This is a genomic window from Novosphingobium sediminicola, assembly GCF_014196525.1.
Classification (GTDB): Bacteria; Pseudomonadota; Alphaproteobacteria; order Sphingomonadales; family Sphingomonadaceae; genus Novosphingobium; species Novosphingobium sediminicola.
In genome coordinates this window covers 168,639-393,009 of the sequence record NZ_JACIDX010000001.1, presented here as the reverse complement: position 1 = coordinate 393,009, position 224,371 = coordinate 168,639, and the positions used below count along the sequence as shown (strand labels likewise).

222 protein-coding genes, 7 tRNA genes and 1 riboswitch (2 of these 230 only partly in view) are annotated in these 224,371 nt (G+C 62.8%); of the genes, 124 read left to right on the top strand and 105 right to left on the bottom strand.

All coding sequences use genetic code 11. The annotated features are described in order from the left end of the window. Positions 1–611: the 3' portion of a ParA family protein gene (locus tag GGR38_RS01955; RefSeq protein ID WP_183622114.1), read on the top strand. The gene continues 133 nt to the left of window position 1, outside the view; 611 of the gene's 744 nt are visible here — the last part of the coding sequence; the start codon falls outside the window, past its left edge; the stop codon is at positions 609–611. Between the two features lie 71 nt (positions 612–682). On the opposite strand, the gene GGR38_RS01950 is transcribed toward GGR38_RS01955, so the two are convergent. After that, positions 683–1,162 (bottom strand): peroxiredoxin, encoded by a 480-nt coding sequence (locus GGR38_RS01950; protein WP_183622113.1) that lies wholly within the window; start codon positions 1,160–1,162, stop codon positions 683–685. Positions 1,163–1,412: 250 nt separating this feature from the next. Here GGR38_RS01950 and GGR38_RS01945 point away from each other — a divergent pair, with 250 nt between their 5' ends. From GGR38_RS01945 to GGR38_RS01900, 10 genes are all read left to right on the top strand, one after another. Next, positions 1,413–1,970 (top strand): hypothetical protein, encoded by a 558-nt coding sequence (locus GGR38_RS01945; RefSeq protein WP_183622111.1) that lies wholly within the window; start codon positions 1,413–1,415, stop codon positions 1,968–1,970. A gap of 134 nt (positions 1,971–2,104) precedes the next feature. Next, positions 2,105–3,508, top strand: coding sequence for an adenosylhomocysteinase (gene ahcY, locus GGR38_RS01940; RefSeq protein ID WP_183622109.1), 1,404 nt, complete (start codon positions 2,105–2,107; stop codon positions 3,506–3,508). A gap of 397 nt (positions 3,509–3,905) precedes the next feature. Further along, on the top strand, positions 3,906–6,299 hold the full coding sequence (locus GGR38_RS01935; RefSeq protein WP_183622108.1) for a PAS domain-containing sensor histidine kinase: 2,394 nt from the start codon (positions 3,906–3,908) through the stop codon (positions 6,297–6,299). Beyond that, positions 6,299–6,739, top strand: a complete 441-nt coding sequence (gene tsaE, locus GGR38_RS01930; RefSeq protein WP_183622106.1) for a tRNA (adenosine(37)-N6)-threonylcarbamoyltransferase complex ATPase subunit type 1 TsaE — start codon at positions 6,299–6,301, stop codon at positions 6,737–6,739. The genes GGR38_RS01935 and tsaE overlap by 1 nt, the downstream gene beginning before the upstream one ends. Further along, positions 6,733–7,740 carry an aminoglycoside phosphotransferase family protein gene (locus GGR38_RS01925; RefSeq protein ID WP_183622100.1) on the top strand — a complete coding sequence of 336 codons (1,008 nt, stop codon included), beginning with the start codon at positions 6,733–6,735 and terminating at the stop codon, positions 7,738–7,740. The genes tsaE and GGR38_RS01925 overlap by 7 nt, the downstream gene beginning before the upstream one ends. Then, positions 7,737–8,459, top strand: coding sequence for a nucleotidyltransferase family protein (locus GGR38_RS01920; RefSeq protein WP_183622098.1), 723 nt, complete (start codon positions 7,737–7,739; stop codon positions 8,457–8,459). The genes GGR38_RS01925 and GGR38_RS01920 overlap by 4 nt, the downstream gene beginning before the upstream one ends. Further along, complete coding sequence (gene addB, locus GGR38_RS01915) at positions 8,452–11,493, top strand: double-strand break repair protein AddB (protein ID WP_183622096.1); 3,042 nt, start codon at positions 8,452–8,454, stop codon at positions 11,491–11,493. The genes GGR38_RS01920 and addB overlap by 8 nt, the downstream gene beginning before the upstream one ends. Next, positions 11,490–14,996: a double-strand break repair helicase AddA gene (addA, locus tag GGR38_RS01910; protein WP_183622094.1), complete on the top strand. Its 3,507-nt coding sequence runs from the start codon at positions 11,490–11,492 to the stop codon at positions 14,994–14,996. Before addB ends, addA begins: the two co-directional genes overlap by 4 nt. 62 nt (positions 14,997–15,058) lie before the next feature. Beyond that, positions 15,059–15,379: a thioredoxin gene (gene trxA, locus GGR38_RS01905; RefSeq protein WP_183622092.1), complete on the top strand. Its 321-nt coding sequence runs from the start codon at positions 15,059–15,061 to the stop codon at positions 15,377–15,379. A gap of 87 nt (positions 15,380–15,466) precedes the next feature. After that, a complete protein-coding gene (locus GGR38_RS01900; RefSeq protein WP_183622090.1) occupies positions 15,467–15,886 on the top strand; it encodes a hypothetical protein in 420 nt (139 codons plus the stop codon). Here GGR38_RS01900 and GGR38_RS01895 read toward each other — a convergent pair. The 5 genes from GGR38_RS01895 to GGR38_RS01875 are packed head-to-tail and all read right to left on the bottom strand — an operon-like array spanning position 15,883 to position 19,870. After that, entirely contained in the window at positions 15,883–16,098 is a 216-nt protein-coding gene (locus tag GGR38_RS01895; protein WP_183622087.1) for a DUF1294 domain-containing protein, read from the bottom strand. The genes GGR38_RS01900 and GGR38_RS01895 overlap by 4 nt on opposite strands. Positions 16,099–16,145: 47 nt before the next feature. After that, positions 16,146–16,946, bottom strand: a complete 801-nt coding sequence (locus GGR38_RS01890; protein WP_183622085.1) for an inositol monophosphatase family protein — start codon at positions 16,944–16,946, stop codon at positions 16,146–16,148. 11 nt (positions 16,947–16,957) lie between these two features. After that, positions 16,958–17,563, bottom strand: coding sequence for a glutathione S-transferase family protein (locus GGR38_RS01885; RefSeq protein WP_183622083.1), 606 nt, complete (start codon positions 17,561–17,563; stop codon positions 16,958–16,960). A gap of 5 nt (positions 17,564–17,568) precedes the next feature. Next, positions 17,569–18,795, bottom strand: a complete 1,227-nt coding sequence (argJ, locus tag GGR38_RS01880; protein ID WP_183622081.1) for a bifunctional glutamate N-acetyltransferase/amino-acid acetyltransferase ArgJ — start codon at positions 18,793–18,795, stop codon at positions 17,569–17,571. Between the two features lie 31 nt (positions 18,796–18,826). Next, the gene (locus GGR38_RS01875; protein WP_183622079.1) at positions 18,827–19,870 is read right to left on the bottom strand and encodes an acyltransferase family protein; all 1,044 of its coding nucleotides are present in this window, start codon (positions 19,868–19,870) and stop codon (positions 18,827–18,829) included. A 93-nt stretch (positions 19,871–19,963) separates the two neighbouring features. Here GGR38_RS01875 and GGR38_RS01870 point away from each other — a divergent pair, with 93 nt between their 5' ends. From GGR38_RS01870 to GGR38_RS24525, 4 genes are all read left to right on the top strand, one after another. Continuing rightward, entirely contained in the window at positions 19,964–20,602 is a 639-nt protein-coding gene (locus tag GGR38_RS01870) for an energy transducer TonB (RefSeq protein WP_183622077.1), read from the top strand. Between the two features lie 47 nt (positions 20,603–20,649). Then, positions 20,650–20,922, top strand: a complete 273-nt coding sequence (locus GGR38_RS01865) for a hypothetical protein (RefSeq protein WP_172341520.1) — start codon at positions 20,650–20,652, stop codon at positions 20,920–20,922. Positions 20,923–21,016: 94 nt separating this feature from the next. Next, positions 21,017–23,704 (top strand): preprotein translocase subunit SecA, encoded by a 2,688-nt coding sequence (gene secA, locus GGR38_RS01860; protein ID WP_183622075.1) that lies wholly within the window; start codon positions 21,017–21,019, stop codon positions 23,702–23,704. 254 nt (positions 23,705–23,958) lie between these two features. Then, a complete protein-coding gene (locus tag GGR38_RS24525) occupies positions 23,959–24,630 on the top strand; it encodes a PilZ domain-containing protein (protein WP_183622073.1) in 672 nt (223 codons plus the stop codon). Positions 24,631–24,668: 38 nt separating this feature from the next. On the opposite strand, the gene GGR38_RS01850 is transcribed toward GGR38_RS24525, so the two are convergent. The 5 genes from GGR38_RS01850 to GGR38_RS01830 all read right to left on the bottom strand — a co-directional run bounded on the left by GGR38_RS01850 (position 24,669) and on the right by GGR38_RS01830 (position 26,956). Then, positions 24,669–25,073 (bottom strand): hypothetical protein, encoded by a 405-nt coding sequence (locus GGR38_RS01850; protein WP_183622071.1) that lies wholly within the window; start codon positions 25,071–25,073, stop codon positions 24,669–24,671. A 113-nt stretch (positions 25,074–25,186) separates the two neighbouring features. After that, positions 25,187–25,687, bottom strand: a complete 501-nt coding sequence (locus GGR38_RS01845; RefSeq protein ID WP_183622069.1) for a hypothetical protein — start codon at positions 25,685–25,687, stop codon at positions 25,187–25,189. A gap of 150 nt (positions 25,688–25,837) precedes the next feature. Beyond that, positions 25,838–25,912, bottom strand: a tRNA-Asn gene (locus GGR38_RS01840). A gap of 64 nt (positions 25,913–25,976) precedes the next feature. Further along, a tRNA-Asn gene (locus tag GGR38_RS01835) sits at positions 25,977–26,051 on the bottom strand. A gap of 125 nt (positions 26,052–26,176) precedes the next feature. Next, positions 26,177–26,956, bottom strand: a complete 780-nt coding sequence (locus GGR38_RS01830; protein ID WP_183622068.1) for an NAD kinase — start codon at positions 26,954–26,956, stop codon at positions 26,177–26,179. Between the two features lie 186 nt (positions 26,957–27,142). Between GGR38_RS01830 and GGR38_RS01825 the strand changes: the two genes are divergently transcribed. Together GGR38_RS01825 and GGR38_RS01820 are read left to right on the top strand one after the other, a co-directional pair. Further along, the gene (locus GGR38_RS01825) at positions 27,143–28,507 is read left to right on the top strand and encodes a bifunctional diguanylate cyclase/phosphodiesterase (RefSeq protein WP_246404166.1); all 1,365 of its coding nucleotides are present in this window, start codon (positions 27,143–27,145) and stop codon (positions 28,505–28,507) included. Between the two features lie 159 nt (positions 28,508–28,666). Then, complete coding sequence (locus GGR38_RS01820) at positions 28,667–29,125, top strand: cache domain-containing protein (RefSeq protein ID WP_183622066.1); 459 nt, start codon at positions 28,667–28,669, stop codon at positions 29,123–29,125. Between the two features lie 212 nt (positions 29,126–29,337). Here GGR38_RS01820 and mfd read toward each other — a convergent pair whose 3' ends face one another. The 3 genes from mfd to GGR38_RS01805 form a co-directional block, all read right to left on the bottom strand. Then, positions 29,338–32,832, bottom strand: coding sequence for a transcription-repair coupling factor (mfd, locus tag GGR38_RS01815; protein ID WP_183622064.1), 3,495 nt, complete (start codon positions 32,830–32,832; stop codon positions 29,338–29,340). Between the two features lie 190 nt (positions 32,833–33,022). Next, positions 33,023–33,307 carry an FAD assembly factor SdhE gene (locus tag GGR38_RS01810; protein ID WP_183622062.1) on the bottom strand — a complete coding sequence of 95 codons (285 nt, stop codon included), beginning with the start codon at positions 33,305–33,307 and terminating at the stop codon, positions 33,023–33,025. Positions 33,308–33,367: 60 nt separating this feature from the next. After that, a complete protein-coding gene (locus tag GGR38_RS01805) occupies positions 33,368–33,754 on the bottom strand; it encodes a host attachment protein (RefSeq protein WP_183622060.1) in 387 nt (128 codons plus the stop codon). Between the two features lie 145 nt (positions 33,755–33,899). Between GGR38_RS01805 and recG the strand changes: the two genes are divergently transcribed. Then, on the top strand, positions 33,900–35,957 hold the full coding sequence (gene recG / locus GGR38_RS01800; RefSeq protein WP_183622058.1) for an ATP-dependent DNA helicase RecG: 2,058 nt from the start codon (positions 33,900–33,902) through the stop codon (positions 35,955–35,957). 22 nt (positions 35,958–35,979) lie between these two features. Here recG and GGR38_RS01795 read toward each other — a convergent pair whose 3' ends face one another. Further along, complete coding sequence (locus tag GGR38_RS01795; RefSeq protein WP_183622056.1) at positions 35,980–36,948, bottom strand: 2-hydroxyacid dehydrogenase; 969 nt, start codon at positions 36,946–36,948, stop codon at positions 35,980–35,982. A 205-nt stretch (positions 36,949–37,153) separates the two neighbouring features. Here GGR38_RS01795 and GGR38_RS01790 point away from each other — a divergent pair, with 205 nt between their 5' ends. Continuing rightward, the gene (locus GGR38_RS01790) at positions 37,154–38,002 is read left to right on the top strand and encodes a TorF family putative porin (protein WP_183622054.1); all 849 of its coding nucleotides are present in this window, start codon (positions 37,154–37,156) and stop codon (positions 38,000–38,002) included. Between the two features lie 97 nt (positions 38,003–38,099). Here GGR38_RS01790 and GGR38_RS01785 read toward each other — a convergent pair whose 3' ends face one another. Beyond that, a complete protein-coding gene (locus GGR38_RS01785) occupies positions 38,100–39,035 on the bottom strand; it encodes an isopenicillin N synthase family dioxygenase (protein ID WP_183622052.1) in 936 nt (311 codons plus the stop codon). Between the two features lie 77 nt (positions 39,036–39,112). On the opposite strand from GGR38_RS01785, the gene GGR38_RS01780 reads away from it, so the two are divergent. Further along, positions 39,113–39,532, top strand: a complete 420-nt coding sequence (locus GGR38_RS01780) for an EVE domain-containing protein (protein WP_183622051.1) — start codon at positions 39,113–39,115, stop codon at positions 39,530–39,532. A 112-nt stretch (positions 39,533–39,644) separates the two neighbouring features. Further along, the gene (locus GGR38_RS01775; RefSeq protein ID WP_183622049.1) at positions 39,645–39,935 is read left to right on the top strand and encodes a hypothetical protein; all 291 of its coding nucleotides are present in this window, start codon (positions 39,645–39,647) and stop codon (positions 39,933–39,935) included. Between the two features lie 19 nt (positions 39,936–39,954). Here the strand turns inward: GGR38_RS01775 and GGR38_RS01770 are convergent, their stop codons facing one another. Continuing rightward, positions 39,955–41,316, bottom strand: a complete 1,362-nt coding sequence (locus tag GGR38_RS01770; RefSeq protein ID WP_183622047.1) for an MFS transporter — start codon at positions 41,314–41,316, stop codon at positions 39,955–39,957. A gap of 247 nt (positions 41,317–41,563) precedes the next feature. On the opposite strand from GGR38_RS01770, the gene pgsA reads away from it, so the two are divergent. Continuing rightward, entirely contained in the window at positions 41,564–42,157 is a 594-nt protein-coding gene (gene pgsA, locus GGR38_RS01765) for a CDP-diacylglycerol--glycerol-3-phosphate 3-phosphatidyltransferase (RefSeq protein WP_172341502.1), read from the top strand. 215 nt (positions 42,158–42,372) lie between these two features. Here pgsA and GGR38_RS01760 read toward each other — a convergent pair whose 3' ends face one another. Genes GGR38_RS01760 through rnd form a run of 3 tightly spaced genes read right to left on the bottom strand, consistent with a single transcriptional unit; the run spans position 42,373 to position 45,198 of the window. Then, positions 42,373–43,005 (bottom strand): YitT family protein, encoded by a 633-nt coding sequence (locus GGR38_RS01760; RefSeq protein ID WP_183622045.1) that lies wholly within the window; start codon positions 43,003–43,005, stop codon positions 42,373–42,375. A gap of 46 nt (positions 43,006–43,051) precedes the next feature. Further along, the gene (locus GGR38_RS01755; RefSeq protein ID WP_183622043.1) at positions 43,052–43,948 is read right to left on the bottom strand and encodes a hydrogen peroxide-inducible genes activator; all 897 of its coding nucleotides are present in this window, start codon (positions 43,946–43,948) and stop codon (positions 43,052–43,054) included. Then, positions 43,945–45,198 (bottom strand): ribonuclease D, encoded by a 1,254-nt coding sequence (rnd, locus tag GGR38_RS01750; protein ID WP_183622042.1) that lies wholly within the window; start codon positions 45,196–45,198, stop codon positions 43,945–43,947. Before rnd ends, GGR38_RS01755 begins: the two co-directional genes overlap by 4 nt. A 237-nt stretch (positions 45,199–45,435) precedes the next feature. Between rnd and aspS the strand changes: the two genes are divergently transcribed. Further along, entirely contained in the window at positions 45,436–47,241 is a 1,806-nt protein-coding gene (gene aspS / locus GGR38_RS01745; protein WP_183622040.1) for an aspartate--tRNA ligase, read from the top strand. A 15-nt stretch (positions 47,242–47,256) separates the two neighbouring features. On the opposite strand, the gene GGR38_RS01740 is transcribed toward aspS, so the two are convergent. Beyond that, complete coding sequence (locus GGR38_RS01740; protein WP_183622038.1) at positions 47,257–48,150, bottom strand: glycosyltransferase family 2 protein; 894 nt, start codon at positions 48,148–48,150, stop codon at positions 47,257–47,259. Positions 48,151–48,332: 182 nt separating this feature from the next. Between GGR38_RS01740 and GGR38_RS01735 the strand changes: the two genes are divergently transcribed. The 3 genes from GGR38_RS01735 to mltG all read left to right on the top strand — a co-directional run bounded on the left by GGR38_RS01735 (position 48,333) and on the right by mltG (position 51,211). After that, entirely contained in the window at positions 48,333–48,569 is a 237-nt protein-coding gene (locus GGR38_RS01735; RefSeq protein ID WP_168603874.1) for an acyl carrier protein, read from the top strand. Positions 48,570–48,845: 276 nt separating this feature from the next. Further along, positions 48,846–50,108, top strand: coding sequence for a beta-ketoacyl-ACP synthase II (gene fabF / locus GGR38_RS01730; RefSeq protein ID WP_183622037.1), 1,263 nt, complete (start codon positions 48,846–48,848; stop codon positions 50,106–50,108). Between the two features lie 131 nt (positions 50,109–50,239). Then, a complete protein-coding gene (gene mltG / locus GGR38_RS01725) occupies positions 50,240–51,211 on the top strand; it encodes an endolytic transglycosylase MltG (RefSeq protein WP_183622035.1) in 972 nt (323 codons plus the stop codon). On the opposite strand, the gene GGR38_RS01720 is transcribed toward mltG, so the two are convergent. Then, a complete protein-coding gene (locus GGR38_RS01720; RefSeq protein WP_183622033.1) occupies positions 51,208–51,603 on the bottom strand; it encodes a sugar transporter in 396 nt (131 codons plus the stop codon). The genes mltG and GGR38_RS01720 overlap by 4 nt on opposite strands. 245 nt (positions 51,604–51,848) lie before the next feature. Between GGR38_RS01720 and GGR38_RS01715 the strand changes: the two genes are divergently transcribed. Next, positions 51,849–51,925 (top strand) — tRNA-Met (locus GGR38_RS01715). On the opposite strand, the gene GGR38_RS24605 is transcribed toward GGR38_RS01715, so the two are convergent. The 6 genes from GGR38_RS24605 to GGR38_RS01680 form a co-directional block, all read right to left on the bottom strand. Continuing rightward, entirely contained in the window at positions 51,882–53,501 is a 1,620-nt protein-coding gene (locus GGR38_RS24605) for a recombinase family protein (RefSeq protein WP_425497035.1), read from the bottom strand. The two genes, GGR38_RS01715 and GGR38_RS24605, sit on opposite strands and share 44 nt — an antisense overlap. A 115-nt stretch (positions 53,502–53,616) precedes the next feature. Next, positions 53,617–53,757: a hypothetical protein gene (locus GGR38_RS01695; RefSeq protein WP_183622028.1), complete on the bottom strand. Its 141-nt coding sequence runs from the start codon at positions 53,755–53,757 to the stop codon at positions 53,617–53,619. A 175-nt stretch (positions 53,758–53,932) separates the two neighbouring features. Further along, complete coding sequence (locus GGR38_RS24385; protein WP_281379348.1) at positions 53,933–54,055, bottom strand: hypothetical protein; 123 nt, start codon at positions 54,053–54,055, stop codon at positions 53,933–53,935. A gap of 14 nt (positions 54,056–54,069) precedes the next feature. Beyond that, positions 54,070–54,441: an ogr/Delta-like zinc finger family protein gene (locus GGR38_RS01690; RefSeq protein ID WP_183622026.1), complete on the bottom strand. Its 372-nt coding sequence runs from the start codon at positions 54,439–54,441 to the stop codon at positions 54,070–54,072. Further along, positions 54,438–54,893, bottom strand: a complete 456-nt coding sequence (locus tag GGR38_RS01685; protein WP_183622025.1) for a hypothetical protein — start codon at positions 54,891–54,893, stop codon at positions 54,438–54,440. Before GGR38_RS01685 ends, GGR38_RS01690 begins: the two co-directional genes overlap by 4 nt. Next, positions 54,890–55,201 (bottom strand): transcriptional regulator, encoded by a 312-nt coding sequence (locus GGR38_RS01680; protein WP_183622023.1) that lies wholly within the window; start codon positions 55,199–55,201, stop codon positions 54,890–54,892. Before GGR38_RS01680 ends, GGR38_RS01685 begins: the two co-directional genes overlap by 4 nt. Positions 55,202–55,287: 86 nt before the next feature. On the opposite strand from GGR38_RS01680, the gene GGR38_RS01675 reads away from it, so the two are divergent. Next, a complete protein-coding gene (locus GGR38_RS01675; RefSeq protein ID WP_183622021.1) occupies positions 55,288–55,947 on the top strand; it encodes a S24 family peptidase in 660 nt (219 codons plus the stop codon). A 196-nt stretch (positions 55,948–56,143) separates the two neighbouring features. On the opposite strand, the gene GGR38_RS01670 is transcribed toward GGR38_RS01675, so the two are convergent. The 11 genes from GGR38_RS01670 to GGR38_RS01620 form a co-directional block, all read right to left on the bottom strand. Next, entirely contained in the window at positions 56,144–57,208 is a 1,065-nt protein-coding gene (locus GGR38_RS01670; RefSeq protein ID WP_183622019.1) for a DNA cytosine methyltransferase, read from the bottom strand. An 82-nt stretch (positions 57,209–57,290) separates the two neighbouring features. Beyond that, complete coding sequence (locus GGR38_RS01665) at positions 57,291–59,114, bottom strand: response regulator receiver domain (RefSeq protein WP_183622017.1); 1,824 nt, start codon at positions 59,112–59,114, stop codon at positions 57,291–57,293. Further along, positions 59,107–62,031, bottom strand: a complete 2,925-nt coding sequence (locus tag GGR38_RS01660) for an ATP-binding protein (protein WP_183622014.1) — start codon at positions 62,029–62,031, stop codon at positions 59,107–59,109. Before GGR38_RS01660 ends, GGR38_RS01665 begins: the two co-directional genes overlap by 8 nt. Before the next feature lie 681 nt (positions 62,032–62,712). Continuing rightward, positions 62,713–63,711, bottom strand: coding sequence for a contractile injection system protein, VgrG/Pvc8 family (locus tag GGR38_RS01655; protein ID WP_183622012.1), 999 nt, complete (start codon positions 63,709–63,711; stop codon positions 62,713–62,715). Beyond that, positions 63,711–64,166 carry a phage tail protein gene (locus tag GGR38_RS01650; protein WP_183622010.1) on the bottom strand — a complete coding sequence of 152 codons (456 nt, stop codon included), beginning with the start codon at positions 64,164–64,166 and terminating at the stop codon, positions 63,711–63,713. Before GGR38_RS01650 ends, GGR38_RS01655 begins: the two co-directional genes overlap by 1 nt. Then, entirely contained in the window at positions 64,166–66,151 is a 1,986-nt protein-coding gene (locus GGR38_RS01645; protein ID WP_183622008.1) for a phage tail tape measure protein, read from the bottom strand. Before GGR38_RS01645 ends, GGR38_RS01650 begins: the two co-directional genes overlap by 1 nt. Next, on the bottom strand, positions 66,148–66,285 hold the full coding sequence (locus GGR38_RS01640) for a GpE family phage tail protein (protein WP_183622006.1): 138 nt from the start codon (positions 66,283–66,285) through the stop codon (positions 66,148–66,150). Before GGR38_RS01640 ends, GGR38_RS01645 begins: the two co-directional genes overlap by 4 nt. Continuing rightward, the gene (locus tag GGR38_RS01635; RefSeq protein ID WP_183622004.1) at positions 66,285–66,611 is read right to left on the bottom strand and encodes a phage tail assembly protein; all 327 of its coding nucleotides are present in this window, start codon (positions 66,609–66,611) and stop codon (positions 66,285–66,287) included. The genes GGR38_RS01640 and GGR38_RS01635 overlap by 1 nt, the downstream gene beginning before the upstream one ends. 124 nt (positions 66,612–66,735) lie before the next feature. Then, a complete protein-coding gene (locus GGR38_RS01630) occupies positions 66,736–67,236 on the bottom strand; it encodes a phage major tail tube protein (RefSeq protein WP_183622002.1) in 501 nt (166 codons plus the stop codon). A 43-nt stretch (positions 67,237–67,279) separates the two neighbouring features. Next, a complete protein-coding gene (locus tag GGR38_RS01625) occupies positions 67,280–68,419 on the bottom strand; it encodes a phage tail sheath subtilisin-like domain-containing protein (RefSeq protein ID WP_183621999.1) in 1,140 nt (379 codons plus the stop codon). A 27-nt stretch (positions 68,420–68,446) separates the two neighbouring features. Beyond that, entirely contained in the window at positions 68,447–68,785 is a 339-nt protein-coding gene (locus GGR38_RS01620) for a GPW/gp25 family protein (RefSeq protein WP_183621997.1), read from the bottom strand. A gap of 241 nt (positions 68,786–69,026) precedes the next feature. On the opposite strand from GGR38_RS01620, the gene GGR38_RS01615 reads away from it, so the two are divergent. Together GGR38_RS01615 and GGR38_RS01610 are read left to right on the top strand one after the other, a co-directional pair. Further along, entirely contained in the window at positions 69,027–69,245 is a 219-nt protein-coding gene (locus GGR38_RS01615; RefSeq protein WP_183621995.1) for a hypothetical protein, read from the top strand. Next, positions 69,229–69,882 carry a hypothetical protein gene (locus tag GGR38_RS01610; RefSeq protein ID WP_183621993.1) on the top strand — a complete coding sequence of 218 codons (654 nt, stop codon included), beginning with the start codon at positions 69,229–69,231 and terminating at the stop codon, positions 69,880–69,882. Before GGR38_RS01615 ends, GGR38_RS01610 begins: the two co-directional genes overlap by 17 nt. Before the next feature lie 169 nt (positions 69,883–70,051). Here GGR38_RS01610 and GGR38_RS01605 read toward each other — a convergent pair whose 3' ends face one another. The 21 genes from GGR38_RS01605 to GGR38_RS01505 form a co-directional block, all read right to left on the bottom strand. Continuing rightward, complete coding sequence (locus tag GGR38_RS01605; protein WP_183621991.1) at positions 70,052–70,441, bottom strand: hypothetical protein; 390 nt, start codon at positions 70,439–70,441, stop codon at positions 70,052–70,054. An 8-nt stretch (positions 70,442–70,449) separates the two neighbouring features. Then, on the bottom strand, positions 70,450–71,016 hold the full coding sequence (locus GGR38_RS01600) for a phage baseplate assembly protein V (RefSeq protein ID WP_183621989.1): 567 nt from the start codon (positions 71,014–71,016) through the stop codon (positions 70,450–70,452). Continuing rightward, the gene (locus GGR38_RS01595) at positions 71,013–71,546 is read right to left on the bottom strand and encodes a hypothetical protein (RefSeq protein ID WP_183621987.1); all 534 of its coding nucleotides are present in this window, start codon (positions 71,544–71,546) and stop codon (positions 71,013–71,015) included. The genes GGR38_RS01600 and GGR38_RS01595 overlap by 4 nt, the downstream gene beginning before the upstream one ends. Continuing rightward, positions 71,543–72,148, bottom strand: a complete 606-nt coding sequence (locus GGR38_RS01590) for a lysozyme (RefSeq protein WP_221226952.1) — start codon at positions 72,146–72,148, stop codon at positions 71,543–71,545. Before GGR38_RS01590 ends, GGR38_RS01595 begins: the two co-directional genes overlap by 4 nt. Further along, on the bottom strand, positions 72,132–72,371 hold the full coding sequence (locus GGR38_RS01585; protein WP_183621985.1) for a DUF7940 domain-containing protein: 240 nt from the start codon (positions 72,369–72,371) through the stop codon (positions 72,132–72,134). The genes GGR38_RS01590 and GGR38_RS01585 overlap by 17 nt, the downstream gene beginning before the upstream one ends. After that, positions 72,358–72,618 carry a hypothetical protein gene (locus GGR38_RS01580; RefSeq protein ID WP_183621983.1) on the bottom strand — a complete coding sequence of 87 codons (261 nt, stop codon included), beginning with the start codon at positions 72,616–72,618 and terminating at the stop codon, positions 72,358–72,360. Before GGR38_RS01580 ends, GGR38_RS01585 begins: the two co-directional genes overlap by 14 nt. Then, positions 72,615–75,149 carry a hypothetical protein gene (locus GGR38_RS01575; protein ID WP_183621981.1) on the bottom strand — a complete coding sequence of 845 codons (2,535 nt, stop codon included), beginning with the start codon at positions 75,147–75,149 and terminating at the stop codon, positions 72,615–72,617. Before GGR38_RS01575 ends, GGR38_RS01580 begins: the two co-directional genes overlap by 4 nt. Beyond that, a complete protein-coding gene (locus GGR38_RS01570) occupies positions 75,149–75,580 on the bottom strand; it encodes a hypothetical protein (protein ID WP_183621979.1) in 432 nt (143 codons plus the stop codon). Before GGR38_RS01570 ends, GGR38_RS01575 begins: the two co-directional genes overlap by 1 nt. 5 nt (positions 75,581–75,585) lie before the next feature. Further along, positions 75,586–76,677 (bottom strand): gp53-like domain-containing protein, encoded by a 1,092-nt coding sequence (locus GGR38_RS01565; RefSeq protein WP_183621977.1) that lies wholly within the window; start codon positions 76,675–76,677, stop codon positions 75,586–75,588. After that, the gene (locus tag GGR38_RS01560; protein WP_183621975.1) at positions 76,677–77,315 is read right to left on the bottom strand and encodes a phage tail protein I; all 639 of its coding nucleotides are present in this window, start codon (positions 77,313–77,315) and stop codon (positions 76,677–76,679) included. The genes GGR38_RS01565 and GGR38_RS01560 overlap by 1 nt, the downstream gene beginning before the upstream one ends. After that, on the bottom strand, positions 77,305–78,153 hold the full coding sequence (locus GGR38_RS01555; RefSeq protein WP_183621973.1) for a baseplate assembly protein: 849 nt from the start codon (positions 78,151–78,153) through the stop codon (positions 77,305–77,307). Before GGR38_RS01555 ends, GGR38_RS01560 begins: the two co-directional genes overlap by 11 nt. 162 nt (positions 78,154–78,315) lie before the next feature. Further along, complete coding sequence (locus GGR38_RS01550) at positions 78,316–79,488, bottom strand: HNH endonuclease (RefSeq protein ID WP_183621971.1); 1,173 nt, start codon at positions 79,486–79,488, stop codon at positions 78,316–78,318. Positions 79,489–79,636: 148 nt separating this feature from the next. Then, the gene (locus tag GGR38_RS01545) at positions 79,637–80,128 is read right to left on the bottom strand and encodes a phage virion morphogenesis protein (RefSeq protein WP_183621969.1); all 492 of its coding nucleotides are present in this window, start codon (positions 80,126–80,128) and stop codon (positions 79,637–79,639) included. Then, positions 80,118–80,618, bottom strand: a complete 501-nt coding sequence (locus GGR38_RS01540) for a phage tail protein (RefSeq protein WP_183621967.1) — start codon at positions 80,616–80,618, stop codon at positions 80,118–80,120. Before GGR38_RS01540 ends, GGR38_RS01545 begins: the two co-directional genes overlap by 11 nt. Before the next feature lie 4 nt (positions 80,619–80,622). Further along, positions 80,623–80,838 carry a tail protein X gene (locus GGR38_RS01535; protein ID WP_343058953.1) on the bottom strand — a complete coding sequence of 72 codons (216 nt, stop codon included), beginning with the start codon at positions 80,836–80,838 and terminating at the stop codon, positions 80,623–80,625. Beyond that, on the bottom strand, positions 80,835–81,326 hold the full coding sequence (locus GGR38_RS01530; protein WP_183621965.1) for a head completion/stabilization protein: 492 nt from the start codon (positions 81,324–81,326) through the stop codon (positions 80,835–80,837). Before GGR38_RS01530 ends, GGR38_RS01535 begins: the two co-directional genes overlap by 4 nt. Positions 81,327–81,443: 117 nt before the next feature. Further along, entirely contained in the window at positions 81,444–82,214 is a 771-nt protein-coding gene (gene gpM, locus GGR38_RS01525; protein WP_183621963.1) for a phage terminase small subunit, read from the bottom strand. Positions 82,215–82,286: 72 nt separating this feature from the next. Continuing rightward, on the bottom strand, positions 82,287–83,414 hold the full coding sequence (locus GGR38_RS01520) for a P2 family phage major capsid protein (RefSeq protein ID WP_183621961.1): 1,128 nt from the start codon (positions 83,412–83,414) through the stop codon (positions 82,287–82,289). Between the two features lie 74 nt (positions 83,415–83,488). Continuing rightward, a complete protein-coding gene (locus GGR38_RS01515) occupies positions 83,489–84,340 on the bottom strand; it encodes a GPO family capsid scaffolding protein (protein ID WP_183621959.1) in 852 nt (283 codons plus the stop codon). Positions 84,341–84,460: 120 nt separating this feature from the next. Continuing rightward, positions 84,461–86,179, bottom strand: coding sequence for a hypothetical protein (locus GGR38_RS01510; protein ID WP_183621957.1), 1,719 nt, complete (start codon positions 86,177–86,179; stop codon positions 84,461–84,463). Next, the gene (locus GGR38_RS01505) at positions 86,179–87,243 is read right to left on the bottom strand and encodes a hypothetical protein (protein ID WP_183621955.1); all 1,065 of its coding nucleotides are present in this window, start codon (positions 87,241–87,243) and stop codon (positions 86,179–86,181) included. Before GGR38_RS01505 ends, GGR38_RS01510 begins: the two co-directional genes overlap by 1 nt. 144 nt (positions 87,244–87,387) lie before the next feature. On the opposite strand from GGR38_RS01505, the gene GGR38_RS01500 reads away from it, so the two are divergent. The 3 genes from GGR38_RS01500 to GGR38_RS01490 all read left to right on the top strand — a co-directional run bounded on the left by GGR38_RS01500 (position 87,388) and on the right by GGR38_RS01490 (position 91,354). Next, entirely contained in the window at positions 87,388–89,295 is a 1,908-nt protein-coding gene (locus GGR38_RS01500) for a terminase large subunit domain-containing protein (protein WP_183621953.1), read from the top strand. Positions 89,296–89,306: 11 nt separating this feature from the next. Beyond that, positions 89,307–90,401, top strand: coding sequence for a phage portal protein (locus tag GGR38_RS01495; protein ID WP_221226951.1), 1,095 nt, complete (start codon positions 89,307–89,309; stop codon positions 90,399–90,401). A gap of 140 nt (positions 90,402–90,541) precedes the next feature. Then, entirely contained in the window at positions 90,542–91,354 is an 813-nt protein-coding gene (locus GGR38_RS01490) for a DNA adenine methylase (protein ID WP_183621951.1), read from the top strand. Here GGR38_RS01490 and GGR38_RS24520 read toward each other — a convergent pair. The 4 genes from GGR38_RS24520 to GGR38_RS01470 all read right to left on the bottom strand — a co-directional run bounded on the left by GGR38_RS24520 (position 91,344) and on the right by GGR38_RS01470 (position 95,559). Continuing rightward, complete coding sequence (locus GGR38_RS24520; RefSeq protein ID WP_183621949.1) at positions 91,344–92,609, bottom strand: type II restriction endonuclease; 1,266 nt, start codon at positions 92,607–92,609, stop codon at positions 91,344–91,346. The genes GGR38_RS01490 and GGR38_RS24520 overlap by 11 nt on opposite strands. Further along, positions 92,606–93,025: a very short patch repair endonuclease gene (locus tag GGR38_RS01480; RefSeq protein ID WP_343058962.1), complete on the bottom strand. Its 420-nt coding sequence runs from the start codon at positions 93,023–93,025 to the stop codon at positions 92,606–92,608. The genes GGR38_RS24520 and GGR38_RS01480 overlap by 4 nt, the downstream gene beginning before the upstream one ends. A gap of 31 nt (positions 93,026–93,056) precedes the next feature. Then, positions 93,057–94,286, bottom strand: a complete 1,230-nt coding sequence (gene dcm, locus GGR38_RS01475) for a DNA (cytosine-5-)-methyltransferase (RefSeq protein ID WP_343058951.1) — start codon at positions 94,284–94,286, stop codon at positions 93,057–93,059. Between the two features lie 511 nt (positions 94,287–94,797). Next, complete coding sequence (locus tag GGR38_RS01470) at positions 94,798–95,559, bottom strand: helix-turn-helix domain-containing protein (RefSeq protein ID WP_183621943.1); 762 nt, start codon at positions 95,557–95,559, stop codon at positions 94,798–94,800. Positions 95,560–96,257: 698 nt separating this feature from the next. On the opposite strand from GGR38_RS01470, the gene GGR38_RS01465 reads away from it, so the two are divergent. Together GGR38_RS01465 and GGR38_RS01460 are read left to right on the top strand one after the other, a co-directional pair. Next, positions 96,258–98,027 carry a hypothetical protein gene (locus GGR38_RS01465; protein WP_183621941.1) on the top strand — a complete coding sequence of 590 codons (1,770 nt, stop codon included), beginning with the start codon at positions 96,258–96,260 and terminating at the stop codon, positions 98,025–98,027. Continuing rightward, positions 98,005–98,625 carry a hypothetical protein gene (locus tag GGR38_RS01460; RefSeq protein WP_183621939.1) on the top strand — a complete coding sequence of 207 codons (621 nt, stop codon included), beginning with the start codon at positions 98,005–98,007 and terminating at the stop codon, positions 98,623–98,625. The genes GGR38_RS01465 and GGR38_RS01460 overlap by 23 nt, the downstream gene beginning before the upstream one ends. A gap of 68 nt (positions 98,626–98,693) precedes the next feature. On the opposite strand, the gene GGR38_RS01455 is transcribed toward GGR38_RS01460, so the two are convergent. Further along, positions 98,694–99,755, bottom strand: a complete 1,062-nt coding sequence (locus tag GGR38_RS01455; protein ID WP_183621937.1) for an acyltransferase family protein — start codon at positions 99,753–99,755, stop codon at positions 98,694–98,696. A gap of 266 nt (positions 99,756–100,021) precedes the next feature. On the opposite strand from GGR38_RS01455, the gene GGR38_RS01450 reads away from it, so the two are divergent. The 8 genes from GGR38_RS01450 (at position 100,022) to GGR38_RS01415 (ending at position 110,188) form a co-directional block, all read left to right on the top strand. Beyond that, on the top strand, positions 100,022–101,689 hold the full coding sequence (locus GGR38_RS01450) for a multicopper oxidase domain-containing protein (RefSeq protein WP_183621935.1): 1,668 nt from the start codon (positions 100,022–100,024) through the stop codon (positions 101,687–101,689). Then, a complete protein-coding gene (locus tag GGR38_RS01445; RefSeq protein WP_183621933.1) occupies positions 101,686–102,522 on the top strand; it encodes a copper resistance protein B in 837 nt (278 codons plus the stop codon). Before GGR38_RS01450 ends, GGR38_RS01445 begins: the two co-directional genes overlap by 4 nt. A gap of 359 nt (positions 102,523–102,881) precedes the next feature. After that, positions 102,882–104,465, top strand: a complete 1,584-nt coding sequence (locus tag GGR38_RS01440; RefSeq protein WP_246404163.1) for an MBL fold metallo-hydrolase — start codon at positions 102,882–102,884, stop codon at positions 104,463–104,465. Between the two features lie 85 nt (positions 104,466–104,550). Then, positions 104,551–105,066, top strand: coding sequence for a c-type cytochrome (locus GGR38_RS01435; protein WP_246404162.1), 516 nt, complete (start codon positions 104,551–104,553; stop codon positions 105,064–105,066). Between the two features lie 48 nt (positions 105,067–105,114). Next, positions 105,115–106,707, top strand: coding sequence for a flavin monoamine oxidase family protein (locus tag GGR38_RS01430; protein ID WP_183621931.1), 1,593 nt, complete (start codon positions 105,115–105,117; stop codon positions 106,705–106,707). Positions 106,708–106,719: 12 nt separating this feature from the next. Continuing rightward, positions 106,720–108,309, top strand: a complete 1,590-nt coding sequence (locus tag GGR38_RS01425; RefSeq protein WP_221226950.1) for a flavin monoamine oxidase family protein — start codon at positions 106,720–106,722, stop codon at positions 108,307–108,309. Positions 108,310–108,314: 5 nt separating this feature from the next. Beyond that, positions 108,315–108,722 (top strand): c-type cytochrome, encoded by a 408-nt coding sequence (locus GGR38_RS01420; RefSeq protein ID WP_183621929.1) that lies wholly within the window; start codon positions 108,315–108,317, stop codon positions 108,720–108,722. A 54-nt stretch (positions 108,723–108,776) separates the two neighbouring features. Further along, positions 108,777–108,871: riboswitch (Fluoride riboswitch) on the top strand. Between the two features lie 24 nt (positions 108,872–108,895). Further along, the gene (locus GGR38_RS01415; RefSeq protein ID WP_183621927.1) at positions 108,896–110,188 is read left to right on the top strand and encodes a voltage-gated chloride channel family protein; all 1,293 of its coding nucleotides are present in this window, start codon (positions 108,896–108,898) and stop codon (positions 110,186–110,188) included. Between the two features lie 860 nt (positions 110,189–111,048). Here the strand turns inward: GGR38_RS01415 and GGR38_RS01410 are convergent. Beyond that, complete coding sequence (locus GGR38_RS01410) at positions 111,049–111,708, bottom strand: methyltransferase family protein (protein WP_221226949.1); 660 nt, start codon at positions 111,706–111,708, stop codon at positions 111,049–111,051. A gap of 405 nt (positions 111,709–112,113) precedes the next feature. Between GGR38_RS01410 and rplJ the strand changes: the two genes are divergently transcribed. Both rplJ and rplL read left to right on the top strand, forming a co-directional pair. Then, on the top strand, positions 112,114–112,629 hold the full coding sequence (gene rplJ, locus GGR38_RS01405; RefSeq protein WP_172343206.1) for a 50S ribosomal protein L10: 516 nt from the start codon (positions 112,114–112,116) through the stop codon (positions 112,627–112,629). A 111-nt stretch (positions 112,630–112,740) separates the two neighbouring features. Continuing rightward, positions 112,741–113,118, top strand: coding sequence for a 50S ribosomal protein L7/L12 (gene rplL / locus GGR38_RS01400; RefSeq protein WP_183621925.1), 378 nt, complete (start codon positions 112,741–112,743; stop codon positions 113,116–113,118). A gap of 261 nt (positions 113,119–113,379) precedes the next feature. Here rplL and GGR38_RS01395 read toward each other — a convergent pair whose 3' ends face one another. After that, entirely contained in the window at positions 113,380–115,203 is a 1,824-nt protein-coding gene (locus tag GGR38_RS01395) for a diguanylate cyclase (protein WP_183621923.1), read from the bottom strand. 79 nt (positions 115,204–115,282) lie between these two features. Continuing rightward, on the bottom strand, positions 115,283–116,503 hold the full coding sequence (locus GGR38_RS01390; RefSeq protein WP_183621921.1) for a DUF2235 domain-containing protein: 1,221 nt from the start codon (positions 116,501–116,503) through the stop codon (positions 115,283–115,285). A gap of 391 nt (positions 116,504–116,894) precedes the next feature. Here GGR38_RS01390 and GGR38_RS01385 point away from each other — a divergent pair, with 391 nt between their 5' ends. Next, positions 116,895–117,836, top strand: coding sequence for a carbon-nitrogen hydrolase family protein (locus tag GGR38_RS01385; RefSeq protein ID WP_183621919.1), 942 nt, complete (start codon positions 116,895–116,897; stop codon positions 117,834–117,836). 247 nt (positions 117,837–118,083) lie between these two features. Beyond that, positions 118,084–118,464: a ribonuclease HI gene (locus GGR38_RS01380; protein WP_246404161.1), complete on the top strand. Its 381-nt coding sequence runs from the start codon at positions 118,084–118,086 to the stop codon at positions 118,462–118,464. A 5-nt stretch (positions 118,465–118,469) separates the two neighbouring features. Here the strand turns inward: GGR38_RS01380 and GGR38_RS01375 are convergent, their stop codons facing one another. Further along, positions 118,470–119,204, bottom strand: a complete 735-nt coding sequence (locus tag GGR38_RS01375) for a sulfite exporter TauE/SafE family protein (RefSeq protein ID WP_183622346.1) — start codon at positions 119,202–119,204, stop codon at positions 118,470–118,472. Positions 119,205–119,515: 311 nt separating this feature from the next. Between GGR38_RS01375 and GGR38_RS01370 the strand changes: the two genes are divergently transcribed. The 35 genes from GGR38_RS01370 to rplQ all read left to right on the top strand — a co-directional run bounded on the left by GGR38_RS01370 (position 119,516) and on the right by rplQ (position 142,149). Next, a complete protein-coding gene (locus GGR38_RS01370; protein WP_183621915.1) occupies positions 119,516–120,346 on the top strand; it encodes a 23S rRNA (adenine(2030)-N(6))-methyltransferase RlmJ in 831 nt (276 codons plus the stop codon). Between the two features lie 117 nt (positions 120,347–120,463). Further along, positions 120,464–120,862, top strand: a complete 399-nt coding sequence (locus GGR38_RS01365) for a hypothetical protein (protein WP_183621913.1) — start codon at positions 120,464–120,466, stop codon at positions 120,860–120,862. A gap of 108 nt (positions 120,863–120,970) precedes the next feature. Then, positions 120,971–121,123, top strand: coding sequence for a hypothetical protein (locus GGR38_RS01360; protein ID WP_183621911.1), 153 nt, complete (start codon positions 120,971–120,973; stop codon positions 121,121–121,123). 451 nt (positions 121,124–121,574) lie between these two features. After that, positions 121,575–121,946 (top strand): 30S ribosomal protein S12, encoded by a 372-nt coding sequence (gene rpsL / locus GGR38_RS01355; protein WP_168603835.1) that lies wholly within the window; start codon positions 121,575–121,577, stop codon positions 121,944–121,946. Between the two features lie 48 nt (positions 121,947–121,994). Continuing rightward, positions 121,995–122,465 carry a 30S ribosomal protein S7 gene (gene rpsG, locus GGR38_RS01350; RefSeq protein ID WP_172342606.1) on the top strand — a complete coding sequence of 157 codons (471 nt, stop codon included), beginning with the start codon at positions 121,995–121,997 and terminating at the stop codon, positions 122,463–122,465. A gap of 101 nt (positions 122,466–122,566) precedes the next feature. Beyond that, complete coding sequence (gene fusA, locus GGR38_RS01345; protein ID WP_172342605.1) at positions 122,567–124,639, top strand: elongation factor G; 2,073 nt, start codon at positions 122,567–122,569, stop codon at positions 124,637–124,639. Between the two features lie 148 nt (positions 124,640–124,787). Next, complete coding sequence (tuf, locus tag GGR38_RS01340; protein WP_183621909.1) at positions 124,788–125,978, top strand: elongation factor Tu; 1,191 nt, start codon at positions 124,788–124,790, stop codon at positions 125,976–125,978. 122 nt (positions 125,979–126,100) lie between these two features. Then, entirely contained in the window at positions 126,101–126,412 is a 312-nt protein-coding gene (rpsJ, locus tag GGR38_RS01335) for a 30S ribosomal protein S10 (RefSeq protein ID WP_091146544.1), read from the top strand. 275 nt (positions 126,413–126,687) lie between these two features. Next, positions 126,688–127,413 (top strand): 50S ribosomal protein L3, encoded by a 726-nt coding sequence (gene rplC / locus GGR38_RS01330; protein WP_183621907.1) that lies wholly within the window; start codon positions 126,688–126,690, stop codon positions 127,411–127,413. A 3-nt stretch (positions 127,414–127,416) separates the two neighbouring features. After that, positions 127,417–128,046, top strand: a complete 630-nt coding sequence (gene rplD / locus GGR38_RS01325) for a 50S ribosomal protein L4 (protein ID WP_183621905.1) — start codon at positions 127,417–127,419, stop codon at positions 128,044–128,046. Beyond that, positions 128,039–128,344, top strand: coding sequence for a 50S ribosomal protein L23 (locus GGR38_RS01320; protein ID WP_168603829.1), 306 nt, complete (start codon positions 128,039–128,041; stop codon positions 128,342–128,344). Before rplD ends, GGR38_RS01320 begins: the two co-directional genes overlap by 8 nt. Positions 128,345–128,356: 12 nt before the next feature. Beyond that, complete coding sequence (gene rplB / locus GGR38_RS01315) at positions 128,357–129,193, top strand: 50S ribosomal protein L2 (protein ID WP_172342601.1); 837 nt, start codon at positions 128,357–128,359, stop codon at positions 129,191–129,193. Positions 129,194–129,199: 6 nt separating this feature from the next. After that, the gene (rpsS, locus tag GGR38_RS01310; RefSeq protein ID WP_168603827.1) at positions 129,200–129,478 is read left to right on the top strand and encodes a 30S ribosomal protein S19; all 279 of its coding nucleotides are present in this window, start codon (positions 129,200–129,202) and stop codon (positions 129,476–129,478) included. Continuing rightward, on the top strand, positions 129,478–129,855 hold the full coding sequence (rplV, locus tag GGR38_RS01305; protein WP_172342600.1) for a 50S ribosomal protein L22: 378 nt from the start codon (positions 129,478–129,480) through the stop codon (positions 129,853–129,855). The genes rpsS and rplV overlap by 1 nt, the downstream gene beginning before the upstream one ends. Positions 129,856–129,858: 3 nt before the next feature. Further along, positions 129,859–130,554, top strand: a complete 696-nt coding sequence (rpsC, locus tag GGR38_RS01300; protein WP_172342599.1) for a 30S ribosomal protein S3 — start codon at positions 129,859–129,861, stop codon at positions 130,552–130,554. Between the two features lie 17 nt (positions 130,555–130,571). Then, a complete protein-coding gene (gene rplP / locus GGR38_RS01295) occupies positions 130,572–131,006 on the top strand; it encodes a 50S ribosomal protein L16 (protein WP_168603824.1) in 435 nt (144 codons plus the stop codon). Continuing rightward, complete coding sequence (gene rpmC, locus GGR38_RS01290) at positions 131,006–131,209, top strand: 50S ribosomal protein L29 (protein ID WP_172249275.1); 204 nt, start codon at positions 131,006–131,008, stop codon at positions 131,207–131,209. The genes rplP and rpmC overlap by 1 nt, the downstream gene beginning before the upstream one ends. 10 nt (positions 131,210–131,219) lie before the next feature. Continuing rightward, complete coding sequence (gene rpsQ, locus GGR38_RS01285) at positions 131,220–131,489, top strand: 30S ribosomal protein S17 (RefSeq protein ID WP_168603823.1); 270 nt, start codon at positions 131,220–131,222, stop codon at positions 131,487–131,489. A 139-nt stretch (positions 131,490–131,628) separates the two neighbouring features. Next, the gene (rplN, locus tag GGR38_RS01280) at positions 131,629–131,997 is read left to right on the top strand and encodes a 50S ribosomal protein L14 (RefSeq protein ID WP_110869606.1); all 369 of its coding nucleotides are present in this window, start codon (positions 131,629–131,631) and stop codon (positions 131,995–131,997) included. Further along, positions 131,997–132,317 (top strand): 50S ribosomal protein L24, encoded by a 321-nt coding sequence (gene rplX, locus GGR38_RS01275; RefSeq protein ID WP_168603822.1) that lies wholly within the window; start codon positions 131,997–131,999, stop codon positions 132,315–132,317. The genes rplN and rplX overlap by 1 nt, the downstream gene beginning before the upstream one ends. Continuing rightward, complete coding sequence (gene rplE / locus GGR38_RS01270; RefSeq protein WP_168603821.1) at positions 132,310–132,888, top strand: 50S ribosomal protein L5; 579 nt, start codon at positions 132,310–132,312, stop codon at positions 132,886–132,888. Before rplX ends, rplE begins: the two co-directional genes overlap by 8 nt. A gap of 32 nt (positions 132,889–132,920) precedes the next feature. Next, the gene (rpsN, locus tag GGR38_RS01265) at positions 132,921–133,226 is read left to right on the top strand and encodes a 30S ribosomal protein S14 (RefSeq protein WP_168603820.1); all 306 of its coding nucleotides are present in this window, start codon (positions 132,921–132,923) and stop codon (positions 133,224–133,226) included. Between the two features lie 11 nt (positions 133,227–133,237). After that, positions 133,238–133,633, top strand: coding sequence for a 30S ribosomal protein S8 (gene rpsH / locus GGR38_RS01260; protein WP_172342597.1), 396 nt, complete (start codon positions 133,238–133,240; stop codon positions 133,631–133,633). Beyond that, positions 133,633–134,166, top strand: a complete 534-nt coding sequence (gene rplF, locus GGR38_RS01255) for a 50S ribosomal protein L6 (protein WP_172342596.1) — start codon at positions 133,633–133,635, stop codon at positions 134,164–134,166. Before rpsH ends, rplF begins: the two co-directional genes overlap by 1 nt. Next, positions 134,166–134,516, top strand: a complete 351-nt coding sequence (rplR, locus tag GGR38_RS01250) for a 50S ribosomal protein L18 (protein WP_172342595.1) — start codon at positions 134,166–134,168, stop codon at positions 134,514–134,516. Before rplF ends, rplR begins: the two co-directional genes overlap by 1 nt. Positions 134,517–134,518: 2 nt before the next feature. Beyond that, complete coding sequence (gene rpsE, locus GGR38_RS01245) at positions 134,519–135,235, top strand: 30S ribosomal protein S5 (RefSeq protein ID WP_172342594.1); 717 nt, start codon at positions 134,519–134,521, stop codon at positions 135,233–135,235. A 5-nt stretch (positions 135,236–135,240) separates the two neighbouring features. Then, positions 135,241–135,417 (top strand): 50S ribosomal protein L30, encoded by a 177-nt coding sequence (gene rpmD / locus GGR38_RS01240; RefSeq protein WP_172342593.1) that lies wholly within the window; start codon positions 135,241–135,243, stop codon positions 135,415–135,417. A gap of 143 nt (positions 135,418–135,560) precedes the next feature. Then, a complete protein-coding gene (locus tag GGR38_RS01235) occupies positions 135,561–136,592 on the top strand; it encodes an acyltransferase family protein (protein WP_183621903.1) in 1,032 nt (343 codons plus the stop codon). A 48-nt stretch (positions 136,593–136,640) separates the two neighbouring features. Further along, positions 136,641–137,120: a 50S ribosomal protein L15 gene (gene rplO, locus GGR38_RS01230; protein WP_183621901.1), complete on the top strand. Its 480-nt coding sequence runs from the start codon at positions 136,641–136,643 to the stop codon at positions 137,118–137,120. Positions 137,121–137,238: 118 nt separating this feature from the next. Further along, a complete protein-coding gene (gene secY / locus GGR38_RS01225; protein WP_183622345.1) occupies positions 137,239–138,606 on the top strand; it encodes a preprotein translocase subunit SecY in 1,368 nt (455 codons plus the stop codon). A 41-nt stretch (positions 138,607–138,647) separates the two neighbouring features. Then, positions 138,648–139,292: an adenylate kinase gene (locus GGR38_RS01220; protein WP_183621899.1), complete on the top strand. Its 645-nt coding sequence runs from the start codon at positions 138,648–138,650 to the stop codon at positions 139,290–139,292. 337 nt (positions 139,293–139,629) lie between these two features. Continuing rightward, a complete protein-coding gene (gene rpsM / locus GGR38_RS01215; protein ID WP_172342589.1) occupies positions 139,630–139,998 on the top strand; it encodes a 30S ribosomal protein S13 in 369 nt (122 codons plus the stop codon). 51 nt (positions 139,999–140,049) lie between these two features. Continuing rightward, the gene (gene rpsK / locus GGR38_RS01210; protein ID WP_168603811.1) at positions 140,050–140,439 is read left to right on the top strand and encodes a 30S ribosomal protein S11; all 390 of its coding nucleotides are present in this window, start codon (positions 140,050–140,052) and stop codon (positions 140,437–140,439) included. A 115-nt stretch (positions 140,440–140,554) separates the two neighbouring features. Then, positions 140,555–141,616 carry a DNA-directed RNA polymerase subunit alpha gene (locus tag GGR38_RS01205; protein WP_172342588.1) on the top strand — a complete coding sequence of 354 codons (1,062 nt, stop codon included), beginning with the start codon at positions 140,555–140,557 and terminating at the stop codon, positions 141,614–141,616. 116 nt (positions 141,617–141,732) lie between these two features. After that, positions 141,733–142,149 carry a 50S ribosomal protein L17 gene (rplQ, locus tag GGR38_RS01200; RefSeq protein WP_168603809.1) on the top strand — a complete coding sequence of 139 codons (417 nt, stop codon included), beginning with the start codon at positions 141,733–141,735 and terminating at the stop codon, positions 142,147–142,149. 85 nt (positions 142,150–142,234) lie between these two features. Here rplQ and GGR38_RS01195 read toward each other — a convergent pair whose 3' ends face one another. After that, the gene (locus tag GGR38_RS01195) at positions 142,235–143,665 is read right to left on the bottom strand and encodes an AMP nucleosidase (RefSeq protein ID WP_183621898.1); all 1,431 of its coding nucleotides are present in this window, start codon (positions 143,663–143,665) and stop codon (positions 142,235–142,237) included. A gap of 185 nt (positions 143,666–143,850) precedes the next feature. On the opposite strand from GGR38_RS01195, the gene GGR38_RS01190 reads away from it, so the two are divergent. Further along, the gene (locus GGR38_RS01190; RefSeq protein ID WP_221226948.1) at positions 143,851–144,816 is read left to right on the top strand and encodes an amidohydrolase family protein; all 966 of its coding nucleotides are present in this window, start codon (positions 143,851–143,853) and stop codon (positions 144,814–144,816) included. Positions 144,817–144,885: 69 nt separating this feature from the next. On the opposite strand, the gene rplI is transcribed toward GGR38_RS01190, so the two are convergent. Genes rplI through rpsF form a run of 3 tightly spaced genes read right to left on the bottom strand, consistent with a single transcriptional unit; the run spans position 144,886 to position 146,082 of the window. Then, a complete protein-coding gene (gene rplI / locus GGR38_RS01185; RefSeq protein ID WP_183621894.1) occupies positions 144,886–145,479 on the bottom strand; it encodes a 50S ribosomal protein L9 in 594 nt (197 codons plus the stop codon). Between the two features lie 12 nt (positions 145,480–145,491). Beyond that, a complete protein-coding gene (gene rpsR / locus GGR38_RS01180; protein ID WP_127710389.1) occupies positions 145,492–145,716 on the bottom strand; it encodes a 30S ribosomal protein S18 in 225 nt (74 codons plus the stop codon). 3 nt (positions 145,717–145,719) lie between these two features. Beyond that, entirely contained in the window at positions 145,720–146,082 is a 363-nt protein-coding gene (rpsF, locus tag GGR38_RS01175; protein WP_168603805.1) for a 30S ribosomal protein S6, read from the bottom strand. Positions 146,083–146,377: 295 nt separating this feature from the next. On the opposite strand from rpsF, the gene GGR38_RS01170 reads away from it, so the two are divergent. Together GGR38_RS01170 and ybaK are read left to right on the top strand one after the other, a co-directional pair. Continuing rightward, complete coding sequence (locus GGR38_RS01170; protein ID WP_183621891.1) at positions 146,378–148,219, top strand: methyl-accepting chemotaxis protein; 1,842 nt, start codon at positions 146,378–146,380, stop codon at positions 148,217–148,219. Between the two features lie 55 nt (positions 148,220–148,274). Continuing rightward, positions 148,275–148,748, top strand: a complete 474-nt coding sequence (gene ybaK / locus GGR38_RS01165; RefSeq protein WP_183621889.1) for a Cys-tRNA(Pro) deacylase — start codon at positions 148,275–148,277, stop codon at positions 148,746–148,748. Here ybaK and GGR38_RS01160 read toward each other — a convergent pair. Together GGR38_RS01160 and GGR38_RS01155 are read right to left on the bottom strand one after the other, a co-directional pair. After that, positions 148,745–149,977 (bottom strand): dihydroorotase, encoded by a 1,233-nt coding sequence (locus GGR38_RS01160; protein ID WP_183621887.1) that lies wholly within the window; start codon positions 149,975–149,977, stop codon positions 148,745–148,747. The two genes, ybaK and GGR38_RS01160, sit on opposite strands and share 4 nt — an antisense overlap. After that, entirely contained in the window at positions 149,974–150,966 is a 993-nt protein-coding gene (locus tag GGR38_RS01155) for an aspartate carbamoyltransferase catalytic subunit (protein WP_183621885.1), read from the bottom strand. Before GGR38_RS01155 ends, GGR38_RS01160 begins: the two co-directional genes overlap by 4 nt. Before the next feature lie 115 nt (positions 150,967–151,081). Between GGR38_RS01155 and sppA the strand changes: the two genes are divergently transcribed. Continuing rightward, positions 151,082–152,986, top strand: coding sequence for a signal peptide peptidase SppA (sppA, locus tag GGR38_RS01150; RefSeq protein ID WP_183621883.1), 1,905 nt, complete (start codon positions 151,082–151,084; stop codon positions 152,984–152,986). A gap of 3 nt (positions 152,987–152,989) precedes the next feature. Here the strand turns inward: sppA and GGR38_RS01145 are convergent, their stop codons facing one another. After that, positions 152,990–153,400, bottom strand: a complete 411-nt coding sequence (locus GGR38_RS01145; RefSeq protein WP_183621881.1) for a hypothetical protein — start codon at positions 153,398–153,400, stop codon at positions 152,990–152,992. Positions 153,401–153,646: 246 nt separating this feature from the next. Between GGR38_RS01145 and GGR38_RS01140 the strand changes: the two genes are divergently transcribed. After that, positions 153,647–153,731, top strand: a tRNA-Leu gene (locus GGR38_RS01140). 53 nt (positions 153,732–153,784) lie between these two features. Next, positions 153,785–155,302, top strand: coding sequence for a trigger factor (gene tig, locus GGR38_RS01135; protein WP_183621879.1), 1,518 nt, complete (start codon positions 153,785–153,787; stop codon positions 155,300–155,302). A 73-nt stretch (positions 155,303–155,375) separates the two neighbouring features. On the opposite strand, the gene GGR38_RS01130 is transcribed toward tig, so the two are convergent. Further along, on the bottom strand, positions 155,376–156,848 hold the full coding sequence (locus tag GGR38_RS01130) for a lignostilbene-alpha,beta-dioxygenase (protein ID WP_183621877.1): 1,473 nt from the start codon (positions 156,846–156,848) through the stop codon (positions 155,376–155,378). Between the two features lie 248 nt (positions 156,849–157,096). Between GGR38_RS01130 and clpP the strand changes: the two genes are divergently transcribed. Together clpP and clpX are read left to right on the top strand one after the other, a co-directional pair. Then, positions 157,097–157,762, top strand: coding sequence for an ATP-dependent Clp endopeptidase proteolytic subunit ClpP (clpP, locus tag GGR38_RS01125; protein WP_183621875.1), 666 nt, complete (start codon positions 157,097–157,099; stop codon positions 157,760–157,762). 127 nt (positions 157,763–157,889) lie between these two features. After that, the gene (gene clpX, locus GGR38_RS01120; protein WP_168603795.1) at positions 157,890–159,146 is read left to right on the top strand and encodes an ATP-dependent Clp protease ATP-binding subunit ClpX; all 1,257 of its coding nucleotides are present in this window, start codon (positions 157,890–157,892) and stop codon (positions 159,144–159,146) included. A gap of 68 nt (positions 159,147–159,214) precedes the next feature. On the opposite strand, the gene rarD is transcribed toward clpX, so the two are convergent. The 3 genes from rarD to GGR38_RS01105 form a co-directional block, all read right to left on the bottom strand. Beyond that, entirely contained in the window at positions 159,215–160,093 is an 879-nt protein-coding gene (gene rarD, locus GGR38_RS01115; RefSeq protein WP_246404160.1) for an EamA family transporter RarD, read from the bottom strand. 92 nt (positions 160,094–160,185) lie between these two features. Next, positions 160,186–161,637, bottom strand: a complete 1,452-nt coding sequence (locus GGR38_RS01110; RefSeq protein WP_281379346.1) for an aldehyde dehydrogenase family protein — start codon at positions 161,635–161,637, stop codon at positions 160,186–160,188. A gap of 115 nt (positions 161,638–161,752) precedes the next feature. After that, positions 161,753–163,192, bottom strand: a complete 1,440-nt coding sequence (locus GGR38_RS01105) for a protein adenylyltransferase SelO family protein (protein ID WP_183621873.1) — start codon at positions 163,190–163,192, stop codon at positions 161,753–161,755. Positions 163,193–163,272: 80 nt separating this feature from the next. On the opposite strand from GGR38_RS01105, the gene GGR38_RS01100 reads away from it, so the two are divergent. The 5 genes from GGR38_RS01100 to GGR38_RS01080 all read left to right on the top strand — a co-directional run bounded on the left by GGR38_RS01100 (position 163,273) and on the right by GGR38_RS01080 (position 169,082). Then, complete coding sequence (locus tag GGR38_RS01100) at positions 163,273–164,130, top strand: alpha/beta fold hydrolase (RefSeq protein WP_183621871.1); 858 nt, start codon at positions 163,273–163,275, stop codon at positions 164,128–164,130. Further along, on the top strand, positions 164,127–165,269 hold the full coding sequence (locus GGR38_RS01095; protein WP_183621869.1) for a glycosyltransferase family 4 protein: 1,143 nt from the start codon (positions 164,127–164,129) through the stop codon (positions 165,267–165,269). The genes GGR38_RS01100 and GGR38_RS01095 overlap by 4 nt, the downstream gene beginning before the upstream one ends. A 140-nt stretch (positions 165,270–165,409) precedes the next feature. Continuing rightward, entirely contained in the window at positions 165,410–166,342 is a 933-nt protein-coding gene (locus GGR38_RS01090; RefSeq protein WP_221226947.1) for a tetratricopeptide repeat protein, read from the top strand. Between the two features lie 32 nt (positions 166,343–166,374). Further along, positions 166,375–167,733, top strand: a complete 1,359-nt coding sequence (locus GGR38_RS01085; RefSeq protein WP_172342573.1) for a PQQ-like beta-propeller repeat protein — start codon at positions 166,375–166,377, stop codon at positions 167,731–167,733. A gap of 44 nt (positions 167,734–167,777) precedes the next feature. Beyond that, complete coding sequence (locus GGR38_RS01080) at positions 167,778–169,082, top strand: methyltransferase family protein (RefSeq protein ID WP_183621867.1); 1,305 nt, start codon at positions 167,778–167,780, stop codon at positions 169,080–169,082. Here GGR38_RS01080 and GGR38_RS01075 read toward each other — a convergent pair. Together GGR38_RS01075 and GGR38_RS01070 are read right to left on the bottom strand one after the other, a co-directional pair. Continuing rightward, on the bottom strand, positions 169,079–170,449 hold the full coding sequence (locus GGR38_RS01075) for a glutamate--cysteine ligase (protein ID WP_183621865.1): 1,371 nt from the start codon (positions 170,447–170,449) through the stop codon (positions 169,079–169,081). The genes GGR38_RS01080 and GGR38_RS01075 overlap by 4 nt on opposite strands. A 64-nt stretch (positions 170,450–170,513) precedes the next feature. Beyond that, the gene (locus GGR38_RS01070; RefSeq protein ID WP_183621863.1) at positions 170,514–171,278 is read right to left on the bottom strand and encodes a 16S rRNA (uracil(1498)-N(3))-methyltransferase; all 765 of its coding nucleotides are present in this window, start codon (positions 171,276–171,278) and stop codon (positions 170,514–170,516) included. Between the two features lie 48 nt (positions 171,279–171,326). On the opposite strand from GGR38_RS01070, the gene ubiA reads away from it, so the two are divergent. Beyond that, on the top strand, positions 171,327–172,238 hold the full coding sequence (gene ubiA / locus GGR38_RS01065; protein ID WP_183621862.1) for a 4-hydroxybenzoate octaprenyltransferase: 912 nt from the start codon (positions 171,327–171,329) through the stop codon (positions 172,236–172,238). On the opposite strand, the gene GGR38_RS01060 is transcribed toward ubiA, so the two are convergent. The 4 genes from GGR38_RS01060 to GGR38_RS01045 are packed head-to-tail and all read right to left on the bottom strand — an operon-like array spanning position 172,235 to position 177,796. After that, positions 172,235–175,657: a chromosome segregation SMC family protein gene (locus GGR38_RS01060; RefSeq protein ID WP_183621860.1), complete on the bottom strand. Its 3,423-nt coding sequence runs from the start codon at positions 175,655–175,657 to the stop codon at positions 172,235–172,237. The two genes, ubiA and GGR38_RS01060, sit on opposite strands and share 4 nt — an antisense overlap. A 9-nt stretch (positions 175,658–175,666) precedes the next feature. Further along, positions 175,667–176,422 (bottom strand): thioredoxin domain-containing protein, encoded by a 756-nt coding sequence (locus GGR38_RS01055; RefSeq protein ID WP_183621858.1) that lies wholly within the window; start codon positions 176,420–176,422, stop codon positions 175,667–175,669. Positions 176,423–176,477: 55 nt separating this feature from the next. Continuing rightward, on the bottom strand, positions 176,478–177,185 hold the full coding sequence (locus tag GGR38_RS01050; protein ID WP_183621856.1) for a thioredoxin domain-containing protein: 708 nt from the start codon (positions 177,183–177,185) through the stop codon (positions 176,478–176,480). A 29-nt stretch (positions 177,186–177,214) separates the two neighbouring features. Beyond that, on the bottom strand, positions 177,215–177,796 hold the full coding sequence (locus GGR38_RS01045; protein WP_183621854.1) for a DUF721 domain-containing protein: 582 nt from the start codon (positions 177,794–177,796) through the stop codon (positions 177,215–177,217). A 28-nt stretch (positions 177,797–177,824) separates the two neighbouring features. Between GGR38_RS01045 and GGR38_RS01040 the strand changes: the two genes are divergently transcribed. From GGR38_RS01040 to GGR38_RS01030, 3 genes are read left to right on the top strand one after another with little or no spacing between them, the layout of a single operon-like run. Next, positions 177,825–178,910, top strand: a complete 1,086-nt coding sequence (locus GGR38_RS01040) for an A/G-specific adenine glycosylase (RefSeq protein WP_183621852.1) — start codon at positions 177,825–177,827, stop codon at positions 178,908–178,910. A gap of 2 nt (positions 178,911–178,912) precedes the next feature. Next, on the top strand, positions 178,913–179,791 hold the full coding sequence (gene nudC, locus GGR38_RS01035; protein WP_183621850.1) for an NAD(+) diphosphatase: 879 nt from the start codon (positions 178,913–178,915) through the stop codon (positions 179,789–179,791). Between the two features lie 3 nt (positions 179,792–179,794). Further along, positions 179,795–180,154, top strand: coding sequence for a YciI family protein (locus GGR38_RS01030; protein ID WP_183621848.1), 360 nt, complete (start codon positions 179,795–179,797; stop codon positions 180,152–180,154). A 3-nt stretch (positions 180,155–180,157) separates the two neighbouring features. On the opposite strand, the gene GGR38_RS01025 is transcribed toward GGR38_RS01030, so the two are convergent. Together GGR38_RS01025 and mgtE are read right to left on the bottom strand one after the other, a co-directional pair. Next, entirely contained in the window at positions 180,158–180,565 is a 408-nt protein-coding gene (locus GGR38_RS01025; protein ID WP_183621846.1) for a DUF1489 domain-containing protein, read from the bottom strand. Further along, entirely contained in the window at positions 180,565–182,004 is a 1,440-nt protein-coding gene (gene mgtE, locus GGR38_RS01020) for a magnesium transporter (RefSeq protein WP_183621844.1), read from the bottom strand. The genes GGR38_RS01025 and mgtE overlap by 1 nt, the downstream gene beginning before the upstream one ends. Before the next feature lie 166 nt (positions 182,005–182,170). Between mgtE and GGR38_RS01015 the strand changes: the two genes are divergently transcribed. Both GGR38_RS01015 and GGR38_RS24515 read left to right on the top strand, forming a co-directional pair. Then, on the top strand, positions 182,171–182,638 hold the full coding sequence (locus tag GGR38_RS01015) for a peptidylprolyl isomerase (RefSeq protein WP_183621842.1): 468 nt from the start codon (positions 182,171–182,173) through the stop codon (positions 182,636–182,638). 164 nt (positions 182,639–182,802) lie between these two features. Then, positions 182,803–184,563, top strand: a complete 1,761-nt coding sequence (locus GGR38_RS24515; RefSeq protein ID WP_183621839.1) for a methyl-accepting chemotaxis protein — start codon at positions 182,803–182,805, stop codon at positions 184,561–184,563. On the opposite strand, the gene GGR38_RS01005 is transcribed toward GGR38_RS24515, so the two are convergent. Genes GGR38_RS01005 through GGR38_RS00990 form a run of 4 tightly spaced genes read right to left on the bottom strand, consistent with a single transcriptional unit; the run spans position 184,560 to position 188,004 of the window. Beyond that, entirely contained in the window at positions 184,560–185,447 is an 888-nt protein-coding gene (locus GGR38_RS01005) for a LysR substrate-binding domain-containing protein (RefSeq protein ID WP_168603772.1), read from the bottom strand. The two genes, GGR38_RS24515 and GGR38_RS01005, sit on opposite strands and share 4 nt — an antisense overlap. A 6-nt stretch (positions 185,448–185,453) precedes the next feature. Continuing rightward, positions 185,454–186,371 (bottom strand): hemolysin family protein, encoded by a 918-nt coding sequence (locus GGR38_RS01000; protein WP_343058961.1) that lies wholly within the window; start codon positions 186,369–186,371, stop codon positions 185,454–185,456. Positions 186,372–186,399: 28 nt separating this feature from the next. Continuing rightward, a complete protein-coding gene (gene ybeY, locus GGR38_RS00995) occupies positions 186,400–186,894 on the bottom strand; it encodes an rRNA maturation RNase YbeY (RefSeq protein ID WP_183622341.1) in 495 nt (164 codons plus the stop codon). A gap of 57 nt (positions 186,895–186,951) precedes the next feature. After that, complete coding sequence (locus GGR38_RS00990; protein ID WP_183621835.1) at positions 186,952–188,004, bottom strand: PhoH family protein; 1,053 nt, start codon at positions 188,002–188,004, stop codon at positions 186,952–186,954. A gap of 274 nt (positions 188,005–188,278) precedes the next feature. Between GGR38_RS00990 and GGR38_RS00985 the strand changes: the two genes are divergently transcribed. Further along, positions 188,279–188,755 carry an RcnB family protein gene (locus GGR38_RS00985; protein WP_183621833.1) on the top strand — a complete coding sequence of 159 codons (477 nt, stop codon included), beginning with the start codon at positions 188,279–188,281 and terminating at the stop codon, positions 188,753–188,755. Positions 188,756–188,827: 72 nt separating this feature from the next. Here GGR38_RS00985 and miaB read toward each other — a convergent pair whose 3' ends face one another. Then, on the bottom strand, positions 188,828–190,186 hold the full coding sequence (gene miaB, locus GGR38_RS00980) for a tRNA (N6-isopentenyl adenosine(37)-C2)-methylthiotransferase MiaB (protein WP_183621831.1): 1,359 nt from the start codon (positions 190,184–190,186) through the stop codon (positions 188,828–188,830). A gap of 130 nt (positions 190,187–190,316) precedes the next feature. Here miaB and GGR38_RS00975 point away from each other — a divergent pair, with 130 nt between their 5' ends. From GGR38_RS00975 to GGR38_RS00935, 9 genes are read left to right on the top strand one after another with little or no spacing between them, the layout of a single operon-like run. After that, on the top strand, positions 190,317–191,297 hold the full coding sequence (locus GGR38_RS00975) for an SPFH domain-containing protein (protein ID WP_183621829.1): 981 nt from the start codon (positions 190,317–190,319) through the stop codon (positions 191,295–191,297). A 10-nt stretch (positions 191,298–191,307) separates the two neighbouring features. Further along, complete coding sequence (locus tag GGR38_RS00970; RefSeq protein WP_183621827.1) at positions 191,308–191,961, top strand: DUF4178 domain-containing protein; 654 nt, start codon at positions 191,308–191,310, stop codon at positions 191,959–191,961. Then, positions 191,958–193,325: a DUF4178 domain-containing protein gene (locus tag GGR38_RS00965; RefSeq protein ID WP_183621825.1), complete on the top strand. Its 1,368-nt coding sequence runs from the start codon at positions 191,958–191,960 to the stop codon at positions 193,323–193,325. The genes GGR38_RS00970 and GGR38_RS00965 overlap by 4 nt, the downstream gene beginning before the upstream one ends. Next, complete coding sequence (locus GGR38_RS00960) at positions 193,325–193,510, top strand: hypothetical protein (RefSeq protein ID WP_183621823.1); 186 nt, start codon at positions 193,325–193,327, stop codon at positions 193,508–193,510. The genes GGR38_RS00965 and GGR38_RS00960 overlap by 1 nt, the downstream gene beginning before the upstream one ends. 16 nt (positions 193,511–193,526) lie before the next feature. After that, on the top strand, positions 193,527–193,736 hold the full coding sequence (locus GGR38_RS00955) for a DUF350 domain-containing protein (protein ID WP_183621821.1): 210 nt from the start codon (positions 193,527–193,529) through the stop codon (positions 193,734–193,736). Continuing rightward, positions 193,736–195,268, top strand: coding sequence for a polyamine aminopropyltransferase (locus tag GGR38_RS00950; RefSeq protein ID WP_183621819.1), 1,533 nt, complete (start codon positions 193,736–193,738; stop codon positions 195,266–195,268). The genes GGR38_RS00955 and GGR38_RS00950 overlap by 1 nt, the downstream gene beginning before the upstream one ends. Then, a complete protein-coding gene (locus GGR38_RS00945) occupies positions 195,258–196,874 on the top strand; it encodes an FAD-dependent oxidoreductase (RefSeq protein WP_183621817.1) in 1,617 nt (538 codons plus the stop codon). The genes GGR38_RS00950 and GGR38_RS00945 overlap by 11 nt, the downstream gene beginning before the upstream one ends. After that, positions 196,874–197,248 (top strand): adenosylmethionine decarboxylase, encoded by a 375-nt coding sequence (gene speD, locus GGR38_RS00940; RefSeq protein WP_183621815.1) that lies wholly within the window; start codon positions 196,874–196,876, stop codon positions 197,246–197,248. The genes GGR38_RS00945 and speD overlap by 1 nt, the downstream gene beginning before the upstream one ends. A gap of 54 nt (positions 197,249–197,302) precedes the next feature. After that, positions 197,303–198,070 (top strand): 1-acyl-sn-glycerol-3-phosphate acyltransferase, encoded by a 768-nt coding sequence (locus tag GGR38_RS00935; protein WP_183621813.1) that lies wholly within the window; start codon positions 197,303–197,305, stop codon positions 198,068–198,070. Positions 198,071–198,074: 4 nt separating this feature from the next. On the opposite strand, the gene GGR38_RS00930 is transcribed toward GGR38_RS00935, so the two are convergent. Then, the gene (locus GGR38_RS00930; protein WP_183621811.1) at positions 198,075–198,887 is read right to left on the bottom strand and encodes a GNAT family N-acetyltransferase; all 813 of its coding nucleotides are present in this window, start codon (positions 198,885–198,887) and stop codon (positions 198,075–198,077) included. A gap of 151 nt (positions 198,888–199,038) precedes the next feature. Next, positions 199,039–201,390, bottom strand: coding sequence for an autotransporter outer membrane beta-barrel domain-containing protein (locus GGR38_RS00925; RefSeq protein ID WP_183621809.1), 2,352 nt, complete (start codon positions 201,388–201,390; stop codon positions 199,039–199,041). A 281-nt stretch (positions 201,391–201,671) separates the two neighbouring features. On the opposite strand from GGR38_RS00925, the gene fghA reads away from it, so the two are divergent. Beyond that, positions 201,672–202,511 carry an S-formylglutathione hydrolase gene (gene fghA, locus GGR38_RS00920; protein WP_281379344.1) on the top strand — a complete coding sequence of 280 codons (840 nt, stop codon included), beginning with the start codon at positions 201,672–201,674 and terminating at the stop codon, positions 202,509–202,511. A 221-nt stretch (positions 202,512–202,732) separates the two neighbouring features. Here the strand turns inward: fghA and GGR38_RS00915 are convergent. The 3 genes from GGR38_RS00915 to GGR38_RS00905 all read right to left on the bottom strand — a co-directional run bounded on the left by GGR38_RS00915 (position 202,733) and on the right by GGR38_RS00905 (position 203,035). Then, a tRNA-Gly gene (locus tag GGR38_RS00915) sits at positions 202,733–202,807 on the bottom strand. Between the two features lie 36 nt (positions 202,808–202,843). Next, positions 202,844–202,918, bottom strand: a tRNA-Gly gene (locus tag GGR38_RS00910). A 42-nt stretch (positions 202,919–202,960) separates the two neighbouring features. Further along, positions 202,961–203,035: transfer RNA gene (locus tag GGR38_RS00905), tRNA-Gly, on the bottom strand. Positions 203,036–203,282: 247 nt separating this feature from the next. On the opposite strand from GGR38_RS00905, the gene GGR38_RS00900 reads away from it, so the two are divergent. Next, positions 203,283–204,191: a tetratricopeptide repeat protein gene (locus GGR38_RS00900; RefSeq protein WP_343058944.1), complete on the top strand. Its 909-nt coding sequence runs from the start codon at positions 203,283–203,285 to the stop codon at positions 204,189–204,191. A 4-nt stretch (positions 204,192–204,195) separates the two neighbouring features. Further along, positions 204,196–204,801 carry an LON peptidase substrate-binding domain-containing protein gene (locus tag GGR38_RS00895; protein WP_183621805.1) on the top strand — a complete coding sequence of 202 codons (606 nt, stop codon included), beginning with the start codon at positions 204,196–204,198 and terminating at the stop codon, positions 204,799–204,801. A gap of 44 nt (positions 204,802–204,845) precedes the next feature. On the opposite strand, the gene GGR38_RS00890 is transcribed toward GGR38_RS00895, so the two are convergent. Together GGR38_RS00890 and GGR38_RS00885 are read right to left on the bottom strand one after the other, a co-directional pair. Beyond that, entirely contained in the window at positions 204,846–206,156 is a 1,311-nt protein-coding gene (locus tag GGR38_RS00890; protein WP_183621803.1) for a UDP-glucose dehydrogenase family protein, read from the bottom strand. Positions 206,157–206,200: 44 nt separating this feature from the next. Next, positions 206,201–206,998, bottom strand: coding sequence for a metallophosphoesterase family protein (locus tag GGR38_RS00885; protein WP_246404158.1), 798 nt, complete (start codon positions 206,996–206,998; stop codon positions 206,201–206,203). 253 nt (positions 206,999–207,251) lie between these two features. Here GGR38_RS00885 and GGR38_RS00880 point away from each other — a divergent pair, with 253 nt between their 5' ends. Next, positions 207,252–207,680: a VOC family protein gene (locus GGR38_RS00880; protein ID WP_183621799.1), complete on the top strand. Its 429-nt coding sequence runs from the start codon at positions 207,252–207,254 to the stop codon at positions 207,678–207,680. Between the two features lie 19 nt (positions 207,681–207,699). Here the strand turns inward: GGR38_RS00880 and nhaA are convergent, their stop codons facing one another. Beyond that, positions 207,700–208,884: a Na+/H+ antiporter NhaA gene (nhaA, locus tag GGR38_RS00875; protein WP_343058942.1), complete on the bottom strand. Its 1,185-nt coding sequence runs from the start codon at positions 208,882–208,884 to the stop codon at positions 207,700–207,702. Positions 208,885–208,972: 88 nt separating this feature from the next. On the opposite strand from nhaA, the gene GGR38_RS00870 reads away from it, so the two are divergent. The 5 genes from GGR38_RS00870 to GGR38_RS00850 all read left to right on the top strand — a co-directional run bounded on the left by GGR38_RS00870 (position 208,973) and on the right by GGR38_RS00850 (position 215,221). Continuing rightward, entirely contained in the window at positions 208,973–210,421 is a 1,449-nt protein-coding gene (locus GGR38_RS00870) for a glycosyl transferase family protein (RefSeq protein ID WP_183621797.1), read from the top strand. Then, a complete protein-coding gene (locus GGR38_RS00865) occupies positions 210,421–211,704 on the top strand; it encodes a hypothetical protein (protein ID WP_183621795.1) in 1,284 nt (427 codons plus the stop codon). Before GGR38_RS00870 ends, GGR38_RS00865 begins: the two co-directional genes overlap by 1 nt. Before the next feature lie 69 nt (positions 211,705–211,773). Continuing rightward, a complete protein-coding gene (locus tag GGR38_RS00860; RefSeq protein ID WP_183621793.1) occupies positions 211,774–212,685 on the top strand; it encodes a sulfite exporter TauE/SafE family protein in 912 nt (303 codons plus the stop codon). Next, on the top strand, positions 212,682–213,434 hold the full coding sequence (locus tag GGR38_RS00855; RefSeq protein WP_172341053.1) for a TIGR02186 family protein: 753 nt from the start codon (positions 212,682–212,684) through the stop codon (positions 213,432–213,434). The genes GGR38_RS00860 and GGR38_RS00855 overlap by 4 nt, the downstream gene beginning before the upstream one ends. A 92-nt stretch (positions 213,435–213,526) precedes the next feature. After that, positions 213,527–215,221 carry an ATP-binding protein gene (locus tag GGR38_RS00850; protein ID WP_246404157.1) on the top strand — a complete coding sequence of 565 codons (1,695 nt, stop codon included), beginning with the start codon at positions 213,527–213,529 and terminating at the stop codon, positions 215,219–215,221. Here the strand turns inward: GGR38_RS00850 and GGR38_RS00845 are convergent, their stop codons facing one another. Genes GGR38_RS00845 through GGR38_RS00835 form a run of 3 tightly spaced genes read right to left on the bottom strand, consistent with a single transcriptional unit; the run spans position 215,222 to position 220,099 of the window. Next, complete coding sequence (locus GGR38_RS00845) at positions 215,222–216,649, bottom strand: MATE family efflux transporter (RefSeq protein WP_183621791.1); 1,428 nt, start codon at positions 216,647–216,649, stop codon at positions 215,222–215,224. It lies immediately after the preceding gene. Then, positions 216,646–217,389 carry a 7-carboxy-7-deazaguanine synthase QueE gene (locus GGR38_RS00840; protein ID WP_183621790.1) on the bottom strand — a complete coding sequence of 248 codons (744 nt, stop codon included), beginning with the start codon at positions 217,387–217,389 and terminating at the stop codon, positions 216,646–216,648. Before GGR38_RS00840 ends, GGR38_RS00845 begins: the two co-directional genes overlap by 4 nt. A gap of 10 nt (positions 217,390–217,399) precedes the next feature. After that, entirely contained in the window at positions 217,400–220,099 is a 2,700-nt protein-coding gene (locus GGR38_RS00835) for a valine--tRNA ligase (RefSeq protein ID WP_183621788.1), read from the bottom strand. Positions 220,100–220,234: 135 nt separating this feature from the next. On the opposite strand from GGR38_RS00835, the gene GGR38_RS00830 reads away from it, so the two are divergent. From GGR38_RS00830 to GGR38_RS00815, 4 genes are read left to right on the top strand one after another with little or no spacing between them, the layout of a single operon-like run. Continuing rightward, positions 220,235–221,347, top strand: a complete 1,113-nt coding sequence (locus GGR38_RS00830) for an ABC transporter permease (RefSeq protein WP_183622327.1) — start codon at positions 220,235–220,237, stop codon at positions 221,345–221,347. Next, positions 221,344–222,186: an ABC transporter ATP-binding protein gene (locus GGR38_RS00825; protein ID WP_183621781.1), complete on the top strand. Its 843-nt coding sequence runs from the start codon at positions 221,344–221,346 to the stop codon at positions 222,184–222,186. Before GGR38_RS00830 ends, GGR38_RS00825 begins: the two co-directional genes overlap by 4 nt. A gap of 7 nt (positions 222,187–222,193) precedes the next feature. Continuing rightward, the gene (locus GGR38_RS00820; protein ID WP_183621776.1) at positions 222,194–223,132 is read left to right on the top strand and encodes an MlaD family protein; all 939 of its coding nucleotides are present in this window, start codon (positions 222,194–222,196) and stop codon (positions 223,130–223,132) included. Positions 223,133–223,149: 17 nt separating this feature from the next. Then, entirely contained in the window at positions 223,150–223,728 is a 579-nt protein-coding gene (locus tag GGR38_RS00815) for an ABC-type transport auxiliary lipoprotein family protein (protein ID WP_183621773.1), read from the top strand. Positions 223,729–223,981: 253 nt separating this feature from the next. Here GGR38_RS00815 and GGR38_RS00810 read toward each other — a convergent pair whose 3' ends face one another. Next, positions 223,982–224,371, bottom strand: the 3' portion of a protein-coding gene (locus tag GGR38_RS00810; protein ID WP_183621771.1) for an ATP12 family chaperone protein. The gene runs 306 nt beyond the window's last position; only the last 390 of its 696 coding nucleotides appear in the window; its start codon lies beyond the right edge, outside the window — the gene reads right to left on this strand; the stop codon is at positions 223,982–223,984.

Below are 224,371 nucleotides of genomic sequence, written 5' to 3'. Positions count from 1 at the left end.
CCGGGTTTCTGCTGGGCATGGAGGAAGCGCCAAGGATGCGCGCGGCCAGCCTGTTTCAGCGCGAGGGGCGGCCTGAACAATTGATCGAGCCGACGCCTTATACGGGTCTTTCCCTGCTGCGCGCCGATGACAGCTTGCGCGGATTGCCGGTGCATTTGGCAAGGTTGGGGCAGAAGAAGCGGCTGGCGCAATTGACATGGCCGCTGCGGCGCGAATTTTCCCGCATCATCCTCGATTGCCCGCCGATGCAGAATGAGGTGAGCGAGCAGATCATTGCTGCGGCCGATGTGCTGATCGTACCCTTGCCTGCTTCGCCGCTGGCGGCGCGGGCGCTCGATCTGCTGCGGCGTGATCTGTTGCGGGAGAATGGACGGCATCCGCCGCTCTTGCCGGTGCTGTCCATGTATGATGCACGGCGCAAAGGGCATCGCGCCGCGCGCGAGGGCAAGATGGCGCCTTTCCCGGTGATCCCCATGGCCAGCATGATCGAGCAGACCGCGTTTCGCCGCGCCCCCATCGGCACATTCGCGCCCAATTGCGAACCGGCCCGCGCGCTTGACCGGCTGTGGCGCGCGATCGAGGTGAAGCTGATGGACGAGGAGGCGGCCTGATGGGCAACAAAAGACCCCGGCACCATTGCGGCACCGGGGTCTTTTGTTGCGACCGAAAGGTCAGCGGAAAATCAGAGGTTTTCCAGCACGTATTCGGCGCTGGACACCTTGAATTCGCCCGGACCTTCGACGAAAACCTTTTCCACCACGCCGTCATTGACGACGAGGGCGAAGCGCTGGCCGCGCTTGCCAAGGCCCGCGCCCGAAGCGTCGAGCGTCAGACCCAGAGCGGCGGCGAAGTCGCCATTGCCATCGGCCAGCATGGTCACGTCGGCGCTGCCCTTTTGCGCGCCCCAGACGCCCATCACGAAGGGATCGTTGACGGCGGTGCAGACGATCTCGTCCACGCCGGCGGCCTTGAGCTCAGCGGCCTTTTCCACGAAACCGGGCAGGTGCTTGGCCGAGCAGGTGGGCGTGAACGCGCCGGGCACCGAGAAGACGACGGCCTTCTTACCCTTGAAATATTCGGCGGTCTGAACGGGTTCGCGCTCGGAATCGGTGGACTTGACGAGCTTGACGTCGGGCAGGCTGTCGCCGGGGGCGATGGTCATGGCTTTCTCCTTATGCGGGGCGGGCGTTGCGATTGTCCGCCTCCTGTCGCGCACAGATATAGGCCGCCCTTTCGCAGTCGCAACCACGCATGGGCCTGCGCGCAAGAATTTATCCCTGATGCACCGTTAACCTTAGCATTTGGGGGCGGGTAAAGGGCTTTTTCGCAATCTGCAAAGCTGGCGGGGCGCCACAAGAACACATGCGGCCAAAGCGCCGCAACCATCGGGGAGGATGGATATGAGGAAGGGATTGAGCATCGGGCCATATGCGGCGATTTTGGGCGCGCTGGCCATCGGTTGGCCGCAGGGCGCACAGGCCCAGATGGCGCAGCGCACGATAGAGCAGACGATTGAACAGAATCATGCGGAGTCCGATTTCTCCGTGCCGGATTTTGCGCGGCCCGTGCTTGCCCCGCGACAGGACGAGCACCCGGTCAGCGCGGCGGAGAAACTGCGCAAGCTGGATATCATGCTGATGGTCACGGGCCTGCGTTGCCGCACCACGGCGGACAATTTCCTTGAGGATTTTCAGGCCTTCGAGGCGGCGCATATGTCTGAATTGAACGCGGCGGCGCGCGATCTGAAAACCCAGATCGCCGCGCAGGAAGGTAAGGATGCCGCTGAACGTGCGCTCGACCGGATTGGCGTTGGCATGGCCAACCAGTTCGGCGGCGGGCATCCGTGGCTCGATTGCCGCGCGCTCAAGGAACTGGCCCATGCCCTGGCCGTTACGCAGGGGGCGGCGGTGTTGCAGGACGCGGCCGATCTGGCGCTGGGGGCGGGACCAAGGCTGGCCTATCGCCCCTAGATCGGGGCATTTCCGCGGGGGACCCATAAGGGATATAAAGGTTCCTTTATATCCCTTGCGCGGGGGCGGGGGCTGGGCTAAAGGGCGACCATGATTGGCGCCCCTTTGGCGCCCACTCTCTAAGGAGCCTTTTCGTGACCACGCTGGAAGCCCAGAAGGACTATGTGATCGCCGACATCGGCCTGGCCGATTATGGCCGCGCGGAAATCGCCATTGCCGAAACCGAAATGCCCGGCCTGATGGCTCTGCGCGCCGAATATGGCGCCTCGCAGCCGCTCAAGGGCGCGCGCATCACCGGCTCGCTGCACATGACGATCCAGACCGCCGTGCTGATCGAAACGCTGGTTGCTCTGGGCGCCGAAGTGCGCTGGGCCACCTGCAATATCTTCTCGACGCAGGACCACGCCGCCGCCGCCATCGCCGCCGGCAACATCCCTGTCTTCGCGGTGAAGGGCGAGAGCCTTGCCGAATATTGGGACTATGTGGGCCGCATTTTCGACTGGGGCGATGAACCCTGCAACATGATCCTCGACGATGGCGGCGACGCCACGATGTTCGCCCTGTGGGGCGCACGCGTTGAGGCAGGCGAAGACCTGTTCGAGCCCAGCAACGCCGAAGAAATCGAGTTCGTGCGCGCGCTCAAGAACTTCCTCAAGGAAAAGCCGGGCTATCTGACCGCCAGCGTCAAGGCGATCCGCGGCGTTTCGGAAGAAACCACCACCGGCGTCCACCGCCTCTACGCCCTTGCCAAGCAGGGCAAGCTGCCGTTCCCCGCGATCAACGTGAACGACAGCGTGACCAAGTCGAAGTTCGACAACCTCTATGGCTGCAAGGAATCGCTGGTTGACGCGATCCGCCGCGCCACCGACGTGATGCTGGCCGGCAAGGTCGCTTGCGTTGCCGGTTTCGGCGACGTGGGCAAGGGCTCGGCTGCTTCGCTGCGCAATGGCGGCGCCCGCGTGATGGTGACTGAAATCGACCCCATCTGCGCGCTTCAGGCCGCGATGGAAGGCTATGAAGTCGTCACGATGGAAGAAGCCGTGAAGCGCGCTGACATTTTCGTGACCGCCACCGGCAACGAAGACGTCATCACCGCCGAGCACATGGCCGCGATGAAGCCCATGTCGATCGTGTGCAACATCGGCCACTTCGACAGCGAAATCCAGATTTCGGGCCTGTCGAACTATGCCTGGAACGAAGTGAAGCCTGGCACCGACCTCGTGACCTTCCCCGATGGCAAGCAGATCATCATCCTGGCCAAGGGCCGTCTGGTGAACCTGGGCTGCGCCACCGGCCACCCGTCCTTTGTGATGTCGGCCTCGTTCACCAACCAGACGCTGGCCCAGATCGAGCTGTTCACCAAGGCCGATGAGTACAAGAACGACGTTTACGTCCTGCCCAAGCACCTCGACGAAAAGGTCGCCGCGCTCCACCTCGAAAAGCTGGGCGTGCAACTGACCCAGCTCTCGAAGAAGCAGGCCGACTATATCGGCGTGCCGCAGGCCGGGCCGTTCAAGGCGGATCACTACCGCTATTGATCCTTACGGGTTGATGTAAAAAAAACGCCTCGCGGGGGAGATCCTTCGCGGGGCGCTTTTTTTGGGGTTTAGGGTGCCTCCGGCGGGCAAAGGGCGGGGGCCCTTTGCAATCCCGATACTGTCGGTGTGGCGCTATGGGTTCGGCCTTGGATGTTGGGCGCGGCGTTGCAGATATAAAGCCTGCGGCGCTTTTGGTGTGAGTTGGCCGCGCCGCAGGCTTTAATAACCCATTGCGCCACGCAGCAAACCTCCCACCACCCCATTAACGGGATTGCAAAGGGACGAGTCCCTTTGCCCGCCGGAGGCATCTCCAAACCTTCCGCCGGAGGCACCCTGCCCCCCCTTAAATATCATCTCCCCATTGCCAACCGCCCCCCGCCCGCTTAGCTGATAGGCAATGCAATGGACCCCTCTTGCCATGGTTGTCATGGGCTTGCTGCTGGCTGCTTGGGCGGTGGCGGCTGGCTGGGCTGTGCTGTCCTCGCTGGCGCGCGGGCGGGCGGCGGCGGGGGCTGTGCGTCAGGCGCGGCGGCTGGCCCGGATGGTGGAGGAGAGCCCTGCGCAATTGCTGATCGTGCGCAGCGACGGGCGGATCGAGGGTTCGCCCCGGCTGGCTTCGTGGCTGGGTTTTTCGGCCATGCCGCAGTTTTTGAGCGAGTTGGATGATGGCAAACCCGATCGCGGATTGAGCGCCGAGCAATTGGCGCAATTGACCGAGGCGGTGCTCTCGGCGCAGCGCACCAGCCGTTCGTTCGATCTGGCGCTTTCTCCGCGTGGATCACGCCGGTCGTTGTCCTTGCGCGGCGGTCTGGTCGATCCGCAGGTGGCTCCCGCCGGATCGGCGCAGGTCTGGGTGTTTGACGCCAGCGAGGCCGAGACACAGATCGCCCGGATGCGCGCCGAAACCGCGCGGTCGAAGAGTGATTTCCTTGCGCTGGTGGGCCTGATCGAGGCCGCGCCGATCCCGATGTGGTTCCGCTCGCCGCAGGGAGAGCTGCGGCTGGTGAATTCGGCCTATGTCCGCGCGGTGGGGGCGGAAAATGCGGAATCGGTGGTCAATGGCGGGCTGGAGCTGGTCGAGCGGATTGATGGCCAGACCCCGGCGCAGGTGGCCGCCCGCGCCATGCTGGAAAAGCGCCCCGCCGAGCGTATCGTTGCCGCCACTATCGGCGGTCAGCGCCGCGCGCTGCGCGTGTCCGATCTGCCGCTGGGCGATGAGGGCGTGGCGGGCTATGCCATCGACATTGAGGAGATGGAGGAAATCTCCCGCGCTTTCCGCGCCTTCCGCGAAGCGCAGCGCTCGATGCTCGATCTGCTTTCCTCGGGTGTGGCGCAATTCGATGCGCGCCACCGCCTGACCTTCGCCAATCAGCCGTTCCAGCGCCTTTTCGCGCTATCCCCCGCCGATCTGCACGATGCGCCGTTCGAGCGCCTGCTGGATGCCGCGCGCGAAACGGGCCGGGTGCCGGAAATGCGCGACTATCGCGCATGGCGCAAGGAGCGCGCCGAATGGTTTGCCGCCTCCGAAGCGCAGGAGGAGGCATGGCCGCTTTCGGACGGCACGCATCTGCGCGTGGTGGCCCAGCCGATGCCCGATGGCGGCCTGCTGCTGGTGGTCGAGGATCGCACCGAGACTTTGCGGATTTCTGCCATGCGCGACACGCTGCTGCGCACGCGCACGGCCACGTTTGACAGTCTGTTCGAGGCGGTCGCGGTCTTTGCCCCCGATGGGCGGCTGCAATTGTGGAATCGCCTGTTCGCCAGCGCATGGGGGCTGGAGGCCGAGGTGCTGGACGCGCATCCGCATGTCGATGATGTGATGAAGCGGATCGCCGCGCAACTGGCCCGCCCGGATCAGGCGCAGGCGGTGGGCGACGGCGTGCGTGCGGCCACGCTGGAGCGGCGCCAGACCGGCGGGCGCGTGGCGTTGGCCGATGGGCGGACGCTGGAATATGCGGGCGTGCCGCTGCCCGATGGCAATGGGTTGCTGACGGTGCTGGACATCACCGATTCGCAAAAGGCCGAGGAAGCGCTGCGCGAACGCAATGCCGCGCTGGTCGAGGCGGATCAGCTCAAGACCCGCTTCCTTGCCAATATGTCCTATGAATTCCGCACGCCGCTCACCTCGATCGGCGGTTTTGCTGAATTGCTGGAGGCTGGCCTTGGCGGCGATCTGTCGGAAAGCGGGCGCGAATATGTGGCCGCGATCCTGACCTCGGTCGGGCGCCTGACCGATCAGATCGAGAATGTCCTCGACCTCTCGCAATCGGAGGCCGGGATGCTGCCGCTGGCGCTTGAGCCGGTCGATCTCTTCGCCCTTATGCGCGATCTGGTGCAGGAGCGCGAGGCGGTGGTGACGGAAAAACACCTCGAACTCGACCTGCGCGGCAGCAGTCTGAATGCGGGCAAGATCGAGGCCGACCCGCGCCGTCTGGGCCGCGCGCTGGCGCATCTGCTCGACAATGCGCTGGACGCCACGCCGAGCGGCGGGCGCATTCTGGTCGAGGTGGGGCGGCATCGTTCGCGCCAAAAGGATGGCAAAAACGGCGATGGAAAACAGCGCGCCCGCGTGGTGATTTCGGACAATGGGCCGGGCATGGACCGGGCCGCGCTGGCCCGCGCCTTTGACGGTTTGCCGATCCAGCCGACCAGCCCGGACGCCAAGGGCGCGGCGCGGCGGCAGGGGTTGGGCCTGCCTCTGGCGCGGCAATTGATCGAGGCGCATGGCGGCAATCTCGAACTGCTGTCTGAACCGGGGCAGGGCACGGCGGCGATTGTGGAGCTGGACTGATGGAAATAATGCTGCCCGATCTGGCCGCGATGGAGCGGTGGGGCATGGCCCTTGCAGCCGCTTTGCGCCCCGGCGATGTGGTTGCTCTAAACGGCGGGCTGGGCGCGGGCAAGACCACGCTGGCCCGCGCGATCATCGCCGGATTGGGCCATGAGGGCGAGGTGCCTTCGCCCAGCTTTGCGATCATCGAGCCCTATGAGGACTTGCGCTTTCCGCTGGTTCATGCCGATTTCTACCGCCTGGCCGATCCGTCCGAGGCCGAGGAGCTGGGGTTGGACGAATATCGCGAGGGCGGGGTGCTGATTGCCGAATGGCCGCAGATGGCGGGTGGCTTTGCCCATGAGCCGGGATGCCTGTCGATCACACTCGAAACTGCGGATGATGGGCGGCGGGCCATTGTCGAACCGGGGGCCGATTGGCTAGGGCGCGTACCATGCTGAACAATCTGCCCGATGGTCTGACCGAATTTGCCGCCTATGCCGGTTGGGGCGATGCCGCTGTGGAGCCTTTGCCCGGCGATGCCTCGTTCCGCCGCTATTTCCGCCTGCGCCGCGGAACGGGCGAAACCGCGATGCTGATGCATGCTCCGCCGCCACAGGAGGACCCCGCGCCCTTCCTTGCCGTGGCCGGTTGGCTGGGTGATAACGGCCTGCGCGCGCCCGCCATTCTGGCGCAACAGGCGGCGCAGGGCTGGGTGCTGCTCGAAGATTTCGGCAATGATCGGGTGCGCGACTGGCTGGATGAACGCCCGCAGGACGAACGCGCGGTGTATGAAGGCGCGCTGGCCCCGCTGGTGGCTTTGACGCGCCTGCCGGGCGGGCCTTGGACGCCCTATGACTGGGCGGTTTACCTGCGCGAAGTGCGGCTGCTGACCGAATGGTATGCGCCCGCGATGGGGCTGAGCGTCGATGAGGCAGGCTATGATGCCGCGTGGGAGGAAGCTCTCGCCCCGATGATTGCGCGCCAGATGGCGTATAACGCGACCGGCGGCGTCACGGTGCTGCGCGATTATCATGCCGAAAACATCATGCTGCTGCGCGGCGGATTGGCCGATCAGGGCCTGCTCGATTTTCAGGACGCGCTGGTCGGCCATCCGGCCTATGATCTGGTCAGCCTGCTTCAGGATGCCCGCCGCGATGTCTCGCCCGAAATCGAAAGCGCGATGATCGAGCATTACCTCGCCGCCACCGGCTTTGACCGTGAGGCTTTCCTTGCCGACTATGCCCTGCTGGGCGCGCAGCGTAATGCCAAGATCGTCGGCATCTTCGTCCGTCTGTGTCGCCGCGATGGCAAGCCGCGCTATCTCGACATGATCCCGCGCGTCTGGGCCGCGATGGAGCGCGATCTGGCCCATCCGGCCTTGGCCCCGGTGGCGCGCTGGTTCACAGACAATATCCCGGCGGACATCCGCGCGGCCCATGGCGGAAGGATCGCAGCATGAAGCCTCTGGTCTCCGATACGGCGATGGTGCTGTCCGCCGGCCTTGGCAAGCGGATGCGCCCCCTGACGGCCACGCGGCCAAAGCCCATGGTTCCGGTGGCGGGACGTCCGCTGATCGACCATGCGCTGGACAAGCTGGTCGAGGCGGGCGTGGCGCGCGCGGTGGTCAATGTGCATTACATGGCCGATTTTCTTTTGGCACATATGGGCAAGCGGCAAAAGCCGGTCGTCACCATTTCGGACGAGCGCGCCATGCTGCTGGAAACCGGCGGCGGGATGGTCAAGGCCTATCGTGAGGGCCTTCTGCCGGATCCTTTCTTTGCGCTCAATTCGGACAATGTCTGGCTCGATGGACCGGTCGATGTGTTCCATGACCTGTCCTCGGCATGGGATGCGGATCGTATGGACGCGCTGCTGCTGATGGTGCGCCATTCGGACGCCAGCAATTATCGCGGCATGGGCGATTTCCGCCTCGATCCGCTGGGCCGGGTGGCCCGCCGCGCCCCGCGCAAGGTCGCGCCTTTCATCTTCACCGGCATTCAGATCGTCTCGCACCGCCTCTTGCGCGATGCGCCGGAAGGGCCGTTTTCCACCAACATCCTGTGGAATCGCGCGATGGAGGAGGGCCGCCTTTATGGCCTGGTCCATACCGGCCAGTGGTTTGAGGTGGGCACGCCGCAATCCATCGCGCCGACCGAGGAAGCGCTGAACCGTGTCTGATCGGGTCACGGCCCGGCTCCCCAAGGTTTATTCGATTCCAGCCCATCGCGGCTTTGCCGATGCTTTGGTGGCGGGGCTGATCCCGCGCTATGCGGATCCCGATCTGGGGCTGGCGCGGCTGACGCTGTTGCTGCCCAATCAGCGTGCGGCGCGTAATCTGACCGAGGCCTTTGTGCGCGCCGGGACCGATGGGTTTCGCGGCGGGGCAGGCGGGTTGCTCTTGCCGCGCATGGTCATCGTGGGTGATCTCGATCTGGACGAGGCGCTGGGGCCTTTGCTCGACCCCATCGGGGCGTCTGACATTCCCCCCGCCGCTGATCCCACTCGCCGCTGGCTGCGTCTGGCGCAGATTCTGGCGCAGGTCGAAGGGGCCGAAGGCGCGCAGGGCGGGGCGGTGCGCCTGCGCCGCGCGGCCGAGATTGCGCAGAGCATCGACCGTCTGGCCGTTGAAGGCATCGCGCCTGAGGATTTGCTGAAAGAGGATGTGCTGGCCATCATTGGCGAGCAGGCCGAGCATTGGCGCCAATCGACCCGCGCCTTTCTGACGGTGCAGGCCCATTGGCGTGCCGAACTGGATGCGCGCGGCGAGGTGGACCCGCCCGTGCGCCGCAACCGCCTGTTCGACCGCGCGGCGCAGGTGTGGCGCGACAATCCGCCGCCCCATGCCGTGGTGGCCGCGGGCATCACCAGCGCTTCGCCTTCGCTGGCGCGGTTTTTGCGCGTGGTGGCGGAGTTGCCGGGCGGGGCGGTGGTGCTGCCTGACCTCGATCTGTCGATGGATGATGAGGTTTGGGAGGAACTGGGCCATGCAGGCGTCGCGCCCGAATTGGGCGATGCCCCCTTTGGGCGCGAGGATGCGCTGACCCATCCGCAATATCATTTGAAACTGCTGCTCAACCGCATGGGCGTGGCGCGGGGCGAACTGGACCTGTGGCATCGCGCCGGGCCGTCGGCTGCCCCGCCCGAACGCAGCAAGGCGATCTCGAACCTGTTCCTGCCCGCCAAGGCTTCGGCGCGCTGGGTCGATCTGGCCGAGCGGCAAAGGCGTCTGGCCGCCGTTCGTCTGATGGAAAGCGAGCATCCGGGCGAGGAAGCCCAAGCCATCGCCATCCTGATGCGCGAGGCGCTGGAAACGCCCGAAAAGCGCGTGGCGCTGGTCACGCCCGATCGAGGTCTGGCGAGCCGGGTGGTGGCCCATCTGCAGCGCTGGGGCATCAAGGCTGATGATACGGCGGGCCGCGCCTTGCCCCAGACGGCGGCGGGGCGGCTCCTGCTCCTGCTGGCCGAGGTGGCGGGGGAGGGCGCGCCGCCGGTGCCGCTGATCGCGCTGCTGGGCCATCCGATGGTGGGCGGGACAGAGGGGCGTGCGCTCTGGCTCGATCATGTGCGCGTGCTCGATCTGGCGCTGCGCGGGCCGAGGCCGGATGCGGGGCTGGCGCCTTTGCGCGCGATCATCGAGCGGATCGAGGCCAAACGCGGGCCGGGACCGCTGAGCGCATGGTGGGACGAGGTCGAGGGCATCCTTGGCCCCCTGATGAGCCTGCCTGAGGAAGCCCCCTTGGCCGATCTGCTCGACGCGCTGGTCGCGGCGGGCGAGGCCTTGTGCGGCGAGGAATTATGGGCCGAGGCGCCGGGGCGTTCGCTCTCCTCCTTCGTTGAAAATCTGCGCCTTGCCGCATCGGCCGAGGGCACGGTGCTTCAGGTCCGCGATCTGGCCTCGGTGCTGCGTCATGCGATGGACAAGGTGGCCGTGCGCCCGCCATGGGGCGGCCATCCGCGCGTGGCGATCTATGGCTTGCTCGAAGCGCGCATGACGCGCAGTGACCTTATCATCTGCGGCGGCCTGACCGAGGGTTCATGGCCGGGCAGCCCTTCGCCCGATCCGCTGCTGCCGCCTGCGGTGCTGCGCCATCTGGGCGTGCCGGGTGCCGAGTTTCGCATTGGCCTTGCCGCGCATGACCTTGCCGGATGCCTTGGCGCGCCGCAGGTGGTGCTCAGTTGGGCGCATCGCGACGAGGGCGGGCCGGTCATCCCCAGCCGCTTTGTCCTGCGCGTGCAGGCGATGCTCGGCAAGGATCTGGCCGAGAAACATGCTGAGACGGACGCGGTCACCTATGCCCGCGACATTGACGTGGGCAAGATCGCCGCGCCCCATCCGCGCCCGCAGCCCATGCCCAGCGCCGAGCAACGCAAGGTGGACATTCCCGTCACCGCGCTCGACCGGCTGCGCGCCGATCCCTATCAATTCTATGCGCAGGCGATCCTGCGGCTGAAAGCGCTCGACCCGCTGGACGCAGAGCCCAGCGCGGCATGGCGCGGCACGGCGGTCCATGCGATTCTTGACGCGTGGCACAAGGATGGCGCGCCGCGCGGGCGTCTGGTCGAAACGGCCAACAATGTGCTGGACGGGATGAGCGCGCATCCGCTGGAACGCAGCCTGTGGCGCCCGCGCCTGCTGGCCGCGCTGGAATGGATCGACGAGGAAGTGACCGAATTGGCCGCGCAGGGCCGCCGCGTGCTGGCCACCGAAATCCGGGGCGAGATGCGCATCGACGGCATCCGTATCCATGGCCGCGCCGACCGCATCGACCGGATGCCCGACGGCAAGCTGGCCGTGGTGGATTACAAGACCGGCGGCCCGCCCAGCGGCAAGATGGTCGAGGCCGGCTTTGCGCTGCAATTGGGCCTGATCGGCATGATCGCGGCGGATGGCGGGTTCAAGGATGTTGAGGGCGTGCCCAATGTCTTTGAATATTGGTCGCTTTCCCGCAGGAAGGGCAATCCCGGCTTTGGCTGGCGCGACGAACCCGTGCTGGAAGGGCGCAAGAAATCGGGCATCCCGCGCGAGGAATTCCTGCACAGGACCGAGGAATATCTGACCGACGCCATCGGGCAATGGCTGTTGGGTCAGGCGCCTTTCACTGCGCGGCTGCGGCCCGATATTCCCTCTTACAATGATTATGACCAACTGATGCGGCTGGACGAATGGATCGGCTGGATCGGGTCGGAAGAGATACCGGAGGACGAGGCGTGAGCGGGGCCCAGAAACTCCACGGCCTGCATGGCAATCAGGCTCGGGCGGTTTTGCCGGATGAAACCGTCTGGCTGTCGGCCAGCGCGGGCACGGGCAAGACGCAGGTTTTGTCCTCGCGCGTGTTGCGCCTGCTTTTGACGCCCCATGTGCGGCCCGAACAGATCCTATGCCTGACCTTCACCAAGGCGGGCGCGACCGAAATGGCAGAGCGCATCAACAGCAAGCTGGCCGGATGGGTGCGGGCCGAACCCACGCAACTGGCCGCCGAACTGGGTGCTATCGGGGCGGACATATTGCCCGATGTGCAGGCGCGGGCGCGCACGCTCTTTGCCTCGGTGCTCGATTGCCCCGGCGGGGGGCTGCGGATTGATACGATCCATGCGTTCTCGCAATGGCTGCTGGCGGCCTTCCCTGAGGAAGCGGGATTGAGCGCGGGCGCGCGGCCGATGGAGGAGCATGAAAAGACCCTGCTGGCGCGGCAGGTGCTGGCCGAATTGCTGCTCGACGCGGAAAAGCGCGGGGATACGGGGCTGTTGAATGCGCTGGCCTCGCTGTCGCTGCGGATGGGCGGGGATGCGGTCGAGGGCTGGCTGATGCGCTGTGCGGGCGCGCGGGGGCTGTGGTTTGGGCCGGGGGCGTGGCAGGTTCCGGTGGCGCCGCGGGTCAAGCAGGCGCTGGGTCTGCCCGCCGATGCGTCGATGGCTCAGGTTGTCGCCATGTGCGAGGACGAGGCGTTTGACGTGCGCTCGGTGCGCTGGTTGCTCGATGTGGTCAAGCAGTGGACCGACAAGAAGGGCAACATGACCGCCACGGCCGAGAAGAAGGCCAATGCGATCTGCGACTGGCTGGAGGCCGGGGCGGAGCAGCGGCTGGAGCGGATCGGCGATCTCTATTCGGCGCTGTTTACCAAGGAGGGCGTGCCTTCTTATCTGAAAAACCTCGACAATATCGCGCCGGATTATGGCGAGTACTGCTATCGCGTCGGGCTGAAGATTGATGCGGTCAAGGCGCGGCGGGCGCTGATCGCGCTGGCGGGCTGGCTGGCCCCGGCGCTCGAACTGGGCCGCGCCTATGCGCTGGCGTGGGAGGAGGCCAAGGCGCGCGAGGGCCTGATCGATTTCGACGACCAGATCGCCCATGCCGCCGACCTGCTAGGCCGCGCCGATATGGCCGACTGGATCCGCTATAAGCTGGACCGCCGGTTCGACCATATTTTGGTGGACGAGGCGCAGGACACCAATGCCGAACAATGGCGGATTATCGAAGCGCTGACCGAGGAGTTTTTCGCGGGCGAGGGCGCTCATGCCGAGGCGGTGCGCACCCTTTTTGTGGTGGGCGATTTCAAACAGGCGATTTTTGGTTTCCAAGGCACCAGCCCGGAAAACTTCGCCGCCGCGCGCGAGAGGGTCAAGGGCCGGATGGGCGGCGCGGCGGACAATGCCGAGGAGATCCGGGGAGGGCCAAAGGCGCATCGCCTGATGGAGCTGGGGCTGGAGCGGTCTTTCCGTACAGCCGCGCCGGTGCTGGATTTCGTCGACCGGGCGATTGCCCATCTGGGCGCTCCGGCCTTTGGTCTGGACACCGCGCCGGAGCCGCATCAGGGCGAGGCGCGACCCGGATTGGTGACGCTGTGGCGCCCCGTGGGCGGGGCCAATGGCGGCGCGGGCGAGGATGAGGAGGCTGAGGACAGTTGGCTATCGCGGCCCGAGCGTGAAATGGCCGATCGCATCGCGCGGCAGGTCAAGCACTGGCTGTTCTCGCCCGATGGCTTTCCGCTGGTCAAGGGGCTGAAGGTCCCGCGCCGGGCCGGGGCGGGCGACATCATGGTGCTGGTGCGCAAGCGGCGCGAGCTGGCCGGGCTGATCGTGGCGAGGCTTCATGCGGCGGGGGTTCCGGTGGCGGGGGTGGACCGGCTGCGGCTGGGCGCGCCGTTGGCGGTCAAGGATCTGGTGGCGGCGCTGCGCTTTGCCGCGCAACCTTTGGATGATCTCAATCTGGCCGCGCTGCTCGTCTCGCCTTTGTTCGGCTGGTCGCAAGATCAGTTGCTCGAACATGGCTATCGCGAGGGGCGGCTGTGGGCGCATTTGCGGCGCAGCGATGCAGCGCTAGCGCGCGATGCGGTGGCGCAATTGAACGAATTGCTGGCGCGGGCCGATTTCGAGCCTGTGCCGGTGCTGATCCATTGGTTGCTGGTGGGGCCGTGGCGCGCGCGCGAAAGGCTGGTGGCGCGGCTGGGGCGCGAGGCGAACGACCCGCTCGATGAGCTTATCAACGCCGCCCATGCCTATTCGGCCACTGCCACACCCAGCCTTGTCGGGTTCCTTGCATGGTTTGACGCGGGCGATGGCGAATTGAAGCGCGAGGCGGGCAAATCCGACGGGCTGGTGCGGGTGATGACCGTGCATGGTTCCAAGGGTTTGCAGGCGCCGATCGTCATCCTTGCCGATGCCACCGGCGATCCGGCCAAGAGCAAGGGCTCGCCGCTTTCGGTCGAGGACCCCAGCGCGGCGATCACTGGCGACCGGCGCGTGGTCCCGCTGCCCAATCTGGGCAAGGAGGAGCGGCAGGGGCCAATTGCCGAGGCCGCCGCCCGCGCGGCCAAGGCCGAGGGCGAGGAACATTGGCGCCTGCTCTATGTCGCGATGACGCGGGCCGAGGAGGCTTTGTTCATCGGCGGCGCTCTGGCCGCGAATGAGAAGGAACCGGCCAAGGGGAGCTGGTTTGCCCGCCTTGCCGAGACTTTCGCGCCCGAGGATTGGCTGGCCGATCCGCTCTGGGGCGCGGAGGTGCGGTTTGGCGCGCTGGCCGAGGCGCCGCAATGGCAGGCCGAGACGATGGAACTGGGCATGGAGGCAGGCAAGCCGGGATGGCTGACCCGCGCTGCGCCCGAGGAAGCGCGCCCGCCGCGCCCGCTTGCGCCTTCGGCGCTGGGCGAGGATACCGCCGCCGATCCACCAACCGCCCTTGGCCCCGCGCGCGCGGCCGCCGCGCGGCGTGGCACGTTGATCCACGCCTTGCTCGAACGCCTCAGCGGCGCGGCCGATCCGATGAGCGCGGCGCTGGCATGGCTGGGCCGACAGGCGCGCGATTTGGACGAGGTGGCGCATCGCGAAATGGCCCAGGCCGCCATCGACGTGCTGGCCAACCCGGAATGGGCTGATCTGTTCGGGCCGGACGCTCTGGCCGAGGTGCCGATTGCCGCCACCGTGGGCGAGCAGGTGGTGGCGGGCACGATCGACCGATTGCTGATTACGCCCAACCGCATCCGCCTGATCGATTTCAAGACTGCGCGGCGTCCGGCCACCAGCGCGGCGCAGGTGTCGGTGGCGATTTTGCGCCAGATGGCCGCCTATGTTGCAGCCCTTGAGGTGACCTATCCGGGGCGGCGGGTCGAGGCGGCGCTGCTCTATACCACCGGGCCGCATCTGATCGCCTTGCCCGAAAGCATCCTTGCCCCGCACAAGGCCAGCTTGAGGCCCAAGCAGGAAAGCTTGACGCTCTAGGGTGGTTGCGCAAGGCCGCGCATCGACTATCTTAAAGACAACATTTCAGGAGATTTCAGGCCATGGCCACGATCAAGGTAACCGACGCAAGCTTTTCCAACGACGTGCTGGCTTCTGACAAGCCGGTTGTGGTCGATTTCTGGGCCGACTGGTGCGGGCCTTGCAAGATGATCGGCCCGGCTCTGGAAGAGCTGAGCGAGGAATTAGGCGAGGAAGTGACCATCGCCAAGGTGGACATCATGGAAAACACCGAGATCGCCAGCCAGTTCGGCGTACAGTCGATCCCGCTGCTGCTGGTGTTCAAGGATGGCAAGCCGGTGGCGCAAAAGCTGGGCGCCGCGCCCAAGAGCCAGCTCAAGGCTTGGATTCAGGGCGCGCTCTGAGGCGTTTAGACCTTATCCGATGGGCAAAGGGGGGCGTCCGAAAAGGCGCCCCCTTTTCTTTGGGCGGGGATGAGATAGGTTTTTCCCATGCGCCATACTCTCACCTTTTTCTCCGACGCTTTTCCGATGATCCCGGACCCGACGCCTGAGGGAGAGGAACCATGGGAAGACATCGATGAGGTGAACCCCGGCCTATTCGGGCGTAGACTGGCGGATTTTGTGGTGCGGGGCTTGTGTGCGGCGGGGATCGCAGCGGACGAACCGGGGGTTGAGGATTACGGCTGGTGGGTCAATCTGCCGGGATGGGGGCATCGCTCTTTTCTGGTTTGTACTGGCGGTTGGGGGGAACCGGGGCAGTTCCACATTACCTTCTATCCGGCCAAGCCCAAAGTTTGGTGCTGGTGGCGATTTGTCGATGCCCGGCCCTGTAACGAACAGATGACACAGGCAGTGGAAAAGCTGATGCGTGAAAGTGGGTTGGTCCGGGATATGACCTGGTCAGATTAAGACGCGAACCACCCGATCAGCCCGATCTGAACCAGCGCGATCAGCCAGAGATAAGCCGAAAACGGCTGCTTACGCGTCTTGTGCCGAAACATCTGCCGCGCGACCAAGGCCCCCGGCGTGCCGCCAACCGCCGCCATCAGCAGCAGGCTAGCTTCGGGAATCCGGCGGCGACCTGCTTCGGCATAGCGCTTGTCCATCCAGAACAGTTGCATGGTGCGCGCATTGACCAGCAGGAGGGCGAGAGGAACGTAGCCGGAGATCAAATCCCGGCCATTCGCGCGGCCAGTTCATCCCATAAAGCGGGGCTGGAGGCCCCGATCAGGCCTCGGCGATCCTCGTCCACGCGATAGGGGGTGCCGTCGAAACGGGCCGCCTTGCCGCCTGCCTCGTTCAGGAACAGCACGCCCGCCGCATGATCCCATGCCAGTGTGCGTTCAAAGATCGACACATCGTTCACGCCCGTGGCCAGACGCGGGTATTGCTCGGCAGCGCAGCGGGGGATGTCGACCATGCGGTAATGCGGGGCGATATGGTCCATCAGCGCGATGCGGCGCGCCGGATCGGCAAACAGCACCGAAATCGCCGCCACCGCCGGGTTTTCGCCGCTGGTCCGCGCGGTCAGGCGCTCGCCGTTGAGATAGGCCCCTTCGCCGCTGCGCGCATGACAAAACCGGCCCGAAAGCACGTCATAGATCCAGCCGCCAATCGTCTCGCCCCCCTGCGCCAGCGCGACAAGGATGCCGAAGGGCGGGCGGCCATGGGCGAAATTGTTGGTGCCATCCAGAGGGTCGATGATCCAGCACAGATCCGAACCCAGCCGCGAAAGGATCGAGGGATCGGCAAAGGCCGCTTCCTCGCCCACAATTGCCGCCTCGGGCAGGATGCGGGCCAGACCTTCGGCCAAAATCGCCTCGCTCTCCTTGTCGGCAATCGTCACCAGATCGTCGGAGGCTTTCTCGATGATGTCGGCGGCGGCCAGATGCTGATAACGCGGGGCAATGGCGCGCGCCGCCGCATCGGCCATCACATCATGGACGGCTTCGCTCAAAGTATCGGTCATGCTCGCGCCTTTCAGGTGAGGGGGATGGCGACATATTGGAAGCCGGGACGGGCGCTCACGCTCTCGAACCAGCGGCGGATATTCGGCACATCGGCTTGCGCAAAGTCCAGCTTGAACCATGTGTAGGCATAGGCGCCCATGGGAATATCGGCGATGCCGAAAGCCTCGCCGGTCAGGAAGGGCTGCTTGGCCAGCGTCTCTTCCATGATCAGCATCAGCTTGTTTGTTTCGGCAATGGAGCGCTCGATCCTGGCTGTATCGCGGTCCGCCTCGGCCACGCGGACCATTTGCAGGAAGCCATCGCGCTGCGCATCGGCAAAGGCGAATTGCCAGTCCATCCACTTGTCCGCCAAAGCCCGCGCCCGCAGCCCCTGCGGCCACAGATGCGGCGCATGGGCATCGGCCAGATAGCGCAGGATGGCGTTCGATTCCCACAGCGAGAAATCATCCTCCACCAGCGTGGGCACCAGCCGGTTGGGGTTCATCGCCAGATATTCAGGGCTGTAGCCAAACGAGCCGCCAATATCATGGCGTACCCATTCCTGACCCGTTTCCACCGCCGCCCAGACGACCTTTTTGACATTATGCGAGTTCAATCGACCCCAGATAGTGAGCATGGGGCTTAGCTCCGGTAATCGGCGTTGATCGAGATATAGCCATGCGTCAGGTCGCAGGTCCAAACCGTGGCGCGCCCTTCGCCAAGGCCGATATCGACCTCGATGCTGATCTCCTGACCCTTGAGATGGGCGGCCACCGGGGCCTCGTCATAATCGGGCAGAGGCTGGCCGTCCTTGGCCTGCCACACGCCGCCAAAGCCGATGGAGAGCTTGTCGCGGTCGGCCGGTTCGCCCGCCTTGCCCACGGCCATGACGATGCGGCCCCAATTGGCGTCCTCGCCCGCGATGGCGGTTTTGACCAGCGGCGAATTGGCAATCGCCATGCCGATCTTGCGCGCGCTCTCATCCGAAACCGCGCCGGTGACGGACACGGCGATGAATTTCTGCGCGCCCTCGCCATCTTTGACCACCAGATGCGCCAGTTGGCGGCACACATCGCTCAGCGCGGCGGCAAAGGCATCGGCGCCCTCGCAGCCTTCGCAATTGATGATCGTGTTGCCCGCCCGGCCCGTGGCAAAGGCCAGCACCGTGTCGCTGGTCGAGGTGTCGCTGTCCACCGTGATGCAGTTGAAGGTCTCGTTCGCGGCCTTGGTCAGCAGTTCCTGAAGATAGGCCGGATTGATCGCCGCATCGGTGAAAATATAGCCCAGCATCGTGGCCATATCGGGGGCGATCATGCCCGACCCCTTGATAATGGCGGAAAACGTCACGGTCTGCCCACCGACGATGGCGGTGGCGGTGGCGCCCTTGGCAAAGGTGTCGGTGGTGCCGATCGTGTTGGCGGCATCTTCCCACGAACAGGGCGCGGCGGTCAGGGCGTTGTCCACGCCTTCCTTCGCCTTGTCCTTGGGCAGGGGGACGCCGATCACGCCGGTCGAGGAGACGAACACCTGTTCGCGCGCACAGCCCAGATGAGCAGCGACCTGATCCATGATCTGTTCAACCGCCTCGCGCCCGCGATAGCCGGTGAAGGCATTGGAATTGCCCGCATTGACGATCAACGCCCGCGCGCGGCCCTGCTTGACGTTCAACCGGCCCAGCTCAACCTCGGACGAGCAGCAGATGTTGCGCGTGAAGACGCCCGCCACGGCGGTGTTTTCGTCCAGCTCGACATAGGTCAGGTCGCAGCGGTCCCATTCCTTGTATCGCGCGCGGGCAACGCGGGGCGTGGCGCCGGCAATCGCGGGCAGGGCGGGAAAGGGCGAGGCGAGCGGAGAGATGGCGTGTGACATGCCAGCGGGTTAGCGCCTGATGCGCGCTACTTCAACCTTTCCGGCGCACAGGAATCCCATGGGCCAGCGGGCTGATCGCCAGCAGGCCCGCCAGCGCCAAAACGGCGCCCACCGTCAGCGGCCGGATCAACGCAGCCTGCGCCCCATGGCCATGCGCCAGCGATGCGCCCCAGATCAGCACCGGCCCGTGGATCGCATAGGCCGGATAGGACAATCGCCCCAGCCCATCGGCAATTTTCAGCGCTCCGCCGCGCAAGGCCACATGCGCCGCGCACCACAAGGCCACCGGAAAGACCGCAAAGGCCGCCAACAGATCGCCCGCCACCACGCCCAAAGGCCACCATGGCAGGCTGAACAAAGTCAGCGGCAGCAGCAATCCGCCCGCCCATGCCGCAGCCGGGGAAACCGGCGCGCGGCCCGCCGCAAATTGCCGCCCCATCCACACGCCCAGCCCATAGCCAAACCCGACCCGCGCAAAGCCGCCCCACCAGTTGCGCCCCGTATCGCCCAGCCCCACCGAGCCCCACGCATAGGCGCACCACGCCAGCAGCCCCGCACAGGCCAACACGAAGACCAGCAGCAGCCGATTTTTCAGCCGCACCAGCACCAGCGCATGGATGGCATTGGCCAGCACCTCATAGGCCAGCGACCATTGCGGGCCGTTGAGCTGAAAGATCCCGCCAGCGCCCCGCACGATGGGCCACAGCGCCAGCCCCGAGAGCGTGAGCAGCCACAATTGCCCGGTGAACCCGATCGAAAGCCGCCATCCCGCCCCGATCAGCACCCCCACCGCCAGTACCGGCCACAGCCGTGCCACGCGCCGGATCATGAAGTCGGCGGCATTCAGGCGGGCTTCCGTTTGGGCGCGCAATTTCGGTTCAAAGGCCAAGGTCAGCACAAAGCCCGAAAGCATGAAGAAGAAATCCACCGCCAGATAGGCGCGCGGAAACAGGCCCGGCGTGCCGTAAAGGGGCGCTTCATGATGCAGAACCACGCCCAGCGCCGCCACCCCGCGCAGGGCATCGAGCAGAGGCAGGCGGCCGGATGGCGCGGCAGAACGAGCGATTTCGGACATGGGGCGCGGACTTGGCCCAGAATGGGCGCGCAGACAAGCTCGGCCTTGTACGTGGTGGGCGCAGGATCTAGTCTCGGTCGGGCTTAGGGAGTGATGGTTATGCTGGCTTTGGGGTTGATTCTCTTGCAACAAGTCGTGGGCGCTTCTCCGGTGACGGCCGTGCCGCCTGCGCCGCTGATGCCTCCTGTGCCGATGCCTGCCGAGACTTTGCCGCGCGGGCCCCGGCCCAAGAACGGTCCGGCGGGATGGATTCAGACCGGCGATTATCCGCCCATGGCGGTCAAAAACGGCGAATCGGGCACCACCGGCTTTACGCTGACCATCGATGCCAAAGGGGGCGTGACCAATTGCGTGGTGGTGGCCACCAGCGGGTCGGCCGCGCTCGACCGGGCGACCTGTGATCTGATGCGTGTGCGCGCCACTTTTGACCCGGCTCTCGACAGTGCGGGTAAACCGGTGGGGGGCAGCTATACCAACCGGACGCGCTGGGTTCTGCCCGCGCCGGGGCCTTTGCCGCAGCCGGGTGAATTCATCTTTCACTATGTGGTCGAAGCCGACGGGCGCCAGACCGAATGCCGCGTGGAAAAAGCCACCGGCGCGATGGAGCCGCGGCTCAAGCTGTTGGGCGAGGGGTGTCCGGCGGTGCATTTCCGCGAACCCTATAAGGATGAGCAGGGCAATCCGGTGCGCCGCCATGTGACGGTACGCCAATCGCTGGTGGTGGAACCATAAAGGATACGCCCTAGACGCCGGCGATAGTCCTGCCTATATCCTGCGCCATGCTTCGGCTGCTGTTATCTTTTCTGGCTTTGGTGTCCGGTCTTGCCGCAATGGCCCCGGAAACGGATGCGCGCGCCTTTGCCGCGCGTCCGGCCATTGCGGCCACGATGCAGGGCGCAGGCGCGGCGCGGGTTTCGGCCCATGTCGTGGCCCATGCGCGCGAGATTACGCGGCCCGCACAGCCCCGGCTGATCGAGGCGGCGCGCGCGCCTTTGCGCATGGCCTATTCTGCGCCTGCGGTGCGGATGCGGGTGGATCGCGCCCGCGAATAAGGCGCCTCTGCGCTTTTCCTCATGTCCTTTTTCATGGGCGCGCGCCGCATGTGCCGGCGCCCCCGTGCCCCTATCTGTCTTCAGGAATTTTCCCATGTTTTCCAAGCTTGCCAAGTCGATCTTCGGCTCGTCGAACGATCGTTATGTGAAGTCGCTCGACAAGATGGTGCGCCAGATCGGCGCGTACGAATCGCAACTGGCCGAGATGAGCGATGAGGAATTGCGCGGCATGACCGCCAAGTTCCGCGAGGAAATCGCGGGCGGGCGCACGCTGGACGACATTCTGCCCGAAGCCTTTGCCGTGGTGCGCGAAGCCTCGAAGCGCTGCATGGGCATGCGCCATTTCGATGTGCAGATGATCGGCGGCATCGTGCTGCACCGGGGCGAAATCGCCGAAATGCGCACGGGTGAGGGCAAGACGCTGGTGGCGACGCTGGCGGTTTACCTCAACGCGCTGGAAGGCAAGGGCGTGCATGTCGTTACGGTCAACGACTATCTGGCTCGCCGCGACGCCGAAACGATGGGTGTGCTGTATAATTTCCTCGGGCTTTCGGTGGGCGTGATCGTGCCCAATCTGAACGAGCTGGAGCGGCGCGAGGCCTATAATTCCGACATTACCTATGCCACCAACAATGAGCTGGGTTTTGACTATCTGCGCGACAATATGAAGCATGATCGCGATCAGATGGTCCACCGCCCGTTCAATTACGCGATCGTTGACGAAGTCGACTCGATCCTGATTGACGAAGCGCGCACGCCTTTGATCATTTCCGGCCCCACCGATGACAAGAGCGACCTCTATGTCTCGGTCGATGCGGTGGTGCGTCAGTTGATTACCGATGACAGCACATTCGAGGCCGATGAAAAGTCCAAGAACGTCACGCTGACCGAGGATGGCGTGGAAAAGGCCGAGCGTCTGCTCGAAGGCGCCGGGCTGCTGGAAGGCAGCAATCTGTATGCGATTGAAAACACGCAGGTTGTTCATCACCTTGATCAGGCGCTCAAGGCCAATGTCATGTTCAAGCGCGACATTGACTACATCGTCAAGGACGGCAAGGTCGTCATCATCGACGAGTTCACCGGGCGCATGATGGACGGCCGCCGCTGGTCCAACGGCTTGCATCAGGCGGTCGAGGCCAAGGAAGGCGTCAAGATCGAGCCGGAAAACCAGACGATGGCCTCGATTACTTTCCAGAACTATTTCCGCATGTATCCCAAGCTTTGCGGCATGACCGGCACGGCGGCGACCGAAGCGGCCGAATTCTTCGACATCTATAAGATGAACGTGGTGACCATCCCCACCAACGTTCCGGTGCAGCGCATCGACGAGGAAGACGAGTTCTATAAGAACACGCTCGACAAATTCGCCGCGATTGCCAAGCTGATCCGCGAAAAGAACGAGATCGGGCAGCCGGTGCTGGTGGGCACGGTGTCGATTGAAAAGTCCGAACTGCTCAGCGAATTCCTGACCAAGGAAGGGGTGGTGCATAATGTGCTGAACGCCCGTTTCCATGAAAAGGAAGCCCATATCGTCGCGCAGGCGGGCCGTCTGGGCGCGGTCACCATCGCCACCAACATGGCCGGGCGCGGGACGGACATCAAGCTGGGCGGTAATCTGGAATTCCGTATCGAGGATGAATTGCGCGATACGCCCGAAGGGCCGGAGCGGGACGCCATCATCGCCGGTTTCAAGGCCGAGATCGACGCCGAAAAGGAAAAGGTGCTGGCCGCGGGCGGGCTTTGCGTGATCGGCACCGAGCGCCACGAAAGCCGCCGCATCGACAACCAGTTGCGCGGCCGTTCGGGCCGTCAGGGCGACCCCGGCCTGTCGAAATTCTACCTCTGCCTTGAGGATGATCTGCTGCGCATCTTTGGCCCGGACACGATGTTCTCCAAGCTGATGAACAGCAATCTGGCCGATGGCGAGGCAATCGGCTCGCGCTGGCTCTCCAAGGCCATCGAGACCGCGCAGAAGAAGGTGGAAGCGCGCAATTATGACGTGCGCAAGCAGGTCGTTGAATATGATGACGTGATGAACGACCAGCGCAAGGTTATCTATGAGCAGCGCGCCGACATCATGGATGCGCAGGCGATGGACGAAGTGGTCCATGACATGCGCCACGATACGGTCAATGCGCTGGTCGCCACGGCTTGCCCGCACGGGTCCTATCCCGAAGTGTGGGATATCGAGGGCCTGACCAATGCGGCGCTCTTTACGCTGGGCATCAATGCGCCGATCGCCGATTGGGTCCATGCTCAGGACGGGATCGAGCCGGAAACCATCGAGGAGCGTCTGGCCGAGATGGCGGACGCGCATATGGCCGACAAGATCGCGTGCAACGATCCGGAAATCTGGCGTCAGGTCGAAAAGAGCGTGCTGCTTGAACGTCTTGACCATCACTGGAAGGAACATCTGGCTACGCTCGACGCGCTGCGTCAGGTGGTGTTCCTGCGCGCCTATGCGCAAAAGACGCCAATTAATGAATATAAGCAGGAGGCTTTCGGCCTGTTTGAACGGATGATCGAACAGATCCGCGAGGATGTGACGCGCATCCTGTCGACCGCCGAGTTGCAGTTCTCGCAACCGGAACCGGCGGCATTGCCCGAACTGCCCGATTTCCTGACCACCCATATCGATCCGTTCACCGGCCAGAATGATGCGATTCCCGCAGCTTTGCCCGGTTTCGATCCGTCGCAGATCGATCCGGCCTATTCGCGCAATGCGCCTTGCCCCTGCGGGTCGGGTCAGAAATACAAGCATTGTCATGGGGCTGTGGTCTGAAGCAGCGGGGCGGGCGCTGGTCGCTCGCCCTTTTGTCGCAAGTTCGGGGCACAGTGCAAAGGACTGTATGCCTCGCGAATTAACTAAATTGCAGGAATTGGTTGGGGCTAAACCGCCACATTTCGCACTTATTGGCTATTGCGGAGCCGATGTTCATAACCGCTTTACCATTTCCTGCAATGTATAGGAGGCAACCTGGGGAAACGGTTTTGCCTCTTTTCCCTGTCGGCAAACTATCGCAGGTGGATCAATCGGTGAGTCAAGACGTCTTCCGTCCCGAAATGACAGCGCATTCCGCGCCTGAGGTCGGGCAGGCGTCTGGGGCCGAACTGCGCGGTGCGCCGCGCTTCACGCTGCTGGTGCGTTCGGCCAAGCTGATCATCGACGGGCGCGAATATCTTTGCGTGCTGCGTGATGCTTCGGCCACCGGGTGCAAGGTGCGTCTTTTTCACCCGTTGCCTTCCTATACGTCGCTGGCGCTGGAAACATCGAGCGGCGAGCGCTTTGCCATGGAATTGATGTGGAACCGTGACGATCACGCCGGTTTCCGTTTCTTCGACATGATCAATGTCCAGCGTCTGCTGGATGACAAATGCGGCCTTTATGCCAAGCGGCAGATCCGGCTGAAAACCGATGCCGAAGCCATCGTCTTTGCCAATGGTCAGCAGATCCGCGCGATGATGCGCGATATTTCCCAGCAGGGCGCCTGTATCGAATGCCCCGAAAGGCTGATGCTGCGCCAGCCAGTGCGGATCGAAACCGTGGGCTTTCCCCCGATCTACGCCAAGGTGGTGTGGCGCCAGCAGCCACGCCATGGGCTGGTGTTCGACCGGGGCTTTCTGATGGAAGAACTGGCGCAGAACATTGCCAAGATGCATGAGGCGCAAGGGTCAACCCCTCCGGGCCGGTTCCGCGCCGCCTGCTAAAGCGCAGGCGGGCTTTTGCCTTCAAACAACGTTTGCCTTCAAGCAATGCCGCGCAGGTCCTTCCGATGCCGCCTTGCGCCCTTATGGTGGCGGTGATCGCGCAGAATCAGCGTCGTCCCTTCCTCGCCAATCGCGTAATCCTTGCAGGCCTGCTCGATCAGCGCATCGACATCTTCCTCGCTGGCCGCAGGGTTGATGGGGATGCGCGCGATGGTTATGCCTTCGGCGGGATCATCGACCGAGAGAAAGAAACTGGCCGCATCGCCCAGCGTGTCGATATTGAACCCGCCATTGATATGCCATGTCGCTCCATCGACGCTGAAGATCGGGCGGTGGCAATGGTTGCAATGGGCGTAAAAGGCCCCGTCAACGCGCTCTCTGGGCTTGTGATCGGGTGAATGTCGGCGGGTAAACCAGCATTGTGTGAGCGCAAAAGCGGACATGGCGGAGCCCTGGGCCAAGAGGGAACGAGCCACCAGTCTATGCCCAATCGCTGATATTGTGGTTATTTTGAATTAAGCAGTCCGCCCGGGACAAACCCCTGTGTCGTTGATACTTACGGCCCGGTCTGGCGCTGTTCGGCCTGTTCCACATCGCTCGTGACGCCCGTCAGGCGGCGTTTGACGCGCACATAATCGCCCGCCATGGTTCGGGGCAATCCGGTGCGGATTTGCCGACTTTCGCTGCCTGATGAACCGGGCTGCACATGCATGTCGATGGATTGTTCGCTCGAATGCAAACGGGTGCATTCGCTCTGGGGAGAATCCTCCTCGGGGCAGGCAAAGGCCTCGGTCCAGGTGTTAACCGTGACGATGGCCGATTCTGTGCCGTTATAGACCGTTACGGGCAAATCCAGCACCAGTTCGCCCCCGGTGATTGCGCCCCTTGTGCCCTCGGTCTCCACGTGCACGCTGCCCTCGACGAAATGCTGGCGCGCCGCCATGATCCGCCATGCCGCCGTGCCCCCGGCCAGCAAGAAAAGCACCAGCAGCAGATGGGCCGGGCGCCATTGCAGCAGGTTGCGTGGATGATGCGATTCGAGGGATTGCGTAGGCATCGGATGTCCTGACTGGGTCTGGAGCCATCCTATGCTTCACACCTTGTTAAACAGGCGCTGCAAAATGGGGTGAATGCAAATTAAGGCTGTTTTTGCGCGGCAGGCGCAGAATGGTCCGCGCCATGGCTTTACGCTGAATTTTGGAAAGGGTGGCTCCCTGAGTAGGATTCGAACCTACGGCCGCTCGATTAACAGTCGAGAGCTCTACCGCTGAGCTATCAGGGAACAGGCCGGCGATGCCGGGCGGTTATGTGTCCATCACAAAGAGCCTTGGCCCAAAGTGATGAAATGGCTCCCTGAGTAGGATTCGAACCTACGGCCGCTCGATTAACAGTCGAGAGCTCTACCGCTGAGCTATCAGGGAACAGTCCGGCGAACCGGGCAGGTGCGCGCCAATAACATCTTGTCCGACTTTGACAAGCCCGCATTGACGCAGAATGGAATTTTTTTGCCTATCATGTGGAAAAGTCGGTGGATTTATTCGCGCGATCAGACCTGAAACTGCTCGGCAAAGATTCGCTCGTCCAGACTCGAATGGCGGTCGAACAACAGCGTGAGCGTATGTTCACGATGCGCGGCCACGCGGACATGGGCGATATCGCGCACTTCCTTCTGGTCGGCCACGGCTGCCACAGGGCGCTTGTCGGGCTCCAGCACGCGGAATTCGACCGTGGCATTGTCCTTGATGATCGCCCCCTTCCACCGGCGCGGGCGAAACGGGCTGATCGGGGTCAGCGCCAGAATGCCGCTGCCCATCGGCAGGATCGGGCCATTGGCAGACAGGTTATAGGCCGTCGATCCGGCAGGCGTTGCCACCAGAATGCCGTCGCAGGCCAGTTCGGCCAGCCGCACCTTGCCATTGACTGAAATCTCGATCTTGGCCGTCTGGCGCGTTTCGCGCAGCAGCGAGACCTCGTTGATCGCATAGAAATGCTGCGTCTCGCCCGCCCATGTGGTGCAGGTCATCTCCAGTGGCGCCACCGCCAGCTTGCTGGCTTTGGCCACGCGCGTGGCGATATGCTTGGTCGATTTGGGCTTGTTCATCATAAAGCCCACCGTGCCGTGATTGAGGCCATAGGCCGGGATCACGCGCCCCGCGTCCAGCATTCGGTGCAGCACGGTCAGCATGAACCCGTCGCCGCCCAGCACCACCACCACATCGGCTTCTTCGAGCGGCACCCATGGGTGATCGTTGGCCAGCACTTCGGCCGCCGCCATCGCCTTGGGCGTGTCCGATACCACCAGCGCCAGGCGCAATTCTTCTGTCATTGCCGAAAGTTCCGCTCCGCACATTGAGACTGCCGGGCTGATGGCTGGCCCTTGAGGGCCTCATAGGCGGGCTTCTTGCCAATTGCCAGCGCGGCCTTTGTGATAAGCATCAATCAAGAGAAGGTTTTGGCAAGAGCTTGTCGCCTATGTTAAAGCCTTGTTCGAACAAACAGCGTGAAAGCACCGATGCCCTTTCGCCACAATTTGCCCGCCGGGATTATACCTGCGGTGATGCAGGATCATGACGAAGCAGGGCGCGATCCGCTGACCGGCCTGTTGACGCTGGATGCCTCGCGCGAACGCTTGGCCGAATGGGTCGAACAGGGCAAATCGGGGGCCGAAACAGGCGGGGGCATTCCGCGCGTCCATGCGATGCTGATGGGCATCCGCCGGTTCGAAACGATCAATCTGGCCTATGGCGAGGCGACGGGGGACGCCGCGCTGATCGAGGTGGCGACGCGCATCGCCCGGCTGGCGACGGAGAGCCTGAACGGCCCATGGTTTGCCGCGCGCGGGCCTGGGGGCACGTTTCTGCTGATCGTGGACGAGGCATGCAGCCGTGAGCGCTGGCACGCCTTTGCCGATCAACTGGCCGACCGCATCGCCCAGCCGATCCAGCGCCGGGCAGGCACCTTGCGCCTTTCTCCCCGTATCGCCCTGCTGCGCGTGCTGGTGGGCGAAAGCGCGGAAAGCGCGATGGACCGGCTGGCCCAGACGCTGGCCGTGGCGCAGCGCGATGTGGCGCGCCGGGTGGTCTGGGTTGATGGCGAGACGAACCGGGCAGGGCGCACAGCGGCCCAGCTTGAGGCGGACCTGCTGCATGCCATCGACAAGGGAGAGATCGAGGTCCACTACCAACCGCAATTCGCGCTGGACGAGGAGGGTAACGAGCATCTCTCGGGCGCCGAGGCGCTGGCGCGGTGGAACCATCCGAAACTGGGGAGGATCGGCGCGGCGGCTTTGTTCGCCATTGCCGACCGGGCCGACCATCTGGCGCCGCTCTCACGCCATATTGCCGAAACCGCGCTCAATGCCGCATCGGCATGGCCGGGGCATCTGCGGCTCTCGCTCAATGTCACAGCGGCCGATCTGGCGGCGGTCAGCTTCACCTTTGATCTGGGCAAGGCGCTGGGCAAGAGCGGCTTTCCCACCGACCGGCTGACGCTGGAGGTGACCGAGCAGGTGCTGGTGGCCGATATGTCGCTGGCCGAAAGGTCGCTGTCCGATCTGGCGCGGCTGGGGATCAGGATCGCGCTGGATGATTTTGGGGCGGGCTTCTGCAATTTCCATTATCTCAAAACCCTGCCGCTGCATTATTTGAAACTCGACCGCTCGATGGTCGATGGCATTACCGATGATCCGCGCGATCTGGCGGTGCTGCGCGCGATTGTCGCCATGGCCAAGGCGCTCGACCTTGACGTGGTGGCCGAGGGCATCGAGACCGAGGCCCAGCGCCTGACCGTGGCACGTGAGGGTTGCTCGTGTTATCAAGGCTTTGTCCGCGCCCAGCCGATGCCCGAGGCGGCCTTTCTGGCGCTGGTGCGCGGCTGATCCTCATACCCTGAGCGCGCGCGGCCTTATCCCTTCGGCCAAAGACAAACTGCCCCATCGGCTTGATTTGCTTCCATGACCGGCGCGCGCCTTGGTGCGACATATCCTGTCATCACGGCGGCACAGCTTGCCGACCATTCGATGATGGAGATCAGGGTGATGAATAAGCTCTCTCGTTTGCTGCTCGCTCCCGCGCTGTTTGCGCTGGCCGTTCCCGCCATCGCCGCGCCCCATGCCAGTTCGAGCGAGGCGCAGGGCCTGCTCGACCGCGCCGTGGTCGAATTGACCAAGGAAGGCCCCGCCAAGGCCTTTGCCGAATTCAGCGATCCCAAGGCAGGCTTTGCCCAAAAAGACCTCTACGTCTTCGTCTTCAACACCAAGGGCGTCTATGAAGCCACCGGCGCCAACCCTGCCCTGATCGGCACCAGCGCCATCGACATGACCGATGCCGAGGGCAAGCTGCTGGTTCAGGCCATCATCGCCTCGGTCAAGGATCAGCCGCAGGGCCGCGTCGATTACGTCTGGCTCAACCGCGCCGACAATCGCGTCGAGCACAAGGTCTCGCTGGTGCGCCGGGTGGGGGATCATATCGTGGGGGTGGGGTATTATAAGGGGTAAGGTTTGAAGGTGATGCCTCCGGCGGGTTAAGGGCGGGGGCCCTTAACAATCCCATTACTGTCGATGTTGCGTTATGGGTTCGGCGCGGCGCAAGGTTGCCGCGCCGCAGGCTGTTAAACCGCTTCGCGGATGGATGCTTCCTCGCCAAGGGAGCGCCACCCCAATACGGGATTGTTAAGGGCCCTAGGCCCTTAACCCGCCGGAGGCATCCCTTACGCCTTCTTCTTCCCCTTGCGCGCCACCGCGCTCAACCCCTTGGTCAACTGGAACAACCCGTTCAATCGAGCCTTGGGATCGCCCCATGCGCGCTGGACCACCAGCTTGGAATCTGGCCGCAGCTTGATTACCCCGCCGACACGTTCGACATAGGCGAACAGCCCGGCCGGATCGGGGAAGTTATCATTGTGGAAGGCGACCAGCGTACCGCGCGGCCCCACGTCGATCTTGGCGATATGGGCCTCGATGGCCTGGCGCTTGATCTGGATAAGCTGGATGAGGTTTTCGGTGGCGCTGGGGAGCGGCCCGAAGCGGTCGATCATTTCGGCCGAGAGCGCCTCGACCTCGCGCGTATCCTCGGCATCGTTGAGGCGGCGATAGAGCGCCATGCGGACCGCCAGATCGGGGACGTAATCCTCCGGGATCATGATCGGCGCGTCCAGCGTGATCTGGGGCGAGAGGCCCTTGGTGCTTTCGCGCTCCAGCCCATATTCGCCCGCCTTGGCGGCCAGAATCGCATCCTCCAGCATCGACTGGTAAAGCTCGAAGCCCACCTCGCGGATATGGCCCGATTGCTCGTCGCCCAGCAGATTGCCCGCGCCGCGAATGTCGAGATCGTGGCTGGCCAGTTGGAAACCCGCGCCAAGGCTGTCCAGATCGCCCAGCACCTTCAGCCTTTTCTCCGCCGTCTCGTTCAGCGCCCGGCCCGCAGGCGTGGTGAGGTAAGCATAGGCCCGCAGTTTCGAGCGCCCCACGCGCCCGCGCAACTGATAGAGCTGGGCCAGACCAAAGCGATCCGCCCGGTGGATGATGATCGTGTTGGCCGAAGGGATGTCGATGCCGCTTTCGACAATCGTGGTCGAGACCAGCACATCATAGCGACGCTCGTAAAACGCGCTCATGCGTTCCTCGACCTCGCTGGGGCTCATCTGACCATGGGCGGCGATATATTTGACCTCGGGCACGGCGGCGTGGAGCCAGTCCTCGATCTCGGCCATATCGGAAATGCGCGGCACGACGATAAAGCTCTGCCCGCCGCGATGGTGTTCGCGCCGCAAAGCCTCGCGCATCACCACCTCGTCCCATTCCATCACATAGGTGCGCACGGCGAGGCGATCGACAGGCGGCGTCTGGATGGTGGAAAGCTCGCGCAGGCCCGACATGGCCATCTGCAACGTGCGCGGGATGGGCGTCGCGGTCAGCGTCAGCATATGAACGTCGGCGCGCAATTGCTTCAGGCGTTCCTTGTGGTTGACGCCAAAGCGCTGCTCTTCGTCAACGATAACAAGGCCCAGCCGCTTGAACTTCACATTCTTGGCCAGCAAGGCATGGGTGCCTACCACAATATCGACCGTGCCATCCTCAAGGCCCGCGCGGGTCAGGCTCGCCTCCTTGTCGGGCACGAGGCGCGAGAGGCGGCCCACCTCCAGCGGGAAACCGGCGAAACGCTCGGTAAAGCCCTTGTGATGCTGGCGCGCGAGCAAGGTGGTGGGCGCGACCACGGCCACCTGTTGCCCCGCCATGGCGGCGACAAAGGCGGCGCGCAACGCCACCTCGGTCTTGCCAAAGCCCACATCGCCGCAGACAAGCCGGTCCATCGGGCGGCCGCTGGCCAGATCCTCGATGACATCGGAAATCGCCGCTTCCTGATCTTCCGTCTCCTGCCACGGAAAGCGGTCACAGAAAGGATCATAGCTGGCCGGATCGGACAGCAGCGCGGGCGCGGTTTTCAGAGCGCGCAGGGCGGCGGTTTTCAGCAATTCATGCGCGATCTCGCGGATACGCTCGCGCAGTTTTGCGCGCCGCTTCTGCCAGCCTTCGCCGCCCAGCTTGTCTAGCGCAACGCCTTCACTTTCGCTGCCAAAGCGCGAGAGCACATCGAGATTTTCCACCGGCACATAGAGCTTGTCGCCCCCGGCATAGGTGAGCATCACGCAATCATGCGCCGACCCGCCGACCGGGATCGACTGGAGGCCCTCATAGCGCCCTATGCCATGCTCCATATGCACGACCAGATCGCCCGGCGTTAACGCTGCCAGTTCGGCAAGGAAAGCGTCCGCTGACTTCTTGCGCTTTTTGCGGCGGACAAGGCGGTCGCCCAGCAGGTCCTGCTCGGTGACCAGTTCGATATCGGCATTGGCAAAACCGGTGTCGAGCGGCAGGACAATGGCCGCCACGCGCCCGGTCCCGGCAATGCCCAGCGCCTCCTGCCAATTGTCGGCCATCGTCGGCCCGGGAGACTGCGCCTCGGCAAGGATCGAGGTGATGCGCGCGCGGCTGCCGGTGGAATAGGCGGCAAGGATCGCGCGGCGGCCGGATCGCGCGGCGGTCAGCAGGTGCTTGGCGGCGGCCTCATAGGCATTGTCACCGCGTGCGCGTTCCGGAGCGAAATCGCGGGCATTGCCAAAGGCGAAATCGACCGTGGCCGCGCCATCAGGCTGTGGGAAGGGTTCCGCCCGGTGGACGGGCCATGCGGCCAGCCGCTGCGTCAGTTCATCCTGCGTCAGATAGAGCGAGGCAGGTTCGAGCGGGCGATAGGAACCCGGCGCCTTGCCTGCGGTGTCCTTGCGGGCGGCGTAATAGTCGGCAATGTCGGTCAGGCGCTCTTCGGCGGAATGGGCCGCCGAGGCATCGACCACCAGCAGATCGTCCGCCGCCAGATGGTCGAAAATCGTGACCAGCCGCTCCTCCAGCAAGGGCAGCCAATGCTCCATCCCAGCCAGACGCCGTCCGTCGGTGATCGTCTGATAAAGCGGATCGGAGGTGGCCGTCGCCCCAAACATCTCGCGATAGCGGGTGCGGAAGCGCTTGACGGTCGCGTCCTCCAGCATCGCCTCGCTGGCGGGCAGCAGCAGGTGCTGGTCCACCGTGCCCACGGTGCGCTGGGTGTTGGGATCGAACAGGCGCAGGGTCTCGATCTCGTCGCCAAAGAAATCGAGGCGCAACCCGTGATCCAGCCCCGAGGGGAAAATGTCGAAGATCGAGCCGCGCACCGCATATTCGCCCGCATCCGCCACGGTATCGGTCCGCGCATAGCCCGCGCGCGACAGCAGCGAGGTCAGCGTCTCGCGCCCCACCTCGGCCCCGGATTTGAGCAGGCGCACCGATTCGCGGATGCGGAAGGGCGTAAGCACCCTTTGCAGCACGGCGGCAATCGTGGTGACCAGCAATTGCGGGGACTTTGCCGGATGCTGCAGCCGATGCAACGCGGCCAAACGGCGCGAGGAGACCGACAGCGCCGGGCTGGAGCGGTCATAGGGCAGACAGTCCCACGCGGGAAATTCGATCACCTCCAGTTCGGGCGCAAAGACATGGGCGACATCGGCAATACCGCGCATCGCGGCCTCGTCGGCGGCCACAAACACCGCGCGCCCCCCCTTGTGCGAGGCGGCCCGTGCCAGATCGGCCAGCACCAAAGGCTGGCTGCCGCGCGACAGGCCCGCCAGCGTCAGGGGCGATTTGGCGCCAAGAATGCGGGAGATATCAGCCATGTTCAATCCGTGTCCAAACAGCCCCATGGGCAACAGCAATCGCCCGCCGCACCGATTCGGTGGGCGGGGGGGCGGGTCGCTTGGCGCTTTAGGGGAGATTGAAGAGGGATGAAAGGGAAGGCATTGGGGCTGCCCCAAAGAGAAGGGATGATGCGAGGGTTATGACCCTCGCATCATCCCTTAAACCTCATCAACGCGGAATATCGACGTAATCCAGCTTTTTCAGCGCCGCCATCATCGCCCCTTCATATTCGGGCGGGGTGGAGAGCGAGCCGAGCGCCCAGCCCAGGATGTCCACGTCCTCCTCGTCGATCAGCTTTTCGAACCAGACGAGTTCTTCCTCGCTCCAACCGGCGTGGAAGGCGTCGAAGAAGCCGCCGATCATGTAATCGGCCTCACGCGTGCCGCGATGCCATGCGCGGTATTGCAGGCGTTTCAGGCGGTCCTGATGGGCTTGGTCAATGGAGTCGGTCATAGCGCCTCGGTTAGGGCAGGGCGGGCCGCAGATCAATGTCTGATGCGGCCCGCAAGCCTGTCAGCGCCCGCGCAGTTGCGCGAGGATTTCGGGCGCTTTGGCCTCGCCCAGATCCTTGGCCAGTTCGCCCAGAAGCGCGCTTTCGAGGCCCTTGGTATAGGCCTTGCGCAATTCGCCAAGGCTGCGCGGGGCGGCGATCACCACGAGATGTTCGATCCGGTGGCCCTGCACCTCCTGCGCCAGCCATTCGACGGCGGCGGTGGCATGGGCGTCATGGGCCATGGTGACGGTCGATCCATGATGGCTGCCGCCCGAATGGTTATGCGTGTCCAGACGCGGCGTATCGGCCTCGGACAGTTCCGGGTTGGCCTCGTCGCCAATGTTGCGGAACAGGCGGAAATTGCGCGCGTCGATCACGGCGATCACGGTGCCATGGGGCAGAAGCATCTTTGTCTCCATATCCTCCCGGTGTTTGGTTCCGGGAATGGGACAGGACGCCGATTTTGCCCGCCATTCCATGAGCAAGGTCAAATTTGAGCGCAACAAAGATTCGGGAGTGGCACCTTTTGTTCCATGCGCTAATAGCTTGGCCATGCGTCCCGATTTGCTCAATCCGCTGTTTGCCGAGGCCGGGGGCCTCAAAGGTGTGGGGCCGGGTCTGGCCCGCCCGCTGGAAAAGCTGGGGCTGAAACGGATCAGGGATTTCATTTATCACCTGCCCGACCGTTTCGTGCATCGTCGCGCGATTGCCGATCTGGACGAGGGCAGCATTGGCGAGCAGGTGGTGATCGCGCTGACGCCGGTGGAATATCGCGGTGGGCCATCGCCCAAGGCGCCGTTCCGCGTGATGGCCGAGGATGCCAAGGGCAATCTTTGCACGCTGGCCTATTTTGGACGCAATGCGGGTTGGGCCAAAAAGCAATTGCCGCTGAATGAAAAGCGCTGGGTGGCCGGGCGGCTGGATCAGTTTGGCGCGAATTTGCAGATCGTCCACCCCGACCATGTGAACCCCGAAGGCGCGGCCATGCTGGGGCAACTGGCCGAGGCGATCTATCCTTTGTCCGAAGGTTTGACTCAGGGCCGGATGGCGGCGTTGGTGCAACAGGCGCTGACCCACGCGCCGGACCTGCCCGAATGGTGCGAGCCGGGCGTGGTGGATCGCATGGGCTGGCCTGTCTGGCGCGAGGCTTTGACGCAGGCGCATCGCGATGAACACAAGCAGGCGCGCGACCGGCTGGCCTATGACGAATTGCTGGCCAATTCGCTGGCGCTGCTGCTGGTGCGCGCCAGCAATCGGCGGGCGCAGGGACAGCCTTTGCGCGGGGACGGGCGGCTGCGCGGCGCTTTGAAACTGCCCTTTGCGCTGACCGGCGCGCAGAAGCGCTCGATTGCCGAGATCGAGGGTGATCTGGCGCAGGCCGCGCCTATGCTGCGCCTGCTGCAAGGCGATGTGGGCAGCGGCAAGACCGTGGTGGCGCTCGAAAGCCTGCTGATCGCGGTGGAGGCTGGGGCGCAGGGCGCTTTGCTGGCCCCGACCGAAATCCTTGCGCGCCAGCATTTTGAGACCCTGTGCCGGATGGCCGCGCCCACGGGCGTCAACATCGCGCTCTATACCGGGCGCGACAAGGGCCGGGCGCGCGAATCGATCCTGATGGGCCTGATGGATGGCAGCATCGACATTGTGATAGGCACCCATGCGATCTTTCAGGACGCAGTGGTCTATCGCAATCTGGGCCTTGTCGTGATCGACGAGCAGCACCGTTTTGGCGTGGGCCAGCGCCTGATGTTGACGCAAAAGGGCAAGGGCACGCATTGTCTTGCCATGACTGCCACGCCCATCCCGCGCACGCTGACGCTGGCGCAATATGGCGAGATGGATGTTAGTCGCCTCGACGAACTCCCGCCGGGGCGGCAGGCCATCGACACGCGCGTGGTGGCGCAGGAACGCTTAAGCGATGTGGTCGAGGCGCTGGCCCGCCATTTTGCAACTGGCCAGCAGGCCTATTGGGTTTGCCCGATGGTGCGCGAGAGTGAAGTCACCGACCTTGCCGCCGCCGAGGAGCGCCACGAGATGCTCTCTCTCCGCTTTGGCGAGGATGCCGTGCTGGTCCATGGCCAGATGAAGCCCGAGCAGAAAGACGCCGCGATGGAGCGTTTCGCCAGCGGGCAGGCCAAGCTGCTGGTGGCCACCACCGTGATCGAGGTGGGGGTGGACGTGCCCAATGCCACGCTGATGGTGATCGAACAGGCCGAGCGTTTCGGTCTGGCTCAGCTCCATCAGCTGCGCGGGCGCGTGGGGCGGGGCAGCGAGAAATCGACCTGCCTGCTTCTGCGCGGGGAGACGCTTTCGGAGGTGTCGCGCGAACGGCTGGCGCTGATGCGCGAAACGCAGGACGGCTTCCGGCTGGCCGAGGAGGATCTGCGCCTGCGCGGTGGGGGCGAGTTGCTGGGTACGCGCCAATCAGGGGATACGCCTTTTCGGGTGGCCTCGCTGGATCAGATCACGCGGCTGCTGCCGATGGCGCATGATGACGCGCGGCTGTTGATCGAGCGCGATGGCGGCCTGACTGGCGAGCGAGGGGCGGCGGCGCGGGTGTTGCTCTATCTGTTCGAGCGGGATTGGGGGGTGCAGTTGTTAAGGGGGGGGTAGTTTTGCCTCCGGCGGGCAAAAATCAAACGCCCGCCAAAATCCCCATAACCTCTGCCACCGGCGTCAGCGCTCCCTTGCCCGAAAACCAACTGACCAGATTATCCACCACCAATTGCCCCATGGCGGCCCGTGTCTGCACCGAGGCTGAGCCGATATGCGGCAGCAGCACCAGTCCGGGATGGTCGATCAGCTCCTGCGGCACGCGCGGTTCATCCTCGAACACGTCGAGCCCTGCTGTCAGGATTTTCCCCTCGCGCAGGGCGGCGATCAGCGCCTGCGTATCGATCACGCTGCCCCGCGCCACGTTGATCAGTACACCGTTCGGCCCCAGCGCCTCCAGCACGGCCCCATTCACCGTATGGCGCGTGGCCGCCCCGCCGGGGATAAGCACGATCAGCACGTCGACCGCCTCGGCCAGCGCGAGCGGGGTGGGGTAATAGGCATAGGGCACGTCCTGCGGGCGGCGACCGCAATAGGCGATATCGACCGCGAAACCTTCGAGTCGCCGCGCCACCGCCTTGCCGATGTCGCCAAGGCCCAGGATGCCCACGCGCCGCCCGCGCAAGGATGCCGAGAGCGGAAAGGAGCGTTCGAGCCATTTCCCCGCGCGCAGATGGCGTTCGGCGGCGGGGATCTGGCGGATCGTGGCCAGCAGCAGCCCCAGCGCCAGATCGGCGGTTTCCTCGGTCAGCACGCCGGGCGTGTTGGTGACCACCACCCGGTGGGCCAGCGCGGCATCGACGTCGATATTGTCATAGCCCACGCCGAAACTGGCGATGATTTCGGCATGGGGCAGATGCCCCAGCAGATCCTCGCCCACCCGGCCATAGAGGGTCGATGTTGCCACGCCGCGAATGCGTGGCCCGATTTCGCGCAGAAAAGCCTGTTTGTCCGAAACCTCCCAGAGATGGTGCGTTTGGAAGCGCTCGCCCAACTGGGAAATGACGGTTGGCAGCATCGGGGCGGTGATTAGAATTTCATCCGGAATCATGGGCTTTCCAATGTAAATGGTGCTATTTTTGCCACGGGTGTTTCGCGAATGCAGCATGAAATTTCGTTTTATCGTTGAAAATGGAATATTGATACGCTAATCACCACGTGTCGGACACGAGACCCAAAGACGTTTTAGCGTCAGGATGGCTTCGGTTGCGATTGCAGGCGGGACGACATCTCTTGTTCAGGGTGGAGTCCACATAATGAAGGCACACAAGAATTTCCGCGCGCTGGCTGGTCTTGCCGGTATGGCTCTGGCGCTCAGCGCTCAGGCTGCCAAGGCTGAAGACGCCGCGCCCGCCGCTCCCAAGGAATTCACCGTCACGGGCAGCGTCTCGGTTCTCAGCGACTATCGCCTGCGCGGCGTTTCCCAGACCGACCGCGGCAAAACGCTTCAGGCCGGCGTGACCGTAACCCACAAGAGCGGTTTTTACGGCAGCGTGTTCAGCTCGAACCTAGCCGGTTGGGGCACGTTCGGCGGCCCGAACCTCGAATTCGACCTCATCGGCGGCTATGCCAAGGCGGTTGGCCCGGTCACGATCGACGCCGGTCTGACCTGGTACATGTATCCCGATGGCGCGGCCAAGACCGACTTTGCCGAACCCTATATCAAGGTTTCGGGCGCGGTTGGCCCGGTCAGCTATCTGGCGGGCGTGGCCTATGCTCCCAAGCAGAAGGCGCTGGGCAACTATTCGAACACGACCTACAGCTATGGCCAAGCCTACGATAACCTCTATCTGTGGGGCGACACCTCCTATGTCATCCCCTCGACCAAGCTGAAGCTGAAGGGCCACCTTGGTTACTCGAAGGGCAACCCTGGCCTCGGCCCGAACGGCACCTCGGTGGCGCCGACCGGTTCGTATTTCGACTGGCAGGTGGGCGGCGAATATCCGGTTGGCCCCTTCACCTTCGGCGTGTCCTGGGTTGATACCGACATTACGGCTGCCAAGTCGGCCTATCTGCAGCCCAACTTCTCGGTCCAGAACGGCCGCCTGAAGGGCGCCAGCATCGCCGGCAGCACGGCGCTGTTCTCGGCCACCGTATCGTTCTGATGATCTGATCCCGGGGGCGCCTTCGTGAGGGATGGCGCCCCCGAGACAGCACGAAACGCGAAAAGCGCGGGAGAGGGATGACCTCTCCCGCGCTTTTTCATTTCTTGAGGCCGATTTCGCGCAGGCGTTCCTGAAGATAATCATCCGCCGTGATCGAGACGGGATAGCGGTCCGGGTTTTCCGGCGTGATGCATTGCTCCAACGTCTTGAACGGAAAATCGCTGCGCAGATGCAGGAAGTAGGGCATCGAATAGCGGCTGTGGGCGGCGCGCTCAGCGTCCGGGTTGCGCACGCGGTGGGTGGTGCTGGGCAGGACATGGTTGGTCAGGCGTTGCAGCATGTCGCCGATGTTGATGACGATGGCGCCCTCGGGCGGGGCCACGCCCACCCAGCGGCCATCCTTGGTCAGCAGCTCCAGACCCGCCTCCTGCGCGCCCAACAGCAGGGTGATGAGGTTGATATCCTCATGGGCGCCCGCACGAATCGCGCCGCCCTCGGCATCGGCCACCGGCGGATAATGCAGCAGGCGCATCACCGAATTGCCATCCTCGATAGCCGGATCGAACCAGTTCTCGTCCAGCCCCAGATGCAGCGCGATGCGCGACAGGATCGTCGCGCCCGCCTTGTCGAATTCGGCATAGAGGCGCGAAAAGACATCCTGAAAGCCTTCGGGCGAATCGGGCCAGACATTGGGCGCCATGCTCGCGGCCAGCGGCGAACCCTCGGGCAGATCGCGCCCGACATGCCAGAATTCCTTCAGGTCATGCATCTTGGCGCCCTTGGCGATCTCCGTCTTGAACGGGGTGTAGCCGCGCGCGCCCGCAATGCCGGGGATAAAATACTTGCGCTTTTCCTCCTCGGGCAGCGCAAAGAATTGCGCGGTCAGCGCCCATGCCTGATCGATCAATGCAGAATCGATGCCGTGATCCTTGACCAGCGCAAAGCCATATTCGCGAAAGGACGCGCCAATCGCGCGGGCAAAATCCTGCGGGGCATCGGAAAGCGAGAGAACGGGAAGTTTGGCAAGATCCATGGGTGGTTCCGTGTTGTAACAGGCGCTAAGCTCGCGCCATCCATGAAGCCTCTTTAGGCGATCCGAGACGGGGACGCATGACCAAAATCAAATCCTATTGGCTGATGAAGTCCGAGCCCGATGCCTATTCCTATGACGATCTGGTCAAAGAGGGCGAGGGCACGTGGGACGGCGTGCGCAACCACCGCGCGGCCAACAATATGCGCGCGATGCAGCCGGGCGATCTGGCCTTCTTTTACCACTCGAACATCGGGCTGGAAATCGTGGGGATCATGGAGATCAGCCAGTCGGGCCTGACCGATCCTTCGGATGAAACGGGGCGCTGGGCCTGTGTGAAGGTGAAGCCCGTGCGCAAGTTGAAGCGCCCGGTGACGCTCAAACAGATCAAGGCCGATCCGTCGCTGGCCGATATCGAAATGCTGCGCCTCTCGCGCCTGTCGGTCAGCGCGATCACGCCGGAGGAATGGGACTATATTATCGCGCTTTCAGGGGGTTAATCAGCTCCGGCCCCTGTCCCGATCTGGGGCAGGGCGCAGCCGTCCCGAATTGGGACGGGTTAACCATTGTGGCACGCTTTCGAAATGGTGAACAAAATCTTAAGCCTTGGGCATGAGACGTTCACTGGTTCTGGGTGACGAGAGCGCCCATCATCCTTTTCTGCAAACGCTGCCCCCCCATGTGCGGGTGGACCGGCCGCTTGCATCGCCCCGGCACGAGGCGCCCGTCCCGGCGCCCAAGGCCGTGGCGGCCGGCTGGCTCAAACGCCAGGCCCATGCCGCGCCGCATATGGCGATGTCCCGCTTGCGCCATTGGCGCCGGGGCCTGACCATGCAGAATCTGCGCGAATTCCTGCTCGCCTATTGCGCCTGCTTTGTCGCGGTGATGGCCTTTATCGCCTGAGCGGCGAAAGGCCTATTCATCAGGCGAAAGGACGGGGGCCGCCGTGGATCTCGGCCTCGCGTTCGGCGCGGACCAGCAGGAATGCCAGCCATGCCGAAATCAGGCACATGGCCGCCGAAATCAGCACCAGATCGACGATCTCGACCCCCGCTGCGCCAAGGCCCACGGCAATCGCAGCGCCCACCACCATCGCGCCCGAATTGACCACATTGTTGGCCGCAATCGTGCGCGCGGTTTGGGATTTGTCGACGATGGTGGTCAGGAACGCATAGAGCGGCACCACGAACATGCCGCCCGCCACCGCGATCCCGCCCAGCGTGGCCAGCAGCAGCGGGGTGAGCGGATGGTGCAGGAATTCGCCGATGCTCATCAGATGGCCATCGACCGTGGGGGCAAAACGGGTGCAGACCTGTTGAAAGGCCACGACGAACAGCGCCATCACCAGCACCGAGGGCGGCGAATAGCGCGCCGAGACCTTGCCCTTGAGCAGCGCGTTGATTGACACCGAGCCCAGCGCCACGCCGATCGAAAAGATCACGAGGAACAGGCTGGCCACTTCCTTGCTGGCGCACAGGACGCGCTTGGCCAGCAGCGGGAATTCGATGAACAGCACCGCGCCCACGGTCCAGAAAAAGCTGATCGAGGCGATGGCGAGGAACACGCGGCGATCATGCATCGTGTTCTTCACCAGCTGTACCGAGGCGCGCAGGATGTGGAAATCGAGGGGCTGGGCCTCTTCCTGCGGCGGGGCAGGGGGGACCGAAAGGCAGGTGGCATAACCGACCAGCGCGGTGACGAACACGCCCGCCGCCGCCCATTCAACCGGAATGAACCCGGCCAGAATCGTGCCTGCCAAAATCGCGATATAGGTGCCGGCCTCGACCAGACCCGTACCTGCGAGCACTTCCTCGGATTTAAGATGCTGGGGCAGGATTGCATATTTGATCGGACCGAAAAAGGTCGAGTGGATGCCCATGCCCAGCAAAGCCAGCAGGATCAGCGGCATGGCCACCGGCATCAGCAGCATGTCCTGCCACGGCTCAAGCATGCCGTGCTTGGCCTGCCAGGCGATGACCAGTCCCGCGCCGCCCGCGATCATGATGCCGATTTCGGCCAGTTTGACCCAGCGGATGATCTGCGCCTTGTCGCGCATATCGGCCAGTTGCCCGGCCAGCGCCGAGAGGATGAAAAAGGGCACGATGAACAGCGCCGAGGCCACCGCCGAGAAAATCGCCTCGGACTTTTCCGAGTTGAACACGCCATAGACCACGAAGAACACCGCCGCGTTCTTATAGAGGTTGTCGTTGAACGCGCCCAGCAATTGCGTTGCGAACAGGGGCAGGAAGCGCCGCCGATGCAACAGGTGGGTGGATGTCGTCATGCTGTCTTGTCGATCCTTGTTGTGCGCGCTGTCCTAGCGAAACACACGGATGGGGCAAGAGGCGTGATGGGGTGTCGGAAAATTCACCCGAGAGGCGAACAGACGCATCGACCCGCGCTTTTGCCGGTTTCGGCCCGCGCAAATGCTACGCTGTAGGGGGCGCGTGGGGACAAGGTGCAGGCAAACAACGACTCTTGAGCTGCCATGTCTTTTTTGCGTTGCGGTTAGCGGCTATGGCGATTCGGCCATGCTGACTTTGCCCAACCTGCTCACCCTTTCCCGAATCGTTACCGTGCCCGTGCTGGTCTGGTTGCTGTGGTGGCCCGAATGGACCACCGGCTATGCGCTGGCCTTTGGCGTTTATTCGCTGATGGGCATTACCGACTATTTCGACGGCTACCTCGCCCGTGCGCAAGGGGCGGTCAGCAAGCTGGGCATTTTCCTCGACCCCATCGCCGACAAGATCATGGTCGCCGCCGTCATCCTCGTGCTGACCGCCAAGGGCGTGCTGACTGGGCCTTATGTGGGCGAGCTGCATGTGATTGCGGGCCTCATCATCCTGTTGCGCGAGATCGCGGTGTCGGGCCTGCGCGAATTTCTCGGCGGGATTCAGGTGTCGGTGCCGGTGTCAAAACTGGCCAAATGGAAAACCACCTTCCAGATCCTGTGCCTCGGCGCGCTGATCCTTGGGCGGGCGATGCCGTGGTGGCTGGTCGATGTGGGCGGCTATGTGGTGAATTTGCCCCATACCGTCGGGTTGACGACCCTGTGGGCCGCTGCTGCGCTGACGATGATTACCGGGTGGGATTATTTGCGCGTGGGGTTGAAGCATATGGATTGAAGGGGTTTTTGCCTCCGGCGGGCAAAGGGCGGGGGCCCTTTGCAATCCCGTTACTGTCGGCGTTGCGTTATGGGTTCGGCCTTGCGCGACATTGCCGCGCCGCAGGCTTTTAAACCGCTTCGCGGATAGAGCTTCGTTTGCCAGTCTTGCACCACCCCATAATGGGATTGCAAAGGGACGAGTCCCTTTGCCCGCCGGAGGCATAATCTACCCGATCAAACCTCGCTCCGATACCGATCCGGCCTGTGCCAGACCAGCACCACCCCATTCATCACCAGCGCCGCCACCAGCGACCAGAATCCGCGCTCGAAGCCCAGCACGGCGAAGGCAGAGGAGACGATCACCGCGTCGATGGCCATGCAGATCGCGCCGAAATGCCAGCCTTTCCATTGCGATAGCCAGCGCGCGATAACGGCCAGCCCGCCCACGCCCGTGGCATGGCGCGTGACGGCCAGAATGCCGATGCCCAGCGCCGTGCCGCCGACGATGGCGGCCATGGGCATGGAGATGCGCGCGATGACCAGATTGGCCGCGACCACATCGACCAGCGCCATGATGGCCAGCGTGGCGATGGTCGTGCGTAAGATGTAGGCCGTGCCCAGCCGCGACCAGAACAGCGCGAAGATTGGCAGGTTGATCCATGTGAACAGGCTGCCCGGCGGATAGGGCAGGACATAGGACAGCAGCAGCGCCACCCCCGCCACGCCGCCGGTAATCAGCCGTGCCTCGTGCAGCAGGTCGAGTCCGAGGCCGATCAGCAGGCAGCCGTTGGCGATGCCGAAAATGTCTTCGACAAGCGTGTGGGGCACCGTGGGCGAGGCGGCGGATTCGGAAAGAGGTTCTGTCATGATATGTCTTAATCATGACAGAATATTGCGCATCATGCAAGATACCTCACCCCGCGCGCAATTCCTCGGCCAACATGCGGAACTCCTCCGAACGCGGCGATTGCCGTCGCCAGACCAGCGCGATTTCGCGGTTCGCGCTGTCCGAACGCAGGGGGCGGGCCACCACATTCGTCCCGTTCAAAATCCCCGCATCCAACGCCATTTCGGGCAGCATGGTCAGCCCCAGCCCATTATCCACCATCTGCACCAGCGTGTGCAGCGAGGTGCCGATCATCGTCGCCGAAGCGCGCAATTCGGGCCGGTTACAGGCCGCCAGCGCATGTTCCTTCAGGCAATGTCCATCTTCCAGCAGCAGCAGGCGGTGCTCGTCGATCAGGTCGGGGCTGATCTCGGCAGGCGGGTCGCGCGGGTCGTCCTTGGGGAAGGCGACGAAGAGCGCGTCCAGCTCGATGGTTTCCTTCTCCACCTCGCCCGTGGCAAAGGGCAGGGCCAACAGCACGCAATCGGCCCGCCCGTGATGGAGCGATTCGATGGCCTGCGCGCTGGGTTCCTCGCGCAGGAAGAGTTTGAGATTGGGCCTTTCGCGCCGCAACCGGGGCAGCATGCGCGGCAGGAGGAAGGGCGCAATCGTGGGGATCACGCTCATCCGCACCTCGCCCGACAAAGGCTGGGACGAGGAATGGATGAGGTCGGACAATTCCTCGGCCTCGCGCAGGATGCGGTGCGATTTGGCCACCACCGCATTGCCCAGCGGTGTGAAGCGCACATTGCGCTTCGTCCGTTCCACCAGTACCACACCCAGCAGCGTTTCCAGATCGCGCAATCCCGCCGAAAGCGTCGATTGCGAGACAAAGCACGCTTCCGCCGCCCGGCCGAAATGGCCATGTTCATGCAAGCCGACCAGATATTGCAACTGTTTGAGCGTGGGCTGGTAAACGCTCATTCTTCCTCGCCCGCTTCCTGTTCTGCGGCGGGCGCTTCCGGATTGGCGCCTTCGGGATTGGCTTCCCGCATGTCGCCGTGCAATTCGTCGACATGGGTCATTTTCAGCCGCCCGTTGACCACGGCAAAGGCCAGCTTGCCCTCGACCAGATCGAGCGCATCGCGGCCAAACACGCCAAAGCGCCAGCCTTCCAGCACGCTGACCCCCTTGCGCACGCCGGCCGCCAACAGTTCCAGATCGTCGCTGCGGGCCAGCAGGCGGGCCGCCACGTCGATTTCGCGCGCACGAATTTTCAGCAGGAGCTTGAGCAGATCGGCGACCAGCGCGCCTTCCTTGCCCAAAGGCGCCCCGCGCGGGGCCTTGGGCGGCATTTCGGCCTCGGTCAAAGGCTGGGCATCGGCCAGAGTCTGCATCAGTCGCTTGCCGATGTCATTGTCCTTCCAGCCGGTGGAAAGCCCGCGCACCTTGGCCAGATCGGCCTGAGTCTTGGGCGGGTGGCTGGCAATATCGGCCAGGGTTTCATCGCGGGCGATGCGGCCGCGCGGGATGTTCTTGTCCTGCGCCTCATATTCGCGCCATGCCGCAAGGCCGCGCAAACGGCCCAGCATGGCCGGATTGCGCCCCGCCGCCTTGATCTTCAACCATGCGTTCTGCGCATCGTTGCGGTAATTGTCCGGGTCGGCCAGACGCTCCATCTCCGCATCCAGCCATTGCCCGCGCCCGGTCTTGATCAGGCGTTTCAGGATCTTGGGGAAAATCTTGGAGAGATGGGTCACGTCGCCGATCGCATATTCGATCTGGCGTTCGGTCAGGGGGCGGCGGCTCCAGTCGGTGAAACGCGCGCCCTTGTCGATCACCAGCCCCAGCCAGCTTTCGACCAGATTGGAGTAGCCGATCTGCTCGCTCTGGCTGATGGCCATCATCGCGATCTGGGTGTCGAAGATCGGGTGAGGGGTCTTGCCGGTCAGGTTGTAGATGATTTCCACATCCTGCCCGCCCGCGTGGAAGATCTTGAGCACGTCCTCATTGTCCACCAGCAGGTCGAGCAGCGGGGACAGATCGAGGTCGGGCGCTTTGGGGTCGATGGCGGCGGCTTCATTGGCATCGGCGATCTGGATCAGACACAGTTCGGGCCAATAGGTGCTCTCGCGCATGAATTCTGTATCGACGCAGACGAATTCTGATTTCGCCAGACGGCTGCAAAGATCGGCCAGCGCGTCGGAAGTGGTGATGAGCTTGTGAATCTTCATCGGTTTCTTTTCTATGCGCCAACCCCTAGAGGTCGGCTTGATGGTTGGCCCGGATGCGGGCCGGAGCCTGCCGACAGCGCGAAAAGCGCATATCAGCGGGCGGTTTTGGGCCGGTCTTCGGCCCTGTCGGCTTGACAAAAGCGCGGCCATCGCCTGTTAGCCGCGCATCAGCCTGTCCAGCAATGGGCAGGAATCCCCTATCCCTGCCCGATTGGCGCAAGAATGGAAAGAGTTGTCATGTCCTCGCCCAAAACACAGGCGCATCCCTATCGTTCGCACACTTGCGTTGCGCTCAATTCGGATGCCGTGGGTCAGAATGTCCGCCTCTCCGGCTGGGTCCACCGCAAGCGTGACCATGGCGGGGTGCTGTTCGTCGACCTGCGCGACCATTACGGCATCACCCAGATCGTGGCCGACAGCGACAGCGCGGCGCTGCCCGTGCTTGAATCTTTGCGCGTGGAAAGCGTGGTAACGATCGACGGTGTGGTCAAAGCCCGCAGCGAAGGCACCGTGAACCCTAACCTGCCCACCGGCAGCATCGAGGTCTTTGCCCGCGAGGCCACCGTGCTGAGCCGCGCCGAGGAACTGCCGATGCCGGTGGCCGGCGAGCAGGAATATCCTGAGGAAATCCGCCTCAAGTATCGCTTCCTCGACCTGCGCCGCGAAACGCTGCACGCCAATATTGTGAAGCGCACCAAGGTCATCTCTTCGATGCGCCGCGCGATGGAAGACATCGGCTTTACCGAATATTCGACGCCGATCCTGACGGCTTCGTCGCCCGAAGGTGCGCGCGACTTCCTCGTGCCCAGCCGTATCCATCCGGGCACCTTCTTCGCGCTGCCGCAGGCGCCGCAGCAGTATAAGCAATTGCTGATGGTGGCCGGTTTCGACCGCTATTTCCAGATCGCCCCCTGCTTCCGCGACGAAGATCCGCGCGCGGACCGTCTGCCGGGCGAATTCTACCAGCTTGACCTCGAAATGAGCTTTGTCACGCAGGAAGAAGTCTGGGAAACGATGGAGCCGGTGATCGGCGGCATCTTTGAAAAGTTCGCTGACGGCCGCAGCGTGACGCCGACCGGCAGCTTCCCGCGCATCGCCTATGACGATGCGATCCTGCGTTATGGCAGCGACAAGCCCGACCTGCGCAACCCGATCCTGATCTCGGACGTGTCGCATCACTTCACGACCAGCGGCTTTGGCCTGTTTGAAAAGATCGTCGGCACGGGCGGCGTTGTGCGCGCCATTCCGGCCCCGAACACGGCGGACAAGAGCCGCAAGTTCTTTGACGAAATGAACGAATGGGCGCGCAGCGAAGGCCATGCCGGTCTTGGCTATGTCACCCGCAAGGGCGGTGAATTCGGCGGCCCCATCGCCAAGAACCACGGCACCGAAGGCATGGAAAAGCTCTATGCCGAACTGGGTCTTGGCGCCGATGATGGCCTGTTCTTTGCGGCGGGCAAGCCCGATCAGGCAGCCAAGCTGGCAGGCGCGGCGCGCACCCGCGTCGGCACGCTGCTGGGCCTGATCGACGAGAGCAAGTTTGAGCTGTGCTGGATTGTCGACTTCCCCTTCTTTGAGGAAGGCGAAGAGCCGGGCAGCATCGACTTTGCCCACAATCCCTTCTCGATGCCGCAGGGCGGTCTGGAAGCGCTGACCGATGGGCGCGATCCGCTGTCCATCAAGGCGTTCCAGTACGATCTGGTCTGCAACGGCTTTGAAATCGCCTCGGGTTCGATCCGTAACCAGCACCCGGACCTGATGGTCAAGGCGTTCGAGACGGTGGGCCTGTCCAAGCAGGACGTGGAAGACCGCTTTGGCGGCATGTATCGCGCGTTCCAGTATGGCGCCCCGCCGCATGGCGGCATGGCCGCTGGCGTCGACCGTATCGTCATGCTGATCTGCGGCGCGCAGAACCTGCGCGAAATCACGCTGTTCCCGATGAACCAGCGCGCCGAGGACCTCCTGATGAACGCGCCTGCTCCGGCCAGCCTGAAGCAATTGCGCGAGCTTCACATCCGCGTGGTGGAACAGCCCAAGGGCTAAGGTTTCCGTCTTAAATCACGGTTCAAGCAAGGACTGGTCGAGCGTGATGCGTTCGGCTAGTCCTTCTTTTTGCGCCCATGCCAAAACCTCGGGCGAGAGGCGGTGGAAGCGGTCATAGGCTTCCTCCTCGGCGATGGCGTCGCCCAGCACGCGCCATGCCTCATGCCCCTGAATCCAGCGGTGGCCCCCGCCATAGGGCGTGGTGCCCGTGCCATCGCGCCGCCGGTTCCACAATGCCCGCCAGCGTTCGAGCGTGATGCAGTTGAAATGCAGCAAAAGCGTGCCCTCCGGCTCGCCCACCGGCAGTTCGGGCGCCTCGACATGATGGATCGCCAGGCGCTGAACCGGAGAGGCCACCCGCACCGCCACCTTTGACGCGATATGGCCGCGCAGCCAACGTTCGCCCACGCGCAGATGCTGGGGCACGCGGGCGGGAATGTCGGCGGCGGGAATGGAAATCCGAAACCAGTCCGATGCAAAGGCATGGGGCGCGACGCCGGGCGGGGCAATCGCCTCACGCAGGGCAAAGCGGGCGACATCCTGCTCCATCGCCTCCAGAATGGCGCCGATCGGACGGCCGTCGGTCAACACCAGTTCGTCGCTGTCGATATGCGCCAGCCAGTCGGCCCCCTCGCGCCGGGCCATGTCCAGCGCGAGATTGGCATTGGCGATCTGGCGCAGGTCGATCAGCTCCGGCTTCCGGCCCGTCAGAGCGCGCCAATGGGCCGCATCACAAGCGATCACCGTCACATCGGGCTGATTTTGCAGGCCTTGCGCCCATGAATCATCGGGATCGTCGAAAAACAGGATCTGGCGCGAAAAGCCCATTGAGCGATGAAATCGCACGAATCGCCCCATTTCATCCCCCACCGGGCGAACCGTCGAGGCCAGCCAGACTTGCGTTCCCATGATAAGCCCTTTCGTACGAGGGAGCAAAAACACGGCTAACATCGCTCTGGAAGGGCGGCAATCGCAGCAGGAAGGGGGGCGCAACGGTTGTGATGTGCAATCCCGCTTGCCAGTCTGCGCGCCACCCATTAGGGGCGCGCATTGAGTTTCACAATTTCGCCGCTTTTCGTAAGGGGAATATCATGAGCACCATCGAGGCGCAGGTTAAGAAGATTGTTGTCGAACACCTCGGCGTTGAAGAAGACAAGGTCGTTGCCGACGCCAGCTTCATCGACGATCTGGGCGCTGACTCGCTCGACATCGTTGAACTGGTGATGGCTTTCGAAGAAGAGTTCGGCGTGGAAATTCCCGACGATGCTGCCGAAAAGATCGCCACGGTCAATGACGCCATCGCCTTTATCGAGGCGAACAAGGGCTGATTTTGCCAAAGGGCCGGTGGGGCTGACGCGCCCGCCTGATGAATGGGCGGGGCGATGTCGTCCCACAGGTCCTGCGTCGAAATGGGATGATGGCCTTGGCCGGAATCTGTATTCGGCGTCGACCTTCGGGGTCATGATCAGGCCCGGTCCGCTTTATCGGGCCGGGCTTGCTTGTTATCGGACATTTGGCCAGAATAAGCGCCTGTTGGGTCGCTGTTGGTTGCCGCAACGGCTTGGTCGGTATGGTCTGTCGATGCGGTAGAGGGAGAATCGAGAATGCGTCGTGTTGTCGTCACCGGGCTTGGTCTGGTCACCCCGCTGGGCGCTGACGTGGAAACCGCCTGGGCAAATATCCTTGCCGGCAAATCTGGCGCGGGCAAGATCACCAAGTTCGATGCGTCGGCGCAAAAGTGCCATATCGCTTGCGAAGTGAAGCCTGCCGACCACGAATATGGCTTCGATGCGGGCAAGCGCGTCGATCACAAGATCCAGCGTCAGGTCGATCCCTTTATTGTTTTCGGCATTGATGCAGCGGGTCAGGCGCTGGAAGACGCCGGTCTGGTGGACGCGCCCGAAGAAATGCGCCTGCGCATGGGCTGCTCGATCGGCAGCGGCATCGGCGGTCTGCCCGGTATCGAAAGCGAATCGCTGGTGCTGGCCAACAAGGGGCCGGGCCGCGTTTCGCCGCATTTCGTCCATGGCCGCCTGATCAACCTGATCTCGGGTCAGGTTTCGATCAAGTATGGCCTGATGGGGCCGAATCATGCAGTGGTCACGGCCTGCTCGACCGGCGCCCATTCGATTGGCGATGCCGCGCGCATGATCCGCGACGATGATGCCGACATCATGCTGGCTGGCGGCGCGGAATCGACCGTGTGCCCGATCGGCATTGCCGGTTTCGCTCAGGCCAAGGCGCTCAATTGCAGCTTTAACGACCGGCCCGAACAGGCCAGCCGCCCCTATGACAAGGACCGCGACGGTTTCGTCATGGGCGAGGGCGCGGGCGTGGTCGTGCTGGAGGAATATGAGCACGCCAAGGCGCGCGGCGCGAAGATCTATGCCGAAGTGGTCGGCTATGGCCTGTCAGGCGATGCCTATCACGTGACGGCGCCGCATCCGGAAGGTTTCGGGGCATTCCGCTCGATGGAAATGGCGCTGAAGAAGGCGGGCATGACGCCTGCCGACATCGATTATGTCAACGCGCATGGCACCTCGACCATGGCCGACACGATTGAACTGGCCTCGGTCAAGCGCCTGTTCGGCGATGACATTGCCAATGTCTCGATGTCCTCGACCAAGAGCGCCATCGGCCATCTGCTGGGCGGCGCGGGCGCGGTGGAAACCATCTTCTGCATTCTGGCCATCCGTGACCAGATCGTGCCCCCTACGCTCAATCTGGACAATCCGGATGAAGGCACCGAGGGCGTTGACCTGGTGCCCCACGTGGCCAAGAAGCGCCGCGTGCGTGCGGCTCTCAACAACAGCTTCGGCTTTGGCGGGACCAATGCCAGCGTTGTTGTGAAGGCGCTGGAAGACTAAGCAGGACACTTGGAACGGGGGCTTGCCATCGGGCGCCCCCGTTCCCACCTGAAAGAACAGAGATGGCGGGCGCCTTTGGGGGCTCGCCTGATCTGTATTTGGCATCAGGCAGAAGAGAGCCGGAAGCGCCCATGAAGAAACCCGTCCTGATCGTTCTTGGCGTGGCCGCGCTGGCCATTGGCGCGCCGGTGGCCAGCCTGCTGCATGGCTGGTATGGCGCGGGGCCTTTGCCGCAGGATCGGCCCTTTACCGTGCCCGATGGCGCGGGGCTGACGGTGGTGGCGGCCAAGCTTCAGCGTGAGGGTGCGATCTATTCGGCGCGGGCGCTGCGTTTCCATGCCAAGCTGATGCGGGCCGGGGCGGGCATCAAGGCCGGCGAATTCCTGCTGCCCAAGGGCGCCAGCGAGCAGCAGATTCTGGCGATCATCACCGGCGATCAGGTGCTGCGCCGCTTTGTCACGATTGCCGAGGGTCTGCCTTCGGTGATGGTGCGCGAAAAGCTGCTGGCCAATGCGGACCTTGTCGGCACGGTCGATGCCCCGCGTGAGGGCAGCATCCTGCCCGACACCTATGACATCAAGAAGGGCGCCACCCGCGCCTCGGTGGTGGCCACGATGCAGGCAGCGATGACCAAGGTGCTGGCTGAGGAATGGGCCGCGCGTGGCCCCGACACGGTGGCCAAGACGCCTGAAGAAGCGCTGACGCTGGCCTCCATCGTCGAAAAGGAAACCGGCAAGCCCGAGGAGCGCGCGATGGTGGCGGGCCTCTATTCGAACCGCCTGCGCCAGCATATCATGCTTCAGGCCGACCCGACGATCATCTATCCGATCACGCAGGGCAAGCCGTTGGGCCGCCGCATCCGTCAGAGCGAGATTGCCGCGAAGAACGACTACAACACCTATTCGATGGTGGGCCTGCCCAAGGGGCCGATCACCAATCCCGGGCGCGATTCCATCCATGCCGTGCTGCACCCGGCCAAGACGCAGGCGCTCTATATGGTGGCTGACGGCACCAAGGGTCATGCCTTTGCCAACACGCTCGAAGAGCATAACAAGAATGTCGAACGTTGGTTCGCCATCCGCCGCCAGAGGGGAGAGATCTAGCTCAGCAGGTCGCGCCCGGCCGCTGCATGGGCATAGGCCATCGAGCCCAGCGCAATGGCAAAGATGACCGCAGGAAAGGCGATCACGCCCGGCCCCTTGGCCGCCACCAGCGGCGAGAGGACCAGCGCATAGCTGAACTGCGCGACGATGCCGATGGTGGAAATCGCAAACAGCCACACCGCCGCCCGCCTTTGCAGCAACAGCGCCACAGCGCCCAGCAGCCCGCTCCACGTGCCCACCGCATAGGCGATCCACGCCCAGAGCGGCATCGCCTGCCACACCTCGATCTGCACCTTGTCGCCTTGTGCCAGCGTTTCCGGGCTGGTGCTGGATTGCAGCGCCCACATGGCCACGCCCACCGCGTTCCACACCGTCAGGATGATGGCGATCATGCGTTGCCTTCCGGCGGTTTTCGGCATGGGCTGTCTCCCCCGTATTTTGCCCGGAATGTGACAGAGGGCCCCGCTATGCGCAAGCATCTCCATCGTGCGGGGCGGAGGTGCCGGAAGGCGGTTTTGCCCTCTGACAAAAAAATTTCACCAAACATGCAATGGGCTGTTGACGCCTTTGCCCGTCGTGGCTATTCGGCCCGCCTGCACCGGGCAATGGTGACCGACACGGTCGCCGCCAGTCATGGGGCGGAGTAGCTCAGCAGGTTAGAGCAGCGGAATCATAATCCGCGTGTCGGGGGTTCGAGTCCCTCCTCCGCTACCACCTTAACAGTTGTAGGCACCGCCTTTGCTGTTTTGGTATTGGCCAGAGCCAGTGCGGCTTCCAGCGATCCTAGGATTTCGACTTTGCATTTGCGCTCGCCCGGCGAGACGTGAACCGTGTGGATCAGCGCGCGGATTTGGCCTGAGGCAGAGCTGTCGGTGATCTCCTCGGTGCGTAGGCCGGAGAGGAGAGCCTTTACCCTTTCGCGGTAGGCTTTGGCCACCTTGGGGTTGAGCGACAGTTCGGGCATGGGCGGCTCGTCGGCCAATTCGGCTCGAAGGCGTTGCTGTTCGAGCTTCTTTTCGTTCAGCACCGCGCGGATCTCGGTGAAGTCGGCGCCGCCATCAGCGATGGCCGACACCAGACGGGCAATCGCAGCCTCGGTCTCGCGCAGTCGCTTTTCTTTCGAGGTGCGCGTTTTGCCGCCTTCCCGCAGGCGCCGGTCGCGTTCGGTCTGATATTGCTTGAGCAGGAGCGCCACGGCATCGTCGGCGAGCAGCTTGTCCTCAAGCCCGGCCATGACGCGGGTCTGCAATTCCTGCACGGTGATTGTGCGGTTGTTCGGGCAATTGCCGCCGCGTCGATGGCTGTTGCAGCCAAGGCGGTTGGCCGAATAGACGGCAAAGCCGCCCTGGCACACGCCGCAGCGGACCAGACCCGAGAGCAGGTGGCGGGGGCGTTTGGCTCGAACAAGGGGGCCATTTGAGCGCGCTGTGCGGATGGCCGTGACCCGATCCCACAATTCGTCGCTGATGATCCGCATTTCGGGAATGTAGGTCTCGGCGTGTTCCTCGACATTGTTGACGCGGCTCACCCGATTGCGCGTTTCCGGGTTACGGACCATCTTGACCCGGTTGTAGACAAAGCGTCCGGTGTAGATCGGGTTCTGGAGCAGGCCGATCCGGCGGCTTGCCGAGCCGACAATGGCCGACACGCTCCATTCGCCGCCATTGGGGGACGGGATGCCTTCGGCATTCAGGCTGCGACAGATAGCCTTGGGGCCACGGCCATCGGCATATTCTTCCATGATGCGGCGGACAATGACGGCCTGTTCCGGGTTGATGGACCGCAATCCGCGATCCAGCTCACCCCGGTCGTTGAGCTGTCGAACCACGTCATAGCCATAGGTCCGCCCGCCGGGGATGCGCCCGCGCGCCACCGAGCCGCGCTGACCACGGCGGATTTTGTCCGCCATTTTCTCCAGCTCCATGGCATCCATCGTGCCTTTCAGGCCGATGTGAAGCTGTGAGATTTCACCAGCAGAGAGCGACCAGATGCGGGCGCCTGCGAAGCGGACACGTTTGAAAATCCCGGCCACGTCTTCAAGATCGCGCGCGATGCGGTCGAGATCCTCGACCAGCAAAGTATCGAAGCGGCGTTCCTGAATATGAGCCAGCAGTTGGTTCAGGCCGGGGCGCCGGTTGTTTGCCCCTGACATGGCAAGATCGTGATAGGTTTCGACGACCTGCCAACCCTTGCTTTCGGCAAAGCGGGTGCATTCGCGGATCTGGTCTTCCGCCGAGGTTTCGGACTGTCGGTCGGTTGAGAAGCGGGCGTAGATGGCGCAGCGATGCATGGTTCGGTTTCGTCTTTGATGTTCTGGAAGAGGTTTTCGTCGGCGGCCATTTCGCGGGCAAAGGCAAAGATGATTTCCGCGATTCGATTCGGAACGGGCGGATCGGTGCTCGGCATCAGGCGGCCTTTCTGTTCTTTTTCTGCGCCTCGACATGGCAATCGCGGCAGCGCCATGGGCCGTGCGATCCGTTGAGGCTGTGGGTGGGGTGGAGCAGGCCGCAATCGGCGCAGCCTTCGGGTTTCCATGGGCGCGTCATGCGGTGACGCCCGGCAAGGGTGCCCCGACCGCGCCTTGGGCGCTGATCGGGGCGGTGCGACCCGCAGGGCGGGGAAGGGCGGTGAGTTCGGCCAAGGCTGCGCCGGAGAGGGCGCCGAGCAGGAGGGCGATGCTCCAGAGAAAGGCGCCGCGTGAGGGCGGCTCTGGGCAGGCCATCACGCGTTGAGGCAGGCAAGGGCGCTGCATTGCACGGCGCCCGCGATCACGCGGTCAACGGCCAGCAGCGCGGTGGTGAAAAGCAGGGCGGTCGTGGCGATGATGAAAGCGGCTTTGGGCATGGTGGGCCTCGCTGTCAGGAGGGATCGAACATGGAAATTTGCCCATCGTCGGCCTCCTCACGCGGGGGCGGCAGGACGTGGGGGATTTGATCGCGCGGGCAGGCCTTGAGCTTGAGATCGGCGCGGTCGAGAAGGCCGGGATTGAAGAAGTGGACAAAGACCAGCTCAAACATGCCGGTCATGGTGCAGCCGGTGTTGGTGCAATGGGCATCGATATGTTTGACGGTCTCGGTCTGGCGTTCGGACCGGCGGATGAACATCGGCGCATCGCATTTGGGGCAGGTGATGAAAGCCTTGCCCTTCGCCTGTCCCCCGCCCGAGCGCAGGCGGAATTCGAGCGGCGCATAGACCAGCGGGCGATGGCCCAGCGCGCCTTCGCCGCTCATGCGTGGGCCTCGCGGCTTTCGATGCCGGCCACACTGGCATGCAGGGCGTGGATGGCATCCTCGGCTTCCTTGCGGGCGTTGCGGATACTGGCGCGGTCGCCCGTTTGGGCCGCGATGATCAGGGCCGAGACGGCTTCGCCCGCTTCCTTGGCCACGATGGCCGTGAGCGTGGTCAGATCGGCCAGCCCGGCATTGGCAGCCATATCGGCAATATCCAGACGCATCGTCATCAGCCGGTGAAAGGGCCGGTGATCGCCGCCCGCCTCGATATAGGCGCGGTCGAGCCTTTCGGCGTCGATCATACGGATCTGTTTCTGGCATTCCGGTTCGGCCCAATAGCGCGCCGAGCGCGAGGACACGCCGCAGATGCCCGCGACCGTATCCCAGCCCAGCACCTTGGCCACGGCCAGCATCGTGTTTTCATAGGTGAGCGGTTCGCGGCGCAGGGTCATGCCGAGGCTCCGTCACGCAAAGCCGTGCCGCGATTGAACGCGACGAGGGAGGCGCCATGATCTACGTCCAGAAAGCGGGCCGGAGCGGCGGGGATTTCAGCGGGATAGATATCAGGGCGCAGGTGATGGCGGGAAATCCCGGTGGCGGTTTCGACAGCCAATACATGGATCGGTGGGAGGCGGCGGGTTTGCAGCCATTTCCAGACTGTGGGTTGCGAAACGCCGCAAATGCGGGCGAGGGCGGATTGCGAGCCAGCCTTGTTAAGCGCGGCTTGCAGGGCTTCAAAGGGTGTGGGCGCGTTGGACATGTCCGCATGGGTATTTCAAAAGCTATAGGTAAGTCAATATCAAATACGATATGGCGAGCTATAGCTGTTTCTATAGCTCAGTTTGTGTGAGCATCGGGGACCGAATCAATAGCCAATTGAAGGCGCTTAATCTGTCTCAGGCAGAACTGGCGCGCCGTGTCGGCGTCGCACAGCCGACAATCAACAATCTGATTAATCGTAATAAAGTGGGGACAAAATATCTCCATAAGATCGCGGCGGAGCTGCGGACGACACCTGCTTATTTGTCAGGTGAAACTGACGATCCTAGCGAAGGCTATGTCGCGCCGCCTTCCATTGAGGTTGTGGCTGAAGACTTAGGGCTTGTACCTGTTCGCGAGTTCGATCTCACGCTGGGCATGGGGGCGAGTTTTCTCGACAGCGAGCCAAACTACAAGGTTCAGCATTTTCCGCGCGAATGGCTGCGTGCCTTTACCCATAGTCCGCCAGAAGATCTGTTCTTCGCCCATGCGGTTGGAGATTCCATGCAGCCGACCATGGTGAGCGGCGACATCGTCCTGATCGACCGGCGCCAGCAGGTGGTGGACAATGCCGATCTGATCTGGGCCATGACCTATGAAGGCATGGGTATGATCAAGCGTATCGGCCCGGCCCGTGGAGGCCAGATCGAAATTATTTCCGATAACCAATCCGTTCGCTCGCGCTTCGTCATGCCGGAAGATGTTCACATAATCGGCAGGATTGTCGCGGTGGTTCGGAAGATGTGACGTTTTGCTCAGACCCGTTAGCACTGACGGGGTGAGCAATAATTGGGAGCGATTAGTGACTGGTGCTAAGGTCGGACCAGTCGGTCTCATCTGGGACAAAATCCCCACATAATCTGCTGTTAGTTCTGCCTACGCAGACGCCTAAAGTCAGTGCTTTTAGAAGTACCTAAATCTCTCAACTGTTTAATTTAATATATTAAGTCCTGTTTGCCATAGGCGCCAGCATATCCGCCACCAATCGGCCGAGTGCGCCCGCTAGTGGCGGTGGGACTGCGTTTCCTATTTGGCGCGCAATTTCTACCTTTGTTCCGATGAACCTAAAGTCATCAGGGAAACCCATCAGTCGTGCCGCTTCGCGATGAGTGATCGGGCGGTGAGCCTCTGGATGAAGGTAGCGACCCTTTTCAGGCTTATAAAACTCAGTTCGAATGGTAACCGATGGGCGATCCCACCACAGCCTTCCAAATAGATCTGTACCACCTGATGTTTTCCGTATCCAGCAGCTTGGAGTGAGTTCTGGAGCATTGCGATGGAGGTCGAAACGGTTCCCTCCGGGGGGGACAGCTTCATACCGTGCTATGCTTTTTTCCGTTGGTGTCCTCCGAATATGAAGGTTCAGAGGTGCGGGTCCCCCAATTTCTAATTTAACAGGCGCAGGCAAGTCTGCGATCGCATCACGCACGGTACGCCATGGCGGTAAATTCAAGCCAAGACTTGGTTCGGCATGAGTTTTTAGTGGAGGAAATTCAGGCTGCCAAAGGCTATCCTTCCATCCTACAACAATTGTGCGTCGACGATTCTGCGGCGTACCGTAATCTGCTGCATTTAAAATAGCAGCCTTCGTTTGAAAGCCAAGTTCAACAGCACGGCTGCGAATTCCATCCAGTTCGCCAGAACGAAATAGTTCTGCAACATTCTCCATAACGAAGATGCGAGCATTTGAACGAGCAACAACATCCAGAAAGGGCTCCCAAAGGGCGCGTCTGGCATCCCCGCTGCGCTTCATGTTGAGGAGGCTAAACCCTTGGCATGGTGGCCCGCCAATCACTACGTCGGCAAGCGGCACATCGGAATGTTCGAGCCAGTCTGCGATATTGCCGCACACTGACTCACCGTCAAAATTTTCTTGATGAGTGGCGATCGCAGCAGCATCGCTGTCAACCGCGACCACGCTGCTGAAACCTCCGCAGAAACGGGGGTCCGTGAAGCCCAGCGACATACCGCCAGCCCCACAAAATAGATCGATCAATTTCCACGTCATTAGCCCCCTTGACACGAAATTTTACCCACATGCAACCAGCCAGAGCAGCTTCTCTAGGGCCTTTGGTCAAGAGTAAGGGCCGTTATCCGTCAGACCCAGATTTTCCATATCGCACATAATCGACACCAATGCGGGACTGGTGACCACCTGCTAAATGCTGAAAGCGCGCAGCATAGTGCGGTCGCAACTGACTGACTGCGAAAACTTCCGTGCGCACAGAGCGTAGTTCATCCTCATTCGGTTTTAACTCGTGGAATGCGAAGCCATACTTTTGCCAAACATCGTGACCAGTAAATCCATTTTTCTCAAGCAAGCAAGTGATCGGACGTGGTTGCCGTGTCTTTGCCTCTGTCGCACGAAGAAATATGTGATCTTCCCCTACAGTAACAAAAATTGCTGCTCCCTGCTCGGCTTCTGCGAGCACGCTACTAGGGCGTCCTTTTTCAAGCTTTAACAAGGTCATTGGCCTGAATGGATGCACCGAAAATTGCCAGCTAAATTCATCACTGTGTTTACGTGGCACCATGTCGCAGGCAGGCGAGACACACAGCCACCAGTGGTCTTTGCTCGCATCGCACAAAATGGAGCCAACCGTGACGTGGCCGCCTCGGAATGGATCTGCAGAGAGATATTCGTTTAGGGCATGCAGTACCTCACATGGCATGCTTTCATTGAAGTCCAAGCCAGCAGCGGCAACTGCATCCCTAACCAAATCGATTTCTGACTTGGTTTCAAGATCTCCGAATGGAGTTACTGCAAGCTGAGTTACACATTGCCCAAACCGACTCAGGTTCGATGTCGGAACGGACATTTGTCCACGGATAGACTCTTCAATTGTCTCGATTAAGCGCAGGTTTAGCGCCTCCAAAACTGCTTCTTTCCCTCCATCAGCTCCGCAATGCATGCGAAGCATATGGTACATCCAACCAGCCTTTAGCTTGTTGGATGGCATGCGGGAGTGGTCGAATGCATACGAGTGGTGCTCTAGCTCATTTTGGAGTTCAGACACCAGAAGTTGTAAGACGCTCGGGTTCCAAGTGACCAGAGCCCGGTCCAGGTGATCAAAAATGGTTTGTTCAGCCTGCTCATCTCCGACAGGCTTAGATACTAGACAAACAAAGAGGCTCCCAACATTGATGTAGCGGGAATTTCCGCCGGGGCTTCCTTCGATCACCCGAGCGCATGAGCCGTCAGCTAAAGCGCCATGCCGTTTGATGGCTGCTCGATGAATCAGAATCGTAAGCAGCTCAGATCCTGATTTGGCTGGAATACCGGTTTGTTTTACGAGGTCATTAATTAAATCCTTGTAATTTTTTATTTTCTTTAATCCTCCTTGAACGAAATTTTGCAGCATTTCATCAGTAACGAAATTCACATGACCATCTGGATCGATATCCTCCAATAATTGATCCAAGTCTTGGCCGCCGAGATCAAGATCGTTTCCGAGATCTTCTTTTTCACGCCAGCCGCCATGCAAGCGAACTGCGGAACGCGTCCAAACTTGATCTAGTTCGTCGCGGGTGTAGATTACAACTAAATTAAAGTGCGGGCTAATTGAAAGTCCGCAGAGGACATTGACGGCGCTTTCGCAATCTCCATGATCATTAGGATTTAAATTCCAGTCGAGTACCACCAGATCACTCTTCCGGATCTTTTCCAAGAACGCATCATCCACATGTCCAACAACGTTTTCTACGTCACAGACAATCTTATTTTCATGCATAAGGCGGTAGAGGCGCCTAGCATCATCCACGTCTTGAAAATTTTCACGAATTTCATCTTGGTCCTGCATGGCGAGCAGGTCGATGTAAGTCGGAAAGCGATCATCGATCAAGATGGCAGACTGCACTGCTCTTTTTCGCAGGGTTTCAACTATTGCGTCTTCGTAGGTGGCTAGCTCAGCCATGGGTCATGCCTCGAAACTCTATGATAAAATTGGCACCGGGCAGGATTTTTGGATCATCTTGTCCAGCATAACGGATGTCATGATGTGATACAGCAAGGTTCAGTTTGCAAAGATGTAATCCTACACCGCGTCCATTCGTACGGCGTGTAAAGAACAGATCAAAGAGGTTGGCTACATCGTCGGGATCAACGCCTAGACCGGAGTCCGCAAGCACAACGAGGTCGTTCACACAGTCGAGCGTAATTTTCCGATTATCGACAAATCTCACCCAATATAGCGCGTTATTAACTAGATTGATAAAAACCGGAAGGAGTCGAGACCTTAAGTCTGTCACTCGGATGGAGCGAAATGATTTCGTTGCTTCAAAAATTATCCGATCATCTTTAAATCGGCGCTGAAAGAAGTTCTCAACGAAATTTGCTACAAACTCACCGGTGATTGTCTCCCGAGAGCGGTAGCCTGCAAGTCTTAAGGGGGCTAAAAATCGGAGGCGTTCGGTAATCGCAGTGTGTGCCTCAAAGGCTAGGCGAAACGCATCACTTTTTTTAATTTCCTGTGGAAGTCGGTGCAGATTACGGCGTACTTCAGCATCCATTGTATCAAGCTCATGCCCGATGATTTCGATCGCGATTCCCATTTGTGCCAGAACATTGAATTCATTGACACGGCGATCTAGCTGTACACGCTCATTCTCGGTGACAGTTAAGGCTCCATCTAGGTCGATGTCATTGCGCAGTTGTTCTAGTGCTCTCAAAAACGGCTCATAACGGGCCGCAAAGTCTTCATCGAGCTCGGCAGCGATGGCATCTAATCCATTCAGCACTGTTGATAGACGTAACCCATTCCCAAGATCCCCTAATAGAGGACTGGCGCGCAGATAGTATTGCTTGAAATCAGATTCCGCCTGTGAGTGCCATTTGCCACGCAATTCGACCATCTGCCCATCGATCGTGCGACGGTAACGGTCGATTTTTGCGCTTAACCTCGATTGGTTGCTGTGCAACCTTCGTGTTGCAACATCTTCTGGATCCTCGACGCGAAGGCTTTCCAAGGCCGCAGACAACTCGCTCCCTAGAGACTCGCTAGTGGCACTAAGTGCCCGATAATCGTCTCTGTAGCGTCGGTAGGCAACCTCTTGATCTCCCAGGCGGGCTGGAAGTGGCGGAAGTCGCAAGCGGTCGCGATCTTGTTGAAGCTTTTCGACTTCATCAGCGATGATTGCAACTTCTCCTGCGTCTTGGACTTCTATGGCGACCGCGAGCCGTTGGCGAAGTGCAACTGAATGCGCAACCGCATGGCGGGTCGCGTCGGCATTTTCTTTTAAAAAACGCCTGAATGTCGAAGATCTAGCGCGAGTGGACTTATTCGCGGCTTCCTTTGCCAGTTTGTTACGCTTTTGAATTTCAGGCAATTCATCATTACGTATGTCAGAATCCGTGCCAAAATACCTTTTGCCCACGGTGCTTAGCAAATCCGTTACAAGTATTTGAAGTTCGCGAAATGCGCGATTGTCGACCAATCCCTCGCGACCAGCCTTGTCACGTAGGTTAGGGTTATTTTCTCTATTAAAAGCAGTGCGCCCAAAACTGCGGCGATGTGACCAGAAGTTACGCCCCGCGTGTCTAGATCGCCTCTCTTCGATTTGATATAAGTCGGCCTCCGGATTTCCGTAGGGCATAATTCGCAAATTATCTCGATAGACGTAAACGCCGCCGTATTTTTCCGCCTTCGCGTACATGGCTGCATGGATCTCATCGGAATGCGTCGAACTATCAGCCATTACTTCGAATGTGCCGATACAGAATGAGAATGGGCCTAAGCGCTCACGTGCAGCGCGTGGAGGTGGCCTGCGGGGGACGTGGACGATTTCGCCTCTATCTTTGCCAAAAACTCTCAACTTTCCCCGAAACACACCCGCTTCGTCAAAGTCCCCTTCGATCGAGTGTTCAAGTGAACGAAACTCATCAAGGCCAAATACGTCATTTGCACTTACCAATGATCGCCGAAATCCACCTTGATGAATTACCACCTCGTAATCGAATGCCTCGCGGCGCTCTTGAAATGGGTCAGTGAAGCCGGTCAGCGTCCTGATCAAATCCAAGCGCACGGTCTGAATCTCTGCATCGTCATCCGAAGCAGAGGTGCTAACCTGTACAGAAAGCTCGCGGTGGACGCCTAGCAAGAGAATTGCGGTGCCTGTCTCTTTGGCGCCTCCATAAGCTGGCCAATCTAGCAAATGACGATCTGAGATGACAACGTCTTGGAATGATAATATTCGATCTGATGTAGTCTCAACAAGACCGATAGATCGTTCATAATCGTCAAAACGGGTCCATGCATCTACCAGTCGATCACAGCGAGGGTCATCGTTACTAGGGGCTACGTTCGCTGCAAGTGTCGATCGCATCGATGTCAAAAGCGGAGTGAGCTCATCTAAGCTCTTGAAGCTTTCAACGGCGACTGCAATGTCTTCAAGTGCAAGGAACGGATTTTCGAATAAACGCCAGTCGACCATTACTGCCGCAAAATCGTGCTCCCTACGTTTCGATAGAATGAGGGTAACAGGAGCTAAAAATGCAGCTGATAAGCGCCCGATGCCTTTTTCACCTTGGCGTGGGCGGGGTAAATGTCCGGGCGGTATATCTGTGCGATCGGAGTCATTACGAATTTTTGAGTCAGTTCCGACAACCAACCAGCGCTCGAGAAAATCTTCTCTGGACATTCCAATGCCGTCGTCAAAAATCGCGGCAATTGGAGTTGCGCCATCGTAAATATGCAAAGACACAGCATCAGCATAAGCATCGTATGCATTCTTCCAAAGCTCGCTAACGGCTGTCGGACAGTCAGCTATCTGCCCGCGACCCAGATGGTCGATTGTCCTCGCTCTAGTCTGAAAGGTAATACGCGACGGTGTCATTGTGAGGTGGGAGCGACCTGCTCCAAAAATGCAATTCCGAACACAAACTATCTCCCCATGTCATACGGACCAAAGCATTGGTATGATACGACTTCACTGCACATTATTGAACAGCACAAAATTGGCGAGAATGCTAGGATTCTTCGTGGTCAGATTGACAAAAATTACCAGATCGGTTGCAATCGGCAGTCGGACTCTGTTTCGCTCGTAACTGAGCGGCATGCTGTGTTCTATCCGTTCAAATTTCCTGCCGGTGACAAGTCGCAAAAATGGTGGTGTTAGCCGCAACATGCATGGCAGTCCCATTGCGTTTTTTGACCAGTGGCTTCCTATTCAGCGTGGTTGTCATCGCCTTAGGCGCCGGATAAAGGAGTGCAGGCGGAAATGTCTGGAATTTGATACTTCATCTTGTAGGTATTATTGATTTTTCAAATGGTTAGCGAAATGCCGATAAAACTTCCATGGCGTCGAAATGCCCATGGAGTTTGTTGGCAGGGCCGCCCCCGATTTGCGCCTTCAGACAATGGAGTTAGCGAAGGAGAAATTTGGATACCTGAGGCTTTTGGTTGCTGCATACGGAAGCAGCTAACCAGTAGGGCATAACATTGGCTTCACTCGCCACTGAATGTTTGCCAGCTCGCCACGGATCGATGTGATCGCGGAGATGTTAATATAGGGGCACTACGCCCCCTCCAACCTGACCATCTGCCGCAGGCCCTTGTCCGCCATCGTCGTCTCGACGCTCTCTATCAGCCACTTGGTATCGCTGACCGCCTTGCTCCAGCCTTTGAGCGTCACGCCCTGATTTGGCCGCAACCGGCAATCGGCCACAGCCAGATAATATTCGAACTTGCTCTTGGCGCGCAGGCGCTTGGCGAGGTTGGATTTGGCGGCGCGGGTGGCGCTGCTCTTGCTGGCGTAGATGTGTTTGAGCCGGTAGGCATCGCCTGCCCCCTGCGAGACCGTCTTGCGCGCGCCGGATGCGCCATCGTGATATTGCGCCTCGACGCCCTTCTGCCCGCCTCGCTCGGCGCGGATAAAGCGCCAGTTCCAGCCATCCTGCCGCGTCAGGGTGATCGTCGGAATGCTCTTCCCGCCCGCCGTGGTGGTTCCGCCCTTGGGCAGGATCAGGATCTTGCGGTCTTTCCATGTCGCCACCGCATCGAAGCGTTTGCCCAGATCCTGTACCAGCGCCATGTCGGACTTGTTGTGCTGCTCCAGCGCCTCAATGGGCTGGGCGGCCAGATCGGGGTGGACGCGGGCGGTGATGCCGTGGCGCGCGGCGATTTCACTGATCAGCGCGCCCAGCGTGGTGTCATGCCAGACGCGGTTGCGGCGCTTGGCATAGGTGCCGGCCAGATCCGCCGAGCGAGCGCGGATGACAATCTGGTCGGGCGGGCCGCTCTCCTCGACCTCATCGACACGGAACCGGCCCTTGTCGACAAGGCCCACCGGAAAGGCATCGAAGCGACTTTCCCAGCCCAGCGCGAGGCTGAGGATCTGGCCCGCGCTGGGCACGGCCAGCTTGCCGTCCGCATTTTGCAGCGAGAGCGTCAGCTCGTCGGCGGAACCATCGCGCTTTTCCACCAAGGTGAGCGAGAGGAAGCGCGGGTCGATCTTGTCGGCCAGATCGGTGCCATTTTCGAGCTTAAGGCGCAGGCCCGCTTTATTCGCCGCCATCATTCCACCCGCGAGAGTTCGAGCGAGAAATCCACCATGCGCGGGATGCCGCCCGCCATGATGACCTTGTGCGCCTGGTCGATGGCATCGATGCGATAGAAGCCCCAGAGCGTGCCAAGGCCATCGAGCAGCGGGAAGGCGTCGCCGGTATCGCCCATCTCGATCAGGAAGGTAAGCGCGCCGTAATGGCCCGCGACCTCGGGAATGATCGTGCCCGCGATGCTGACATGATCGTCGCCCGGCCCGGCAAACTGGCTGACAGGGCGGGCAAGGAAGCGGTCATTCTGCTCATGCCGCCAGTTGATGCGCCGCGAGAGCTGGTCGTAAGCTGCCTGCTCCATCCCAAACGTGAACAGGCCCAGCGACATCAGCACGGCGGGCGAGAGCAGGTCGCGCTGGCTGATCGTGACCGGGTTGCCCAGATCGGTCAGGCTGGTGGAAGTCAGATCGGCCATCAGCGACCATCTCCTGCGTTCATGTTGGATCGTGCCGCCACGCCCTGCGCATGGTCCATTTTGAGCATCACGCGGCGGGCGATTTCTTCCTCGCTCTGGCCGGGGGCGGGATGGACGTTGATGGTGACCGGGCCGCGCCCGGCAGCGCCAGCGCCAACACCGGCGGCAGCGGGCCGGATCGGGGCGAGAGCGGGGAAGGGGTTAGCAGGTTTGGCCCCGGCCCAATTGGCTTTGGGGGCGGGGGCCTGCGCGCCGGGCTTGGGCGCGCCGCCCAGCCCCAACTTTTCCTTGATCCAGTCCCAATTCTGATAGGCGGCCACGCCCGCGCCCACGGCCAGCAGGAACCAGCCTGCCGGATTGGTGAGCATGAAGGCGGCCAGCCCGCGCAGGGCCACCAGCAGGCCGGTGATGATGCCGGGCACCGACGCAGCGGCGCTGCCCAGAAAGGACATGCCGCCCGCAAGCCGGGGGAAGATGGCGACCACGCCGCCCAGCGTCTCGAACTGCTTGAGCAGCCGATAGCCGGTGGCTACCGGGCCGAGCAGACCGCCAAAGGCAAATTGGAGCGCGCCAATGCCGATGCGCGCGGCCACCAGACCGCCCAGCAGCGTCATCAGGGTCGAGGTGAGGCCGGGGTTGGCCTGCGCAAAAGCGACCACCCGGCTGATCATGCCATCGGCGGTCGTGAGGAAGCCGGTGGCAGCGGGCAGGAAGCCATTGCCCAACACAATGCCGAGACGCTGCACCGCGCCCATGAAGTCGCGCCATTTGATGCTGGCGTCCTGCGCCTCGCGCTGGGCAAAGGCCTTGTCCACGGTGCCGCCGCTTTTGGCGATATCGGCGCGCATCTTGCGGAAGTCGTCCATGTTGAGGATCAGCGAGCGGAGAGCCCCTTGGGCCTGCATATCCTCGAACAGATTGCCCATCTTGGCCGTGTCGCCCTTGGTGGCCTTCTGGGTCAGATCGGCGATGGTTTCCAAGGGCGTCTTGCCCTCGCGCGCGGCCTTTTTGAGCGCCTTGGGCAGGTCGATGCCGAATTTGGCGAATTTCTTGACCGTCTCGGGCGACTGGATCTTGGAAAGCAGGTTCTGGATATTGTTGGCGGCCTGATCGGCGTCCCCCGCGCCGCGCCGGGCGATCTGGAGCGCGGCGGCCAGATCCGCGACCGCAGGCGTGCCCTTTTGCCCCAGCGCCTGCATCTGCGCGGTGAGCGAGGGAAACCAGCGGGCCATATCCTTGACCTCGAAGGCCCCGGCATTGCCCGAGGCGGCCATGATATCGAGCGCGCGTGCGGTCTCACCCAGCGGCACTTTCAGGTTGTTGAGGTTGGAAAAGGCCGCATTGGCGCCATCGGCCAGTTCGACCTTGAAGGCGGTGCCGAGGCGACCGATGGGGCCGATCATTTCGATGGCCTTGCGCGGATCGAGGCCGAGGCCCGCGAGCGTGTCGATGCCGCTGCGCATATCCTCGGGCAATTGGTGAGCTACTTTCGACAGGTCGAGAATGCGCGCGGCCATGCGGGCGGTTTCCTCGTTCGAGAGTTCCGCCTTCTGCTGGATATCGACCATGCCGCTGGAGAAATCCATCGCGGCCTTGCTGGCGAGGATGAAGGGGGTGGCCATGCCGACGCCGCCCAGCACATTGTCCTGCCCGCGCTGGCGCAGATCGGCGCCGCGCCGGGTAATCACATTGGCATCGGCGCGGATCGCGGCCAGCCTCTTCTGGCGCTCGAGCTGGCGGTTGGTCTGGGCAAGCTGCGCCTCGAGGGCGCGTTCCTTCTCGATCAGTTGCGTCATATTGCCCGCGCCCTTGGCCATATCGGCCTGCACCGCGCGCAACTGATTATCGAGCTTCTTGGTCTCACCGGTCAACGCCTTGATCGATTTGGAGCCATCGCGGCCAAGGCCCACGATGTTCTTCATCACCCCGGTCATCTTGTCGATGCCGATGAAATTGACCAGCAGCGAGAGCTTCTTGTCGCTCATGCCTCACCTTCCTTGCCCGCCCACATGCGGTCCCAACTGGCGACGGCAAGGCCGCGCCAGAGGATCAGTTCGTCCAGCGTGAGGGCCGCAATCTCGGAGAGCGGCCAGTGGAAGATGGCGGCAATATCGGCCATCAGCTCTTCGGCGCGTGCTGCTCGATCATCATCTCCAGCAGCTTCCTCTCGCCCTGCGTCATAAAAAAATCGCGGATCGCGCCCCCGATTTCCGCAAGGTCTGCCGGGTCGAGGTCATCGGCTTCGGCCTGCGTGATGGGCGGCATGGTGATGCGCGGGGTGACGGTGAGGATGGCGGTGATGTCGAGCGAGAGCAGGCTTTGAAGCGAGAGGCCGCGCAGTTGGCCTGCGCTGGGCTTGCGGATGGTCAGGCTCTCGATCGAGGTCTCGCCGCGCTTGATCGGGGCGACGAGGGCAAAGGTATGGCTGGCGGAGCTTTCGGACATGAGCGGGGCTTTCAGGATGCGCGGGGCGGGGAAGGGGCCGGTGGCAGGGGATGGCGCCACCGGCCCACCGGCATGCACGGCGCCCCGCAAAAGGACCGCGTGCCGGATCTGGAAAGGGGGCGGATTACCCTGCGAGGATGGCCATGATCTCGGCATAGCGATCGACGCCGCCGACAATGTAGATGCCGTTGATCATGTCGATTTCGACCTCGACCAGGCCATTCACCTCGCGGCGGTAATAGGTGAGGTCGGCCTTGTATTTGTGTTCGGTCTGCTCGCCCGGCTTGTCCTTGCCGAAGTCGATCTCGTTGAAGCTGCCGCGCATGTAGATATCGACGGCCTGCGGGGCGCTGTTGCTGTTGGCCTGATAGGCGCAGACGAGGCGGATGCGGGTGTCATCCTGCCCAAACTGGCGGACAAGGCCGGTCTCATGGCCGCCGAAGGTGAGCGTGGCCTCCATGGCTTCAAGGCCATTCTTGACCTTGACGGTGCCGGGCATGCCGCCGCCGCGCCAGTCATTGGTGCCCTCGGCAAGTTTGGGCTGTTCGAATTCGCCGATGACGCCGCGATAATCGACGCCATTGACGAAGCTGTTGAGGTTTTTGAGGGTGCGAGGCAGGCCCATGGGACGCTCCTGTCAGAAGGGGGACGAAAGGGATCGGGCGTGATCAGGCCGCGACCTGCGAGGCGAAGTCGCTGTAGAATTCCTCGGTGATGGCAAAATCGACCGTGGGATTTTCGAAAGGCGCGCAGGGGGTGAAGCGCAGCGCAAACTTGGGACGCCCGGCGGCGAGTTCCGCGCTGGTGTTGCCGGTGGCGGCGAGTTCCACCTTGGCGCCCATGATCCACCCATCAGTGGCCAGATCCTTGAACTTCATGTTGCAGCTTTCGAGCAGATCCTTGACCAGCGCGACCGTCATCGGCTTGTCGAAGGACGGGCCAAAGGCCTCGATCACGATATCCTGCAGCGCGTGGAGCGTGCGGACGGCGCTTTCGAAGCGATATTCGCTATGATCATCGCCCGCGCAGGTGGTGTTGCCCCAGAAGCGGAAGCCGCCGAATTCGCGGATGATCGTGACGATATCGGCATCATTGAGGGTGCCCGCCTCGGTGCTGCTGTCCAGCAGATCGAAGGCAATGTTGCGGATCGTCGCGGTAACGCCATCGAGCGCGACATTGCTGATCGTCTTGTGCCAGCCCGTCTCTTCATCGATCCGCGCGCGCAGGCCCAGTGCGCGGGCGGTGGCGTCACCGATGAAGGTCGGCGAGGTGTTGGGCCAGATCAGCGTCAATTCGCGCGCCGAGTAGCTTTCCCGATAGGTGATGACCTCGGCATCACTCTCGCCGATCGCGCGGGCATAGGCACGGCCCCGCAGGCGTTTGGCGGCGATCGCGAGTTGGGCGGTGACGGTGGCGGTATCGAGGCCGGGGGCGCCGAGGATGCGCGGGCGGACGCCCACCGCGCTCTTGGCCGCGATCAGGGTGGGCATGGCGCCGATCACGTTGGTGCTGGTCTCGGTATCGTCCTCGCCTTCCTCCACGCGCAGCACCACCAGAACCGGGGTGACCTGATCGGCGATGGCCTCGAGCGTGGGGAGCAGGGTGCCGCCGGTGCCTGCCTTGCCGATGGCCTCGGCGATGTTGGTGATCAGCACCGGCGTGCCCAGCGGAAAGGCCGCATTGAGCGCGGTGGTGGCCACGCCTGCCGCCGCGCTGGCGGTGGCGATGATGCCAATCACGGCCATACTGGAGGTGGCGAGGCTGCGCGCCCCGCTGGTGGATTCGGTGAGGGTGAGGCCGTGGGGCATGGCGGTTCCTTTGCGTCAGGCGGCGGTTCAGAAGGTGATGGGGGAGAGGGTGGCGGGCCTGCCGGTGTCGGCGCGTTGCCCGCTGATCTGGATGGTGAGCTGGCCCAGAGCGGGCGCGCCGAACAGGCGGACGCGGGCGATGGAGAGGCGCGGCTCCCATTGGCGGATGGCCAGCACGGTGGCGGCGCGGATCAGCATGGGGGTGGCGGCGTTGATCGGTGCGTCGATCAGGCTGGGGATCAGCGATCCGTAATCGCGCAGCATGATGCGCGAGCCGATGGGCGTGGTGAGGATATCGACCACCGACTGCGCCAGATGCGCATCGCCCGAGATGGGCTTTCCAGTCGTGGCGTCCATTCCGTTCATGGGGAATGGGATGCCTGCCCGCGCGCGCGGGGGCCAGCGGGGGGCGAGGTAAGGGGACGGTTTACCGGGGTGTCAGGTGGGGCGGGGTACACCCATTTTGTCACTCAGGACGCACAGCTTTGATTCCAGAAGAAACAATTCTGAGTGACGTGCGGTATTCTCTCTGCACGGACTTAGCCTGAATTCGATAATGCGGATAATTGCCATTGCGCTGAGCGCTCATTAACCCCATAAACGATTCATGGCTGAAAAACGGGTCAAAGTCTCTGTTAAGAAAAAGCGCGGCGTGCTGGCTAAGCGTGGCAAGGGCAAGTTGCTCCAAGTCGCATCATCTGGCGCTCCATTTTTTGTATATCGTGGCCTAAAGATTAAGCCTAGCTTCAAGAGCGATGAGCGGGCCAAAGAGCTGGAGCTATTGATGCGCGAATATGCCTCGAGGGCTCATGTCTTCTCGGAATGATTCGCTAAACCAGCTGGTTTTCATCAACTGCCCTTTTGATTCAGAATATCTGGAGATATTCCGAGCGATCGTTTTCACCGTCAAAGCGTGTGGCTTTACGCCAAGAACGGCACTGGACGTGAGTGATTCAGGCGAGACGCGCATCAAAAAAATCGTCGATCTAATCGCGGAATGTGATCGAGGAATTCATGACATTTCTGCGGTCACGCTGGATAAAATGACCAGTATGCCGCGTTTCAACATGCCACTTGAGCTTGGTATGTCTCTGGGCTTGAAAATGAAGGGCAATCATAGGCAGCGCCGAAAACGCATTCTTATCTTAGATGAGAAAAAGCATCAGTATGACATGTCCACGTCAGATATTAGCGGTCAGGATATTAGCGCGCACGGAGGCAAGCCTGAGAAGGCCATAACATGTGTGCGTGATTGGCTAGCTCAGGACCGTGATTCCGCTTTGGCCCCCTTACCTGGCGGCATGGCGTTGAAAGATGATTACGATATCGTTCGAAAGCTCATTGATGCCATGATCGCAGAGCATCGGCTAGATCTATGGGAGAAGCTTAGTCACCCAGACTATCTGCGTTCGCTTGATTCCGGCCTTGCCGTTCTGGCAAACCCGCCCAAGCTTGATGACTAGGTTATCTTAATCGGATGACTGTCAGATTTTAATCATGATCGCTGGCTAATCGCCTTTCAGTGCTGCAGAAACAGAGGATCGTTTTCAAACATCGCGTTTACGACCGCTGTCGATCATTTTGGTCGCACAAGTGCTTCTATAGCAATAAAAGATTTTGTTCTATGCTGTCCTACACGCGCGAGATCTGCCCCGCCGCGTCATTGATCCGGTCTCTGGCGCGATCGACCGCGCTTTCGATCTGGGCGACCTTGGCTGTCAGCGCGGCGAGCTGGGCGACATGCTTGTGATAGGCAGCGACCTGCGGGGCGATCTGGGCCGTGATGAAGTCGGTGATCCATGTCACGATCTTAGCGGGGTCAATCGTGGGCGGATTGAGCAGGGCCAGCAGCGGTGAGAGCATCTGGATCTCCCAAGCGATGATTTCGAGCTGGCCGGTGATGGGCTGAACCCCGTCCTCGACCGCCTGTTGCAGGTCGGACAGGGTCAGAGCGGTATTGATGCGCGCGATCAGGGCATCAATGTACTGCTCGGCGATCAGCTCGGTGCCTTCGATATTCATCGCAAACCTCAATTGATATTGGTGATGAGGCCAGAGACGACATGGATCGTCTTGCCCGACGCGGTGAAGACGCCGGTTGCCCCGGTGCCGCTCGACAGGTTTTGGCTGGCCGCGACAGAGCCTTCGACCAGCAGCGGGCCGACGATCCTGACGCCGCCCGGCGCGGTGATCGCGACGGAGCCGCCCTCGGGCAGGGCGGCGGCCAGATGGTGGGTTTCCGGGTCATAGGAGAGGATGGCGCCATCGGCGAAGGCGATCAGTTCGGCCAGCGTTGAAGCCGGTGCCGGATGGTTGTCATTGTTGAGGCCGAGCAGCGCCACGCCATTGCCGATCTGGCCATCGGGGCAGAGCAGCACGCATTCCTCGCCCACGGTGGGCGCAGACCATCGCCGCGTAGCGCCAGCGCGCAGGGCGAGCCAGCGGATGGGCGGGCTTTCGATATCGCCATCGTCGGCATCAGGATCGCCAAAGCGCACCCGGCAGCGGGGCGGCGAGAGCGTGACGGCGCTGATCACACCGAGGCGGATCAGCGTCGAGGGATCGAGGGGGATATCGTCGTCTTCGTGAGCCATCATTCGCCGACCTTCTTGGCCCAATCATGGGCGGCCTGCGCATAGGCCCAATCGGCATCGCAGGTCAGCCAGTCGGAGCGGGTGACCCAGACGCGCGAGATGTCCGCCATGATGGCGTCGGGGGCAGGGCTTTCAAGAAGCTGGGAATCGTCGGCTTGTTCGGGGCTGGCGCGATGGGGGGCGTTTTCGCGCAGGCTGTGGCCAGCAGCAGCATAGGCAGCAAAGCGGGCATCGCCGCCTTGGACAAGCGCGGTGTGGTTCTTGTCGCCATCTTGGGCATCCTTTTTCGATTGGGCTTTGGCGGCGCGTGTGGCGGCCTGCGCTGCGTCACGTTCGGCGGTGAGGGTGGCCGCGAGTTTGGTGGCCTGACCCTGCCACTTGTCGGCGGCGCGATGGCTCGACCATCCCCAGATGGCCAGCACCAGCGCCAGCGCCGCCATCGGATGCCGCAGCAGCCATGCGGCCAGATCGGCCAGCTTGCCCCATCCGCTCCACAGGCGGATCGCGGCCAAGGCGATGCGCAGCAGCTTCATGCCGCATCCTTTCGGCAGATCGCGGCCTCGCGCTCGCGGCGGGTGACCAGACCGTCGAGCACGCGGCCACCGGCGCGGTTGAACCATGTGAGCGAAATGCAGGCCGCGCGGATCTGGCCCGCGTTGATCTGCTTGCGCATGGTACTGGCGCAATAGGTGGGCCAACCGATGTTATAGGCGAGGCTGACAGCGGCAAAGCGCACGAAATCCCGGCCCACAATGGTCAGCGCAAGGCCGGGGGTGCAGGCCATGACATGGCTTGCCGTTTCGGCAAGGCGGGCCTCCAGCAGGAGCGCGCATTGGGCCTCGGTGAAGGTCTTGCCCAGCTTGATATCCGCGCCGGTCAGGCCGTCGCAGGCCGTCGCCACCTTCACCACATCGAGGTAGGCTTTGAGGTACTGCGGCCCGCTGATATGCTGGATCGTGGCGGTCCGGGCTTGAGGCGAGACTGTGACCGCCACTTTGCGACCAGACTCTTCCATGGGCACATCGGTCAGCAGCAGCTTGCCAGTGATCGGGCCGACGATGGCCAGCAAGGTGCCCGCCAGAATGATGATCGGGCTGCGGGACTTGCCCTGCTGGGTTTCAGACAGACTGGCCATGGCCGCCTCCCTGCTGCACCAGCCGCGCGATGGTGGGCGCGGCAAACACCACGATCCCGGCCAGCGCCGAGGCCACCGGGCGCCATTGTTCCGGCACATAGGCGACAAGGCCGGTCAGGATCTGGGGCTGGGCGACCAGCGCGCCCGCCATCACCCCGGCGAGCGCTGCCATGTGCACCGACCACCAGCGCCAGCATTGGCGCACATCATCAACCAGCGTCATCGGAGGACTCCTGCTTTGCGCGGCGGGGGTTTCTGATCCACCCCAACTCGATCAGTTTCTGGACAGCGGTGAGGCAGACCACGACGAGGCCGCCCAATTGGATGAGGTGAGGCAAAGCCTCGGAAAAGCGGGCCAGAGCCATCACCGTGATGGTCAGCACCGCATCCCACCAGCGGCCCGCCTCGACTGGCAGGCGTGAGGTCAGATGGGGCGCCAGATGAGGTGGAAGCGTGGACAGATCGGTCATGACAGCCCCAGAGTTTGCGTGGCGAAAGTGGCAAGGGCGGCGCGCAGGGCCTCGCATTCGGCAAGGCTCCAGCCTGAGCCGATGGCGACAAAGGGCAGCGTCTTGGTGCAGAAATTGAGCGATCCGGCAGCGTTGCGGCCCGAAAGGACAAGGGGATAGGTGCTGGGCGCGGTGCTGGAGCTGGCCTGTGTCGATTGCGCGCTGGTGACAGCCATCGACGCGGACAGGGCAGCGGCCAGCGTGCCGTGCATCAGGTCATAGCCCGCGCTCGCCTGCCGGGTCATGGCGATGACATGGACTTCCCCGCCCACGCCCGCGAGCGGCAGGGCGCTGGTGGTCTTGCCCCCGCTGTTGTGGCAGCGGCTCAGGATCGCACCAGTGTTGGTGACGCCCAGATAGAAGGCGTCATTGCCTAGAATGTAATCGGTGCCGGTGGCCAGCAGGCCATCATCAGTGTCGGGATTGCGCAGGGCATAGCCCACCAGCACCGAGGCCGCGTTCTGGCCAAGGCCCAGCGCCGAGGGCGTCCATGCCGGATCGCCCAGCGTGAACTGGTTGGTGCTGCTGCCCGCAAAGCCAAGCCGCGCGGCCCAGCTGCGCGGCGTGTTGCTCTCATGCAGATCGATGGCGCCGGGCGCGGCCCAATTGATGCCCGCATCGCGCCGGTCGGCAAGGGCCGCTGGGATATAGAGACCATGGAGCCGGGCGAAGAAGGTGCCGCCGCTGATCGCCTTGATGGCGGCAAAGAGCGCGTCGATGGCGGCAAGGTCGCCGCTACCGGGCAGGGCATACATGGCGCGCACCGCCGCGCGCGCCTCGGCATGGGCCATGGCGGCATAGGCTGGGGCAGCGGCAGGCGCGGTGATCGTGATGGTGGCGGCCAGATCGCGGGTGATGGCGGGCGCCTCGCGCACCGCCGCGCGCAGGGTGCAGGCAAAGCTGCCCGCATCGCTGGCCACGCGCCCGCGCTGGAGCCGGTTGCCCACGATCTGCACCCGCCCGCCCGCGTCATCGAGGAGATAGGCATCGACAATCCAGCCCGCCTCGATGCCAGGCAGGTCGATCACGCCCAGCTCTGCCCCGCGCGGCGCATCGGCGGCAAGGCTCATTGCCCCGGTGATGACAATCGCGGGCAGCGGGGAAGGGAGGGCAGGCCGGGCGTAATAGCCGGGCGAGACATAGCCAAAGCCGGGGACGCCAAGGCCGGGCGCATCCCACGGCGCGGGCGAGGCAGCAGGCGCGCCGAAGGTGACCACGCCCTTGATGCTGGCGGTGGGGTGGGCGTTGAACCATGCCTGCTGCGCGCCGCCGACATGCTCGATCACCGCGCCAAAGGGCAGGCCATTGACGCGCGAGCCGGTCTGGGGGCTGATGATCTGGCCCAGCGTCCGCCCGGTCCTGCCGGTGACATGGACCTGATAGCATTCGGCCTGGGCAAGGCGGCGCCCGCCCGTGGCCGAGACATGGCCGCCCGCTTCTGTGTCATGATCGCCCAGAAACAGCGAGATCGAGCCAAAATCCTGCGGGTCGTGATCCTGATGCTCAAAGAAGCAGCGCGAGAGGATGGCCGAGGTCGAACCCATGCCGGTGGTCATGAACTGGCCGATAATCGCACCGGGCTGGTAATTGCCGCGCCCATGCACCCGGTCCATCAGCACCGCGCCGATGCGCCCGGTGGAATAGACCTGCAGCGTATCGGCATGGAGGCCCAGCGTTGCCCCATCGAGCCGCCAGAGCGTGCCGCTGGCGCCGGTGCCATTCGCGGGCATAGGCACAGCATGGGAATTGGCCAGCACCAGCCGCTTGGCGCCTTCATCGATGGCGGTGACTTCCCAATTGCTGGCAAAGGAATTGTCGGAATTGCCGACCGCGACGATCACTTCATCGCCGACCTGAATGGCGCTGGGGCTGGTCAGGCTGTCCACGGTGCAGGAGAGGGTGCCGCCCGCCATGGTGATCGATGGCATGGCGCGGCCTGCGTCATGGGCCAGATTGGTGCCGAAGACCCCGCGCATATGGACGCATTGCACATAGAGATTGGGGCGAGTGCCGCTGGTGTTGCCCAGCACGCCCATGGCGTCGGTTTCCGGGGCCAGCGCGAAATCGCCGCGCAGGCCCTCGATCATGATGCTGCGGCAGGTGGGCAGCGAGGCGACCAGGCGCAGGCCCGAGACGCCGGTGGTGCCGGTGAGATCGCCCCCGACGATGCGGGCATGGCGCCAGTCCTCGATGGCGACGCGGCCTGTGCGGGGGCTGGCGCTGCCATCGGGCAGGCCATTGCCCGATGCGCCACCGTTCTGCGTGGCCGCGATCAACAGATCCTGCGTTCCATCGCCGATGATCTGGGTAAACAGGCCAGTGATGGCGGGAATGCCGGTGCCGCGCCCCGGATAGGCGGGATCGAAATTGCTGCCCGGTTCGAGCGGATTGACCAGCGTGGGCGGGGTGAAGGCCAATTTGGCCGAGCCAAGCCAAGGGGCCGACAAAGCATGGTTGCGCCTGCTGCGCAGGGCGGCGAGCGACCCCAGCATCAGATGCCGCCCGCCAGCACGGCATGGCCAACCGCATCGACCCAGAGCGTGCCCATCGCATAGCGCGCCGCCGAGGCCATGCCGCCATTGTCGGAATGGATGGTCATGCCCGCCCCCGCGACAAAGGAGACGGTGCCGGTCCCCATTTGCGCCCATTGGCATTCAAAATCGGCGGGAAGATCCGCCGGGACCGTGACCGCGCAGGCATTGGCAAACACCAGCCGATAGGCGGCATGGGAGGGATCGAGCGTGAGCGTGGCGGCATCGACATCGAGCCGGGCGAAGCCTCCACCGGCGCCGCCACCTGCCGAACCACCAGCGGCGGCCACCAGCGCAGAGACTTGCGCGCGTTTGGTAACGCCGCCCGAGACGACGGGGATGGTTTCGGTGCCGATGGGATTGGCGAGCAGGGGAAGTTGCGAGATTTTCATGGCTGTTACCCTTCACCGATCGCGCGCCAGAAGACCGCGCGGTCGAGGTCGTCCGAGAAGACGTTGAATTGGGTGACGCTGAGCTTGTTGCCGCCCACGCTGTTGCCATTGGTGGCGCCGGGGTTGGGGCTGCGCGCGGTCACCTGCAGGTTGATGCTGTCGAAATCGGTGAAGGGGATGGGGAAGTTTTGCGCGGGCGGGCTGCCGCTCTCGCCAGCGGTCAGTTCGCCCCATTGCTCGATCAGGCCATCGGGCATTTTGCGCCAATAGCCATTGGCATTCGAGCCATAGGAAAACTCGGCGGCATCCTGCGGCGTGTAGCCGAGGCGCGCGGCGATATCGGCATACCAATCGCCATGGTGGCCATCGAGGAGATCGGCATCGAGATCGCTGTCTGCGCCATCAACCGTCTGCAGGCGGCCCAAAATCTCGGCGGCGGTGAAACTGGCCTGATTGAGCGGGGTGTAGCCAAGGCGGCCCACGATATCCGTGAAATAGGCCGGGGGCAGGCCGTGGAACAGATCGGCGTCCACCCCGCTTTCCGCGCCATCGACGCGCAGCAGCATGGCCAGCAGCGCGGCCTGCATCGCCGCCGGGGTCAGCACGCGCTGGGTATCGGTGCCAGCCCGCGCCTCGGTGATGGTGGCCAGTTCCACCACGCCCTGCCGGGTGGTAGTGGCGGGCGGGTTTGAGAAATTGGTATCGCCGAAACTGATGTTATCGGCCTGCCCCTCGGCGAGCTTGATATCCAGCACCAGCCATGAGGTGCTGGTTTCTGCCTTGGCGGCGATGGGGCCAGCCTGACCATAGACGGCAAACAGCGTGCCATCGGCCAGATAGAGCGCAAAGCCGCGATAGGTGTAGGTGGCCGCCGAAGCGTCGAGGGCGTTGAGGTGCAGTGTGTCATCGCCGACCTGCTGGCCGGACACATCGATCCGCTTGAACTCGCCGGGCAGCGCCTCAAGCGTGGAGGCGACGGTGAAGGTGGCATCAGTCAGGCCGAGCTGGGTGATGACCACCGGGCCGAGCGAGGCTGTGTCATCGCCGACAATGGCCGAAAGCCCCGCCTTGGTGAGGGTGATCAGCAGCGGGTCCATCAGATATACTCCCATGCGGCGCCATCATCGCCCTCGAGCGGTTCGCCATATTCGGTGGTCAGTTTGAGATCGTCGGCAGGATCAGGGCCGATCATCGTGGCCATGGCGCGTTCCATCGCCCATGCACGGGCGACCGCGGCCATCGGCAGGGCGGCCTTGGCGGTCACCTTCTGGCGCAGCTGGAAATGATCGCGGGCAGGTTTGACGCGGACGAGATCGCGGTACAGCTCGGCGGCGAATTCCGCCGTGGCCATAGTGTCGAACGTGCCATCGAGCGGCAGGGTGACGAAGAAGGTGAAGGGCACGCCCGAGCCGCCCGCCTCATACCAGAGGGTGAGCGTGATGCGCGGATCATAGTCGGCGATCACAGCGTCGGCGGCGGCACGGCTGCCCCGGATCTTGGCATTGGGGATCGCTTGCGCGGTGACGTCGCGGCGTTGCGCCTCGTTCCAGCTTGGGCGCCAGCGCTTGATCGACAGGCCCCATGCCAGCCATGGCAGGATGGTGGCGGGGATCGCATCGGGCCGCACCAGCGCGGTAAGTGGCGTCGGGATCGCGCCAATGCGCGCGGTGGCGCTGGCCAGCGCGTGTTCGAGCGGGCGCGCGTTGGGCGGCAGGAGGGAGGGATTATTCGCCACGGCCCGTCACCGTCAGGTTGATGCCGAGGCAATACCCGCATTGCGTGTCATCCATCGGCATGTCGGCGTCGGGGCCGGTAAGCGCGACATTGGAAATGCCCGCCACACCGATGGCGGCAAAGATATTGGCGCGGTTGATGTCGCGCCCGATCTTTCGGGCGGCGGCGACAAAGCCTTGCGCCCCGGCCAGCGCATTGGCCAGCACCACATCTCCATCGGGGCCATCGAACAGGGTGAGCGCGGCGGTGAGCGTGTAGGGGATGATCTGGACCGACTGGACGATGACCTGATCGGTCAGCGGGCAGACGCCAGCCAGGGCGGCCTCGACATGGGCGATCTGGGTGTCGGATGCCGTGCCATCGCCCGAGGCCGAGAGGATCGAGACCAGCACCACGCCGGGGCTGGGGCTGGTGACTTTGGCGTCAGCGATGGTGCTGTCGGCGGAGCGCGCGTGGAATTCGTAAGCCGATTCCGGCCCGGCCACGCTGAAGGCATCGGGGGCAAGCTGGATGCGCGCCTTGAAGGCATCATCGCCTTCATCGGTGAGGCGGGCCACGCCCAGCAGCGCGCCAAGGTGGTCAAGGTTGGTGTCGGTGGCATAGGCCAGCAGGCATTGCCGCGCGCGTTCGTTGAATTGCTGGCGGATCAGCAGCTCGCGATAGGCGGCCACCTCCAGCACCTTGATCGCCGGGTCGCTCTCGACCGTGGCGTCCCATGTGGGCAGCAGTTCCTGCACATCGGCGACCAGATCGGCGCGGATCGAGGCATAGTCGAGCGCTTCCACCACCGTGGGGGCGGGGAGCTGCGAAAGGTCGATAGCGCTGGTGCTGGTGGACATGGCCCCCTTGTGGAGGGCCTTCGCGCGCGCGGGGAGGGGATGGCAGGGTAAGGGGGCGGTTTACCGGGGGTGGATATGAAGGCCTAGAGATGACTGCTATGGCCCGAACTTGATTGTCAAATCAGCGAGATCTATTCGGGACGGTGAGCCTAACCGGCTCAATTACCCCATCTTGGCCATCCTTCGGTGCTCGGCCCTGTGGCAATTGGCGCAGAGGCACAAGAGATCAGAGATCTTGGTCTTGTGCCCCTGGTCCATTTTGCTGAGCGGAATGGTGTGATGCACGTCGAAGACTGCATCGGCGATCTTGTCGCCATAGATTGCGTACCAGTCGGTATCACAATGCTCACAGGCCAAGCGGCCATCATTAGCCGCTCGAATGGCCGCCCGCTTTTGGTTCGAAGCGTCACTGTTGCGCTGGCGTTCAACCCGAAGGTGGGTTGCCATTCGCTTATCGCCTTCGATCCAACTGCGTTCCTCGTTGTCAATGCTGACAGTGGCTGCTGCGCGATCGATTTCAGCTTTTTCAGCCTTGGCGCGTTTGCGTCGCTTGGCCTCTGTCTGTGCATCTGCTTTGTCAATGATGGCATACCCTGCCGCTTGGAGCAGTTCGAACGACGGTTGGCCCCATCCGGCTCTGAAATGATAGGGCGTGGCCTCGATTACGACACCTGCGATCTCGAGAGCCCGACCGAACACCTTCTTCGGTGCAAGCAGATCACCGTCGGCAGTCACTAGGTCATAGTCCCGCGAAGGGTCAAAATTCGGTGCATCTTTACCCGCGAGCAGCCCCGCAACGGCTTGATGGATATGCTTAGGCTGGACTCGGCGTTGCTGGTCGGATGGCAGACGCATGTTCCGTTTCGAATGAGCGGTGTTCGAAGTGGGGGTGGACGAGTTGTGAATCCTCAGATTGAGATCCGAAATGAGCGAGGAGTGCAGTCGGTCGGTTTCGATCCTCACCTGCTTTGTCGAATTACCCCCCTTGGTGCCCGGCGCCTGATTGAAGGCCTTTGCTCTTTTCCCGATCTCGGCAACCACGGAATCCGGCTCGCTAAGCGCGGCGATCTCTTGACGTGTAAGAAGGACACGCAGGTCTGGATCGGGAAAACTGCTGCGTGCCTTTTCGCTGTCGATTAGAACCCGCTCGATTTGCTGCGGCCCCTTCATTAGCCCTGCAACTATTAGGCGCAGAGCTTGGCTGTATTCGGTATTGCGAGGAGGTTGCCCCTTTGTTGCACCACCTCTACTGTGCAAGATCACTGCCCGATCATCTATCTCGACGTTGGCATCGATCTTGTTGCCGGCGAAATCAAAGATGCGAAAGATCGTCATTCGATCAACAGCGCTCGATGCTGTAGCGATATTGGCGCATGTCGGATTCCTAGTTCGAGATAATGCCTTGCAGCTTAATCCAGACCGTCAGATTTGCACAGTTCATTAACAATCACGAGTGGCCAAAGTAGGACAATTGGGAATCCAATCACCAACCCCTACTCCCATCTGGCTCCAGCATCTCCCCCGCCACCTCCAGCGCGATCCCTTCATCCTCGCGTGAGAAACCCAGCAAGCGGCGCTCTTCATATTTGGCGCGGATGGCGCGGCCATTGCGCAAGCGGCCCACGGTCACGGTCTGGCTGAACTGGCTGACCGAACCCACGCGGTCGGCGGTGTTTGTGGCGGGGCGGATTTCCACGCCATCGGGGGCGGCATCGACGCGCCATTTGGCCAGTTTGCGCAGGCCCTTGAACATCTTGCCGCGCGCCTTCTGGCGCAGGCGGCCTTGCAGATCGCGGCGGGGTTTGCGCGGGGCAAAGGGGGCGCCATCCGGATCGACGTTGGCGCCGATGCGCGCAAGGTTCGAGCGGCGCAGCAGGCGGCCCAGCTTGAGCGTGGCCTTGCGGCGCTGGGCCGGTTCCATCCCGGCGAGGATCTGGCCGAACCATTCCTCAAGCCGGGAAAGGTCATTCGCCATCGACCATGCTCCATGGCGGCAGATCCTCGCCATTGACGGTGATGGATGTCAGGATCGGATCGGCATCGAGGCCGCCAAAGGGCAGGTCATCGACAAAAAGCGGGGCCGGTTCGGGCAGATAGCTGGCCTTGGCCCCTTGGGGCGTGATGGCCACCGTCACGTTCTGGCGCAGTTGCAGGCGGATCTGCAGATCGACCTTGCCATTGTCGAGAATATCGACCTCGAAGTCGAAGGCGTCGGCTCCAAGCGCGAACAGATCGGGCTGGTTGGTGCGCAGCCAGATCAGGATGGCAAGGGCAAAGGTGGCGATATCGCTCGCAAATTCCACCAGCAGGACGTTGAGCTGGAATTCAAAGGCAAAAGACAGATCGGCAGTGTCGCGCGACAGCGCTTTGCCGCGATCCACCCACATGATGAGGTTCTTGGGCGCGGCCTTGAGTTCGGGCATGGCCTGCATCAGGGCATCGCGCAGAAGGTCGATCTTGAGCATCGGCTTAATCCCAGAGCTGCACGATATCGAGGGTAGCGACCTGCGCGGCGGTGGCGTTGGGGAGCGTGACGCTGGTTCCGCCGGGCAGGCGTGGCCCCAGCTCGGCAAGGCCGGGGTTCATGTCCAGCACCTGTTCGGTGACAGCCGCCGTCTTGCCGAGGATGCGGTGACAGATTTCATCGACGGTTTCGCCGTCCATGGCGGTGGCGGTTTGGGTCACAGCATTTCCACCCGGTTGCGCGCGACCAGACTGGCCCCGATCGAGAGCAGGTCGGCAATCGCGGCATGGCCTTCGCGCCGGTATTCATCGGCCAGCGCGGCCTTTTCCGAGGCGCGGGCAAGGCCGCTGTCGGAGGAGGCGATATCGCGGTTGCCTGCGGCCAGATCAGCGGCGGCGTAATAACCCACCGCGCGGGTCCAGAGCAGCTCTGCGCGGTTCTTGCCGTTCAGGGTATCGGCAGTCACACCGGCAAGGCTTGCCGCCCCGGCCAGCGCGCGGGAGGTGCGCCATGCGGCCAGTTGGCGCAGGGCCGAGAGCATGCCGCCCTCGATCGCCAGCGTGAGCTGGAGCTGCGTGATCGCGCCGCCGCCGATGTTTAGCCCCTCGCGCACATCGGCCAGTTTCACCGGTGGGAACCAGCCATCGGCCACCACCTGCGCATCGGGATCATCGGGCGGGGCGATGGGGGTGGCGGTGAAGCTGCTCATGGGCGGGGCCTTTCATCAGGGCAGGGCATCAAAACGGGGGGTGGGGATGGTGTGGGCTGGCTGTCACATCTGTGCGCCGTCCGCGCCAACCGCCCCCCGCCGCCGTGGGGCGAACTGTTATGCGGTCTCGTTGCTTGTCCCATCCTCGGGGCCGAGTTTGCGCAGGGACTTCTCGAGGCTGCGGATATCGGATTTGACGCCGATGCTGCTGTCGAGCTGGTGGGCGCGGTTGGCATGGTCGAGCGCTTCGGCAAGATAGGCCGCCTTGCCACCGGCAGGTGCATTGTCGGCGGCAGGATCGAAGGCATCAGCGCGGCGCGTGAAGGACCGGGCCAGCGCCTTGTGCAATTTGGCTTTGGCCGGATCGGGCATGTCATGGCCCTCGATCAGCGCCAGCACACGGCACAGCACGTCATGGGGCACCGCGTCCTGCTGATCGAGGCTTAGCTTGGCGATATCCTCGCCCACAAAGCAGGGGATGGTGCGGTTGTAGCGCTTAGGCGAGGTCAGATTGAAGCGGATGGCATGGGCGGCAAGGCGTAGGGCATAATCCCAATCGCGGTAATCGATGGCCCAGATCAGGTTCCATACAAGGATTTCATCCTGTGCGGCCTGTCCCTGTTCGCCCGCCTGCAGCACGCCCTCGATCCATGGGGCAAAGGCGCGGGCCATCTCGATCTTGAGGGGCCCACGCGCCTCGATGCTGGCAATGTCGGACAGGGATCGCAGATTGTCATGGAGCGCCACGCGGAGAGCCGCGTATTCCTGCCCCAGCGGTGTATCGATGGCGCGTTCAGGCGCGCTGGGCCGGGCCGAGGCATCGGCAAGCGCGGCGCCCGATTGCAGGGCGCGCACGCGCATCTGGTGGCGGCGAAAGGCGGAGACCATGGCGGGACTTTCGGGATGACCGCCCACCGGCGCGCGGGCCAGCGGGCGGGAGTGTCAGCAAGACGGGGGGTGTTACGGACGGGCGCCGAAGGTGATGTTTTCGGCCATGGTCATGTAATCGGTGCTTTCGATCACATAGCCCTCGTTGACGCTGTTATAATCGACCAGCGCGGCCATGTTTTCCGGCTCATCCTTGATGTAGCGGCGGCGCGAACCTTCCTGATAATAGAGCGAGAGGTTCGAGCTGTCGGTCGCATTGGCGCGGCCCAGCGGGGTGATGGCCATCGTGCCTTCGGGGAAGAAGGGCGCAATCGCCGCCGGGCGCCCGCCGATCTGCTTGGTCGACATGATGAGGTCGGAGACCACCTGATCGCTGGTCGAGCGGCCACCATCGATCGTGTCGGAGAGCGGGCGGTTGATCATCGGGAAGTATTTCTCGTCCACCAGATCCTGGCTGACGATCACGACATGATCGGTGCTGGCCCGCGCATAGGAGGGCATGCCCGCGATCAGCTCATAGGCAAGAGCATCGATATTCTTGTAATCGCCCTCGCTGTGGTTGCTGTCGGGGCCGATGTAGATCGGGGCCGCAGCGCCCGTCGCGGTGGTGATGCCGCCGCTGGTGACGGTAGCGCGGCCCATCACATGGTCGGGGCGTTCAAGGCGCAGCTTGTGCAGCCAGCCAATGTTGACATCCTCGCCCAGCGGGTTGTCCTCGGCATCGGTATCATCCGCCGCCTCGACCCCGTTGAAGCCCACCGAGATCCGCGACAGGCCGACCGAGACCGCGACATGGCGGGCATAGCGGGCGGCAAAGTCGGGGAATTTCGACCAGGCATCGATCACTTCCCACGGCAGCATCGTGTCGAACAGCGTCGAATAGAGCTGATATTTGCGGTCCTGCATCTGGCCGACATAACGCGGCTTGCGCGGCAGGGTGCTGCGGCTCTGGCGGCTTGCGATCATGTTGGCGGTGCCAAGGCCGATCACCTGCCCCTGAAGATCGCGCATACCCATCACGTTGACACGCTGGAGGAAGCCGACGCTCTCGCGCTGGAGATCCTCGAGGCGCTGTTCGCTGGTGGGCGAGAGCGCAAAGTTGCGCGCCACATTGCGGGTGCCGTTGGCATTGCCGATGGCGGCAAAGAGCTGATCCAGCGCGCCGCGCCCGCGATCAGAAAGGGTGTAGATTTGCGACATGGTGGGATGATCCTCGGATGAATGTGCGGGGCGAAGGGGCTGTGCGGGGCGGATGGAGGGATGGAGCAGGCCGGTCAGAAGACGTATTTGCTCTCGACGCTGCTGTTGCTGCCGCCATCGGAGATCGGGCGGCGCTGGAAGTGGGGCGCTGGGGTGCCTTCCTGCGTGTCTTCCAGCTTCTTGAGCTTGAGGGCTTGCGCGTCGGCCTCGGCGCGGAATTCGCTGCGCAGGCCATCGACGGCGTTGGCGAAGGTCTGGCCCATTTCCTCAAACATCGGGCGCAGGGCGGTAAAATCCAGCGTGGCCGGCTGCTGGCTTTCGGGCTTGATTTCAGGCTTGTCATCGCCCTTGGGCGCGGGGGCAAAGCTGGCGGTGAACTTGTCGAGCATGCCTTTCATGCTGTCGAGCAGGCCCTTGGCGCTTTCGTTGGTGGCGCCGTCCTCGGCAAATTCGAGCGTGGTGGCGGTCTCGCCCGCCAGATTGATCGAGCCGGGCAAGGTGCGGTTGAATTTCAGACGGTCGGTGGCAATCGCCGCCGGGCTGTCGGTCAGCGCCACGCCGCCCAGATAGGCAAAGCCCTTGCCCCCGAAATTGTCGAGGATCTCGATCGAGGGATAGACCTTCTGGCTGGCGTCATTGAGCGCCTTGGCATTGTCGGTCACGTCCAGCACGCCGAACAGGCCTTTGCGCTTTTCCGTCTTGCCGTTGAAGTCGACCTCGACATCGCCGACCGTGAGTTCCAGCACATCGCCGTAAGCGTTGAACGGGGCCTGCCCGCTGATGCCCCGGATGTGCTCGATATTCACCCGCGCGCCATAGGTCTTGGGGTTATAGCTGGAGGCCATCTGTTCAAGATCGCGTGCATCGATGGTGCGGCCATCGACCGTCGAACCGGCGGTGGCGAGCAGGAAGGGCTTGGTCTTCATAGGGTTACTCCGGGCGGGGCGTCAGGTTGAAAGCTGCGTTTTCAGTCATCCCCAGATGATCGGTCGGGGCGGTCTCGCGCAACGCGCGGGCGCGGTAAGGGGGCGCTTTACCTTGCCAAATCAGGCCCAGACCGCCCCGGCCTCGGCCGCGCGCCGCGCCTTGAACGCATCACCCATGGGCGCGGCGAGCTGGCAGGCATATTGCGACGGGTGAACCCCGCGCCCGCTGACAGCCGCGACCGGGTTGCCGTCGCCGGGCAGAACGCGGATGACGGCCCGGCCTGCGGTGCGGGTGGGATAGGTTCCCGACAGAGTGCCGTCACTCTGCACCGTGACATGGGTGAACGTGCCATCGCCATTGTCGGTGACGGAGGAGACCGTGCGGGTGCGCCCGCCGGTGCTGTTGGTGGCGTCGGGCATGAAGACCGCATCGCCCAGATCAAAGCGGGTGCTGGCGATGAAGGTTGCGCCCGATCCGCTGTCCGCTGCGGCGATCACGCCCTGCTTGCCGCCATTGGCCCATTTGTCGCGGTTGCTTCCCTGATCCCATGCGAAGTAGGGAATGGGATCGAGGAAATATTCAAAGGCGCCGCCGCAGGCATTACTCACCATCGCCTCGCGCAGGGCAAAGCGCACCCCGGTGGAATTGTTGGCATAGGCGGGGGCATATTGCGCGACGGTGAGGACCGATTGCTCCTCTGCCGTCAGATAGCCGGTCTGCGTGCCCGCCTTGGGCATCGGGCCGATGCGGACATGGGGCACACCGGGCCAGAGCGCGCGGATATAGTCATGCTCGGCTTTGATCAGCGCCGAGGCCTTGGCGACATTGTCGGTATAGGGCGAGCCTTCGTCATTGTTCCACCAGTTCATGCAGATCAGCGTGAAAGGCAGCGTGCCATCGGCATTGAGCGCGCGGACCTGTTCGACCAGGCGCAGCCGCATGGCCAAGGCCGAGGGCGCGTAGCTGGTGCCATTGGTGGGATCGAGGTTCTGGCCATAGCTGGAGGACTGCGCCAGATTCATGGCGGGGCGCATGTATTGCCCGGCTTGGCGCCGCGCGATGTAGTCGGGCAGGCCCTTGATGCCATAGGCCGAGATCGCATCATTCATGCCCGCGCCAAACACAAGGCTGTCGCCAAATTCGAGGCAGACATCGCGCCCGTCCAACCCCATGCCCGCAATGCCGACAGGGGCATAGAGAAAGCCCCCGATCGTACCCGACGTGGAACCTGACAGCGTCGAGATCGTCGAGCCGCCGGTGACCGTGGCGGCAAAGGAGCTGCTGGCATGATAGCGGCCCAGCTCCCCGGTGTTGGTGTTTTGCGAGCGGTTGGCGATCAGCCCTTGCCCGGCCACAGACAGGCGCAGGCCCACGCTGATGTCGATCACCGTGTCGGCGGGCAGGACACCGGTGTGGCGCGTGAAAATGCAGGCGTCCGAACTGCTCGCCGCCAGCAGCCCGCCATTGTCGATCGCGCTGGCGGCAAGCGTCGTGCTGCCCCATTTGATCCGCGCCGCTTCGATCCATGCGTCTGCGGGGATCGCCTTCTCGCTGGTCGCGCTGTTGCTCTCGTCCATGTAAAATCTGGCCCAGATCAGCACCGGGTTGAGGATCGGGAAGCTGGGCGTCTGGAGATAGACGGTGTTGGCAAAGTAGAGCGCGCTGCCCGGCGAGGCGCCGCCGGTGAGGGGCGAGGATTTGTTGCAATTCCTAAGCCCCCCGCAATGGGCGAAGTAGTAGCGGTCGGGCCGGGTGAAGCCGGGGCGGCGATGCGCGCGGGCGCCGCCCGCCGAGGCCGGGTTGTGCGCCGCGCGAAAGGTGCCGGAGAGCGCGGGCATCAGGCCACCGTATAGCCGGAATTGACCGCCACAGCGGTCTGGGCCGTGGCGCCATTGACCAATTTGGTGCGGTGATAGCGCCACAGCACCGGCACCTGCAGATAGAGCGGGGTGGCGGCCACCAGGGTCGCGCTGGTCGCGGGATACCACGTGTTGCCGTCGGCGGAGACCTCGATGCTGGCGACGCCTGCCTGATCGGCATAAAAATAGGCCGAGAAATAGGCCAGCCCATGGGCCGCGCCCGGCGCCACGCCGGTATCGCGCGCTGTGCCGGTATAGGTGGCGCTGGCCGCCAGCGCAGCGGTGGTGCCGGTGTAGAAGATCGCCAGTTTCTGATTGGCGGCAATGGCGGCAAGCGAGGCGTTGCCGGTATCCTGTTTGGCAGCGGTGGACGCGCCATTGGGCAGCGGGGCGATGGGGTTGATATCCGCCGCGCTGGGCGAGGCGGCGAGCTTGGCGGGCGGGGAGGCCGTCACGTTGAGCCAGAAATCGGCCACGGTGACGCCGGTGGCCGGATCGGCGGTGACGATGTGGGAAAGGTAATCGCCAATCGCATAGGCGCCCGCGCGCGCGGCGCTGGCCTGATAGCGGGTGCTGTCGACGATCAGGCTGGTGCCGCCAGCGGGCCGGGCGCCTGCGCCGGGGGCAGAGCTGGCCGTGCCATCGACATGGGTCCAGCTGATCGCGGTGCCGCTGTCGAGGCGGATGAAGAAGGCGCCAGTGTCGTCGGTCCAGATCGTTTCGGAGATACCCGAACCGCCGCCGCTCGAGGCAGCGGGCACAAAACGGCAGCCCAGACGCCCGGCGGAATTGGCCGAGGCCGCCAGCGCGATGCGCGCCCAGATGTGGCTGGCCTGTCCGGTCGAGATATCGCAATCGCGCAGCAACTGGCCCGCACGGCGTTGGCTGGGCGCCGCCGCGCCGCCCCAGACCAGTTCGATCCTGCCGCCCGGATATTTGCATTGCAGCTCGATCTGCTGGGCGGAAAGTTCCGGGTGGGCAATGGTGAGATCGACCCAATTGGTCGAGGTGATCTGGATATCGGGAATGAGCGTGGTCGACATGAGTGGCCTGCAGCGTTGCGTAAAAGGTGTGACGCTGTTGGGCGGGAAATGGTGAGGCAGGACAATGGGAAGCCACGGTAAGGGGCCGCTTTACCCGCGCGCGCGGTAGCCAAAGCGGGGTAATCTGTTGGTTTAGCAGGCATGATGCCCGCACAGACTTCCCCCGATGATGCCCCATCGGCCCAGAGCCGACAGGTGACGCGCGCCAAAGCCCGCGAGGCCAAGTCGCTGTTCCATCGCGGCTGGGGGCTGGCGGATATTGCGCGCGAGCTGGGCGAGAACGTCAACACCGTGGCCAGTTGGAAGCGGCGCGGGGATTGGGATGCCGACAGCCCGCTTGAGGTGGTCGAGGATCATCTTGAGGCGAAGCTCGCCACCTACCTGTGCAAGGAGCCTTTCACAGAAGGGGACATGAAGCGCGTCGAGTTCCTGATGCGCCAGATGCAGACCGCCGCGCGCATCCGCAAATACAATGAGAGCGGCAAGGAAGGCGACCTCAACGAGAAGGTCGGGCGCCGCAATGATGACAGGGCCAAGGCCAAGCGGGCGGACAAGCGCAAGAATTTCCTGACCCTTGAACAGTGGGAAGCGCTGCTCACCGACTTCCACGAATGGTGCGATACCTATCAGGAAGGCTGGTGGGAGCAGCGCGATCAGCGCACCCGCAAGATCCTCAAGAGCCGCCAGATCGGCGCCACCGCCTATTTCGCGCGTGAGGCATTGGCCAAGATCGGGCAGGCGGTTCTCGATGGCGAGCAGCCCCGCAACCAGATATTCCTCTCGGCCAGCGAGCGGCAGGCCAAGAAATTCATCCGCGAGATTACCGGATGGGTGAAGCGCGTCACCGGCGTGGACCTGAAGGGCAATCCGTTGATGCTGGATTTCTCTGGCCTGCATCCCGCCGATGATGACGCGGGCAGGGAAGAGATCCGGCTCGACGGCGTGGGCCTCTATCCGCTCTCGACCAACAGCAACACCGCGCAAGGTGAGAGCGGCGACTTCTATTTTGACGAATTCTTCTGGGTCAACAGCTTCGCGCGCCTGCGCAAGGTGGCCGCCGCGATGGCGACGCTCACGATCTACAAGCGCACCTATTTCTCGACGCCCAGCACCAAAACCCATGAGGCCTATGCCTTCTGGAGCGGGGAGGAATGGAACCGGGGGCGCAAGAAGGGCGATCAGCGGCCCTTTGACATCAGCCACAAGAACCTGCGCAAGGGCGCCATCATGCCCGATGGTTCATGGTGCCAGATGGTCACGCTCGACGATGCCATCGCGGGCGGGGCGGGCAGCCGCATCGACAAGGAAGAACTGCGCGCCGAATGCAGCGAGGAGGAGTTCGAGAACCTCTACAATTGCCAGTTTGTCGATGACAGCGAGAGCAGCTTCCCCTTCAGCCGGATCGCGTCAGCGCGGGTCGACAGCTTTTACAGATGGCGCGACTTCGCCCCGGCCAAATTCGACATTCCCGGCGGGCGGCCCTTTGGCGAGAAGCCGGTGTGGCTCGGCTATGACCCCAACAAGCAGGGGCGCGATGATGCGGCCCTTGTGGTGCTGGCGCCGCCCGAGGTTCCGGGCAAGGGCAAGTTCCGCGTGCTGGCCAAGTACCGGCTCAACGGGCGCGATTTTCAGGGGCAGGCCGATTTCATCAAGGATATCGCGGCCCGCTACAACGTCACCGATATCGCCATCGACACCACCGGCGCGGGGCAGGCGGTCTATGAGCTGGTGGTGGGTTGGTTCCCGCGCGCGCGGCGGATTGAATATTCGGTGGCCAGCAAGACGGCGCTGGTGGTCAAAGCCCAGAACGTCTTCAACTCCGGCCGCATCGAGTTTGACGAGAACTGGACCGACCTGATGGCCGCGCTGATGGCGATCCGCCCGGCGCTGACCGGCAGCGGGCGGGGCGTCACCTATATCGCCCGCCGCAATGGCGAGATCGGCCATGCCGACCTTGCCTGGGCGCTCTTGAACGCCCTTTCCAATGAACCGCTCGATGCCGGGGCCGCCAGCGGCGTGACCCAAGGCCGGGTGGCGACGTCCGATGATTGAGGAGCCGATTGATGAGTGATGCGCCCAAGACAGAACTGGCCCTGATCGAGCAGGAGGAGAAGGCCGCGCCCCTGCGCCCGGAGGTGTTCACCTTTGGCGATGCCGAGAGCGTCCTCGATCGGCGCGATCTGTCGGCCTATTTCGAGGTCTGGCACAATGGGCGCTGGTATGAGCCGCCGATGCCGATGGGGCGTCTGGCGCAGGTGTTCAACGTTTCGCCCTATCATCGCAGCGCGGTGGCGCTGCGGGTCAATCTGCTGGTTTCGCAGATGGTGGCCTCACGCTGGCTGGGCGCGGATGATTTTGAGCGGTTTGCGCTGGATTTCGTGCAGATGGGCAATGGCTATCTGGAAAACGTGCCCAACTTCTCGGGGCGGATTGCGGCGGCCAAATACAGCCCGGCAGTGCATACGCGCGCGGGCGTGGCCTCGGACACCTATTGGTTCGTCAATGGCGCGCTGGGGCAGGAGCATCAGTTTGCGCCTGGTCGCGTGTTCCACCTGATGCAGCCCGATGTGGCGCAGGAAATCTATGGTCTGCCCGAGTGGCTCTCGGCGCTGCAATCGGCGCTGCTCTCGGAGAATGCCACGCTGTTTCGGCGCCGCTATTACATCAACGGCAACCATGCGGGCTTCATCCTCTATATCAACGACCCGCTGGCCGATCAGTCGATGGTGGACGATATCACCGACAAGATCCGCAAATCGAAGGGCGCGGGCAATTTCAAGAACATGCTGATCTATTCGCCGGGCGGGAAGAAGGATGGCGTCCAGATCATCCCGATCGGCAATATCACCGCCCATGATGAGTTTACGGCAGTCAAAAGCATCAGCCGTGACGACATGCTGGCCGCGCACAGGATGCCGCCGCCGCTGATAGGGATCATCCCGCAGAACAGCGGTGGCTTTGGCAAGGTGAGCGAGGCGCTCGACACATTTTACCTGACCGAGATCATTCCCATCATCCGCCGGATGCTGCGCATGAATGATTGGTTCGGGGTGCCGATCCTGTCTTACCGTGATTGGACCTGCGCCGATGGGCGGCTGATCCAGCAGGACGGAACAATCGTGCCCGCCGGTGGCACGGGCGGGGCGCGGCGCCCCTGATATTCCGCCCGCCGGGTGGCGGGGGATGGGGCGTTGGCGCGCCCAATCCGACGAGGGATCTTCGTCATGGCCCAATCGGTCCCGCCTTGGGACCATCCCGCCTGCCGACTCGGCGTGGGAACGTATATGGAACAAATGCGATGATGTCGAATCTCGAATGCCCCCTTGCGTCTGTTGCGCCAGTGCGTCCGCTGGCGCCTTATATCGGCGGGAAGCGCAATCTTTCAAAGCGCTTGGTGGAGCGGATTAATGCCACCCCACACAGCGCCTATGCCGAGGTCTTTGTCGGCATGGGCGGGGTGTTTTTCCGGCGCGACCGGCGCCCGAATGCAGAGGTCATCAACGATTGGAGCGAGGACGTTTCGACCTTCTTTCGCGTGGTGCAGCGGCATTATCAGCCCTTCATGGACATGCTGCGCTGGCAGGTGACGAGTCGCGCGGGGTTTGAAAAGCTCTCCGCGATGCCGCCGGAAAGCCTGACCGATCTGGAGCGGTCGGCGCGGTTTTTGTATCTCCAGCGCTGCGCCTTTGGCGGGAAAGTGGCGGTGCGCAGTTTTGGCACATCGCCATCCACCCCCGCGCGATTCGATGTGTCGAAGCTGGGTCCGATGGTCGAGGCGGTGCATGAACGTCTGTCGGGTGTGGTGGTTGAGCGCCTGCCCTGGGCAGAGTTCATCGCCCGCTATGATCGGGCGGGGACGCTGTTCTATCTCGATCCGCCCTATCACGGCTGCGAGGGCGATTATGGCAAGGGCATGTTCGGGCGCGAGGAGTTCGAGCATATGGCGCAGGTGCTAAGTGGGATTTCCGGCAAGTTCGTTCTGTCCTTGAACGACCGGCCCGAAGTGCGGCGGATCTTCGCCGGGTTCCAGATCGAGGAGGTCGGCGTGCGCTACACTATCGGCGGACAGGCCAAGGCGATGGAGGCTAGGGAGGTGATTATTAGCGGATGATGGGATGAGGGGGCATCCGCCAGCCATGCCTAAAGGCGTTTGACTGGCGGTCTGCCGCTAGATCGATAAAGTCTTCCAGCCCCAAAATCCAAGCACGCTGATTCTCCTTATAGGTTTGGTGAAGGGGTGTTGGCACAACCAGTTGCAGCAATCTGGCCTGCATCTCGTTGGTCTGATTTTCGGAGATGGCGGGCTCCAATGTCAGGAGATGTTTGGTCTCGATGCGGTCTGCCTCGGACAAGACTTGGCGCCACCGATCCTTTACCGTTGATTTTGCCCCAAGCATGGTCAGGTCTGCGGCAGGATATGCGAAATTGCGATATTCATCCTGTCCCGGAAAGAGGAAATCCGGCTTGTTGCGGTTCTCGGTTTGGGCTCCGCGTGCGTATCGTATCGAATGGGCTTTGAAGATTGCTTCCAAATGGTTCTCCAGCGCGTGACCCACGCGCGCCTTGCGTCGGTTTTGGACGCTGAGGGAAAAGGCGATGAAGCCATCGACGTCAGCGTGCCCATTGCTGTTAAATCCGTCGTTGATCCGCTTGGCCACGATGCGCCGCTCCAGTTGGCGGAACATTTGCTCTTCACGATCCATCCAGGCCACCAGAGCCTGATCGGGATTGTCATGAGCCGAAACCTCGGGCAGCGAGGCACGCGCTAGGTCAGAAAATACGCGGGTTTTGGGGAAAACAAGGCCAAAGCGTTCAACTAGGCGATCAAGCAGCTCAGCTTCCGGCTCTGGCAGTTCGATGCCCAGCTCGTCGAGGATATAACGCGCAGTGAAGTTGAGTTCGTTGGAATTTCCGCCCTCGATTTCCTTGTAGGTGATGGTAGTGCACAAAAGATCATCGACGCCGAATAGCCAGTGGAGCTGGTTGACAATGGTGCTCTCACCCGGCGCGATGACCGCCAGCAGGTTCCCGGACCTCTCCTGCGCAAGGAACAGGATGTCGCCGATCTGCATTGCCTCGGTGACACTGTTGCCTGAATAATAGAGGTGGTATTCCGGCGCGCGGGGCTTGCCCTTGCGCACATTTGACCAGCTCATGAAGCCCTTTTCCGATACTGCTTCCTCGCCGTCAGCGATTCGGATAAACCGGGAGGGAATTTGCCTGCGATCCTCATCGCCAAACAGTTGACGGAGATACTTCGTGCCCTGAAATTCATGCTGGTTTGATTTTTCGGTGACGGTTTCCACCAGCGTCAGGCGTTTGACGACAATGCCGTCGAAATAGTCGGAAAGCTGCCCGCGTCTCACTCTGCCTGTCCCCGTATTTGGCCAACCTGTTGATTCGAAACCAGCCAATCAGCGCAGGCGGCAAGGATATCGTCAAGGGGGCGGCGCTGCTTTCCTTTCAGTGCGCATTCCCAAACTTCCATAACTCGCCAGCCCTGATCGAGTAGGCCTTGGCGGGTGCGCGCATCGCGCGCAATGTTGCCTTCGATTTTCAGGCGCCAGAATTCCACGCGTGTTCCGGGCCAGCGGAAGAGTGTGCAATCATGGCCATGCCAGAAGCAGCCATGGACGAATATGACCGCCTTCCTGCTGGCAAAGACCAGATCGGGCCGTCCGGGAAGCCCTTTGCCATGCAGGCGATAGCGAAAGCCGCGTGCATGCAGGCCGCGCCGGATGAGAAGTTCAGGCCCGGTATCGACCGACCTGATCCCCGCCATCATCCGGCTGCGGACCTCCTTTGAAACTGTGTCAGGCAACGGCCCTGAGCATCGCTTGCGGACGCTCCATTGGTTTCAGCCCCAGAATGTCCGAAATATAGGGTTCCATATACTGTGCGATGGTTTCGACCACCGGTACCACCACGGCGTTGCCGAACTGGCGATAGGCCTGCGTGTCAGACACAGGGATGTGCCATTCACGCTCGCCATATTCGAATCCCATCAGGCGCGCGCACTCGCGTGGCGTCAGGCGGCGGGGGCGTGCGTCCTTCTGGGCAATCAGGATTTCGGAGCCATCCTTGTGATAGCGGGCCGAGAGGGTACGGGTGACATCGCCCGGGCCGAACATGCTGTAGCCAAAGCCGTTGCCTGCCTTCTCATGCTTGGCGCGATATTCCTGCAGATATTCCCACAGTCGGGGGGTCAGGGTGTATTTGGCATCCACCTCGTTGTGGGACTGCAGGATCGAGTACAGAGTAGGCCAATCCTTGCGGGGCGGGATCAGCGCGTCGAAGCCGGAGAATTTGAAGCCTACATCCTTGCGGAAACCGGCAATGAAAATGCGTTCCCTTTTCTGGGGCACCCAAGGCTCGGAACTGACAATTTTGGTGTCGATCGCATAGCCGAGGTCATCTTCCAGCGTGCGGCGGATAACCTCGAAAGTGCGCCCTTTGTCGTGGCGCTGGAGATGCTTGACGTTTTCCAGCAGAAAGGCTTTCGGCTGGTGATGCCGGATGATCCGCTCGATCTCAAAGAACAGGTTGCCCTGCTTCTCGTCGGCAAAGCCATGGGCGCGGCCCAGCGAGTTCTTTTTGGAAACGCCTGCCAGTGAAAAGGGCTGGCAGGGGAAGCCCGCGAGCAGCACGTCAAACTTTGGGATCAGCGATGGATCGGCTCCATAGGGCCGGATATCGCCCGCCATCACATGGTCGTCACCATCGGCAAAGTTGCGGCGGTATGTCTCGTTTGACCAGCGGTCCCATTCGCTGGTGAACACACAACGCCCGCCGATGGCTTCGAATCCGAGGCGCAGGCCACCAATGCCTGCGAACAGGTCGACAAAGCTGAACCGGGCAGGGGGGCGGTCGGCGATACGCCTTGCCGCGATGTCACGAACCCGTTCCCGAACCAGCTTTGGCGCGTCGATCAGGCCAGCCTGATATCGTCGGATCTGTCGTTCCGATATGCCCAGCTCAGCTTCTGCGTCCTCAAGCGACAATCCCGATCGCGCGAACAGGGCTGCGAAACTGTCTTCGTTCACTTTGTCACTCCTTGACCGTGCGTGTCGCTGGGTCATTTTGTGACGTAATGGCAGCTCGATTCCCGCAGTGCAATGCTATTTGTTCTATATATGTTCTTTTTAACCGAGTTATGCACAATGGCCTTGGGGGTCGGGGTTGGCCGGACCTGCCCGCGCCGCCGCGCCGCGCTGCCCCCTGCCGAAACGCCCTCGCCCCCACGCCTCGCTTTCGCCTTTTTCATCGGAAAATGTGCATAATGGGCGGCGGCTATACGGTCGGAAAGGCCCAAAAACCGCACATTTCGATGTGATGGCCGGGGTGAGGCGTCCGTGCGTTTCTGTGCGCAAAACCTCTCCCCGCTGGTGACGTCCGCCAGCCTGGCGCAAACTTTGCCCGCTTCCCCTCTGGGAAGCCCAGGAGCGGCTATGCCGCTCCGTTCAACGGTGCCGTAAGCACCGCCGCATAACGCGAATTTGACCTGTCCGCGCGCGCTTTATCGTCCAATCACGCATGATGCAGCCCTAAGCTGCATCATTCCTTTTCCCCTTTAGATTCTGGGGTGGGGTACTCCCTAGTGGCTGAACTCGCAGTCTGGCCTTCGAAATGAACCCCGAGGCGGTCGAGTTCCTTTGCCAGTTTGGGGGCGTTGGGCAGCAGCAGGCTCCCCAAGCGCGAGGTAGGGGAGGCCAGAGCCTCGGCGCGATCCTGCGCCTCGCGGGTCTTGGCCTCGCGGATTTCCTGCGCGCGCTTGCGACCGCCGATCAGTTGCTGGAAACGCTGGCGCACCTTCTCTTTCAGCGCGACGGCGAAGGCATAGGCATTGCTGATCTGCTCGCGCTGAGGGCCTTCGGTAGGGCCGCGTCCGGTCTTGCGGGTGCGGCGCACCTTTTGCAGGAATCCGTGGGACTGCAAATTGGTGATGGCGCTGACGACCGTGGCGCGGGCCAGCTTGGCCTTGGCGCAGATCGTGTCGAGCGCAGGTTCGCATCGGCCCGAGGCAAAATCGACCAGCGAGAGCAGGACTTCCAGCACCCAAAGGCCATTGCTGCCCAGCGGGCCTTCGCGTTCGCCCTTGCGCTTGTGCAGCGTGTTATATTCGCGCGCCACCTGGATCAGCTTGTCGCGCCAGCGCAGGGCCTCCGCCGTGCGCCCGCCGCAGATTGGGCGGAAGATCTGCGCGCGGCGGTCGTTTTCGTCATAGCTCTCGCGGCGGACGCGATCACCGATCCGCCCGCCTTTTTCCAGCGCCTTGACCTGCCAGCCGACCAGATCGCCAATGGCATAGCCGCTCATGCGCGGCCTCCCTTGGCAAAGAACTTCGATGTCTGAATTTTGTTGTCTGCGCGGAACATAGCGCCACCCTGATTTCGGGATTTCTTTGGGTGCGTGGCGCCACTCTAAAAATGGGCATATCATCACGCGCGGCTTGCCGAATCATGCGCCTCAGGGTGGGGCGCGTGATGGCTGGCAAACCGCAGATCCGGGCCTTGCTGGCCGGATCAAACTTCAATTCGGTAAACCTTACTGTTAAGGTCGCAGCGTTCCTCCGCTACCATATAACAGGTACTTAGGTGCGTAATAGAAGGGCGGTTTACACCTCGGTGTAAACCGCCCTTCTGCGTTTCCGCAGCCACGCCCAACCTTTTCGCGCTGGCGCCTGTTCTCGTTAAGGGTAGGTCTGAAGCAGCTTCCCGCGATCCTGATGTTTCAACGCGGCATATTTTAATAGTGATCTTCTGTAGTTGAATGATCCTGCATCACATCGATTAAAATCCCATGCTTTCTATCTAAAATCGTGCGAGCATATTTGCTGTATTGCGCTGGACAGGGCAATTGATGTGGTGGAATATGGTCTCGATAAAGAGACTGCCCGATCAGTTTACATGAATACCGCATTCGAAAAATAGTTCGCAGCAATTGGGGGTGTTATGAGGATCATTGCCCGCGCGCTACTCATGGTTAGCCTACTGGTTGCTCAGCCTCAACCTCTGATGGCGGCGCCGCTGGTTCTCAAGGCGGGGAGGCTGCTCGATGACGCCGGAGAAGCCGCCAATGCAGCGGCCAAGGCCGCCAAGGCGACCCGTATCGCGCGCAAGGCCGCCGCGCTTGATCGTTTGTCCGCCCTGTCCTCAATCGGCCGTAAGGGTGCCTCTGCCTATCTGACATTTGGCGATGATGGCGCGGTTCTGGTCGATGCTCTGGGCAAGGAATTCAGGCTGGGCGGCCAGTTCGACGATCTGGGCAAATTCCGCTTCAACAATTCGGCATCAGATACGCTTCACCAGCTCGACCTGTTGCTCGATACGGATGATCTGGCGAAAATCGATCTCGACAATCTGATGGGCAATGTCCGTTCGCTTGCCTTGCAGCGGGGCGAGAAAATGCATCGGATCAAGCAGTTCCGCGTCGGGGAAACGCCGGTGATCGGCTTTGAGGAATCGCCCGGCCTCTTTCTCGATATCGGCGCCAAGGGTCTGGACGACATCCGCTGGATAGTCGATCGGCCATTCTTTCGGCACGATATTCAGGTCATATCGCTGTTCGATCCCCTTGATGTCGATATGCGCCATTCTCTCGGCGCGGCTCTTGGCGAGCTGCACAAAGGCTTTTCGGGCAGTCTGGATGAACTGCTGGCTATGATTTCCGGCCGAAGCGACAAGACGGTGGTCATCGTCGGCCATGTGGAGAACGGTGCTTTCGTGATGCGCGACCCGCTTGGCCGTGAGACCGGGCGATTTGTTATAGCCGATATTGAGCGGGCGAGCCGGGAAGCGGACGGGACTGTCCTGTTTTTGGGCTGTGAGGCGGCCATCGCGCGGGCGGTGACCGGCTTTACCGGCTGTGTTCGGGGGGATCGGGTTGCCGCCTCGCTGGCGCAGGCGGTCGGGCAGGATACGATGGGCGGCTTTCTGGGTGCCATTGCCCGCGACTCAGGCGAAATGCTCATCCGGCCCGACTTTTCCGTGGCCGAGCGGGCCCGGTTTGAAGCCTTGCAGGTGCGGCCGAGCGGCGGCGCCGCGACTTCGCCGCTGTTCAGTTCAGTTGGAGGTGGAACGCTTTCATCCGCCCGCGCGGCGGATCTGTCATGGCGGCTCATTCCGGCGCTGCCTTGGTATTGGCCGGTGCTTTATCTGGGCGGTGCGGTTCTACTGATGCTGGAGCCCAGAAAGAGCTGGGCCAGGTGGAAGGATCGATGGTGGGATGCGCCCGACCGCGCAATCGCCCCTGTCGGCCATCTGATCGGGGTAATCGGACGGGCGCTTTCCTTCTTCGTGCTGGGGCCTGCGCTGATTGCCTATCGCACGGTCATCCACGTTGCCCCGTGGGGCCTGCTGCTCTGGATGCTGTTCGTGGCGCCCTTGCCAATCCTGAGTGTGCCGTTCCTGTGGGTTTGCCTCATGGCCAACGGCGCGGATAAAAGTGACGGTGGCGAAACGCAGGTCAAGGAGGCTAATGGCCACGCGACGGGGCTGGTGACGCTGTTGGTGGCTGGCGGCTTTCTCTGGCTCTGGTCGGTGCTGTTTGGCCTGCCGGAGCCTTATCATTTCTTCACCGACCGCAATACGACGGCTTTTACGCTTGTTTCGCTGGTTGGTTGTGGGAGTGTCACCTTTGCCATCGCGCGGACCTTGCGCAAACGCGGCATCGATCCGGCCGTGGTGAAGGAGAGCATTCTCGATCTGCCGATGACGGCATTGCGCGGCGGCTTGGCCGGGTTCAGCAAGGGGGAGGGCAAGTATGGGGCAGAGCGCGCGCGATAATCTGGCGGCGCAGGCCGTCGTCGATCTGATCGAGCGGCATGATCCTTCCTTTTTGGCGAGCAGGCGCGAGGCGTTTCCGGTTTTTCGGGATTTGCTGACCGCCGGCAAAAAGCTTGGCGGCGATGCGGTTGCTGCTGATGGCGATGTGAACACGGTTTTGCGCGATCTGGTGGTGCGTGCGATCCCCATCGCCCGCGCGGATGGCGAGCGCTGCCTCGACAGGCTCAGAGACAGATTGCGCTCGATTGCCCGCTTTCGTTATGCCAGCGGCGCGTTGACTTCGGCCACTTCGCTTGGCCTGCTGGGGATGGTGCTGGGCGATACCAGCTCGTGGGCGAAGATCGCGGCGGCAGGGCTTACCTTCGTGGGCTCGTTGATGACTCTGGCGGCGCAATATCGCGAAGAATATGTCGGCGGCAGTGAAGCCTTGCCCGCTTTGCGCACTGACCTGATCGGCTGCATCGTCGAACTGGCCGAAATCGAGGGGGAATTGCGGCTCATCACCCTTACCGGGGCCGATCAGAATTTGCAGGATCTGATCAAAAGGCTCAATCTGGTCGTGACGAAGATCCGCAAAGTGGAACTTTCCGCGCGGTAGGAAGGCTTTGCCGCCCGGTGCGGGGCGGCTTCATGCCCGCCGCCCCGCATCATTTCCGTCTGCGACCATTATTCCGCAGCAGGCAGGGCGCCCATCGGCAGCCGTTCCTGCGCCCTTTTGGCCAATTTGCGGCCAAACAGGATCATCGGCCTTTCAATGGTCAGATGAAGCCCCCACGCCAGACCGATCGCGGCGGCATAGGTGGCGATAAACAGCGGCCATCCGGTGATCGGCAGATGCCATTTGCCAAGAGCCATAACCACCGCATGTTTGGCCAGATTATGGATCAGATAGATCGCATAGGTCAGCCTGCCGAGCCATGCCAGCACGCATGTGGCGAAGAATTTCGCCAGCCATTGGTGAGGGGCCAGCCAGATGCTGGCGATCATCGGCGTGGCCAGCGCGGCCATGGCGATGTTCCAGATCGTCCAGCGCGCCACCAGCACCGATCCCAGATAGGGCAGGACCATCAGGGCCAGCGCGATGGCTCCCACCGGTCGCCGTTCCAGCCATGCGCCCAGTGCCGGTCGGCGCTCGACCAGCACAGCCATTGCCGTGCCCAGACCAAGGCCGATATAGCCGCGCATCAGAAACTCCATCTGGCCCACGTCAGATGACAGCATCAGCAGCAGCGTGATGCAGACGATGGCCGCAATGGCCGCGCGTATCGGCCGCGCGCCCAGCATCAGCATGATGGCGGGCCAGATCAGGTAGAATTTTTCCTCAATGCCCAGCGTCCATGCCTGACCGAAGAAGTTGCCGGTGGTGCTGGGGCGATATTCGCTGCTGAATGTCGCGATATAGGGCAGGGCCGGCACCATCTCGGCCAGTTTTACCGGGTCGCGCGTGGCAAGGGTCGACACAATGTAGAGGCCCAGCGTTATATAATAGAGCGGCATGATCCTGAAGATTCGGCGGATATAGAAATTGGACAGAGAAATCGTCCCGCTGTTTCTTTGCTCGACGATCAGAAAGTGGGTGATGAGCCAACCGCTCAAGGCAAAGAATACGTCAACACCGACCGATCCGTTGATAAATGTAGGCAGACCTTCAACGTGATTGGCTATTGTAAATATAATACAGAACGCGCGCACACCATCGAGTTGAGGCCGATATTTTACCTGCTCCATAGTGTCTCCAAAAAATGATGGGGAAGGACATAGGGATGCCGAAAGCGTGTCGCGCGCTATCGAGAAATTGGCAATCAACTAAAATATTAACATTATATTAATTGATGTATAGTCAAATTTTGATCATTATATTGAGAATAGTTCGCACCGCTACAGGTTGTGGCCAGAACCCCGTGATTTTTTCACTTTTATGGACAGAGCCGTGAGGGTTTGTGCGAAAGCCTGCGTATGAAGGGTAAATCCCTTTGCGCAGGAATGACCCGCCGATGCATTTTCCGCCGATGAACCGCCGCCATCTGTTGCAGGGCAGCGCCGCTCTGGCCCTGTCATGCGTCGGATTCGCCCCCGTGGCCCATGGCGCGACCATGCCCGCCACCCCCGAACTGGCGGGTGAGGAGATCACGCTGCGAATCGGTCAGACCACGATTCAGATTGACGGTCGCCCGGCGCGCGCGGTGGCGATTAACGGTTCCGTTCCCGGCCCGACGCTGCGCCTGCGTCAGGGGCAGAAGCTGCGCATCACGGTGATCAATGAGTTGACCGAGGACACCTCGCTCCATTGGCACGGGCTGGAATTGCCGTTTCAGATGGATGGCGTGCCGGGCGTGTCCTTTCCGGGCATCCCGGCGCTGGGCCGTTTCACCTATGAATTCGCCATCACCCAGCACGGCACCTATTGGTATCACAGCCATTCGGGCCTTCAGGAGATGATGGGCTGTTACGGCTCGATTGTGATCGAACCAGCCGCAGCCGACCCGGCGCCCCCGGCCCACGATCACGTTATGGTCCTGTCCGACCACAGCTTTGTCCACCCGGCCGGCATCCTGCGCAAGCTGAAGGTCGATCCGGGCCATTATGCGCGCTATCCGCAAACGCTGGCCGGATTGATCGCGGGGCGTGATCAGCCGCTGAAAACCCGCCTCGAATTTGCCCAGATGCGGATGGACCCGGCCGATATTTCCGATGTGACCGGCAAGGTGTTCCGCTATCTGATCAACGGGCGCGGCATGGCCGACAATTTCACCGCCCCGATCACGCCCGGCGCGCCCACCCGCCTGCGCTTTATCAACGCGGGCAGCATGACCTTCTTCAACGTCCGCATTCCCGATCTGGCGATGAAGGTGATCGCCGCCGATGGCCAACCGATGGTGCCGGTCGAGGTCGATGAATTTCAGATGGGTCCGGGCGAGACCTATGACGTGATCATCACGCCGCAGGACCGCGCCTATACCGTGGCCGCCGAGGCGATGGACCGTTCGGGCATGGCGCGGGCCACGCTGACCCCGCGCCCGGGCCTCATCGCGCCTGTTCCGCCTTTGCGCGCGCCGGTGCGGCTGACCATGCGCGACATGGGGATGGATATGGACATGTCGCATGGCAGCGGCTCGATGGATATGTCGATGCGCAGTCAGGCCAATGCGCCCGATGTCAAATTGGGGCCGGGGGTGGATATGATCGCGCCCATGCCGGTGGACCGCACCGGCGATCCGGGGCTGGGTCTGGACAAGATCGGCCACCGCGTGCTGACCTACCGCGATCTGGTCGCGCCCGAACAGAACCCCGACCCCCGCGCGCCCCAGCGCGAGATCGAGATGCATCTGACCGGATCCATGGACCGCTATCTCTGGTCCTTTGATGGCGTGACCATGAGCGAGGCGCATCATCCCGTCACCTGGACCACAGGCGAGCGGCTGCGCATCACATTAATCAATGACACGATGATGGGCCACCCGATCCACCTGCATGGCCATATCTTTGAACTGATGACCGGCCATGGCGACCGTTCCCCGCGCAAACATACTGTGATTGTTCAGCCCGGAGGAAAGGTGAGTTTCGACGTGACAGCGATCGAGGGCGACTGGCCGATGCATTGCCATCTGTTCCTGCATATGGCGATGGGGATGATGCGCGTGGTCAAGGTGCGGGGGGCATGAAGATGCGGTATTTTCTGAGCCTTGCGCTTGCCCTCTCCGCCACCGGCCTGCACGCGCAGGAGACTGGCACCGATCAAAGCCCCGGCAGCGCGCCTGCGCCCGCGCCCGCGCATGACCGGCTGGCCGACCGATACTTTGACCCCGCCGCCATGGCGCGGGCCGAGGCGGTTATGATGAACGAGCATGGCAACCTGACCTACAGCCAGTTCCGCGCCGATCTGGCCGAAGTGCGCGTGACCGGCCCGGACAAGGGCTATCATTTCGAGGGCGAGGCGTGGACGGGCAATGTCAACCGCTTCGTCGTGGCCACGCGGGGCGAGGGCGACTTTGACAGTGGCGCGGAAAAGGGCCGCTTCAAGGAGGGCGAGGTGCAGGCGCTCTATGCCCGCGCGCTCGGCCCATGGTGGAACCTGCGCGGCGGCCTGCGTCAGGACTTCGGCCCCGGACCCCAACGCACCCATGCCATGCTGGCCATCGACGGCCTCTCGCCCTATCGTTTCGACATTCAGGGTGCGCTGTTCCTCTCGCAACGCGGCGAACTGACCGGCCGCATCGAGGCCGCTGTCGATGAGCGCATTACCCGCCGCCTCGTCCTCCAGCCGCGCGGCGAAGTGAACTTTTCGGTGCAGGACCAGCCCGACCGTGAGCTTGGCAGCGGGCTGACCAGCATCGAAGTCGGTGCGCGGCTGCGTTATGAGTTTACCCGCCAATTCGCGCCCTATGTCGGCGTGCTGTGGACCTCCTCGCTGGGCCGCACCGCCGATTATGCGCGGGCCGAGGGGAAATCGGCATCGTCTGCCAGCCTCGTGCTGGGGGTGAAATTGTGGATGTGATCGGGAGTTTTGCCTCCGGCGGGCAAAGGGCGGGGGCCCTTTGCAATCCCATTATGGGGTGGTGCTTTACCGGGCAGAACGCGCTTTTCCGCGAAGCGGTTTAATAGCCTGCGGCGCGGCCAGCTCCCCCAACGTCGAACCCATGGCGCAACACGGACAGTATCGGGATTGCAAAGGGCCCCCGCCCTTTGCCCGCCGGAGGCACCTTTCCCTTGATATCGCTGTAACTCTACGAACGGCGGGGGCCACCTTTAGATCCAGCGCAAAGACATCGCCTTAGATCTGCCGCCACATCCCGGGCTTGCCGGGCGCGTCCCTCGCGCCTAACCTTTCTGGCAAAACAGAACCGAGGATGACATATGACAGCGCAGCCCCCGCTCTCGATCACCTTTCACGGCGCGGCCCAGACCGTGACCGGCTCCTGCATGGAACTGGCGCGGGGGGATGGGGGCAAACATATCCTTGTCGATTGCGGGCTGTTTCAGGGCAGCCGGACGCTCGAAACGCTCAATCACGGGCAATTGGGTTTTGACCCTTCCGATATTGCCGCCGTGGTGCTGACCCACGCGCATATTGACCATTGCGGGCTGCTGCCGCGCCTGATGGCGATGGGGTGGCAGGGGCCGATCTGGTGTACGCGCGCCACGGCCGATCTGCTCGAATATATGCTGGCCGACGCCGGGCGCATTCAGGAAGGTGACGCCACCCGCCGCAACCGCCGCCCCGACCGGCGCGGCGCGGCCCATTTCGAACCGCTCTATACCGAGCGCGACGGGCTGGCGGCATGGCGCGCGGCGCGGCCTGTGCCTTTGGACACATGGTTTGAACCGGCCCCCGGTTTCCGCGCCCGCCTGTGGCCTGCGGGGCATATTCTGGGCAGCGCCTCGGCGGAAATCGAGGCGGGGGGCGTGCGTCTGCTGTGTTCGGGCGATATCGGCCCGGAAAACAAGGAATTGCAGCCCGATGCAGAAGGCCCCTGCAACCTTGATTATGTCGTCTGCGAAAGCACCTATGGCAACCGGGTGCGCGAACATCTGACGATTGCCGCGCGTCGCGATGCGCTGGAAACCGAGATCAAGCAGGCGCTGGTGCGCGGGGGCAATCTGGTGATCCCGGTCTTTGCGCTGGAGCGCACCCAGGAATTGCTGACCGACATCATCCATCTGGTCGAGGCCAATCGCATTCCGGGCGTGCCGATTTTTGTCGACAGCCCGCTGGCCAGCCGCGCCACCCGCGTATTTGCCGTCCATGCCGATGAGCTGGAGGACCTCGACGGCATCGACATCGCCCGCCACCCCTCGGTCCATTATGTCGAGGATCCGGTCGATTCGATGCATCTCAACACGATTTCGGGCGCGATCATCATGGCGGCCAGCGGCATGTGCGAGGCCGGGCGCATCCGCCACCATCTCAAACATAATCTGTGCCGCCGCGAATCCACGGTGCTGTTCGTGGGCTTTCAGGCGGCCGGGTCGCTGGGGCGGGTCATTCTGGAGGGGGCACCGCGCGTGCGCATTTCGGGCAATGAAGTGTCCGTACACGCCCGCATCCGCCGCATCGACACCTATTCGGCCCATGCCGATCAGAGCGAATTGGCCGCATGGATCCGCGCGCGCAAACCGATCCGAGGCAGCCTGATCCTGTCGCATGGCGAGCCCGAGGGGATCGAGGCGCTGGCCGCGCTGATGCAGCAGGAGGATGCGGCGCTGTCGATCATCCGCCCTGCGCTGGGCGAAACCTATGGCCTGACGCCGGGCGCGCCCGCCAAACGGCTGACCACCGGGCGCACCGATATTCAGCAGGCGATGGGCCACGACTGGCAGAATGACTATGCCGCCTTTGCCGCCACGCTCAAGGATGAACTGAGCCATATCAAGGGGCAGGCCGAGCGGCAGCGCGCCATCGAGGCGATGCGGCGCATTTTGTCGCAGGCCCAAGGATAAGCCCCACTCAACATGGCCGGGCCGCTTATTGCCATACGCAATAAGCGGCATAGGACGCGGCGCGGAAAATGGCACATTCGCGGCCATGGGCGCATGGAAACAGGATGGGGCGGCGGGGGCCGCGAATGATGACGCTGTAAACAGGGCGTCGGGGGCAACAAAACGCCGCTGGCTTTTGGCGCTGGCGGCATGTCTGCCGCTGGGCGTTGCGGGCTTTGCCCCGGCCATGGCGCAGGACACCGCAGGCGGCACCACGAATGTTCAGATCTCCGCCGAGGGCAAGCAGGTTTACGAGGAAATCTGTCAGGCCTGCCACATGGCCGACGCCAAGGGCGGGGGCGGCGCGGGGGCGGTGATCCCGGCGCTGGCGGGCAATGCCAAGCTGGCAGACAAGGATTATCCGATCACCCTGCTTTTGAAGGGGCGCGGCGGGATGCCGTGGTTCACCGAGATCCTGACCCCTGAACAGATGGCCGCTGTCGTCAATTACGTGCGCGGCCATTTCAACGATTACCACGACATTGTGACCGTTGCCGATGTGAAGCGTGTGGCCACCGGCCCTGTGCCCAAGCGCGACTGTCTCAACGCCTGTGGGCAGTAATTCAGGCGACCAGCAAGCGCCGACCATTCCCGCAATAAAGGACGCATCATGATCAGCGATCTTTCGCCCCAGACCCGCCGCGACCTGTTGACGATGATCGGCCGTGCGGGGGGCGGCCTTGCCATGTATCAGGCGATGACGGCGCTGGGCCATGCGGCCGAGACGCAGTTTTCCGGCCCGCCCGCGCTGTCGGGCGCCCGCGCCGGGGCCAGCGTGCTGGTGCTGGGCGCTGGGCTTGCCGGGATGCTGGCGGCCTATGAGCTGACCAAGGCGGGTTACAAGGTTCAGGTGCTGGAATATCAGGACCGCCCCGGCGGCCGCAATTATTCGGTGCGCGGCGGGGACAAGATCGTCGAGGTGGGCGGCGCAACGCAGAATGTCGCCTATCAGCCGGGCAATTACCTCAACCCCGGCCCTTGGCGCATCCCGCATCATCACCGCACCTTGCTGCATTACTGCAAAGCCTTCGGGGTGGAACTTGAGCCGTTTATCCAGCTCAACCACAATGCCATGGTCCACCGCAAGGACGCCTTTGGCGGCAAGCCGCAGCGGTATAAGGAACTGGCGGTGGATTTCACCGGCCATGTGTCGGAACTGCTGGGCAAGTCGCTCAATGCCGGCGCGCTCGACAGTGCCGTCAGCAAGGAGGACAAGGAAAAGCTGATCGCGGCGCTGCGCGAATGGGGCGCGCTGGACGGCGATCTCAAATTCACCAGCAACCTGGGTGTTTCCAGCCGCCGCGGCTATGACCGCGCGCCGGGCGGGGGCGTCAATGGTGCGCCCACGCCGTCGAAGATCAACGGCCTGTCCGATGTCCTGTCCAGCCATGTCTGGACCCAGATGAGCTTCTATTTCAACTATGTGATGCAGACCACTATGTTCCAGCCCAAGGGCGGCATGGATATGATCGGCAAGGGTTTCTATAAACAGATCGCCAAGCTGGTGCGCCTGAACACCAAGGTGACGGGCATCAAGCAGGATGACAAGGGCGTGGCGGCGACATGGACCGACACCGTCACCGGCAAGACGGGCGTGGCGACGGCGGACTATATGGTCTGCACCTTGCCCGCGACCATTTTGGCCCAGATGGACATGCAGGTTTCGGACGCCAAGAAAGCCGCGATCAAGGCGATTCCCTATAGCGGTCAGGTCAAAATCGGTCTGGAAATGAAGAGCCGCTTCTGGGAAGAGAAATATTCGATCTATGGTGGCCACAGCTTCACCGATCAGGCGATTGGGCTGATTTCCTATCCCAATTACGATTTCTTCAAGGACAAGCCCGCCGTACTTCTGGGCGCCTTTGCCAATGGCGCGGGCGGATACATGCTGGCGGGCATGACCCCGGAAAAGCGGATCGAGGCCGCGCTGGCGCAAGGGTCTGTGTTCCACCCGGAAGAATACCGCCGCGAATTCATGAATGGCGCCTCGGTGGCGTGGAGCCGGATGCCGTGGATTTTGGGCTGCTGCGGCATGTGGACCGAGGAAAGCCGCGAGGCGCATTATCAGAATTTCGTCTCGATGGACGGGCGCATCGTTCTGGCGGGGGAACATGCCTCTTACTACGGCTGCTGGATGGAAGGCGCGCTGCTCTCCTCGCTTGATGCGATCACGCGCCTCCACAAACGCGCTCTGGCGGCATAAGGGGTGACCGGGATGAACGAACCTGTCATGCCCATGACCAAGCGCGATCTGCTCTCGATGATCGGCACGGCGGCGGGCGCTTCGGCGATGTATATGGCCATGTCCAGCATGGATCAGGCCAAGGCGTCCGATTTCAAAGGCCCGCCCAAGCTGGAGGGCGACAATAAGGGCGCCAGCGTTTTGATCCTGGGCGCGGGCGTGGCGGGGATGACCGCCGCGCTCGAACTCTCCCGCGCGGGATACAAGGTGCAGGTGCTGGAATATAACGACCGCGTGGGCGGGCGTTCATGGACGCTGCAGGGCGGCGACACCTATACCGAACTGGGCGGCGCGACCCAGACGTGCCAGTTCGCGCCGGGCAATTACATCAACCCCGGCCCGTGGCGCATTCCATGGCATCACCATGGTCTCATTCATTACTGCCATGAACTGGGCGTCGCGCTCGAACCCTTCATGCAGGTCAATTACAACGCCTATGTCCATAATACGCAGGCGTTTGGCGGCAAGCCGCAGCGCTATCGCCATATTCAGGCGGACTTTTACGGCCATGTCGGCGAATTGCTGGCCAAATCGGTCAATGCCGGGGCCTTGGCGCAAACGGTCAGCAAGGAGGATGGCGAGATCCTGCTCGAAGCGCTGCGTTCATGGGGCGCGCTGGATCGCAACATGCGCTATGTGAAGGGCGCGGCCAGCAGCGGGCGGCGCGGCTATGACAAGGAGCCGGGCGGGGGCCTGTCCGCCGTTCCTGAGCCTTCCGATCCGATTGATGTGCAGACCTTGCTGCGCTCAGGCCTGTGGCGCTCCATCGGCGGCAATTTGCAATGGGATCACCTCTCCACCATCTTCCAGCCGGTCGGCGGCATGGGGCAGGTGGCCAAGGGCTTTGAGCGCGCCGTGGGCCATATGGTGCGCAAAAACAGCAAGGTGACCGCGATCCAGCAGGACGAGAAGGGCGTCACCGTCAGTTACAAGGACACCAAGAGTGGCGCGGTGATGAAGGCTTCGGCCGATTACTGCCTCTGCACGATCCCCTTGCCGGTGCTGGCCCAGATCGAGATGAATGTCAGCCCCGAGCTGGACGCCGCGATCCGCGCCGTGCCCTATTCCACCAGCGTCAAGGTAGGCCTCGAATTCAAGCGCCGCTTCTGGGAACAGGACGACCAGATTTACGGCGGCATCACCTATACCGACCTGCCCAACAGCCAGATCTCCTATCCCTCCACCCGCTATGGCGACAAGGGGCCGGGCGTTTTGCTGGGCTGTTATGTCGGCGGGGCGGCGGGCTATGAATTGACCGCCAGCACGCCTGCGCAGCGCGTCGAAAAGGTGCTGGAATGGGGTTCGCAGATCCATCCGCAATACAGGGGCGAATTTATGAACGGCGTCTCCGTGGCTTGGCACCGGGTGCCCTTCACGCTGGGCTGTTTCGGATCATGGACGGAAGCATCGCGCGCCGAGCATTACAAGAACCTGTGCAAGTTTGACGGGCGCATCCTGTTGGCGGGCGAACATGCCTCGTACTACGGCGGCTGGCAGGAGGGGGGCATCACCTCGGCCATCGACGCGATCACGCGGCTGCATCAACGGGTTATCGCGGGGTGAGAGACATGAGAAAACTGATCTTGAGCATGGCACTGATGGGGCTGGCATCGAACGCCTATGCGCAGGCCCCGGCCCGCGCCGCCGCCTCGGCTGGCGATGCAGCCTTTGGCGCGCGGATGCTGGGCGAGGCGAGCGGCGAGCAGATCTTCACCCGCGTCTGCGCTGCCTGCCATATGCAGGACGCCAAGGGGGCCGAAGGCGCGGGGCGTTATCCCGCGCTGGCGGGCAATGCCAAACTCGCGATTGGCGCCTATCCGGCGATGGTGGTGGTCAAAGGGCTGAACGGCATGCCACCGATCGGCGCGATGCTGACCGATCAGCAGGTGGCCGATGTGGTCAACTATGTCCGCAGCCATTTCGGCAACAAGTTCAAAGGCGCGGTTAAGGCCGAGGAGGTCAAGGCGATACGCTGATGGGGCGCGGCCTTGACGCCTCATCTTGACGCAGGGCCGCGTTTGGGCCAAAGCCGCGCCCAAGGCGATGGATTTCCGCCGGGCCTTTGGGCCGAACCGCCCGGCCCTAGGGCAACTTGGGGTGACAGGCTGATGATTCCTACCTTTCGCTGTTTTGGCAACAAGGTGGGTCTATGCGCGCACTCCTCTCCCGTCTGATCGTTCTGCTGCCGGCCTTGCTGGCGATGGCCTGTGTGGTGGGCACGCTGTGCGCCGCCTTCCTGTGGAGCCTCGATGCGGTCACACGGGCGCGTTTTGATCACCCGTGGCTGCTGTTTCTGCTGCCGTTGGGCGGGGCGGGGATCGGCTGGCTCTATCACCGCGTCGGGCAAAGCGTTGAGGGCGGCAACAATCTGATCCTTGACGAGATCCATGAACCGGGCGGCGGCGTGCCTTTGCGCATGGCGCCGCTGGTGTTCATCGGCACGATGGCCACGCATCTGCTGGGCGGTTCGGCCGGGCGCGAGGGTACGGCGGTGCAACTGGGCGGCAGCATCGCCAGCGCGGCGGCGCGGATCGCACGGCTGGATGATGCGGGCGTGCAAATCCTGCTGAAAGCCGGGATTTCGGCTGGCTTTGGCGCGGTGTTCGGCACGCCTCTGGCGGGCGCAGTCTTTGCGCTGGAGGTGCTGGCCATCGGGCGGGTGCATCTGCCCAGCCTGTTGGCCTGCGTGATCGCGGGCTATGCGGGCGACTGGGCCTGTCAGGCTTGGGGTATCCATCATACTTCCTACGCGATCCACTATGCTGGGGGCTGGAACGGGCTGCTCCTGCTCAAGGCCACCATCGCGGGCGCGCTCTTCGGCTTGGCCAGCCTTGCCTTTGCCGAGGCGAACCATGTGCTGGGCGGGTGGTTCAAGCGGCATGTGCGCTATGGCCCGGCGCGGCCCTTCATCGGCGGGCTGGTGCTGATCGCGCTGACCTATGCGCTGGGCACGCGGGCCTATCTGGGCCTTGGCGTGTGGTCCGCCGACCCCCACGCGCCAACGATCCCCGGCTTCTTCACCGGCCCGATCGATGGCTGGAGCTGGGCGCTCAAAATGCTCTTCACCGTCATCACCCTCTCCACCGGCTTCAAAGGCGGCGAAGTCACGCCCCTGTTCTTCATCGGCGCTGGGCTGGGCAATGCGCTCTCCGGCGTGCTGGGCGGGCCGGTCGATCTCTTCGCAGGCCTCGGCTTCGTCGCGGTCTTTGCCGGAGCCGCCAACACACCGCTCGCCTGCATCCTCATGGGCCTCGAACTCTTCGGGCCGGGGCCGATCCTGCCCATCACGCTCGCCTGCTTCGCCGCCTACGCCTGCTCCGGCCACAATGGCATCTACCTCTCCCAGCGGGTCTGGCGGCCAAAGTTGCTCTATCCGGGGGTGGAGGCGGGGGTCTCGTTGCGGGCGGTCCGCGCGGCGCGCAAGGGGGGTGTTAAAAGATAAGGATGCCTCCGGCGGGCAAAGGGCGGGGGCCCTTTGCAATCCCGGTAATGTCTTGGTCGCGTCCGATGGGCGGTGTTGCGTTTGGGGGCAGAAGAGTGGTGGTTATGCCGCTTCGCGGGAGGAAGGAGGCTGTCCGGGCAGGATACCCTAGCGGACATGATGAGGTGGCGGCGGCGGCGGCTGTGTCGCTTCCCATTCTGACATCGAATATTCCACGCAAATTCGGTTTGGGCCGCATTTCATACGCTGTGATACCGCTCGCCTGAGAGCAGCTACCCTCGTGCATGACGTTGAAGGTGAAACGATCAGAACGAAACCGCCCCATTGGCTGCGAGACGCCTTGATCAACATGCGCTGGAGGCGGCTTTCGCTAACGATGGACTCGTTCCATGTGGAGTGTGCTGGAGTTACACTTATTGCATTAAACCACATCAATTCGCCGAACTGACTGCCTTGCGGCATCCAGCTTGATACGGCTGGTGCGCATTTATTCTTGCCGTATTTATCAGGTGCCGAACCTGCCCAAGCATTAGTGCTGGCGTAGCCTATGCAAAAACCCAGAGTTACGTAGTATAACCGGCGGATTAGCACTGGCTCATTCCCTGTATGGGAGGGGAAATCTATGCTGCGGACAACCTCTACTGACTGCAAGCTCTAACTTGGCCGACATCCCCCGCCGCGCAGCGGCCTTCAAATCCGACCTATCGCGCCAAACGCAACGTCGCCGTTCTGGCACGACAAAGACAGTAACGGGATTGCAAAGGGACAAGTCCCTTTGCCCGCCGGAGGCATCACAAAACCCCCGCCGGAGGCATCAAAAAAGCGCCCGCCGGAGGCATCAACAACCCCTCACGCCCCTCTCAAAACACCCCCGGCACCAGCCGATAGCGCACCTTGCCCATGAAGGCCTGATAGGCGGGGTCTTGGGATAGGAGGGCTTCTTCGGCGCGCAGGCGCAGGATCTGGGCCCACCAGCCGATGGTGTAGAGGACGAGGTTGAGCAGGCTGGGCATGAGGATCATGATGCCGATGTGGACGGCGAGGTAGCCTGCGTACATGGGGTGGCGGACGAAGCGGTAGAGGCCGTCGCTTTTGACGCCGCGGTTGGCCGGCGCGATGCCGAAGCTGCGGCGCAGCGAGAGTTTGGCCAGCGCCTGCACGACGTTGCCCAGCAGGACCAGCGCGATGCCAAGGGGGGCGATCATCGGGAACATGTCGAGCCCCGGCTGGATCATCAGCGGGGCGGCGGTGGCCGCGATGGCCAGCAGCCAGTCGCCGAGGCGCAGCGAGATATTCTGCGTGGGACGGCGGATGAGGGTGAAGGCCATCACCGCCGTTTCGGAAATCAGCACCAGCGGCGCATAGCCATTGATCGAATGGGCCACGCGGTTGACCAGCGCCAGCCACAGCACGAGGATCAGCCCCTGTTCGATCCGGTCCAGCACGCGCGGATTGGCGCGGGCAAAGGCGCGGTCGAGCGGGCCCTGATCGGGGGCGGGAATGGCGGCGTTTATGGTCAAAACTGCTGGCCCTATGCGCGGGGTGGGGGTGTCCCGCCCGATGCATCAAGGATTACGGCCTCGATGGTTAATAACCCCCTAGGAACGGGGCGCTTGACTCTGGTTCCGCATCTGCTAATGGCGCCCCGGAAGTCAGCGGGCATGCCCGCAGGCTCATCCGTCCGAGACAGTTGGTGTGGGGAATTGGCCTCACTTAATTTCCAGCCTAGACGGGGAAAAGAGATTATGGGCGTTTTCGCCCCTATCGCGGCTTATCGGCCATGCTCCTTTGGGGCGGCCTGTCGCAACTCCTTCCCTTTGTCACGGACCCAACCGCCCCTGCGGATGCGCTTTTGCGTGTCCTGCATGGACAAAGTAGCCGGCCCGGAGGCTTTTGCCGATGGGCCATTTGTGAAGGAGTAAGGCATGGATCGTTCGCAGAAAGCCGAATCGGTCGCCCAGCTCAACGCGGTCTTCAACGAGGTCGGCGTGGTGGTTGTCACCCGCAACCTCGGCCTCACCGTGGCACAGTCGACTGTGCTGCGCGGCAAGATCCGTGAAGCCGGCGCCACCTACAAGGTTGCGAAGAACCGTCTTGCCAAGCTTGCTGCCCAGGACACCGACTACGCTGGTATCGGCGACCTCCTGACCGGCCCCACCGCGCTTGCGTGGTCGGTCGATCCGGTTGCCGCTGCCAAGGCTGTGGTGGACTTCGCCAAGACGACCGACAAGATCGAGATCGTCGGCGGGTCGCTGGGTAACGTCGTTCTCGACGCCGATGGTGTTAAGGCTCTGGCCTCGATGCCCTCGCTCGACGAACTGCGCGCCAAGCTTATCGGCCTTGTTCAGGCACCTGCCACCAAGCTGGCTCAGCTCACGACCGCTCCGGCGGCCAAGCTGGCCCGCGTGTTCCAGGCCTATGCCGACAAGGACGCTGCGTAAGATTTGCGTCGGGCCCCGGCCCGTCCATCTCTGTGCAGGTAAGACTTTTGAACCCTATTTATCCGGGTTTGGCGGATCCGCCGCCCGGTAAACAACATTGGAGTAATTATCATGGCTGATATCGCCAAGCTCGTTGAAGACCTGTCGGCTCTGACCGTTCTGGAAGCCGCTGACCTCGCCAAGGCTCTGGAAGAAGCCTGGGGCGTTTCGGCTGCTGCTGCTGTTGCTGTTGCTGCTCCTGCCGCTGGCGGCGAAGCTGCTGCTGCGGTTGAAGAAAAGACCGAATTCGACGTCATCCTGACCGGCGACGGCGGCAAGAAGATCCAGGTCATCAAGGAAGTCCGCGCGATCACCTCGCTCGGCCTGACCGAAGCCAAGGCCCTCGTTGAAGGCGCTCCCAAGGCCGTCAAGGAAGGCGTGTCGAAGGCTGAAGCCGAAGACATCAAGAAGAAGATCGAGGAAGCCGGCGGCACCGTCGAAATCAAGTAAGATTTCAACGATCGCCGGTCGGATCTTCCGACCGAACAGGAAGGGCGGCTCCTATGGGGCCGCCCTTTTTGCGTTTGTCGGCGGTTTCGGGCAGGCCTTTGATAGAGTCTGCTCTTTCAAACTCTGCCACATTTACTTGCCGCGCAGCGGCTTTCAAATCCCGTAACCTCCCGCCAGCACATAACGCCCCTTCGATGGCGCCAGGCTCACAGTACCGGGATTGCAAAGGGACGAGTCCCTTTGCCCGCCGGAGGCAGGTTTTTACGCCACCGTCCCGTTCACAATCACCCGGTTGCGCCCTTCGCGCTTGGCCTGATAGAGCGCCACGTCGGCGGCCTGAATCAACGCCTCGCCATTGCCGTCCATGCCGGAGGCCCAACTGGCGATGCCGAAGGACATGCTGATCAGGCCCAGCGTGCGGCCTTTCTGGCGCACAGTGATTTCGCCCACGGCCTGACGCACCTGTTCCACGCGGTCCATCAACACCTGCGCGGTGGTGCCGGGTGCGATGATGGTGAATTCCTCGCCGCCAAAGCGGCAGATGACATCACCGCTGCGGAACTGCTTTTTCAACTCCGCCGCCACGGCCTGCAATACGGCGTCGCCCGCATCATGGCCAAATTCGTCGTTGAAGCGCTTGAAGTGGTCGATATCGCACATCACCACGCTGAGCGGCACGCCTGAACGGGTGGCGCGGGCGATTTCCAGCGTCAGCGTCTCTTCCATATAGCGCCGGTTGAACAGGCCGGTCAGCGGGTCGCGGATCGTCTGTTCGCGCAACGAGCGCTGCAGACGATGGTTGACCAGCGCCGAGGCGATGTTTTCGGCCAGCACTGTCAGGCGAAAGCGCGTTTCATCCTCGACCGTGCCATGCAGATAGAGGACGCCGATCACTTCGCCGCCTGCCAACAGCGGTTCGCAGTGATAGATCTCGTCGGGATCGGCGTGGCTGCACACGATATCACTGCCCACTTCGCGCAGAAAGTGGCTCTGGCCCCGGCGCAGCGCCCAGCATTGCTCGGGGGCAAAGCCTTCCTTGTCGGCCTCCATCCCGCCCCATCCGGCAATCGGGATCAACAGATTGCGCGAATTGTTATGAGCATAGAGCGCGCCCGGAATGCCGGGCAGCACGCGGGGCACGAAAACGCGGATGATCTGGGCCAGTTCATCATCGGTGCGAGCCGCCTGCATCCGGTGGGCCATCCCGCCCAGCATCTCGATCACCCCGCCGCGCTGGCGCAGGGTTTCGCTGTTGCGCTGCAATTCGGCATTGGCCTCCTGCAATTGCGTTTCGCTCGACACCTGATCGGCCACCGCGCGCTCCAACTGGTTGGCCATGGCATTATAGCTTTGGGCCAGTTCGGAAAATTCGCGCGATCCCATCGCCTCGCCGATCCGCGCCGAACGCTGGCCATTGCCCAGATCGGTCATCACCCGCAGCACGGCGGCCAGCGGGCGGTCGATGCCGCGGATCAGCAGCAGGAAGCCGATCACCACCAGCAGTGCCACCAGCCCCGCGCCCCCCAGCGTCAGCCCCTCGGTCCAGCGCAGGCGCTCGTTCACTGCCTCGGTGCGACTGGATTGCAGGGCGCGCTCATTGTCCAGAAAGTTGCGTGTACGCACCAGAACGGCATCCATCAATTCGCGACCCTGCCCATTGGCGATCTTGGCCTGCGCCTTGGAGAAATCGTCGCGGCGGCCCAGATCGACCGATTGCCGCAGCATCTCGCAGCGATCCTTGATGAGTTTGGCCAATTCCTGCGCGCGACCATACTGGGCCGGATTGTCGCGCGTCATGGCCACGACACGACCGATATTCAGATCGGCGTTGTTCACCGCTTCATCAAACGAGGTGGCAAAAGTGGGCGAGCGGGTCAGGATATAGCCGCGCGTGCCCGATTCGGCCGAGCGCAACTGGTTGAGCGCAATTTGCGTGGTTTCGATAACGGCCGAGGAATGGTTGGCCCATTGCACGGCCTCGCCCGCCTGCCGCGAAGAATCGACCAGAATGGCCGCAAAAGAGGCCAGCGCCAGCAAAACCAGGGCGCCAAGGGCATAGATGCGGGCGGAGAGCGATGCAAACATAGGGCCAACTAACAAGCTTATGTTATAAGATGCTTAAAATGAGATTGAGTTGGCCCTGCGTAATCCTCCGCTTTTTGCATCATGGCGCGGCGTTGAAATAACCCCCCGTGGTCAGCGGGCCCGGCTGATAGGTGATGGTCCGGCGCCCGAACCAACCATCGGAAACCACCATCACCTGCTGACCCAGCCGTGCCTTGACCTCGGGCGCATAGGGCAGGTGGGTGCAATCCATCACCGGGTCCTTGCACGGCAACTCGCGGTCATTCTTTTGCCGCAGCCAATAGGCGGGCCGGTCCCATGGCCTGTGGCTGGGCCCCAGATGAGCGCGCTCGCCCAGAGCGCCCAACGCAAAGCGCAAGCCCGGACGCGTGCCGTCGTCCAGCCCCAGTTGCGCGGCCATCCAGTGCAGCGTGATGGTGGCCAGCGCGGCATTGTCGTCGCGGTCCTCATAGCCGCCGCCGACATCGGCATGGGCGCCCGCAAACAGGCATTGCACTACCCCATCGCGCGGAGCCCATAGGGTGGGGGTGAAATCGCGCCGCCGCTCGTCGATGGCCACGGCATGCAGGCCATGGCGGACCTTGTCGCTCAGCTTGTTGTCGACAAATTTGAGATAATCGTGGCGCGCCTTGCTCATCAAAACCGGTTTGGGAATGCCCAGCGCGCCCACCGTATCCCACACCGCAATCGTGTCGATGGAAACATCGGCAACATAGCGCGGGGTCAACTCGCCGGCATCGCGGGCCTGATCGTCGCCCTCGGCAATCATCGCCTGTAACGCGCCGAAGAGGCCGACGGGCGGCTCCTCGGATTTTCGCAGGACCATGTAATTGTGCCAGGCCGCGCTGGCATAGCGGTGACCCAGCGCATTGTTGGGCGTGTTTTCCAGCCCCAGCCCGGCCCAGTCGAGCAGCCCCATCCGCGCGATCAGCCCGCCCAGCGCGCGCACCGTATAGGCCCCTCGGCTGAAGCCGATCAGATAGATCCGGTCGCCCGGCTGATACTGGCGGCTGATGAACGTATAGCCGCGCAGCACGCGGAAGATCAGCCCCGCGCCAAAGGCCCCGCCCACCAGATTACTCCACCAATTGCCGCCATCACCCACGCCGTGAATATATTTGGCGACATGAGGGGGCGCATCATCGGACCCGGCAAAAGCCTTCTCCTGCTCATCATCGCGTAGCCCGCCCAGCGTATTCTCGCCCGCCAGCGCCTGAAACAGGGTCAATACATTGGACTTGCTGCCGCTATCGGCGCCCTGCCATGTGCCGTCGGCAAAGAACAGAATGGATTTCGCCATAAATGCCCCCTTTGTTTGAAGGAGAGGGTCTCATTGTTACTATGAGGCGTCAAGATGGCTGGAGTTATGAAGAAGTACAGGGAAGGGTCTAAGGCTTGCCTCCGGCGGGAAAAGGCGCTTATCCCTTTGCAACCCCGTTTGCGTTATTGGGGCGGCCTGATGTGTGAGGACATGTTTTTAAAGCTTACGGCGCCAATCAGCGCCAGATCGCCGCGCCGCAGGCCTTTGAAACCATAGCTTTTGACGCAACATTGCCGACGCCCAACCACCCCAATAACGGGATTGCAAAGGGCCGCCGCCCTTTGCCCGCCCGAGGCATCGTCTTTATCTTCCCATCCCACCCAAGTTTTTCTTCCTTGCCGCCTCGCCCATGCCTTCGCACATTCGGGGCATGACTGCTTTCTTTCTGACCGCCCCATTTTTGGCGGCAATCGCGCAATATCCGATTGATGATCTGGCCGATTGGGCCGCCTATGAGGCCAAGCTGCGCCGATGGGTGGGCGAAGCGGCGGGGCAAGGGGCGGGTTTGCTGGTCTTTCCCGAATATGGCGCGATGGAGCTGGCAGCGTTGGACCGGGCGCGTAAGTCGGATCTGCATGCCGGCCTTGGCGCGGTGTCGGACCTGCTGCCTCGGGTGGACGCGCTGCATGGTCAACTGGCGCGTGAGCACGGCGTCCATATTCTGGCGGCCAGCGCGCCCTGCCGAGCAGGGGATCATTACGTCAACCGGGCGCGCTTCTTTGCACCTTCAGGGGCGATGAGCCATCAGGACAAGATCATGATGACCCGTTTCGAGGCCGAGCAATGGGGCGTTTCCCCCGCCGGCGCCATCGGGGGCGGGCTGCGGCTGTTCGACACGGCGCTGGGGCGGATAGGGATCACCATCTGCTATGACAGTGAATTCCCCCTGCTGGCACGCGCACTGGCGCAGGCCGGGGCCGATCTTATTCTCGCGCCTTCCTGCACCGACAGCCTCCACGGCTATTGGCGCGTGCGCATCGGCGCGCAGGCCCGCGCGCTGGAAAATCAGTGCTTTGTCTTGCAATCGCCCACGGTGGGGGATGCGCGATGGTCGCCCGCGGTGGATGTCAACCGGGGCGCGGCGGGGCTCTATGGCCCGCCCGATGCGAAGCCCGCCGCCGGGGTCGATATGCCCGTCGATGGCGTGCTCGCGCTGGGCGAGGAAGGGGCGGCGCAGTGGGTCTATGCTTTGGTCGATCCGGCCCGCGTGGCGGATTGGCGGGCGGATGGTTCGATCCTGACCCATCGCGACTGGGCGGTTCAGCCGGGGGCTGGGGTATTGCCTGAGGTCGAGGTGGTGGTTTTGCGGTAGGAGAATTTTGCCTCCGGCGGGCAAAGGGCGGGGCCCCTTTGCAATCCCGATACTGTCATTGTTGTGCCAGAACGGAAGCTTTGTGGCTGGGTATATGCTTGTAAAGCCTGCGGCGCCTATCAGCGCACGTTCGCCGCGCCGCAGGCTTTTGAAACCATCGCCTTTTGCTGCTAGGCCGCAAATCCTGCACTACCCCATTAACGGGATTGCAAAGGGACCAGTCCCTTTGCCCGCCGGAGGCACAAACTTGACCCACCCCCGCATCAAAATCTTCTTCGACGGCGGCTGCCGCCCCAACCCCGGCGCCATCGAAGCCGCCGTGGTCATTCGGGGCCATGCCCACTGGTTCGACCTTGGCCATGGCAACAATCAGGATGCCGAATGGCTGGCGCTGATCGAGGCGGTGAAACTGTCGCAGGCGCTGGGTCTGGAGCATGTCGAACTGATCGGCGATGCGCTGGAGGTGGTCGATCACGCCAACCGGGCGATGCGCGATGGCGCCCGCGAGCAGGGTCACGCCGCCACTTTCGCTGCGCTTGTCGAAAACCGCCCTCCGGCCCGCATCCGCTGGATCAAGCGCCAGCAAAACCTCGCCGGCATCGCGCTGGCCTCAAGGCACCCGCGCTAAGGCCGTCAACCGATCCCGTCCCACATCAGCTTCAGCCCCACCACGATCATCATCGCATAGATGATCCGATAGAAGCGCGCCGCATCCACCCGCCGCACCACCCAGACTCCCGCCCATGTGCTGAGCAGCGCCAGTGGCATCAGCATGGCCGAATGCACCAGATTGGCCCGCGTGAACTGCCCCAGCGCCATATAGGCGGGCACCTTGATCCAGTTCATATAGGCAAAGGCGATGGCGGTCGTGCCCACCAGCACATCGCGCTCCAGCTTTTTGGGCAGCACATACATCTGAAACGGCGGCGCGCCCGCATGGGCGATATGGCTGACAAAGCCGGAGAATGTGCCGAACAACACGCCCACCCACCCCGGCGAATTCGAGGGCAGGGCGCTGCGCCCGCCACGCTCGTTCCACATGCGCTGCACCCCGAACAACAGCGACACTACGCCCACCGCCAGCAGCACCGCCTTCTCGCTGACGCTGCGCGAAAACAGCCAGCCCAGCGCCACGCCCAGCGTCATCCCCGGCATCATCACCTTCAACACCGCCCCCGACCAATGCCGCCGGAACGACCACACGCTGACCGCATCCTGCACGATCAGGATCGGCAGCATCACCGCCGCGCTTTCCACCGGCGCATTGGCCAGCACCATGATCGGCATCGCCAAACCGCCAAGCCCGGCAAAGCCCCCCTTGGCCATGCCCGACACCACCACGGCCAGCACCGCGCAGACAATCGCCATCGGGTTATCCAGCACGATCAACACCTTTTATCCGGGGGAGGGAAACCGCCTCATAAGGCCAACCCGCAGGCATGGCTATCCCGAACCGGGCACTTTGGCGCGCGCTCCATTAATGATCGAACATTCCCATGCGCCCGGATTGTGCCTGTGGTGATGACGACAGGCGCGGGTTTGATGTCTCACGCAGAAGTGCTTTGAAGGTTTGTGCGCGACTCTATATGAGCGCCGGATTCGTTGCTTCAGCCTTGTCGCGCTCGGCTTCCGCGCCCGGCAGCGCGTATAAAGGCAGATCATCAGGATTTCGTATCACCATGAATTATCGCCATTCCTTCCATGCAGGCAATAGCGCCGATGTCGTGAAGCACAGCCTGCTGATCGCCCTTGTGCGGGCCTTGCAGCAAAAAGAGGGGGCGCTGACCCTGATTGACACCCATGCCGGCTGCGGGCTGTACGACCTTCACGGCGATCAGGCTCAGCGCACCGGCGAATCCACGCAGGGCGTGCTGCGGGCCTTTGCCGACACGAACCCTTTGCTGGACGACTATCGCGCCGCCGTACAGGCGGTGAATGTCGAGGGCGAGCAGCGCCTCTATCCCGGATCGCCGCGGTTTCTGGCGCAGCTTCTGCGCCCGCAGGATGTGCTGATCCTCAACGAAAAGCATCCCGAGGACGCCTATGCCCTGCGCGGCGTCATGCGCGACACACAAGCTGCCGTGCATGAGCGCGACGCCTATGAGCTTTGGCTGGCGATGGTGCCGACGCGGACGTCTCGCGGCGTGGTGGTGGTCGACCCGCCCTATGAGCAGACGGACGAACGCGCCCGTATCACGGCGACGCTGGCCGCCGCTCACCGCAAATGGGCGCATGGTGTGACGGTGATCTGGTATCCGCTGAAGGAGCGCCCCACGCATGCGCAGTGGAAACACAAGTTGCGCAGGCTCGGCATACCGAAATTTCTGACGGTGGAGCATTGGTTGTACGACAGCGATCAGCCCGGCATCTATAACGGCGCGGGCCTGTTTATCGTCAACCCGCCCTACGCCTTTACGCAGGCGCTGCCGCCTCTGCTGGAAGCCCTGCGCGCCGCGCTGGCGCCGGAGGGGCATAGGGGTGAGCTCACAGCCGATTGGTTGAGCGATTAAAAGCCTACGTCGCCCCACGTATGCGACGAACCGCCTAACGCCTCACCGCATCCCGCTTGCGCCATGCACGCCCCGCCAGATATTCCCCGGCCCATCGGGTTTCAGGGAAAAACAATCATGAAAGCATATCTGGCGGCTTGTGCGATGATGGCGGCGGCGTTGTCGCCGGGGGTGGCGATGGCGGATGATCCGCATGATCCGGCGATGCGCAGCGCGGCGGCGCGGGCGCGTGACAAGGCTGAGATTGCGCGGTTGAACCGCAATCAGCTTGCCTATGTGCGCAAGCGCGATGCCGGTTATGCCAAGGACTGGGCGGCCTATCGCGAGGCCCAAGGGCAGGGCCAGGGACAGGGGCGCTCCGACTATGAAGAGACTTCGTATGAGTCCGGCTATGGTGCGCGGCGCGATGCGGCCGATTATGCGCAAAGCCGCCGCGACTATGAGCGCGACCTTGCCGAATGGCGCTATGCGGCGGGCCAATGCCGCGCCGGCAATTACGCCTATTGCGCCCGTTAAACGCGCCGCAGGCTTTAAAACACCATAGCCATACGGCCCCTCGCCGCGATAAACCACTACCCCCGGGCCTCCCCATGCCCTAAGGCAGGTTGGCATTATGGAGGCATCATGGCGGATCTTTATTTGAAAGCGCTGGAATCCGAGCGCAAGAAGCTGTGGGCCACTTGCCGCCTGAAGGGCTTGGCCAAGGACACGCCGGAGCGGCAGCGCATCGCCGAACTGGATGAATTGTTGCGTGCGCATAAGGCAAAATCGGCCTGAATGGGGTAGGGGGCTGGGGCGTGGGTTGGGCTCGGACCCCGGCTGTGCCCCGCAATCCTTGACCTGCGCGGCAAATAGGCGTAGGGCGCGCCCATTCTTGCGGGGTGTGGCCTGTCCATGCCTCGGCATAAGAGAGCTGAACATTGCCGGTGCGTGTCGGGTTTTGCGGGGTATCTCGCTGAAATCCTGATGTAATCCGTCAAAGTAACCCGGCGCCTTTGGGTGGGGTGGAGCGTTTCGGTTCGTTTTTGCGTGGCTTGGCGCCTTTGCGCCGGCCGATTCGCATTGGCGGGTTCGTTTCCTTCATCCATGCACAGGGCGCCAGATGGCCATGTTGCCTTCGGGGCCCATGGCTTGTTCGCACCGGAAGAGCGTTGCCATTGGGGTGCGCATCGGAAGGGCGCTTTTGTGGCGGCGTATCGCCGTCATGCAAACAAGGTGAAGAGATTCAATGCCTACTATCAACCAGCTGATCCGCCACGGGCGCGAGCCGCAGAAGGCCAAGAGCAAGGTTCCCGCTCTTGAGCAGAACCCCCAGAAGCGCGGCGTCTGCACCCGCGTGTACACCACGACCCCGAAGAAGCCGAACTCGGCTCTTCGCAAGGTGGCCAAGATCCGTCTGACCAACGGTCGCGAAGTCATTTCGTACATCCCGGGTGAAGGCCACAACCTTCAGGAGCACTCGGTTGCTCTGATCCGCGGCGGTCGTGTGCGCGACCTTCCCGGCGTGCGTTACCACGTGCTGCGCGGCGTTCTCGATACGCAGGGCGTGAAGAACCGCAAGCAGAGCCGTTCGAAGTACGGCGCCAAGCGTCCGAAGTAAGGCCAAACGCCTTTCTTTTTGGTCTTACAGATTTAAGGAATACAAACGATGTCACGTCGTCGTCGTCCCGAGAAGCGGGAAATCCTGCCTGATCCCGTCCATGGTGATCAGGTCCTTTCGAAGTTCATGAACAACCTGATGCTCGACGGTAAGAAGTCGGTTGCGGAAACCATCGTGTACAGCGCGCTGAACACCATGCAGACCCGCGCCAAGGCTGACCCGGTGCAGCTGTTCCATGACGCCCTGAACAACGTGAAGCCGCAGATCGAAGTCCGCAGCCGCCGCGTTGGTGGTGCGACCTATCAGGTTCCGGTCGAAGTGCGCCCCGAGCGCGCCCAGGCTCTGGCGATCCGCTGGCTGATCACGGCCGCTCGCAACCGCAGCGAAACGACGATGTCGGCTCGCCTGTCGGGCGAACTGCTGGATGCGGCCAACAACCGCGGCAGCGCGGTCAAGAAGCGCGAAGACACGCACCGCATGGCGGATGCGAACCGCGCCTTCTCGCACTACCGCTGGTAAAGGCTTTGGGACGGAGCCGTTTTGGCGGCTCCGTCACAGGTTTGTCACTATTCCGAACCTAAGGGCGGGGATCATCCTCGTCCGAAACCAAGGAAAACCCCATGGCACGCAGCCATCCGCTTTCGATGTACCGTAATATCGGCATCATGGCGCATATCGACGCTGGCAAGACCACGACGACCGAGCGTATCCTTTACTACACCGGCAAGTCCTACAAGATCGGCGAAGTCCATGACGGCGCCGCCACGATGGACTGGATGGAGCAGGAACAGGAACGCGGCATCACGATCACGTCGGCCGCGACGACCTGCTTCTGGAACGACCACCGCATCAACATCATCGACACCCCCGGCCACGTCGACTTCACGATTGAAGTCGAACGTTCGCTGCGCGTGCTCGACGGTGCCGTTGCGTGCTTCGACGGCGTTGCCGGCGTGGAGCCGCAGTCGGAAACCGTGTGGCGTCAGGCTGACAAGTACGGCGTTCCCCGCATGTGCTTCATCAACAAGCTGGACCGTACGGGCGCCAACTTCAAGTACTGCGTGCAGTCGATCATCGACCGCCTGGGTGCGAAGCCGGCCGTGCTGTACATTCCGATCGGTCTCGAAGCCGATCTGAAGGGTCTGGTCGATCTGGTGAACAACCGCGCGATCATCTGGAAGGATGAATCGCTGGGCGCCGAATTCTTCTACGAAGAAATCCCCGCCGATCTGGCCGACGAAGCTGCCGAGTACCGTTCGCGCCTCATCGAACTTGCTGTTGAGCAGGACGATGACGCGATGGAAGCCTATCTCGAAGGCAACGAGCCCGATGCCGAAACGCTGAAGAAGCTGATCCGCAAGGGCACGCTGAACCAGTCGTTCGTCCCCGTGTGCTGCGGTTCGGCGTTCAAGAACAAGGGCGTTCAGCCCCTGCTCGACGCCGTGGTCGACTATCTGCCTTCGCCGCTCGACATTCCTGACGTCCAGGGCGTCAAGATGGACAGCGACGAGAAGGACAGCCGTCCCGCCACCGACGAGGCTCCGTTCTCGGCTCTGGCCTTCAAGGTCATGAACGATCCCTTCGTGGGCTCGCTCACCTTCATCCGCATCTATTCGGGTACGCTCACCAAGGGCACCTACCTGAACTCGGTGAAGGATAAGAAGGAAAAGGTCGGTCGTATGCTGGAAATGCATGCGAACGAGCGTAAGGACATTGACGAAGCCTTTGCGGGCGACATCATTGCTCTGGCCGGCATGAAGGAAACGACGACCGGTGACACGCTGTGCGCCGAACGTCAGCCGATCGTGCTGGAACGCATGGAATTCCCCGAGCCGGTGATCGAACTGTCGGTGGAACCCAAGACCAAGGCTGACCAGGAAAAGATGGGCGTTGCGCTCAATCGTCTGTCGGCTGAAGATCCCTCGTTCCGCGTGTCGACCGATCACGAATCGGGCCAGACCATCATCAAGGGCATGGGCGAACTTCACCTGGACATCATCGTCGACCGTATGCGTCGCGAGTTCAAGGTCGAAGCCAACGTCGGCGCTCCGCAGGTGGCTTATCGCGAATATCTGGCCAAGCCGGTCGACATCGACTTCACCCACAAGAAGCAGTCGGGTGGTACGGGTCAGTTCGGTCGCGTGAAGGTCAAGGTGTCGCCGGGCGAACGCGGCAGCGGCATCACCTTCAAGGACGAAATCAAGGGCGGTAATATTCCCAAGGAATATATCCCCGCGATTGAAAAGGGTTTCCGTGAAACGGCCGCCACCGGCTCGCTCATCGGCTTCCCGATCATCGACTTCGAAATCGTGCTGTATGACGGCGCGTACCACGACGTCGACTCGTCGGCTCTGGCGTTCGAAATCTGTGCTCGCGGCGCCATGCGCGAAGTGGCTCAGAAGTCGGGCATCAAGGTGCTGGAACCGATCATGAAGGTCGAAGTCGTCACCCCTGAGGAATTCATGGGCGACGTGATCGGCGACATCAACAGCCGCCGTGGTCAGATCCAGGGCACCGACAGCCGCGGCAACGCACAGGTTGTCGAGGCCATGGTGCCGCTGGCCAACATGTTCGGTTACGTGAACCAGCTGCGTTCGTTTACCCAGGGCCGCGCCCAGTACTCGATGCAGTTCTCGCACTATGACGAAGTGCCGGCGAACGTTGCCACCGAGCTGAAGGCCAAGATGGCCTGAGCTTAAGTTGATGCTGTCGGGGCTGGGGTGCAACATGCGCTTGCCAGCGCCGACAGATCAGGCTAGGGGCGGCGCCTGAATTTCAGGCGAGTCTGGCAGGTGCCGTCTCGTGCAGAAATCTCATTTGAACGAAAAGAAGGTTTGAAACATGGCTAAGGCTAAGTTTGAGCGGACCAAGCCGCACTGCAACATCGGCACCATCGGTCACGTTGACCACGGCAAGACCACGCTGACCGCTGCCATCACCAAGGTGCTGGCCGAAACCGGTGGCGCGACGTTCACGGACTACGCGAACATCGACAAGGCTCCCGAAGAGCGCGAGCGCGGCATCACGATCTCGACCGCCCACGTGGAATACGAGACCGCCAACCGTCACTACGCTCACGTCGACTGCCCGGGTCACGCTGACTATGTGAAGAACATGATCACCGGTGCCGCCCAGATGGACGGCGCGATCCTGGTGGTGAACGCTGCTGACGGTCCGATGCCGCAGACCCGCGAACACATCCTGCTCGCTCGCCAGGTCGGCGTGCCTGCTCTGGTCGTGTACATGAACAAGGTCGACCAGGTTGACGACGAGGAAATCCTCGAACTCGTCGAACTGGAAATCCGCGAGCTGCTGTCGTCCTACGACTTCCCCGGCGACGACATCCCCGTGATCCCGGGTTCGGCTCTGGCCGCTCTCGAAGGTCGTGACGATGCCATCGGCAAGCAGTCGATCTACAAGCTGATGGAAGCTGTCGACAGCTACATTCCGCAGCCCCCCCGTCCGACCGACCGTCCGTTCCTGATGCCCGTCGAAGACGTGTTCTCGATCTCGGGTCGTGGTACGGTTGTGACCGGCCGCGTCGAAACCGGCATCATCAAGGTTGGTGAAGAAGTCGAAATCATCGGTCTGAAGGCTACTGCCAAGACGACTGTGACCGGCGTGGAAATGTTCCGCAAGCTGCTCGATCAGGGTGAAGCCGGCGACAACATCGGCGCTCTGTGCCGTGGCATCAAGCGTGAAGACGTTGAGCGTGGCCAGGTTCTGGCCAAGCCCGGCACCTGCACGCCGCACACCAGCTTCGAATCGGAAGTGTACGTGCTGTCGAAGGACGAAGGTGGCCGTCACACGCCGTTCTTCGCCAACTATCGTCCGCAGTTCTACTTCCGCACCACCGACGTGACCGGCTCGGTCACGCTGCCCGAGGGCACCGAAATGGTGATGCCCGGCGACAACGTGAAGCTCCAGGTTGAGCTGATCGCGCCGATCGCCATGGACGAGGGTCTCCGCTTCGCTATTCGCGAAGGCGGCCGTACCGTCGGTTCGGGGGTTGTGGCGAAGATCACGAAGTAATATAGGCCGCGCAGCCCGGAGGTGATTCGTCGCTTCCGGGCTCCGGTTTTCAAGGGTAGCCCTTTGCTGTAGCAGCGAAGGGCACTCTTTCTTTTTTGGCTCTTTCTCATCGGTAGCAGGACATGGAAGCTCAAAACATCCGCATTCGCCTGAAGGCATTCGATCATCGCGTGCTGGATCAGGCCACCGGCGAGATCGCCGACACCGCCCGTCGCACGGGCGCACTCATCCGCGGGCCCATTCCGCTGCCGACCAAGATCGAGAAGTTCTGCGTTAACCGCGGACCCCACATCGATAAGAAGTCGCGCGAGCAGTTTGAAGTTCGCACCTACAAGCGTCTGCTGGACATCGTTCAGCCCAACGCCGCGACCGTCGATGCGCTGATGAAGCTCGATCTCGCTGCAGGCGTCAACGTTGAAATCAAGCTGGCATAAAGGGATTGCGTCTGCTAAGGGCGCGACCTCTGGCCGATTTTGATTCGGCTGTTTGCCAGAAATGGTGCCTGCGCGGCTAAGCCTGCAAAGGAAAATGGGATACCTCCGGAAGTCTCGCTGGTCCTTGGATCAGCACTTGTTCCGGGCAGCGTCCCCCGTCTTGCTGAGCCTGAGATGGCCTGGCACTCGACCCGGACGGGGTCCGCTTCGTACATTGGGTTGAACACGCCTGTGGGGGATGGTCCGCTGCAGGCCTCTGTAAGGAGTAAAAGGTCATGCGCACCGGCGTGATCGCTAAGAAGGTGGGGATGACCCGCCTTTTCCAGGAAGATGGACGTCACGTTCCTGTGACTGTTCTGTCGCTGGAAGACTGCCAGGTGGTTTCGGTTCGTACCGCTGAGCGCGACGGTTATGTCGCTCTGCAGCTGGGTGCGGGCGCCGCCAAGCAAAAGAATGTCAACAAGCCGCAGCGCGAGCACTTCGCCAAGGCTGAAGTTCCGCTGAAGATGGAAGTTGCCGAATTCCGCGTGGCCGATGACGCCGTGCTGGAAGTTGGTTCGACCATCGCCGCCTCGCACTTCGTGTCGGGCCAGCTGGTTGACATCACCGGCCACACTCAGGGTAAGGGCTTCTCGGGCGCTATGAAGCGCTGGGGCTTCGGCGGTATGCGCGCCACCCATGGTGTGTCGATCTCTCACCGTGCGCATGGTTCGACGGGTAACCGTCAGGATCCGGGCCGCGTCTTCAAGAACAAGAAGATGGCCGGTCATCAGGGTGATCGTCAGCGCACCCAGCAGAATCTCGAAGTTGTCCGCACCGATGACGCGCGCGGCCTGGTTTTCGTCAAGGGCTCTGTGCCCGGCGCGAAGAACGGCTGGTTGCTCGTCCGCGATTCGGTCAAGGTTGCTCGTCATGCCGACGCTCCGTACCCCGCCGCGATCAAGTCGGCTGTGGTCGATGCTGCTCCGGCTGTCGAAGCTGCCGAAGGTCAGGAGGGCTAAGTCGTGGTCAAGGTAACTCTGCAAAACCTCGACGGTTCGGCCGCTGCTGGCGAAATCGAACTGAACGATGCGGTGTTCGGCCTCGAGCCGCGCGCTGACATTCTCCACCGTGTTGTCACCTGGCAGCTGGAAAACCGTCGCGGCACCGCCCGCGGCGCTCGCGAGCGCAGCGATGTGGCCCGCACCGGCAAGAAGTTCGGCAACCAGAAGGGTGGCGGTACTGCCCGTCACGGCGACCGCAAGGCTCCGATCTTCATCGGCGGTGGTAAGGCTCATGGTCCTCGCGTCCGTGACTTCAACATCTCGCTGAACAAGAAGGTCCGTGCGCTTGGTCTCAAGCTGGCCCTGTCCTCGAAGGTCAACAGTGGTCTGGTGATCGTTGAGAACCTGGAACTGGCCGAAGCCAAGACCAAGGCTCTTGCTGCCACGCTCGCCACGGCCGGCTTTGCCGGCAAGGTGCTGGTGATCGACGGCGAAGCGGTGAACGAAAACTTCGCTCGCGCTGCCGGCAACATCGTCGGCGTGAATGTTCTGCCCGCCGTGGGCGCGAACGTTTACGACATCCTGAAGCATGACACGCTGGTGCTGACCCGCGCCGCTGTCGAGAAGCTGGAGGCCCGTTTCAATGGCTAAGGACAGCATCGACACGCGTCATTACGACGTGATCGTGGCGCCCCACATCACTGAAAAGACCACGTTGCTCTCTGAGAACAACGCTGTTGTCTTCAAAGTGGCCGAACGCGCGACCAAGCCTGAAATCAAGGCTGCGGTCGAGGCTCTGTTCGGCGTGAAGGTGACGGGTGTGAACACCCTGACCCAGAAGGGCAAGACCAAGCGCTGGAAGGGCAAGCCCTACAAGCGCACCGACGTCAAGAAGGCCGTTGTGACCCTGGCTGAAGGCCAGTCGATCGACGTGACCAGCGGGATCTGAGGGCGGTAGAACATGGCACTCAAGAGCTATAACCCGACCAGCCCGGCCCGTCGTGGCCTCGTCCTGGTTGACAAGAGCGCCCTGTGGAAGGGCAAGCCGGTCAAGGCGCTTACCGAAGGTAAGAGCAAGACCGGTGGTCGTAACAACAAGGGTCACGTGACCAGCCGCGGTATCGGCGGTGGCCACAAGCAGCGCTATCGTTTCATCGATTTCAAGCGCCGCAAGTGGGACCAGCCGGCAACCGTTGAGCGTCTGGAATATGACCCCAACCGCACCGCGTTCATCGCCCTCGTCAAGTACGAAGACGGTGAGCAGACCTACATCATCGCTCCCCAGCGTCTGGCCGTTGGCGACACCATTGTCGCTGGCGAAAAGACCGACGTGAAGCCCGGCAATGCCATGCTTCTGTCGCAGATCCCTGTCGGCACCATCATCCACAACGTGGAAATGAAGCCGGGCAAGGGCGGTCAGATCGCTCGTTCGGCCGGCACCTATGTGCAGGTCGTGGGCCGTGACCGTGGTCTGGTGATCGTTCGTCTGAACTCGGGCGAACAGCGCTACCTGCGTGGCGATTGCATGGGCACCGTTGGCGCCGTGTCGAACCCCGACAACGCCAACACGCACCTTGCAAAGGCCGGTCGTAACCGTTGGCTTGGCCAGCGTCCGCTTACCCGCGGCGTCGCCAAGAACCCGGTCGACCACCCGCATGGTGGTGGTGAAGGCCGTACTTCGGGCGGTCGTCATCCTGTTACGCCGTGGGGCAAGCCTACCAAGGGCGCTCGCACCCGTCATAACAAGAAGACTGACGGCATGATCATCCGCTCGCGTCACGCGAAGAAGAAGAGGTAATCGACAATGGCTCGTTCCGTCTGGAAAGGTCCTTTCGTCGACCTGCACCTGCTGAAAAAGGCCGAGGTCGCCCAGGATGCTGGCAACCGTGCCGGCCCGATCAAGACCTGGTCGCGTCGGTCGACGATCCTGCCGACGTTCGTTGGTTTGACGTTCAACGTCTACAACGGGCATAAGTTCATCCCCGTGTCCGTGAATGAGGACATGGTCGGCCACAAGCTGGGCGAATTCGCGCCGACGCGCACGTTCCCCGGCCACGCCGCTGACAAGAAGGGCAAGCGCTGATGAGCAAGCCTAAAGCTCCCCGTCGCGTTGGCGACAACGAAGCCCTGTCGGTCGGTACGCAGATCCGCGGCTCGGCTCAGAAGCTCAACCTGGTTGCGGCGCTTATCCGCAACCAGAAGGCTGAAGATGCGCTGAACATCCTGACCTTCTCGAAGAAGGCCATGGCGGTTGACGCTCGCAAGGTGCTGGCTTCGGCCATCGCCAACGCCGAAAACAACCACAACCTCGACGTGGACAGCCTCGTCGTGGTTGAGGCTTCGGTCGGCAAGTCGATCACGATGAAGCGCTTCCACACCCGCGGCCGTGGCAAGTCCACCCGCATCCTGAAGCCCTTCAGCCGTCTGCGCATCGTGGTGCGCGAAGTTCAGGAGGCTTGATCCATGGGTCATAAGAGCAACCCCATCGGTCTGCGCCTGCAGATCAACCGCACTTGGGACAGCCGCTGGTATGCGGAAGGTCGCAGCTACGGCAAGCTTCTTGAGGAAGATCTCAAGATGCGCAAGTTCATCTTCAAGTCGCTGCCGCAGGCCGCGATTTCGAAGGTGGTGATCGAGCGTCCCGCCAAGGTGTGCCGCGTGTCGATCTTCGCTGCTCGTCCGGGCGTGATCATCGGCAAGAAGGGTGCAGACATTGAAAAGCTGCGCCTTCAGCTCGCCAAGTTCACCGGCAGCGACGTCAAGCTGAACATCGTCGAAATCCGCAAGCCGGAAGTCGACTCGAAGCTTGTCGCTCAGGGCATCGCTGATCAGCTGATCCGCCGTGTTGCCTTCCGCCGTGCAATGAAGCGCTCGGTTCAGTCCGCGCTGCGTCTTGGTGCCGAAGGCATCAAGATCACCTGCTCGGGCCGTCTGGGCGGCGCTGAAATCGCGCGTATCGAATGGTACCGCGAAGGCCGCGTTCCGCTGCACACTCTGCGTGCTAACATCGACTATGCCGAAGCCGAGGCGTTGACCGCCTATGGCATCATCGGCATCAAGGTGTGGATCTTCAAGGGCGAAATCCTTGGTCACGATCCGATGGCGCAGGACCGTCTCATGATGGAGGCCCAGACCTCCGGCGTGCGTCCTGCACGTTGAGGTTGAGGTAACAGATCATGTTGCAACCGAAGAAGACCAAGTTCCGCAAGGCGTTTAAAGGCCGTCTGCACGGCAACGCCAAGGGCGGCACCGACCTGAACTTCGGTTCCTATGGCCTCAAGGCCATGGAACCGGAGCGGGTTACCGCTCGTCAGATCGAAGCTGCACGTCGTGCCATTCAGCGTCACCTGCGTCGTCAGGGCCGCCTGTGGATCCGCGTGTTCCCCGATCTGCCCGTCTCGAAGAAGCCTGCTGAAGTCCGTCAGGGTAAGGGCAAGGGTTCGATCGAATATTGGGCTGCTCGCGTCAAGCCGGGCAAGATCCTGTTCGAACTGGACGGCGTTTCGGGCGAGCTGGCCGCTGGTGCGTTCGAGCGCGCCGCGATGAAGCTGCCGATCAAGACCAAGGTTGTTGCCAAGCTTGGCGACACCTCGCACCTGGGAGGCGAATAATGTCCAAGATCGCTGATCTGCGTGGCAAGAGCGATGACCAGCTGGTTGCCGAGCTGGGCGATCTGAAGCGCGAGGCTTTCAACCTGCGCTTCCAGGCCGCCACCAACCAGCTTGAGCGTCCTGCACGCATCAAGGAAGTGCGCCGTGATATCGCCCGCATCAAGACGCTTCAGAGTGAGCGTTCTGTTGCAGCGAAGGCGTAAGGAGGAAACCATGCCCAAGCGTATTCTTATCGGGACTGTGGTTTCCGACAAGACCGACAAGACCGTGGTCGTGAAGGTCGAGCGTAAGGTGAAGCACCCCCTTTATGGGAAGATCATCCGTCGTTCGAAGAAGTATCACGCTCACGACGAAGACAACGCCTTCAAGGCTGGCGAAGTTGTCCGCATCGAGGAAACCGCCCCGATCTCCAAGCTGAAGAGCTGGAAGGTGATCGAGCGGGTTCAGGCGGGCAAGGGCGTCGCTGTCGAAGCGGACGTCTAAGGTCGTTGAAAAATTCTCTGGCGCTCTGACCCGAATCGGGTTAGGGCGCCGGACCGCTTCACGGTGCCCGTTTGCGCGGGCGCCGTTTTTTGGAACTGCCGGACTTGTTCCGGCAAGCCTAACGTAAGGAACCGGATCCATGATCCAGATGCAATCCCAGCTTGACGTTGCTGACAACAGCGGCGCCAAGCGTGTCCAGTGCATTAAGGTGCTGGGCGGATCGAAGCGTCGTACCGCTGGCGTTGGCGACATCATCGTGGTGTCGATCAAGGAAGCCCAGCCCCGCGCCAAGGTCAAGAAGGGCGACGTTCACCGCGCGGTGATCGTTCGTACCCGCAAGGACGTTCGCCGTCCCGACGGTTCGGTTATCCGTTTCGACGGTAACGCGGCTGTGCTGATCAACAAGAACGCTGAGCCCATCGGCACGCGTATCTTTGGCCCCGTGGTTCGCGAACTGCGCGCCAAGGGCTACATGAAGATCATCTCGCTGGCTCCGGAGGTTCTGTAATGTCCGCTGCTAAGATCAAGAAGGGCGACAATGTGATCGTCCGTTCGGGCAAGGACAAGGGCCGTACCGGCCAGGTTCTGTCCGTCCTGCCGAAGGAAGGCAAGATTGTGGTTGCCGGCGTGAACGTCGCTGCCCGCCATCGCAAGCCGACCCAGGTGAACCCGCAGGGTGGCATCGAGCGCCGCGAAGCGCCGATGGCTATCAGCAAGGTTGGTCTCGTCGATCCGAAGACCGGTGCGGCCACCCGCATCCGCTTCGAGGAAAAGGACGGCAAGAAGGTCCGCGTGGCCGTGAAGTCCGGGGAGGCTATCGATGGCTGATAAGTACACTCCGCGTCTCAAGACCAAGTATGACGCCGAAATCGCTGCTGCGATGACGGAAAAGTTTGGTTACAAGAACGCGCTCGAAATCCCGAAGATCGAAAAGATCACGCTCAACATGGGTGTGGGTGAAGGCACGCAGGACCGTAAGAAGGTCCAGACCGCTGCTGCCGAAATGGAAGCCATTGCCGGTCAGAAGCCGGTGGTGACCCGCGCCAAGAAGTCGGTTGCGCAGTTCAAGCTGCGTGAAGGCATGGCGATCGGTTGCAAGGTCACGCTGCGTCGCGAGCGCATGTATGAATTCCTTGACCGTCTGATCACGATCGCGATGCCCCGCATCCGCGACTTCCGTGGCCTGAATCCGAAGAGCTTCGACGGCCGTGGCAACTATGCCATGGGTCTGAAAGAGCAGATTATCTTCCCGGAAATCAGCTACGATCAGATCGACAAGGTGCGTGGCATGGACATCATCGTCACCACCTCGGCCAAGACCGACGAGGAAGCGCGCGAACTGCTGCGTCTCTTCGGTTTCCCGTTCACTGCCACCGCCGAAGCCAAGCAGGCGGCGTGAGCGAGCAAGATTGAGAAAGAGAGCTTAAGTCCATGGCGAAACTGAGTTCGATCAACAAGAACGAGCGCCGCAAGGCCCTCGTCAAGAAGTACGCAGCTAAGTACGCGAAGCTGAAGGCTGTTGCTGACGATGAATCGGCTGATGAAACCGAGCGTCTGATTGCCCGCCTGAAGCTGGCCGAGATTCCCCGTAACGGGAACCCGACCCGCGTGCGCAACCGTTGCGCCACCACCGGCCGCCCGCGCGGCTACTATCGCAAGTTCGGCCTGTGCCGCGTTGAGCTGCGTGATCTTGCCAATAAGGGCATGATCCCCGGCGTGACGAAGTCGAGCTGGTAAGGAACAAAGCGATGGCATTGACCGATCCTCTGGGTGATATGCTCACCCGTATCCGCAACGGCCAGCAGGCGAAGAAGGATTCCGTCCTTTCGCCGGCTTCGAAGCTGCGTTCGCGCGTTCTCGAAGTGCTCCAGCGCGAAGGCTACATCCGTGGTTATTCGGAGGACGCCACCGGCGTTCACCCGCAGCTGCGCATCGAGCTGAAGTATTTCGAAGGCGAGCCCGCGATCAAGCATCTCGCTCGCGTCTCCAAGCCGGGTCGCCGTGTGTACTCGGGCAGCAAAGAACTGCCCGTGGTGCGTAACGGCCTTGGCATCACCATCGTCTCGACGCCCCGCGGCGTGCTTTCGGATGCCGAAGCGCGCGCTGCCAACGTCGGCGGCGAAGTGCTGGCGGAGGTGTTCTAATGAGCCGCATTGGTAAGAAGCCTGTTGCCATTCCGGCGGGCGTCTCGGCGAATATCGCCGATGGCGTGCTGACCGTGAAGGGCCCCAAGGGCGCGCTGACGCTGAGCCTGGCTAATGAAATCAGCTATGAGCTGGCCGACGACACCATCAAGGTGACGCCTGCCAATGACACCAAGCGCGCTCGCGCGTTCTGGGGCATGCAGCGCACGCTGGTCTCGAACCTGATCACCGGTGTTACCGAAGGTTACACCAAGACCCTGCAGATCACCGGTGTGGGCTATCGCGCCACCGCTCAGGGCAAGGTGCTCAAGCTTCAGCTGGGTTACAGCCACGACGTCAACTTCGACGTTCCCGAAGGCATCGAAATCAAGACCCCGGATAACACCACGGTCCTGATTTCCGGTATCGACAAGCAGAAGGTGGGTCAGGTTGCGGCCGAGATCCGTCGCTGGCGTAAGCCCGAACCCTATAAGGGCAAGGGTATCAAGTACGCTGGCGAGTTCATCTTCCGCAAGGAAGGGAAGAAGAAGTAATGGCCAAGCTGTCTCTGTTCGAGCGCCGTCGTCGGCGCGTTCGCACCGCTCTCAAGGCTCGTGCCGGTGGGCGTCCTCGCCTCTCGGTGCACCGTTCGGGTCGCCACATCTACGCCCAGATCATCGACGATGCTGCTGGTCGTACCCTCGCTTCGGCTTCGTCGCTGAAGAAGGGCAGCAAGGATATCGGCGCCAACGTCGTTTCCGCTGTTGCTGTGGGCAAGGAACTGGCGGAAGCCGCCAAGGCCGCTGGCGTCACCACTGTCGTGTTCGATCGCGGCGGTTTCCTGTTCCATGGTCGCGTCAAGGCGCTGGCCGATGCCGCCCGTGAAGGCGGGCTGGAGTTCTGACAATGGCTGACGAAACCAACCTTGAAGCTGCGGCTCCCGCTGCTGTTGAAGCTGCCCCCGAGGGCAACGAGCGTGAAGGTCGTCGTGGTCGTGGTCGCGGTCGTGATGGCGAACGTGGCGATGGCCGCGGTCGCGGTCGCCGCGATGACCGTCGCGGCAAGCCTGACGAGGAGCAGGGTGAAGAGCTGATTGAAAAGCTCGTTCACATCAACCGCGTCAGCAAGACCGTGAAGGGCGGCAAGCGCTTTGGCTTTGCAGCTCTCGTCGTGGTCGGCGATGGCAAGGGCCGCGTCGGCTTTGGTCATGGCAAGGCGCGCGAAGTGCCTGAAGCCATCACCAAGGCGACTGCCTCGGCCAAGAAGAAGATGGTTCGCGTTCCCCTCAAGGAAGCGCGCACCCTTCACCACGACGGCAAGGGCCACTTCGGCGCTGGCAAGGTGAGCGTACGTTCGGCCCCGGCCGGTACGGGCATCATCGCCGGCGGCCCGATGCGCGCTGTCTTCGAAAGCCTGGGCGTTCATGACGTGGTGACCAAGTCGGTCGGCACCTCGAACCCCTACAACATGATCCGCGCCACTTTCGACGCTCTGACCAACCAGTCGAGCCCGAAGTCGGTGGCGCAGCGTCGCGGCAAGAAGGTCACCGACCTGCTGAACCGCGATGGGCATCATCACTCTGAGGCGCAGCTTGAAGCTGCTGCCGCTGCGATTACGGAGTAAGCGCAATGGCAACCATCAAGATCAAGCAGATCGGTTCGCCGATCCGTCGTCCCGAAGCTCAGCGCAAGATGCTGATCGGTCTGGGCCTTAACAAGATGAATCGCGTTGTCGAACTGACGGACACCCCCGAAGTTCGCGGCACGATCGCTCGTTTGCCGCATCTGGTGGCCGTGGTCGACTAATCGACCCCGCGCTTTCAGATTGAAGCACAGGACAAGGCCTCGGAGCGATCCGGGGCCTTTTCTTGTGGCCATTTGTTAAGTCTGAGCGGCTAGAAGCCTGAGGCATGCAGACCGGGGCGACATTTTGGATAGGGGCGGGGCGCTTGCTGTGGCCCTCCGGTCCCGGCGCGTTCCGGCTCTGGCTGGCGCTGATGGTGGTCGTCCATCACATTACGCGGATCGAGGTCGGCAAGGCGCCGGTTCTCGTGTTCTTTGCGCTGAGCGGCTATTGGGTCCGCCTTGTCTGGGCCTCGCGCTATGTTCATTGCCGCCGACCATGGCTGACCTTTATCATCAGCCGCTGGTGGCGGGTGGCCCCGGTGACGGTGCTGGCAAGTGGGCTCAGCCTGCTGGTCTATTGGGGGTTGAACCATCCTGATTGGGGGCTGATCCGGCACGATGGGGCGGTGCAGGCGGTCGCGCCTTTCGCTCTGCTCGGCTATGGGCAATTGGCGATCAAGCCGTTGGGCTCTGCATGGTCGCTGGATGTGGAGATGCAATTCTATCTGGTCGCGCCGTTGCTGATCGGCATGGTGGGGCGCTTGTCCGCTGTCAGCGTGGTGGCCCTTGGCGCGCTGTGCTTTATATGGGCGATAGGCATGCATTGGGTGGCCGTGCTGCCTGTCTTTCTGATCTTTTTCCTGCTGGGGCTGTTGGCTGCACAGCATGCATGGCGCGTTTCGGCCGCGATGGGCGGAGCCGGGATGGGCGTGGCGCTGGGCTGGCTGTTGCTATGCGCGTTGGGGCCGGATCGTCATCGCTGGCTGAGTGAGGGCGGGGATCTGTCCTCGTTTCTCAATTTGGGGCTTGGGGTCTGTCTGCTGCCTTTTGCGCTTTATTCGGTCACCGGGAAATCGGACCGGGGTGACCGGGCGATGGGCGATTCTTCCTTTCTTCTCTATCTCTTGCACTGGCCGCTGATCCTCGTGCTGCGATATGGCCCGTGGGCTGAGAGCAGCGTGTTGTTGGGAGGCATCGTGATCGCGCCGCTGGCGGTTTATAGTGTGTGGCGCTGGTATGATCGCCCGCTTGACCGGCTGCGCGCCAGCTGGGTCAAGTCGCGGATCTTGCGGGACAATGGCGCGGGGCAGGGCGCTGCGCGGAAAAAGGGTGACACGCCAGCCCATTTCGCCTAAGGGCGCGCCTTCCATCAAGCGCGATAAAAGCGAAAGCGAGTGCATAATATGACCAAGTTGAATGATATCCGTGACAATGCTGGCGCCCGCCACCGTCGTATCCGCGTTGGCCGCGGTATCGGTTCGGGCAAGGGCAAGACCGCTGGCCGTGGCCAGAAGGGTGCCAAGGCGCGTTCGGGCGTGTCGATCAATGGCTTCGAAGGCGGTCAGATGCCGCTTCACATGCGTCTGCCGAAGCGTGGTTTCAACAACCCGTTCGGCAAGGACTATGCTGAAGTCAACCTGGGCATGATCCAGAAGGCGATCGACGCAGGTAAGCTCGACATCTCGGCTGTTGTGGATCACGAAGCGCTCAAGGGCGCCGGTCTGGCCCGTGGCGGCAAGGACGGCGTGCGTCTGCTCGGCAAGGGCGTGTTCAGCGCCAAGGTCAGCTTCAAGGTTGCCGGCGTTTCGGCCGGCGCCAAGTCGGCTGTCGAAGCTGCTGGCGGTTCGGTCGAAGTGCCGGCCGTGGCTGCTGCTGCCGAGTAATTTGGTTTGGGCTTGCGGGCGGGGGTTGTATCCCCGCCCGCAGTCCTTATCCTTTCCCACCTATGGGTAAAGGTCCGCCGCCCATTTTGGCGGCCAGGGTCAGGGTTTGAGCAATCCTATGGCATCGCGCGCCGATAATATCGCCAGTACACTCAGTCTCGCCAATTTTAACAAGGCGACGGAACTCAAGAGCCGCATCTGGTTCACCGTCGGGGCGCTGATTGTCTTCCGTTTTCTGAGCTTTGTCCCGCTTCCGGGCGTCAATCCGCTGGTGCTCCAGCAGCTTTACGCCAAGACGCAGGGTGGCATTCTCGACATTTTCAACACTTTCTCGGGCGGCAGCCTTGAGCGCATGAGCCTCATCGCGCTTGGCGTCATGCCCTATATCACGGCCTCGATCGTGGTTCAGCTCGCCGCTTCGCTGCATCCGGCGCTGGCTTCCTTGAAGAAGGAAGGCGAGAGCGGGCGCAAGAAGCTGAACCAGTGGACGCGCTATGGCGCGGTGCTGCTGACCGCGATTCAGGGCTGGGCGATTGCTTCGGGTCTTGAGGCTTACGGCACTTCCGCCGGGCTTCAGGCTGTGGTTATTCCGGGCATGCTGTTCCGCGTCTGTGCGGTGATTTCGCTGATCGGCGGGACGATGTTCCTGCTGTGGCTGGGCGAACAGATCACCAGCCGCGGTATCGGCAACGGCACCTCGCTGATCATCATGGCCGGTATTGTGGCCCAGATGCCGCAATTCTTCATCCAGCTGTTTGAAGGCGGTCGTTCCGGTTCGGTCAACGGGCTGACCATCTTTGCGATGGTGGCGCTGGTGGTCGGCATGATCCTGTTCATCAGCTTTATGGAACGCGCCACGCGCCGCCTGCTGATCCAGTATCCCAAGCGGGCGACTCAGAACGGTATGATGCAGGCGGATCGCAGCCATCTGCCGCTTAAGATCAACACCGCGGGCGTGATCCCGCCGATCTTCGCCAGTTCGCTGCTGCTGCTGCCGCTGACCATCACGCAATTTGCCGGCAAGTCGGTCGCGCCTGATTCGACGCTGGGCAATGTGATCGTCACGCTCAACCAGTATCTGGGTCACGGCAAGCCGCTCTACATGGCGCTTTATGCTTTGGGCATCGTGTTCTTCTGCTTCTTCTACACCGCTGTGGTGTTCAATCCGGAAGAGACGGCCGACAATCTCAAGCGCAACGGGGGCTTCATTCCGGGCATTCGTCCAGGCAAGAACACGTCGACCTACCTCGACTATGTTCTGACGCGAATCACCGTAATCGGCGCTGCCTATATTACCATAGTCTGTGTTGTGCCCGAGTTCTTCATGGAGCAAACCGGGCTGCGGCTGGTGGTGGCCGGCGGCACGAGCTTGCTGATCGTGGTGAACGTGACCGTGGATACCATCACCCAGATCCAGTCGCATCTGTTGGCTCACCAGTATGGTGATCTGATCAAGAAAGCGAAACTCAAGGGGCGGATGCGCTAACGCGCGCCGCCTTGGATGGTCTGAACGGAGGGGAGAGACCAGTGAATATCATTTTGCTTGGACCGCCGGGGGCCGGTAAGGGCACTCAGGCCCAGCGCCTTGTCGAGCGTCATGGCTTTCGCCAGCTTTCGACCGGCGATATGTTGCGCGCGGCCGTCAAGGCGGGCACGCCCGTCGGCCTTGAGGCCAAGGCTGTCATGGAGCGCGGCGAACTGGTGTCGGACGCGATTGTTTCGGCGCTGATCGGCGAAGAGCTGGACAGCATGGGGCCCGAAGCTGGCGCGATTTTCGACGGTTACCCGCGTACGGCGGCGCAGGCGGAATCGCTCGACGCCATTCTGGGTGAGCGTGGCCGCAAGCTGGATCATGTGATCGAGCTGGACGTTGATGAAGATGCTCTGGTCGAGCGCATCACGGGCCGCTTTACCTGCGCCAATTGCGGCAAGGGCTATCACGACAAGTTCGAGCAGCCCAAGGCCTTTGGTGTTTGCGACAAGTGCAACGGCACCGAATTCAAGCGCCGTCCCGACGATAATGAGGAAACGGTGCGTACGCGCATGGCCGAATATCGCGCCAAGACCGCGCCGATCCTGCCGATCTATGAGGCTCGCGGCATTGTTGCCCGCGTGAATGGCATGGCTGAATTGTGCCATGTCACCGATGCGATCGAGCGGATTATCGCTTAAGGTAATTACCCGTCCTTGCGGCTCTACTGGCAGGCGAGGGCGGGTTTTTCCATTTTGAAGAGCAGCGCGGAAGGGGCGGAATTTTCCGGTTTACCTTTCCGCAAAAATTTGATCGCTCGCGTTGACTTGTCAGGCGAATCGGTCTAGGCGCGCTCTTCGCATGTCGAAAACGGGTAAGTCCGGCAGGAGGCACTAATGATTGTGCGCCCGTCGGGCTTTTTGCCGTCAAGGTGATCTGGCTTTCGTCGTTGTGAAAAAGCGTTGAGATGGGGGTGTGTGGCCTGTTGCTTCTTTGAGGCGGCCTTGCTGCATATCCCTGTGGAGCATGGAGAAAAGAGTGGCTCGTATTGCCGGGGTTAATATCCCCACCAACAAGCGCGTTATCATCGCGCTGACCTACATTCACGGTATCGGCTCGTTCAAGGCCAAGCAGATCGCTGACAAGCTGGGCATTGATCACAGTCGTCGCGTTCAGGAACTGTCGGACGCCGAAGTCCTGCACATCCGCGAAGCCATTGACGCCGAACACACCGTGGAAGGCGATCTTCGTCGCGAAACCGCGATGAACATCAAGCGTCTGATGGATCTGGCCTGCTATCGCGGCCTGCGTCACCGTAAGGGCCTGCCCGTTCGCGGCCAGCGCACCCACACCAACGCCCGCACCCGCAAGGGTAAGGCCAAGCCCATCGCTGGTAAGAAGAAGTAAGCGGTTCCCGCTAGCTTCATCTATTTGACCAGAAGACGAGGATAAGATCCCATGGCACGTGAACCCCAGCGCCTTCGCAAGCGGGAACGTAAGAATATTTCGAGCGGCATTGCGCATGTCAACGCCAGCTTCAACAACACGATGGTGACCATCACCGACGCTCAGGGCAATGCGATCAGCTGGTCCAGCGCCGGCATGATGGGTTTCAAGGGCAGCCGCAAGTCGACCCCGTATGCCGCTCAGGTGGCTGCGGATGACGCCGGCAAGAAGGCCGCCGAACACGGCGTTCGTACCCTGGAAGTCGAAGTCAAGGGCCCCGGCTCGGGCCGCGAAAGCGCTCTGCGCGCTCTTCAGGCTGTTGGCTTCACCATCACCTCGATTCGCGATGTGACCCCGATTCCGCACAACGGTGTGCGTCCTTCGAAGCGTCGCCGCGTCTGATCGTGCTTGCGCGGGCGGTGTTTTGCCGTCCGCGCAGCCACAAGGATCGACCGCGGCCCGCATCGTGCGGGAACGCCGTGGTCGTTCCCGCCAGTAGAGAAATCAGGGGAAGTCCATGACTGTCAACATCAAGAACTGGCAGGAACTGAAGAAGCCCAACAGCCTCGAAGTCAAGCCGGGGAACGACCCCAAGCGCCGCGCGACCTTCGTCGCCGAACCGCTGGAACGCGGTTTCGGTCTGACGCTGGGCAATGCGCTGCGTCGCGTCCTGCTTTCTTCTCTGCAGGGCGCCGCGATCACCTCGATCAAGATCGAGAACGTGCTGCATGAGTTCAGCTCGCTGACCGGTGTGCGTGAAGACGTTACCGACATCGTTCTGAACGTTAAGCAGATCGCGCTCAAGATGCAGGGCGAAGGCCCGAAGCGCCTGCAGCTCTCGGCCACCGGCCCGGGCGAAGTGCGCGCTGGCGACATCGCGGTGACGGGCGACATCGAGGTCATGAACAAGGACCTCGTGATTTGCCACCTCGACGAGGGTGCGACGCTGAACATGGAACTGACCGCGGACAGCGGCAAGGGCTATGTCCCGGCGGTGCAGAACCGTCCGATTGATGCGCCGATCGGCCTCATCCCGGTCGACTCGCTTTACTCGCCGGTGCGTCAGGTCAGCTACAAGGTTGACAATGCGCGTATCGGTCAGGAACTGGACTATGACAAGCTGAGCCTTTCGGTGGAAACCGATGGCACGGTTACGCCGGAAGACGCGGTGGCCTATGCTGCGCGCATTCTGCAGGACCAGTTGGCGTTGTTCGTCCACTTCGAGGATATCGCTCCGGTTGGCGCGGCTCCGATGATCGGCGGCATTGCTGCTGCCGCTCCGGAAGAAGGCGACACCAACCAGCTCAACCGTTACCTTCTCAAGAAGGTGGACGAGCTGGAACTGTCGGTTCGCTCGGCCAACTGTCTCAAGAACGACAACATCATCTACATCGGCGATCTGGTTCAGAAGACCGAAGCCGAGATGCTGCGCACGCCGAATTTCGGCCGCAAGTCGCTCAACGAGATCAAGGAAGTGCTTTCTTCGATGGGTCTGCGTCTGGGGATGGATATCCCCGGTTGGCCGCCTGAGAACATCGAGGAAATGGCCAAGAAGCTCGAACAAGAGCTGCTGGGCTAAAAGTTTCGGCGGGGCTGGGAAACCGGCCCCGCCAAACGGTTTTGGCGGCAGCCGTCAAATGTCGCCTGGATCGGGGTACCTGAAACGGCCCCCCTACGAACGCGAAGGAATATACAATGCGTCATAAGTACGGCCAGCGTAAGCTGAACCGCACCAGCCAGCACCGCCAGTCGCTGCTGCGCAACCTGTCGGCTTCGCTCATCAAGCATGAGCAGATCCTGACCACTGTTCCCAAGGCTAAGGAACTGCGCCCCTACCTCGAAAAGCTGATCACGCTGGCTAAGCGTGGCGGTCTTTCGAACCGTCGTTTGGCGCACGCCCGCCTGCAGGACGATGCTCAGCTGGTTAAGCTGTTCGACGTTCTGGCTTCGCGCTATTCGGATCGCAACGGTGGCTACACCCGCGTGATCAAGGCCGGCATCCGTGCATCGGACGCTGCGCCTCTGGCGATCATCGAACTGGTTGACCGTGACGTGGCCGCTAAGGGCCAGGACTCGGGTCCGGTTCTGACTGCGGATGAAGGTGAGGAATAATCCTCGCTGATCTTCCAAAGGTCGCAATAAAAAACCGCCGTGGCAGATGATGCCACGGCGGTTTTTCTTTGCCTGTAACGGGCGATCAGCGGAATGGCGGCTCGCGGAAAGCACGCAGCTTGCGTGAATGCAGCCGCTGACCTTCGGCGCGCAGCAGATCGACCGTGGTGGTGCCGATGGCCAGATGCGCGGCGATGGCCTCCTCATAGAAGCGGTTCGCCTGTCCCGGCAGCTTGATCTCGCCATGCAGCGGCTTGTCCGAGACACATAGCAGCGTGCCATAGGGAACGCGGAAGCGGTAGCCTTGTGCGGCGATGGTCGCGCTTTCCATATCAATGCCCACCGCTCGGCTCAGGCTGAAACGCTGGGCCGAAAGCGTGTAGCGCAATTCCCAGTTGCGGTCGTCGGTCGTCACCACAGTGCCGGTGCGCAGGCGCTTCTTCAGGTTCGCGCCGGTCTGGCCGGAAATGATCTCGGCGGCATGTTCCAACGCACGCTGAACCTCGGCAATGGCCGGGATGGGAATTTCGGGGGGCAAGACCGGATCGAGCACATGATCGTCGCGCAGATAGGCGTGAGCCAGCACATAGTCGCCGATCTTCTGCGTATCGCGCAGGCCGCCGCAATGGCCGATCATCAGCCATGCCTCCGGGCGCAGCACGGCGAGGTGGTCGCAGATCGTTTTCGCATTGGAAGGGCCAACGCCGATATTGACCAGCGTGATCCCGCTGCGGTTCGGGCCGATCAGGTGGTAGGCGGGCATCTGATGCCGCCGCCAGGCCGTGTCAGAGAGCAGCACACGTGCATTGTCATGCCGCTGGGTCAGATATAGCCCGCCCGCGCCAGACAATGCCGTATAGCCGTTCTCGCCCAATTGCTGGCCCGCCCAATCGACGAATTCATCGACATAGCGGTGATAGTTGGTGAAAAGAATATAGCGCTGGAAATGGCTGGGGCTGGTGCCCGTGTAATGCGCCAGACGCGCAAGGCTGAAATCGGTGCGCAGCCCGTCGAACAGGGCCAGCGGCATGACCTGCCCATCCTGACCCATATCGACCAGCCCGTCGGACAATTCATCACCGATCAGCGCCAGTTCGGTGGTCGGAAAATGCTGCGCCAGTTCCCATGGCCGGGCCGAGGTGGCGTTGGTGGCATCCAGCACATAGGGAAAGGGGATCTGTTGATTCGACCGGGCGACCTCGACCGTGATTTCATAATCCTCGGCCAGCGTCTGCAATTGCTCGTCAAGATAGCCTGCAAACAGGTGGGGCTTGGTGACGGTGGTGGCATAGGAACCGGCATCGCTGAGGCGGCCAAAGGCGCGACTGGCATCGGGATGGGTCTCGTGGCCGGAATAATGGACCCGCAATTCAGGATAGCACCAGGCGTTTTCGGCAATCCGCGAGGCGGGCGGGATCGTGCCATTTTCGGCAAAGGCCGCAATATCGGCCCGCAATGTGGCAACGGCGGCATCATAGATGGCGCTCAATTGGGTGATGATTTGCTCTGTGTTCATGGGGTAAAACTATCGCACTTGCGCTGCGCTGCAAGAGGGGGCGAAGAAATGGCTGACTTGACGGCGTAAGATTGGCGCGCAAGGATGACGATGCGGGCGCGAAACAGGGAAGGCGCCCCGACATTTCATCCCATGGGAGAGAGAGAATGCGCAAGACGGGCCTGCGAGCCGCTTTAACCGCATCCATGCTTGGTAACGTTTTCATGATTGGTTCGGCCATGGCCCAGAACGCCGCAGGCGACCCCGGTCCGGTGATCGACGTACATATGCATGCCGGGGAATTTGCCAGCGGGGGCATGCCGATGTGTCCCAATGCCGACCGTTTCCTTGCCTCGGACCCCGCCGATGGGCCGGAGGCGCCGTTCGGCTGGTCGAAGGAGGATTGTACGCCGCGCCTCTATCCGGCGGCCAAGGGGCAATATATGCCCGAGGTGCTGGCCGAGATGAAGCGGTTGAATGTGACCGGCGTGTTCTTCGGCGATCCGGCCGAGGTGAAGAAATGGCAGGCCGCCGCGCCCGAGCGCGTGATCCCCGGCACAGCCTTCAAGAGCGTAACGACCCCCGATCAGGCCGATCAGTTGAAGCGGCTCGAAGTATCCTTCACCAAGGATGGCTTCAAGGTGATGGGCGAAATCGGCCTGCAATATGAAGGCATTTCGCCCAGCGACATGCGCGCCGAACCCTATTTCGCATTGGCTGAGAAGCTGGATATTCCGGTCGCCATTCACATGGGCACGGGCGGTTCGGGGCGCTCGAATGTCTCGCGCTCAACTTTCCGCGGTTCGATGGGTAATCCGCTGCTGCTCGAAGATCTGCTGGCCCGCCATCCCAAGTTGCGGGTGCAGGTGATGCATGCCGGCTATCCGATGGCCGAAAACATGCTCACGCTGCTTCAGGCCAACAGCCATGTCTATGTCGATATTGCCGGTCTGATCTGGTCCTATCCGCGCAAGGAAGTGAACCGATATATCCAGCGTCTTGTCGAGGGCGGATTTGGCGACCGGGTGATGTACGGCACCGATCAGCTGCTCTGGCCGGGGCTGATGGCCTATTCGATCGGCATCATTCAAAACGCCGACTATCTGACGCCTGAACAGAAGCGCGATATTCTGTATAACAATGCCGCGCGCTTCCTGCGGATCAAGAAGTAACCCATGAAAAAGGGGGCGCGGTTTCCCACGCCCCCTGATTCTTTTCCGACCGAAGGCCGCGAAAACCGATTACTCGGCTTCCGCTTCGCCTTCCAGCAGGTCCGACGGAATTTCGCCGGGTTCTGCGTTGGGGTCATAGGCTTCGGTGAAGCCGCCTACAGCGTTGTCGAACAGCGCTTCGGAGATGTTCACACCCTGAGCCTGCAGTTCGGCTTCGTCGGGCGAACGGGCAACGTTCACCTTGACGGTCACCGAGACTTCGGGGTGCAGAGCAACGCGAACGTCATAGATGCCGATCGACTTGATCGGGCGTTCCAGAACGATCATCGCCTTGTTGACCTTGGCGCCTTCGGCGTTCAGGCCATCAGCGATGTCGCGCACCGAAACCGAGCCGTACAGGTGGCCGGCGTTCGAGGCGGCGCGGATCAGAACCACGCTCTTGCCTTCGACGTCGCCCGACTGGCCTTCGGCAGTTGCCTTGGCTTCGGCGTTCCGCTTTTCGATGTCGGCGCGCTGGGCTTCGAACACCTTGCGGTTGGCTTCGTTGGCGCGCAGCGCCTTCTTGTTGGGCAGCAGGAAGTTACGGGCGTAACCGTCCTTCACGGTGACAACGTCACCGATGTGGCCCAGCTTCTCGATACGTTCGAGGAGAATGATCTGCATGGATTTTCTCCCTTACTTCACGAGGTAGGGCAGCAGGCCCAGATGGCGGGCGCGCTTGATCGCCTGGCCCAGTTCGCGCTGCTTCTTGGCAGAAACGGCGGTGATGCGGCTGGGAACGATCTTGCCACGTTCGGACATGAAGCCCTGAAGCAGGCGGATGTCCTTATAGTCGATCTTGGGAGCGTTCTTGCCCGAGAAGGGGCAGCTCTTGCGACGACGGAAAAATGCACGAGCCATGGATCAAGCCTCCTCGCGTTCGCGGCGACGGCTGCGCTCGCGATCGTTCTTGCGCATCTGGACCGACGGGCCAGCTTCCAGTTCATCAACGCGAACGGTGATGAAACGGATGATGTCTTCGTTGATACCGATCTGACGCTCCAGCTCGGCGGTGACGCCGGCGGGGGCTTCAACGTTCAGCATCACAAAGTGAGCCTTACGGTTGCGCTTGATCTTGTAGGCGAGGTTCTTGAGACCCCAGGTTTCGGTCTTGGTGACCTTGCCCCCGTTGGTTTCAATGATCTCGGTGGCGGTGGCGGCAAGCGCATCAACCTGCGCTTGGCTCAGATCCTGGCGAGCCAGGAACACGTGCTCATAGAGAGCCACGGCAGCTTCCTTTTCATCCGTTAACCGATCGCTGGCTTGTCCGCACGATTGCGGGGCCCCTCCGGCTTTCTTCGCATATCATGTGCGCGGGCTGCGAATCCGCACTTTCAGAAGATGCGGCCCTTAGCGAAATTTGGCCCCAAGGCAAGGATTTTCGCGCGAATGCATCCGGCCGGGCCTGTTGCAAACCGTCGCTTTGCGAAAGGCTAAGTATTTCGACAGGGCAATTCGATACGACGCGCCAACCACTCCTTGTTACGGTGCAATCGCGTCCAGGCAACGGGATTGAAGTGGCATGATCGGTGACAAGGCTAGAATTGGCAGTCGGCTGATCTTTGCCGTCGTTGGCCTTGCCATTATTCTGTCGGCCGCCGCGATTTTCCAGATCCGTTATGGCGGGCCGATCTATCGCAAATATGCGCTTCAGGATGAATTGGTGGCCGATATACTGCCGCCGCCCGCCTATGTCGTCGAACCTTGCCTCGAAGCCTCGCAGGCGATGCTTCATCCCGAACAGGCGGGGCTGCATCTGCAAAATCTGGCCGCGCTGGAAAGGGACTATCTGGCCCGCAAAGCCTATTGGCAGACCGCTCCGATCCCGACTGATCAACTCGATGTTCTCAAACAGAGCCAGACCCATGCCGATGCCTTCTGGAGCGCGCTGAACACCCGGTTCGCCCCGGCGGCCCGTGCGGGCGACGAGGCGGTCATGCGCCGGGTCTATGACGAGGAACTGGCCCCGGCCTATGCCCGTCAGCATGAGGCTATCCTGCGACTGGTCAAAATGTCCGCCGATTTCCGCGAGGCAGAGCATCGTTTCGACGATCCGCTGGTGATTGCGGCGCTGGCTCTGGTGGGCGTTATGATGGCGCTGGTGGTCGGCGCGATCGTGATGGCCCGCCGGTTCATCGACCATGGTATCGTCTCGCCGCTTCACGCCACCGCGCAGGCGATGGGGCGCATGGCGCAGGGCGATTATTCCTTTGAGGCCGAAGGGCGCCAGCGCGGCGATGAAATAGGCATCATGGCACAGGCCATGGAAGTGTTCCGTCAGGCAGGCCTTGCCCAGAAACAGGCGCAGGTCGAGCAAAAGCAGGTGGTCGATGCGTTAAGCGGCGCGCTGACTCAACTGGCCGCCAAGGATCTGGAACACCGTCTTCACGATGCCTTTCCGCCCGAATACGAGGCCCTGCGCGAGAATTACAACCATTCGGTCTCCTCGCTGATGAATGCGCTGGGCACGGTTCGCGTGGGGGCGGGCGGGGTGATGCGCTCGGTCAAGGAGATCAAGGCCGCCGCCGACGATCTGGCCAGCAGGAACGAGACGCAGGCCGCCAGCCTTGAGGAAACCGCCGCCTCATTGCGCGCGGTGTCCGAAACGGTTCAGGCCTCGGCCCAGACCGCCGCCGTGGTGCGCGCCGCCACGCAGGAGGCCCATCGTCAGGCCAGCGATGGCGGCGATGTCGTGGCCCATGCGGTTACTGCCATGGCCGCCATCGAGCAATCATCACAGCAGATCAGCCAGATCATCAACGTGATCGATTCCATTGCCTTTCAGACCAATCTTCTCGCGCTCAACGCCGGGGTCGAGGCGGCGCGGGCGGGCGAGGCGGGGCGCGGCTTTGCAGTGGTGGCCAGCGAGGTTCGCGCCCTGGCCCAGCGCACAGCGGATGCCGCGCGCGACATCAAGAGTCTGATCCACAATTCTTCCACACAGGTCGAGGCCGGCGTCGATCTGGTCGGGCGCACCGGCGAACGTCTGCAGGGCATTGTGGCAAAAGTTTCGGAAATCAGCGTGCTGATCGAGGAAATTGCCGAAAGCTCTCAGCGGCAGGCGACCAATATTCGCGTGGTCAATGACGCCGTGGGCGATATGGACCGCATGACCCAGCAAAATGCGGCGATGGTTCAGCAATCGACCAGTTCGACCCACAATCTCTCGCAGGAGGCCGAGAAGCTGACTCAACTGGTGTCGGGTTTCCGCACCCGCGATGCGGCGGTCCGGCGCGAAAGGAGCGATGATCCGGTGCCTTTCCGCCGCCAATCCACATTGCAACGAACCCGCCCTGCACCCGAAGTGCGCCATCGTCCTTCCGGCATGGCCAAGGCCGTCGGCGATGACTGGAGCGAATTTTAGCCTCTGGGCAAAGGCTTGGCGGGCGGATAGAGCCATAGGCCAAGGAGGCGCCCCCATGGCCAAGGCAACGCGCGCAACGCAATTTCTCGACCGTGCGGGCGTGACTTTCACGCTGCACACCTATGATTACGACCCCGACGCCGACAGCATCGGTCAGGCCGCCGCCGCCGCTCTGAGCGAACCGGCGGGGCGGGTGTTCAAGACGCTGATGGTGCTGGCCGATGGCAAACCGGCCTGTGTCATCGCGCCCAGCGACCGCGAGGTGGCGATGAAAAAGGCCGCCGCCGCGCTGGGCGTGAAACAGGCGGTGATGATGAAACCGGCCGATGCCGAGCGGATCACCGGCTATAAGATCGGTGGCATCAGCCCCTTTGGCCAGACCCGCAAGGTTCCCGTGGTGCTGGACGCCAGCGCGCAGGAATGGGAAAGCATCTATATCAATGGCGGCCAGCGCGGGCTTCAGGTCCGTCTGGCCCCCGATGACGCGATAAGCGCGCTGGGGGCCAGACAGGCTGAAATCGCGGTTTAACCGACTTTCAGGCCACCCTTCCACAGGGCCAGAACGCGCCCCTGCACGCCCTGACCGTCAAACGGCGTGTTGCCCGCCGCCGCCGCCATCTTGTCCGAGGAAACGATCCACGGGCGATCCGCGTCGATGATGGCGATGTCGGCCTGAAGGCCCACCTCCAGCGCGCCCGCATCCACGCCCAGCAAGCGCGCAGGGTTGGTGGCCAGCAGGCGGAAGGCGGTGGCCATGTCGATCACCTCGTCGCGCACCAGATTCATGGTCAGCGGCAAGAGCGTTTCGGCCCCTGCCATGCCCGGTTCGGCATCGGCAAAGGGCAGACGCTTATCCTCCGGCCCGCGCGGATCGTGGCCGCTGGTGATCACGCTGATCGTGCCGTCGCCAATCGCCTCGATCACCGCCTTGCGGTCATCCTCACGGCGCAGCGGGGGTGAAAAGCGGCAGAAAGTGCGGAAATCAGCCAGCGCCGTGTCCGACAGCATGAAATGCGCAGGCGTCACGCCTGCCGACACCGCCACACCGCGCTTTTGCGCCGCCCGGATCAGATCCAGCGCGCCGCGCGTGGTGATCTGGCGGAAATGCAGCTTTGCCCCCGCCATTTCGGCCAGAGCAATATCGCGCGCCACCGCCAGCGCCTCGGCTTCGACCGGGGCGCTGGGCAGGCCAAGCCGGGTTGCCATCTCGCTGGCCGTGGCCACGGCATTGCCGGTCAGGCCGCTGTCCTCGGCATGGGTGATGACCGTCATGCCCAGCATCGCGCAATAGCGCAGCAGGCGCAGCATCGTGCCCGAATCGGCGATCCAGTGGCGCCCGGTGGCCACAGCCTTGGCGCCCGCATCGCGCATCAGGGCGATTTCGGCGATGTCGCTGCCCTCCAGCCCGCGCGTGGCGGCGGCAAGCGGATGGACCCAGAGGTCGGGCTTGCCGCTTTGCGCGGCATAACGCACGGTTGAGGAGCGATCCAAAGGCGGGTTCTGATCCGGCATCAGCGCCGCGCGGGTGATCCCGCCGAAATGCAGCGCGGGCTTATCAATCGCAAACACGCCCAGATCGACCAGACCCGGCGCAATCAACTTGCCGCGCGCGTCCTCGACCCGGTCGCCTTCCTGCGGCACGACATCGGCGCCGATGGCAACGATCCGGTCGCCGTCGCAGCGGATCGCGCCCGAAACCGGCGCGCCCTCGCGGCCCACGATCAGGCCGTTGGTGATGGTCAGAGCTGCCTGTTTCATTGCCAGCCCTCCAGCTTGCGCGCTTTTCGAGTCAACACTTCCAGACAGGCCATCCGCATCGCCACGCCCATTTCCACCTGCGTCGTAATCAGGCTGCGCCCCGGCAGGTCGGCCACGTTGGAGTCGATTTCCACGCCCCGGTTCATCGGGCCGGGATGCATGACGATGGCATCGCCCGCCGCCCGTGCCAGACGGTCCACCGAAAGGCCGTAAAGATGGCGATATTCGCGCGGCGAGGGGATGAACTGGCCGGTCATGCGCTCATTCTGAAGGCGCAGCATCATGACGACATCGGCGTCTTTGAGCGCGGCGTCAAAGTCATGATAGGGGGTCACGCGCATCCGCTCGATATCGGCGGGCATCAGCGCGGGCGGGGCACATACGCGCACATCGGCGCCAAGAGCCGTCAGTGCAAGAATGTTCGAACGCGCCACCCGGCTGTGCAGAATATCGCCGCAGATCACGACTTTCAGCCCGACGAACTCGCCCTTGGCCCGCTTGATGGTCAATGCGTCCAGCAAGCCTTGCGTGGGATGCTCATGCTGGCCATCGCCCGCGTTCAGCACCGGGCAATCGACCTTTTCCGCGATCAGCCGCACCGCGCCCGAGCTGGCATGGCGGATCACGATCGCATCGGCGCGCATGGCGTTGAGCGTCATGGCCGTGTCGATCAGCGTCTCGCCCTTCTTCACGCTCGACTGGCCCACCGACATGTTGACCACATCGGCGCCAAGGCGCTTGCCCGCGATTTCAAACGACAGCAGCGTGCGCGTCGAATTCTCGTAAAAGGCGTTGATGATGGTCAGCCCGCGCAGGTGATCGACCCGCTTGGTCGGCTGACGGTTCAGCTCCACCCATTGCTCCGCCTCGTCGAGCAGAAAGAGGATCTCGTGCGGGGCAAGGCCGGCAAGACCGAGCAGCCCACGGTGCGGGAAGGCCAGAGAGCCCGCAGGGTAGCGGCTCCGGCTGGAGGAGTTTGCTGATGTCATTGAAGAGAGCGCTCTAAACCTGTGGTCGGCCCGGCTCAAGAGGAAAGGGCCGTTTGTCCACTTCTCTGTTGGGCAAATCCTTCGTAGGGTGGGCGGGCAAGACAACGGAGAAGACATGGCTTTTGCAAAATCGGTGTGGCGGCTGCTGGTGGCCATCAAGGATGGGCTGGTGCTGGCCTTGCTGTTGCTGTTTTTCGGCTCGCTCTATGCCGCGCTCTCGGCCCGGCCCGCGTCACCGCAATTGCGCGAAGGGGCGCTGCTCATCGAGATGAAGGGCGCGGTGGTCGAGGAATTGCAGAAGACCGATCTGCAAAGCGTGCTGACGGGCAATGTGGGCGACCCGGAATTGCGCGAGCGCGATGTGATTCGCGCGCTGCGCGGGGCGGCGACCGATGAGAAGATCAAGGCCGTGGCCATCGACATGAGCAAATTCGGCGGCGCGGGCTTTGTCCATGCCGTTGAAATCGGCGATGCGATGGATGTGGTGCGCAAGGCGAAGAAGCCGGTGCTGGTCTATGGCACGATGCTGGGGGATCGCGGCCTGCTGATCGCCTCGCATGCCAGCGAGATCTGGATCGACCCGCTGGGCGGGGCCTATGTCGAAGGGCTGGGCGGACAGAACCTCTATTTTGCCAAATTGCTGGAACGGCTGAAGATCTCGGCCCATGTCTTCCGCGTGGGGACGTATAAGGATTTCGTCGAACCCTATATTCGCGATTCGATGTCCGAACCCTCGCGGGAGGCGCGCAAGGCGCTGCTCGACACGATCTTTGCCCAATGGCGCGAGAATGTGCTGAAGGCCCGTCCCAAGGCGCAGGTCGACAAGGTGGTGGCCGATCCGGTGGGCTGGTTCAAGGCTTCGGGCGGGGATGCGGCCAAGGCTTCGCTGGCGGCGGGGCTGGTCGACAAGATCGGTACGCGGGCCGAATGGGGTGATGCGATTGCCAAAATCGCGGGCGAGGACAAATCTGGCGATGAGGTGCCCGCCCCCGGCAGCTTTGCTCATACAACGCTGGCGGCTTGGCTGGCGGGCCATCCGGCCAAGAAGGATGGTCGCGTGATCGGCGTGGTGACGGTGGCGGGCGAAATCACCGATGGCAAGGCAGGCCCCGGCAGCGCGGGCGGCGAGCGGATCGCCAAGCTGATCGATGCTGCCTCGACCAAGAAGCTGGCCGCGCTGGTGGTGCGGGTGGATTCGCCGGGCGGGTCGGTAACGGGTTCGGAGGCCATTCGTGCCGCCATCCTGCGGCAAAAGGCGCGCGGCGTGCCGGTGGTGATCTCGATGGCCAATGTCGCGGCCAGCGGGGGCTATTGGGTCTCGACCTCCGGCGCCAAAATTTTTGCCCAGCCGGGCACGATCACCGGCTCGATCGGCATCTTTGCCGTGATCCCCAGTTTCGAGCGCGCGCTGGAGGGCTGGGGCGTCAAGGGTGATGGTGTCCGCACCGGGCCTTTGGCCGGGCAGCCCGACGTGCTGACCGGGCTGACGCCCGAGATCGAGCAGATTTTGCAGGCTAATATTGAATCGGGCTATGGCCGGTTCGTCGGTCTGGTCGCCGCCTCGCGCAAGAAAACGCCCGAGGAGGTGGATCGCATCGCGCAGGGCCGCGTCTGGGATGGCGGCACCGCGCATCAGATCGGGCTGGTCGATGGGTTTGGCGGGCTGGATGCCGCGCTGGCCGATGCGGCTGGGCGCGCCGGGATCAAGGATGGCGCGTGGCATGCGGTCTGGCTGGGCGATGAGGTTGGCCCGGTCGATCAGATCCTGCGCCAGTTCGGCGCGCAGGATAATGAGGCGGGCGATGATGATGCCGCCGTCGATTGGGTCGGCATGGTGACCCAGCGCCAGCGCGCGCGTCTGGCTTCGGCGGTGGTCGGGGCGCAGCGGTTGATGGCGGTGCGCGGGGCGCAGGCCTATTGTCTGGAATGCGAGGCGGGCGTTGTTGATCGCTCTGGGGGTGGCCAGATGGGCCAGACCCGCTCGTGGCTGATGGTTCTGGCCCGCTGGCTGGCGGTCTAGGGCTTACTGGGTGGAGCGCGAATGGGTCGCCTCGATTTCGGCCAGAACGACGAGGCGGTCCTGACGCGCCGCCTCGCGCAGGGCCAGATCAAGATCACCCAGAGCGCGGTTTGCCGCCTGTTTCACATGGCGATTGTCGGCGTGGCAGGGGCCGTAGAGCGACCCATTCGCCTTTTTGACGACGGGCAGGCGGCTTATAAAAGCGCCATCGCCCAAGCGTCGCTCGACGATCAGCCGCGCCTGCCAATGGCATGAGCGTTCATGACCGCGGGTAGGGGCGTGGACGCCCATCGCCACCGTGCGCAATTCGATATGGGCGTTGTAATGCAGTTCTATCGCCTTTTCCCGATAGGACAGCGTTTCGGAATGGGTGGCGGTTCCGGCAAGCGCCGCCGCCAGCAACACGTGAAGCATAATCACCTCCTGCTTATTAGCCTGTATGGTTTGTTGTCTCAGGCCTGATCCGCAGGTAGGCTTGGCGTGTTGCTCGCCCGTTGCTGGACGGTTTAAAATGCCGCTTGGCGGGCTTGTAGCGGGCTGGGAGGCGGTCAAAGACGGTGCGGATACGCGGTTTGCGCGAGATCTGCGTTTGGGTGCTTGCCCTTTTGGTCCAAGCTCTCTAAGGCCCCCCATCTGAATTTGACGTAGCTTCGTCTTCATGCGGGCGTGGCGGAATTGGTAGACGCGCTGGTTTTAGGTACCAGTATCGTAAGATGTGGGGGTTCGAGTCCCTTCGCCCGCACCAGTCTTCCGCCCCGTGCAAGCGACAGTTGCGAGTTGGGAAGGCGTTGAATTATCATGCAGATTGTCGAAACCACCAATGAGGGTCTGAAGCGCGGCTTCACCGTGACGATCCCCGCCGGCTTCATTGCCGAAAAGATCGAGAGCGAAGTCGTCAAGATCGCTCCGCAGGTGCAGCTGCCCGGTTTCCGCCCCGGCAAGGTGCCCGCGAATCTGGTCAAGAAGCGCTTTGGCGCGCAGGTTCATCAGGATGTGCTCTCGCAGACCATCCGCGAAGCGCTGGACAAGCTGGTCGCTGACCACGCTCTGCGTCCCGCCACGCAGCCCGATGTCGCGCTGGGCGAAGGCTATGAAGAAGGCAAGGACGCCGAGCTGACCGTCAGCCTCGAAGTGCTGCCCGTGATCTCGGCCCCCGACCTGACGGGGCTCAAGCTGGAAAAGCTGGTCGTTCCCGTCAAGGACGAAGCCGTTGACGAAGCCGTCACCCGCATCGCCTCGTCGGCCAAGCGTTTCAACGACGCCGAAGAAGGCAAGGAAGCCGCCACCGGCGACCAGCTGATCATTGACTTCGTGGGCAAGCTGGACGGCGTTGAATTCGACGGCGGCAAGGCCGAAGACGCGGCGCTGGAAATCGGCGCTGGCCGCTTCATCCCCGGCTTTGAAGAACAGCTCGTCGGCGCCAAGGTTGGCGACGAGAAGGTCATCACCGTGACTTTCCCTGAGGAATATCAGGCCGCTCACCTCGCAGGCAAGGAAGCCACCTTCGACATCACCGTCAAGTCGGTGAAGGTTGCCGGTGAAACCGTGATCGACGACGAATTCGCCAAGAGCCTGGGCCTGACCGATCTGGATCAGCTCAAGGGCCTGCTGCGCGGTCAGCTGGAAGGCGAGACCGAAGGTCAGACCCGCACCCAGATGAAGCGCCAGCTGCTCGACATTCTGGCCGATGGCGCCGAATTTGACGTGCCCCCCAGCATGGTCGAAGCCGAATTCAACCAGATCTGGGAACAGCTGACCCAGGAAGCCGGTCGCGAGGAAGATCCCGCTGCTGCTCTGGCCGAAATCGAAGCCGAGAAGGAAGACTATCGCAAGATCGCCGTGCGCCGCGTGCGCCTCGGCCTCCTGCTGTCGGAAATCGGCCAGGCCAACGGCGTGGAAATCACCGCCCAGGAATTCCAGATGCTGGTGTCGCAGGCCGCGCAGCAGTATCGCCCGGAAGACCGTCAGCGCTTCGTCGAATACGTCCAGTCCGAACCGATGGTCGCCGCCCAGCTGCGCGCGCCGCTCTATGAAGAGAAGGTCGTGGACTTCCTGTTCGACAAGGCCGAAGTCACGACCCGCGAAGTGACCAAGGAAGAGCTGCAGGCCGCGATCGAAGCCGAAGAAGGCGAAGCCGGCCACGTCCATGGCCCGGATTGCGACCACGACCACGGCCACGAAGAAAAGCCTGCCGCCAAGAAGAAGGCTGCGCCCAAGAAGAAGGCTGCTGCCGAGGGCGAGGAAGCGGCTGAAGCTGCTCCCAAGAAGAAGGCTCCGGCCAAGAAGAAGGCTGCTGAGGAACCGGCTGCTGAATAAGCGGCTGGCCCCGACGGGCTAAAGAAAAGGCCCGCCTCCCTGATCGGGGAGGCGGGCCTTTCTCGTTTACGCCTCAGGCAAAAGTGGCATATTTGCGATCATCGCACCAATTGCCGTGCAGGCCCGATTTCAGGCGGAAGGGCAGCTTGGCGCGACCCACCGGCCCATCCTCCAGCCTTTGCGCGTCCAGCACCACCAGATCGGAATAATTGGTCACCAGATTGTCGACCACGGCGATGATCCAGCCATCGCCTTCCGGGGAATCGGGGCTGCGCGGGACGAAGCAGGGTTCTTGAATCATGCAATGCGGCCCGGCCCACCAGCTGTCCTGCGCGCCAGTGGCGTGGTCGATATGGCCGATGCGGTTCATGCGGAAGCCAGAGGCGCGCGCGCCGGGAAAGTCCACCGGCATTTCCGGGTCCATCACCAGCATATAGCCGTGGCGGTAGGGCTGACCGACATAGCGTTCGTCGATGCGGGGGAATTCGTCGATCCAGTTCGAGAGTTGCTCGACCTTGAGGAATTCATCCGACTTTGACGCCAGGTCGACCGTCCAGCGCGTCAGGAAGGGGCGGGCGGCCATCGGGTCAAACGGCGCGCCATGGATGTCGGGGAAGAAGGGGAAGCAATTGCCGACCGCTTCGGGCGTGTCGAAATGGATCTTCGTGCCATCCTCAAAAGCGTTCATCACATGGCTGGCAAAGATCGTCTTGGGCGCCTTGAACCAGCGGATGTCCTTGCCTGTCACGCCCGGCCCGCGCGGCAGGATGCCAAGGTAAACCGGCAGCGTGGTGTCAAAGCCGAAATGCGGCAGGCCCGCTTTCAACCGGTCCCAATTGCTGGTCGAGGGTACGATATGGAACACGGCGTAATGCTCGGTGATCGCATAATCGTGCATCATGCAATAATAGGGCGCCTCGAAGAAGGTCTCGTAGAGGACGTTACCCTGCGGATCGATTTCGAAAAACGAGCAGTCGCGCGTCAGCAATCCCGTGGCGGCATAGCCGAAATTGCAGAAATTGCCGGCGACCGGGTCGATCTTGCCATGGGCGGAAAAGGTCTGGTTCTTCAGCTTGCCGTCGAAGAAGGTGAAGCCTTCGGTCTCAAGGCTAAGCGGGTCCATGACAAGGGCCGGGCCATCTTCCTTCATTGCAAGGAGTTTGCCCGCGTGGACCATGACATTGGTGTTGGTGGTCGAGCGGATCTGGCCCTTGACCTCATCGTCATCGGTCAGCGGGTTGCGATAGGCGCCGAACAGGGCGCGGCCCGCGGCGCGCTCCAGTTTGAACTTGTCGGTATGGGCAAAGCGCTGTTTGAAATCGACCTTGCCGCCGCGAAAACGGAACAGGCTGACCATGCCGTCGCCGTTGAAAAACTGGTCGTCAGCAAATTTCGGGGGAAATTGCGAATCGGGATGTACGCGGTGAAACGTGCCGTTCATCGATTCCGGGATTTCGCCCTCGATTTCCATGTCCAGAATGTCGCATTCCAGCCGGACCGGCCGCAAAATGCCGGTAAAGCTGCGGGTGTCGGGGAAATGGGCCATGTTTTTCCTCTCCGGTTCGGACCGTTCGTGACGGCATTTTGTATGTTATACATATAATATCCGACCATCGGGTCAAACCTCATCTAGGGCAAATGGCAAAAATGACCGGCATAATTGTCCATTACAGGCCATGCCGGGGGGAGAAGATTAACCCAAAAGCAGTCCCTGATCGTTCAGGGTGGGGTTAAGCCACTTGAACATTGCGGCGCGAGACGCGACATAGGCGTGGCAGACAAAGAGGAAATTTCATGATCGATCTGTTCGGACGCAACGATGCTCAGGGCAAATTCAGTGTTGATCCCGTGACCGGCGCGTTGATCCCGGTGGTGGTGGAGCAATCCAGCCGGGGCGAGCGCAGCTTTGACATCTATTCGCGCCTGCTGCGCGAGCGCATCATTTTCGTCACCGGCCAGATCGAAGATCACATGGCCAGCGTGATCGTGGCCCAGCTTTTGTTCCTCGAATCGGAAAACCCGAGCAAGGACATCAGCATGTATATCAACTCGCCCGGCGGCGTGGTGACGGCGGGCCTGTCGATCTATGACACGATGCAGTATATCAAGCCCAAGGTCTCGACCGTGTGCATCGGTCAGGCCTGCTCGATGGGCAGCTTCCTGCTGGCTGCAGGCGAACCGGGGCAGCGAATCGCTCTGCCCAACGCGCGCATCATGATCCACCAGCCCAGCGGCGGCGCGCAGGGCATGGCATCGGATATCGAGATTCAGGCCCGCGAAATCCTGCGCATCCGCGCCCGGATGAACAATCTTTACGTGAAGTTCACGGGTAAGAGCCTTGAAGAGATCGAGGCCGCCATGGATCGCGATACCTTCCTTGAGGCTGATGAAGCGCTCAAGTTTGGTTTGATTGACAAGGTGTTTGAGCGTCGCCCCGATGCGGATGGCGCAACGGCCTGATGATGAAACCCGCGATGGTGACACTGTTTCAGCTTGGGATGGTGCCCATCGGGGGTATTGAATTTGGCGCTCGCGTGGCTAGGTTGGCATTGTTGTCAGGCTCCACGCGGGCCATTTGGGAAAAAGCATGACGAAACTGAGCGGATCCGACGCCAAGAGCACCCTGTACTGCAGCTTTTGTGGCAAGAGCCAGCATGAGGTGCGCAAGCTGATCGCGGGCCCGACCGTGTTCATCTGCGATGAGTGCGTCGAACTGTGCAATGATATCATCCGCGAGGAAACCAAGGGCGGCATCGCAGGCAAGCGCGATGGCGGCGTGGTCAGCCCGCGCGAGATTTTCGAGACGCTCAACGATTATGTGATCGGCCAGGACCGTGCCAAGCGCGTGCTGTCGGTGGCGGTGCATAACCATTACAAGCGTCTGAAGCACAGCGGCAAGGGCGGCGATGTTGAGCTGTCCAAGTCGAACATCCTGTTGGTGGGCCCCACCGGTTCTGGCAAGACGCTGCTGGCCCAGACGCTGGCCAAGACGTTCGACGTGCCTTTCACCATGGCCGACGCCACGACGCTGACCGAAGCCGGTTATGTGGGCGAAGACGTGGAGAACATCATTCTCAAGCTGCTGCAGGCTAGCGACTATAATGTCGAAAAGGCGCAGCAGGGCATCGTCTATATCGACGAAATCGACAAGATCAGCCGCAAGGCCGAAAACCCCTCGATCACGCGCGACGTGTCGGGCGAGGGTGTTCAGCAGGCTCTGCTCAAGCTGATGGAAGGCACCACCGCCTCCGTTCCGCCTCAGGGTGGGCGCAAGCATCCCCAGCAGGAATTCCTGCAGGTGGACACGACGAACATCCTGTTCATCTGTGGCGGCGCCTTTGCTGGTCTGGAAAAGATCATTGCTGACCGTCTGCAAAAGCGTTCGATCGGGTTTGGCGCGCATGTCGCCGATCCGGAAAAGCGCAAGGTGGGCGAACTGCTTCAGAAGGCTGAGCCGGAAGATCTGCAGAAGTTCGGTCTGATCCCCGAATTCATCGGCCGTCTGCCGGTGATCGCTACGCTCAACGATCTCGACATTCCCGCGCTGGTGCAGATCCTGCGCGAGCCGAAGAATGCGCTGATCAAGCAATATGCCAAGCTGTTCGATCTGGAGAACGTGAAGCTGACCTTCACCGACGATGCTCTCGAAGCCATCGCCAAGAAGGCCATCGAGCGTAAGACCGGCGCGCGGGGCCTGCGTTCGATCGTCGAAGGGCTGCTGCTCGACACGATGTTCGACCTGCCGACCGAGAATGACATTGCCGAAGTGGTGGTGGACAAGGATGTGGTCGAAGGCCGCAAGGAACCTGTCCGCGTCCTGAAGGGCAAGGAAGAGGCGGCCTGATCTCAGGCTGACCGACGATAAAGAAGAGGGGCGGGGCCGATATGGCCGCCGCCCCTTTTGTTTACCCCTTACCGCCGCCGCCACATATCCCAACTGAACACCGCCAGCGCGACCCAGATCAGCACGAAACTGGCCAGTTGCGCCGATTGCAGCGGTTCTTGAAACAGCAGCAGGCCCTGAAAGAACACCAGCGTGGGGGCGAGGAACTGGACGAAGCCGAGGATTGAATAATTCATCCTCTGCGCCGCCATGGCAAACAGCACCAGCGGCACCGCCGTGACCACTCCCGACATGGCCACCAGTGCGTCATGCGCAGGCTGTCCCTGACCCAGCGTGATGCCCAAAGGCCCATGGCCCAGCGCGATCATCGCCACGGCGGGCAGGGTCAGAATCCCCGCCTCGATCGACAGGCCGGGCAGCGCGGCCACCGGCGCCTTTTTCCGCACCAGGCCATAGCCCGAGAAAGTCGCCGCCAGCGCAAGGCTCCACCCCAGCGTTTCGGGCGCGCCCGAGGCCAGAATAACCACGCCCACCGCCGCCAGCGCCACCGCCACCCATTGCGCCCGGTTCAACTTCTCGCCCAGCAGGAACGTGCCCAGCACGACATTCATCAGCGGGTTGATGTAATAGCCAAGGCTGGCGGCAAAGATATGCCCTTGCTGGATCATGACCACATAGGTGGTCCAGTTGGCCCCGATCAGCAGCGCCGAAGCCGTCAGCGCCATCACTTTGCGCCCATCGCTCAGCGCGGCGCGCAAGGCCGCCCCCTGACGCAGAACGATGATCGCCAGCGCGCAGGCGGGCAGGGTAAACAGGGTGCGCCAGCCCACGAATTCGAACGGCGGCACATCATGCACCTGTCGCAGATAAAGCGGCAGCATCCCCCAGATCAGATAGGCGGCAATCGCATAGGGCATGCCATCGTTACGGGTCTCGGGCTGCGTCATGTTCAATCCTTTCGCCCTGCTCCATGGCGCAAGTAAAGGATCAACGCATCCCAAAATCGGTGATCAAATCAGACAAATGTCAGATTTCGGTCTTAGATTTCGGGGGCAAAGCCGGTGCCGATCATCGCGCGCGGGTGGCTCATTTCGGCCGAGCTGACCGGATAGGCGCAGGAATCGGCCTCGTAATAACCGCCGGGGCGAAAATTGCCCGACAGGCCCACGCCGCCCGATGGCACGCCGGGCAATTCGGTGATTGTCGCCCGGTTCCAATGGGTCAGGCCCGTGCGCACATTGGCCCAGAAGCGGTTATATTCCTCCTGCGTCCCCCCGATCAGCGCCGAGACCAGCCCATAGCGCGTGGCATTGGCCTGGGTGATCGCCGCGTCGAAATCGGGCACGCGGATGACCTGCAGCAGTGGACCGAACAATTCGACATCGGGCCGCTCGCGCATGTCGGTAACATCGATGATCGCCGGGCTGATAAAGGGGTGCTGGGGATCGAGGCGGGCCATATGCTTGATTGGCCGCCCCCCGCGCGACATCAGCCAGATGAAGCTCTGCACCAGCCCATCGGCCACGCGATTGTCGATGAGCGGCCCCATAAAGGGCGTGGTTTCGTCGTTGGGCGCGCCGCAGACGATCCGGTCGGCCAGACGCTTGACCGCTGCCAGCAGAGGTTCGGCCATCGTCTCGCGCACGATCAGGCGGCGCGCGCAGGTGGCCCGCTGGCCCGAGGCGGTGAAGGCCGATTGTACAACCAGCATCGCGGCATCCTCGATCTGGGGCGTATCCCAGACGACGATGGCATTGTTGCCGCCCATCTCCAGCGAGAGCAGCTTGCCCGGGCGACCGGCAATCCGCCGCGCCAGATTTTGCCCCACCTGAGTCGAGCCGGAAAAGAACACGCCATCGACGCCATCATGCGCCGCCAGATCCATCGCGGCCTCGCCCTGCGCCACGGCGATCTGGACGATATTGGCGGCAAGCCCGGCGCGCTTGATGCAATCCTCGATCAGCAAAGCAGTGGGCAAGGCACGGCTGGAGGGTTTGAAGATAACCGCATTGCCGGCCAGAATCGCCGGAGCGATATGCGAGAGCGGGGTCAGCATCGGCTGACAGAAAGTGGTGATGACGGCCAGCACGCCCATCGGCTTGTGCCGCACGGCCACTGCGCCATTGGCCCCGCCTTCATGCCGCCGGTGGGCGCAGCGGTCGGCATAGGCGCGCACGCAGCCATCGACGCGGGCCAGCGCGGCCTCGACCTCGGCAAAGCAATCCCACATCGGCCGACCGGTGTCGCGCGCAATGGCCTCGGCAAATTCCTGCGACCGCTGGCGCAGCGCACCGGTCAGGCGGCGCACCGCATCGACCCGCGCCGACAGCGGCTGACAGGCCCAGCCGGTATAGGCGATCCGCGCGGTGGCGATCTGGGCTTCCAGATCGGTGGGATAGGTCTGCATCAGCACCGCGCCGGTGGCCGGATCGCGCGAGGTCACGGGATCGGGTGTGTCATCGGGCAAGTTGGCAAGGGCGATGGCTGACAAGATGGCTTATCCGAAAGGGGGCAGGCGGCGTTGGGGCGCCACGATTGCCAAGTCTAAACCAATCTAGGTTGGCAAATTCTTAATGCCCCCTTCCGTCTATCGGCTCCGCTGTCGCTTAAGTCATTGATGCGGAAACATGTCCTGCAGGGATGGGTGGTTCGCCCAACGCATCGCCCAGCGCCCGTATGGCCACGATGTGGCGATGGAGCGGGCCCCAGTCATCATCGCGGTCGATGGCGAGCCAGAGGGCCTCGACGGTTTCGATGTGGTTGTCAGGGGCGGGGGCCTGCCATGCGGGATGCGCACGGGCGTCGGCAACGGGCGTATAATCGCCCAGCACCCCGCGCAGCGGCGACCCTTCGCGCAGCAGCGACACGGCCTCGTCCGGCGCACCGCGGAACAGGTGGAAGAAAGCATCGGGCGACATCTGCTCTTCGCGCATATGCGCGCCCGCCGCCGCCAGCAGCGCGCCGTCCTGTTCATCGCCCAGCGGTTGCAGCCCGATCCGCCACAGCACCCGCCGCGCCAGCGCCGCCTGATACAAGCCGTCAAACCGATCAAGCGCGGCGATCAGCGGCGCGGTATCCTCCGCCAGCAGGCGCAGCGACACCGCCAACTGTCCGCAATTCCACTTGATCGCCTCGGCCTGTTTGCCAAAGCGATAGCGGCCCGCATGGTCGAAATAGGCAGCGGTAAAATCGGCATCCCAGCGCGGCAGCCATCGCCACGGGCCATAGTCGAAACTTTCGCCCGAAATGTTCATATTGTCGGTGTTCAGCACGCCATGGACAAAGCCCGAGGCGACATAGGAAGCGGCCATATCGGCAAGCCGCTCGACCACCTGATGCAGCAGGATGATCGCGGGTTGATCGCGGCCCGGCGCATCGGCGGGCGGCAGCGGGCCGGGGAATTGCGCCAGCGCATAATCGACCAGTTCGGCCATATGCTCGGCCTCCTCCAGCACCAGCAGGCGTTGGAACGTGCCGATGCGGATATGGCCATGGCTCATCCGTACCAACACCGCCGAGCGTGTGGGCGAGGGTTCATCGCCGCGCCACAGCGCCTCGCCGGTTTCCACCACGCTGAACGTCTTGGAGGTATTCGCGCCCAAAGCCTCCAGCATCTCGGTCGCCAAAATCTCGCGCACCGCACCTTTCAGCGTCAGACGGCCATCGCCCTGACGGCTCCATGGCGTCTGCCCTGAACCCTTGGTGCCCAGATCGATCAGGCGTCCGGCGTCATCACGCAACTGGGCGAACAGAAACCCGCGCCCATCGCCAAGTTCCGGATTATACACGCCAAACTGGTGGCCATGATAGCGCAGCGCCAGAGGCTGGGGCAAATTGCCTTCCAAAGGCGCGAACCGTCCGAAATGGGCAACCCATCCCGCATCGTCCAGCCCATCGAGCCCCACGCCCCGCGCCCAGCGGTCGTTGCGCCAGCGCAGACGCGCCTCGGGAAAGTCAACGGGCGCAACCGGATCGCCCAGCCATGAGGCCAGACTGAGGATTTGCGGATCGGGGGCGTAGGCATTCGCTTGCGGTTCATGGCGCATGGGGCAATAAGTGGGCGCACAAGCGGCGGGGCGCAAGCCATGCCTGCGCAAAATTGCGATAAGGAAGCGCCCGCAAGGCCATGAACAGTTTTACCGATCAATTCTGGCAAAGCCCGGATGGGCTGCGTTTGCACTATCGAGATTACGCCGGACCCGAGGATCGCCCGGTGGTGGTCTGTCTGCCGGGCCTGACGCGCAATGCGCGCGATTTTGAAGGGCTGGCGGGGCGCATCGCGGGGCAATGGCGGGTGATCTGCCCGGACATGCGCGGGCGCGGCGATTCGCAATATGCCAAAAATTCCGCCACTTATAATCCGCTGCAATATGTTCAGGACATCAACGCGCTCTTCGATGAATTGCGGATTGAGCGCTTTGTCGTGGTCGGCACCTCGCTGGGCGGGCTGATGGCGATGCTGTTGGCGATGATCGACGCGAAACGGATTGCAGGGGCGGTTCTGAACGACATCGGCCCGGTGATCGAGCCATCCGGCCTTGCCCGCATCCGCGATTATGTGGGGCAGGGGCGCAGTTTTCCCACATGGATGCATGCCGCCCGCGCGCTGGAGGAGGAGCAGAGCGCTTCCTTCCCCGATTACGATGTGCATCAATGGCTGGCCATGGCCAAGCGGGTGATGACCGTGGGACAGAACGGCCGTATCGTCTATGATTACGACATGAAGATCGCTGAGCCTTTCGAGCGCCCCGGCGGCGAGGCGGGGGTCGATCTGTGGCCCGGCTATATGGCGCTGGCGGGGCGGCCCTTGCTGCTGCTGCGCGGGGAATTGTCGGATCTGCTCTCCACCGAAACGCTGGGCGAAATGGCGCGGCGCATTCCCGATGCCGTCGCGGTCAGCATTCCCCGGATCGGCCATGCGCCGACACTGGATGAGGCCGGGGCGGTCAAGGCTATCGAGCGCCTTTTGGAACGGGTGGTATGAGTTCGAATCCCTTGCGTATCCTGCATCTCCATTCCAGCTTTAACCCCGGCGGCAAGGAATTGCGCTGCGTCCAGCTTATCAACGCTTTTGGCGCGGGGGCGGCCCACACGATCGTTTCGGCCATGCCCGATGCGATGGAGGCCGCGCGCCGCATCATGCCCGGCATCCGCTGGCAGGCAGGCACCGATTTTCCCTCGCTTCAGGGCAAGCCCAGCCCCAAACGCCTGATCGCTCTGGCCAGCGCGATGTCGGATTATGACCTTGTGCTGACCTATAATTTCGGCGCGATGGATGCTGTGCTGGCCCACACTCTGTTTGCCCAGATCCTGCGCCTGCCGCCCTTGGTTCACCATGAGGACGGGTTCAATCAGGACGAGGTGGTCAGCCTGAAGTCCAGCCGCAACTGGTATCGTCGGATCGCGCTGGGCCGGGCCAGCGCTCTGGTTGTCTGTTCGCAAAGGCTGGAGGGTATCGCGCGCGGCGTGTGGCAACAGCCAGAGGGCAAGGTCCACCGCATCCCCAACGGCATACGGACGGCGGCCTATGCGGCGCAGCCCCGGCCGGATGCCCTGCCCCGCGTGATCAAGCGCAAGGGCGAATTGTGGCTGGGCACGCTGGCGGGGCTGCGTCCGGTGAAGAACCTGCCGCGTCTGGTGCGTGCCTTTGCGGGCCTGCCGGAACCGTGGCAGTTGGTGATCGCGGGGGATGGGCCGGAGCGCGAGGCGATCCGCGAGGAGGCTCTGCGCCTCGATATTGCGCATCGCGTCCATCTGCCCGGTCATGTCGGCGATCCGGCCAAGGTGGTGGGTCTGTTCGACCTTTTCGCGCTTTCTTCTGACAGCGAGCAGTTTCCGATCAGCGTGGTCGAGGCCATGGCGGCGGGGCTGGCCGTGGTCAGCCCGGATGTGGGCGATGTTGTGCCTATGCTCTCGGCGCAAAACCGTGCCTTTATTGCGCCCTCGGGCGATGAGGCCGGTTTCGTAGCCCATCTGGCGCATCTGGCGGGGAACGCGGATCTGCGCCGCGCGGTGGGCGAGGCGAATCGCGCGCTGGCCATCGCGGAATATGACGAAAAGACCATGGTCGATCGTTACCGCGCGCTTTACGCCGGGGCTATGGGACGCAATAGTTTCCCTTAATTGCCGATCTGTTGCCGGACCGTCTCGCCGATTGTCTCATTGGCGTTGAAAAGCCCGGCCCATCCGCTAAACGGCAGTTTCGTTTTTTTACACGCGGTGTGACTTTTTCGCCCGCATCGATGATCAGGAAGTGAAGTCCCTTGGCCCTGCGTCCTACTCCTCCTCAGACCCGCGCCCAGCAGTTGGCCGCACAACAGGCCCAGCAGGGCGATGCCTTCCTGCGCGAGGTGGATGACGCGCTGCGCGAGGATCAGATGATGTCTGCGGTCCGCCGCTATGGCAAGTCGGTCGGCGCCGGGCTGGTGCTGGGGCTGGCGGCGCTGGGCGGTTATCTGTGGTGGGGCCATTATCAGGATCAGCAGGCTGCCACGCGCGGCGAGCAACTGACCATCGCGCTGGACCAGATCGAGGCGAGCCGCCCGGATCTGGCCAACAAGACACTCGATGGTCTGGCCGCAGGCAGCGATTCCGGCTCGGCCGTAGTGGCGCGGCTGGTCGAGGCGGGCCTGCTGGCCAAGCAGGGCAAGGTGCAGGATGCCGCCACGCGCTATGCCGCCGTGGCCGCCGACGCCAATGCCCCGCAGACCTATCGTGATTTCGCCACGCTGCGTCAGGTTTCGCTGAACTATGACCAGATGAAGCCCGATGAAATAGTCGCCAAGCTCAAGCCTCTGGCCGCGCCGGGCGCGCCGTGGTTTGGCGCGGCGGGCGAATTGCTGGGCATGGCCTATCTGAAGCAGGGCAAGAAGGAGCTGGCCTCGCCGCTGTTCGGCGCGATTGCCAAGGACAAGGACCAGCCCGAATCTCTGCGCGCCCGCGTGCGCCAGGTTGCCAGCCAGTTGGGCTTTGACGCGGTGGACGATGTCGCCCGCCCGATTGAGTTGAACACGCCCCAGCCGGGCGCCGCTCCTGCGGCCGCCGCGCCGGTTGAGGCCGCCCCCGCTCCTGCACCGGTCGCGGCCCCTGCGCCCGCCAAGGCGGCAAAGCCCAAGGCGGCCACGCCCGAAATCCCCCTGATGGTGGGCAAGCCCGGCGCCGCGACGCCTGCGGCTCCCGCCCCCACTCAGCCCTGATCCATTCCTGACGGACCTTAAGGACCTGCCTCATGAAGTCTCTTGCCTCCTTCCGTCGTAATCCGGGCCGTGCGCTGCTGTCGGTGGCGCTGATCGCCGCGCTGTCGGCCTGCGGCGGCGGGCCCAAGCTGGGCCGCAAGCCCAAGCCGACCACGCCCACCACCGGCAAGCGCGAACCGATCCTGAGCCGCGTCGAATCCTCGGCGCAGGCGGATATGGACATTGCCACGATGGCGGTCGTGCTGCCTCTGGCCCAGCCCAATACCGAATGGGCGCAGCCGGGCGGTTCGGCTTCGAAGAGCTACGGCAACCTGACGCTGGGCGAGAGCCCCAAGCCGATCTGGGAAGTGCGCGTGGCCGGCTCGAACGAGCGGCGCCGTCTGGGCGCTTCGCCGGTGATCGGCGGCGGCTCGATGTTTGTGTTCGACACCGATGGCGTGCTGCACGCCTTTGATGCTGCCACGGGCGCTCCGCAATGGACCCAGACGCTGCAGGTTACGGGCGGCGCGGGCGAGGCGGTGTTCGGCGGCGGCGCTTCGTATGATTCGGGCCGCGTCTATGTGACGACGGGCGTAGGCGATGTTGCCGCGCTGGATGCCAAGACCGGCAAGATCGCATGGAAGGTACGCCCCGCAGGCCCGCTGCGCGGATCGCCTACGGTGGCCTTTGGCGCGGTCTATGTGATGACGCAGAATAACGAGATCCACGCGCTCAAGATCGAGGACGGCACCGGCCTGTGGCAGGAAGCGGCTTCGCTGGGCGCGACGGGCGTGTTTGGCGTCGCTGCGCCGGCGGCGGGTCAGGGTTCGGTGGTCGCCGGTTTTTCGACCGGGGAACTGATCGCCTATCGCTATGAAAATGGCCGGACCTTGTGGAATGACGCGCTTTCGCGCACGTCGCTCTCCACCTCGGTGGGCGTGTTGACCGATATTGACGCCGATCCGATCATCGACCGTGGCCGCATCTATGCGCTGGGTCAGGGCGGGCGTATGGCGGCCTATGAACTCGTGACCGGTCAGCGCCTGTGGGAGCTGAATCTGGCGGGCATTTCCACCCCGGCGATTGCGGGCGACTGGATCTTTACGCTGACCGACGAAGCCAAGCTGCTGTGCATTTCCAAGGCCAGCGGCAAGGTGCGCTGGGTGGCCCAGCTCAACCGCTGGACCAAGCCCAAGAAGAAGGAAGGCCCGATCTTCTGGACCGGCCCGGTGCTGGCGGGCGACCGCCTATGGGTAGCCAACAGCCGGGGCGAGGTCCATGTGGTGAGCGCGATGGACGGCGTTTCCAAGTTCTATACCGAGGTCAAGGCGCCGATCACGCTGGCTCCGATCGTGGCCAACGGCATCCTTTATCTGCTGGACGATTCCGGCCGGATTACCGCGTTGAAGTAAGAACGTTTCCGCACTCTTAACCAGTGGCTGTTAGGGCTGGCGGAATGGATTGTTCCGCCAGCCCTTCTGTTGTGGCCAGACCGCAAAGCGATGTTTCCGCCGGAGTCGGGCTGGTGGGGTTGGCCGTGTTGGTGGCCTGGGTGATGGTTTGCCGGTCATGGCCGATGGTGGCTGCCGCGCTTGATCTGGGCGGGCCGCGCGAGCCTTTGGCCGGGCCCTATGCGGCGGTGATGGCGCTGGCGCTGACCTCGGGCGCGATGGCCCTGTGGTCGGTGCTGGTGGATAACGTGCATCGGCGGGTCTCGACCGGCATCGACTGGACTCATCCTCGCCCCTTGCGCGATGTGCTGGGCATCAGCGCGGTCAAGCTGGTGGGCCTGTGGGCGACATGGGCGGTGATCGGCACGGCCTATTGCCTGTTCCGCTTTTATTGGCAGGAGCCTTGGCTGTTCGGCATCCGCCTGATCGGCTTGGGCGTGGTGCCGCTGGCCTTGCTTTCGGTGCCCTATGTCTTGTGGCTGGACCGGGTGCTGATCGATCCGCGCGATGGGGCGTGGCATTGCGGAGCGTGGGTTCTGGGCCGGGATGGGGCCGATGGGGGGCAGGTGCTGCTCCATGCGCGGCGCTGGGCGGTGAAGGGGTTTTTCACGGCCTTTATGCTCTCGATCCTGCCGGGCGGGTTTGCGGCGGTGGTGCATTTCGACGGGGCCGGGTTGGGCGATCCGGTGGCTCTGACCAACTGGCTGATTACGTGGCTTTTCATGATTGACGTGCAGATCGGCACGGCGGGTTATCTCTTCACCCTGCGCCCCTTGGACGCGCATATTCGCAGCGCTAATCCCTATCTCGATGGCTGGGCGGCGGCGCTGGTGTGCTATCCGCCCTTCATCATGATGGGGGGCAATGGGCCGCTCGATTATCACCCCGGCACGGCGGAATGGTCGCAATGGCTGGCCGGGCATGAATGGGCGCTATGGGGTTGGGGAGCGTGGTTGGTGGCGCTTACGGGCGTTTACGGCTGGGCGACGATGGTGTTCGGCCTGCGCTTTTCCAATCTGACCTATCGCGGGGTCATTACCCATGGGCCTTATCGGCTGACGCGCCATCCGGCCTATGTGTCTAAAAACCTGTTCTGGTGGTCGGTGACGCTGCCCTTTCTCAGCCCCACCGGATCGCTGGTAGATTGCATGCGCAATACCGCGATTCTTGCGATGGTCAGCGCGGTCTATTGGTGGCGGGCCAAGACCGAGGAGCGGCATCTGTTGGCGCAGGACACCAAATACCGCCAATATTGGGTATGGGCCGAAACAGGCGCGCCGATCACGCGCCTGCTCAAGCGGATAGTTTAGAAGCTGGCTTCGTCGTAAACGCGGCTGAGGTCGCCGCCCCATTCGCCATGATAGCGGTCCAGCCAGAGCTGGGCAGGCACCTTGCCGCTGGCCACGATTTCGTCGAGCGGGTCGAGATAGCGGGTTTCATCCGCGCCCTCGCCGTTCAACCGTGCGCGTGATTTCAGACCGGCGCGGGCAATCGCCAGCACTTCGCCCGCGATGTCGCCCAACCGGCCCCCGGCAATCGGCGCATCCAGCGCTAGCTTGGGCACGCCGGAACGCAGGATCTCGCGCTCCTCCATGCTCCAGCCCTTGACCAGATCCCATGCGGCATCCAGCGCGCCCTGATCGTAAAGCAGCCCGACCCAGAGCGCGGGCAGCGCCACGATCCGTTCGACCGGCCCGCCATCGGCGCCGCGCATTTCGAGGAAGCTCTTGAGGCGAACTTCGGGGAAGGCGGTCGAAAGGTGATCCTGCCAGTCGCCAATCGTCGGGCGCTCGCCGGGCAGGGCGGGCAGTTGGCCATTCAGGAAGTCGCGGAAGGACTGGCCCGCAGCATCGATATATTTGCCATCGCGGAACACAAAATACATCGGCACATCAAGCATATAATCGACATAGCGCTCGTATCCGAAACCATCCTCGAACACGAAGGGCAACATGCCCGTTCGCGCCGGATCGGTGTCCGACCAGATGTGGCTGCGATAGGAGAGGTAGCCGTTGGGCTTGCCTTCAAGGAAAGGCGAATTGGCGAAAAGCGCGGTGGCCAAAGGTTGCAGGGCCAGCGAAACGCGGAACTTCTGCACCATGTCGGCTTCGCTGCTGTAATCCAGATTGGTCTGGATGGTGCAGGTGCGCAGCATCATGTCCAGCCCCATCGACCCCACGCGCGGCATATGGCGCAGCATGATGTCATAGCGGCCCTTGGGCATGATCGGCAATTCGTCGCGCCGCTTGTCCGGGTAAAGGCCAAGGCTGAGGAAGCCCAGATCGCTGGCCGCGCCCACGGCCTTGACCTGATCGAGATGGCGGCGGGTTTCGGCGTCGGTTTCGTGCAGATTTTCCAGCGGTGCGCCCGACAATTCGATCTGACCTGCCGGTTCAAGGCTGACCGCGCCATCGCTGCCCTTGAGGGCGATGACGTGATCGCCCTCCATGATCTCGCTCCAGCCATAGGGCTTCAGCCCCATCAGCAGGTCGCGAATACCGCCAGCCTCGTCATAGGCCGGGGCGTGGCGATCCGCGCCGCGATAGACAATCTTTTCATGCTCTGTGCCGATGCGCCATTGGGCGCGCGGTTTCTCGCCCTCCTGCATCGGATGGGCAAGTTGATCCAGCCCGGAAATCAGGGGATCATGCTGGTCGGTCGCTTCGCGAGTGCTCATGGCGCGACTTCCTAGTGGGCCAAAACACTTTGCGCCAGCGAGAAAATCTATTCACCTTACGTTGTCAGTCGGTCGACCAGTCACCCATGCCGCCCATCCACAGGGCGGTGGCCGCGATACAGGCCGTTTCTCCCCGCAAAATGCGCGGTCCCAGCGTTATCGCACGGGCCGATGTATGGGCGCGGATGGCGGCGCGCTCCTCGTCGGTAAAGCCCCCCTCCGGCCCGGTCAGCAGCGCGGCAGGGCCGGAATGGGCGGCAAATGTGGCCAGTGCGGGCGCGCCGCCCTGTTCATCGGCAAAGAACAGGGCGCGCGGCGCTTCCCAGTCGCGCAGCAAAGCATCCAAACGCATCGGCGCGGCAATCGTGGGCAGGGCGGTGCGCGCACATTGTTCGGCCGCCTCAATCAATGTGGCGCGGGCGCGATCGAGGTTCAATTTATCCGCCACGCAGCGCCGCGTCAGCACCGGCTGAATATGGCGTACTCCCAGCTCGCAGGCCTTTTCCAACACCAGATCGAAGCGGTCCTTTTTGAGCAGCCCTGCGCAAAGCGTGAAATCGGGCACCGCCTCACGCCCGCGCAGCAGGTCCACGCATTCCAGCACCAGATCGCGCTTGCCCACCGAGATGGCGCGCGCTGCCCATTCGCCCGACACATCATCGCACAGGATGACCGCATCGCCCGGCCCCACGCGCATAACGCGGCCCAGATAATGCGCCTGCGGCCCGTCGATGCTGACCTGTGCCCCTTGCGAGAGGGGCGTTTCGACAAACAGGCGCGGCGCGCTGCGCGGGGGCCAAGCGGGAGTAGCTGGAAGATGATCGCTCATAGGCTCGCGCTCTAGCCGATTGCGGAGCGTCGCGCTATGGCATGGCGCATGAGCGAAACCGTCCAGATCGTACCCGACAGCGAGCATCGCGGGATCATGGGGCTGCTGCCCGCCGCGGCGCGCGATTATGCCTCTCTGGCCCGGCTGGATCGGCCGATCGGCTGGTGGCTGCTGTTCTGGCCCTGCGCGTGGGGCGTGTTGCTGGGCGGCGGCGCGGCGCGCTGGGGCCTGCTGCTCTGGCTCCTGCTGGGCAGTGTGGCGATGCGCGGGGCGGGTTGTGTTTACAACGATATTGTTGATGTCGATATCGACCGCCGCGTGGCGCGCACGGCCCTGCGCCCGATTGCCAGCGGGCGGGTGAGCAAGAAATCGGCATGGGCATGGCTTATCGGTCTGTGTCTGATCGGCCTTGTCGTGCTGCTGCAACTGCGTTGGCAGGCGCAATTGGTGGCGCTGGGCTCGCTGGCGCTGGTTGCGGCCTATCCCTTTATGAAGCGGATCACCGGCTGGCCGCAGGCGTGGCTGGGGCTGGTCTTCACATGGGGCGCGCCGGTCGGCTGGGTCGAGATGCGCGGGTTCGAAGGGCTGGGCGCGCTGGGCATGCTCTATGCGGGCTGCTGGGCGTGGTGCATGGCCTATGACACTATCTATGCGCTGCAGGATCGCGAGGACGATGCGCTGGTCGGCATCGGTTCCTCGGCGCTGTCCTTTGGGCGGCATGTGCATGCGGGCGTGGGCGCGCTTTATACGATGGCGCTGGGCTGCTGGGCGGGGGCCTTGTGGATGGCGCGGGGGGATGCGCTGGCCTTGCTGGCGCTGCTGCCGGTGGGGCTGCATTTCCTGTGGCAGGTGTGTACGCTGAAACAGGATGATGGCGGCAATGCGCTGGCGCGATTTCGGTCGAACCGGTTTGCCGGGTTCCTGATGGCGCTGGCCTGTCTGGTGGTCGGAAACGCTTAGCTTGCCTCAGCCAGCAATTGCTCGGCCGCGCTCAGATCCACACTGACCAGCCGCGACACGCCGCGCTCCACCATGGTCACGCCAAACAGGCGGTGCATCCGGCTCATCGTCACGGCATTGTGGGTGACGACCAGATAGCGCGTTTCCGTCTCGCGCGTCATCGCCTCCAGCAGGTCGCAGAAGCGCTCGATATTGGCATCATCCAGCGGCGCGTCCACCTCGTCCAGCACGCAAATCGGCGAGGGATTGGTCAGGAACAGCGCAAAGATCAGGGCCACCGCCGTCAACGCCTGTTCACCGCCCGACAGCAAAGTCAGCGATTGCAGCCGCTTGCCCGGCGGCTGGGCGAAAATCTCCAGTCCTGCCTCCAGCGGATCATCCGAATCGACCAGCGCCAGATGTGCCTGACCGCCCTGAAACAGCGTGGTGAACAGGCGGCGGAAATGGCCGTCCACCGCCTCAAACGCCGCGCGCAGCCTCTCACGTCCCTCGCGGTTCAGATTGCCGATCGAGCCGCGCAGCCGGTTGACCGCCTCGGCCAGTTCAGCCCTCTCGCGGATCGATTCGCCCGCCCGCTCCTCGGCTGCGGCCAGTTCCTGCGCCGCGACCAGATTGACCGGACCCAGCCTTTCGCGATCTGCCGCCCATCGGTCCATGGCGCGGCTTTCCTCGCCGGCCGCGCCCACCTCGGCCTCGGCAAAGCCAAAGCGCGGGGGCAGCAGCGGGGGCGGGCATTGGAAACGCTCGCCCGAGGCGCGGTTGAATTCGGCGCGGCGTTCGTTTTCATTCTCTGACCGCGCCAACGCCCCCGCGCGCGCCTCACGCGCGGCCAGAAGTGCCTCCTGCGCGCCCGCCAATTCGCGCTCGGCCTCGGTGGCTTCCCGCCCGGCCTGTGTCATCGCGCTTTCGGCCTGTATCTGGGCTTGGCTCAGCGCCTGCTGCTCTTGTTCCAGCCCATCCATCTCGACACGGATCGCCGCCGGTCTGGCGGCATGGACGGCGCGTTCCTGCGCGATTTCTTCGATCCGCCCCGCCATCTGCGCCAGCCTCTTGGCCGCATCGCTGGCCCGGTTCTGCCAGTTGCGGATCTCGCCCGATTGCGCATGAACCCTCTCGCGGGCCACGGCCATATTTTGATCCTGCGTGGCCAGCAGGGCTGTGGCGGATTGGTGGTTGCTGCGCGCTGCCTCATGCCGCAGGCGCGCCGCCTCCAGCATCGCCCGTCCCGTATCCGGCGCGGGCAGGGCAGAGCGGCGTTCCAGCGCGGCCTCCTGCTCGCCCCTTGCCGCATCGCGCTGCTGGGTCAGGTCAAGCGCGGCGGTCTGCAATTCGGCACGACGGGCGGCGGCGCGGTCGCGCGCGGCCTCGGCTGCATCCATCGCGCGCAGGGCGGCGCGCTCGGCATCGACGGCGGCGGCCACATCGCGCTCAAACCCGGCGGCCTCGTTCTGCGCCTGTGCCAACGCCCCGGCCACCGCGCCCGCCTCGGCCTCGGCCCGCGCCAGCGCCTCGCGCAATGGCGGGATCTGCGCCTCCAGCGCGAGGAAGCGGTTGTCCGCCTCCATCCGTGCCGCCTCCGCCGCGCCTTCGCCCCGCGCGACAAAGCCATCCCAGCGCCGGACATGGCCCGCCCGCGTCACCAGCCATTCGCCGGGCGCAAGGGCACGCCCATCGTCATCCTCGTCCACCCAGACCAGCGCCAGCCGCGCCGCCAGTTCCTCCGGGCAATCCGGCACATGCGCGGCCAGACTTTGCGCCACCGGCACAGGCGGCGCGGCCCCGGTCCAGAACCGCCCCTCGGCCCCGGCCTCGCCCAAAGGCGCCTTGGCATCGCGCCCCAGCACGGCGGCCAGCGCGCGCTCATAGCCCGGCGCGGCCCGCACATGGTCGAGCGCGAGGCGGCGTCCGGCGGCGTTCTTCTGCGCCTTGGCGCGGGTTTCGCGGTCGCGCTGCAAGGCCTGAAACTCGCGTTCGATCCCGGCCAGATCGGCGCGGGCCGCCGATAGCGCGCTGGCGGCGGCATCGCGCTGGCTCAACAAGGCGGCGCGCCGCTCCTGCGAGGCATTCAATTTCTCCCGTGCCTGTGTCAGCCTTGCCCCCGCCTCATCCCGCCGCGCGGTGGCCGCGGCCAGATCGGCCAATGGATCGCCCGCCCGGTCCAGCGCGGCCAATGCCTCGCCATTGCGCGCCAGATCGGCCTCGGCGCGGGCGCATCGGGTTCGGGCCTGTGCGATCTCGGCTTCGGCCACACGCCATTCGGCCTCGACGCGGGCCTGCTCGGCATTGGCCTGCGCATAGGCGATTTCGGCGGCGCGGGCGTTGCTGTCGGCCTCCTGCAGGGCCTGCGCCATCGCGGGCCGCTCGGCCTCGGCCTGCGCCAGTCGCGCGCGCGCTTCGTCCAGTTCGAGTTGCAGCCGTTGCAAGGCCTGCGCGGCATCGTGCGTCAGCCGATCCGCCTCGCTGCGGTCGGCTTCCAGCCTTGCCTGCTGACGGTCGAGGTCGGTTAATTTCGCCTGCGCCGCCTCCCACTGGCTGTTCAAAGTGGCAAGGCGGTGGGTATTGGCGCTGGCCGCCTCGCGCGCGATGCTCAGCGCCTCACGCGTGGCGATGGCGGCCTGGGCGGCTTTGGCCTGCGCGGTTTGCGCGGCATCGGCGCGGGCCTGCGCGGCGGTGGCGCATTCCTCGGCCTGTTTCGCTTCGGCCCTGGCGTGATCGGCCGCCTGCGCCGCCTCGCGCCAGCGGGCAAACAGCACGCGCGCCTCGGCCACGCGGATCTGTTCGGACAGGTGGCGATAACGCTCGGCCGTCCGCGCCTGACGCCGCAGCCCGGCGATCCTTGCCTCCAGCCCCGACATCAGGTCTTCCAACCGCGCCAGATTGGCCTCGGTCGCGCGCAACTTCTGCTCGGCATCACGGCGGCGCACATGCAATCCCGCGATGCCCGCCGCTTCCTCCAGCATGGCGCGGCGTTCGGCGGGGCGGGCGTTGATGACGGCGGCGATCCGGCCCTGACTGACCAGAGCAGGCGAATGCGCGCCGGTGGCCGCATCGGCAAAGACCAGCGCCACATCCTTTTGCCGCGCATCGCGGCCATTGATGCGATAGGCCGAACCCGCGCCGCGCTCGATCCGGCGCACAACCTCCAGTTCCTCGCCCGCGCTGTCATGGGCGGACAGGATCACTTCGGCAAAATCGCGCGGCGGGCGGGTGGCTGTGCCCGCAAAGATCACATCCTCCATCCCCCCGCCGCGCAAGCTCTTGGGGCTGCTCTCGCCCATCACCCAGCGGATGGCCTCGAGCAGATTGGATTTGCCGCAGCCGTTGGGGCCGACCACACCGGTCAGCCCCGGCTCTATGCGCAGTTCGGCGGGCTCAACAAAGCTCTTGAAGCCTGAAAGTTTGAGCCGCCGAAACCGCATGAAAGCCTATCAGGCGCCCGCAGCCTTCAGCGCGGCTTCGACATTCTTCCACTCTGCGCCTTCGACCTTGTTGCCGTTGATGAAGACGGTCGGGGTCGAATTGATGCCCTTGGCGCTGATCGCCTCGGATGCCTTGGCCACGGCTTCGGCGCGGGGCAAATCGGCAAGGCACTGGCGCTGCTGCGCTTCGGGCAGGCCGCGCGCCGAGAAGAAGGCGGTATAGCCCAGCGCGTCGGCAATGGCCGGATAACGCTGTGCGGCGGGCAGTTTCATCGCGGCCGAGGCCTGATCATACTGCTCCTTGGTCTGCGAATTCATCGCGTCGAAATTGGTGTAAACCTGTTCGATCAGGCCGAAATAGGCGTCATCCCCGCCGCAGCGCGCCAGAACCGTCAGCGGAATATCCTGCGGGTGGATGGCGAAGCTGCGGAATTCGAGGCTCACCTTGCCGCTGGCGATGTAATTGCCGGTCAGCGCGCTCATCCCGTCCTGCGCCAGTTTCGCGCAGTGGGGGCAGGAGAGCGAGCCATATTCCACCATCTTCACCGCGGCCTTGGGATTGCCCACGATGATGCCGTCGCCATCCTCGGTCTTGGCAAAGGTTTCGGCCCATGCCTTGCCCGCAGGCGGCGCCACGGCGGCCACGCTGCCGGCGGGCGCGGTGGCGGCGCCATTGTCCGACTTGTTGCAGGCGGCAAGCCCCAGCGCGAGCGGCGCCATGGCCAGCATGGTCAGGGTACGGGTGGAAAGCGGGGCAAACATCATCTTGCGACCTATCCTTGGGCAAAGAATGAAATGGGGGGCAAAGAATGAAACGGATTTACTTGAGAACGGCGGCCAGCTTGGGCTGCAATCCGGCCCAGTCATGTTCTTCGAGCATCTTGCCGTCCAGCGTGAAGGTGGGCGTGCCGGTCGCGCCCAGTTCCTGTGCTTCCTTGGTCTGGGCGATCACGCGGCGCAAGGTGGCCTCGTTGGCGAAACAGGCGTCGGCCTGCGCATGGCTCAGACCTGCGCTGGCGGCGATGTCATAGAATTTCAGGTCCGAGGCGATCGCGCGCATCCGCTCGGGCATCTGGCCTTCGTTCCAGCGCTTGGTCTGCGCCTCGGTTAGCTTTTGCGCGGTGGCGATCCACTTGTCCTGTTCGATCAGAAACTTGTGGTGCAGCGGGAAGAATTTCACCGGCGGCACGCAATTGGTCAGCATGGCGATGGTGATGTCGAGCGGATCGCGCACCAGATGGCGCACCTCGAACGACAATTGCCCGCCGCCCACCGGCCCCATGCGCAGCGGCAGCGCCGTCTCGGCCTCGAAATGGGCGCAATGCGAGCAGGTGTAGCTCATATATTCGATCAGCTTGTGCGGGGCGGCGGTATTGCCCTGAATATGCCCGCCAACCGGGCTGATGGCCACCTTGGCGCCCCATGCACCGCCGGTTGCGGCCGGTTTTGCGGTTGCAGCCTGCACCGGCGCGGCGCTCAGCCCAAGCGTCAGAGCAACAGCGGCCATCATGCGGAAGGGAAGAAGCATCCAGAGTCCTTTGCTGAAAACAGAATTCGTCACGCTTCGTCCTGATGGGCGATGCTGCGGGCCAGCGATTCAAGAACCGCCTTCAATTCGGGATCGCCAATATCGCGCAGCGAATCGCCAAGCTCGATCGGGATCGGTTTCAGGCTGGGCGGCGCGGCGCGGGCCGGGCTTTTGGGGCGGGCCATCACTTCCCCCTGCCGCATCTTGACCTTGGACACCGCCTGATAGCCAAAGAAGCGGTTCACCCGCTCAATGATTTCGGGGATCACATGGGTGATGATCGGCGCATGGGCGGGCAGAACCACCAGTTGCAATATGCCGTCGCTCTTTTCGCCGGGCGGGAAACGGATCGCCTCGGGCATGCAGACATTGGCGTGGATCGGCCCGACGATTTCGGGCCAGCGCGTCACCACGCTGGATTGCACAAAGCCGAAGCGGCGAAAGGCGGTGCGGCCAATATCGGGCATCAGTTCGGCAATCGGGCGCGCCTGGCCGCCGCGCGGGCGTTCATAAGGCTGGCCCACGCGCGATTTCGCACCGCCCGCTTTATCACTGCGCGACGCGACAGGGCTTTTGCTGCCCCTTGGTGTATTTGGCCTATCCCTTTCCATACCTGTCCAGCCATGCCATAGCCGCCCCATGGATGCCAGAGGCCAGAGCGCGAAATGCGGTAAAGTCGATGACCCGCGCGCAGGATCAATCGCGCCCGCGCTGCTGGGCTGGTATGATGCGCATGCGCGGGCCTTGCCTTGGCGCGCGCCGCCCGGCGCCAACCGGGCCGATCCCTATCGTGTGTGGCTGTCCGAGGTGATGCTGCAACAGACCACGGTGGCGGCCGTCATCCCCTATTTCGAACGTTTCACCACGCGCTGGACCGATGTCGCCGCGCTGGCCGCCGCGCCCGAGGAAGAGGTGATGGCGGCATGGGCGGGCCTTGGCTATTATTCGCGGGCGCGGCGATTGGTGGAATGCGCCAGGGTCGTTGCCGATCGCGGCGGCTTTCCCGAGGATGAGGCGGGCCTGCGCGCGCTACCGGGGTTGGGAGCCTATACGGCGGCGGCGGTGGCGGCGATTGCCTTTGGCCAGCGGGCCGTGGTGGTCGATGCCAATGTCGAGCGCGTGGTGGCCCGCCTGTTTGACATTGACGAGCCTTTGCCCGCCGCGCGCGCCGCCATCCGTGAGGCCGCCGACGCCATCACGCCCGACGCGCGCAGCGGCGATTTTGCGCAGGCGATGATGGATCTGGGCGCGGGGATCTGCAGCGTCCGCGCGCCGCAATGCCTGATCTGCCCCTTGCGCAGCGATTGTCGGGGACAGGCGCGGGCCGAGCAATTGCCGGTCAAGCCGCCCAAGAAGGCCAAGGCCCAGCGCGTTGGCCATGCTTGGTGGATCGAGCGCGACGATGCAGTCTGGCTGATCCGCCGCCCGGCCAACGGGATGCTGGGGGGGATGCGCGCGCTGCCCGATGATGGCTGGAATGCAAGGCGCGACGGGTCGGGTAATGCGCCGCTCGATGGCGGCTGGCAGGAGGCGGGCAGGGTGGCCCATGTCTTTACCCATGTCGCGCTCGATCTGGCCGTGATGGTGTCACAGGGCGATGATAGGCCGGAGCGTGTCAACGAATTGGAAGAGGGCGAATGGTGGCCGCTGGCCCGGCTTGACGAGGCAGGATTGCCCACGCTCTATGCCCGCGCCGCAGCGGTCGCGATGGCCAGAAAAGGATAGATATGCGTCCCCCCATTACCTTTACCGGCAATCCTCTGGACCGCGCCGATGCGGTGCGTTCTGATCCTGCGCGTCTGGCGGCGTTGTGGGTGCGGGGCGGGCGGCTGTTGCAGATGGAAGGGCTCGAGCCCAGCCTTGCCAGCGGTGCGCTGGTGTGGAGCGAGGTTGCTGCGCCCGAGGGCGAAGCGGTGTTCCTTGGGTTGGACGAGGCCGGGATCGGTCATTTCGCCCCGGTGCCATCCCCCGATCAGGCCAGCACGGCGCCTCCCAGTTTCAACCTGTGGCAGGCGCTCAACGGCATGGATGACGGTGAGATCGCGATCTATGGCGCGGCGCGGGCGCTGGTGGGCTGGCATGCGCGGCATCGGTTCTGCGCGCGTTGCGGCGCGGGCACGGTGTTGGCCAAGGGCGGGTGGCAGCGCGATTGCGAAGCCTGCGGGGCGCAGCATTTCCCCCGCACCGATCCGGTGGTGATCATGTCGGTCGAGCATGAGGGGCGGCTTCTGCTGGGCCGCCAACCGCGTTTTCCGCCGCATCGCTATTCCGCGCTGGCCGGGTTTATCGAGCCGGGAGAGAGTATCGAGGAAGCCGTCGCCCGCGAGATTTACGAAGAGGCAGGCGTCAAGGTGCGCGATGTGCGCTATGTCGCCAGCCAGCCATGGCCGTTCCCCTCCAGCCTGATGATTGCGGCCCATGCCTTTGCCGATGATCCGGCGCTGACCGTCGACCATAGTGAATTGGAAGACGCCCGCTGGTTTACCCGCGAGGAGGTGGTCGAGGCCATGACCGCGCGCGACCGGGGCGAGGATGGGGTGGCTTTCAGCGCGCCATCACGCACGGCGGTGGCGTGGCACTTGCTGGCGGATTGGCTGGAGGATTAGGTCATGCGCGTTCTGGTGCTGGTCAAGGCGACGCAGGAAAGCGAAGCGGGACAGTTCGACCCGGCCTGGACGCAGGAAATGATGGCGGCCATGGGGCGCTTCAACGATGCGCTGCGCGAGGCGGGCGTGCTGATCATGGCCGAGGGGCTGGCCGCATCGGATCAGGGCAAGCGGATCGTGTTTGACGGTGCAAGCCGCGAGATCCTCGATGGCCCCTTCATGCCCAGCGAGGAACTGGTCGCCGGTTTCTGGCTATGGGAAGTGAAAGATATGGATGAGGCGGTGGATTGGGGGCGCCGTTGCCCCAATCCGATGCCGGTTTCCAGCGTGATCGAGATCCGCCCGATCCACGAGCATCGCTAGGATTTAAACCAGCCCTAATTTCGCCAGTTCCGCCGCCACGCTGGCGGGCAGGACATCGCCATTATCGCCGCTGGCCAGATCGGCCGGAGCGTCCTTGGCCTCCAGATAGCGCCAGCCCTGATGCGCGCGGCGCGGGGTGGGCACAACCTCGATCAGCTTGGTGGAAATCAGGATCGCGGTGCGCCCGCCTTCATCTTCCTCGAAAGCCAGAATTTCGCTGCGCGCCACCAGTTGATGTTTGAAGATCCAGAACAGCGAGCCGCCGATCATTTCCTCGGCCCGCTTGGGCCGGTTGCGCGTGGTCAGGCGGGCGACCTGCGCCCCGCCGCGCCGTCCTTCTGGCGAGAACCATTCGTGGATTTCGGCCATGGATTGCGCGCCATAGGCGACTTTCGTCATATTAAGAGGCATCAGGCAAGTCCGGTCAGAACGGCAAGGCCGAGGAAGGAGAAGAAGCCCATGACATCGGTGGCCGTGGTTACAAATACGGCCGAAGAGACGGCTGGATCAATCCGCAAACGGTCGAGTGTCACCGGCACCAGAATGCCCGCAAGGCCCGCCACCAGATTGTTGATCACCATCGCCGCACCGATCACCGCGCCCAGATGCGGATTGCCAAACAGCAGCGTTGTGCCCGAACCGATCATCAGACCCAGCGACAGGCCATTGGCAATCGCGATGCGCAATTCGCGCAGGACCATGCGGACCGTGTTCGAACTGGTCAATTCATTGGTGGCAATCGCGCGCACCACCACGGCCAGCGTCTGGGTGCCCGCATTGCCGCCCATGCCCGACACAATCGGCATCAGAACGGCCAGCAGCGCGAATCGCGCAATCGCCCCCTGAAACAGCCCGACCACCGACGAGGCGATGATCGCCGTGCCCAGATTGACCACCAGCCATGACAGGCGCGTGCGCACCGTCATCAGGATCGGCTCGTTAATGTCGCCATCGCCCGCGCCCGACAGGCGCAGGATGTCCTCGCTGGCTTCTTCCTGAATGATGTGGACCACGTCATCGACCGTGATCTGGCCCACAAGCCGCCCGCTTTCATCAACCACGGCGGCCGAGATCAGCGCGTATTTCTGGAAGCGCAGCGCCACTTCTTCCTGATCCATGCCCACTGGGATCAGCGTCTGGTCACGCTTCATCACATTGGAGAGCGTGACATGGCGATCGGTGCGCAAAATCCATGAAAGCTGGCACGTGCCGACCGGATGGTGGCGCGCGTCCACAATGAACACTTCCCAGAATTCGGTGGCCAGATCCTTGTTGTCGCGCAGATAGTGGATCAGCTCGCCCACGCTCATATGCTCGCCCACCGCGATATAATCGCGGCTCATCAGGCGGCCGGCGGTCTCCTCGGGATAGGCCAGCGCGGATTCGATGGCGGCGCGCTCTTCCGGCTCCATCTCGGCCAGAACCGCCTGTTGCTCCTCAGGCTCAAGGTCTTCGAGCAGGGCGACCGCGTCGTCGGTCTCCATCTCCTCGGCAATGTCGGCAATGTCCTCGGCCGACAATTCATCGACCAGCCCTTCGCGGACGTGATCGTTGAGTTCGGCGAAAACCTCGCCGCCCATCAGGTCGGAGATGGCGTCGGCCAGCGCGGGGCGTTCATCCGCGTCGATCTGTTCGAACAGATCGGCAATGTCGGCCGGGTGCAGCGGCTCGACCAGCGCATAGACCGCATCGACCTCGCCCGCATCCAGCGCATTGCGCACACGGCGAACAAAGTCGCTCTTTAACTGGTTGTCTTCATCCAGACTGTCATGACGCGTGTTTTCCTCCACCGCCTCGATTTCGGCGTTGGGGGCATCGGCAAAGAGAGGATCGACAGGCTCGACAGTCATGAGGGAGGGGATTAGGCATTAAGCGAATAAAAGCAACCGTGCAGGATGCGTTTGACGCAAGCGGTCGCACAAACTGCTGGCCTTGGGCGCGGGGCCCCTTTATCAGCGCGGCCAGAAAAGGGCGATGATGGCCAATCCTCGCCATGTCCATACAGGAGCTTTACCCATGGCCGACGAAATTCTCACCTTCACCGTGGATACCGGCAACGGCATCGGCGATGTTGTCATCAAGCTGCGCCCCGATCTGGCCCCCGGCCACGTTGAACGCATCAAGGAACTGGTCGGCGAAGGTTTCTACGACGGCATCGTTTTCCACCGCGTGATCCCCGGCTTCATGGCCCAGGGCGGCTGCCCCAACGGCACCGGCACCGGCGGCAGCGACAAGCCCGACCTGAAGGCCGAATTCAACGCCGAGCCGCATGTACGCGGCGTGTGCTCGATGGCGCGCACCTCGGCGCCGCACTCGGCCAACAGCCAGTTCTTCATCTGCTTTGACGATGCCACCTTCCTCGACCGTCAGTACACGGTGTGGGGCGTGGTCCAGTCGGGCATGGAATTCGTGGACGCGCTGCCCAAGGGCGAACCGCCGCGCAATCCGGGCAAGATCGTCAAGGCTGTCGTTTCGGCCGCCTGATCCCATGGACTGCCCCGGCGCTCTCCTTGTGTAAGGGCGCGGGGGCAGTCCTGCCTTTTGCACCAACTGTTAACTCTTGATCAGGGCGCGTCCCTAGGCATCGGTTCAACCGATCTCCATTGCTTGTGAACGATAGTAAACGGACAGTTTCGAGAGGATAGTCCGTGCTCGCTCGCGCAAAAATCAGCACACTTGTCGCCGCAGGCTCGCTTTCGCTGGCGGCCATCATCGGCTTGGGGGCCGGGCTGGCTGTTCAGGGCGCAACCGCCATGCGCACCGATATGGCCTATGTGGCGTCCAATTCGGTGCCCAGTGTAGATAAACTCAATTCAATCATCATCGATTTCGAAATCGCTCGAATCCGCATGTCGCGTCTGATTTTGGCGCAATCGCCCGATGAAGCGACCAAGCAATCCGAGTCACTCGACAAAGCTCTCGCCAAGGCCGAACGGGGCATTGCCGATTATAAAAGGCTGATCAGCGATAAAGAGGATGCGCGGCTTTACGAGGATTTTGTCCGGCGTTGGCAGTTGTTCCGGCAGGACCTTGAGGCCATTCGCTCCGCCGAATTGAAAAATCAGCATGATCGCGCCATTACGCTGTTTAATGGTGATATTGTGGACCATTCGCGCGCGCTGCAGGCCGCGATTGAGGCCGACAAAGATTACAACGTTAAGCTGACCGATGACATTTCGAACCGCGTGCTGGCGCAGGCCGATACCGCAATCCAGCGCAACATCGTGCTGGGCATTCTGGGGGTGGGCATCGGTCTGCTGGTGCTGCTGATGTTTTCGATACGTGTGTCGCGCCCTGTTTTGCAATTGAAGAATGCGATGGGCGATATGGCGGCGGGTGATCTGGACCGCGACATCCCCGGCATCGACAAGAGCGACGAATTGGGCGACATCGCCCGCGCGCTGGAGGAGATCCGTCAGTCGGTGGCCAATCGCAGCCGCGCCGAGGCCGAGGCCAAGCTGGAAGCCCAGCAGCGGATCACCGGGGCGCTGGAGCGCGGTCTGGCCGCGCTGCGTCAGGGGCGGCTGGATGAACGGCTCGATGAAGAGTTTCCGGTTGAATACGAGCAATTGCGCAATGATTTCAACGCAACAGCCGCCTCGCTCTCCGAACAGATTTCGGCCGTCTCGGTATCCTCCAACGCGGTGCGTTCGGGCGCGGGCGAGATTTCCTCGGCGGCGCAGGATCTGGCCCATCGCACCGAGCTTCAAGCCGCCTCGCTGGGCAATACGGCCAATACCGTGCGCGAACTGGCCCATTCGGTGGCCCAGACCGGGCAGGGCGTGACCAGCGTGGCAGGTTCGGCCCATGAGGCCGAGCAGGAAGCCTCGAACAGTGGCGAACTGATGCGCGGCGCGGTGGCGGCCATGCAGTCCATTGCGGCGACCTCGGACAAGATGCGCTCTATCGTCGAGATCATCGACGGCATCTCGTTTCAGACCAATCTGCTGGCTCTGAACGCCGGGGTCGAGGCCGCGCGGGCAGGGGACGCCGGGCGCGGCTTTGCCGTGGTGGCCACCGAGGTGCGCAATCTGGCCGAGCGCAGCGCGCTGGCGGCCAAGGAGATCGGTGCGCTGATTGTCCATTCGGGCGAGGAGGTGCGCGCGGGCGTCGATATGGTCAGCCGCACCCAGTCGAGCCTTGAACGCATTGTCGAGCGTTCGACCGAGGTCGCGGGCATGCTTTCCACGCTGGCCACCAATGCGGCCCAGCAGTCCGAGGCCATCGCCGGCGTCAATCAGGTTCTGAACGAACTGGATATGGCCACCCAGCAGAATGCCGCGCTGGTCGAGGAATCGACCGCCGCCTCGCGCTCACTGGCCCATGAGGCCGAGCGTCTGTCGGGCGTGGTGCAGCGTTTCACGCTGGCCCGCCGCTCCACTCGCGGCGGGTTGCGTCATGCGGCTTAAAGCCCGGCCTTGATCAGCCAATCGTGGAAAATCCGCACCGGGCGCGTTTCCAGCGCGCGCGGGCGGCACACGAACCAATAGCTGTAGGGGCTGTCGATATCGGCGTCGAACAGGCGGACCAGACGGTCATCGCCGGGACGCAAAAAGTGGTCGTCATGGACGATGGCGATGCCCAGCCCCTGAACCGCTGCGGCAATGATAAGCTGGGCCGAATCGAAATGGTCGATCGCGGCCGGTTCCAGCCGCTCCAGTCCCAGCGCACCTTTCCACACATCAAGGCTTTCGGGCAGATCGGTAGAGATCACGAAAGTCTGCTTTGACAGGCGGGCCAGATCGGGTGTCGCGCCAATCTCGGCGGCCAGCGCGGGCGAGGCGAAAGCGTGGATCTTGTTATGATCGAGCCGCACCGAATGGAGCGCGGGGTCAGGCTCCTTGGACAGCACGATGGCCGCATCAATCGAATCGCCCAGTTCCGATTCGAGCTGCGCCCCGGTGTCAAAGTCGATATGCAGCCGCGGATGCAACTTGCGCAATTCGGGCAGGCGCGGAAACAGGCGCGTGCCCGCAAACAGCGCGGGAACGCCCAGATGCAGGCGCATCACATTGCTGGCCTCCATCTGCGATTCGACCGCCTCGGCCAGATCTTCCAGCTTGGGGCTGACGGCGGCATAAAACGCATGGCCGTCATCGGTCAGCTTCATTGCCTGATGCTGGCGCGTAAACAGGCGCTTGCCCACGAAATCCTCCAGCGCGCCCACACGCCGGGACAGCGCCGAAGGGCTCAGGCCCAATTCGCTGGCCGCGGCCTTGGCCGATCCAAGGCGGACCGTGCGGACAAAGGCTTCCAGCGCGCGCAAGGGGGGAAGGCGGCGGGTGGCGGGCATGATCGATCAGTCCTCTTGTGCGCCATTGCTGGCAGGCGGATGCAGGCGAAGGCGAATCACGTGGCGCTCGTCGGCCTCGGTTACTTCGATGATCCAGCCGCTGGCATGCGCGATTTTCGCACCCACCGGCGGCACATGACCGGACAGCACAAAGGCCAGCCCGCCCAGCGTATCAATATCTTCCTCGACTTCGGCGAGGCGCGGATCGACCCGCTTGCCCACTTCGTCAAGTTCGACCTTGGCATCGGCGTCCCATAGACCATCGTCGAGGGCGCGCAGCAATTCGGTGGGAGCATCATCATGCTCATCCTCGATATCGCCGACGATTTCCTCGACCAGATCCTCAAAGGTGATGATGCCCTCGGTGCCCGAATATTCATCGACCACCACCGCCAGATGCACCCGGCTGGAGCGCATATCGGCCAGCACGTCGAGCGCCCCGCGCGCGGTCGGCACGAACAAAGGCTGGCGCATCATGCGCGTCCAGTTGCCCTGCGGCTCCTCGCCGCGCGCCAGATAGGGGAAGACATCCTTGATGAGGATCATCCCGATCACTTCATCCAGCGTTTCCCGGTAAACCGGCATTCGCGAATGGCCATGTTCGGCAAAGGCGGCCAGCACATCGGGCCATGGCGCATTATGCGCCAGCGCGATGATCTGGCCGCGCGGGATGCAGACATCGGCCGCGTCCAGTTCGGAAAAATGCAACAGGTTGCGCAGCATCTGTCGTTCAAGCATCGAAAGGTCGCCCACATTGCTGCGGCCGCCTTCTTCCTCATGCTCGTCGATGATGTCTTCCAGATGGGCGCGCAGCGACTGATCCTGATCGCCCCCTTCAAAGAAGCGCAGAACCGAGCGCCATAAAGAGCGCTTACTGTCCGGCTCTCCGAGGCCGGAATCCCCTGTTCGGCCCATGTCGGCCACTTTGTGCATTACTCCGATTGCAAGAAAGTCAAAGGTGATGGTCGCCATATGGGTCGGCAATGCCGATCAGCGCAAGCGCCTTTATTTCCAAAATTTCCATCTGACGCGCGTCATCCTCGGAAATTTCGTGATCCAGCCCCGCCAGATGCAGCAAGCCATGGATAATCAGGTGCGAGGCATGATCGGCCAGCGCGATGCCCTTGTCCATCGCCTCACGCGCGCAGGTCTCATAGGCCAGCGCAATGTCGCCCAGCAATTCGGGCGGGCCATCATCGGGCAGATCGAGCAGATCCTCGCGCGCCAGCATGGGAAAGGACAGCACATTGGTCGGCTTGTCCTTGCCCCGCCATTCGGCGTTGAGCACCTGCACCTCGGCGTCCGAGGTAAAGATCATGCTGGTGCTCAGGCATTCCTTGGCCAGTTCCGGGGCGACCACGGACAAAGCCCCCGCCGCGCGGGCGGCAAGGGCTTCCCAATCGGTGGATTCCGGCCAAGGGGCTTCGATGTCGATTTCAAGCGTCAGCATAGGTTGCGGTCCCTAGGCGCTGGCAGCGCGAATGTCGAAGCCTAATCCTGATCCCTATTCCGGATCTTTGCCTTCATAAGCCTCGACAATGCGGCCCACGATCGGGTGGCGCACCACGTCCGATCCCTTGAAGCGAACCGTGGCAATGCCCTCGACGCCTTCCAGCCGCACGACCGCATCGTTCAGCCCGCTGGCGGCGATGCCGCCGGGCAGGTCGACCTGTTTGGGGTCGCCGCAGATGACCATCCGGCTGTTCATGCCGAACCGGGTCAGGAACATCTTCATCTGCGCCGCCGTGGTGTTCTGCGCCTCGTCAAGGATGACGAAGGCATCGGCCAGCGTGCGCCCGCGCATGAAGGCGATGGGTGCCACCTCGATCTCGCCATTGGCCAGACGCCGCTCGACCTGTTCGGGCGGCATGCAGTCATAGAGCGCATCGTACAAAGGCCGCAGATAGGGGTCGACCTTGTCCTTCATATCACCGGGCAGAAAGCCGAGCTTTTCGCCCGCCTCGACCGCCGGACGGCTCAGGATCAGGCGCTTGACGCTGCCGGTGATGAGCTGCGACACGGCCTGTGCCACGGCGATATAGGTCTTGCCGGTGCCTGCCGGGCCAAGGGCAAAGATCACATCATTGCGGGTCAGTGCGCGCATGTAGTCGATCTGGGTCGGGCTGCGCGGGACGATGGTCTTGCCGCGTGTGCGGATCATGATCGGGGGATGGGCCTCATCGCCGGTGATGATGCCTTCCAATGTCGGCTCGACTGACATGGCGATCAGCGATTCGACGGCGCCCGCATCCACTTCCTGCCCGGACAGCAGACGACTGTGCATGCCCTGAAGCACTTCGCGCGCGCGGGCGACGTTGTCCTCGTTGCCTTCGATCAGGATACGATTGCCCCGTGCCGAGATATAGACCCCCAGCCGGTTTTCGATCAGCACCAGATTAGCGTCAAACTGGCCAAAGAGCGCGCCTAATATGGTCGGCTCGTCAAATTCCAGCTCGGTTCGCGCACGTCGGGAGGGGTTGGCGCGAGCGTTCGGGCTGCGGAAGGAGGCCACATCTTCGATGGGGTCAAAAGCGGCGCGGATCTGTTTGCGGGCCATGTGCTCCTTGTCTGTGGCCGGAGTCTCAAGACCGGCTCACAGGGCAAAGATATGCCTCATCATGTCATCCGCCAAGGGGGCCTGCGCGCCGCAGTGGTGGAAAAGCGTATCCGGCGCATCTGCCTGCCGTCAGCCTACTACAAATTGATACAAATCTGACTGAGATCTGAGCATCCAATTCCAAATGGGTTCATGGCGTCAGGCTCATAAGGGCTTCATCGGGGCTGGTCCTGTTCCTCAGGACGATCCCACCGGAGTTTCATAGGAGAGCAAGATGCGAAAGATCCTGATGCTGGCGCTGGCCGCCGCGACTGTCGTTCCCACGGTCGCCTCGGCCCAGAGCGCCCACGAATTGCGCCGCGATCAGCGCGACATTGCCCGCGAACATCGCGAAATCCACCGCGACATGGTGCGCGGCGATTATCGCGAGGCCCGCCGCGACATGCGCGACCTGCGCAATGCCCGTCAGGAATATCGCGAGGACTGGCGTGATTATCGCCGCGCCCATGGCGATGTGTTCCGCGGCCCCGCCTATGTCGGCCCGCGCGGCTATGCCTATCGCCCCGTCGCGCCCGGTTATCGCTTTGCGCCCGATTACTACCACCGCCGCTATTGGATTGCCGATCCCATGGCCTATCGCCTGCCCCCTCCGGGCATGAACCAGCGCTGGGTGCGCTATGGCCGCGATGTGGTGCGGGTTGATCTGCGCACGGGCCGCGTGGTGCAGGTTTACGGCTCGTTCTTCTACTAATTCAGCGCGCTTCGGTCGGGAAGCTGTGCTGGGCCGCCCCTTCCGCAAGGAGGGGGCGGCTTTTTATGCGCTTCAGGCAATCACCCGCCCCGTGAGCGAATTGGGCCCGGCCTGCACCAGTTCGGCGCGCAGGATGTCGCCCACGCCGTAATCGCCCTGAAAATGTACCGATTGCAGCCACGGCGATTTGCCCAGCCACTGACCCGGCAGCTTGCCCTTGCGCTCGATCAGCACGTCGCAGGAGCGGCCAAGGCTGGCCTGATTAAAGGCATGTTGGTCGCGGTTCAGGGCGGCTTGCAAACGCTGCAACCGGTCGTCCATCACTTCGCCGGTGATCTGATCGTCCATCGTGGCGGCGGGTGTGCCGGGGCGGGGTGAATATTTAAAGCTGAAGGCCTGCGCGTAGCCCACCGCGTCGATCAGCGCGATGGTCTCGGCAAAATGCTCCTCGCTCTCGCCGGGGAAGCCAACAATGAAATCGCCCGAAAGAGCAATATCAGGCCGCATCTCACGCACGCGTTCCAGCAGGCGCAGATAGCTTTCGGCCGTATGGCTGCGGTTCATGGCCTTGAGGATCGCATTGCTGCCCGATTGCACCGGCAGGTGCAGGAAGGGCATCAGTTTCTCCACCTCGCCATGGGCGGCGATGAGGCCATCGGTCATGTCATTGGGATGGCTGGTGGTATAGCGGATGCGCGCCAGACCGTCGATCGCGGCCAGATCGCGGATCAGCCCATCAAGGCCCACCTTCTGCCCCTTGCCGTTCTCGCCATCCCACGCATTCACATTCTGGCCCAGCAGAGTGATTTCGCGCGCGCCCGCCTCGACCAGACGATGTGCTTCGGCGATCAGATCTGCATAGGGACGGCTGATTTCCGCGCCGCGCGTATAGGGCACCACGCAATAGGTGCAGAACTTGTCGCAACCTTCCTGCACGGTCAAAAACGCCGTCGGCCCCACGCTGCGCCGCTTGGGCAGGGCGGCGAATTTGGCGTCGGCGGGCATGTCGGTGTCGGTCACGCGCTCGCCATCGACCGCCCGCGCGATCATTTCGGGCAGGCGGTGATAAGCCTGCGGACCCACCACCATGGTTACGGCGGGCGCACGCGCCATGATTTCCTCTCCCTCGGCCTGCGCCACGCATCCGGCCACCGCGATCAGCGGCTGCGTGCCATCCTCGCGCCGCGCATCCTTGATGATGCGGCCAATGTCGGAATAAACCTTCTCGGCGGCCTTTTCACGGATATGGCAGGTGTTGAGCACGACCAGATCGGCCTGCTCGCCCTCGGGCGCGGGGGCAATGCCCTGATGGGCCAGCAATTCTTCCATGCGCTGGCCGTCATAGACATTCATCTGACAACCAAAGCTCTTCACGCGATAGGTGCGCGGGGCGGAAACAGGCGAGGTGCGGGGGGTGGAAATGGCAGACATAGCGGGCGCCGTTACGCCAAAACGCGGCAAAAATGAAGGGGCGATGCAGGCGCCTGTCCGGTTATGCTTGCATGGGCGGTGTCTTACTCTAGAATAACACCTGTTACCCGATCAATTCAGGATGCGTGCCATGTTTGATTTCCTGCGCAAACAGTTCATCGATGTGATCGAATGGCATGAGGCGCCCGGACAGGTCGCATGGCGCGTGCCCACCCATGGCAACGAAATCAAGAATGGCGCGCAACTGACCGTGCGCGAGGGCCAGATCGCGGCCTTTATGAACGAGGGTCAGGTGGCCGATTATTTCGGCGCGGGGCTGCATGTGCTGGAAACGGCCAATCTGCCGATTCTGACCAATCTGATGAATTGGGACAAGGGGTTCAACTCGCCCTTCAAATCCGATGTCGTGTTCATCAGCCTCAAGGAGCAGGCGGGCCGCAAATGGGGCACGCCCCAGCCGGTGACGGTGCGCGACGCTGAATTTGGCGCCATCCGCCTGCGCGCCTTTGGCACCTATTCGTTCAAGATCGCCGATCTCAAGCTCTTTGTCGAAAAGGTGCTGGGCACGATGGGCGAGATCTGGGCCGACACGCTCGACAATCAGCTGCGCAGCGCCATCGTCACCGCCATCGCCACCGCGCTGGGGGGCAGCAAGGTGCCCTTCCTCGATCTGGCCGCCAATCAGCAGGCGATGTCCGATACGATCAAGGCCGAGGTTGACAAGACCTTTGCCCAATGGGGCCTGTCCTGCACGAGCTTCTTTGTCGAAAGCATCAGCCTGCCCGACGAGGTTCAGGCCCATCTCGACAAGGGTTCCTCGATGCGTGTGCTGGGCGATATGGCGGGCTACACCCGTTTTCAGGCAGCGCAGGCGCTGGACAACCCGGCCTCCGACAGCGGCCTTGCCGGAATCGGCGCAGGGATGGCGGCGGCCAATATGCTGAGCGGCGCAATGAGCGGCGCTTTCGGCCATAGCGCACCTGCCAGCGCCGCCCCGGCTGAAGACCCCTTCGCTCTGCTGGAGAAGCTGCATAAATTGTTGACCATCGGGGCGATCACGCAGGAAGAATTTGACGTCAAAAAGGCCGAAATCCTCTCGCGGGTGAAGTAAGAGAACCTCCATGGCCAATAACACCTGCCCGCAATGCGGCGCGCCGGTGCCGATGCGCTCCGGCGCCATGCCCTATGCCGTGTGCGGCTATTGCCAGACGGTGATCGCGCGCGACGGTATGCGCGATATCGGCAAGGCCGCGCTGTTGCCCTATGACATTTCCCCGATCCAGCTGGGCACCGGGGGCGCGGTCGATGGCGCACGCTTTACCGTGGTGGGCCGTGTACGCTGGGGCTGGGCCGATGGCGCGTGGAACGAATGGCTGCTGCAACTCTCGGACGGCTCGACCCGCTGGCTGGGCGAGGCGATGGGGCAGTTTCAGATATTGGCCGAGCGCGAGGATGTCGCGGCCCGTCTGCCAGCCGACATTGCGCTGGGATTTACCATCGATGTGGATGGTCAGAGCCTGACCGCCAGCGACATAAAAACCGTCACCTGCCTTGGCGGCGAGGGCGATCTGCCCTTTCCCACGCCCATCGACTGGCAGGTGGAGAGCATCGACTTCCGCTCGCCCACCGGGGCCGCCCTTTCGGTCCAGCGCGACCGGGTGGGGGCCAGCGCCTATGTGGGCCGCTATGTCGAGCTGGCCGAATTGCGCCCCAGCCGGTTGCGCGCGGTTGAGGATTGGGCGATCCCCGACAATCTGGCGGAGACGGGCCGATGAGCGCCCAAGGTTCCAGGGCGATCCTCTGCCCCTCCTGTGGCGGTTCGATCGAGGTCAAGGCGGCGGGTTACACGGTAACTGTGGCCTGTCGCCATTGCGGCAGCGTGCTGGACGTGGCCCAGCCCGATGTGGCCATTATCAAGGAATATCACGAAAATGCCGCCAAACTGCCCCTGCCGCTGGGCAGCCGGGGTGTTTTGTTCGGCACGCAGTGGGAGGCCATCGGCTGGCTGCGGCGTGAGGCGGGGGGTTATTCCTGGGGCGAATATCTCCTGTTCAACCCCTATGCGGGCTATCGCTGGCTGGTCCATTCCGACGGGAAATGGCAATTCGGCACGATGCTGACCGACATGCCGCGCGAAACGGGTCAATGGGGGCAGGCGTCATGGCGCGGCGAAACCTATGCCAGTGAGGATGAGCCTGTCACCATCACCACCACGCGCGTGATCGGCGAGTTTTACTGGCGCGTTCAGGCGGGTGAGATGTGGGTGGCGCGCAGCTATGATCGCGGGCCTGCCTCGCTCTCGCGCGAATGGCGTGAAGGCGAAGAGGTGCAGTGGACCCATCTGGTCGGCGTGCCTCAGCGGTTGATCGACGCCTTTGTCCGCCCCCAAGGCCCCGATCTGGCCCGGCCCGAGCCGGTGCGTCCGAAAGCCGATGGGGCAAAGCCCGGCTTCTTCGCCCGCTTTTGGCAGGATTCGGCCGGACAGCGGACCAGCCTTTGGGACATGGTCAAGCTGGTTTTGATCACCATCGTCGCTGCCTTCCTGCTGCTCTCCTTTCTGACCGCGGGCGGCACCGGCGTGCGGGGCGATGGGCAGGTGGTGGTCGATGGCCCTACGGCGCGCATTACAGTCGGCCCGGTCAAATTGACGCGCGCCTATCAATTCGTCACGGTCAAGGTGGCGGCCAGCAATTTCACCAACCGCTGGGTCGATCTGGACTATCTGTTGGTCAACCGCGCCACGCAGGCGACAATTCCCGCCAGCGCCACCATCGAATATTATGCCGGGCGCGATTCCGATGGCTATTGGTCCGAGGGCAGCCATGAAACCAGCACCCGTTTCGCCGGTGTGCCTGCGGGCGACTATGACCTGCTGGTCGAGGCCGAGGCCAAGCGTTGGAATGACCCCAGCGCCAGCAATTATAACCCCCTGACCGGCGTCGAAAACCCATGGGGCATTGGCGGCGCACAGGACGCCCCCGCGCCTGAGCAGGAAGTGATCGGCCTCGGTTTCCTTGTTGAACCGGGTGGGCTGCCTTTGGGCCTGTGGTGGCTGATCGTGGCGCTGGCTTTGCTGCCGGTGTTGTTCCTCTATGCCTATCGCGCCAGCAGGACCGCCGTTTACGGGGAGGATGCCTGATGAGCCGTGGCTTGTTGCTTTTTGCCGCATGGTGTCTTGCGCTGCTGGGCCTTGCCGGATGGGCGGGCTGGGCCGCGTGGGACCCGTTTGCGGATGGTTCGGCCCAGCACAGCGGCCCCGCCGAACGCACCCATCACCATGGCGGGGCGGGCGGTTTCTGGGGCTTTGGGCCTTCACACAAATAAAAGGGGAGGGATCGTCATGCTTTCGACCACCGTCATCGCCGCCACCTTGTTCTATGCGCTTCTGGGCATCGTCGTCTTCGTCGCCAGCTTCATTCTGGTGGACAAGCTGACGCCGGGCGAATTGTGGAAGGAAATCATCGAGCGGCAGAATTTGGCGGTGGCCATTCTGGCGGGCGCGGTGGCGTTGGGGCTGAGCATGATCATCGCGGCAGCGATCCACGGCTGATGGACGATTCCGGCGATTTTACGGGCCCCGCGCGCGCCCATGCGGCCATCCTGCTGCTCTCGGTGCTGGTGGTGGCCACCTGCGGGCTGATCTATGAATTGCTGGCGGGCACGCTGGCCTCCTATCTGCTGGGCGACAGCGTTACCCAGTTTTCGACCGTGATTGGTTCCTATCTGTTTGCGATGGGGGTGGGGTCTTTTCTCTCGCGCTATGTCCGGCGTGATGAGATCGGCGTGTTCATCCGCGTTGAGATCATGATCGCGGCCATCGGCGGGTGGAGCGCGGCGGGCCTGTTTCTGGCCTTTCCGCTTGCCGCTGATTTTCGGGTGCTGCTCTATGCCATCGTGCTGGTGATCGGGGCGCTGGTGGGGCTGGAAATCCCGCTGCTGATCCGCATCCTGCGCTCGCGCTTTGCGTTCCGCGATCTGGTGTCCAATGTGCTGACCTATGATTATGTCGGCGCGCTGATTGCTTCGCTGGCCTTTCCGCTGGTGCTGGTGCCGCAATTGGGGATGATTCGCACCGGCTTGGTGTTCGGGCTGGCCAATGTGGCGGTGGCGGTGGCGCTGCTGTTTGTGCTGCGCGGTACACGGCGGGTGGCGGGCGATATGACCGTGGCGCTGATGGTGGCGTGCAGCCTGATCGCGGGCCTGTTCATGGCCGAACGCATCCAGCGCTTTTCCGAAATCGCCTATTATGGCGAGGGGGTGATCCATGCCCGATCCACCCCCTATCAGCGCATCGTGCTGACCCGCCGGGGCGAGGACTTGCGGCTCTACCTCAACGGCAATCTGCAATTTTCGTCGCGTGATGAATATCGCTATCACGAGGCGCTGGTCTGGCCGGTGCTGGGACGGGTGGCCAATCCGGCGCGGGTGTTGATCCTGGGCGGGGGCGATGGGCTGGCCGCGCGTGAGGTGTTGCGCGATGGGCGGGTGCGTTCCATCCATCTGGTCGATCTGGACCCGGAAATGACGCGGATGTTTCGCGAAACGCCGCAATTGGCCGCGCTCAATCGCGGCTCTCTCTTGAACCCGCGGCTCAGTGTTGAAAATGCCGACGCCTTTCGCTGGGTCCGCGCGGCGCGGGGGACGTATGACGCGATCCTGATCGATTTTCCCGACCCCACCGAATATTCGCTGGGCAAACTCTATACCGTCAGCTTCTATGCGCAGGTGGCCCGCCTGCTGGCGCCCGATGGGGTGATGGTGGTGCAATCGACCTCGCCGCTGGTGGCGCCGCGTTCGTTCTGGACGGTGGCGCAAACGCTGGAGGCGGCGGGTCTGCAAACGCGCGGCTACCACACCTATGTGCCCAGTTTTGGCGAATGGGGTTTTACGCTGGCGGCGCGCACGCCGCCCACGGGGCCTGCGCATTTGCCCGCTGGCCTGCGTTATTTGAATGCCGTGTCCGAACCGTTGATGTTCGATTTCCCCCCCGACATGGCCCGCCGCCCGACCCCGGTAAACCGCCTCGACAATCAGGCGCTGGTGCGCAGCTTTGCCGAGGAATGGAGCCATTATGAGGGCTGAGGTCCGGCGGCGCGACCTGCTGGCCGGGGCGTTAGCCTGCGGTATGCTGAGCGGTTGCGGGCGGGCGCAGGCCGCGCCTTTCCCCGGCGCGTTGCTGGGGCCGGATTTGGCGCGCGGCCATGCGATCCGCGACGGCAAATTGCCGGGGCCGACCGGGCCGGAGGAACGCATCCCGCTGGTCATCGCGGGCGGCGGCATTGCAGGGCTGGCGGCGGGCTGGCGGTTGGCCGAGGCAGGTTTTACTGATTTCGCCCTGTTTGAACTGGAGGATGTCGCGGGCGGCAATGCGCGAGCCGGGGCCAACAGTGTCACCGCCTATCCATGGGGGGCGCATTACCTGCCCATCCCGAACCGCGAGGCGCGGGCGCTGATCCATATGCTGCGCGGGTTTGGCATGATTACCGGGACGGATGCGCAGGGCGCGCCCGCCTATGATCCGTTTCAGCTCTGCGCCGACCTTGAGGAGCGCCTGCTCTGGCGCGGCAAGTGGCAGGAGGGCCTTGTGCCCACTACCGGCCTTTCGCCGCAGGATGCCGCGCAATGGCGCCGTTTCGATGCGGCCATGGAGGTGTTCCGCAAAGCTGTCGGCCGCGATGGCCGCCCAGCCTTCGCCAGCCCCTCGGCGCTTTCCAGCCGGGACGAGACCTATGCCGAGCTCGACCGCATCAGCTTTGCCGCGTGGCTGGCGCAAGAGGGCTACACCGCCGCCGCCCTTCTGGCCCATTTGCGCTATTCCACCCGCGACGATTATGGCAGCGAGCCGGGGGCGATCTCGGCATGGGCGGGCATCCACTATTTCGCAGGACGGCGCGGCTGGGCCGCCGATGGCGCGGGCGAGAGCGAATTGACATGGCCTGAAGGCAATGCCCGGCTGGCGCGGCTGATGGCCGGGCGGATCGGTGCGCGATTGCGCCCGCGCCACAGCGTCACCCATGTTGCCCGCGACGGGGATGATGTGCTGGTCGATGTCTTCGATCATCAGGCAGGCGCGGCGCGGCGGATCAGGGCGGGGGCGGTGGTGCTGGCCATGCCCGATTTCGTCGCGCGCCATGTGGCGCCCGCATTTGCCGGGGCTTCGCGTTTTTCCTATGCGCCATGGGTGGTGGCCAATGTGGCGGTGTCGCGCATGCCATGGGGGCCGGGTGCGGGGCTGGCGTGGGACAATGTTTCCAGCACCAGCGCCAGCCTCGGCTATGTCGTGGCCAATCACCAGACCTCCTCGGCGGGCGATGGGCCGGGGGTGCTGACATGGTATCAGGCCCTGTCCGATGCCGACCCGGTGGCGGCGCGCAAGGGCCTGCTGGAGCGCGGGCTGGGCGAATGGCAGCGGGAAATCGCGGCGGATCTGCTGGCGATGAATCCCGAACTCGACGGGCGGATCGAGCGGATTGATGTCTGGCGCTGGGGCCATGCGATGGTGCGGCCGACGGTGGGCTTTCGCAGCGATCCCGCGCGCTTGGCGGCGCAGGCGATGAATGGCCCGGTGTTTCGCGCCCATTCCGATCTCTCGGGCCTCTCGCTGTTTGAAGAGGCGCATTATCACGGCGTTCTGGCCGCCGAACGCGCGCTGGCCCATCTGGGGCGCGGCGGGGAGAGCCTGTTGTGATGCCCGCTCCTGCCACGGGCCTGCATCTGATTGCCGATCTGGCGGGGTGTCATGGCCTTTGCGATGTGGCCCTGATCGAGGCGGCCTTGCGTGAGGCCGCCGCCGCCGCCCACGTTCATGTGCTTTCGGTCCACCTCCACCCTTTCGGGCCGGAGCAGGGGGTGACCGGGGTGGCGCTGCTGGCCGAATCGCATATCTCGATCCATTCGTGGCCCGAGGAAGGTTTGGCCGCGATCGACATTTTTGTCTGTGGTCCGCTGGCCGATGCCGAGGCGGCGCTGGCGGTGATCGCGGCGCGGCTGGGCGGAACGGTGCGCTATCGGCAGGCTATCCCCCGTTTGGGTGCCAGAACCGGTGCAACACTGGCGCCTTAGTCATCACCCTGTCATACGGGGCGGCTTGGGACGCGTTTTGCATCGGGGGATCGGGTGAGTTTGGACAAGTTGGCGCGCTGGCCGCGATATGGACGGATGGCGGTGGGCGTGGCGCTGTTTCTGGTTCTGGCGATGCCATGGCTGATGATGCCTGCCGGGTGGCGGGCGAGGCGTTGTCTGGCGGTCATGGCGTGGCGGGTTTTGCTGCGCAGCTTTGGCATCACCGTTGAGGTCCATGGCGCGCCGATGCCCGCCGCAGGTACGCTCTATGTGGCCAACCATATCAGCTGGACCGACATTCCGGTGCTGGGGCTGGTCACGCGCGCGGCCTTTGTGGCCAAGGATGACATGCGCGGTTGGCCGTTGATCGGGCGGCTGACGGCGGAATATGGCTGCGTCTTTGTTGAGCGCGAGCGGCGCGGCAAGGTGGGCGCGCAGGCCGCCGAACTGGCCAGTCATCTGGAGGCCGAGCGCGGGCTGGTGCTGTTTCCCGAAGGCACGACCGGGCTGGGCGATGGCGTGTTGCCGTTTCGCTCCAGCCTGTTTGCGCTGGTGCCCGGCGTGGGCGAGGGGACGGCGCGGGTTCAGCCGATCACGCTGCGCTATGTCCATGCCGATGGGCGCGTGTTTAACGCACAGGAGCAACGGCAGATCGCGTGGATCGGCGATGATGAATTGCTGCCCCATGCGCTTACTTTGGCGGGCATGGGGCGCATCCGGGCCGAGGTGTGGTTTGAGACGCCCATCGAGGCGGGCGACCGCAAGGCGCTGGCCCGCGCCTGTGAGGCCGCCGTGGTGGCGCGTTTAGGGAGCTGCGCCTAGGCGCTTATGCCGCCGCGCTGAAACGTGAAGCATAGCGGTCGGCGATCAGATCGACCGGCATGACCACGAACACATCGACCGTGTTGAACGCATGGTCGATGAATGCGCCATCGCCAAACCGCGCACCCACCCGCATATAGCCCTTTACCAGCGGGGGAAGCTGAAACATCGCGCGGCGCTCGTCATAGGTGCCGCGCTCAAGGCGCTCCATTGACACGCCTTTGCCGGGCAACACGCGGGGGCATTGGTCCGGCGCGGCCAGATGGTGGTGGTAAAGATAGGACAGGGCAGGCGCGTAAAGATCAGGGTCGGTGCCGGGAAAGCTGGCGCAGCCGAACATCAGGCCGATCTGGTTGGCCTTGATATAATCGGCAATCCCGCGCCACAGCATCGAGATCGTCGCGCTGGTGCGATATTGCGGCAACACGCAGGAACGGCCCAGTTCGAGCAATTCCTTGCCTTCATTCTCGCGCGCCATCAGCGCGGAAAGGTCATATTCCCCGCCCGAGTAAAAGCCCGAATGCGCGCGCGCCACTGTCTCGCGCAGCAGGCGATAGGTGCCGACCACCGCATCGGCAGGCGCTGCACCCGCATCCAGCAGCGCCTCATCGATCACCAACAGATGGTCGCACAGCGCATCGTAAGCATCGCGATCACAGCGCAGCGCGGCATTGGCAGGATCGGCATCGGCGCCCATTTCTTCAAAAAACACCCGCCAGCGCAGATGCTGCACCGCATGAAGATCATCGCCATCGCGGGCAAGACGGACGATCAGGCGGCGGGTCATCAACGACTTCTCAAGCATCTGGGCGGTCATGGCGTCTCCTTCCGGCCCTGATAGGCGATGGAGGTGACATGCACGTGGCGGTTGCGTGATGCTTGTGTGACACCCGCGAGAGGAAAGGGGGCCAAACGAAAAGGGCGACGCCGCAGCGCCGCCCTTCGTTGATTGCGTGAAACGCGAAGGATCAGAATTCGAGGCGGATGCCCAGATTGATGCCATGCGCCATGTAATCGCTGCGATAGGTGCCCTGATAGCCGACGAACAGCGCGCCCGCATCGTCGAACACAAAGTTGACACCGACATTGGTGTCAACCTGGCTGTTGCCCTGGGCCAGCCCCGTCACGGTGAACTGCGTGTCGGCCTGACCGTTCATGATCGCCGTCACGGTGTTGCCCGCGCCGGTGATCTTCGAGCGATAGGTTGCGTTCACATAGGGGCGCAGCATGCCCTTCGAACGGATCAGCGACACACCCGCCAGCCATTCGGTGCGATCCGCACTGATGCTGTTGACGGTCAGATTGGCAGCGCCCGCGCCGGTTTCGGTGAAGCCCTTGATCTTGCCCTTGTTGAAGTCGATCCCGACAAAGGGTTCGGCGGTCCAGCCATTGGCCTTCAGTTCAAAGCCGACCTTGCCGGTGGCCTTGAACAGGTCTTCGCCAACCGAGGCGGTGGCGGTGCGGGTGTAGGCGCCGATCGTGATGATCTTGGTCGCGCTCACCTTGCCCATATGATAGCTGGCGATACCGGTCAGATGCAGCGGGCCGAAGTTCTTGCCCGCATAAGCGGCCACCGCATAATCGCGGTTCGTGCCGTTCAGATTGCCCGGCGCATACTTGAGCTTATCCCACGACAGGTTGACCGCGGCGCCATAGACATGGTTGGGGCCCGAGAAGTCATAACCGGCGGCAATCGCGGTGATCTGATCGCGGGTGCGATAGCCGCCCACGGTCGAGGCGGTCGAGGAGAAGCTGCCCTGCGCCATCGGCGTCAGCCACCAGCCATCTTCGGGATGGGTGCTGTTCTGATCCTTCAAACGCATGTCGATGGTGCGGTGGAACAGGTTGGCCTGATCGCGCAGCGCCGTTGCATAGGCCAGATAGCCTTCGGGCGAAATCTGGTCGAGGAACAGCTTGGCGTCCGAAGCGCTCAGAATGTCCACCGTGCCCAGCAGCGTGGCGGCATCCGAACCGGTGCTTGCCGTGGCGGTGGCCAGCAGGCCGGTCGTGCCCGCAACCGTGCCGTCGGTGTGGCCCAGCGCCTTGGAGATGGCGATCTGGTTGGCGTTGGCGCCATTGGCGGCCATCACCGTGTCATAGGAATTATGCGTGGCGACGAACTGATAGTCGGTGCCGCTGGTGCTGGTCACCGCGCCGACCTTGGTAAAGGTGGTGAACAGCAGGTTGGTGCCGTTGTTGACCGTGATGGTCGAGAAGTCGCCCGAGATGCCGCCATCGGCATGGATCACGCTGAACACGGTGCCGGTGGGATAGAAGCCCGCCGTGACGTTCAGGTTCAGCGTGCCGCTCAGCGATGCGGTGCCGGTGGTGTAGAGCTGGCTGTAGTTGGTGCCGGCGGCGGTGGTCGCGCTGCCCGCCGGATAGATCGGGATATTCAGCGTGCCATAGGCACCCTGAGTATAGCTGCCATAGATGGTGACCTTGGCAGGCGCCGATGCGGTGCCGATCCAGAGCTGGCTGTTGGCCGAGGAGGTGCCGTTGTTGACCACCGAAGAAGTGCCGCCGGTCGTGTAATAATAACCGATCGTGCTGCCCGAATAGAGATACATCGTACCGGCGTTGGTCAGCGTGGTCGTGTCGCCCGAGGCGAAGATGCCGGTGAAGGTGCCGCTGACATCGTTGGTGAAGGACACGGTGTTGCTGCCCGAAACGGGCGACTGGCTGAACGTGCCGGTAAAGATGCCGTTGTTATAGGCCGTGATGTTGCCGCTGGCCGTCACCGCGCCGGTAAAGCCGTAGGCGGTGTTGTAATTGTAGAAGTAGGCGCGGTTGGTGCCGGTGTTGGTGCCATAGACAATGTTGCCCGTGACAGCGGCGGTGGCCGAGGTGTTGTTGATGAAGGTGCCGTTGACGCCGAAATTGACCGCGGGCGTGCCCGCATAAGCGGTCAGCACGCCATTGTTGGTCACGGTCGAATTGGCACCCACGGTGATCGCGCCCGCACCCGAGGTGCTGCTGGTCGAGGTGATCGTGCCATTGTTCGTGATCGTGGCGCCATCGCCATATTGCACGCCATAGACCGCGCCTGTGTTGGTGATCGTGCCCGCATTGGTCAGCGTGCCCGATGTGCCGATCACCAGCGGTGAGGTGACGCTGGCGCCCGAATTGACGGTGACATTCACGCCCGAGGCCGTGTTCGTATAGGCAGCCGACGTGCCCGAACAGGTGACGGTGGTGCCGCTGGCCGTGCAATCGGCCCAGGCAACACCAGGCGTCATCAACGCGGTGGACGCAAGGGCAATGGGCGCGAAACGGCGCGCGCGGGTGGTGCGGCTGAGCAAGTTAATCGACCGGGCCATGTCCGTGTCTGTCCTTCGTCTTTCGAATGTCTACCCCGAATGGGGCGAGTGGCGCTCGCGCAGTGAACGCCGGATGAATAGGGTGTTGCGGGAGGTGCAGGGAATAGCGGCCAAAGGCAAGGGGGAATAAGATGAACCGAGCCGGTTGACCCCTTGAAGAAGTGCGGAACTCTACAGTATGCGCGATTTTACAAAGTAAGATTCCTTGCGCAGCAACAGTTTTAGGGCATTTTTCCGGTTCACCGCCGATGGCGCGCAAACAGGGCAATGAGAGGCACGACATGACGTTGGAAGTGATCAGCAGCAATCGCAGCTTTGGCGGCACGCAGGGGGTCTATGCCCATGATTCGCAACAGACAGGCACGCGCATGACCTTCTCGGTCTTTGTGCCCGATCATGCGCCGGACGAGCGTCTGCCCGTGCTGTGGTATCTCTCGGGCCTGACCTGCACCCATGCCAATGTGACCGAGAAGGGTGAATTCCGCCGGGCCTGTGCCGAAGCGGGGGTGATCTTTGTCGCGCCCGATACTTCGCCGCGCGGCGATGATGTGGCCGATGATGATGCCTATGACTTTGGCAAGGGCGCCGGTTTCTATGTCGATGCGACGCAGCAGCCATGGGCGCCGCATTTCCGCATGCGCTCCTATATCGAGGCCGAATTGCCTGCCTTGGTGGCCGAGCATTTTCCGGCGGATATGGGGCGGCAGGGCATCACCGGCCATTCGATGGGCGGGCATGGCGCGCTGACCATCGCACTGCGCAATGCGGAGCGGTTCCGATCGGTTTCGGCCTTTGCGCCGATCGTGTCGCCGCTCAACTGTCCCTGGGGCGAAAAGGCGCTGGGGGGTTATCTGGGTGATGATCGCGGGGCATGGCGCGAATATGACGCAGTGGCGTTGATCGAGGACGGGGCGCGTCTGCCCGACCTGTTGGTGGATCAGGGCGAGGCGGATGGTTTCCTTGAGGGGCAGTTGAAAACGCATCTGCTGGTCGAGGCATGCGACAAGGTAGGCCAGCCTGCGACGATCCGGATGCAGCCGGGCTATGACCACTCCTACTACTTCATCTCGACCTTTATGGCCGAGCATGTGGCTTGGCATGCGGAAAGGCTGAAGGCGTAAATAATGGGGCGGCGTGCCTTGGGTGCGCCGCTTTTGACTTAGGGGGGCAGGCAGGCCCTGAACTGGCCTACGATCCCATTGCTGTTTTGAAAAACTGGAGCGGGCGGAGGGATTCGAACCACTCAAGCGAAGCCGCTTGCGGCGCAGCGCATCAAAGGAATCAGAGGGTTCCCTCCGGCAGGCCCTGAACCGGCCTGCGATCCCATCGCTGTCATGAAACTTGGAGCGGGCGAAGGGATTCGAACCCTCGACCCCAACCTTGGCAAGGTTGTGCTCTACCCCTGAGCTACGCCCGCTCGGGCGGGTGCGCCAAATGGCAACACCGGAAAATTTGGAGCGGGCGAAGGGATTCGAACCCTCGACCCCAACCTTGGCAAGGTTGTGCTCTACCCCTGAGCTACGCCCGCTCGGGCTTGGCCAAACCCATAAGGGCCTGACCGGGTGAAACTTGGAGCGGGCGAAGGGATTCGAACCCTCGACCCCAACCTTGGCAAGGTTGTGCTCTACCCCTGAGCTACGCCCGCTCTGGCGTTTCTGCAATGGAGCGGGGCGCTCCGTTGCGGGGTGAGGCGGCCCTTTAACGAGGCTATTTCACCTTGCCAAGCACAATCTTCACATCTTTTCATTTTCATGGGTAAAAGATTGCAGGCACCCGTTTCCACATCACCTCGGCTTTGGGCTGAAACGCGCTTTATCCCTTCACAAATGCCGCGAAAGGTCCACATAGGGGCCAAGGCGCCCGATGGGGCGCACAGACGGATGGAGTACCGCGTGGCAAGTCTTGGCCTGAGCATCGAAGAACAGAAAGCCGTTGATCGCTTCCGCAAGGCGGTGGTCGAGCCTTCGATGACGCAATTGGTGATTCTCGATTTCTGGGCCGAATGGTGTGGCCCGTGCAAGGCGCTGACCCCGGTGCTGGAAAAAGTGTCGGCCGAATATGCCGACAAGGGCGTCGTGCTGGCCAAGGTCAATGTGGACGAGGAGGGCTTTATCGCCAGCCAGTTTCAGGTCCGCTCGATCCCGACCGTCTATGCGATCTTTCAGGGGCAGCCGATTGCCGACCTGACCAATGCGCGCGGCGAATCGCAGTTGAAGGCGATGCTGGACCAGTTGCTCAAGCAATTGCCGATCCAGCCCGCGGGCGACCCCGCGCCCGACCTCGAACCGCTGTTGGCGATGGGCGAGGAAGCGCTGGAGGCAGACGATGGCGAGCGCGCGGCCAATATCTTTGGCCAGATCGCCGAAATCGCGCCTGACAGCGCGGCGGCCCACGCCGGGTTGATTCGGGCGCTGGTGCTCTCCGGTCAGGTTGAGGAAGCCGAAGCTGTGCTGGCCGCGCTCGATCCCGCGCTGGCGGCCGATCCGGCGGTGGAGCGCGCCAAGGCCGCTCTGGAACTGGCCAAGGATGCGCCTGAGGATGGTGAGCTGGCCGGTTTGAAAGCCGCGGCGGAGGCTGCGCCTGACGATCATCAGGCCGGGTTCGATTATGCCAGCGCGGCCTTTGCGGCGGGCGACCGCGATGCGGCGGCGACCACGCTGCTGCGCCTGATTGCGGCGGACCGGACGTGGAACGATGGTGCGGCCCGCGCCAAGCTGCTGCAGATCTTTGAGGTCATCGGCCTTGAGGATGCATGGGTTTCGGCCCAGCGGCGCAAGCTGTCGACCATCCTGTTTGGCTGAAACGATGCGGGTCTCGATCTTTCCTCTGTCCGGCGCGATGCTCTATCCGGGGCTGAGCCTGCCGTTGCATATCTTTGAGCCGCGCTATCGGGCCATGGTGTCCGACGCGCTGGCTCGGGATCGGCGCATCGGCATGATCCAGCCGCACAAGGCGGAGGATGGCGCGCCGCTCTATGATGTCGGCACGCTGGGCCATATTCAGGAGGTTGAGGCGCTGCCCGATGGCAGGTTCAACATCGTGCTGGTGGGCGAGGCGCGTTTTCGCATCCTGCGCGAGATGACGGTGGTGACGCCTTTCCGTCAGGTCGAGGCCGAATTGCTGCCCGAGGCCGAACATCAGATCATCAGCGCGGTCGAACGCGCGATGTTTGAGCGCGAGGCGCGTCATTTTGCCGATGCGCAGGGCTATGCCGTCGATTGGGAGCAGGTGACGCGGCTGGACGATCAATCGCTGATCAATGGCGTGGCCCAGATCGCGCCCTTTGACGCGGCCTCGAAACAGGCGCTGCTGGAATGCGGCGATCTGGGTGAGCGCTGCGAATTGCTGGTGCAGCTGATGCAATTCTATGGTCGCCGCGATGGCGACGAGGGCGCGGCTACGCTTCAATAGGCGTCAGGCGGCGCCGGACTATGTTCCCGGCGCCGCCCAATTCCTTACGGTCGCCCGATGGAGGAATATTCGAAGCCCTTTGCGCGAGCGTCAGCGGGGTCGAAGACGTTGCGCAGGTCGATGAGGACGGGGGTGTTGAGCGCGCCCTTCAGCCGCTCCAGATCGATGGCGCGGAAGGCGTCCCATTCGGTTACGACCACGGCCACATCGGCCCCGGTCACCGCCTCAAAGGCGCCGCCCACCATCTTGACCTCGGGCATCAGGGGCGCTGCGGCCTCCATCCCTTCGGGGTCATAGGCCACCACATGCACGCCCGCGTCCATCAGCGTCTGGGCAATCGCGATCGAGGGCGCATCGCGCATGTCGTCGGTGTTGGGCTTGAACGTCAGGCCCAGCAGCGCTGCGGTCTTGCCGCGCGCTTCGGTCGGCCCGCCCAGCGCATCGACTACCTTGCGGCCCATCGCGCGCTTGCGGCTGTCATTGACCTTGACCACGGCCTCGACGATGCGGGTCGGGCTGTCATAATCCTCGGCGGTTTTGAGCAGCGCCAGCGTGTCCTTGGGGAAGCACGAGCCGCCGTAACCCGGCCCGGCGTGGAGGAATTTCGAACCGATGCGGTTGTCCATGCCGATGCCGCGCGCGACATCCTGCACATTGCCGCCCACCTTTTCGCACAGGTCCGCGATCTCGTTGATGAAGGTGATCTTGACCGCCAGAAACGCATTGGCGGCATATTTGATCATTTCGGAGGACCGGCGGCTGGTGAACAGGATCGGCGCCTTGTTGATGAACAGCGGGCGATAGACCTCGTTCATCACGCCTTTGGCCCATTCGTCCTCGACCCCCACGACGATGCGGTCGGGGCGCTTGAAATCGCCGATGGCCGCGCCCTCGCGCAGGAATTCCGGGTTCGAGGCCACGCCGAACTGCACCTTGGTGCCCGTCTCGGCGATGATGCGCTCGACCTCGTCGCCGGTGCCCACCGGCACGGTCGACTTGGTCACGATCACGGCGGGCGTCTTCAGATTCTCGCCCACTTCCTGTGCCACCGCATAGACATAGGACAGATCCGCATGGCCATCGCCGCGACGGCTGGGCGTGCCCACCGCGATGAAGATCGCCTGCGCGCCCTCGATCCCCTCGGCCAGGTTCGTCGTGAACGACAGCCGACCCGCCTTCACATTGCCCGACACCAGTTCGGCAAGACCCGGCTCGTAAATCGGCATGATGTTGTTGTTCAGCCGCTCGATCTTGCTCGGATCCTTGTCGATGCAAACCACATCGTGACCAAAATCGGCAAAGCACGCGCCTGACACAAGACCAACATAGCCCGAGCCAACCATTGCTATCTTCATATAAATCTACTCCTTTGGCGCTTTGCAGACTCGCCGGAATTCGTTCATTTTTCGAGACAAATGCTGATTTTGTCTTCGTTAACCATGGTGGAAAGCAGTACTTTCTCCTCGCCTTCCAGCACCAGCGCGGTCAGGCGGCCCGATTGATAGGCGCCTGTGTCGATGCCGATCCGGTTATGGCGGATTTCGGGCGCTTCGGTGATTGTGTGGCCATGGACAATCGTGCTGCCATGGACCTGCTCGCTCGACAGGAAGGGCTCGCGAATCCAGCGCAGATCGGCGGGCGTCTGGGCATCAAGGGCAACGCCGGGGCGGATGCCGGCATGGACAAAGGCGTAATCGCCAAGACGCAGGCTGGCCTCAAAGGTGCCAATGAAATCAATCCATTCCTGCGCAACAGCCTGCTGCATCAGGATCTGCAGCTCTTCCCACGAAGCGGCTGCATAGGTCTTTTCGTCGATCCCGAAGCTGAGCAGCGTTTCGCGCCCGCCATGCTGGACGAAATGGCGCAGCACCTCGACCCGCTCGAGCGATTCGAGCATCATCTCCTCGTGGTTGCCCATCAGGATATGCATCGCTTGACCCGCCGCGCGGCGTTCCTGTTGCCATTGCCGGGCCAGCGCCAGCACACCCAGACTGGCCGGGCCGCGATCGATCAGATCACCCAGCAGGATGACCGTGGTGCGGGCCGGGCCGCGTTTCTGGTCCTCGGCCTCGATGGCGCTCATCAGCGCCTCGAACAGATCGAGGCGTCCATGGATGTCGCCAATGGCAAAAACCCTTTCGCCATCGGGAATGCGCGGCGCGCTGGCCGAGGCGGTGCCTGCGAACAACTTGCGCAACGCTCCTAGCATAGTTTCATCTGCCCCAATTCCGTGAACCGTCTGGCCTTAAGGGGGGCACAGAATATGGTCAAGTTCAAGGGGCCACTCCAGAGAAATGGACGTGATCGGAATTTCCGTCTTGCTCACGCCGTCGTGTCGCGGCCATGGTGATGCGTGCCCCAATTCCCCGGTGGCGGGGCGCTATGTCATGCATATCATGCGATAACGTCAATTGAGACGGCATGACCGGCGATGAGTGGAGTTTTGATAAGTGACGAAATTTTTGCATACGATGATCCGCGTGACCGATCCGGACGCGACCATCGCCCTGTTCGGCCTGCTGGGCCTAAGCGAAACACGCCGCTTTTCCAGCGAGAAGGGCCGATTCACGCTGATCTATCTGGCCTGTCCCGGTCAGGATTACGAGGTCGAGCTGACCTATAACTGGCCCGCCGAGGATGGCAGCGCCGAGACCTATACCGGTGGGCGCAATTTCGGCCATCTGGCGTTTCAGGTCGAGGATATTTACGCCACCTGTCAGACGCTGGCCGATGCGGGCGTGACGATCAACCGTCCGCCGCGCGATGGCCACATGGCCTTTGTTAAAACGCCCGATGGCATCAGCATCGAATTGCTGCAAAATGGCCGTCTGGAGCCTGCCGAGCCTTGGGCGTCCATGCCCAACATCGGCAGTTGGTAAAAGCGCGAGCCGGGGCGTTTCAGCCGCTCCGGCCCAACTTGTTATGGCCCAGCCGCAGCAGCATCGCGCCGATGGCGCCCGAGATCAGCGATCCGGCCAGAATGCCCATCCTTATCGCATTTTCCCGCGCCGGATCGGGCGCAAAGGCCAGAGTGCTGATAAACATGCTCATGGTAAAGCCGATGCCCGCCAATTGCCCCGCGCCCAGCGCCTGAAGCCAGCTCACTCCTTCGGGTCTGCGGGCAAAGCCTGAGGCCTCGGCCAGCCACATCGCCCCCAACACGCCAATCGGCTTGCCCAGCACCAGCCCCGCGCCGATCGCCAGCGGCAGCGTCATGTCGGCCGCCCCGCCGCCCAGCCAAACCCCAGCATTGACCAGCCCGAACAGCGGCACGATGACCAGCCCGCTCCATGGCGTCAGTGCATGTTCGAGGCGGAGCAGGGGGCTGTCATGGCGCTCGTTCAGCGCGATGGGCACCGTCAGCGCGGCCAGCACCCCGGCCACGGTGGCATGAACCCCTGAATGCAGAACGCACCACCACAGCGCCACTGCCATCAGGCCATAGGGCCAGACCCGGTTGCACCCCATTCGATTGAGCGCGATGCCGACGCCCAGCACGCCCGCGCCCGCACCCAGCCATGCCGTATCGACATGCGCGGTATAGCCCAGCGCGATCACGATCACGGCGCCTATGTCATCCACCACCGCTACGGTCAGCAGGAACAGCCGCAAGGACCGTGGCACGCATCGGCCCAGCAGCGCGATCACCCCCATCGCAAAGGCAATGTCGGTGGCCGAGGGAATTGCCCATCCGCGTTGCAGGTCTGGGCGGTGGCGCGCCACGATCAGATAGATCGCTGCAGGCACCGCCATGCCCGCCAGCGCCGCCAGCACCGGCAACCGCCTTTGTCGCGCATCGGCCAGATTGCCGATCAGCACCTCGCGTTTCACCTCCAGCCCCACGGTGAAGAAGAACGCCACCATTACCCCATTGCCTATCAGATCGCGCAAAGATGCGAGATGGGACATGTCCGGGCCGAATAGCGGGCTATCAAGCATTTCTGCCCATGCTGAGGACAGCGGCGAATTACTTATCACAATGGCGACCAAGGCCGAGAGTGCGAGTAAAAGCCCGGAGAGAACTTCCTGATTGCGCGCAAAGATTTGGACAAAACTGCGTGTTTTAATGAAAAATAGCGTCACTTGCCCCTCGTGTCGAGAATTGGCATTGCTTCAATAAGTGATTCTTACTACTCGTGTAACCGTAAGAGCCAACAGGGGGGTCTCGTTGATGTCCTTTGCCGCGTCGGGTGGCTGGACCTTAGTTGAGTGGCTGCTGTTGATCGAGCGGGAATTGCTGCTCTTTGCGCTCTTCTGGTTTGTGATCGGTATGGTCGATGAATTGGTGGTTGATGCCATCTGGTTCTGCCTGCGCCTCAGACCGGGTTTTTGTATACCACATCTCTCGCGCGATGTATCGCAAGGCCGTCTTGGCGGGCGCATTGCCGTGTTTGTCGCCTGCTGGCACGAGGCTGATGTCATTGGTGTCACGGTTGCCAATATGCTGCGCAACTGGAAAGAAGGCGAATATATTCTTTATATTGGATGCTATTGCAACGATCCGGCGACGGTGGCGGCAATAACCGCCATCGGCGGCAGCGATCCACGCCTGCGCATCGTCATCCATGACAAATTCGGCCCCACCACCAAGGCCGACTGCCTGAACCGCATTTACAAGGCGATGTGCGCGGATGAGCAAAGGCTGGGGCAGCGCTTCAAGGGCATCGTGCTGCATGACAGCGAGGATATGGTCCATCCGCTTGAACTGATGCTGATCGATCGGGCGCTCTCGGATGTGGAATTTGTGCAATTGCCGGTCCGCCCCGAAATTCCCGAAGGGCCCCATTGGGTGGCGGGCCATTATTGCGATGAATTTGCCGAGGCTCATGCGCGTGCCATGGTGGTGCGTGATGCGCTGGGCGCCGGATTGCCTGCGGCCGGGGTCAGTTGCGGCTTCTCGCGAGACATGCTCGAACTGATCGGCGAAGTGCGCATGATGGAGGCGGCCGATGGTCCCTTCGCCGCCGATTGCCTGACCGAGGATTATGAACTGGGGATGCTGATCCCGCGCCTTGGCGGGCGGGGCTGCTTTCTGCGTTGCCGCGATGCCGATGGCAATCTGATCGGCACGCGCTCCTATTTCCCCAATACGGTGCCCACTTCCGTCCGGCAAAAGACCCGCTGGATGCATGGGATCTGTCTTCAGGGCTGGGACCGTCTGGGGTGGAACGGGCAGCTGGTTGATATCTGGATGTCGATTCGCGACCGGCGGGGCCCGCTCATCGCGCTGGTGCTGTTTGCCGCCTATGTTCTGCTGGTGGTCGAAGGCCTGTTGAGTGTGGCGCGGCTCTGGCTGGGCGATGATATGCCGCAATTGGCCCAACCGCCCGTCTATCTGCGCTATGGCGTCAATTTGTGCGTGCTGGGCCTGATCTGGCGCTCCTTCATGCGCGCCTTGTTCACCGGACGCGAATATGGCTGGCGCGAGGGGCTGCTGGCGCCGTTGCGTCTGCCGGTGGCCAATGTGGTGATGATTCTGGCGGCACGTCGGGCGCTTTGGGCCTATTGCCGCAGCCTTGGCGGCGCGCGCCTGGTCTGGGACAAGACCGAGCATGTGGTGCACCCCGCGTTGACGGCTTCGGCGGGCGCGCCGTCCGGCCCGATGGAAAATGCCGTCTGATGCTGCGGGCTGATGCCTTGCCGGACCGGTTTCGCCGGCCCAGAAAGCGCGGCGAGCCGCTGGTGATGTTCATGGTCGTGCTGATGATCTGGATGGGCGGGCGCTCGGCGATGTGGGAGGAATTGTCGATGGCGGTTCATCCGGGCGATCCGGGGAATGCATTGGCCGCCCCGCCGCGCATCATGCCGGGGAAATGGCAAAATGTCCGCCGCGCTTCCCTGATCGCGGGGGCCCAGCCTGTTTTGCTCGATCCCCCTCGGCATGATGAGGCGGCCCATCATCGGGCTTTGCCGACGGCGGCGGCTTTGTCGCCGATGCCGATGGCCCCGATCCATCCTTTACCGCTGTCTGTGGTTGATCCCCTGACCGGTTTGGGCAGGGCGGGGGTACGAACCGCTGTGACGCAACAGGTGCTCTATCTGGCGGCCATCGCCGGTCTGCCTTTGCCGGTGGGCATGGAGGCCAAGCCGCCGCGCCGCCGCAGGCTTGAGGTGGGGCGCGACGGCATGGGCAATGTGACCTCCGTGCTGGCCGTAACGCATGATGACGAGGCGCGCGCGCTGGTGGTCGCCCGCCAGAACCCGCAGTTTTCAGGAGGTCGGCAAAGCGTTGCGGAAAGTCGCTGGTCGGGCGATGGCTGGCTGCTGATGCGTCAGGGGGGCAACAATCACGAGCTGGCCGGGGGCAGCGCTCCCTATGGGCCGACCTATGGTGCAAACCAGGTCGGGGCGGTCTTGCGCTATCGCCTGATCCCGGGCGAGGCGCATAAGTTGACCGCCTATACGCGCGGCTATGGTGCGCTCAACGGCACGGGTGAGCGCGAGGTGGCTGCGGGTCTTTCGCTGCGCCCCGTTCCCGCAGTGCCTGTGATCGCCATGGCCGAAATGCGCGCCAGCCAGTTTCAGTCGGGCCGCACCCACGTCCGCCCGGCGGTCAGTCTGGTCACCGAAATTCCGCCCGTTTTACTGGGGCGACAGATCGAGGCTGAGACTTATGTTCAGGCCGGCTACGTGGGCGGTGCTGCCTCAACCCCTTTTATTGATGGCCAGATCCGGGTGGAGCAGGTGGTCGCCCATGTCGAGCGGGCGGAATTGCGCGTGGGCCTTGGCGCCTGGGGCGGCGCGCAGGAAGGGGCAAACCGTCTGGATGTCGGCCCGACCCTGCGTCTCGGGATGCGTCAGGGTCGGGTGGGCGCGCGCCTTGCCATCGATTATCGCCTGCGGGTGCGGGGCAATGCCATGCCCAGTTCAGGACCGGCGCTTACGCTGTCCGCAGGTTTTTGACGCCGGAATGGGGGTATAGGTCGGGCGGGGCTTTCCCGCGCTTCGATCAGTCGCTAGCGTGGCGTTGCTATGGATGTCTATCTTCCCATTGCCAATCTGTCGGTCAACGGCCTGATTATCGTCGGGCTAGGGCTGCTCACGGGCATGTTGTCGGGCATATTTGGCGTGGGCGGCGGGTTTTTGACCACGCCGCTGCTGATCTTCTATGGCATTCCCCCAACGGTTGCGGCGGCCTCGGCGGCCAGCCAGGTGACGGGCGCCAGCGTGTCGGGCATGTTGGCCCATCATCAGCGCGGGGGGGTGGATTACCGCATGGGCGTCGTGCTGGTGCTGGGCGGGGTGCTGGGCACGGGTCTGGGCGCGCTGCTTTTCAGCCTGCTTCAGGCGCTGGGCCAGATCGATACGGTCATCAACCTGCTCTATGTCTCGATGCTGGGCGGGATCGGCGCGATGATGGCGCGCGAGAGCATTCAGACCCTGCGCGCAGGGAGCAGCGGCGCGCGTCCTGCGCGCAAACGTCGCCATCATCCGCTGGTGGCGCGTTTGCCGGGGCGGTGGCGGTTCTATCGTTCGGGGCTTTATATCTCGCCGCTGGCGCCTTTGCTGCTGGGCATGTTTACCGGCATTCTGACCATGCTGATGGGGATCGGCGGCGGTTTCGTACTGGTTCCGGCCATGCTCTATATTCTGGGCATGAGCGCGCAGGTGGTGGTGGGCACCAGCCTGTTTCAGATCCTGTTCGTGACCATGGCCACCACGATGATGCATGCGCTGACCACGCGGGCGGTGGATATTGTGCTGGCAGGGCTGCTGCTGATCGGGTCGGTGTCGGGGGCGCAATTGGGCGCGCGCTTTGCCACCACGGCCAGCCCGGTCAAGCTGCGTCTTGCGCTGGCGGCCATCGTGCTGGCGGTGGCGGCGCGCATGGCGCTGGGGCTGACATGGCGGCCTGACGAGATCTTTACGGTGAGCCTGCTGTGAAGCGCCTGCTGGCCCTGCTCGCTTTTTTCCTGCTGACCGGAGCCAGCGAGCCGGTGCTGGTCACCGATATTTCGCAGCATCGCATCGAATTGCGTCAGGGCTTTACCGGGGCGCAATTGCTGCTGTTCGGCGCGATCACCTCGCCCGAAGGCGCCAATGCGGTGCGCGATTACGATGTGGTGGTGGTGCTCGAAGGGCCCGCGCGCCAGATGGTCCTGCGCGAAAAGCGCAAGGTGGCGGGCATGTGGGTCAACGCCGAATATACCACGCTGCGTTCGGTGCCCAGTTTCTATGCCGTGGTGGCCAATCGACCGATCCGGCAAATCACCGACCCGCGCACGGCGGCCATTTACCAGTTGGGCCTCGATTCGCTGCAACTGTCGCCCAGCGACAGCATCGACCCCGCGCGCGAAACCCATTTCGCCAAGGGCCTTGTCGATCTGATGCAGCGGCAGGGCTTGTTTCATCAGGACGATTCGGGCGTAACCATCAATGGCGGGGTGCTTTATTCCGCCCGCATCGACCTGCCCTCCAGTGTGCAGCCCGGCGTCTATACTGCCGAGACCTTTGCGGTGCGCAAGGGGCGGGTGGTGGCATCGGCGACCGCGCGGGTGGAGGTGGGCAAGCAGGGTTTTGAAAAAGCCGTCGCCGATTTTTCGCAAAGAGCGGCGCTCGCCTATGGCTTGATGGCGGTGGCGGTTTCGGTGGTGATGGGCTGGATCGCGGGGCGGCTTTTTGCGCTCTTCTGAGTTGGGCGAAAATTAAGCCTAATATTAACCTCTCCGGTCCTATCTCTTGCTGCAATGACAGGGGTTCGCATCTCGAAAAAGGGCGGATTGGCATGAATGACATGGCCAATCCGGGCTATAGCGCCGTCTATGAGGCGCAAGGCACAGACCGGGCGGGGCTGGGCGGGCATGATGCCGTGTCCAATGCGTCCCAACCGATGGGTGTGGTTCTGGAAATTTCCGGCGCGGGCGGGCTGATCGCGCTCGATCTGCAGCGTCTGGCCGAATGCGGCGCGGATGTTGATCCGTCCATCGCGCAATCAGGTCTTGTCGGCAGCCAGATCCGCATCATGGCCGGTTCGAACTGCCTGCTGGCCAGTATCCGTGATCAGAAGCAGGGGCGGCGGGCCGATGAGGGCATCATCGCCACGGTCGATTTTCTGGGCGAGGGGGCGGTCGATCCGCAAACCGGCGCGCTGACCAGCTTTCGGCGCGGGGTGACTCAATATCCTCTGCCTGGCGCGCTGGCCTATCCGGCCGGCACCGGCGATCTGCGCCGGATCTATTCGGGCGATGGGCGCGCGGTGGTGAATGTCGGCAAGGTTCATCCCACCACGACGATCCGCGCCAGCCTCTATATCGATTCGCTGTTGGGTAAGCATTTCGCTTTGCTGGGCTCGACCGGCACGGGCAAGTCGACCGCGCTGGCGCTGATCCTGCATCGGATCTGTGAACTGGCACCTCAGGGCCATATTCTGATGATCGACCCGCATGGCGAATATGCCAGCGCCTTTCGGCATACGGGGCTGATCCTTGACGTGTCGAACCTGCAATTGCCCTATTGGCTGATGAATTTCGAGGAGCATTGCGAGATCCTCCTGTCGAGTCAGGGCGATAACCGGCAGGTCGATGCCGAGATCCTTGGCAAATGCCTGCTGGCGGCGCGGCAGAAGAACCGTCTGGCCGAAGCGCTGGGCGGGCGGATCACGGTGGATTCGCCGGTGCCCTATCTGATCAGCGATCTTCAGGCGATTTTGCATAATGAGATGGGCAAGCTGGAAAAGGCGACCACCACCGCGCCCTATGTCCGGCTGAAAAGCCGCATCGACGAATTGCGGGGCGATCCGCGGTTCAACTTCCTGTTTTCTGGCATGCTGGTGGGCGACACGATGGTGGACGTGCTCTCGCGCATGTTCCGCTTGCCTTCGGCGGGACAGCCGATTGCGATCATCGACGTGTCGGGCGTGCCCTCGGAGGTGACCTCGACGGTGGTGGCGCTGCTCTCGCGGCTGGTGTTCGATTTCTCGATCTGGGCGCGCGAGGAGGATACCCGCCCCATCCTGCTGGTGTGCGAGGAAGCACATCGCTATGTGCCCAATGAGAAGAATGCCGATGGCTCTTCGGTGGGCCGCATCCTGTCGCGCATCGCCAAGGAGGGGCGCAAATATGGCGTCTCGCTGGGCCTTGTGACCCAGCGGCCCTCCGACCTTGCCGAGGGCGTGCTGAGCCAGTGCGGCACGATCCTGTCGATGCGGTTGAACAACGAGCGCGATCAGGCCTTCGTGCGCGCGGCCATGCCTGAGGGCGCGCGCGGCTTTCTCGATTCGATCCCGGCCTTGCGCAACCGCGAATGCATCATCTGCGGTGAGGGCGTGGCGATCCCGATGCGCGTATCCTTTGACGATCTGGAGGAAGCCAAGCGGCCCGCCTCCTCCGATCCGTCTTTCAGCCAGCTATGGCGCCAGAGCGGCGACGATCACCAGATGGTGATGCGCACCGTCCAGCGCTGGCGCACCCAAGGGCGCTGATCAGCGGGCCTTGGGCGTCACCTTGCGCCAGTTTCCGCGCAGATAGATTGCGCTGGTCATCGCCACGGCCACCACCGCGCTGAACGGATAGGCATACCACAAAGCCTCGGCCCCAAGGTAGGGGAAGGCCGCGAAGTAAAAGCCGACACGCGCCGGATACATCGCCACAAACATGATGACGAGCGGGATGATCACCGCGCCATAGGCCCGCATCGTGCCGGTCAGGATCATCATGATGCCAAACAGCACGAAGGAAACGCTCACGATCGGCTGCATATGCTGAGCGATGGGAATCGAGGGGCTGCCGGGCACAAGGAACATCCGCAAGAGCGGCGCATCGAAGATCACGATCAGCACCGCCAGCGTTACCGTCACGCTCTCATTCACGATCAGCCCGCGCATGGTGATCTTGCTGACCCGCTTGTGCAGCCCTGCGCCTACGTTCTGCGCCACCATGGCCGAAACCGCGCTGGCAATGGCAAAGGCGGGCATTTGCAGATAGTTCCACAATTGCATCGAGGCGCCGTAAGCCGCCGCCGTCGCCACGCCTTCGCGGTTGACCAGGCCGACCATCACCAGACCCGCCGAGGAGACGAGCAGCATCTGCGCACCCATCGGCAATCCCTTGGCGATGATGAAGCGCAACTCATCCTCGCGCGGGCGCAGATAGGCCCATTCGCCCCCGCGCAGCCGCAAAGGCAGATCGCGCGCATAGATCCAGCCCAGCATCAGCGCCGCCCCGGCGAAATTGGCCGCCGCCGTGGACCATGCCGAACCCGAAATCCCCATCGCCGGGATCGGGCCAAAGCCGCGGATCAGCAGCGGGTTCATCGTGATGTCGATCAGCACAGTCAGGATCATCGCGAAAAGCGGCACCTTGGCATCGCCCACGCCCCGCATCCCCATCGAGAGCATGATCGAGATCGACCCAAACGGCATGGTGATGAACACCACGCGCAGATAGTCGAGCGCCTCGATCCGGCTTGCCTCGGGCGTGGCCATCAGGTGGAGCAATTTGGGCGCCAGCACCGATCCGATGATGCCGATCAGCACCGAGAGCGCCACGCAAAATCCCATGCCCGAGCCGAAAGTCACCCGCGCGCTGTCCATATCGCGCGCGCCGAAAGATTGCCCCACGCGCACGGTCGTGGCCATGCCAAAGCCGAACACCGTGGCCATCATCAGGAACATGATGATGTTGACATTGGCCGTGGCCGCCAGCGCGCTTTCCCCGATCAGCTTGCCCACCCAGATCGAGTTGACCGTGCCGTTGAGCGTTTGCAACAGGTTGGAAAGCAACGTGGGAATCGAAAACAGCAACAGCGTTTTCAGGATCGGCCCCTGCGTCAGATCGCCCCGCATCGGGGTGGCATGGCCATGGGGGCGCGCATCGGAAGGCGGCGCTTCTTCGGTGACAAATTCGCTCATGTGCCTCTGGTGTCGCCGGAAAGATGAATATGCAAGCGGTCTGTCATCGCATAGCCGCGCTGCAGACAAAGATCAGCAATCCATACCATTCGCGCGCGCAGAGTTTCCGGGTCGCGCCCCTCGGACATCAGGAAGATGCGCTCGGCAGGCAGGTCATGCTCGGCCGCCAGCGCGGCGACCTCTTCGACATCATCCGGGGTGGCGACGACGAATTTGAAGAAGGCTTTGGGATATTGGGCAAAAAAGCGCAAAGCCTCGGGCCGGATGGCCAGATCGCGCGGGTTGCCGGAATGGCTCAGCTTGGGGCTGACATTATATTGCCCCACCCGCGCGGCCAGCGCTTCGGAAGGGACGACCGAGCCATTCGTCTCGATCTCGACCTGATAATCGCCCAGCGCAAAAAGATGATCGAGCATCCGCACAAGGGCCGGGGCCTGAAGCAGAGGCTCGCCCCCGGTGATGACGAGTCGGCTTTGGCCAAAGGCGTGAATCGCCTCGGCAACCGCCGCTTCTTCCCAGACCAGCTGATTGTCGGCCCGGTCAAAGGCGATCCCGTCCTTGTGGGGCCGGTTGTCGCCCTCAAAGCGCCAAGTGTAGGCCGTATCGCACCACGTACACGCCAGATTGCAGCGCGACAGGCGCAGGAAGACGCAGGGGCGCCCGATGGACGCCCCTTCACCTTGCAAGGCTGCAAAGATTTCCGGTTTGCCCGGAGTGATCGTTGCGAGTGCCAGAGTCATCGGGCCAGCATTATCCCAAACGCGCCAGCGCGGCGGCAAGGCGCGTGGCCTCGGCGCTGTGATGGGCATGGTCGGCGCGGGCCTTGTCGATGGCCTCGGGCTTGGCCTTTTCAACAAAGGCCGGGTTCGACAGGCGCTTGGCGAGCGAATCGCGCTCCTTTTCGCTCGCGGCCAAGGCCTTGGCCAGCCGCGCCTTTTCCGCCGCCACGTCGATCAGCCCTTCGAGCGGAACGATGATATTGGCGTCGCCTGCGCCCACCTGCATCGCCGCGCCCGCAGGCGCCGGGGCAAAGTGGATCGCATCCAGACGGGCCAGACGGTCAATCGCCACCGGGTTGCGGGTGATGATGCCGCGCGTGGCTTCGCTCGGATCGGGCAGATAGGCGGTAAGGCGCGAGCCGGGCGCAAGACCCAGTTCCACCTTGGCCCCGCGCAGATTGCCGATCAGCGCGATCAGCCATTCGACCTCGCGCTTGGCCTCGGCGTCCACCTGCGCGGCCGGGGCGGGCCATGCCGCCACGATCAACTCTCCATCGCGCGCGCCCAGCTTGCTCCACAGTTCCTCGGTGACGAAGGGCATGAAGGGGTGGAGCATGACCAGAATCTGATCCAGCACCCAACCGGCCACCGCCTTGGTTTCCTCATCGAACGAACCCTTGATCAGCTCGATGTACCAGTCGCAGAAGCTGTTCCACACGAACTGATAGATCGCGCTGGCCGCCGCATCAAAGCGCAGGTCTTCCATCGCCTTGTCAAGCGCGGCAACGGTTTCGACCACCTCGCCGATGATCCACTTGTTGACCGCGCTAGTGGCTTGCGGAGCGGCCACCGAGGTGGACGCCGTGATGCCGTTCGACTGACAGAAACGCGCGGCATTCCAGAGCTTGGTCGCAAAGTTGCGATAACCCTCGACGCGCTTTTCATCCATCTTCACATCGCGGCCCTGCGATTCCATCGCCGCCATGAAGAAGCGCAGAGCATCCGCGCCATACTGGTCGATCAGGCCCAGCGGATCGACGACATTGCCCTTGGACTTGGACATTTTCGCGCCATCGGCCGCGCGCACCAGCCCGTGCAGATAGAGCTTCTTCCACGGCACTTCCTTCATGAAGTGCATGCCCTGCATCGCCATGCGCGCATCCCAGAAGAACAGGATGTCAAAGCCCGACACCAGCAGATCGTTAGGATAGTGCTTTTTCAGCAGCGGCGCGTCCTCATCGGGCCAGCCCAGTGTGGCAAAGGGCCACAGCGCCGAGGAGAACCACGTGTCGAGCACGTCGGAATCGCGGGTCAGCGCCTTGTTGCCTGCCAGAGCCTGCGCCTCTTCCTCGGTTTCCGCGACGAAGATTTCGCCATCCTCGGCATACCACGCCGGAATGCGATGGCCCCACCAGAGCTGACGCGACACGCACCAGGGCTGGATGTTTTCCATCCAGTTGAAGAAGGTCTTTTCCCAGCTCTTGGGCACGATCTCGATGGCGCCGCTGCGCACCGCCTCAATCGGCTTTTGCGCCAGCACGGCGGCATTCACGTACCACTGATCGGTCAGCCAGGGTTCGATCACCACGCCGCCGCGGTCGCCATAAGGCGTCTGGATCACGCGAGGTTCGGCATCATGCTCGACCTCTTCGCCTTCCTTGTTTTTGGTGACATGCGGCACCAGCAGGCCCTCGGCCTTGAGCCGCGCCACAACCGCCTTGCGCGCGTCAAAGCGCTCCAGCCCTAAGAACTCGGCCGGGATCAGCCCATCGGCCACCTGCACCACATTGGCGTCGGCATCGAGCATGTTGAGCATCTGGTTCGCGGCGATCCCCGCGCGCTTGCCGACCTCAAAGTCGTTGAAGTCATGGCCCGGCGTGATCTTGACCGCGCCCGTGCCCAGCGCCGGATCGGCATGTTCATCGGCCACAATCGGGATCAGACGGCCCGTGATCGGCAGCTTGACGAATTTGCCGATGACGGAATTGTAGCGCTCGTCATCGGGGTGAACCGCCACGGCCATATCGGCCAGCATGGTCTCCGGCCGCGTGGTGGCCACCACGATATGATCGCGCCCATCAGCCAGCGTCACGCCGTCTGCCAGCGGATAGCGGAACTTCCAGAAATTGCCCTGAACCTCGCGCGTTTCCACCTCAAGGTCGGAAATCGCGGTCTTGAGCTTGGGGTCCCAGTTGACCAGACGCTTGTCGCGATAGATCAGCCCCTGATTATAGAGGTCGACAAAGACCTTCACCACCGCGCGGGTGAAATGCGGGTCCATCGTGAACTGTTCGCGGCTCCAGTCCATCGAACAGCCCAGACGGCGCAACTGGCCGGTGATGGTGCCGCCGCTCTCGGCTTTCCATTCCCAGACCTTTTCGATGAAACCTTCGCGTGTGTAATTTGTGCGCTTGTCCTGACGCGCCTCCATCTGGCGCTCGACCACCATCTGGGTTGCAATGCCGGCATGGTCCGTACCCACCACCCAGAGCGCATCCTTGCCGCGCAGACGCTCGTAACGGATGACGATGTCCTGAAGCGTATTGTCCAGTGCATGGCCGATATGCAGCGACCCCGTCACGTTTGGCGGCGGGTTGACGATGGTAAAGGGCGCCGCATCGGGGCGCTCGGGGCGGAACAGATTGTTCGCCTCCCAATGGCCATACCACTTGGCTTCGATCCCGGCCGGATCAAAGGTCTTGTCGAGCATATTGGCGGTTTCTTGCGTCATGTCATTTCCAGCTATTTGGCAGCGGCCTTTGCCAGCAAGGCCCCCCTTTCGCAAGTGCGCACCGGGTAAACCCGTACTTAGGGGGCGAAACCACCTCTTGCGAGGGGCATGATTTTCGCCCACAAGGTTGATTACATGGCGCCCGATTGCGAATTCTTGTTGGCCACGGATGCCGATGGCAAGTCCACACTGACCCTGTCAGGCGTGCTGACGATTGCCAGTGTCGGCACACTCGATCATGCGATGCGCCGCGAAAACCCGCAATTCAGCGATCTCGACATTGCCGGGCTCGAAGAACTCGATACCGCCGGGGCGTGGCTGGTGTGGCGCCTTGCGCGCGATGCCGGCGCGCAGGTGGTGGGCGCCAGTGAAAAGGCCGAGCGCCTGATGTCGGCGGTCAAATGTTGCAGCGGCGATGCGCCGATTGCGCCGCCCCGCGCGCCGCCTCTGTTCCGAATCGTGGAGACGGTCGGACTGGTGATGATCGGCCTGTGGCGCGGTTCGGGCGCGATCCTGAGCTTCCTTGGCGCGTTGATTTCCGCGCTGGGCAATGTGATCCGCCATCCTTCGCGCATCCGCTGGACGGCCTTGGTGCGCCAGACCGAACTGGTCGGCGTCGATGCGCTGGCGATTGTCGGGCTGATGAGCTTCCTTGTCGGCGTGGTGATCGCCCAGCAGGGCGCGGTCCAGCTTCAGCAATTTGGCGCCGAGATTTACACGGTCAATCTGACGGGTCGCATTTCCCTGCGCGAGTTGGGCGTGCTGATGACCGCGATCATGGTCGCGGGCCGTTCGGGCAGCGCCTTTGCCGCGCAGATCGGCACGATGAAGCTGACCGAGGAAATCGATGCGATGCGCACCATCGGGGTCTCTCCGATGGAGGCGCTGGTGCTGCCCCGCGTGATGGCGGCGGTGGTGATGATGCCTCTGCTGGGGCTTTATTCGGCGCTGATCGCCATTGTCGGGGGCGCCACGATCAGCGCCTTCACGCTCGACATTCCCTTTTTCAACTTCCTTGCGCGGGTACAGGAGGTGGTGCCGCTGATCGACCTGTGGGTGGGCCTGATCAAGGGGCCGGTGTTTGGCCTGATCGTGGCCATGACGGGTTGCTATCAGGGCATGCAGGTCAAGGGCAGCAGTGAGGAAGTGGGCCTGCGCACGACCCAGGCGGTGGTACAGGCGATCTTTGCGGTGATCGTGATCGACGCCTTCTTTGCCGTGTTCTTTTCCGAGGTGGGCTGGATATGAGCGAGGCACCCTCCGATCTGGCGATCCGCATCGAGGATCTGGAAAACCGCTTTGGCGATCATGCCGTGCATGAAGGGCTCAACCTTGATGTGCGCCGGGGCGAGATCATCGGCGTTGTGGGCGGATCGGGCACGGGCAAATCGGTGCTGATGCGCTCGGTCATCGGGCTTCAGACGCCCAGCCACGGGCGGATCGAGGTGCTGGGCCGTGAAATGGGCGCCCCGCGCGCGCCCGGCGAGGCCGACATCCGCAGCCGCTGGGGCGTGCTGTTTCAGGGCGGGGCGTTGTTCTCCACGCTGACCGTGGCGGAAAATGTCGAGGTGCCGCTGAAAGAATTCTACCCCGACATGGACCCCGAACTGCGCCACGAGATTGCGCGTTATAAGGTCAGCCTGACGGGATTGCCCGATAATGCGGCGGCGAAATATCCTTCCGAACTGTCGGGCGGCATGAAGAAGCGCGCAGGGCTGGCGCGCGCGCTGGCGCTCGACCCGGAACTGCTGTTTCTGGACGAGCCGACGGCGGGCCTCGACCCCATCGGCGCGGCCGCGTTTGACAGCCTGACGCGCGAATTGCACGAGACGCTGGGGTTGACGGTGTTCCTCATCACCCACGACCTCGATACGCTGCACGAGATTTGCGACCGCGTGGCCGTGCTGGCCGACAAGCGCGTGATCGCGGTAGGTACGATCCCCGAGCTGATGGCCAGCGACCATCCGTGGATCCATGAATATTTCGGCGGGCCGCGCGGCCGCTCGGCGCTCATGTCGCGCGGGGGCGAGCAAACCCATGTGGCCAAAGACGATGGGCTGGACAGCCCCAATCCGGCAAAGGCATAGTAGAGCGATGGAAACACGCGCCAATCATATCTGGGTAGGGGCGGTAACGCTGATCTTGCTGGCCATGGCGGCGGGCTTTGCGCTGTGGCTGGCGCATCTCTCGCGCCATGAACGCAAGCCCTATGATATCTATTTCCGCCAGTCAGTCGATGGTTTGGCCAAGGGGACGCAGGTCAATTACAAGGGCGTGCCCGCAGGCCAGATCACCGAGATCGAACTGTCGCCCGAAGACCCCAGCGTGGTGCGTGTGCGCATCGCCATCAGCCGCGAAATCCCTGTTCTGCAAGGCACGACGGCCACCATTCAGGGCAGCTTTACCGGCGTTTCCAATGTCCAATTGGCGGGCGGCAAGCCCGGTCAGCCGCCGATCACCGCCATTGGCCCCGATGGCGCGCCGGTGATCCCGACCAAATTGTCGGGCCTTGGCGATCTGCTCTCCAGCGCGCCGCAATTGCTCGAACGCATTGGCACGCTGACCGACAAGCTGTCCAATCTGCTGTCGGACAAGAACCAGAAGAATATCGAGGGCATTCTGGCCAACACCAATCGGATGACCGCCAATCTGGCCGATGCCTCGCCCCAGTTGAAGCAGGTGGTGACCGACCTTGACGCTGCGCTGGTGCAGGCCAAGGATTCGATGGCCGAGTTCCAAAAGCTGACCGCCACTTTCAATGGCCAGCTTGACGGCAATGGCAATACGGTGGTTGCCCAGTTGAACCAGACGCTGCGTTCGGCGCAGGGCGCGGCCGATGCGCTCAAATCCACGCTGGGTCAGACCGACCCGGCGATCCGCCGCGTGCGCGAGGAAACGTTGCCGCAGGCCGAGGGCGCGGTGCGCGAATTGCGTGCGGCGAGCCGGGCCCTGCGCGAACTGACCGAAAAGATCGATAATCAGGGCGCCGCCGCCGCGCTCTCGCCACCCAAGCTGCCGGAGTATCACCCATGAAGAGGCGCGTATCATCCATGAAGAAGCGCGCTGTTGTGATCGCGGTGTTGCTGCTGGGCGGCTGCGTCAAGGTGGGCGAGGGGGGCAAGCCGCCGCGTCAGCTCTTCACTCTGCCGCCGGTGGCCGCCCCCGCCGGAGCGTTGGTTACGGCCACGCCCATCACCACTCTGGCCGTGTCCGAACCGGATACCGAGCGCGCGCTTGGTTTGACCCGGATCGCGGTGCGGGTCAATGACAGCTCGATTGCCTATATGAAGGAAGGTCTGTGGAGCGAGCGCCCCGCGCGCCTGCTGCGCAACCATATCGCCGAGGTGATCCGGGCGCGCGGCATTCGCCTCGTGCTGATCGATAGCGAAGATGGCGCGCAGGCCGGGCAGCACCTTGGCGGGCGTCTGATCTTCATGGGCTATGACGACCGCACCCGCTCGGCCGTGATCCGCTATGACGCGCTGCTGACCAAGCTGGACGGCACGCTGGCCCAGCGCCGGTTCGAGGCGGTGGAAAAGGGCGTTGCGCCCAAGCCGGAAGCTGTGGCCGAGGCATTGGGGCGGATGTCGGACAAGTTGGCGGCGGAGGTTGCCGATTGGGTTGGGTGAGGGGGCGTTAAGATGCCTCCGGCGGGCAAAGGGCGGGGGCCCTTTGCAATCCCACTATGGGGTTGCGTTTAGTTCGCCAAGGCGCGTTGCATGCCATGTTTGTAAAGCCTGCGGCGCGGCGAAATGGCGCTGATGGGCGCCGCAGGCTTTAAATATCGGCTTCCCCTTCGCGTGAGGGTGCCCCCATCCCGCAACATCGACAGTATCGGGATTGCAAAGGGACAAGTCCCTTTGCCCGCCGGAGGCCAATTCTTTAGCCCCGCACCATCCCAACAAACTCCGCCGACAAAGCAAAGGCCTTCGTCCGCTTCTCGCGGCGCTCTTCGGCCTCCCAGTCGCGGCCCCAGAGGTCGGCCTGCCATTCTTCCTCAAGGCTGGCGGCGGCCCAGAGCGCGGCGATATCGGCTCCCGGTTCCAGGGCTTCCAGAGCGATCAGCAGTGATGCCGCCAGACTGGACATGTTACGCAGCGCCGCCAGCGTAAAGGCATCCGCGCTTTCCAGCCGGGCGCGCAGAACAGCGAGGCTTTCCGCAGGTTGGGGCTTGTGCATGATCCCGCTTACGCGCTGCATCCGGATGCCCAGCCGGGCCTCGACGGCGCACAGGATCGGCTCCCACACCTCGTTCTGGCGCTCAAACAGCGC

Coding starts and splice junctions, on each gene's coding strand:
- GGR38_RS01950 (WP_183622113.1), bottom strand. CDS start 1,162: ATGACCATCGCCCCCGGCGACAGCCTGCCCGACGTCAAGCTCGTCAAG.
- GGR38_RS01935 (WP_183622108.1), top strand. CDS start 3,906: ATGCAATGGACCCCTCTTGCCATGGTTGTCATGGGCTTGCTGCTGGCT.
- tsaE (WP_183622106.1), top strand. CDS start 6,299: ATGGAAATAATGCTGCCCGATCTGGCCGCGATGGAGCGGTGGGGCATG.
- GGR38_RS01925 (WP_183622100.1), top strand. CDS start 6,733: ATGCTGAACAATCTGCCCGATGGTCTGACCGAATTTGCCGCCTATGCC.
- GGR38_RS01920 (WP_183622098.1), top strand. CDS start 7,737: ATGAAGCCTCTGGTCTCCGATACGGCGATGGTGCTGTCCGCCGGCCTT.
- trxA (WP_183622092.1), top strand. CDS start 15,059: ATGGCCACGATCAAGGTAACCGACGCAAGCTTTTCCAACGACGTGCTG.
- GGR38_RS01900 (WP_183622090.1), top strand. CDS start 15,467: ATGCGCCATACTCTCACCTTTTTCTCCGACGCTTTTCCGATGATCCCG.
- GGR38_RS01895 (WP_183622087.1), bottom strand. CDS start 16,098: ATGCAACTGTTCTGGATGGACAAGCGCTATGCCGAAGCAGGTCGCCGC.
- GGR38_RS01890 (WP_183622085.1), bottom strand. CDS start 16,946: ATGACCGATACTTTGAGCGAAGCCGTCCATGATGTGATGGCCGATGCG.
- GGR38_RS01885 (WP_183622083.1), bottom strand. CDS start 17,563: ATGCTCACTATCTGGGGTCGATTGAACTCGCATAATGTCAAAAAGGTC.
- argJ (WP_183622081.1), bottom strand. CDS start 18,795: ATGTCACACGCCATCTCTCCGCTCGCCTCGCCCTTTCCCGCCCTGCCC.
- GGR38_RS01875 (WP_183622079.1), bottom strand. CDS start 19,870: ATGTCCGAAATCGCTCGTTCTGCCGCGCCATCCGGCCGCCTGCCTCTG.
- GGR38_RS01870 (WP_183622077.1), top strand. CDS start 19,964: ATGGTTATGCTGGCTTTGGGGTTGATTCTCTTGCAACAAGTCGTGGGC.
- GGR38_RS01865 (WP_172341520.1), top strand. CDS start 20,650: ATGCTTCGGCTGCTGTTATCTTTTCTGGCTTTGGTGTCCGGTCTTGCC.
- secA (WP_183622075.1), top strand. CDS start 21,017: ATGTTTTCCAAGCTTGCCAAGTCGATCTTCGGCTCGTCGAACGATCGT.
- GGR38_RS01850 (WP_183622071.1), bottom strand. CDS start 25,073: ATGTCCGCTTTTGCGCTCACACAATGCTGGTTTACCCGCCGACATTCA.
- GGR38_RS01845 (WP_183622069.1), bottom strand. CDS start 25,687: ATGCCTACGCAATCCCTCGAATCGCATCATCCACGCAACCTGCTGCAA.
- GGR38_RS01830 (WP_183622068.1), bottom strand. CDS start 26,956: ATGACAGAAGAATTGCGCCTGGCGCTGGTGGTATCGGACACGCCCAAG.
- GGR38_RS01825 (WP_246404166.1), top strand. CDS start 27,143: ATGCCCTTTCGCCACAATTTGCCCGCCGGGATTATACCTGCGGTGATG.
- GGR38_RS01820 (WP_183622066.1), top strand. CDS start 28,667: ATGAATAAGCTCTCTCGTTTGCTGCTCGCTCCCGCGCTGTTTGCGCTG.
- mfd (WP_183622064.1), bottom strand. CDS start 32,832: ATGGCTGATATCTCCCGCATTCTTGGCGCCAAATCGCCCCTGACGCTG.
- GGR38_RS01810 (WP_183622062.1), bottom strand. CDS start 33,307: ATGACCGACTCCATTGACCAAGCCCATCAGGACCGCCTGAAACGCCTG.
- GGR38_RS01805 (WP_183622060.1), bottom strand. CDS start 33,754: ATGCTTCTGCCCCATGGCACCGTGATCGCCGTGATCGACGCGCGCAAT.
- recG (WP_183622058.1), top strand. CDS start 33,900: ATGCGTCCCGATTTGCTCAATCCGCTGTTTGCCGAGGCCGGGGGCCTC.
- GGR38_RS01795 (WP_183622056.1), bottom strand. CDS start 36,948: ATGATTCCGGATGAAATTCTAATCACCGCCCCGATGCTGCCAACCGTC.
- GGR38_RS01790 (WP_183622054.1), top strand. CDS start 37,154: ATGAAGGCACACAAGAATTTCCGCGCGCTGGCTGGTCTTGCCGGTATG.
- GGR38_RS01785 (WP_183622052.1), bottom strand. CDS start 39,035: ATGGATCTTGCCAAACTTCCCGTTCTCTCGCTTTCCGATGCCCCGCAG.
- GGR38_RS01780 (WP_183622051.1), top strand. CDS start 39,113: ATGACCAAAATCAAATCCTATTGGCTGATGAAGTCCGAGCCCGATGCC.
- GGR38_RS01775 (WP_183622049.1), top strand. CDS start 39,645: ATGAGACGTTCACTGGTTCTGGGTGACGAGAGCGCCCATCATCCTTTT.
- GGR38_RS01770 (WP_183622047.1), bottom strand. CDS start 41,316: ATGACGACATCCACCCACCTGTTGCATCGGCGGCGCTTCCTGCCCCTG.
- pgsA (WP_172341502.1), top strand. CDS start 41,564: ATGCTGACTTTGCCCAACCTGCTCACCCTTTCCCGAATCGTTACCGTG.
- GGR38_RS01760 (WP_183622045.1), bottom strand. CDS start 43,005: ATGACAGAACCTCTTTCCGAATCCGCCGCCTCGCCCACGGTGCCCCAC.
- GGR38_RS01755 (WP_183622043.1), bottom strand. CDS start 43,948: ATGAGCGTTTACCAGCCCACGCTCAAACAGTTGCAATATCTGGTCGGC.
- rnd (WP_183622042.1), bottom strand. CDS start 45,198: ATGAAGATTCACAAGCTCATCACCACTTCCGACGCGCTGGCCGATCTT.
- aspS (WP_183622040.1), top strand. CDS start 45,436: ATGTCCTCGCCCAAAACACAGGCGCATCCCTATCGTTCGCACACTTGC.
- GGR38_RS01740 (WP_183622038.1), bottom strand. CDS start 48,150: ATGGGAACGCAAGTCTGGCTGGCCTCGACGGTTCGCCCGGTGGGGGAT.
- GGR38_RS01735 (WP_168603874.1), top strand. CDS start 48,333: ATGAGCACCATCGAGGCGCAGGTTAAGAAGATTGTTGTCGAACACCTC.
- fabF (WP_183622037.1), top strand. CDS start 48,846: ATGCGTCGTGTTGTCGTCACCGGGCTTGGTCTGGTCACCCCGCTGGGC.
- mltG (WP_183622035.1), top strand. CDS start 50,240: ATGAAGAAACCCGTCCTGATCGTTCTTGGCGTGGCCGCGCTGGCCATT.
- GGR38_RS01720 (WP_183622033.1), bottom strand. CDS start 51,603: ATGATCGCCATCATCCTGACGGTGTGGAACGCGGTGGGCGTGGCCATG.
- GGR38_RS24605 (WP_425497035.1), bottom strand. CDS start 53,501: ATGCATCGCTGCGCCATCTACGCCCGCTTCTCAACCGACCGACAGTCC.
- GGR38_RS01695 (WP_183622028.1), bottom strand. CDS start 53,757: ATGACGCGCCCATGGAAACCCGAAGGCTGCGCCGATTGCGGCCTGCTC.
- GGR38_RS24385 (WP_281379348.1), bottom strand. CDS start 54,055: ATGCCCAAAGCCGCTTTCATCATCGCCACGACCGCCCTGCTTTTCACC.
- GGR38_RS01690 (WP_183622026.1), bottom strand. CDS start 54,441: ATGAGCGGCGAAGGCGCGCTGGGCCATCGCCCGCTGGTCTATGCGCCG.
- GGR38_RS01685 (WP_183622025.1), bottom strand. CDS start 54,893: ATGACCCTGCGCCGCGAACCGCTCACCTATGAAAACACGATGCTGGCC.
- GGR38_RS01680 (WP_183622023.1), bottom strand. CDS start 55,201: ATGTCCAACGCGCCCACACCCTTTGAAGCCCTGCAAGCCGCGCTTAAC.
- GGR38_RS01670 (WP_183622019.1), bottom strand. CDS start 57,208: ATGACGTGGAAATTGATCGATCTATTTTGTGGGGCTGGCGGTATGTCG.
- GGR38_RS01665 (WP_183622017.1), bottom strand. CDS start 59,114: ATGGCTGAGCTAGCCACCTACGAAGACGCAATAGTTGAAACCCTGCGA.
- GGR38_RS01660 (WP_183622014.1), bottom strand. CDS start 62,031: ATGACACCGTCGCGTATTACCTTTCAGACTAGAGCGAGGACAATCGAC.
- GGR38_RS01655 (WP_183622012.1), bottom strand. CDS start 63,711: ATGGCGGCGAATAAAGCGGGCCTGCGCCTTAAGCTCGAAAATGGCACC.
- GGR38_RS01650 (WP_183622010.1), bottom strand. CDS start 64,166: ATGGCCGATCTGACTTCCACCAGCCTGACCGATCTGGGCAACCCGGTC.
- GGR38_RS01645 (WP_183622008.1), bottom strand. CDS start 66,151: ATGAGCGACAAGAAGCTCTCGCTGCTGGTCAATTTCATCGGCATCGAC.
- GGR38_RS01640 (WP_183622006.1), bottom strand. CDS start 66,285: ATGGCCGATATTGCCGCCATCTTCCACTGGCCGCTCTCCGAGATTGCG.
- GGR38_RS01635 (WP_183622004.1), bottom strand. CDS start 66,611: ATGTCCGAAAGCTCCGCCAGCCATACCTTTGCCCTCGTCGCCCCGATC.
- GGR38_RS01630 (WP_183622002.1), bottom strand. CDS start 67,236: ATGGGCCTGCCTCGCACCCTCAAAAACCTCAACAGCTTCGTCAATGGC.
- GGR38_RS01625 (WP_183621999.1), bottom strand. CDS start 68,419: ATGCCCCACGGCCTCACCCTCACCGAATCCACCAGCGGGGCGCGCAGC.
- GGR38_RS01620 (WP_183621997.1), bottom strand. CDS start 68,785: ATGAACGGAATGGACGCCACGACTGGAAAGCCCATCTCGGGCGATGCG.
- GGR38_RS01615 (WP_183621995.1), top strand. CDS start 69,027: ATGGCTGAAAAACGGGTCAAAGTCTCTGTTAAGAAAAAGCGCGGCGTG.
- GGR38_RS01610 (WP_183621993.1), top strand. CDS start 69,229: ATGTCTTCTCGGAATGATTCGCTAAACCAGCTGGTTTTCATCAACTGC.
- GGR38_RS01605 (WP_183621991.1), bottom strand. CDS start 70,441: ATGAATATCGAAGGCACCGAGCTGATCGCCGAGCAGTACATTGATGCC.
- GGR38_RS01600 (WP_183621989.1), bottom strand. CDS start 71,016: ATGATGGCTCACGAAGACGACGATATCCCCCTCGATCCCTCGACGCTG.
- GGR38_RS01595 (WP_183621987.1), bottom strand. CDS start 71,546: ATGAAGCTGCTGCGCATCGCCTTGGCCGCGATCCGCCTGTGGAGCGGA.
- GGR38_RS01590 (WP_221226952.1), bottom strand. CDS start 72,148: ATGGCCAGTCTGTCTGAAACCCAGCAGGGCAAGTCCCGCAGCCCGATC.
- GGR38_RS01585 (WP_183621985.1), bottom strand. CDS start 72,371: ATGACGCTGGTTGATGATGTGCGCCAATGCTGGCGCTGGTGGTCGGTG.
- GGR38_RS01580 (WP_183621983.1), bottom strand. CDS start 72,618: ATGACCGATCTGTCCACGCTTCCACCTCATCTGGCGCCCCATCTGACC.
- GGR38_RS01575 (WP_183621981.1), bottom strand. CDS start 75,149: ATGCTGGGGTCGCTCGCCGCCCTGCGCAGCAGGCGCAACCATGCTTTG.
- GGR38_RS01570 (WP_183621979.1), bottom strand. CDS start 75,580: ATGAAAATCTCGCAACTTCCCCTGCTCGCCAATCCCATCGGCACCGAA.
- GGR38_RS01565 (WP_183621977.1), bottom strand. CDS start 76,677: ATGGACCCGCTGCTGATCACCCTCACCAAGGCGGGGCTTTCGGCCATT.
- GGR38_RS01555 (WP_183621973.1), bottom strand. CDS start 78,153: ATGTCCACCAGCACCAGCGCTATCGACCTTTCGCAGCTCCCCGCCCCC.
- GGR38_RS01550 (WP_183621971.1), bottom strand. CDS start 79,488: ATGACGATCTTTCGCATCTTTGATTTCGCCGGCAACAAGATCGATGCC.
- GGR38_RS01545 (WP_183621969.1), bottom strand. CDS start 80,128: ATGGCGAATGACCTTTCCCGGCTTGAGGAATGGTTCGGCCAGATCCTC.
- GGR38_RS01540 (WP_183621967.1), bottom strand. CDS start 80,618: ATGCTCAAGATCGACCTTCTGCGCGATGCCCTGATGCAGGCCATGCCC.
- GGR38_RS01530 (WP_183621965.1), bottom strand. CDS start 81,326: ATGAGCAGCTTCACCGCCACCCCCATCGCCCCGCCCGATGATCCCGAT.
- gpM (WP_183621963.1), bottom strand. CDS start 82,214: ATGGTCTCCGCCTTTCGCCGCCACCAGATGCGCGTGCGCGCCCTGCAA.
- GGR38_RS01520 (WP_183621961.1), bottom strand. CDS start 83,414: ATGTCGCAAATCTACACCCTTTCTGATCGCGGGCGCGGCGCGCTGGAT.
- GGR38_RS01515 (WP_183621959.1), bottom strand. CDS start 84,340: ATGAAGACCAAGCCCTTCCTGCTCGCCACCGCCGGTTCGACGGTCGAT.
- GGR38_RS01510 (WP_183621957.1), bottom strand. CDS start 86,179: ATGCCCGCGCTCTCCGGCACCTTTCGCGCGGCGCACAACCCGGCCTCG.
- GGR38_RS01505 (WP_183621955.1), bottom strand. CDS start 87,243: ATGTCGACCACGCTCATTCCCGATATCCAGATCACCTCGACCAATTGG.
- GGR38_RS01500 (WP_183621953.1), top strand. CDS start 87,388: ATGCCCGCACAGACTTCCCCCGATGATGCCCCATCGGCCCAGAGCCGA.
- GGR38_RS01495 (WP_221226951.1), top strand. CDS start 89,307: ATGAGTGATGCGCCCAAGACAGAACTGGCCCTGATCGAGCAGGAGGAG.
- GGR38_RS01490 (WP_183621951.1), top strand. CDS start 90,542: ATGATGTCGAATCTCGAATGCCCCCTTGCGTCTGTTGCGCCAGTGCGT.
- GGR38_RS01480 (WP_343058962.1), bottom strand. CDS start 93,025: ATGGCGGGGATCAGGTCGGTCGATACCGGGCCTGAACTTCTCATCCGG.
- GGR38_RS01470 (WP_183621943.1), bottom strand. CDS start 95,559: ATGAGCGGCTATGCCATTGGCGATCTGGTCGGCTGGCAGGTCAAGGCG.
- GGR38_RS01465 (WP_183621941.1), top strand. CDS start 96,258: ATGGCGGCGCCGCTGGTTCTCAAGGCGGGGAGGCTGCTCGATGACGCC.
- GGR38_RS01460 (WP_183621939.1), top strand. CDS start 98,005: ATGGGGCAGAGCGCGCGCGATAATCTGGCGGCGCAGGCCGTCGTCGAT.
- GGR38_RS01455 (WP_183621937.1), bottom strand. CDS start 99,755: ATGGAGCAGGTAAAATATCGGCCTCAACTCGATGGTGTGCGCGCGTTC.
- GGR38_RS01450 (WP_183621935.1), top strand. CDS start 100,022: ATGCATTTTCCGCCGATGAACCGCCGCCATCTGTTGCAGGGCAGCGCC.
- GGR38_RS01445 (WP_183621933.1), top strand. CDS start 101,686: ATGAAGATGCGGTATTTTCTGAGCCTTGCGCTTGCCCTCTCCGCCACC.
- GGR38_RS01440 (WP_246404163.1), top strand. CDS start 102,882: ATGACAGCGCAGCCCCCGCTCTCGATCACCTTTCACGGCGCGGCCCAG.
- GGR38_RS01435 (WP_246404162.1), top strand. CDS start 104,551: ATGGGCGCATGGAAACAGGATGGGGCGGCGGGGGCCGCGAATGATGAC.
- GGR38_RS01430 (WP_183621931.1), top strand. CDS start 105,115: ATGATCAGCGATCTTTCGCCCCAGACCCGCCGCGACCTGTTGACGATG.
- GGR38_RS01425 (WP_221226950.1), top strand. CDS start 106,720: ATGAACGAACCTGTCATGCCCATGACCAAGCGCGATCTGCTCTCGATG.
- GGR38_RS01420 (WP_183621929.1), top strand. CDS start 108,315: ATGAGAAAACTGATCTTGAGCATGGCACTGATGGGGCTGGCATCGAAC.
- GGR38_RS01415 (WP_183621927.1), top strand. CDS start 108,896: ATGCGCGCACTCCTCTCCCGTCTGATCGTTCTGCTGCCGGCCTTGCTG.
- rplJ (WP_172343206.1), top strand. CDS start 112,114: ATGGATCGTTCGCAGAAAGCCGAATCGGTCGCCCAGCTCAACGCGGTC.
- rplL (WP_183621925.1), top strand. CDS start 112,741: ATGGCTGATATCGCCAAGCTCGTTGAAGACCTGTCGGCTCTGACCGTT.
- GGR38_RS01395 (WP_183621923.1), bottom strand. CDS start 115,203: ATGTTTGCATCGCTCTCCGCCCGCATCTATGCCCTTGGCGCCCTGGTT.
- GGR38_RS01390 (WP_183621921.1), bottom strand. CDS start 116,503: ATGGCGAAATCCATTCTGTTCTTTGCCGACGGCACATGGCAGGGCGCC.
- GGR38_RS01385 (WP_183621919.1), top strand. CDS start 116,895: ATGACTGCTTTCTTTCTGACCGCCCCATTTTTGGCGGCAATCGCGCAA.
- GGR38_RS01375 (WP_183622346.1), bottom strand. CDS start 119,204: ATGGCGATTGTCTGCGCGGTGCTGGCCGTGGTGGTGTCGGGCATGGCC.
- GGR38_RS01370 (WP_183621915.1), top strand. CDS start 119,516: ATGAATTATCGCCATTCCTTCCATGCAGGCAATAGCGCCGATGTCGTG.
- GGR38_RS01365 (WP_183621913.1), top strand. CDS start 120,464: ATGAAAGCATATCTGGCGGCTTGTGCGATGATGGCGGCGGCGTTGTCG.
- GGR38_RS01360 (WP_183621911.1), top strand. CDS start 120,971: ATGGCGGATCTTTATTTGAAAGCGCTGGAATCCGAGCGCAAGAAGCTG.
- rpsL (WP_168603835.1), top strand. CDS start 121,575: ATGCCTACTATCAACCAGCTGATCCGCCACGGGCGCGAGCCGCAGAAG.
- rpsG (WP_172342606.1), top strand. CDS start 121,995: ATGTCACGTCGTCGTCGTCCCGAGAAGCGGGAAATCCTGCCTGATCCC.
- fusA (WP_172342605.1), top strand. CDS start 122,567: ATGGCACGCAGCCATCCGCTTTCGATGTACCGTAATATCGGCATCATG.
- tuf (WP_183621909.1), top strand. CDS start 124,788: ATGGCTAAGGCTAAGTTTGAGCGGACCAAGCCGCACTGCAACATCGGC.
- rpsJ (WP_091146544.1), top strand. CDS start 126,101: ATGGAAGCTCAAAACATCCGCATTCGCCTGAAGGCATTCGATCATCGC.
- rplC (WP_183621907.1), top strand. CDS start 126,688: ATGCGCACCGGCGTGATCGCTAAGAAGGTGGGGATGACCCGCCTTTTC.
- GGR38_RS01320 (WP_168603829.1), top strand. CDS start 128,039: ATGGCTAAGGACAGCATCGACACGCGTCATTACGACGTGATCGTGGCG.
- rplB (WP_172342601.1), top strand. CDS start 128,357: ATGGCACTCAAGAGCTATAACCCGACCAGCCCGGCCCGTCGTGGCCTC.
- rpsS (WP_168603827.1), top strand. CDS start 129,200: ATGGCTCGTTCCGTCTGGAAAGGTCCTTTCGTCGACCTGCACCTGCTG.
- rplV (WP_172342600.1), top strand. CDS start 129,478: ATGAGCAAGCCTAAAGCTCCCCGTCGCGTTGGCGACAACGAAGCCCTG.
- rpsC (WP_172342599.1), top strand. CDS start 129,859: ATGGGTCATAAGAGCAACCCCATCGGTCTGCGCCTGCAGATCAACCGC.
- rplP (WP_168603824.1), top strand. CDS start 130,572: ATGTTGCAACCGAAGAAGACCAAGTTCCGCAAGGCGTTTAAAGGCCGT.
- rpmC (WP_172249275.1), top strand. CDS start 131,006: ATGTCCAAGATCGCTGATCTGCGTGGCAAGAGCGATGACCAGCTGGTT.
- rpsQ (WP_168603823.1), top strand. CDS start 131,220: ATGCCCAAGCGTATTCTTATCGGGACTGTGGTTTCCGACAAGACCGAC.
- rplN (WP_110869606.1), top strand. CDS start 131,629: ATGATCCAGATGCAATCCCAGCTTGACGTTGCTGACAACAGCGGCGCC.
- rplX (WP_168603822.1), top strand. CDS start 131,997: ATGTCCGCTGCTAAGATCAAGAAGGGCGACAATGTGATCGTCCGTTCG.
- rplE (WP_168603821.1), top strand. CDS start 132,310: ATGGCTGATAAGTACACTCCGCGTCTCAAGACCAAGTATGACGCCGAA.
- rpsN (WP_168603820.1), top strand. CDS start 132,921: ATGGCGAAACTGAGTTCGATCAACAAGAACGAGCGCCGCAAGGCCCTC.
- rpsH (WP_172342597.1), top strand. CDS start 133,238: ATGGCATTGACCGATCCTCTGGGTGATATGCTCACCCGTATCCGCAAC.
- rplF (WP_172342596.1), top strand. CDS start 133,633: ATGAGCCGCATTGGTAAGAAGCCTGTTGCCATTCCGGCGGGCGTCTCG.
- rplR (WP_172342595.1), top strand. CDS start 134,166: ATGGCCAAGCTGTCTCTGTTCGAGCGCCGTCGTCGGCGCGTTCGCACC.
- rpsE (WP_172342594.1), top strand. CDS start 134,519: ATGGCTGACGAAACCAACCTTGAAGCTGCGGCTCCCGCTGCTGTTGAA.
- rpmD (WP_172342593.1), top strand. CDS start 135,241: ATGGCAACCATCAAGATCAAGCAGATCGGTTCGCCGATCCGTCGTCCC.
- rplO (WP_183621901.1), top strand. CDS start 136,641: ATGACCAAGTTGAATGATATCCGTGACAATGCTGGCGCCCGCCACCGT.
- secY (WP_183622345.1), top strand. CDS start 137,239: ATGGCATCGCGCGCCGATAATATCGCCAGTACACTCAGTCTCGCCAAT.
- rpsK (WP_168603811.1), top strand. CDS start 140,050: ATGGCACGTGAACCCCAGCGCCTTCGCAAGCGGGAACGTAAGAATATT.
- GGR38_RS01205 (WP_172342588.1), top strand. CDS start 140,555: ATGACTGTCAACATCAAGAACTGGCAGGAACTGAAGAAGCCCAACAGC.
- rplQ (WP_168603809.1), top strand. CDS start 141,733: ATGCGTCATAAGTACGGCCAGCGTAAGCTGAACCGCACCAGCCAGCAC.
- GGR38_RS01195 (WP_183621898.1), bottom strand. CDS start 143,665: ATGAACACAGAGCAAATCATCACCCAATTGAGCGCCATCTATGATGCC.
- GGR38_RS01190 (WP_221226948.1), top strand. CDS start 143,851: ATGCTTGGTAACGTTTTCATGATTGGTTCGGCCATGGCCCAGAACGCC.
- rplI (WP_183621894.1), bottom strand. CDS start 145,479: ATGCAGATCATTCTCCTCGAACGTATCGAGAAGCTGGGCCACATCGGT.
- rpsR (WP_127710389.1), bottom strand. CDS start 145,716: ATGGCTCGTGCATTTTTCCGTCGTCGCAAGAGCTGCCCCTTCTCGGGC.
- GGR38_RS01170 (WP_183621891.1), top strand. CDS start 146,378: ATGATCGGTGACAAGGCTAGAATTGGCAGTCGGCTGATCTTTGCCGTC.
- ybaK (WP_183621889.1), top strand. CDS start 148,275: ATGGCCAAGGCAACGCGCGCAACGCAATTTCTCGACCGTGCGGGCGTG.
- GGR38_RS01160 (WP_183621887.1), bottom strand. CDS start 149,977: ATGAAACAGGCAGCTCTGACCATCACCAACGGCCTGATCGTGGGCCGC.
- GGR38_RS01155 (WP_183621885.1), bottom strand. CDS start 150,966: ATGACATCAGCAAACTCCTCCAGCCGGAGCCGCTACCCTGCGGGCTCT.
- sppA (WP_183621883.1), top strand. CDS start 151,082: ATGGCTTTTGCAAAATCGGTGTGGCGGCTGCTGGTGGCCATCAAGGAT.
- GGR38_RS01145 (WP_183621881.1), bottom strand. CDS start 153,400: ATGCTTCACGTGTTGCTGGCGGCGGCGCTTGCCGGAACCGCCACCCAT.
- tig (WP_183621879.1), top strand. CDS start 153,785: ATGCAGATTGTCGAAACCACCAATGAGGGTCTGAAGCGCGGCTTCACC.
- GGR38_RS01130 (WP_183621877.1), bottom strand. CDS start 156,848: ATGGCCCATTTCCCCGACACCCGCAGCTTTACCGGCATTTTGCGGCCG.
- clpP (WP_183621875.1), top strand. CDS start 157,097: ATGATCGATCTGTTCGGACGCAACGATGCTCAGGGCAAATTCAGTGTT.
- clpX (WP_168603795.1), top strand. CDS start 157,890: ATGACGAAACTGAGCGGATCCGACGCCAAGAGCACCCTGTACTGCAGC.
- rarD (WP_246404160.1), bottom strand. CDS start 160,093: ATGACGCAGCCCGAGACCCGTAACGATGGCATGCCCTATGCGATTGCC.
- GGR38_RS01105 (WP_183621873.1), bottom strand. CDS start 163,192: ATGCGCCATGAACCGCAAGCGAATGCCTACGCCCCCGATCCGCAAATC.
- GGR38_RS01100 (WP_183621871.1), top strand. CDS start 163,273: ATGAACAGTTTTACCGATCAATTCTGGCAAAGCCCGGATGGGCTGCGT.
- GGR38_RS01095 (WP_183621869.1), top strand. CDS start 164,127: ATGAGTTCGAATCCCTTGCGTATCCTGCATCTCCATTCCAGCTTTAAC.
- GGR38_RS01085 (WP_172342573.1), top strand. CDS start 166,375: ATGAAGTCTCTTGCCTCCTTCCGTCGTAATCCGGGCCGTGCGCTGCTG.
- GGR38_RS01080 (WP_183621867.1), top strand. CDS start 167,778: ATGGATTGTTCCGCCAGCCCTTCTGTTGTGGCCAGACCGCAAAGCGAT.
- GGR38_RS01075 (WP_183621865.1), bottom strand. CDS start 170,449: ATGAGCACTCGCGAAGCGACCGACCAGCATGATCCCCTGATTTCCGGG.
- GGR38_RS01070 (WP_183621863.1), bottom strand. CDS start 171,278: ATGAGCGATCATCTTCCAGCTACTCCCGCTTGGCCCCCGCGCAGCGCG.
- ubiA (WP_183621862.1), top strand. CDS start 171,327: ATGAGCGAAACCGTCCAGATCGTACCCGACAGCGAGCATCGCGGGATC.
- GGR38_RS01060 (WP_183621860.1), bottom strand. CDS start 175,657: ATGCGGTTTCGGCGGCTCAAACTTTCAGGCTTCAAGAGCTTTGTTGAG.
- GGR38_RS01055 (WP_183621858.1), bottom strand. CDS start 176,422: ATGATGTTTGCCCCGCTTTCCACCCGTACCCTGACCATGCTGGCCATG.
- GGR38_RS01050 (WP_183621856.1), bottom strand. CDS start 177,185: ATGCTTCTTCCCTTCCGCATGATGGCCGCTGTTGCTCTGACGCTTGGG.
- GGR38_RS01045 (WP_183621854.1), bottom strand. CDS start 177,796: ATGGAAAGGGATAGGCCAAATACACCAAGGGGCAGCAAAAGCCCTGTC.
- GGR38_RS01040 (WP_183621852.1), top strand. CDS start 177,825: ATGGATGCCAGAGGCCAGAGCGCGAAATGCGGTAAAGTCGATGACCCG.
- nudC (WP_183621850.1), top strand. CDS start 178,913: ATGCGTCCCCCCATTACCTTTACCGGCAATCCTCTGGACCGCGCCGAT.
- GGR38_RS01030 (WP_183621848.1), top strand. CDS start 179,795: ATGCGCGTTCTGGTGCTGGTCAAGGCGACGCAGGAAAGCGAAGCGGGA.
- GGR38_RS01025 (WP_183621846.1), bottom strand. CDS start 180,565: ATGCCTCTTAATATGACGAAAGTCGCCTATGGCGCGCAATCCATGGCC.
- mgtE (WP_183621844.1), bottom strand. CDS start 182,004: ATGACTGTCGAGCCTGTCGATCCTCTCTTTGCCGATGCCCCCAACGCC.
- GGR38_RS01015 (WP_183621842.1), top strand. CDS start 182,171: ATGGCCGACGAAATTCTCACCTTCACCGTGGATACCGGCAACGGCATC.
- GGR38_RS01005 (WP_168603772.1), bottom strand. CDS start 185,447: ATGCCCGCCACCCGCCGCCTTCCCCCCTTGCGCGCGCTGGAAGCCTTT.
- GGR38_RS00990 (WP_183621835.1), bottom strand. CDS start 188,004: ATGGCCCGCAAACAGATCCGCGCCGCTTTTGACCCCATCGAAGATGTG.
- GGR38_RS00985 (WP_183621833.1), top strand. CDS start 188,279: ATGCGAAAGATCCTGATGCTGGCGCTGGCCGCCGCGACTGTCGTTCCC.
- miaB (WP_183621831.1), bottom strand. CDS start 190,186: ATGTCTGCCATTTCCACCCCCCGCACCTCGCCTGTTTCCGCCCCGCGC.
- GGR38_RS00975 (WP_183621829.1), top strand. CDS start 190,317: ATGTTTGATTTCCTGCGCAAACAGTTCATCGATGTGATCGAATGGCAT.
- GGR38_RS00970 (WP_183621827.1), top strand. CDS start 191,308: ATGGCCAATAACACCTGCCCGCAATGCGGCGCGCCGGTGCCGATGCGC.
- GGR38_RS00965 (WP_183621825.1), top strand. CDS start 191,958: ATGAGCGCCCAAGGTTCCAGGGCGATCCTCTGCCCCTCCTGTGGCGGT.
- GGR38_RS00960 (WP_183621823.1), top strand. CDS start 193,325: ATGAGCCGTGGCTTGTTGCTTTTTGCCGCATGGTGTCTTGCGCTGCTG.
- GGR38_RS00955 (WP_183621821.1), top strand. CDS start 193,527: ATGCTTTCGACCACCGTCATCGCCGCCACCTTGTTCTATGCGCTTCTG.
- GGR38_RS00950 (WP_183621819.1), top strand. CDS start 193,736: ATGGACGATTCCGGCGATTTTACGGGCCCCGCGCGCGCCCATGCGGCC.
- GGR38_RS00945 (WP_183621817.1), top strand. CDS start 195,258: ATGAGGGCTGAGGTCCGGCGGCGCGACCTGCTGGCCGGGGCGTTAGCC.
- speD (WP_183621815.1), top strand. CDS start 196,874: ATGCCCGCTCCTGCCACGGGCCTGCATCTGATTGCCGATCTGGCGGGG.
- GGR38_RS00930 (WP_183621811.1), bottom strand. CDS start 198,887: ATGACCGCCCAGATGCTTGAGAAGTCGTTGATGACCCGCCGCCTGATC.
- GGR38_RS00925 (WP_183621809.1), bottom strand. CDS start 201,390: ATGGCCCGGTCGATTAACTTGCTCAGCCGCACCACCCGCGCGCGCCGT.
- fghA (WP_281379344.1), top strand. CDS start 201,672: ATGACGTTGGAAGTGATCAGCAGCAATCGCAGCTTTGGCGGCACGCAG.
- GGR38_RS00895 (WP_183621805.1), top strand. CDS start 204,196: ATGCGGGTCTCGATCTTTCCTCTGTCCGGCGCGATGCTCTATCCGGGG.
- GGR38_RS00890 (WP_183621803.1), bottom strand. CDS start 206,156: ATGAAGATAGCAATGGTTGGCTCGGGCTATGTTGGTCTTGTGTCAGGC.
- GGR38_RS00870 (WP_183621797.1), top strand. CDS start 208,973: ATGTCCTTTGCCGCGTCGGGTGGCTGGACCTTAGTTGAGTGGCTGCTG.
- GGR38_RS00865 (WP_183621795.1), top strand. CDS start 210,421: ATGCTGCGGGCTGATGCCTTGCCGGACCGGTTTCGCCGGCCCAGAAAG.
- GGR38_RS00860 (WP_183621793.1), top strand. CDS start 211,774: ATGGATGTCTATCTTCCCATTGCCAATCTGTCGGTCAACGGCCTGATT.
- GGR38_RS00850 (WP_246404157.1), top strand. CDS start 213,527: ATGAATGACATGGCCAATCCGGGCTATAGCGCCGTCTATGAGGCGCAA.
- GGR38_RS00845 (WP_183621791.1), bottom strand. CDS start 216,649: ATGAGCGAATTTGTCACCGAAGAAGCGCCGCCTTCCGATGCGCGCCCC.
- GGR38_RS00840 (WP_183621790.1), bottom strand. CDS start 217,389: ATGACTCTGGCACTCGCAACGATCACTCCGGGCAAACCGGAAATCTTT.
- GGR38_RS00835 (WP_183621788.1), bottom strand. CDS start 220,099: ATGACGCAAGAAACCGCCAATATGCTCGACAAGACCTTTGATCCGGCC.
- GGR38_RS00830 (WP_183622327.1), top strand. CDS start 220,235: ATGGCGCCCGATTGCGAATTCTTGTTGGCCACGGATGCCGATGGCAAG.
- GGR38_RS00825 (WP_183621781.1), top strand. CDS start 221,344: ATGAGCGAGGCACCCTCCGATCTGGCGATCCGCATCGAGGATCTGGAA.
- GGR38_RS00820 (WP_183621776.1), top strand. CDS start 222,194: ATGGAAACACGCGCCAATCATATCTGGGTAGGGGCGGTAACGCTGATC.
- GGR38_RS00815 (WP_183621773.1), top strand. CDS start 223,150: ATGAAGAAGCGCGCTGTTGTGATCGCGGTGTTGCTGCTGGGCGGCTGC.